The 230,686-nt window shown below is 37.9% G+C and carries 237 protein-coding genes, 8 tRNA genes, 5 rRNA genes, 8 pseudogenes and 1 riboswitch (2 of these 259 only partly in view); of the genes and pseudogenes, 207 read left to right on the plus strand and 51 right to left on the minus strand.

Going from position 1 to position 230,686, the window contains the following annotated elements; genetic code table 11:
• From MUA90_RS03555 to MUA90_RS03565, 3 genes are all read left to right on the plus strand, one after another.
• Window positions 1-161, plus strand: partial view of an NAD/NADP-dependent octopine/nopaline dehydrogenase family protein gene (locus tag MUA90_RS03555; protein ID WP_105993255.1) — the 3' end only. 910 nt of this gene lie to the left of the window's left edge; the window shows 161 of its 1,071 coding nt (coding positions 911-1,071); the start codon falls outside the window, past its left edge; the stop codon is at window positions 159-161.
• Between the two features lie 23 nt (window positions 162-184).
• Window positions 185-1,603: a Na+/H+ antiporter NhaC gene (gene nhaC, locus MUA90_RS03560; protein ID WP_262588391.1), complete on the plus strand. Its 1,419-nt coding sequence runs from the start codon at window positions 185-187 to the stop codon at window positions 1,601-1,603.
• 407 nt (window positions 1,604-2,010) lie between these two features.
• Window positions 2,011-2,349 carry a hypothetical protein gene (locus MUA90_RS03565; protein WP_234019049.1) on the plus strand — a complete coding sequence of 113 codons (339 nt, stop codon included), beginning with the start codon at window positions 2,011-2,013 and terminating at the stop codon, window positions 2,347-2,349.
• Window positions 2,350-2,519: 170 nt separating this feature from the next.
• Here the strand turns inward: MUA90_RS03565 and MUA90_RS03570 are convergent, their stop codons facing one another.
• Entirely contained in the window at window positions 2,520-3,254 is a 735-nt protein-coding gene (locus tag MUA90_RS03570) for a CHAP domain-containing protein (protein ID WP_262588393.1), read from the minus strand.
• A 592-nt stretch (window positions 3,255-3,846) separates the two neighbouring features.
• On the opposite strand from MUA90_RS03570, the pseudogene MUA90_RS03575 reads away from it, so the two are divergent.
• Both MUA90_RS03575 and MUA90_RS03580 read left to right on the plus strand, forming a co-directional pair.
• A pseudogene (locus MUA90_RS03575) lies at window positions 3,847-4,899 on the plus strand (LLM class flavin-dependent oxidoreductase).
• Window positions 4,900-4,912: 13 nt separating this feature from the next.
• The gene (locus tag MUA90_RS03580) at window positions 4,913-5,272 is read left to right on the plus strand and encodes a DoxX family protein (protein WP_262588394.1); all 360 of its coding nucleotides are present in this window, start codon (window positions 4,913-4,915) and stop codon (window positions 5,270-5,272) included.
• A 71-nt stretch (window positions 5,273-5,343) separates the two neighbouring features.
• Here MUA90_RS03580 and MUA90_RS03585 read toward each other — a convergent pair whose 3' ends face one another.
• On the minus strand, window positions 5,344-7,353 hold the full coding sequence (locus MUA90_RS03585; protein WP_262588798.1) for an ATP-binding cassette domain-containing protein: 2,010 nt from the start codon (window positions 7,351-7,353) through the stop codon (window positions 5,344-5,346).
• 576 nt (window positions 7,354-7,929) lie between these two features.
• Between MUA90_RS03585 and MUA90_RS03590 the strand changes: the two genes are divergently transcribed.
• Together MUA90_RS03590 and MUA90_RS03595 are read left to right on the plus strand one after the other, a co-directional pair.
• Window positions 7,930-8,286, plus strand: coding sequence for a transcriptional regulator, SarA/Rot family (locus MUA90_RS03590; RefSeq protein WP_262588395.1), 357 nt, complete (start codon window positions 7,930-7,932; stop codon window positions 8,284-8,286).
• A gap of 376 nt (window positions 8,287-8,662) precedes the next feature.
• Window positions 8,663-9,517, plus strand: coding sequence for a patatin-like phospholipase family protein (locus MUA90_RS03595; protein ID WP_262588396.1), 855 nt, complete (start codon window positions 8,663-8,665; stop codon window positions 9,515-9,517).
• A 189-nt stretch (window positions 9,518-9,706) separates the two neighbouring features.
• On the opposite strand, the pseudogene MUA90_RS03600 reads toward MUA90_RS03595, so the two are convergent.
• The 5 genes and pseudogenes from MUA90_RS03600 to MUA90_RS03620 all read right to left on the minus strand — a co-directional run.
• A pseudogene (locus MUA90_RS03600) lies at window positions 9,707-10,408 on the minus strand (IS3 family transposase); the annotation flags it as partial.
• A 169-nt stretch (window positions 10,409-10,577) separates the two neighbouring features.
• Window positions 10,578-11,102 carry a transposase gene (locus MUA90_RS03605; protein WP_262588397.1) on the minus strand — a complete coding sequence of 175 codons (525 nt, stop codon included), beginning with the start codon at window positions 11,100-11,102 and terminating at the stop codon, window positions 10,578-10,580.
• A gap of 128 nt (window positions 11,103-11,230) precedes the next feature.
• Window positions 11,231-12,073, minus strand: coding sequence for an urease accessory protein UreD (locus tag MUA90_RS03610; RefSeq protein ID WP_398577380.1), 843 nt, complete (start codon window positions 12,071-12,073; stop codon window positions 11,231-11,233).
• The gene (gene ureG / locus MUA90_RS03615) at window positions 12,070-12,684 is read right to left on the minus strand and encodes an urease accessory protein UreG (protein ID WP_114602819.1); all 615 of its coding nucleotides are present in this window, start codon (window positions 12,682-12,684) and stop codon (window positions 12,070-12,072) included. The genes MUA90_RS03610 and ureG overlap by 4 nt, the downstream gene beginning before the upstream one ends.
• A gap of 14 nt (window positions 12,685-12,698) precedes the next feature.
• Window positions 12,699-12,788 (minus strand): annotated as a pseudogene (locus MUA90_RS03620) (urease accessory protein UreF); the annotation flags it as partial.
• 39 nt (window positions 12,789-12,827) lie between these two features.
• Here MUA90_RS03620 and MUA90_RS03625 point away from each other — a divergent pair.
• Window positions 12,828-13,202: an urea transporter gene (locus tag MUA90_RS03625; protein ID WP_316959806.1), complete on the plus strand. Its 375-nt coding sequence runs from the start codon at window positions 12,828-12,830 to the stop codon at window positions 13,200-13,202.
• Between the two features lie 91 nt (window positions 13,203-13,293).
• On the opposite strand, the gene MUA90_RS03630 is transcribed toward MUA90_RS03625, so the two are convergent.
• Together MUA90_RS03630 and MUA90_RS03635 are read right to left on the minus strand one after the other, a co-directional pair.
• Complete coding sequence (locus tag MUA90_RS03630; protein WP_262588399.1) at window positions 13,294-14,208, minus strand: iron-hydroxamate ABC transporter substrate-binding protein; 915 nt, start codon at window positions 14,206-14,208, stop codon at window positions 13,294-13,296.
• A gap of 159 nt (window positions 14,209-14,367) precedes the next feature.
• Complete coding sequence (locus MUA90_RS03635) at window positions 14,368-15,513, minus strand: acyl-CoA dehydrogenase family protein (RefSeq protein ID WP_262588400.1); 1,146 nt, start codon at window positions 15,511-15,513, stop codon at window positions 14,368-14,370.
• Window positions 15,514-15,718: 205 nt separating this feature from the next.
• Here MUA90_RS03635 and MUA90_RS03640 point away from each other — a divergent pair, with 205 nt between their 5' ends.
• From MUA90_RS03640 to MUA90_RS03650, 3 genes are all read left to right on the plus strand, one after another.
• Window positions 15,719-16,663, plus strand: a complete 945-nt coding sequence (locus tag MUA90_RS03640; RefSeq protein ID WP_262588401.1) for a nucleoside hydrolase — start codon at window positions 15,719-15,721, stop codon at window positions 16,661-16,663.
• A gap of 100 nt (window positions 16,664-16,763) precedes the next feature.
• The gene (locus MUA90_RS03645) at window positions 16,764-17,315 is read left to right on the plus strand and encodes a biotin transporter BioY (protein WP_262588402.1); all 552 of its coding nucleotides are present in this window, start codon (window positions 16,764-16,766) and stop codon (window positions 17,313-17,315) included.
• A 20-nt stretch (window positions 17,316-17,335) separates the two neighbouring features.
• Window positions 17,336-18,091 carry a GNAT family N-acetyltransferase gene (locus MUA90_RS03650; RefSeq protein ID WP_262588403.1) on the plus strand — a complete coding sequence of 252 codons (756 nt, stop codon included), beginning with the start codon at window positions 17,336-17,338 and terminating at the stop codon, window positions 18,089-18,091.
• A 24-nt stretch (window positions 18,092-18,115) separates the two neighbouring features.
• Here the strand turns inward: MUA90_RS03650 and fdhD are convergent, their stop codons facing one another.
• Entirely contained in the window at window positions 18,116-18,928 is an 813-nt protein-coding gene (gene fdhD / locus MUA90_RS03655) for a formate dehydrogenase accessory sulfurtransferase FdhD (protein ID WP_232167809.1), read from the minus strand.
• A 146-nt stretch (window positions 18,929-19,074) separates the two neighbouring features.
• Between fdhD and MUA90_RS03660 the strand changes: the two genes are divergently transcribed.
• From MUA90_RS03660 to galT, 4 genes are all read left to right on the plus strand, one after another.
• Complete coding sequence (locus MUA90_RS03660; RefSeq protein WP_262588404.1) at window positions 19,075-20,064, plus strand: LacI family DNA-binding transcriptional regulator; 990 nt, start codon at window positions 19,075-19,077, stop codon at window positions 20,062-20,064.
• 97 nt (window positions 20,065-20,161) lie between these two features.
• The gene (locus MUA90_RS03665) at window positions 20,162-21,328 is read left to right on the plus strand and encodes a galactokinase (protein ID WP_114602832.1); all 1,167 of its coding nucleotides are present in this window, start codon (window positions 20,162-20,164) and stop codon (window positions 21,326-21,328) included.
• Between the two features lie 12 nt (window positions 21,329-21,340).
• Window positions 21,341-22,333: a UDP-glucose 4-epimerase GalE gene (gene galE / locus MUA90_RS03670; RefSeq protein WP_262588405.1), complete on the plus strand. Its 993-nt coding sequence runs from the start codon at window positions 21,341-21,343 to the stop codon at window positions 22,331-22,333.
• A gap of 17 nt (window positions 22,334-22,350) precedes the next feature.
• Window positions 22,351-23,847 carry a UDP-glucose--hexose-1-phosphate uridylyltransferase gene (gene galT, locus MUA90_RS03675; protein WP_262588406.1) on the plus strand — a complete coding sequence of 499 codons (1,497 nt, stop codon included), beginning with the start codon at window positions 22,351-22,353 and terminating at the stop codon, window positions 23,845-23,847.
• A gap of 166 nt (window positions 23,848-24,013) precedes the next feature.
• Here the strand turns inward: galT and MUA90_RS03680 are convergent.
• Both MUA90_RS03680 and MUA90_RS03685 read right to left on the minus strand, forming a co-directional pair.
• Window positions 24,014-25,033: pseudogene (locus tag MUA90_RS03680) on the minus strand (ISL3 family transposase); the annotation flags it as partial.
• On the minus strand, window positions 25,014-25,337 hold the full coding sequence (locus MUA90_RS03685) for a transposase family protein (RefSeq protein ID WP_262588408.1): 324 nt from the start codon (window positions 25,335-25,337) through the stop codon (window positions 25,014-25,016). The gene MUA90_RS03685 and the pseudogene MUA90_RS03680, both read right to left, overlap by 20 nt.
• Window positions 25,338-25,583: 246 nt before the next feature.
• Here MUA90_RS03685 and modA point away from each other — a divergent pair, with 246 nt between their 5' ends.
• The 5 genes from modA (at window position 25,584) to MUA90_RS03710 (ending at window position 29,320) form a co-directional block, all read left to right on the plus strand.
• Window positions 25,584-26,345, plus strand: coding sequence for a molybdate ABC transporter substrate-binding protein (modA, locus tag MUA90_RS03690; RefSeq protein ID WP_262588409.1), 762 nt, complete (start codon window positions 25,584-25,586; stop codon window positions 26,343-26,345).
• Between the two features lie 11 nt (window positions 26,346-26,356).
• Window positions 26,357-27,028, plus strand: a complete 672-nt coding sequence (gene modB / locus MUA90_RS03695; protein WP_105993283.1) for a molybdate ABC transporter permease subunit — start codon at window positions 26,357-26,359, stop codon at window positions 27,026-27,028.
• A 1-nt stretch (window position 27,029) separates the two neighbouring features.
• Window positions 27,030-27,650 carry an ATP-binding cassette domain-containing protein gene (locus MUA90_RS03700; RefSeq protein WP_262588410.1) on the plus strand — a complete coding sequence of 207 codons (621 nt, stop codon included), beginning with the start codon at window positions 27,030-27,032 and terminating at the stop codon, window positions 27,648-27,650.
• Between the two features lie 132 nt (window positions 27,651-27,782).
• Window positions 27,783-28,784, plus strand: a complete 1,002-nt coding sequence (locus MUA90_RS03705; RefSeq protein WP_262588412.1) for a ThiF family adenylyltransferase — start codon at window positions 27,783-27,785, stop codon at window positions 28,782-28,784.
• A 26-nt stretch (window positions 28,785-28,810) separates the two neighbouring features.
• A complete protein-coding gene (locus MUA90_RS03710) occupies window positions 28,811-29,320 on the plus strand; it encodes a MogA/MoaB family molybdenum cofactor biosynthesis protein (protein ID WP_105993286.1) in 510 nt (169 codons plus the stop codon).
• 238 nt (window positions 29,321-29,558) lie between these two features.
• Here MUA90_RS03710 and moaC read toward each other — a convergent pair whose 3' ends face one another.
• The gene (moaC, locus tag MUA90_RS03715) at window positions 29,559-30,044 is read right to left on the minus strand and encodes a cyclic pyranopterin monophosphate synthase MoaC (protein WP_262588413.1); all 486 of its coding nucleotides are present in this window, start codon (window positions 30,042-30,044) and stop codon (window positions 29,559-29,561) included.
• A 63-nt stretch (window positions 30,045-30,107) separates the two neighbouring features.
• Here moaC and glp point away from each other — a divergent pair, with 63 nt between their 5' ends.
• The 7 genes from glp (at window position 30,108) to MUA90_RS03750 (ending at window position 35,668) form a co-directional block, all read left to right on the plus strand.
• Window positions 30,108-31,367, plus strand: a complete 1,260-nt coding sequence (glp, locus tag MUA90_RS03720; RefSeq protein WP_262588414.1) for a molybdopterin molybdotransferase MoeA — start codon at window positions 30,108-30,110, stop codon at window positions 31,365-31,367.
• A complete protein-coding gene (gene mobB / locus MUA90_RS03725; RefSeq protein WP_262588415.1) occupies window positions 31,364-31,846 on the plus strand; it encodes a molybdopterin-guanine dinucleotide biosynthesis protein B in 483 nt (160 codons plus the stop codon). Before glp ends, mobB begins: the two co-directional genes overlap by 4 nt.
• Window positions 31,843-32,298, plus strand: a complete 456-nt coding sequence (locus MUA90_RS03730) for a molybdenum cofactor biosynthesis protein MoaE (protein WP_105993290.1) — start codon at window positions 31,843-31,845, stop codon at window positions 32,296-32,298. The genes mobB and MUA90_RS03730 overlap by 4 nt, the downstream gene beginning before the upstream one ends.
• Window positions 32,295-32,528 carry a molybdopterin converting factor subunit 1 gene (gene moaD, locus MUA90_RS03735; RefSeq protein ID WP_262588416.1) on the plus strand — a complete coding sequence of 78 codons (234 nt, stop codon included), beginning with the start codon at window positions 32,295-32,297 and terminating at the stop codon, window positions 32,526-32,528. Before MUA90_RS03730 ends, moaD begins: the two co-directional genes overlap by 4 nt.
• 6 nt (window positions 32,529-32,534) lie before the next feature.
• A complete protein-coding gene (mobA, locus tag MUA90_RS03740) occupies window positions 32,535-33,137 on the plus strand; it encodes a molybdenum cofactor guanylyltransferase MobA (RefSeq protein WP_262588417.1) in 603 nt (200 codons plus the stop codon).
• A 45-nt stretch (window positions 33,138-33,182) separates the two neighbouring features.
• Window positions 33,183-34,205, plus strand: a complete 1,023-nt coding sequence (gene moaA, locus MUA90_RS03745; protein ID WP_262588418.1) for a GTP 3',8-cyclase MoaA — start codon at window positions 33,183-33,185, stop codon at window positions 34,203-34,205.
• Window positions 34,206-34,348: 143 nt separating this feature from the next.
• On the plus strand, window positions 34,349-35,668 hold the full coding sequence (locus MUA90_RS03750) for an ISL3 family transposase (RefSeq protein WP_262588419.1): 1,320 nt from the start codon (window positions 34,349-34,351) through the stop codon (window positions 35,666-35,668).
• Window positions 35,669-35,784: 116 nt separating this feature from the next.
• Here MUA90_RS03750 and MUA90_RS03755 read toward each other — a convergent pair whose 3' ends face one another.
• Complete coding sequence (locus MUA90_RS03755; protein ID WP_105993294.1) at window positions 35,785-36,129, minus strand: transcriptional regulator, SarA/Rot family; 345 nt, start codon at window positions 36,127-36,129, stop codon at window positions 35,785-35,787.
• A gap of 306 nt (window positions 36,130-36,435) precedes the next feature.
• On the opposite strand from MUA90_RS03755, the gene MUA90_RS03760 reads away from it, so the two are divergent.
• From MUA90_RS03760 to MUA90_RS03775, 4 genes and pseudogenes are all read left to right on the plus strand, one after another.
• Complete coding sequence (locus MUA90_RS03760; protein WP_262588420.1) at window positions 36,436-37,293, plus strand: ABC transporter ATP-binding protein; 858 nt, start codon at window positions 36,436-36,438, stop codon at window positions 37,291-37,293.
• Window positions 37,290-37,622 (plus strand): hypothetical protein, encoded by a 333-nt coding sequence (locus MUA90_RS03765; protein ID WP_262588421.1) that lies wholly within the window; start codon window positions 37,290-37,292, stop codon window positions 37,620-37,622. Before MUA90_RS03760 ends, MUA90_RS03765 begins: the two co-directional genes overlap by 4 nt.
• Window positions 37,582-37,824: pseudogene (locus MUA90_RS03770) on the plus strand (response regulator transcription factor); the annotation flags it as partial. The gene MUA90_RS03765 and the pseudogene MUA90_RS03770, both read left to right, overlap by 41 nt.
• A 227-nt stretch (window positions 37,825-38,051) precedes the next feature.
• Window positions 38,052-38,816, plus strand: coding sequence for a GolD/DthD family dehydrogenase (locus MUA90_RS03775; RefSeq protein ID WP_262588422.1), 765 nt, complete (start codon window positions 38,052-38,054; stop codon window positions 38,814-38,816).
• Window positions 38,817-39,111: 295 nt separating this feature from the next.
• Here the strand turns inward: MUA90_RS03775 and MUA90_RS03780 are convergent, their stop codons facing one another.
• Window positions 39,112-40,311, minus strand: a complete 1,200-nt coding sequence (locus tag MUA90_RS03780) for an MFS transporter (protein WP_398577368.1) — start codon at window positions 40,309-40,311, stop codon at window positions 39,112-39,114.
• Window positions 40,312-40,323: 12 nt separating this feature from the next.
• On the minus strand, window positions 40,324-40,740 hold the full coding sequence (locus tag MUA90_RS03785; protein ID WP_262588423.1) for a MarR family winged helix-turn-helix transcriptional regulator: 417 nt from the start codon (window positions 40,738-40,740) through the stop codon (window positions 40,324-40,326).
• A gap of 264 nt (window positions 40,741-41,004) precedes the next feature.
• On the opposite strand from MUA90_RS03785, the gene MUA90_RS03790 reads away from it, so the two are divergent.
• On the plus strand, window positions 41,005-41,760 hold the full coding sequence (locus tag MUA90_RS03790; protein ID WP_262588424.1) for a VOC family protein: 756 nt from the start codon (window positions 41,005-41,007) through the stop codon (window positions 41,758-41,760).
• 3 nt (window positions 41,761-41,763) lie between these two features.
• Here the strand turns inward: MUA90_RS03790 and MUA90_RS03795 are convergent, their stop codons facing one another.
• Window positions 41,764-42,015 carry a hypothetical protein gene (locus tag MUA90_RS03795; RefSeq protein WP_262588425.1) on the minus strand — a complete coding sequence of 84 codons (252 nt, stop codon included), beginning with the start codon at window positions 42,013-42,015 and terminating at the stop codon, window positions 41,764-41,766.
• A gap of 123 nt (window positions 42,016-42,138) precedes the next feature.
• Between MUA90_RS03795 and MUA90_RS03800 the strand changes: the two genes are divergently transcribed.
• The 4 genes and pseudogenes from MUA90_RS03800 to MUA90_RS03815 all read left to right on the plus strand — a co-directional run bounded on the left by MUA90_RS03800 (window position 42,139) and on the right by MUA90_RS03815 (window position 49,286).
• Window positions 42,139-43,392, plus strand: coding sequence for a lipid II:glycine glycyltransferase FemX (locus tag MUA90_RS03800; protein WP_262588426.1), 1,254 nt, complete (start codon window positions 42,139-42,141; stop codon window positions 43,390-43,392).
• Between the two features lie 157 nt (window positions 43,393-43,549).
• Entirely contained in the window at window positions 43,550-46,705 is a 3,156-nt protein-coding gene (locus tag MUA90_RS03805; protein ID WP_262588427.1) for an efflux RND transporter permease subunit, read from the plus strand.
• Between the two features lie 211 nt (window positions 46,706-46,916).
• Window positions 46,917-48,098 (plus strand): hypothetical protein, encoded by a 1,182-nt coding sequence (locus MUA90_RS03810; RefSeq protein WP_262588428.1) that lies wholly within the window; start codon window positions 46,917-46,919, stop codon window positions 48,096-48,098.
• Between the two features lie 66 nt (window positions 48,099-48,164).
• Window positions 48,165-49,286, plus strand: a pseudogene (locus MUA90_RS03815) (amidohydrolase family protein).
• Window positions 49,287-49,345: 59 nt separating this feature from the next.
• Here the strand turns inward: MUA90_RS03815 and mspA are convergent.
• Together mspA and MUA90_RS03825 are read right to left on the minus strand one after the other, a co-directional pair.
• Window positions 49,346-49,663, minus strand: a complete 318-nt coding sequence (mspA, locus tag MUA90_RS03820) for a membrane stabilizing protein MspA (protein WP_262588800.1) — start codon at window positions 49,661-49,663, stop codon at window positions 49,346-49,348.
• Between the two features lie 63 nt (window positions 49,664-49,726).
• Window positions 49,727-49,894 carry an SE1832 family protein gene (locus MUA90_RS03825; protein WP_162912119.1) on the minus strand — a complete coding sequence of 56 codons (168 nt, stop codon included), beginning with the start codon at window positions 49,892-49,894 and terminating at the stop codon, window positions 49,727-49,729.
• A gap of 136 nt (window positions 49,895-50,030) precedes the next feature.
• Here MUA90_RS03825 and MUA90_RS03830 point away from each other — a divergent pair, with 136 nt between their 5' ends.
• Complete coding sequence (locus MUA90_RS03830; RefSeq protein ID WP_262588429.1) at window positions 50,031-50,942, plus strand: AEC family transporter; 912 nt, start codon at window positions 50,031-50,033, stop codon at window positions 50,940-50,942.
• 114 nt (window positions 50,943-51,056) lie between these two features.
• Here the strand turns inward: MUA90_RS03830 and MUA90_RS03835 are convergent, their stop codons facing one another.
• Together MUA90_RS03835 and MUA90_RS03840 are read right to left on the minus strand one after the other, a co-directional pair.
• A complete protein-coding gene (locus MUA90_RS03835) occupies window positions 51,057-51,911 on the minus strand; it encodes a GRP family sugar transporter (RefSeq protein WP_262588430.1) in 855 nt (284 codons plus the stop codon).
• Window positions 51,912-52,028: 117 nt separating this feature from the next.
• Window positions 52,029-52,895, minus strand: coding sequence for a GNAT family N-acetyltransferase (locus MUA90_RS03840; protein WP_262588431.1), 867 nt, complete (start codon window positions 52,893-52,895; stop codon window positions 52,029-52,031).
• 143 nt (window positions 52,896-53,038) lie between these two features.
• On the opposite strand from MUA90_RS03840, the gene MUA90_RS03845 reads away from it, so the two are divergent.
• On the plus strand, window positions 53,039-55,171 hold the full coding sequence (locus MUA90_RS03845) for a DNA topoisomerase III (RefSeq protein WP_262588432.1): 2,133 nt from the start codon (window positions 53,039-53,041) through the stop codon (window positions 55,169-55,171).
• Window positions 55,172-55,360: 189 nt separating this feature from the next.
• A complete protein-coding gene (locus MUA90_RS03850; protein ID WP_262588433.1) occupies window positions 55,361-56,695 on the plus strand; it encodes an NCS2 family permease in 1,335 nt (444 codons plus the stop codon).
• A gap of 98 nt (window positions 56,696-56,793) precedes the next feature.
• Here MUA90_RS03850 and MUA90_RS03855 read toward each other — a convergent pair whose 3' ends face one another.
• From MUA90_RS03855 to MUA90_RS03870, 4 genes are all read right to left on the minus strand, one after another.
• On the minus strand, window positions 56,794-57,585 hold the full coding sequence (locus MUA90_RS03855; RefSeq protein WP_262588434.1) for a glucose 1-dehydrogenase: 792 nt from the start codon (window positions 57,583-57,585) through the stop codon (window positions 56,794-56,796).
• 31 nt (window positions 57,586-57,616) lie between these two features.
• Window positions 57,617-58,480, minus strand: coding sequence for a GRP family sugar transporter (locus MUA90_RS03860; protein WP_262588435.1), 864 nt, complete (start codon window positions 58,478-58,480; stop codon window positions 57,617-57,619).
• Window positions 58,481-58,575: 95 nt separating this feature from the next.
• A complete protein-coding gene (locus MUA90_RS03865; RefSeq protein ID WP_262588436.1) occupies window positions 58,576-59,139 on the minus strand; it encodes an NADPH-dependent FMN reductase in 564 nt (187 codons plus the stop codon).
• A 128-nt stretch (window positions 59,140-59,267) separates the two neighbouring features.
• Window positions 59,268-59,654: a hypothetical protein gene (locus tag MUA90_RS03870; RefSeq protein ID WP_114602860.1), complete on the minus strand. Its 387-nt coding sequence runs from the start codon at window positions 59,652-59,654 to the stop codon at window positions 59,268-59,270.
• 337 nt (window positions 59,655-59,991) lie between these two features.
• Here MUA90_RS03870 and rpsJ point away from each other — a divergent pair, with 337 nt between their 5' ends.
• From rpsJ to MUA90_RS04070, 40 genes are all read left to right on the plus strand, one after another.
• Window positions 59,992-60,300 (plus strand): 30S ribosomal protein S10, encoded by a 309-nt coding sequence (rpsJ, locus tag MUA90_RS03875; RefSeq protein WP_002479572.1) that lies wholly within the window; start codon window positions 59,992-59,994, stop codon window positions 60,298-60,300.
• A gap of 27 nt (window positions 60,301-60,327) precedes the next feature.
• Window positions 60,328-60,990, plus strand: coding sequence for a 50S ribosomal protein L3 (gene rplC, locus MUA90_RS03880; protein WP_262588437.1), 663 nt, complete (start codon window positions 60,328-60,330; stop codon window positions 60,988-60,990).
• Window positions 60,991-61,018: 28 nt separating this feature from the next.
• The gene (gene rplD, locus MUA90_RS03885) at window positions 61,019-61,642 is read left to right on the plus strand and encodes a 50S ribosomal protein L4 (protein WP_105993315.1); all 624 of its coding nucleotides are present in this window, start codon (window positions 61,019-61,021) and stop codon (window positions 61,640-61,642) included.
• Window positions 61,642-61,917, plus strand: coding sequence for a 50S ribosomal protein L23 (gene rplW / locus MUA90_RS03890; protein WP_262588438.1), 276 nt, complete (start codon window positions 61,642-61,644; stop codon window positions 61,915-61,917). The genes rplD and rplW overlap by 1 nt, the downstream gene beginning before the upstream one ends.
• Before the next feature lie 36 nt (window positions 61,918-61,953).
• Entirely contained in the window at window positions 61,954-62,787 is an 834-nt protein-coding gene (gene rplB / locus MUA90_RS03895) for a 50S ribosomal protein L2 (protein WP_262588439.1), read from the plus strand.
• A gap of 63 nt (window positions 62,788-62,850) precedes the next feature.
• Window positions 62,851-63,129: a 30S ribosomal protein S19 gene (rpsS, locus tag MUA90_RS03900; protein WP_105993317.1), complete on the plus strand. Its 279-nt coding sequence runs from the start codon at window positions 62,851-62,853 to the stop codon at window positions 63,127-63,129.
• 31 nt (window positions 63,130-63,160) lie between these two features.
• The gene (gene rplV / locus MUA90_RS03905; RefSeq protein WP_002479566.1) at window positions 63,161-63,514 is read left to right on the plus strand and encodes a 50S ribosomal protein L22; all 354 of its coding nucleotides are present in this window, start codon (window positions 63,161-63,163) and stop codon (window positions 63,512-63,514) included.
• Window positions 63,515-63,539: 25 nt separating this feature from the next.
• Complete coding sequence (gene rpsC / locus MUA90_RS03910) at window positions 63,540-64,193, plus strand: 30S ribosomal protein S3 (RefSeq protein ID WP_262588440.1); 654 nt, start codon at window positions 63,540-63,542, stop codon at window positions 64,191-64,193.
• A 2-nt stretch (window positions 64,194-64,195) separates the two neighbouring features.
• Window positions 64,196-64,630, plus strand: coding sequence for a 50S ribosomal protein L16 (rplP, locus tag MUA90_RS03915; RefSeq protein ID WP_015900970.1), 435 nt, complete (start codon window positions 64,196-64,198; stop codon window positions 64,628-64,630).
• Window positions 64,620-64,832, plus strand: a complete 213-nt coding sequence (rpmC, locus tag MUA90_RS03920) for a 50S ribosomal protein L29 (protein ID WP_262588441.1) — start codon at window positions 64,620-64,622, stop codon at window positions 64,830-64,832. The genes rplP and rpmC overlap by 11 nt, the downstream gene beginning before the upstream one ends.
• Window positions 64,833-64,853: 21 nt before the next feature.
• The gene (gene rpsQ, locus MUA90_RS03925) at window positions 64,854-65,117 is read left to right on the plus strand and encodes a 30S ribosomal protein S17 (RefSeq protein ID WP_001829723.1); all 264 of its coding nucleotides are present in this window, start codon (window positions 64,854-64,856) and stop codon (window positions 65,115-65,117) included.
• A 28-nt stretch (window positions 65,118-65,145) separates the two neighbouring features.
• Complete coding sequence (gene rplN, locus MUA90_RS03930) at window positions 65,146-65,514, plus strand: 50S ribosomal protein L14 (protein WP_002479563.1); 369 nt, start codon at window positions 65,146-65,148, stop codon at window positions 65,512-65,514.
• A gap of 32 nt (window positions 65,515-65,546) precedes the next feature.
• Complete coding sequence (gene rplX / locus MUA90_RS03935) at window positions 65,547-65,864, plus strand: 50S ribosomal protein L24 (RefSeq protein WP_002479562.1); 318 nt, start codon at window positions 65,547-65,549, stop codon at window positions 65,862-65,864.
• Between the two features lie 25 nt (window positions 65,865-65,889).
• A complete protein-coding gene (gene rplE, locus MUA90_RS03940; RefSeq protein ID WP_114602863.1) occupies window positions 65,890-66,429 on the plus strand; it encodes a 50S ribosomal protein L5 in 540 nt (179 codons plus the stop codon).
• Between the two features lie 26 nt (window positions 66,430-66,455).
• Window positions 66,456-66,641, plus strand: a complete 186-nt coding sequence (locus MUA90_RS03945) for a type Z 30S ribosomal protein S14 (protein WP_105993320.1) — start codon at window positions 66,456-66,458, stop codon at window positions 66,639-66,641.
• Window positions 66,642-66,673: 32 nt separating this feature from the next.
• Complete coding sequence (gene rpsH, locus MUA90_RS03950) at window positions 66,674-67,072, plus strand: 30S ribosomal protein S8 (protein WP_262588442.1); 399 nt, start codon at window positions 66,674-66,676, stop codon at window positions 67,070-67,072.
• Window positions 67,073-67,097: 25 nt separating this feature from the next.
• Window positions 67,098-67,634 (plus strand): 50S ribosomal protein L6, encoded by a 537-nt coding sequence (gene rplF / locus MUA90_RS03955; RefSeq protein ID WP_262588443.1) that lies wholly within the window; start codon window positions 67,098-67,100, stop codon window positions 67,632-67,634.
• A 32-nt stretch (window positions 67,635-67,666) separates the two neighbouring features.
• Window positions 67,667-68,029: a 50S ribosomal protein L18 gene (gene rplR, locus MUA90_RS03960; RefSeq protein WP_105993323.1), complete on the plus strand. Its 363-nt coding sequence runs from the start codon at window positions 67,667-67,669 to the stop codon at window positions 68,027-68,029.
• A 21-nt stretch (window positions 68,030-68,050) separates the two neighbouring features.
• The gene (rpsE, locus tag MUA90_RS03965) at window positions 68,051-68,551 is read left to right on the plus strand and encodes a 30S ribosomal protein S5 (protein WP_105993324.1); all 501 of its coding nucleotides are present in this window, start codon (window positions 68,051-68,053) and stop codon (window positions 68,549-68,551) included.
• A 16-nt stretch (window positions 68,552-68,567) separates the two neighbouring features.
• A complete protein-coding gene (rpmD, locus tag MUA90_RS03970; RefSeq protein WP_105993325.1) occupies window positions 68,568-68,753 on the plus strand; it encodes a 50S ribosomal protein L30 in 186 nt (61 codons plus the stop codon).
• A 28-nt stretch (window positions 68,754-68,781) separates the two neighbouring features.
• Window positions 68,782-69,222, plus strand: a complete 441-nt coding sequence (gene rplO / locus MUA90_RS03975; RefSeq protein WP_105993326.1) for a 50S ribosomal protein L15 — start codon at window positions 68,782-68,784, stop codon at window positions 69,220-69,222.
• Window positions 69,222-70,514: a preprotein translocase subunit SecY gene (gene secY / locus MUA90_RS03980; RefSeq protein WP_262588444.1), complete on the plus strand. Its 1,293-nt coding sequence runs from the start codon at window positions 69,222-69,224 to the stop codon at window positions 70,512-70,514. Before rplO ends, secY begins: the two co-directional genes overlap by 1 nt.
• A gap of 16 nt (window positions 70,515-70,530) precedes the next feature.
• Window positions 70,531-71,181, plus strand: coding sequence for an adenylate kinase (locus MUA90_RS03985; RefSeq protein WP_114602864.1), 651 nt, complete (start codon window positions 70,531-70,533; stop codon window positions 71,179-71,181).
• A gap of 188 nt (window positions 71,182-71,369) precedes the next feature.
• Window positions 71,370-71,588, plus strand: coding sequence for a translation initiation factor IF-1 (gene infA / locus MUA90_RS03990; protein WP_001118443.1), 219 nt, complete (start codon window positions 71,370-71,372; stop codon window positions 71,586-71,588).
• A gap of 33 nt (window positions 71,589-71,621) precedes the next feature.
• The gene (rpmJ, locus tag MUA90_RS03995) at window positions 71,622-71,735 is read left to right on the plus strand and encodes a 50S ribosomal protein L36 (RefSeq protein WP_002479550.1); all 114 of its coding nucleotides are present in this window, start codon (window positions 71,622-71,624) and stop codon (window positions 71,733-71,735) included.
• Window positions 71,736-71,757: 22 nt separating this feature from the next.
• Window positions 71,758-72,123 (plus strand): 30S ribosomal protein S13, encoded by a 366-nt coding sequence (rpsM, locus tag MUA90_RS04000; protein WP_262588445.1) that lies wholly within the window; start codon window positions 71,758-71,760, stop codon window positions 72,121-72,123.
• A 22-nt stretch (window positions 72,124-72,145) separates the two neighbouring features.
• Window positions 72,146-72,535, plus strand: a complete 390-nt coding sequence (gene rpsK / locus MUA90_RS04005) for a 30S ribosomal protein S11 (protein WP_095104062.1) — start codon at window positions 72,146-72,148, stop codon at window positions 72,533-72,535.
• A gap of 88 nt (window positions 72,536-72,623) precedes the next feature.
• Window positions 72,624-73,568 (plus strand): DNA-directed RNA polymerase subunit alpha, encoded by a 945-nt coding sequence (locus MUA90_RS04010; RefSeq protein WP_105993330.1) that lies wholly within the window; start codon window positions 72,624-72,626, stop codon window positions 73,566-73,568.
• A 16-nt stretch (window positions 73,569-73,584) separates the two neighbouring features.
• A complete protein-coding gene (gene rplQ, locus MUA90_RS04015; protein WP_105993331.1) occupies window positions 73,585-73,953 on the plus strand; it encodes a 50S ribosomal protein L17 in 369 nt (122 codons plus the stop codon).
• A gap of 351 nt (window positions 73,954-74,304) precedes the next feature.
• A complete protein-coding gene (locus MUA90_RS04020) occupies window positions 74,305-75,114 on the plus strand; it encodes an energy-coupling factor transporter ATPase (protein WP_262588446.1) in 810 nt (269 codons plus the stop codon).
• Window positions 75,111-75,971, plus strand: a complete 861-nt coding sequence (locus MUA90_RS04025) for an energy-coupling factor transporter ATPase (RefSeq protein WP_262588447.1) — start codon at window positions 75,111-75,113, stop codon at window positions 75,969-75,971. The genes MUA90_RS04020 and MUA90_RS04025 overlap by 4 nt, the downstream gene beginning before the upstream one ends.
• On the plus strand, window positions 75,961-76,767 hold the full coding sequence (locus MUA90_RS04030) for an energy-coupling factor transporter transmembrane component T family protein (RefSeq protein ID WP_114602867.1): 807 nt from the start codon (window positions 75,961-75,963) through the stop codon (window positions 76,765-76,767). Before MUA90_RS04025 ends, MUA90_RS04030 begins: the two co-directional genes overlap by 11 nt.
• A 4-nt stretch (window positions 76,768-76,771) precedes the next feature.
• Window positions 76,772-77,575, plus strand: coding sequence for a tRNA pseudouridine(38-40) synthase TruA (gene truA, locus MUA90_RS04035; protein ID WP_262588448.1), 804 nt, complete (start codon window positions 76,772-76,774; stop codon window positions 77,573-77,575).
• Window positions 77,576-77,786: 211 nt separating this feature from the next.
• Window positions 77,787-78,224 (plus strand): 50S ribosomal protein L13, encoded by a 438-nt coding sequence (gene rplM, locus MUA90_RS04040; RefSeq protein WP_262588449.1) that lies wholly within the window; start codon window positions 77,787-77,789, stop codon window positions 78,222-78,224.
• A gap of 19 nt (window positions 78,225-78,243) precedes the next feature.
• A complete protein-coding gene (rpsI, locus tag MUA90_RS04045) occupies window positions 78,244-78,636 on the plus strand; it encodes a 30S ribosomal protein S9 (RefSeq protein ID WP_199790651.1) in 393 nt (130 codons plus the stop codon).
• Between the two features lie 193 nt (window positions 78,637-78,829).
• A complete protein-coding gene (gene tnpA, locus MUA90_RS04050; protein ID WP_262588450.1) occupies window positions 78,830-79,300 on the plus strand; it encodes an IS200/IS605 family transposase in 471 nt (156 codons plus the stop codon).
• Between the two features lie 279 nt (window positions 79,301-79,579).
• Window positions 79,580-80,311 (plus strand): glycosyltransferase family 8 protein, encoded by a 732-nt coding sequence (locus MUA90_RS04055; RefSeq protein WP_262588451.1) that lies wholly within the window; start codon window positions 79,580-79,582, stop codon window positions 80,309-80,311.
• 143 nt (window positions 80,312-80,454) lie between these two features.
• The gene (locus MUA90_RS04060; protein ID WP_262588452.1) at window positions 80,455-80,688 is read left to right on the plus strand and encodes a DUF7695 domain-containing protein; all 234 of its coding nucleotides are present in this window, start codon (window positions 80,455-80,457) and stop codon (window positions 80,686-80,688) included.
• The gene (locus MUA90_RS04065) at window positions 80,685-81,224 is read left to right on the plus strand and encodes a histidine phosphatase family protein (RefSeq protein ID WP_262588453.1); all 540 of its coding nucleotides are present in this window, start codon (window positions 80,685-80,687) and stop codon (window positions 81,222-81,224) included. Before MUA90_RS04060 ends, MUA90_RS04065 begins: the two co-directional genes overlap by 4 nt.
• 96 nt (window positions 81,225-81,320) lie before the next feature.
• Complete coding sequence (locus MUA90_RS04070) at window positions 81,321-82,538, plus strand: PAS domain-containing protein (protein WP_262588454.1); 1,218 nt, start codon at window positions 81,321-81,323, stop codon at window positions 82,536-82,538.
• Between the two features lie 51 nt (window positions 82,539-82,589).
• On the opposite strand, the gene MUA90_RS04075 is transcribed toward MUA90_RS04070, so the two are convergent.
• From MUA90_RS04075 to MUA90_RS04100, 6 genes are all read right to left on the minus strand, one after another.
• Window positions 82,590-83,423 (minus strand): CPBP family intramembrane glutamic endopeptidase, encoded by an 834-nt coding sequence (locus tag MUA90_RS04075; RefSeq protein ID WP_262588455.1) that lies wholly within the window; start codon window positions 83,421-83,423, stop codon window positions 82,590-82,592.
• Window positions 83,424-83,571: 148 nt separating this feature from the next.
• On the minus strand, window positions 83,572-84,045 hold the full coding sequence (locus MUA90_RS04080) for a PTS sugar transporter subunit IIA (RefSeq protein WP_114602874.1): 474 nt from the start codon (window positions 84,043-84,045) through the stop codon (window positions 83,572-83,574).
• A gap of 175 nt (window positions 84,046-84,220) precedes the next feature.
• Window positions 84,221-84,739 carry a YfiT family bacillithiol transferase gene (locus tag MUA90_RS04085; RefSeq protein WP_262588456.1) on the minus strand — a complete coding sequence of 173 codons (519 nt, stop codon included), beginning with the start codon at window positions 84,737-84,739 and terminating at the stop codon, window positions 84,221-84,223.
• 112 nt (window positions 84,740-84,851) lie between these two features.
• Window positions 84,852-85,067 (minus strand): heavy-metal-associated domain-containing protein, encoded by a 216-nt coding sequence (locus MUA90_RS04090; RefSeq protein ID WP_262588457.1) that lies wholly within the window; start codon window positions 85,065-85,067, stop codon window positions 84,852-84,854.
• Window positions 85,015-86,943, minus strand: coding sequence for a heavy metal translocating P-type ATPase (locus tag MUA90_RS04095; protein WP_262588458.1), 1,929 nt, complete (start codon window positions 86,941-86,943; stop codon window positions 85,015-85,017). Before MUA90_RS04095 ends, MUA90_RS04090 begins: the two co-directional genes overlap by 53 nt.
• Before the next feature lie 86 nt (window positions 86,944-87,029).
• Window positions 87,030-87,671, minus strand: a complete 642-nt coding sequence (locus MUA90_RS04100) for a Crp/Fnr family transcriptional regulator (protein WP_114602878.1) — start codon at window positions 87,669-87,671, stop codon at window positions 87,030-87,032.
• A 217-nt stretch (window positions 87,672-87,888) separates the two neighbouring features.
• Between MUA90_RS04100 and ppdK the strand changes: the two genes are divergently transcribed.
• The 10 genes from ppdK (at window position 87,889) to MUA90_RS04150 (ending at window position 98,992) form a co-directional block, all read left to right on the plus strand.
• Complete coding sequence (gene ppdK / locus MUA90_RS04105; RefSeq protein ID WP_262588459.1) at window positions 87,889-90,531, plus strand: pyruvate, phosphate dikinase; 2,643 nt, start codon at window positions 87,889-87,891, stop codon at window positions 90,529-90,531.
• Window positions 90,518-91,333 (plus strand): pyruvate, water dikinase regulatory protein, encoded by an 816-nt coding sequence (locus MUA90_RS04110; protein ID WP_114602880.1) that lies wholly within the window; start codon window positions 90,518-90,520, stop codon window positions 91,331-91,333. Before ppdK ends, MUA90_RS04110 begins: the two co-directional genes overlap by 14 nt.
• Window positions 91,334-91,501: 168 nt before the next feature.
• Window positions 91,502-92,515, plus strand: coding sequence for an NADP-dependent oxidoreductase (locus MUA90_RS04115; protein ID WP_262588460.1), 1,014 nt, complete (start codon window positions 91,502-91,504; stop codon window positions 92,513-92,515).
• 133 nt (window positions 92,516-92,648) lie between these two features.
• The gene (locus MUA90_RS04120) at window positions 92,649-93,524 is read left to right on the plus strand and encodes an alpha/beta hydrolase (RefSeq protein ID WP_262588461.1); all 876 of its coding nucleotides are present in this window, start codon (window positions 92,649-92,651) and stop codon (window positions 93,522-93,524) included.
• Window positions 93,525-93,596: 72 nt separating this feature from the next.
• Window positions 93,597-94,610: a zinc-binding alcohol dehydrogenase family protein gene (locus tag MUA90_RS04125; protein WP_262588462.1), complete on the plus strand. Its 1,014-nt coding sequence runs from the start codon at window positions 93,597-93,599 to the stop codon at window positions 94,608-94,610.
• A 135-nt stretch (window positions 94,611-94,745) separates the two neighbouring features.
• The gene (locus MUA90_RS04130) at window positions 94,746-95,759 is read left to right on the plus strand and encodes a zinc-binding alcohol dehydrogenase family protein (RefSeq protein ID WP_262588463.1); all 1,014 of its coding nucleotides are present in this window, start codon (window positions 94,746-94,748) and stop codon (window positions 95,757-95,759) included.
• Window positions 95,760-95,912: 153 nt separating this feature from the next.
• Window positions 95,913-97,475, plus strand: a complete 1,563-nt coding sequence (locus MUA90_RS04135) for a BCCT family transporter (protein WP_262588464.1) — start codon at window positions 95,913-95,915, stop codon at window positions 97,473-97,475.
• Between the two features lie 154 nt (window positions 97,476-97,629).
• Window positions 97,630-98,178 (plus strand): alkaline shock response membrane anchor protein AmaP, encoded by a 549-nt coding sequence (gene amaP, locus MUA90_RS04140; protein ID WP_262588465.1) that lies wholly within the window; start codon window positions 97,630-97,632, stop codon window positions 98,176-98,178.
• A 15-nt stretch (window positions 98,179-98,193) separates the two neighbouring features.
• Window positions 98,194-98,433, plus strand: coding sequence for a DUF2273 domain-containing protein (locus MUA90_RS04145; protein WP_262588466.1), 240 nt, complete (start codon window positions 98,194-98,196; stop codon window positions 98,431-98,433).
• A gap of 64 nt (window positions 98,434-98,497) precedes the next feature.
• Window positions 98,498-98,992 (plus strand): Asp23/Gls24 family envelope stress response protein, encoded by a 495-nt coding sequence (locus MUA90_RS04150; protein WP_262588467.1) that lies wholly within the window; start codon window positions 98,498-98,500, stop codon window positions 98,990-98,992.
• Between the two features lie 115 nt (window positions 98,993-99,107).
• Here the strand turns inward: MUA90_RS04150 and MUA90_RS04155 are convergent, their stop codons facing one another.
• Window positions 99,108-101,075 (minus strand): IucA/IucC family protein, encoded by a 1,968-nt coding sequence (locus MUA90_RS04155; RefSeq protein ID WP_262588468.1) that lies wholly within the window; start codon window positions 101,073-101,075, stop codon window positions 99,108-99,110.
• A 107-nt stretch (window positions 101,076-101,182) separates the two neighbouring features.
• On the opposite strand from MUA90_RS04155, the gene MUA90_RS04160 reads away from it, so the two are divergent.
• The 7 genes from MUA90_RS04160 to MUA90_RS04190 all read left to right on the plus strand — a co-directional run bounded on the left by MUA90_RS04160 (window position 101,183) and on the right by MUA90_RS04190 (window position 109,982).
• A complete protein-coding gene (locus MUA90_RS04160; protein WP_262588469.1) occupies window positions 101,183-102,361 on the plus strand; it encodes an MFS transporter in 1,179 nt (392 codons plus the stop codon).
• Window positions 102,362-104,116 carry an IucA/IucC family protein gene (locus tag MUA90_RS04165; protein WP_262588470.1) on the plus strand — a complete coding sequence of 585 codons (1,755 nt, stop codon included), beginning with the start codon at window positions 102,362-102,364 and terminating at the stop codon, window positions 104,114-104,116.
• Between the two features lie 5 nt (window positions 104,117-104,121).
• Window positions 104,122-105,192 (plus strand): alanine racemase, encoded by a 1,071-nt coding sequence (locus tag MUA90_RS04170; protein ID WP_262588471.1) that lies wholly within the window; start codon window positions 104,122-104,124, stop codon window positions 105,190-105,192.
• Between the two features lie 243 nt (window positions 105,193-105,435).
• Window positions 105,436-106,425 carry an ABC transporter substrate-binding protein gene (locus tag MUA90_RS04175; RefSeq protein ID WP_262588472.1) on the plus strand — a complete coding sequence of 330 codons (990 nt, stop codon included), beginning with the start codon at window positions 105,436-105,438 and terminating at the stop codon, window positions 106,423-106,425.
• A 31-nt stretch (window positions 106,426-106,456) separates the two neighbouring features.
• Window positions 106,457-107,482, plus strand: coding sequence for a FecCD family ABC transporter permease (locus tag MUA90_RS04180; RefSeq protein WP_262588473.1), 1,026 nt, complete (start codon window positions 106,457-106,459; stop codon window positions 107,480-107,482).
• A complete protein-coding gene (locus MUA90_RS04185) occupies window positions 107,479-108,441 on the plus strand; it encodes a FecCD family ABC transporter permease (RefSeq protein WP_114602900.1) in 963 nt (320 codons plus the stop codon). Before MUA90_RS04180 ends, MUA90_RS04185 begins: the two co-directional genes overlap by 4 nt.
• A gap of 170 nt (window positions 108,442-108,611) precedes the next feature.
• Entirely contained in the window at window positions 108,612-109,982 is a 1,371-nt protein-coding gene (locus MUA90_RS04190) for a YjiH family protein (RefSeq protein WP_262588474.1), read from the plus strand.
• Between the two features lie 97 nt (window positions 109,983-110,079).
• On the opposite strand, the gene MUA90_RS04195 is transcribed toward MUA90_RS04190, so the two are convergent.
• Entirely contained in the window at window positions 110,080-110,415 is a 336-nt protein-coding gene (locus MUA90_RS04195) for a heme oxygenase (protein ID WP_262588475.1), read from the minus strand.
• Window positions 110,416-110,564: 149 nt separating this feature from the next.
• Here MUA90_RS04195 and MUA90_RS04200 point away from each other — a divergent pair, with 149 nt between their 5' ends.
• Complete coding sequence (locus MUA90_RS04200; RefSeq protein ID WP_262588476.1) at window positions 110,565-111,662, plus strand: low temperature requirement protein A; 1,098 nt, start codon at window positions 110,565-110,567, stop codon at window positions 111,660-111,662.
• A 123-nt stretch (window positions 111,663-111,785) separates the two neighbouring features.
• Window positions 111,786-113,338, plus strand: a protein-coding gene (locus tag MUA90_RS14055; RefSeq protein ID WP_398577369.1) for an IS3 family transposase whose coding sequence is annotated in 2 segments (ribosomal slippage) — window positions 111,786-112,463 and window positions 112,466-113,338 — 1,551 coding nt in all. Because the reading frame shifts where the segments join, the coding sequence is not laid out codon by codon here.
• 261 nt (window positions 113,339-113,599) lie between these two features.
• On the opposite strand, the gene MUA90_RS04215 is transcribed toward MUA90_RS14055, so the two are convergent.
• The gene (locus MUA90_RS04215) at window positions 113,600-113,860 is read right to left on the minus strand and encodes a SunI/YnzG family protein (RefSeq protein ID WP_105993365.1); all 261 of its coding nucleotides are present in this window, start codon (window positions 113,858-113,860) and stop codon (window positions 113,600-113,602) included.
• Between the two features lie 188 nt (window positions 113,861-114,048).
• On the opposite strand from MUA90_RS04215, the gene MUA90_RS04220 reads away from it, so the two are divergent.
• From MUA90_RS04220 to glmM, 19 genes are all read left to right on the plus strand, one after another.
• Window positions 114,049-114,564: a metal-dependent hydrolase gene (locus tag MUA90_RS04220; protein ID WP_105993366.1), complete on the plus strand. Its 516-nt coding sequence runs from the start codon at window positions 114,049-114,051 to the stop codon at window positions 114,562-114,564.
• A gap of 198 nt (window positions 114,565-114,762) precedes the next feature.
• A complete protein-coding gene (locus tag MUA90_RS04225) occupies window positions 114,763-115,956 on the plus strand; it encodes a UDPGP type 1 family protein (RefSeq protein WP_262588477.1) in 1,194 nt (397 codons plus the stop codon).
• Between the two features lie 21 nt (window positions 115,957-115,977).
• Window positions 115,978-116,661: a PAQR family membrane homeostasis protein TrhA gene (locus tag MUA90_RS04230; RefSeq protein WP_262588478.1), complete on the plus strand. Its 684-nt coding sequence runs from the start codon at window positions 115,978-115,980 to the stop codon at window positions 116,659-116,661.
• A gap of 85 nt (window positions 116,662-116,746) precedes the next feature.
• Window positions 116,747-118,081: a multidrug efflux MFS transporter SdrM gene (sdrM, locus tag MUA90_RS04235; protein WP_262588479.1), complete on the plus strand. Its 1,335-nt coding sequence runs from the start codon at window positions 116,747-116,749 to the stop codon at window positions 118,079-118,081.
• A 98-nt stretch (window positions 118,082-118,179) separates the two neighbouring features.
• Window positions 118,180-118,647: a SepA family multidrug efflux transporter gene (locus MUA90_RS04240; RefSeq protein WP_105993370.1), complete on the plus strand. Its 468-nt coding sequence runs from the start codon at window positions 118,180-118,182 to the stop codon at window positions 118,645-118,647.
• 82 nt (window positions 118,648-118,729) lie between these two features.
• Window positions 118,730-120,187 (plus strand): MDR family MFS transporter, encoded by a 1,458-nt coding sequence (locus MUA90_RS04245; RefSeq protein ID WP_262588480.1) that lies wholly within the window; start codon window positions 118,730-118,732, stop codon window positions 120,185-120,187.
• Between the two features lie 173 nt (window positions 120,188-120,360).
• Window positions 120,361-121,431, plus strand: coding sequence for an Mrp/NBP35 family ATP-binding protein (locus tag MUA90_RS04250; RefSeq protein ID WP_105993372.1), 1,071 nt, complete (start codon window positions 120,361-120,363; stop codon window positions 121,429-121,431).
• 427 nt (window positions 121,432-121,858) lie between these two features.
• Window positions 121,859-123,410, plus strand: a 16S ribosomal RNA gene (locus MUA90_RS04255).
• 246 nt (window positions 123,411-123,656) lie between these two features.
• Window positions 123,657-126,581: ribosomal RNA gene (locus MUA90_RS04260) — 23S ribosomal RNA — on the plus strand.
• A 70-nt stretch (window positions 126,582-126,651) separates the two neighbouring features.
• Window positions 126,652-126,766: ribosomal RNA gene (rrf, locus tag MUA90_RS04265) — 5S ribosomal RNA — on the plus strand.
• The 16S, 23S and 5S rRNA genes sit together here with 6 tRNA genes alongside, the layout of an rRNA operon.
• An 11-nt stretch (window positions 126,767-126,777) precedes the next feature.
• Window positions 126,778-126,852: transfer RNA gene (locus tag MUA90_RS04270), tRNA-Asn, on the plus strand.
• A gap of 3 nt (window positions 126,853-126,855) precedes the next feature.
• Window positions 126,856-126,927: transfer RNA gene (locus MUA90_RS04275), tRNA-Glu, on the plus strand.
• Between the two features lie 9 nt (window positions 126,928-126,936).
• Window positions 126,937-127,012, plus strand: a tRNA-Val gene (locus MUA90_RS04280).
• Between the two features lie 20 nt (window positions 127,013-127,032).
• A tRNA-Tyr gene (locus MUA90_RS04285) sits at window positions 127,033-127,116 on the plus strand.
• Window positions 127,117-127,121: 5 nt separating this feature from the next.
• A tRNA-Gln gene (locus tag MUA90_RS04290) sits at window positions 127,122-127,196 on the plus strand.
• Window positions 127,197-127,199: 3 nt separating this feature from the next.
• A tRNA-Lys gene (locus MUA90_RS04295) sits at window positions 127,200-127,272 on the plus strand.
• A gap of 198 nt (window positions 127,273-127,470) precedes the next feature.
• A complete protein-coding gene (gene cdaA, locus MUA90_RS04300) occupies window positions 127,471-128,277 on the plus strand; it encodes a diadenylate cyclase CdaA (protein WP_114602907.1) in 807 nt (268 codons plus the stop codon).
• A gap of 1 nt (window position 128,278) precedes the next feature.
• The gene (locus MUA90_RS04305) at window positions 128,279-129,211 is read left to right on the plus strand and encodes a CdaR family protein (RefSeq protein ID WP_262588481.1); all 933 of its coding nucleotides are present in this window, start codon (window positions 128,279-128,281) and stop codon (window positions 129,209-129,211) included.
• 26 nt (window positions 129,212-129,237) lie between these two features.
• Complete coding sequence (glmM, locus tag MUA90_RS04310) at window positions 129,238-130,593, plus strand: phosphoglucosamine mutase (RefSeq protein ID WP_262588482.1); 1,356 nt, start codon at window positions 129,238-129,240, stop codon at window positions 130,591-130,593.
• Between the two features lie 58 nt (window positions 130,594-130,651).
• Here glmM and MUA90_RS04315 read toward each other — a convergent pair whose 3' ends face one another.
• Complete coding sequence (locus tag MUA90_RS04315) at window positions 130,652-131,323, minus strand: MgtC/SapB family protein (protein ID WP_262588483.1); 672 nt, start codon at window positions 131,321-131,323, stop codon at window positions 130,652-130,654.
• Window positions 131,324-132,060: 737 nt separating this feature from the next.
• On the opposite strand from MUA90_RS04315, the gene glmS reads away from it, so the two are divergent.
• Entirely contained in the window at window positions 132,061-133,866 is a 1,806-nt protein-coding gene (gene glmS, locus MUA90_RS04320) for a glutamine--fructose-6-phosphate transaminase (isomerizing) (RefSeq protein WP_262588484.1), read from the plus strand.
• Window positions 133,867-133,997: 131 nt separating this feature from the next.
• A complete protein-coding gene (locus MUA90_RS04325) occupies window positions 133,998-134,852 on the plus strand; it encodes an HAD family hydrolase (protein WP_262588485.1) in 855 nt (284 codons plus the stop codon).
• An 84-nt stretch (window positions 134,853-134,936) separates the two neighbouring features.
• Here the strand turns inward: MUA90_RS04325 and MUA90_RS04330 are convergent, their stop codons facing one another.
• A complete protein-coding gene (locus MUA90_RS04330) occupies window positions 134,937-136,028 on the minus strand; it encodes a hypothetical protein (RefSeq protein WP_262588486.1) in 1,092 nt (363 codons plus the stop codon).
• 130 nt (window positions 136,029-136,158) lie between these two features.
• On the opposite strand from MUA90_RS04330, the gene MUA90_RS04335 reads away from it, so the two are divergent.
• Window positions 136,159-136,893 carry a metallophosphoesterase family protein gene (locus tag MUA90_RS04335; protein ID WP_262588487.1) on the plus strand — a complete coding sequence of 245 codons (735 nt, stop codon included), beginning with the start codon at window positions 136,159-136,161 and terminating at the stop codon, window positions 136,891-136,893.
• 61 nt (window positions 136,894-136,954) lie between these two features.
• On the opposite strand, the gene MUA90_RS04340 is transcribed toward MUA90_RS04335, so the two are convergent.
• Together MUA90_RS04340 and MUA90_RS04345 are read right to left on the minus strand one after the other, a co-directional pair.
• Entirely contained in the window at window positions 136,955-137,902 is a 948-nt protein-coding gene (locus MUA90_RS04340) for a cation diffusion facilitator family transporter (RefSeq protein ID WP_262588488.1), read from the minus strand.
• Window positions 137,903-137,917: 15 nt separating this feature from the next.
• Entirely contained in the window at window positions 137,918-138,223 is a 306-nt protein-coding gene (locus tag MUA90_RS04345) for an ArsR/SmtB family transcription factor (RefSeq protein WP_105994370.1), read from the minus strand.
• Window positions 138,224-138,379: 156 nt separating this feature from the next.
• On the opposite strand from MUA90_RS04345, the gene MUA90_RS04350 reads away from it, so the two are divergent.
• From MUA90_RS04350 to MUA90_RS04405, 11 genes and pseudogenes are all read left to right on the plus strand, one after another.
• Window positions 138,380-139,036 carry an SDR family oxidoreductase gene (locus MUA90_RS04350; RefSeq protein WP_262588489.1) on the plus strand — a complete coding sequence of 219 codons (657 nt, stop codon included), beginning with the start codon at window positions 138,380-138,382 and terminating at the stop codon, window positions 139,034-139,036.
• 131 nt (window positions 139,037-139,167) lie between these two features.
• Entirely contained in the window at window positions 139,168-139,866 is a 699-nt protein-coding gene (locus MUA90_RS04355) for a FadR/GntR family transcriptional regulator (RefSeq protein WP_262588490.1), read from the plus strand.
• 283 nt (window positions 139,867-140,149) lie between these two features.
• Window positions 140,150-140,884 (plus strand): (Fe-S)-binding protein, encoded by a 735-nt coding sequence (locus MUA90_RS04360; RefSeq protein ID WP_105994367.1) that lies wholly within the window; start codon window positions 140,150-140,152, stop codon window positions 140,882-140,884.
• A 1-nt stretch (window position 140,885) separates the two neighbouring features.
• Window positions 140,886-142,325 carry a LutB/LldF family L-lactate oxidation iron-sulfur protein gene (locus MUA90_RS04365; RefSeq protein WP_262588491.1) on the plus strand — a complete coding sequence of 480 codons (1,440 nt, stop codon included), beginning with the start codon at window positions 140,886-140,888 and terminating at the stop codon, window positions 142,323-142,325.
• Window positions 142,322-143,014: a LutC/YkgG family protein gene (locus tag MUA90_RS04370; RefSeq protein ID WP_262588492.1), complete on the plus strand. Its 693-nt coding sequence runs from the start codon at window positions 142,322-142,324 to the stop codon at window positions 143,012-143,014. The genes MUA90_RS04365 and MUA90_RS04370 overlap by 4 nt, the downstream gene beginning before the upstream one ends.
• Before the next feature lie 498 nt (window positions 143,015-143,512).
• Complete coding sequence (locus tag MUA90_RS04375) at window positions 143,513-144,451, plus strand: type I phosphomannose isomerase catalytic subunit (protein ID WP_262588493.1); 939 nt, start codon at window positions 143,513-143,515, stop codon at window positions 144,449-144,451.
• 20 nt (window positions 144,452-144,471) lie between these two features.
• Entirely contained in the window at window positions 144,472-144,702 is a 231-nt protein-coding gene (locus tag MUA90_RS04380; RefSeq protein WP_262588494.1) for a hypothetical protein, read from the plus strand.
• 140 nt (window positions 144,703-144,842) lie between these two features.
• The gene (locus MUA90_RS04385) at window positions 144,843-146,219 is read left to right on the plus strand and encodes an EVE domain-containing protein (RefSeq protein WP_262588495.1); all 1,377 of its coding nucleotides are present in this window, start codon (window positions 144,843-144,845) and stop codon (window positions 146,217-146,219) included.
• 165 nt (window positions 146,220-146,384) lie between these two features.
• Window positions 146,385-146,798: a thiol-disulfide oxidoreductase DCC family protein gene (locus MUA90_RS04390; RefSeq protein WP_262588496.1), complete on the plus strand. Its 414-nt coding sequence runs from the start codon at window positions 146,385-146,387 to the stop codon at window positions 146,796-146,798.
• A gap of 294 nt (window positions 146,799-147,092) precedes the next feature.
• Window positions 147,093-147,539, plus strand: coding sequence for a Dps family protein (locus MUA90_RS04395; protein ID WP_105994360.1), 447 nt, complete (start codon window positions 147,093-147,095; stop codon window positions 147,537-147,539).
• Window positions 147,540-147,950: 411 nt separating this feature from the next.
• Window positions 147,951-148,386: pseudogene (locus tag MUA90_RS04405) on the plus strand (D-alanyl-D-alanine carboxypeptidase family protein).
• Window positions 148,387-148,443: 57 nt separating this feature from the next.
• Here MUA90_RS04405 and deoD read toward each other — a convergent pair.
• Complete coding sequence (gene deoD / locus MUA90_RS04410; RefSeq protein WP_262588499.1) at window positions 148,444-149,151, minus strand: purine-nucleoside phosphorylase; 708 nt, start codon at window positions 149,149-149,151, stop codon at window positions 148,444-148,446.
• A gap of 252 nt (window positions 149,152-149,403) precedes the next feature.
• On the opposite strand from deoD, the gene deoC reads away from it, so the two are divergent.
• From deoC to MUA90_RS04425, 4 genes are all read left to right on the plus strand, one after another.
• On the plus strand, window positions 149,404-150,066 hold the full coding sequence (gene deoC, locus MUA90_RS04415) for a deoxyribose-phosphate aldolase (RefSeq protein ID WP_262588500.1): 663 nt from the start codon (window positions 149,404-149,406) through the stop codon (window positions 150,064-150,066).
• A 135-nt stretch (window positions 150,067-150,201) separates the two neighbouring features.
• Entirely contained in the window at window positions 150,202-150,858 is a 657-nt protein-coding gene (locus MUA90_RS13950; protein ID WP_316959799.1) for a M23 family metallopeptidase, read from the plus strand.
• Window positions 150,824-151,429 carry an SH3 domain-containing protein gene (locus MUA90_RS04420; RefSeq protein WP_316959800.1) on the plus strand — a complete coding sequence of 202 codons (606 nt, stop codon included), beginning with the start codon at window positions 150,824-150,826 and terminating at the stop codon, window positions 151,427-151,429. Before MUA90_RS13950 ends, MUA90_RS04420 begins: the two co-directional genes overlap by 35 nt.
• A 74-nt stretch (window positions 151,430-151,503) precedes the next feature.
• On the plus strand, window positions 151,504-152,763 hold the full coding sequence (locus MUA90_RS04425; RefSeq protein ID WP_262588501.1) for an aminoacyltransferase: 1,260 nt from the start codon (window positions 151,504-151,506) through the stop codon (window positions 152,761-152,763).
• A gap of 112 nt (window positions 152,764-152,875) precedes the next feature.
• Here MUA90_RS04425 and MUA90_RS04430 read toward each other — a convergent pair whose 3' ends face one another.
• The gene (locus MUA90_RS04430; RefSeq protein WP_105994355.1) at window positions 152,876-153,340 is read right to left on the minus strand and encodes an S-ribosylhomocysteine lyase; all 465 of its coding nucleotides are present in this window, start codon (window positions 153,338-153,340) and stop codon (window positions 152,876-152,878) included.
• A gap of 290 nt (window positions 153,341-153,630) precedes the next feature.
• On the opposite strand from MUA90_RS04430, the pseudogene MUA90_RS04435 reads away from it, so the two are divergent.
• The 3 genes and pseudogenes from MUA90_RS04435 to MUA90_RS04445 all read left to right on the plus strand — a co-directional run.
• Window positions 153,631-154,788, plus strand: a pseudogene (locus MUA90_RS04435) (M20 family metallopeptidase); the annotation flags it as partial.
• Between the two features lie 90 nt (window positions 154,789-154,878).
• Window positions 154,879-156,018 carry an L-aspartate--L-methionine ligase LdmS gene (locus MUA90_RS04440; protein ID WP_262588801.1) on the plus strand — a complete coding sequence of 380 codons (1,140 nt, stop codon included), beginning with the start codon at window positions 154,879-154,881 and terminating at the stop codon, window positions 156,016-156,018.
• A gap of 131 nt (window positions 156,019-156,149) precedes the next feature.
• On the plus strand, window positions 156,150-156,815 hold the full coding sequence (locus MUA90_RS04445; RefSeq protein WP_262588502.1) for a DUF2750 domain-containing protein: 666 nt from the start codon (window positions 156,150-156,152) through the stop codon (window positions 156,813-156,815).
• Between the two features lie 58 nt (window positions 156,816-156,873).
• Here MUA90_RS04445 and coaW read toward each other — a convergent pair whose 3' ends face one another.
• A complete protein-coding gene (gene coaW / locus MUA90_RS04450; RefSeq protein ID WP_262588503.1) occupies window positions 156,874-157,683 on the minus strand; it encodes a type II pantothenate kinase in 810 nt (269 codons plus the stop codon).
• A 93-nt stretch (window positions 157,684-157,776) separates the two neighbouring features.
• Here coaW and MUA90_RS04455 point away from each other — a divergent pair, with 93 nt between their 5' ends.
• From MUA90_RS04455 to MUA90_RS04470, 4 genes are all read left to right on the plus strand, one after another.
• Complete coding sequence (locus tag MUA90_RS04455; RefSeq protein ID WP_262588504.1) at window positions 157,777-158,139, plus strand: VOC family protein; 363 nt, start codon at window positions 157,777-157,779, stop codon at window positions 158,137-158,139.
• 57 nt (window positions 158,140-158,196) lie between these two features.
• Window positions 158,197-159,057: a GNAT family N-acetyltransferase gene (locus tag MUA90_RS04460; protein ID WP_262588505.1), complete on the plus strand. Its 861-nt coding sequence runs from the start codon at window positions 158,197-158,199 to the stop codon at window positions 159,055-159,057.
• A gap of 137 nt (window positions 159,058-159,194) precedes the next feature.
• The gene (rpoE, locus tag MUA90_RS04465; RefSeq protein ID WP_262588506.1) at window positions 159,195-159,743 is read left to right on the plus strand and encodes a DNA-directed RNA polymerase subunit delta; all 549 of its coding nucleotides are present in this window, start codon (window positions 159,195-159,197) and stop codon (window positions 159,741-159,743) included.
• A gap of 229 nt (window positions 159,744-159,972) precedes the next feature.
• Window positions 159,973-161,583: a CTP synthase gene (locus MUA90_RS04470; RefSeq protein WP_262588507.1), complete on the plus strand. Its 1,611-nt coding sequence runs from the start codon at window positions 159,973-159,975 to the stop codon at window positions 161,581-161,583.
• 78 nt (window positions 161,584-161,661) lie between these two features.
• Here the strand turns inward: MUA90_RS04470 and MUA90_RS04475 are convergent, their stop codons facing one another.
• The gene (locus tag MUA90_RS04475) at window positions 161,662-162,192 is read right to left on the minus strand and encodes a DUF2529 family protein (protein WP_232168049.1); all 531 of its coding nucleotides are present in this window, start codon (window positions 162,190-162,192) and stop codon (window positions 161,662-161,664) included.
• Between the two features lie 301 nt (window positions 162,193-162,493).
• On the opposite strand from MUA90_RS04475, the gene fdaB reads away from it, so the two are divergent.
• From fdaB to fabZ, 28 genes are all read left to right on the plus strand, one after another.
• Window positions 162,494-163,351, plus strand: a complete 858-nt coding sequence (gene fdaB, locus MUA90_RS04480; RefSeq protein WP_105994347.1) for a class IIb fructose-bisphosphate aldolase FdaB — start codon at window positions 162,494-162,496, stop codon at window positions 163,349-163,351.
• A 486-nt stretch (window positions 163,352-163,837) separates the two neighbouring features.
• Window positions 163,838-165,097 (plus strand): UDP-N-acetylglucosamine 1-carboxyvinyltransferase, encoded by a 1,260-nt coding sequence (locus MUA90_RS04485; RefSeq protein ID WP_262588508.1) that lies wholly within the window; start codon window positions 163,838-163,840, stop codon window positions 165,095-165,097.
• 63 nt (window positions 165,098-165,160) lie between these two features.
• Window positions 165,161-165,502, plus strand: a complete 342-nt coding sequence (locus tag MUA90_RS04490; RefSeq protein ID WP_105994345.1) for a winged helix-turn-helix transcriptional regulator — start codon at window positions 165,161-165,163, stop codon at window positions 165,500-165,502.
• 132 nt (window positions 165,503-165,634) lie between these two features.
• On the plus strand, window positions 165,635-167,065 hold the full coding sequence (locus tag MUA90_RS04495; RefSeq protein WP_262588509.1) for an aldehyde dehydrogenase family protein: 1,431 nt from the start codon (window positions 165,635-165,637) through the stop codon (window positions 167,063-167,065).
• A gap of 190 nt (window positions 167,066-167,255) precedes the next feature.
• Window positions 167,256-168,572: a transcription termination factor Rho gene (rho, locus tag MUA90_RS04500; RefSeq protein ID WP_232168048.1), complete on the plus strand. Its 1,317-nt coding sequence runs from the start codon at window positions 167,256-167,258 to the stop codon at window positions 168,570-168,572.
• A gap of 132 nt (window positions 168,573-168,704) precedes the next feature.
• Window positions 168,705-168,968, plus strand: a complete 264-nt coding sequence (locus MUA90_RS04505; protein ID WP_105994342.1) for a type B 50S ribosomal protein L31 — start codon at window positions 168,705-168,707, stop codon at window positions 168,966-168,968.
• A 192-nt stretch (window positions 168,969-169,160) separates the two neighbouring features.
• The gene (locus MUA90_RS04510; RefSeq protein WP_262588510.1) at window positions 169,161-169,760 is read left to right on the plus strand and encodes a thymidine kinase; all 600 of its coding nucleotides are present in this window, start codon (window positions 169,161-169,163) and stop codon (window positions 169,758-169,760) included.
• Complete coding sequence (gene prfA / locus MUA90_RS04515; RefSeq protein WP_262588511.1) at window positions 169,760-170,836, plus strand: peptide chain release factor 1; 1,077 nt, start codon at window positions 169,760-169,762, stop codon at window positions 170,834-170,836. The genes MUA90_RS04510 and prfA overlap by 1 nt, the downstream gene beginning before the upstream one ends.
• Window positions 170,826-171,665: a peptide chain release factor N(5)-glutamine methyltransferase gene (prmC, locus tag MUA90_RS04520; RefSeq protein WP_262588512.1), complete on the plus strand. Its 840-nt coding sequence runs from the start codon at window positions 170,826-170,828 to the stop codon at window positions 171,663-171,665. Before prfA ends, prmC begins: the two co-directional genes overlap by 11 nt.
• A 111-nt stretch (window positions 171,666-171,776) precedes the next feature.
• The gene (locus MUA90_RS04525) at window positions 171,777-172,820 is read left to right on the plus strand and encodes an L-threonylcarbamoyladenylate synthase (protein ID WP_262588513.1); all 1,044 of its coding nucleotides are present in this window, start codon (window positions 171,777-171,779) and stop codon (window positions 172,818-172,820) included.
• The gene (locus MUA90_RS04530; RefSeq protein ID WP_262588514.1) at window positions 172,817-173,251 is read left to right on the plus strand and encodes a low molecular weight protein arginine phosphatase; all 435 of its coding nucleotides are present in this window, start codon (window positions 172,817-172,819) and stop codon (window positions 173,249-173,251) included. Before MUA90_RS04525 ends, MUA90_RS04530 begins: the two co-directional genes overlap by 4 nt.
• 127 nt (window positions 173,252-173,378) lie before the next feature.
• Entirely contained in the window at window positions 173,379-173,906 is a 528-nt protein-coding gene (locus tag MUA90_RS04535) for a TIGR01440 family protein (protein ID WP_114602942.1), read from the plus strand.
• A 25-nt stretch (window positions 173,907-173,931) separates the two neighbouring features.
• A complete protein-coding gene (gene glyA / locus MUA90_RS04540; protein WP_105994335.1) occupies window positions 173,932-175,170 on the plus strand; it encodes a serine hydroxymethyltransferase in 1,239 nt (412 codons plus the stop codon).
• 23 nt (window positions 175,171-175,193) lie between these two features.
• Window positions 175,194-175,823: a uracil phosphoribosyltransferase gene (gene upp / locus MUA90_RS04545; RefSeq protein WP_105994334.1), complete on the plus strand. Its 630-nt coding sequence runs from the start codon at window positions 175,194-175,196 to the stop codon at window positions 175,821-175,823.
• Window positions 175,824-175,989: 166 nt separating this feature from the next.
• A complete protein-coding gene (wecB, locus tag MUA90_RS04550) occupies window positions 175,990-177,141 on the plus strand; it encodes a non-hydrolyzing UDP-N-acetylglucosamine 2-epimerase (protein WP_262588515.1) in 1,152 nt (383 codons plus the stop codon).
• Between the two features lie 160 nt (window positions 177,142-177,301).
• Window positions 177,302-177,652 carry an ATP synthase subunit I gene (locus tag MUA90_RS04555; RefSeq protein ID WP_105994332.1) on the plus strand — a complete coding sequence of 117 codons (351 nt, stop codon included), beginning with the start codon at window positions 177,302-177,304 and terminating at the stop codon, window positions 177,650-177,652.
• Window positions 177,653-177,685: 33 nt separating this feature from the next.
• Window positions 177,686-178,411 (plus strand): F0F1 ATP synthase subunit A, encoded by a 726-nt coding sequence (atpB, locus tag MUA90_RS04560; RefSeq protein ID WP_262588516.1) that lies wholly within the window; start codon window positions 177,686-177,688, stop codon window positions 178,409-178,411.
• 47 nt (window positions 178,412-178,458) lie between these two features.
• A complete protein-coding gene (gene atpE / locus MUA90_RS04565) occupies window positions 178,459-178,671 on the plus strand; it encodes a F0F1 ATP synthase subunit C (protein ID WP_105994330.1) in 213 nt (70 codons plus the stop codon).
• Window positions 178,672-178,786: 115 nt separating this feature from the next.
• Window positions 178,787-179,311: a F0F1 ATP synthase subunit B gene (locus MUA90_RS04570; RefSeq protein WP_262588517.1), complete on the plus strand. Its 525-nt coding sequence runs from the start codon at window positions 178,787-178,789 to the stop codon at window positions 179,309-179,311.
• Window positions 179,311-179,850, plus strand: a complete 540-nt coding sequence (locus MUA90_RS04575) for a F0F1 ATP synthase subunit delta (protein WP_114602944.1) — start codon at window positions 179,311-179,313, stop codon at window positions 179,848-179,850. Before MUA90_RS04570 ends, MUA90_RS04575 begins: the two co-directional genes overlap by 1 nt.
• A gap of 23 nt (window positions 179,851-179,873) precedes the next feature.
• On the plus strand, window positions 179,874-181,385 hold the full coding sequence (gene atpA / locus MUA90_RS04580; RefSeq protein ID WP_262588518.1) for a F0F1 ATP synthase subunit alpha: 1,512 nt from the start codon (window positions 179,874-179,876) through the stop codon (window positions 181,383-181,385).
• A 33-nt stretch (window positions 181,386-181,418) separates the two neighbouring features.
• Window positions 181,419-182,282 carry an ATP synthase F1 subunit gamma gene (gene atpG, locus MUA90_RS04585; protein WP_262588519.1) on the plus strand — a complete coding sequence of 288 codons (864 nt, stop codon included), beginning with the start codon at window positions 181,419-181,421 and terminating at the stop codon, window positions 182,280-182,282.
• A gap of 22 nt (window positions 182,283-182,304) precedes the next feature.
• Entirely contained in the window at window positions 182,305-183,720 is a 1,416-nt protein-coding gene (gene atpD, locus MUA90_RS04590) for a F0F1 ATP synthase subunit beta (RefSeq protein ID WP_105994325.1), read from the plus strand.
• 19 nt (window positions 183,721-183,739) lie between these two features.
• On the plus strand, window positions 183,740-184,147 hold the full coding sequence (locus tag MUA90_RS04595; RefSeq protein ID WP_105994324.1) for a F0F1 ATP synthase subunit epsilon: 408 nt from the start codon (window positions 183,740-183,742) through the stop codon (window positions 184,145-184,147).
• A 184-nt stretch (window positions 184,148-184,331) separates the two neighbouring features.
• Complete coding sequence (locus MUA90_RS04600) at window positions 184,332-184,565, plus strand: DUF1146 family protein (protein WP_105994323.1); 234 nt, start codon at window positions 184,332-184,334, stop codon at window positions 184,563-184,565.
• Window positions 184,566-184,667: 102 nt separating this feature from the next.
• Entirely contained in the window at window positions 184,668-185,939 is a 1,272-nt protein-coding gene (gene murA, locus MUA90_RS04605; protein WP_262588520.1) for a UDP-N-acetylglucosamine 1-carboxyvinyltransferase, read from the plus strand.
• 19 nt (window positions 185,940-185,958) lie between these two features.
• A complete protein-coding gene (locus MUA90_RS04610) occupies window positions 185,959-186,147 on the plus strand; it encodes a DNA-directed RNA polymerase subunit beta (protein WP_262588521.1) in 189 nt (62 codons plus the stop codon).
• Between the two features lie 4 nt (window positions 186,148-186,151).
• Window positions 186,152-186,589, plus strand: a complete 438-nt coding sequence (gene fabZ, locus MUA90_RS04615) for a 3-hydroxyacyl-ACP dehydratase FabZ (protein ID WP_105994320.1) — start codon at window positions 186,152-186,154, stop codon at window positions 186,587-186,589.
• A gap of 80 nt (window positions 186,590-186,669) precedes the next feature.
• On the opposite strand, the gene MUA90_RS04620 is transcribed toward fabZ, so the two are convergent.
• Complete coding sequence (locus tag MUA90_RS04620; protein WP_105994319.1) at window positions 186,670-187,107, minus strand: YwpF family protein; 438 nt, start codon at window positions 187,105-187,107, stop codon at window positions 186,670-186,672.
• Between the two features lie 233 nt (window positions 187,108-187,340).
• On the opposite strand from MUA90_RS04620, the gene MUA90_RS04625 reads away from it, so the two are divergent.
• From MUA90_RS04625 to MUA90_RS04685, 12 genes are all read left to right on the plus strand, one after another.
• Complete coding sequence (locus tag MUA90_RS04625) at window positions 187,341-187,682, plus strand: single-stranded DNA-binding protein (RefSeq protein ID WP_262588802.1); 342 nt, start codon at window positions 187,341-187,343, stop codon at window positions 187,680-187,682.
• 709 nt (window positions 187,683-188,391) lie between these two features.
• Entirely contained in the window at window positions 188,392-189,069 is a 678-nt protein-coding gene (locus MUA90_RS04630) for a transglycosylase family protein (RefSeq protein WP_262588522.1), read from the plus strand.
• 587 nt (window positions 189,070-189,656) lie between these two features.
• Window positions 189,657-190,943: a group II intron reverse transcriptase/maturase gene (ltrA, locus tag MUA90_RS04635; RefSeq protein ID WP_172684412.1), complete on the plus strand. Its 1,287-nt coding sequence runs from the start codon at window positions 189,657-189,659 to the stop codon at window positions 190,941-190,943.
• A gap of 199 nt (window positions 190,944-191,142) precedes the next feature.
• Window positions 191,143-191,292: a hypothetical protein gene (locus MUA90_RS04640; protein WP_262588523.1), complete on the plus strand. Its 150-nt coding sequence runs from the start codon at window positions 191,143-191,145 to the stop codon at window positions 191,290-191,292.
• Entirely contained in the window at window positions 191,252-191,899 is a 648-nt protein-coding gene (locus tag MUA90_RS13955; RefSeq protein ID WP_316959801.1) for a LysM peptidoglycan-binding domain-containing protein, read from the plus strand. Before MUA90_RS04640 ends, MUA90_RS13955 begins: the two co-directional genes overlap by 41 nt.
• Window positions 191,900-192,035: 136 nt before the next feature.
• Window positions 192,036-192,134: riboswitch (TPP riboswitch) on the plus strand.
• 74 nt (window positions 192,135-192,208) lie between these two features.
• The gene (tenA, locus tag MUA90_RS04655; RefSeq protein WP_262588803.1) at window positions 192,209-192,895 is read left to right on the plus strand and encodes a thiaminase II; all 687 of its coding nucleotides are present in this window, start codon (window positions 192,209-192,211) and stop codon (window positions 192,893-192,895) included.
• A complete protein-coding gene (gene thiD / locus MUA90_RS04660; protein WP_114602952.1) occupies window positions 192,892-193,713 on the plus strand; it encodes a bifunctional hydroxymethylpyrimidine kinase/phosphomethylpyrimidine kinase in 822 nt (273 codons plus the stop codon). Before tenA ends, thiD begins: the two co-directional genes overlap by 4 nt.
• Window positions 193,706-194,500 (plus strand): hydroxyethylthiazole kinase, encoded by a 795-nt coding sequence (thiM, locus tag MUA90_RS04665; RefSeq protein WP_262588524.1) that lies wholly within the window; start codon window positions 193,706-193,708, stop codon window positions 194,498-194,500. The genes thiD and thiM overlap by 8 nt, the downstream gene beginning before the upstream one ends.
• 1 nt (window position 194,501) lies before the next feature.
• The gene (thiE, locus tag MUA90_RS04670) at window positions 194,502-195,140 is read left to right on the plus strand and encodes a thiamine phosphate synthase (RefSeq protein WP_262588525.1); all 639 of its coding nucleotides are present in this window, start codon (window positions 194,502-194,504) and stop codon (window positions 195,138-195,140) included.
• A gap of 88 nt (window positions 195,141-195,228) precedes the next feature.
• A complete protein-coding gene (yidC, locus tag MUA90_RS04675) occupies window positions 195,229-196,104 on the plus strand; it encodes a membrane protein insertase YidC (RefSeq protein ID WP_105994311.1) in 876 nt (291 codons plus the stop codon).
• Window positions 196,105-196,210: 106 nt separating this feature from the next.
• Complete coding sequence (locus MUA90_RS04680) at window positions 196,211-196,720, plus strand: GNAT family N-acetyltransferase (protein WP_262588526.1); 510 nt, start codon at window positions 196,211-196,213, stop codon at window positions 196,718-196,720.
• Window positions 196,721-196,843: 123 nt separating this feature from the next.
• On the plus strand, window positions 196,844-198,163 hold the full coding sequence (locus MUA90_RS04685) for an ISL3 family transposase (RefSeq protein ID WP_262586250.1): 1,320 nt from the start codon (window positions 196,844-196,846) through the stop codon (window positions 198,161-198,163).
• 145 nt (window positions 198,164-198,308) lie between these two features.
• On the opposite strand, the gene MUA90_RS04690 is transcribed toward MUA90_RS04685, so the two are convergent.
• Window positions 198,309-198,962: an HD domain-containing protein gene (locus MUA90_RS04690; protein WP_262588527.1), complete on the minus strand. Its 654-nt coding sequence runs from the start codon at window positions 198,960-198,962 to the stop codon at window positions 198,309-198,311.
• 22 nt (window positions 198,963-198,984) lie between these two features.
• Window positions 198,985-200,466, minus strand: a complete 1,482-nt coding sequence (gene cls, locus MUA90_RS04695; protein ID WP_114602957.1) for a cardiolipin synthase — start codon at window positions 200,464-200,466, stop codon at window positions 198,985-198,987.
• A 162-nt stretch (window positions 200,467-200,628) separates the two neighbouring features.
• Here cls and csoR point away from each other — a divergent pair, with 162 nt between their 5' ends.
• The 5 genes from csoR (at window position 200,629) to MUA90_RS04720 (ending at window position 203,876) form a co-directional block, all read left to right on the plus strand.
• The gene (gene csoR, locus MUA90_RS04700; RefSeq protein ID WP_262588528.1) at window positions 200,629-200,922 is read left to right on the plus strand and encodes a copper-sensing transcriptional repressor CsoR; all 294 of its coding nucleotides are present in this window, start codon (window positions 200,629-200,631) and stop codon (window positions 200,920-200,922) included.
• 14 nt (window positions 200,923-200,936) lie between these two features.
• Entirely contained in the window at window positions 200,937-201,143 is a 207-nt protein-coding gene (csoZ, locus tag MUA90_RS04705) for a putative copper chaperone CsoZ (protein ID WP_262588529.1), read from the plus strand.
• Window positions 201,144-201,162: 19 nt separating this feature from the next.
• Window positions 201,163-201,369, plus strand: a complete 207-nt coding sequence (locus MUA90_RS04710) for a copper ion binding protein (protein WP_114602959.1) — start codon at window positions 201,163-201,165, stop codon at window positions 201,367-201,369.
• 93 nt (window positions 201,370-201,462) lie between these two features.
• The gene (locus MUA90_RS04715) at window positions 201,463-203,661 is read left to right on the plus strand and encodes a heavy metal translocating P-type ATPase (RefSeq protein WP_262588530.1); all 2,199 of its coding nucleotides are present in this window, start codon (window positions 201,463-201,465) and stop codon (window positions 203,659-203,661) included.
• 74 nt (window positions 203,662-203,735) lie between these two features.
• Complete coding sequence (locus MUA90_RS04720; protein WP_023016106.1) at window positions 203,736-203,876, plus strand: Lmo0850 family protein; 141 nt, start codon at window positions 203,736-203,738, stop codon at window positions 203,874-203,876.
• Between the two features lie 72 nt (window positions 203,877-203,948).
• On the opposite strand, the gene MUA90_RS04725 is transcribed toward MUA90_RS04720, so the two are convergent.
• Window positions 203,949-205,157: an FtsW/RodA/SpoVE family cell cycle protein gene (locus MUA90_RS04725; protein ID WP_262588531.1), complete on the minus strand. Its 1,209-nt coding sequence runs from the start codon at window positions 205,155-205,157 to the stop codon at window positions 203,949-203,951.
• A 243-nt stretch (window positions 205,158-205,400) separates the two neighbouring features.
• On the opposite strand from MUA90_RS04725, the gene MUA90_RS04730 reads away from it, so the two are divergent.
• The 20 genes from MUA90_RS04730 (at window position 205,401) to MUA90_RS04825 (ending at window position 225,411) form a co-directional block, all read left to right on the plus strand.
• Window positions 205,401-206,471 (plus strand): D-alanine--D-alanine ligase, encoded by a 1,071-nt coding sequence (locus MUA90_RS04730; protein WP_105994304.1) that lies wholly within the window; start codon window positions 205,401-205,403, stop codon window positions 206,469-206,471.
• A 15-nt stretch (window positions 206,472-206,486) separates the two neighbouring features.
• Window positions 206,487-207,851 carry a UDP-N-acetylmuramoyl-tripeptide--D-alanyl-D-alanine ligase gene (gene murF, locus MUA90_RS04735; protein WP_262588532.1) on the plus strand — a complete coding sequence of 455 codons (1,365 nt, stop codon included), beginning with the start codon at window positions 206,487-206,489 and terminating at the stop codon, window positions 207,849-207,851.
• A gap of 325 nt (window positions 207,852-208,176) precedes the next feature.
• Window positions 208,177-209,685: a degradosome RNA helicase CshA gene (gene cshA / locus MUA90_RS04740; RefSeq protein WP_262588533.1), complete on the plus strand. Its 1,509-nt coding sequence runs from the start codon at window positions 208,177-208,179 to the stop codon at window positions 209,683-209,685.
• A gap of 145 nt (window positions 209,686-209,830) precedes the next feature.
• Complete coding sequence (locus MUA90_RS04745) at window positions 209,831-210,295, plus strand: PH domain-containing protein (RefSeq protein ID WP_162912126.1); 465 nt, start codon at window positions 209,831-209,833, stop codon at window positions 210,293-210,295.
• Window positions 210,288-211,787: a PH domain-containing protein gene (locus MUA90_RS04750; RefSeq protein WP_262588534.1), complete on the plus strand. Its 1,500-nt coding sequence runs from the start codon at window positions 210,288-210,290 to the stop codon at window positions 211,785-211,787. Before MUA90_RS04745 ends, MUA90_RS04750 begins: the two co-directional genes overlap by 8 nt.
• A complete protein-coding gene (locus MUA90_RS04755; RefSeq protein WP_262588535.1) occupies window positions 211,756-212,259 on the plus strand; it encodes a PH domain-containing protein in 504 nt (167 codons plus the stop codon). Before MUA90_RS04750 ends, MUA90_RS04755 begins: the two co-directional genes overlap by 32 nt.
• Window positions 212,260-212,613, plus strand: coding sequence for a holo-ACP synthase (acpS, locus tag MUA90_RS04760; protein ID WP_114602967.1), 354 nt, complete (start codon window positions 212,260-212,262; stop codon window positions 212,611-212,613).
• A gap of 81 nt (window positions 212,614-212,694) precedes the next feature.
• Entirely contained in the window at window positions 212,695-213,849 is a 1,155-nt protein-coding gene (gene alr, locus MUA90_RS04765; protein WP_262588536.1) for an alanine racemase, read from the plus strand.
• Between the two features lie 80 nt (window positions 213,850-213,929).
• Complete coding sequence (gene mazE, locus MUA90_RS04770; RefSeq protein WP_105994297.1) at window positions 213,930-214,097, plus strand: type II toxin-antitoxin system antitoxin MazE; 168 nt, start codon at window positions 213,930-213,932, stop codon at window positions 214,095-214,097.
• The gene (locus MUA90_RS04775) at window positions 214,094-214,444 is read left to right on the plus strand and encodes a type II toxin-antitoxin system PemK/MazF family toxin (protein ID WP_031262808.1); all 351 of its coding nucleotides are present in this window, start codon (window positions 214,094-214,096) and stop codon (window positions 214,442-214,444) included. The genes mazE and MUA90_RS04775 overlap by 4 nt, the downstream gene beginning before the upstream one ends.
• A 290-nt stretch (window positions 214,445-214,734) precedes the next feature.
• The gene (locus MUA90_RS04780; protein WP_262588537.1) at window positions 214,735-215,736 is read left to right on the plus strand and encodes a SpoIIE family protein phosphatase; all 1,002 of its coding nucleotides are present in this window, start codon (window positions 214,735-214,737) and stop codon (window positions 215,734-215,736) included.
• A 75-nt stretch (window positions 215,737-215,811) separates the two neighbouring features.
• Window positions 215,812-216,138: an anti-sigma factor antagonist gene (locus MUA90_RS04785; RefSeq protein ID WP_114602971.1), complete on the plus strand. Its 327-nt coding sequence runs from the start codon at window positions 215,812-215,814 to the stop codon at window positions 216,136-216,138.
• A gap of 1 nt (window position 216,139) precedes the next feature.
• Window positions 216,140-216,619: an anti-sigma B factor RsbW gene (gene rsbW, locus MUA90_RS04790; RefSeq protein ID WP_262588538.1), complete on the plus strand. Its 480-nt coding sequence runs from the start codon at window positions 216,140-216,142 to the stop codon at window positions 216,617-216,619.
• Entirely contained in the window at window positions 216,594-217,364 is a 771-nt protein-coding gene (gene sigB / locus MUA90_RS04795; RefSeq protein ID WP_105994293.1) for an RNA polymerase sigma factor SigB, read from the plus strand. The genes rsbW and sigB overlap by 26 nt, the downstream gene beginning before the upstream one ends.
• 118 nt (window positions 217,365-217,482) lie before the next feature.
• A complete protein-coding gene (locus MUA90_RS04800; protein WP_262588539.1) occupies window positions 217,483-219,633 on the plus strand; it encodes a Tex family protein in 2,151 nt (716 codons plus the stop codon).
• Window positions 219,634-219,640: 7 nt separating this feature from the next.
• Window positions 219,641-220,096 carry a SprT family protein gene (locus MUA90_RS04805; protein WP_262588804.1) on the plus strand — a complete coding sequence of 152 codons (456 nt, stop codon included), beginning with the start codon at window positions 219,641-219,643 and terminating at the stop codon, window positions 220,094-220,096.
• A gap of 280 nt (window positions 220,097-220,376) precedes the next feature.
• Window positions 220,377-220,459, plus strand: a tRNA-Leu gene (locus tag MUA90_RS04810).
• Between the two features lie 30 nt (window positions 220,460-220,489).
• Window positions 220,490-220,563: transfer RNA gene (locus tag MUA90_RS04815), tRNA-Gly, on the plus strand.
• 125 nt (window positions 220,564-220,688) lie between these two features.
• Window positions 220,689-222,240: ribosomal RNA gene (locus MUA90_RS04820) — 16S ribosomal RNA — on the plus strand.
• 246 nt (window positions 222,241-222,486) lie between these two features.
• Window positions 222,487-225,411 (plus strand): 23S ribosomal RNA (locus tag MUA90_RS04825).
• A 261-nt stretch (window positions 225,412-225,672) separates the two neighbouring features.
• On the opposite strand, the gene ilvA is transcribed toward MUA90_RS04825, so the two are convergent.
• The 5 genes in view from ilvA to MUA90_RS04850 are tightly spaced (at most 15 nt apart) and all read right to left on the minus strand, a layout consistent with a single transcriptional unit that may run on beyond the window.
• Window positions 225,673-226,941: a threonine ammonia-lyase IlvA gene (ilvA, locus tag MUA90_RS04830; protein ID WP_114602978.1), complete on the minus strand. Its 1,269-nt coding sequence runs from the start codon at window positions 226,939-226,941 to the stop codon at window positions 225,673-225,675.
• A 12-nt stretch (window positions 226,942-226,953) separates the two neighbouring features.
• Window positions 226,954-227,535 carry a 3-isopropylmalate dehydratase small subunit gene (gene leuD / locus MUA90_RS04835; RefSeq protein ID WP_262588540.1) on the minus strand — a complete coding sequence of 194 codons (582 nt, stop codon included), beginning with the start codon at window positions 227,533-227,535 and terminating at the stop codon, window positions 226,954-226,956.
• On the minus strand, window positions 227,528-228,910 hold the full coding sequence (gene leuC, locus MUA90_RS04840) for a 3-isopropylmalate dehydratase large subunit (protein WP_262588541.1): 1,383 nt from the start codon (window positions 228,908-228,910) through the stop codon (window positions 227,528-227,530). The genes leuD and leuC overlap by 8 nt, the downstream gene beginning before the upstream one ends.
• A gap of 15 nt (window positions 228,911-228,925) precedes the next feature.
• Window positions 228,926-229,966: a 3-isopropylmalate dehydrogenase gene (leuB, locus tag MUA90_RS04845; RefSeq protein ID WP_262588542.1), complete on the minus strand. Its 1,041-nt coding sequence runs from the start codon at window positions 229,964-229,966 to the stop codon at window positions 228,926-228,928.
• On the minus strand, window positions 229,963-230,686 hold the end of the coding sequence (locus MUA90_RS04850; protein WP_105994196.1) for a 2-isopropylmalate synthase. Its footprint extends 809 nt past the window's final position; the window shows 724 of its 1,533 coding nt (coding positions 810-1,533); its start codon lies off the right edge, out of view; it ends in the stop codon at window positions 229,963-229,965. Before MUA90_RS04850 ends, leuB begins: the two co-directional genes overlap by 4 nt.

Genomic DNA, 230,686 nt, shown 5'->3' on the forward strand with positions numbered 1-230,686 from the left:
TCGGATTGGTATTATGGTCAAGTTTAGGTCGTGAACTAGGGGTAGAAACACCTAATATTGACGCGATTATTGTGATTGCTTCAACAATCTTAGAACGTGATTTCTTTGATGAAGGTTTAACGATTGATGAGTTAGGCAGAGATAAAGTTGGATTAGATTAACAATTAAACAAGGGGGATAATGTATGAAAAGAATGCCGACATTACTTGAATCAATTTCTACAATTATCGTTATGATGATTTTGGTAATTGTAGGATTTGTAGTATTTGGAATTCCGGTACAGCCGTTATTAATTCTTTCAGCTGCTTATGCTGCGGTAATTGCGTGGCGTGTAGGATTGCGCTGGAAAGATTTAGAAGAGGGGATTACAGAACGGTTAAGTACTGCCATGCCGACAATTTACATTATTCTATGTGTCGGAATTGTGGTTGGGACTTGGATGTATTCAGGCACTGTACCTGCACTGATTTATTATGGTTTAAAGTTATTGAATCCTAGTTATTTCTTAGTATCTGCTTTCTTGATTTCAGCTATTACGTCTATGGCGACAGGGACTGCTTGGGGATCAGCTTCAACTGCCGGGATTGCATTAATTGCGATTGCCCATCAGTTACATATTGATCCAGGCATGGCAGCAGGTGCTATTATTGCAGGCGCAGTATTCGGAGATAAAATGTCTCCGTTATCTGATACAACAAACTTAGCCGCAATGGTCACAAACGTTAACATTTTCTCACACATCAAAGCGATGATGTGGACGACTATTCCTGCATCGATTATAGGGATGATTGTATGGTTCTTTGCGGGACTGAATCATAAATCAGGCGCAGATAAAAGCCAAATCAATGCTTTATTGCGTCAGTTAGAAAATGTTTATCATTTAAACTTTGCAGTATGGATTCCTGCGATTGTGATTATTGTTTGTCTTTTAATGCGTTTTTCAACAGTACCTGGCATGCTCGTGTCATGTGTTGCGGCGATTTTTGTCGGCGCATTGAATCATGGGTTTAAATTTGCGGATGGTTTCAAAGCTGCATTCGACGGCTTTAAACCAGATATGATTGTACAACAGGTACATTTGAATGATAAAGCCTCAACATTGCTTGAACAAGGCGGTATGATGAGCATGACACAAGTCATTGTGACAATCTTTTGCGGTTATGCATTTGCGGGCATTGTTGAAAAATCCGGTTGTTTAACAGTGATGTTAAATACAATTAAAGACAAAGTAACTTCTCCAGGTACATTGATTTTAGTGACAGTAGTATCTGGTTTGATCATGGTCTTAGCTGCCGGTGTTGCATCAGTAGTTATTATCGTAGTAGGTATGCTGCTGTATGATATGTATGATGAAATGAAATTATCCAGAACTAATTTATCACGTACATTAGAAGATGCAGGTACGATGATCATCCCATTAATACCTTGGGGGACTTCAGGTATTTACTATACACAACAACTCGGTGTTGATGTTTATTCTTACTTCATTTGGACGGTGCCTTGTTATTTATGTGTGGTATTCGCATTGTTTTATGGCTTTACTGGATGGAGTATCAAGAAAGAAAAATCACCGAATGCAACACATTATACACAGCACGATTAAGCTTTTTAAGCTGTCTCACATGGCGTGGGGCAGCTTTTTTACATTGATTTCTTACATTTTCTAGTATTTTTAACATTAGAAAGGAACATATCCGGGTATAACTAACTAATGAGAGTAGTACAATTATAGTTATGCAAGAAGGATTAATTGCATTTACAATCATTGCTTTTGAAAATTTAATATTAATAATGTTTAGTTGTGTACTAAAACGGTTATTAATACTATATGAATGAGGTGATTCCATGCTATATGTAGTAATACTTGTAGCGATATTACTATTGTGTCTAGGAATTCATCGATACTTCAATTTAGATAATTTAACTGTAAAATATCCTTCTATTATCTATGTAGTAATCAGCTTTATATTGTATTTTGTAGCAATTTTGCAATATAGAGTTGATTCTTCTATGTCGGAATTTTTAGCACATGAAATATTGATGACTTCAATATTCGGGTTGTTAATCTTTTGGACCTTATCTCAAAGTAATAAAACAAAAGATACAGTTGTTTATACGATTATGATTTTAATCCTATCGTTTGGTGCAGTCGCAACGACTGGACCGCAACTAGGAATTAATGCAACAGTCGAGATGTTTGTAGTACGTATTGTACTTACAGCAGGTATGGCCATAGGACTAGGCGGTTATGTCTTTTACAGACAACTTAAACGTCCAGTCTCAGAAAGCTTTCCATTACTTTATATTTTAGCTTTCGCATTTTGGATCATGGTTGCATATTGGTTATAACGAAAATTCAGAGATAAGATAAATGAATGCCGATAGCTTAGGTGTATAAACCTGAACTATCGGCATATTTTTTTGCCTTATTGGATTGTGATTTCGCGAATACATAAAGAAGAGCATAAAAAATACCAACTGATTGTAGCGTATCAGTTGGTATCATATGCATTCAAAAATTAGTGAATGTAGTTGTAGCTGCCAGCTTGTCCAGCTGAGATAGTACGTGAAGTTACAACGCCAGGACCTTGACCGTAGTTCATTTCTGAAACGTTGATTGAACCGTCACTGTTAACACTTTCAACGTAAGCAACGTGACCGAATGCACCTTGGCTAGTTTGTAAGATAGCGCCTGCTGCTGGGCTGTTGTTTACTGTGTAACCAGCACCTGCTGCTGCGTTTGCCCAGTTGTTAGCGTTGCCCCATGTTGAACCGATTTTACCGCCTACTTTGTCAAATACGTAGTAAGTACATTGACCTGAAGTGTAAAGGTTAGCACCTGATGAAGTGCGGTTTGACATAGTGCTTGTGCTTGATTTTGGTGCTGCTGTTGTAGTTACTTGAACGTTGTTGTCTGATGTTGAGTATGAAGCACCTAAGCCGCCAGTACGTGGAGCTGTTGCTTGTGTATTGTAGCTAGTGTAGTTGCTGTAGTTATTGTTAGCTGTGTTGTTATTGTTGTATTGTGCATATGTTGAGTAGTCATTGTTGAATTGGTTTGCTTGGCTCCAGTTACCTTGCCAAGTGTAGTGGTAGTTACCTTGTTGGTCGATTGTGTATGAGTAGCTGTAAGAATATGGATCGTTAGGGTTGTATCCATTATTTTGAGCTGCATCTGCATCGTTGTGAGATAAAGTTAAAGCTGCGATTCCTAATCCTGCTGTAGCGATTGTAGTTGTAGCGATTTTATTCATAATTAAATATCCTCCTAAAGATAATAAGCTAATTTTAATATTATTAATAAATCTCGTGACTAGATTTACATTTCTTCATAAATTTCGTTTATTTGTTTCGTGCTCTTAACGACAAGACTTACTTTACCAAAAAAAATCTGGTTTGTGTGGGTTGTTATCATTTTGTAATTTAGTTCTAATAATTATGTATTTGCATGTAATAAGCATTAAAATAGTGATTAATGCTCAAAATCTTGATGTCATCGCTTTTTTAACAATGTTAATCTAATGTAAATGACATGAATATTACAGGTTTGTAATATTACAGAAAACTTTAAAACATAATTTAGAGTGAAAATATGTTGATTTGTATTTACTTCTTGGACGAATTTAAGTAGCAATTAAGTGTAAATTGTCCTTCTTTTAATTGTACTTAATCTAACGCAGAACATCTGATTTATAAGGAGTTTTAAAGAAATAGATTGTGTTTCTTCTTATATAAGAGAGAAAAAATTTTCCTATATATGAGAGTGTAAGCACAAAGTATTGACTTCATTCTGAAAGGGGGTGTATTATTTAAGTATAAAAATTATACCTAGAGAGGTGAACTAAAGTGAAATTAGAAATTGGAATGACATCCTTTGCAGACAACACTGAAATTCATACAGAAAATGGCGTTCAAGAAAAAATATCAGCCGCACAACGTATCCGCGATATAGTAGAAGAAATTCAACTTGCGGATGAAGTCGGTCTTGATTTTTACGGATTAGGCGAACATCATCGTTCAGATTATGCCGTATCTGATCCGGTATCTGTACTTGCCGCAGCCGCACCTTTGACAAAACATATTAAATTAAGTACTGCCGTGACAGTTTTATCTTCAGATGATCCTGTACGTGTATATGAACGCTTCGCAACATTGGATGCGCTGTCTAATGGACGTGCTGAAATCATGGCTGGACGAGGCTCTTTCATAGAATCCTTCCCGCTATTCGGCTATAATTTAGATGATTATGATTAATTGTTCGTTGAAAAGCTTGAACTATTGAAACGTATCAATCAACATGAGATTGTTAAATGGGAAGGCGGTTTACGTCCAGCAATCGACAACTTAGGTGTATATCCTAGAGCAGTGCAAAAGGAAATTCCAATTTTGCTGGCAACAGGAGGCACACCAGAGTCTTCAATGAGAGCTGCAGAATTCGGTTTGCCGATTATGTACGCAATTATCGGAGGCAATCCAAGACGCTTCAAACGCAACATTGCAATCTATCGTGCAGTTGCTGAAAACAGAGGCTACAGCAGAGAACAAATGCCGGTAGCGACAAATTCATGGGGCTATATTGCAGATACTGATGAAGAAGCCCAAAAAGAATTTTATGTTTCTACAAAAGTAGCGCATGATATTATTGCGAAAGAACGCAACTGGCCGAAATACGACGAAGCACATTTCCAACGTGAAATCAGCGACGAAGGTGCGATGTTTGTCGGCAGCCCTGAAACAGTAGCTAAAAAGATGATTGCTGTAATAGAGGAACTGGATATTGATCGCTTTACGCTTCACATCCCTCTAGGTTCAATGCCTCACGACCGTGTAATGAACGCAATTAGATTATACGGAGAAAGGGTAAAACCAATTGTAGAGGAATATTTCAATAATAAATAAAGGAGATTGTATTATGTTATTACGTTATTTAAACAATATTAAAATTGCTAAGGAATTATTGCAGGCTTCAGAACCTAAATTAAAAGGCGACCCAGGTATGAAAGATACATTCGAAAATGTATTCGGTCTTGATTCTAAATGGGTAACTGTAGCAGGTGCACTTGAAGCAGCAAGTGGTTTAATCTACTTATTAAGCTTCGGAAACAAAAAAATGACAAACGTTGCTTCATTATTAGCAGTAGGTGTATTAGGTGTTGCTATCTATAAACACTACGAAGCTGGTCACGGTAAAGAAGGCGCTAAACACGCTACAGACTTAGTGAAATTAGCAGTATTATCTTCTGCTGACACAATTTCATTCTGCAAAAAATAATAGTATTTAAATAACTGAAATAAAAGGCTCAACCCTCTAAATCAAAGCGGGTTGAGCTTTTTTATGTCTATTTATTTAGAAATGCAGCGTTTCAAATGCTTCGCTGTTAAAGTATCGGTTTCAAGCAAATCTTCAGGACGGCCGCAAAACAGGACTTGACCGCCGTCTAATCCAGGTCCTGGACCGACATCAATCATCCAATCTGCTTCGCACATCATAGATAAGTTATGTTCGATTAAAATGACTGTATTGCCTTCTTCTATTAATTCATTAAAACGATTCAATAACAGCGGAATATCTTCTTCATGCAGACCTGTAGTAGGTTCATCGAAAATATAGACTTTGTCTGAAGTCGGTTCAATCAAATGCTGGCTTAACTTAACACGTTGTATTTCACCGCCGGATAATGTATCTAACGGCTGACCTAAAGCCATATAATTCAAACCGGTTTTGCTGAGGGAACGCAAGGCATCTTCAATAGCTTTATGTCCTTTAAAGAAATTAATGCCTTCATCTACAGTCAATTCTAATACGTCTGCGATATTATAACCATCAACAGTCGCATCTAATACTTCTGGTTTATAACGTTTGCCGTGACACACTTCGCATGTTTGAGAGAAGTCTGCCATAAAAGCAAGTTCAGTTTTGATATAGCCTTTACCGCCGCAATTCAGACAAGCGCCTTTGGAATTATAACTGAACATCGCTTTGCTTAATCCAGTATGCTTGCTGAAGAATTTGCGTACGTCATCAAAGACACCGAGGTACGTCAATAAGTTAGAACGACTTGAGCCTTGTACAGCTTTTTGATCGACGAATACGGTGTTGTCATCATCTTCAAACCCTGCTTTTACAAGTGTACTCTTTCCTGAACCAGCAACACCTGTCATGACAGTCAGCACGTGTTTTGGAATATCTGCTGTCACTTGTTTAAGGTTATTGCGCGTAATTGGCCCTAAATGGTAGTAATCCTTAATCGGTCTTGGACTGGATTTGAACTGATGTGATTTGCGCAAAGCATCACCTGTTGCAGTGTCCGATTGCAGTAATGCTTGATAATCACCTTCAAATGTAATCTCACCGCCGTTTTTACCAGAGCCAGGACCCATATCAATGACGTGGTCGGCTTCTTTTATGACATCCGGATCATGTTCTACTATTAATACTGTATTGCCTTTAGCTTTAAGCGACTGCAAGATTTGATTGATTTTTTGAATGTCTTCCGGATGCAAGCCGATGCTGGGTTCATCAATAATGTAGACTAAATCAGACAATGGGCTGTTTAAGTGGCGGATTAATTTCAAGCGCTGCGCTTCACCGCCGGATAATGTAGTAGTCACACGATCAAGCGTCAGATAGCTTAAGCCGATAAAATCTAAAGCTTCGAGTTGTTTTCGAAGCGGTGCGATAATAAATTCTGCGGTCGGTTGATTGAGCTGATCTAAAAATTCAAGGTTCTCTTTAATTGTCATTTTAGTAAAATCAGAAATGTTATAACCGTTGATTTTACAACTTAATATCTTTTGATTGAATCGCTGTCCGTGACAAGTCGGACATACTTTAGTTGTTACGACATTTTTTAAATGTTTCGCATAACGCTTTTTCGCAAACTCTTTATCTCCTAAAAAGATACGGCTGAATCTAGGAATCAATCCAACATATTTAGCGGACTTGCGCCAAGCTTTCGGCGGATTTTTTAATTTCATAGGCTCTTGATATAAGAACAAGTCCAATTCTTTTTGTGTATAATCTTTCAGTTTCTTATCATTATCAAAGAGTCCGCTGTCGCGATAAACCTTTCCGCGTTCTTTATCCGGACCGAAAGAAGGGAAGTCAATCGCACCTTCATTGAGTGATTTATCCCAATCCAGCAATTCATCTAAGTTGATATCTTCAATATAACCTAAACCTTCACAAGTTTTGCACATACCTGAAGGACTGCTAAATGAGAAGACATCAGAATAGCCGACAAAAGGTGTTCCGATCCGCGACCAAAGCAATCGTACAGAAGCGTAGATATCAGAAATCGTACCGACTGTAGAACGAGAATTACCGTTAAAGCGCTTTTGACTGATAGTCATTGCGACAGGCAAGTGGTCAATACTGCCGACTTTTGGTCGGGGCTGCTGATTCAAGTGAAACTGTATGTAACTGGAGTAAGTTTCATTTAATAAGTGTTCAGACTCTGCCGCAAGTGTATTAAACACAAGAGAAGATTTGCCAGAACCTGAACGTCCTGTAAACACAGTTATCAAGTGTTTAGGGATATCGATAGAGATAGATTTTAAATTATTTTGTGCTGCATCTTTTACACTGATATAATCTTGTTTCAATTCATTTGCCTCCTTGTGTCTGACAAACATGTCATCAATTATTTGTATTCCCGAAATTTCATTTCTTATTTCTATTCTCATTGGCGACTAATTGACATAATGGGACATCCAAGTTCCCAAAATAACCCGTTTTCCAACTTTACGCACTTTAAGAGTGAATTTACTAACAGTCCTTTCACTAAATTGATTTTTTTAGTCAACAAAAATAAATGGCGCATTATTGATAGATGTAATAAAATTAATGGTATAAAGTCATCTCATTTGGAAATATCAGAATAATTCACTAAACATCTTAGCTCTACATCATGAAGGAGTGAATTGAGTATGAACAACAAAAATGTTATTAATGATTTATCAAAATTTGTGACAGTAGCACAAAAGGTCAGAGAGGTTAGTGCCATTATCAAAAGCGAATATCAAATCTCTTTTGAAGAACTCTTCATTTTAAACTACATTCACAATAGCGAAAAAGAACGCACTGAATTTAATGTTAAAGAGATTATACAACTGTCCAACTTGAAACCATACTTTATTTCTAAAGCGATTCAAAAACTTAAAGAACGTAAACTTTTAAGTAAAAAACGAAATAAAAATGATGAAAGAACAGTCATTTTAGTGGTCGATGCAGAACAAAGAAGTGAAATCGAAGCACTATGCGACGCCGTCAGCAAAGTATTTTAATCAGATAAGAAGTTGGGGGAATTAAGCTATTTCCAATGAGATGAAATTATAGCGCATCCTAAAAGAAACAATCTTTTGCGAATGTATTAAGATAAGAAGCCGGATAAGTGTATCTGACTTCTTATTTTATTTGTAAAAAATCAAAGCTTACCCCATTTTTACAAGGAGATGTTCCAGGGTAGAGTAAAGTGTATCAATTGTAATAGAAATGAGGTTATATATGAAGCGACCCATCAAGGTTATTTGTAATCTTGTACATCTCGCAACCTCGATAGCAGGAGGTTTGTTAGTGGCGAAGTATATCCGATAGTTTGGACGGGTTTGTATATAGCGATGGGCAGCTGACTATTAAATCCTACAAAGGAGTGATGAGCATATGACAACCAATGCTGTTATTTTAGGTGCCGGCGGACAATTCGGCATGGCATGGGAAATCGCTTATTTAAGAGGCTTGTTTGATCAAGGTGTGGATTTACGTACGGCACATGAATTTGTCGGCACTTCAGCCGGTGCACAAGTCGGTACAGTTATAGCATCAGATGCAGACTGGGAAACAATTTGGGACGAACAGCTGCAGTATGAAAGAGAGGAAAGCAATCCATTAACGGATGAAGATTTAGAAATCATCTTCAGCAAGTTTGAATCATTAGCCAGTGATTCGCGTACAGTAGAAGAATGGGTTGCTGGTATGAGCGACATGGCGATGCATCCTAGAGTAGATTTGCCTGAAACAGAGCGTCTGAATATGATTCGCAATAGTCTCGGCAACGCTGTATCTGGTTGGACAAAAGGATTGAAAATTGTGGTGACAGAAGTTGAAACCAATCAGCGCCGTGTCTTAGATAAATCATCAGACGTTTCGTTAGTTAAAGCTATTGCGGCCAGCGGTGCCTTTCAAGGTGCGTATCCGACAATTCAAATCGACGGCAAACATTATTATGACGGCGGATCATATTCCATGGAAAATCCGGATGTGAGTGAAGCGGATAAAGTAATCGTATTAGCTGCTGATTTGCCTGTCAAAACACCTTTCGCACTTTCAGATGTGATAGATAAGATGAAAGAACGCGGACAAAAGGTACATTTAGTAAAACCAGATAAAACGGTCATGGACATTTTAGCACGTTATGACTACAACACGATGAATGGCGCCATGCGTAAAGAAGTTGCACAAGCAGCTCGCAAACAAGGCCAACAAGACGCAAGTGCTATCGCAGAATTTTGGAATTAAGCGTATGTATCTTCTCTATATACAAGTATTATAGTAATGAAGAGAAAGAAATAAAGAGAAAAACAAGAAAAATAAAGAGAGAAAAAAGAAATACAAAGAGAGAGTATAAAGAAAGAAACAGAGAGAAAGCATAAAGAAAAGAAGGGCGATTTTTGTAGTGAACCCAAAAAGTTGAACTTTTTGATTAAGCTATTTTCCTAAGGCGAGATTTCTGTATTCAACAGGAGTCTTGCCTTTTAAATTTACTTTTCTTCTTACGTTATTATAGTAATTGATATATTTGTGTATTTCTAATTCCAACTCTTCATAAGAATTAAATTCTTCTCCATAAAACATCTCTTGTTTTAATAGGCCAAAGAAATTCTCCATTGGAGAATTATCATAACAGTTCCCTTTACGCGACATACTTTGAAATATATGATTGTCTTTGAGCGCTTTTACCCAAGCTTTATGCTGGTAGTGCCAACCTTGATCAGAATGTACTGTAGTTCGATAATTTAATTCAGGTATATTTTTAATAGCCTGATTTAAAGATGACAAAGCACATTCTAAATTTGGGTGCCTACTAATAGAATAAGCGATGATTTCTTTTGAAAATACATCTAAAACAGGTGACAAATAAAGCTTTGTATTTGTATTCTTAATATTGAATTGAGTAATATCTGTTAATAATTTTTGATAAGGTCTATCTGATACAAATCTTCGATTTAGTATATTTTTAGCGACTTTTCCAGTGCTTCCTTTATAAGATTTATAGTTTCTGCTTCTATGGTTAAACTTTGTGCATAAAAGTTTATTTTCTCTTGTTATTCTTAAAACTTTCTTATGATTAACTATAATCCCCATTGCATGAAGCTCTAAAGTAATTCTACGATAACCAACACGTTCATGATTTTTTCGATAATTTCTTTAATCAACTTCAGCAGAGGTGCATCCTTATACTCTTTTAAACCTAAATTGTTTTTCCAATAATGATAGCTGCTTTTAGCTATATTGGCTACTTTTAGAATATGATTCAGCTGATAATCTTTCTCTTTCCTTAACTCAATAATAGCTGAAACTATTTCTTTGTTTGATTTTTTCGAGCTAAGGATTGTAACTTTTTTTCGAGTTCAATTTGGATTTCCAACAATTTATTTTCATAACGTAGTCTTTCAAGTTCTTCTCTTTCAGTTTCGTTTAATGGTTGGTTAGACGATTCACTCTTCTTATTTTTCATGGCTTTGGACACACGACCTTTCGGTTTTGGTTTTAAGCCAAGAATACCATACTCATTAAATTTCTTCTGCCATTGAGCAATTAAGGAAGGGTTAGGAATATTAAATATTTTCGCAGTTTCTTTATACGATAAATGATGTTCCAATCGGTATTCTATGATTTCACATTTTTCTTCTTTTGAATATTTTCTTTTTGTCATATCAAAAGTAAGACCTTGAATACCGAAGGTATCGTACTGATAGATCCATCTTTCAATATAAGAATGATGAATATTGTACTTTTTAGCTAATGAACCATAACCAATTTGTCCGCTTTTGTATTCTTGTAATATTTTAAGTTTGAAATCTAAACTATAACTTTTATTCATAATTAAACACCCCAAAAGTTGAATTTTGTAGGTTCAACTTTTGGGGTGCAGTACATTTCGTTTTTGAAAATCGTCCTTCTTCATTAATAACTGTTCCCTTAAAGTTGTTTAAGACTTTGAGGACAGTCTTAGTATTTTCTTAGGAAGTTGACTTCTCTGTTGTAGTGTTTTTGAACAACGTCTTTTTGAACATCGTTTAAAATGTCTTCGATTAAATCCGTTTCATGTGCCAAGATACGAATACTGATACCATGTGTTGCTAATTGTGTGATACCGATTCGGCAATCTGCTTCTTTAGTATAAGGCGCTATTACATCATAGAGTGCTTCAACAGTAGTACTGTCGACATCCGGATGGATGAAGTAGCAAGAACCTAAGTGTGAATAGCCTTCCATATAACCTAAAGCGTCTACACGGTTTTTCTTCGGATCTAATAATAAATTATCGAATACGACCAATTCGCCATCCACAAATATCTCGTTCAATAAGTGCAGATATGTGTAGGTGAAGTGGGATTCATCCGGAGAATAGCCCGGTGTTAAGATGTCAGTATAAAACATCGCACCTGTTTTAGCGATATGGTATTGGTTGTGTTGATAGAATTTCGCATCTTTAAAAGCGATAATCGGATCTCCGACATATTCCATATAAGCATTATCTTCAATAGTAAATGTTTGATATTGCTCAACGTGATCTTTTAAAGTTTTGTAGATTTTAGTTGCACCTTGTGATGTGAGTGTTGTGGCCGCATTTTCTTTGACTTTGACATTTAAGCGATAACGATCGCCGTCTAAATAACCGCCGCCTACATTAACGATATAGAATGTAGGGATATTTGAACCATTCAAATAAATAGGGCGTATAACTTTTAATGCTTTTTCAAAGAAAATGTCACGTGCTGCAGAACGCTCGCCATCATTGAAGACAGTGATATCAAGTTGTCCTGTCCATTCTGTGACATTGTGCATTATTCTAGTCCTTTAAGCAATACGTCGCGTTCAATCCAGTTAATCACATTGTCTAAACCTTCTTCTGTTTTAAGGTTTGTGAATGTGAACGGACGGTCTCCGCGGAATGTGCGTGTATCTTCAGCCATTTGGTCTAAAGATGCGCCGACATAAGGTGCTAAATCTGTTTTGTTGATAACGAAGAAATCAGATTTAATCATACCTTGTCCGCCTTTACGCGGGATTTTTTCACCTTGTGCAACGTCGATGATATAAATTGAGAAATCTACAAGTTCAGGACTGAATGTAGCTGCTAAATTATCGCCGCCTGATTCGACAAAGATTAATTCGATATCTTCATGACGTTCGATTAATTCATCAATCGCCGCGAAGTTCATAGATGCATCTTCACGAATTGCAGTATGCGGGCAGCCGCCGGTTTCTACACCGATAATACGGTCAGCAGGCAGGACACCTGAATTTACAAGAATTTTTTCGTCTTCTTTTGTATAAATATCATTCGTGATAACACCAATGCTTAATTCTTCTTTTAAATGTTTGACTACTTTTTCTACAAGCTCGGTTTTACCTGCGCCTACAGGTCCGCCGATTCCGATTTTAATAGGTTGAGTCATAAATCTATAGCCTCCTAGGAAATAAAGATTCGTACATTCACTTTTTCATGTTCCATTTGATTGATTTCAAGTCCTGGTGCAGTGATGCCGAATTCAGACGCTTCAGTGAAATCTTCTTAGTCAAAAGTGTACTCGGCGGCTTATTGATACTGATAGGTATTTTTATAGCTTCGAAAAAAGCAGGCATTTACTCAATTGCGGCCAATATTATCGGCGTGGTTGTGGTTATGATGTTCGGTGCCAACCATGATGAAATCAATGCCGGCCTTTATGGTTATAATGTCGTCCTTGTAATTTTAGCTTTAGGTGTGACATTTAAAGAGGCATCTGTCTTTAACAAATACTTAAGTATGTTGTTTGGAATCATTATTACCGTAGTCATGCATGCAGGCTTAGTCACATGGCTGAAACCTTTCGGTCTGCCGGTATTTACCTTGCCGTTTATTGTCGCAACATGGATTATGCTGCTGGCGGGCAAATCTGCGTATGCAAAGTCTAAAAATGAAACGCAAGTATAAAATAAAAAGATAAAAATCAATAACATAAGAGAAGCGGAATGCTGCCCTGATTGTGTAGGGAACATTCCGCTTTTTCACTTGAATTATTTTATTATTTCATGAATTTCTCTTTAAGATCTTTACGCATAAACTCTAGTGTATACGGGTCATTGTACCAATAAGTTTTAGCATCAACTTTAATCACGTGATTATTTTTAACTGCCGGCAAGTTTTTCCATAGATTTGTTTCTGTGTATGAAGGTACTGCTTTGCCTGCACGTGTTGATACGATGTAATCGCCTGCATATTCAGGGATTTTTTCTTGTTTGATTTCTGCCCAGCCTTCTTTTTCAACAAGTTCTTTTTGTTTTTCAGGCATTTTCAAACCGAATGCTTGATAAATTACTTCGCCGCCGCGACCCCAGTTAGGACCGTACGTATAAAGTTTTTTATCAAATTCGTCTAATAAAGAAACAGTCGCATCTTCACCGATTTTGTTTTTAATAGCTTTGCCGTCTTTAGAAGTTTGTTTTTTCCATTCTTCTGTCCATTTTTTCGCTTGGTCTTCTTTGCCTAATAATTTACCTAATTCAATTTGCTGATCAAGGTATTTATGTTTAGCATAGTCAAAGACTACAGTAGGTGCTGCTTTTTGATATTTCTTGATGTTTTTATCAGTTGAGTAAACGATAATTAAATCTGGTTTTTGTTTGATAACTTTTTCTACATCTTCACTGCCAGTTGCGCCGATTTTTTCAACGTCTTTGAATTTTTCTTTTAAAATAGGGCTGTCATCGACTTGGCTGTTGACTGCGACAATGTTGCCGCCTAATTTTTTAATACCGCCCGCATATGTAGGTGCTACTACTGCAATACGTTTAGGGTCTTTCGGTATTTTTACTTTCTTTCCATTATCCATTGTATATGAACGCATTTCTTGCTTTGAATCTTTTTGATCATTTGATTGTTTACCGCAAGCGGCAAGAACGAATACTAAAATAATCATAGGAATCAATAATTTCTTCATCTGTATTTTCCTCCTAATTGAAAACGATTATCATTACTCTAGAATTATAATCGTATTTTGCGAAAAGCACAATATAATTTTGTAAAAAATTTTAGAATTGAGTTATTTGAAGAAAGAAAAAGTACCATGCTCTTTGGAAAAGAACACAGTACTGTCGTTTTAAAATAGGTCGAGTTCAGATTTTGCAATGTTCGTATAAGCAGCATCTTGCATCGGCGGGTTATGAAGACCGGCACGCATATCACGATAATAACGTTGAAGCGGACGTTCCATTTCTAAACTTTTAGCACCGACGATACGCATTGTAATATCAATCACTTGCAGACCTTGGTTCATAACCAAGACTTTGCTCGCTGACGTTTCGTTCCATACAGGTGCATCCGGCGATTCATGATACATACGTGCAGTTGACCATAAGAATGCGCGTGATGACAGCAATAATGATTCCATCTCTCCGACAGATTGCTGAACGGTAGGGAGATGGGCAATAGATTGATCGATACTGTTCGGCTGATGTGTTTTCGCAAAGTCTTTCGCATAATCCGCTGCTGCTTGAGCAATTCCTAAATAAACACTTGGAATATGTAAAATCCATCCATTCGGACTTTTAGGACCGCCTGCGATTTCTACGAAATTTTCAGTCGGGATTTTAACATTTTCCAGCACTAAATCATGGCTTTCAGTAGCACGCATGCCTAGGACATTCCATGTTTGTGCAATCGATAAACCTGGTGTACCTTCTTCAACTAAGAAGAAACCGTACTGATCTGTTGCTTCATTGTAGCCGCTTACTAAGAAATGTGTCAGTGCAGGGCTCATTGAAGTGAAAGTTTTAACACCGTTTAAGATGTAGCTGTCACCTTCTTTAACCGCATGTGTCGAAGGTTTTCCTCCGCGTGTCGGACTGCCGGTATCTGCTTCGCTGACTGCACGATTAATCAATGCGCCTTCTTTAACCGCTTTTGCAAACTGATTTAGTAAGTCGTCATCCCATTTCTTTTCTTCATAGAGCTGTCCGACAACGCTTAAATGCCAGCCGATTGATAGTGCAGTTGCGCCGTCTATTGCGCCTAAATAGGTCTGCAAGATGACCATATCTTCTACTGTTGCACCTTCGCCGCCATAGGCTTTAGGCAATGTTAATAAGGTATAGCCTTCTTGTTTCAGCCATTCAATATTTTCATAAGGGAAGCGGCTGTTGAGGTCGTTATGTTCTGCATGTGCCTGAAAGTCTGCTTTGACAGCTTGTAATTTCTTTAACCATTTTCGTTGTATGTCTGAGTGTATTAATCCTGATTCTAACAAGACGTTTCCTCCTCACGTTGATAAGTGTATTAAGTTTAGTGTATCACTCGGAATAAAGAGTTGGAAGTTTTTCGTGGTAAGAATCAAAATTCATATCGGCAGAAAAACATTCAGTGCACCGCTTAATACAGACATACACAGATGCTTTACATTATTTAGTAAATACAATTAAATAGAGAGTGATAGAACAAGTTGGAGGTAGAAAATGAAAAAGATATATTTTAATCATGATGGCGGCGTGGATGACTTAGTGTCGTTGTTCTTATTGCTTCAAATGGAAGAGACAGAATTAATCGGGGTCAGTGCAATCGGCGCAGACAGTTATGTAGAACCTGCAGTGAGTGCTTCTGTTAAGATTATCAACCGCTTCTCAAACCGCGACTTAAACGTTGCTCCATCTTATGAAAGAGGAAAGAATCCATTCCCTAAAGATTGGCGCATGCATGCTTTCTTCGTAGATGCTTTGCCTGTCTTGAACGAAAGCAGAACGACAAAGCGTTCAGAAGTGTCACACTTAGAAGCTTATGAAGATATCATTGAAAAATTAACACAAAGCGATGTACCGGTAACACTCTTATTTACAGGTCCGTTAACTGACCTTGCAAAAGCATTAGAAATAAAACCGGAAATTACAGAGAAAATTGAACGTTTAGTCTGGATGGGCGGCACTTTCTTAACAAAAGGAAATGCGGAAGAACCTGAGCATGACGGTACAGCAGAATGGAATGCATTTTGGGATCCTGAAGCGGTCGCAAAAGTATTCGAGTCAGATATTGAAATAGATATGGTCGCACTCGAAAGTACTAATAAAGTACCGTTAACGTTAGATGTACGCCAAATGTGGGCAGACCAAAGAGATAACTTAGGTGTCGATTTCTTAGGTGTTTGTTATGCAGGTGTACCGCCGTTAACACACTTCGTTACGAACTCAACGTATTTCTTATGGGATGTCTTAACAACCGCTTCAGTCGGCAAACCTGATTTAGTACATGTCCAAGATGTTATGACTGAAGTTATTACACATGGTCCAAGTCAAGGCCGTACAAAACGCGTACATGAAGGCGGAAGACTGGTGCATGTGGTGGATGATGTGAATCGCGAAGCTTTCTTTGAATACATGACACAATTAGCTGCCAAAGTTCAGCAGTAAGCGAGTGTAAAAGTTACACAAATAAATGTAAACTATCCGTAAATTTAAATTAACATATGTGCTATAATTTTCCTTGGAATCATACCAAGGAGGTCAGACTATGACAACAAAACATATTACATTCACAGCGATTATGACCGCAATCATTGCTTTACTAGGGTTGGTACCGCCGATACCTTTACCGTTTATGCCTGTTCCTATCGTATTGCAAAACGTAGGAATCTTCCTCGCAGGTATTCTTTTAGGTAAGAAATATGGTACATTAAGCGTAATTGTATTTTTAATTTTAGCAGCGTGCGGTGTGCCTGTATTATCGGGCGGCCGCGGCGGAATAGGGGTATTTGCCGGTCCTTCAGCAGGTTTCTTATTCTTATATCCGGTAGTGGCGTTCTTAATCGGGCTCGCACGCGATAAATTTATCGAACGTATCAACTTTGTACGTCTCTTCATTCCTGTATTGATTGCTGGAGTATTGCTTTTAGATATCGCAGGTACTTTAGTGATGGGTGTTTTTACAAATATGCCGTTATCTAAAGCTTTCTTCCTATCTTTTGTCTTTATGCCTGGAGATGTGGTTAAAGCTGTTATTGCTTGTTTAATCGGTGCAGCTTTATTAAATCATACAAGATTCAAACAATTGATGCGTTTCTGATTAAAGAAAGAGGGAGAAATATGCGGCCACTATCCATGCGACTGATTGATCAGCCAGGCACTATAGCTTATCAAGATGATGAAAAGACAATCTATTTAACACCGTCAGAGCCTTTGACTTATTACACAAATAAATGGGTGTATCATCAAATGCCGGAGTTTGAGGATTGGTTAGAAGATGCACAAGCACAGTTGAAGCAGCATCATCAGCAAGGCAGTCATCATCTTGCATTTTCATTTCCTGAAGATACATCTTTGCCAGAAGTCTTCACAGATTACTTTGATAAAGAAGGTTTTGAACTCGGGTTATTAGAAATGTATGCGATTGAAGCAGAAGCGCTGCAAGCTGAACTGCCGGAGCATTTGGATATTCGCTGGGTTGATATTTATCATTTAGAGGATTATTTAAAGATATGCCGCTATTTCTCTTTAGACTATGGCCGAGACTATGCGGATGAAACGGTGAAAACACTGCGCGAGCAATTTGAAGGTTCAACGCATGTAAAACGAGTTATCGCTTATCATGAAGGCAAACCTATCGGTACGCTGGATATCATTGAGTCAGACGCAGCGATTGAAATCGATAGTTTCGGGGTCATTAAAGAAATGAGAAGACAAGGTGTCGGCCGTGCGATGCAGGCCTTTGTCGCAAACTATGCAAAAAAGAAACCGATTATTTTAATAGCAGACGGCGAGGATACTGCTAAAGATATGTATATCAAGCAAGGGTATACGTATATCAGTTACAGTTATAACGTTGTGAAAGAGAATATATAAAATAAAAAGCTGTGTTCACACAAGTCAGTCTTGTGAGGACACAGCTTTTATACGTTCTGGATGACTATAAATATTAAAGTTGCCGTCTCTGATAAATCCGATGGCTGTAATATTCAAGTCATTTGCGAGTGTGACCGCAAGGGTAGTCGGTGCGGATTTAGACAAGATGACACCAACCCCGATTTTAGCAGCTTTGATTAAGATTTCAGATGAAATACGTCCGCTGAAAATCAATACCTTATCTCGTACTGGAATATGACGCTCTATACAAAATCCATACAATTTATCTAAGGCATTATGACGCCCGATATCTTGACGATGTTCAAAGAAAGCTTCGCCGTCGCTGATGGCTGCATTATGCAGGCCGCCGGTACGTTTGAATAATGTGCTGGCTGTCTGCAGTCTTGTCATCATATTAATGACTTGTTTGGGCGTCAATGTAATATGCGACATAGATGTTTTCGCAATTGCAGCATCGTTTTGGAAATAGAACTCGCGGCTTTTACCGCAGCAAGATGCAATCATACGTTTTGTCGAATATTCAAAACGATCGCCTAAGTCTTTTGTCAGTTCTACATGAGCAAAGCCTTTACTGTCGTCGATTTGAATGGATTTTAATTCATCGCGTTTTAAAATCGCGCCTTCAGACGCTAAAAAGCCCAGTACCAATTCTTCCATATGGTCTGGACTGCAGATAACGGTCGCAAATTCCTCGCCATTGACCATAATTGTTAAGGGAAATTCGGTAACGTAACTATCTGTAGTTTCAAACAATTCTCCGCCTTCGTAACGGACGATTGTCTGATTGGTTAATACATCTATATCTTTATTATTCATAGGCATAACTCCTTAATTCAACAGTATACTATATCTGGTTTATTTTCAAAAAAAGATTGCCTGTTTCAAAACAATGATGAAAGTAAAGTTGTTTCATCAAAAAATTAATAGTAAACTTAAGGTAAACAAAAAGAGAGGTGTTAGGGATGGCAAGTATTAGAGATATAGCAAAAGCAGCAGGTGTCAGTCCGGGAACAGTTTCAAGAGTCTTGAATGAAGATCCTACATTATCTGTAGCTGAATCCACAAGAACACGGATTTTAGAAACAGCAAAGTCAATGGCATACCATAAAGCAGAACGTGTCAATCGGCAAGTTCAGATTATTACGTATGCTTCACGCAGACGCGAGATGGCAGACCCGTTTCACCGTGAACTGCGATTAGCCATCGAAGCAGAAATCAAACGATTGAATTTAACACTGAAGAAAACATTGAGAATTGAAACAGGCTTTAAAAAGCAAGATTGGCAAGATGTTAAAAAAGCAGGTGCAGTACTGGTCATCGGCAACTTTTCATATCATGTATTAGAGACATTGTATGAATATAATCAAAATATCGTAGTCATTAATAATAAACATGTACCTGAATATATGGACGCAGTGTATTCAGATTTAGGACAGTCTATGCATCGCTTGCTGGATAAAATCTCCAATGATAATAAGAAAGCTGATATTGCTTATTTCGGAGGGATGAGAGAAGAACGTGATTTGCGTGAAACTGAGAGTGCTGAAAAAGATGCACGCTACCAAGCTTATGCAGATTGGTGCCAGCAGCATCAAAAAACACCGAATGCACATTTAATCGGCTGGGATCGAGAAGCAGGACAACAAGCAATTAAAGATTTAGAAACGGTACCAGATGTACTGATTGCCGGCAATGATATGGTAGCAATCGGTTTGATTCAAGGTCTGCAGGAGATTGGGAAAGTAATTCCTAAAGATGCGGCAGTTATCGGCTTTAACGACTTGGATGTGAATCAATATGTTACACCTTCTTTAACGAGTGTGCGTATAGATATTGAACAATTCGGGAATAGTGCAGTATTGATGGCGAAAGAACGTATTCAGCGTACACGCGAAGCAGCATTGCATATTGTCGTGCAGACACGCTTGATTGAGCGCCAATCATTTTCTTAGAAAAAGCAGCAATAAATGCATTGACAAAACATTTAGTAAACAAATAAACTTTAATTGAGTTTACTAATAAATTTTACCTTGAGAGAGGAGTTATTCTATGTTGACAGCGATGAAAGAGCAATTTGAAAAGCAGTTTGATGCACAACCAGAGGTCGCAGCTTTTGCACCTGGACGCATCAATTTAATCGGAGAGCATACGGATTATAACGGCGGTTATGTATTCCCTGCCGCAATTGAATTAGGGACGTACGGTTTAGCGCGTAAAAGAGATGACCGTACAATCCGCTTTTATTCATTAAACTTTGAAGAAGCCGGCGTCATTACATTTTCATTAGATGACTTAGACTATGACAAAGCAGACAGCTGGGCCAACTATCCAAAAGGAATGGTGAAGTTTTTAATTGAAGCGGGTTATAACATTGAAAACGGATTTGATGTAATTGTAGAAGGCAATATTCCAAACGGCGCAAGTCTTTCATCTTCAGCATCTATAGAAATGCTGACGGGATGGTTGATGAAATCATTGTTCAATTTAGACGTAGAACGTTTAGAATTGATTCAATTAGGACGAAAAGTTGAAAATCACTTTATCGGTGTAAATTCCGGTATCATGGACCAATTTATTGTCGGCATGGGTCAAAAAGACCAAGCAATTTTGTTAGATACTTCAAGTTTAGAGTATCACTATGTACCGACAGAGTTCGGCGATTATACTATTTCAATTATGAATACCAATAAACGCCGCGAATTAGCAGAATCTAAATATAATGAACGTTTAGAAGAATGCCAAAAGGCTTTAGCACTTTTACAACAAGAATTAGATGTGGAAGCATTAGGCCATATTGATGAAGCAACATTCGAAGCACATGCACATCTGATTGATGATCCGGTGCTATTAAAACGTGCACGTCATGCAGTAACTGAAAATGCACGTGTCAAAGCAGCATATGATGCATTAGAACATTCTGATTTTGAACGCTTCGGTCAATTGCTGAATGAAAGTCATGCATCATTAAAAGATGATTATGAAGTAACAGGTGTTGAATTGGATACTTTAGCAGAATCTGCACAGCAAGTTGACGGTGTATTAGGTGCCCGTATGACAGGTGCAGGCTTTGCCGGATGTGCGATTGCATTGGTACATCAATCAAAAATCAAAGCATTAGAAGAAGAAGTCACACGCAACTACACAGAAAAGATTGGTTATGCCCCTTCGTTTTATCATGTCAATATCGGTGACGGTGTTAAATCAATCGAACTTTAAGGAGGACTTTTTATGTCAGTTTTAGTATTAGGCGGCGCAGGTTATATCGGCAGTCATGCTGTACATCAATTATTAGATGAAGGTTATGATGTCGCAGTGGTAGATAATTTAGGTACAGGACACAGAGGTGCAGTGCCAGAAGCAGTACGTTTTTATGAAGGCGATATTCGAGATAAAGCATTCTTGAATCAAGTCTTTGAAAAAGAATCGGTAGAAGGTGTGTTTCATTTCTGCGCTTACTCTTTAGTCGGAGAATCCGTTCAAAAACCACTCGAATATTTCAACAATAATGTTTACGGTATGCAAGTGCTGTTAGAAGTAATGAAAGCACATGATGTGAATGAAATTGTCTTTTCATCAACAGCAGCGGTATACGGCGAACCAGAAGTTGTACCGATTCAAGAAGATGTGCAAAAAGCACCGACAAACCCTTACGGCGAAAGCAAGTTAATGATGGAAAAAATGATGCATTGGTGTCATAACGCTTATGGTGTGAACTATACTGCATTGCGCTACTTCAACGTAGCGGGTGCACGAGAGGACGGCACAATCGGGGAAGATCATAACCCTGAGACACATTTGATTCCTATCGTGCTTGAAGCGGCTTTAGGCCAAAGAGATGCGATTACAATCTTTGGTGTCGATTATGATACAGAAGATGGTTCTTGTGTCAGAGATTATCTGCATGTCACAGACTTGATTGATGCGCATATCTTAGCTTATCAATATCTTAAAAACGGCGGTGAAAGCGGTGCATTCAACTTAGGCAGCAGCCAAGGCTACTCAGTAATTGAAATTGTAGAAGCAGCACGCAAAGCAACAGGCGAAACGATTAAATCTGAAATAGGAGAACGCCGTGCAGGCGATCCTAGCAAATTGATTGCATCCAGCGATAAAGCACGCAAAGTTTTAGGCTGGGAACCTAAACATGACGACATAGAAGAAATCATAGCAACAGCTTGGAATTGGCACCGCGCACATCCAAACGGCTACGACGATAAATAAACGAGGAGGCTATTGAGATGAAGTTGAATCAACAACTGGTACAACGCTTCATTCAGTATGCGATAGAATATGGAGATTTTGAAACAGAGGACAATTTTTACGTTCAGAATCTTATTTTAGAAATTACTAAAGCAGAAGATTTAGAGACACAGACAGAAGCTGATTTATCAGAGCTTGATACACCGAACCAAATTGCGCAATATTGGATCAATCAAATGATTGAACATGGTTTGATCGAAGATGCGGTGTATCAAAAAGAAATCATAGAAACAAAATTGCTTGATTTAATTACACCGAAACCTTCTACGATTAATCGAAACTTTAAAGCACTGTATCAAGAAGACTCGCAAAAAGCGACGCAATATTTTTATGATATCTGTGCACGCAATCACTATATAAAAGCAGATGCCATTGCACAAAATATTCATTACTATACACCGACACATTATGGTGATTTAGAAATTACGATTAATATGTCGAAACCTGAAAAAGACGCAAAAGAGATTGCGGCTGCTAAACAAGCGAAACAAACAAGTTATCCGTTATGTGCTTTGTGTATGGAAAATGAAGGTTATGAAGGTTCAGTGACACAAGCTGCTCGTCGTAATCACCGTATTATCCGTATTACATTAGACGGTGCGAACTGGGGCTTCCAATTTTCACCTTATGCTTATTTCCCTGAGCATAGTATTGTCTTATCAGAGCATCATGTACCGATGAAGATTGAACGCCAAACATTTATCAATTTACTCTCATTCGTGCAGCAGTTCCCGCATTACTTTGCTGGATCTAATGCGGACTTGCCGATAGTCGGAGGTTCTATTTTATCGCATAATCATTATCAAACAGGACGTCATAGGTTTCCGATGGATAATGCGGAAGAAATCGATACGTTTACATTAGATAATTATCCGAATGTAAACGCAGCGCTGTTAGACTGGCCGATGAGTGTGATTCGTTTGAAAGGTACAGACCAAGCACAGTTAGTCGATGCGGCAGAACATATCTTTAATGAATGGAATGCATACAGCGATGAATCAGTCAGTGTGAAAGCATACAGTGAAGACGGTGAACGTCATCATACTGTGACACCGATTGCGAGATTCCGACAAGCAACAGGGCAGTATGAGCTAGATTTAGTATTGAGAGACAATCAAACATCTGAACAATATCCGGATGGTATCTTCCACCCGCATCAAGATGTTCAGCATATTAAGAAAGAAAATATCGGCTTAATCGAAGTGATGGGAACAGCGATTTTACCGGCACGTCTCAAACAAGAATTGCAAGATGTTGCACGCTATGTATTAGGAGACACATCCATAGATTTAGGTGTGCATCAGCAATGGGCTGAGGACTTAAAAGCAGAACATACATTTACAAAAGAAAAAGCAGAAAGTATTATTCATGATGCGATGGGTCAGAAGTTCAAACGTGTGTTAGAAGATGCCGGCGTCTTTAAACGTACAGAAGAAGGCTTCAAAGCCTTTCAACGTTTTGTCTCAACATTATAAAGTGCTTAAGACCAACCTTTGCGTTGGTCTTTTTTGGCTCTATGTCAAATTCGGTTGATGTATAAAATTTGAAATCAAATATTATAGTTACCATAAACTATGTCGCTCAGCTAGTATTGCTTTAATTCCTATGGAATTTAGTATTACTAACTGAGCATTTTTTATTTTAAGCTGCTTTAGGCAATGGGGTATGGAAGCGATGTTTTTTCTTAGCTAATAGCTTGAATTTGATTAGAATTCTATTTCTGAAGTTATAGAAATTTCTGTATCCATAAGCGATTCTTTTTAGTACTTTAATGTTGTTATTTATAGCTTCTATAGGGCCGTTTGAGCGACCAGGATGATTTAATGCATTCATAATTTCTGGTAAAAAATTTCTAAAGCTTTTAAGTACTCTTTTAAGTCCGCCATCAGTATTTCTATCCTTAAGGTATTTAAGAATTTGATGAGTTAATTTATGATTTTCATTGGTCTTTATTGATGTACGAAGCGCATTTACTTTGTCATAGACATCCTTTAACTCTGGGCTTTCACCCAAAATAAAATTTATCATTGATTTTTCTGATTCTAATCCAGGGAAAAGCTTGTTATCTTTATAAAGCGTACTATTCAAGGATTCGGAAGGTTTAAGAATAAGCTTCCAATAATGTTTAAGTTTTCTATAGTATTTGCCATCCTTATGTCTTTTTTCATTCATTATCCTGATACGAACTCTATTGAGTTCTCTATTTAATGCTTGAACAAGGTGAAATCGATCTAAAATGATTTTCGCATTTGGAAATAACTGCTTAAATAAAGAAATATATGGGCTGTACATATCGGTTGTAACTGTTTCAACTCTTTTTCTTACTTCTCTATCAAACCGGATAAAATAAGCAAATAATGCACGCTTTCTACGATCAGGTAAAATATCTACGATTTGATGCGTATCACCATCACAAAATATAAAACTCATTTTACCTACTACATTTTTAACACTTTTGAATTCATCCACCATGATATGTTTGGGCAGTTCATTAAATGGACCTAACTTAACACTATTTGCAGTTTTATTAATATAACGTATTACAGAAGCAGAACTAACATTGTTATCGTAAGCAATGCCTTTGCAAGATCTATTCTCATGGCTTTGATACAGAATATGCAGTGCTAATTTATTACAGAAATTATGATGCTTTTTCACAAAATTCGTCTTTGCTACAAATGATGAATGGCATGAACGACAAAAGAACCTTTGTTTTTTTAAGCTCTAAATAACTGGGACTACCTTGAATCTTCATAAGCTTTATCATCGTTTTTCTTTTACCATTCTTTACTATTCTATGGTTTTCATTTACTGCTCCGCAGTTTTCACAACAATCTGGTGTGTATGTCAAAGTGCCTTTAAATAGTAGAGTTCTTACCAAGTTAAAGTAAACTTCCTGAACATCATCAGAAAAAGTAATATTTTTCCCTTTATAATCAAGTGTTTTTGCTATACAATGTGTCATAAGCGCAATTCCTCTCTTTATTTGTGTTGGTAACTTAAATATTAGGGGGTTGCGCCCTTTTTATGCAAAAAATTCGATTGAGAAATAACCGCTAGGTTATCTCATCAACCGAATTTATTATAGAGCCTGCTTTTTTTATAGGCAAATGTTGAAATAATAAAATGTATTGAGAACAAATTCAAACTGGAATTTATGAAATTTAAGCGTATAATCGAAAGTGTATCTATCTTTTAGGAGGACCTGGTAATGAAATTGAAATCTATCGCAGCCATGCTGTTCATTATCGGCTTGGTGCTGGCAGGATGCTCGAATCAAAAGCAATCCGACAGCAAATCAAAAGAACAGACACTGCATGTGGCTGCGGCTGCAAGTTTAACAGATGTAACGAAAGATTTGGAGCAAGCCTTTAAGAAGCAGCATCCAGATGCAAAGGTTACATTTAATTACGGCGGTTCAGGTGCTTTAAGACAGCAAATTGAAAAAGGGGCACCTGTAGATGTCTTGATGTCCGCAAATAAAAAAGATGTGCAAGCATTAAAGGATAAAAAACAAGCTGATCATGTTTATGATTATGCCAAAAATAATTTGGTATTGATTGGTGAAAAAGGCACCAAAGCAAAATCAGTCAAAGACTTGAAGCCTGGTGATAAATTAGCCATCGGCGAAGTGAAATCAGTACCTGCTGGCAAGTACGCAGAAAGTTATTTAAAAGCAAACGGCCTATATAACGGGGTACAAGATCAACTGGTCTTTGCGAAAGATGTGCGTCAAGTCTTGAATTATGTAGCAAAAGGCAATGCACAGCTCGGCTTTGTGTATCAAACGGATTTATATCAAAATAAAACCAAAAGTGATAAAGTGAAAGCAATTCAGCAAGTACAATTAAAAGAACCGATTGTATACGAAGCAGGGACAACATCTGATAACCAACTCGGCAAAGCATGGATTGAGTTTCTGAAATCAGATGAAGCTAAAAAGATTTTGAGAGCATATCATTTTGAAGCGTAGGAGGAGTACATATGCCTGATTTAACGCCATTTTGGATATCGATTGAAGTGGCGGTGATCAGCACGATCATTGTGACACTGCTTGGCATTTTAGCAGCCAGACTGTTATATCATCGTCGCGGCCGCATCGTAACGCTTCTAGAAAGTATTATTATTCTGCCGATTGTTTTACCGCCGACGGTGATGGGGTTCTTACTACTGATTATCTTCTCTCCGAGAAGTCCGGTTGGAGCATTTATGACGAACGTCTTGCATCTGCCGGTCGTCTTTTCAATCACAGGTGCAATCATAGCGTCAGTTGTCGTCAGTTTTCCGCTCATGTATCAGCACACCATCCAAGGTTTCAGAGGCATCAATCATAAAATGCTCAACACAGCGAGAACGATGGGCGCAAGTGAAAATAAAATCTTCTATAGATTGATATTGCCGCTGTCAAAACGTGCCATACTTTCTGGTGTAATGATGGCGTTTGCCCGTGCAATCGGTGAATTCGGTGCAACATTGATGGTCGCTGGTTATATTCCGAATAAAACCAACACCTTGCCGCTTGAAATTTATTTCTTAGTCGAACAAGGCAAAGAGAACCAAGCATGGTTATGGGTACTCGTCTTGGTAGCCTTTGCGGTAACAGTCATAGGTACTATCAATATGATTAATCGAGATCGCTATTTGGAGGTGGATTAAGATGCTTGCCATCCAAATTGAACATGAGTTGAAAGGCGAAAAGCTGAAATTAGCTATTGAAGATGAAGTGCCTAAAATTTATGCAATACGCGGGCCTTCCGGCATCGGCAAAACGACCATCTTAAATATGATTGCAGGTTTGCGCGAAGCTGACACAGCCTTTATTAAAGTCAATGACCATGTTTTAACCGATACGAAACAAGGGATTCAAGTTAAAATCCAAGAGCGTCAATTAGGATATTTATTTCAAGATTATCAGCTCTTTCCGAATATGACGGTGTATCAAAATATTACGTTTATGGCACAACCGTCTGAACATATAAAGACACTGATGCATCAACTGAATATCAGTCATCTGACCAAACAATATCCAGCAAGATTATCAGGCGGGGAAGCACAACGGGTTGCTTTAGCGAGAGCATTAAGTACACGTCCGGATTTATTGATGCTGGATGAACCGTTCTCTAGTTTAGATGATGCGACGAAAGATGAAAGCATGCGTCTGGTGCATCAATTATTTGAACAATGGCAGATTCCGATTATTTTTGTGACACATTCTCATTATGAAGCGCAGCAATTGGCTGATGAAATCATTACGATCGGCCACTTGAAAACAACATAGTTGCATGACAACCCGGTTTGGCAAGAAGTATGCGAAATCGGGTTGTATTTTTGATAAATAATTGGAACAATTGTATCGTACAGCATTTCATCTTATAATAAAGACAATGCACTTTTAGGAAGGGATAGAAAGATGGCAGAACGTTATTCCAGACAAATATTATTTAAGAATATCGGAGCAGAGGGACAACAGAAAATCGCGCAAAAGCATGTCCTGATTATCGGTATGGGTGCATTAGGAACACATATCGCTGACGGATTAGTCAGAGCAGGCATTCGTCAGTTGACGATAGTGGATAGAGATTACATCGAATTCAGTAATCTGCAAAGACAAATGCTGTATACAGAAAAGGATGCGATCGATGCGATGCCGAAAGTGATTGCGGCTAAAGAAAAGCTGCAAGCTATTCGCAGCGATGTAGTGATTGATGCGCATATTGCACAAGTAAATCCTCAGTTTCTCGAGGATTACGGACAGTCTGCAGATTTAATATTAGATGCGACAGACAATTTTGATACGCGTTTATTAGTCAATGACTTTGCGTACAAATACGAGATACCTTGGATATATGGCGGTGTGGTACAAAGTACATACATTGAAGCTGCTTTTATTCCGGGACAGACACCGTGTTTCAACTGTTTGATGCCGCAGCTGCCGGTAATTAATATGACTTGTGATACAGTAGGGGTAATTCAGCCGGCGGTGACGATGACGACAAGTCTTCAAATCCGAGATGCGTTGAAAATTCTAACAGAAACACCTTTTACGCCTAAGTTGACTTACGGCGATATTTGGGAAGGTACGCATTATACGTTCGGTTTCAGCCGAATGTTCAATCCAGAATGCCATACGTGCGGCAAAGCACCGACTTATCCGCATTTAAATCATACAGATTTGCAGTTTGCGACATTATGCGGCAGAGATACAGTGCAGTACAACAATGAAGATATTACCCAGGAAATGCTCAGAGCATATTTAGATACGCATCATATTCAATATCATGCGAATCCTTATATGATCCGTTTTGAATTCAACAATCATCGTATTGTGAGCTTCTCAGGCGGACGGATGCTGATTCACGGCATGACACGACCTGAAGAAGCTATCAAGCTTATGAATCAATTATTAGGATAAATCTTTGAAATTGGAGGCCGATTTGAATGAAGAATGAACATGTTAATGTCAAATTAGATAGAACGATTAATGCGGCGGTATTAACCGTGTCTGATACAAGAACAAAAGAAACAGATAAAGGCGGCAAGCTGGCTAAAGAATTATTATCTGAACTTAATGTGGAAATTACAGATGAGCATTACACAATTGTCAAAGATGACAAACAAGCGATTACTGAACAAGTTCAGCTGTGGTTGAATGACGGTGTAGATGTCATAATTACAACAGGCGGTACAGGTATTGCACAACGTGATGTGACAATCGAAGCAGTTACACCATTACTGACAAAAGAAATTGAAGGTTTCGGAGAATTGTTCAGATATTTAAGCTACGCAGAAGATGTCGGAACACGTGCGTTATTATCACGCGCTGTCGGCGGTACAGTGGGCGAACAATTGATCTTCTCATTACCAGGTTCTTCAGGTGCCGTGAAACTTGCATTGGAAAAACTGATTAAACCAGAATTGAACCATTTAATTCATGAATTAACAAAATAAAGGCAAGATTAAGCGGTTAGTTTTTACTTTGGTAGAAGTCTAACCGCTTCTTAGCATCATTTTTCATCCATCCAGCCTATTTCATATAGGCTTTAGGCATTATATAATAGGCATAACATGAAAAAAGCGAAATGACTTCAAAGCAATCGTAGCTATACAATCGCTATGCATCATTTCGCGTTATTGTGCTGTTTTATTGTTTTACTCAAAAAACGGGTATTGCATTAAAATAAGCAGATTACTCAGAGGCTCTCTGGTAATCGCCGGATTTGCCTCCGGATTTTGAGATAAGGTAAGTTTCACCGATGACCATGCCTTTATCGAGTGCTTTGGTCATATCGTAAACGGTCAAAGCTGTTGCTGAAGCAGCTGTGAGAGCTTCCATTTCTACGCCGGTCTTGCCTGAAGTAGAGACGGTTGCTTCAATATTAAGTGTATAAGACGATGTTGTATCCCACTCGAATGCAATATCGATACCTGTCAGTGAGAGCGGATGACACATAGGAATAATCGTAGAGGTATTTTTAGCTGCCATGATTCCCGCGATTTGGGCAGTATTCAGCACATTACCTTTCTTATTTGTATGTTCGATAATTTGTTTGTAAATTGCTTCGTTAACTGTAATGCTGGAATGTGCAACTGCAGTACGTTTCGTAATCGATTTATCTGAAACGTCGACCATTTTCGCATTCCCTTGTGCATTAATATGAGTAAATTCAGACATGTTATTCCTCCTCGCTAAGACATTATAGCATGAAATAAATTGAATGATAGGAGTAGATAGTATATGCCAGTTGAAAAGAGAAATCCGATTGCGGTGAAAGAAGCCATTAAACGTGTGGTAGAACAAGATATTCGCATGCGAGGTCAAAACGTACCTTTAAATGACAGTTTAGGTTATATTCTTTCAGAAGATATTGTAGCAACATATGAAATTCCGCGCTTTGATAAATCGCCTTTCGATGGTTTTGCGCTGCGCAGTGAAGATACACAAGGGGCAAGCGGCGACAATCGTATCGAATTCGAAGTGATTGATCACATCGGCGCAGGCAGTGTTTCCGATAAAACAGTAGGTCCGAATCAAGCAGTGCGCATCATGACAGGTGCAGAAATGCCTGCAGGTGCAGACGCTGTAGTTATGCTGGAACAAACGCGAGAAGGCGAGCATTCATTTACTATCCGCAAGCCATTCGAACCGAATGAAAACGTATCGTTAAAAGGTGAAGAAACAGAAGTCGGAGATGTCGTATTGAAACAAGGTCAGCGTATCAATGCCGGTGCAATTGCGGTACTTGCGACATTCGGCTATACAGAAGTACCGGTCAAAAGATTGCCTTCTGCTGCGATTATCGCAACAGGCAGCGAACTCTTAGATGTCGATGATGAATTAGAACCAGGCAAAATCCGTAATTCCAACGGACCGATGATTCAAGGATTATTGAAACAGTTCGGTTTAACAGGGGAAGTTTATAAAATTCAAGAAGATGACTTTGAAAGCAGCTTGGCTGTTGTAAAAGAAGCTTTATCAACACATGATATGGTCATTACTACAGGCGGCGTATCTGTCGGGGACTTTGATTATCTGCCATCTATCTATAAAGAATTAGGTGCTGAAGTATTATTCAATAAAGTGCAAATGCGTCCAGGCAGTGTAACGACTGTTGCGGTCGCAGACGGCCATTATTTATTCGGCCTATCAGGCAATCCATCTGCTTGCTACACAGGTTTCGAGTTGTTTGTGAAACCGGCAGTATTGAATATGATGGGCGCAAATGAGAGATTCCCGCAAGTCGTTAAAGCAACTTTAATGGAAGACTTCAAGAAAGCTAATCCATTTACACGTTTCATTCGTGCTAAAGCAACATTAAACGGTATGCAAGCAACGGTAGTACCTTCAGGCTTTAACAAATCAGGTGCCGTTGTAGCAATTGCCCACAGCAATGCGATGATTATGCTGCCGAGCGGAACTCGCGGCTTTGAAAAAGGTCATACTGTAGATGTTATCTTAACTGAAACAGATACATTCGAAGAGGAACTGTCATTATGATTTTACAGATTGTGGGATATAAAGATTCCGGCAAAACCACAGTGATGCAAGCACTGGTTGGATTTTTAAAAGCACAGGGCTATCGTGTGGTCACGGTTAAGCATCATGGGCATGGTGCTGAAGATATTGCACTGCCTGATGCTGAAGTCGATCATATGAAACATTTTAATGCAGGTGCTGACCAAAGTATTGTGCAAGGACATCAATTGCGCGAAACGTTAACACGTACTGCCGAATCTGATTTATCCCGCATCATTGCCAAAGCTGTAACGATTGACTATGACATTGTGCTGGTTGAAGGGTTCAAACAAGCAGACTACGATAAAATCATTATTTATAAAAACTCTGAGGAATACTCTTCTTTATCAGCGCTGAGTCATGTACAATATAAGTTACCGTTTCAAAATACTTCAGATTTAAGCCATTTAAAAGAATGGCTGATATCTTTTATCGATAGAAAAAAGGATGAGTCAAAATGAAACAATTCGAAGTTGTCACTGATCCGATTCAAACAGAACAATACCGCGACTTCACCTTGACACCGCACCAAGGGGCAGTTGTAGTATTTACAGGACATGTGCGCGAATGGACAAAAGGGATTCGTACAGAACACCTTGAATATGAAGCTTACATCCCGATGGCAGAGAAGAAATTAGCTCAAATCGGCGATGAAATCAACGAACAATGGCCGGGTACGATTGTCAGTATCGTACACCGTATCGGACCGCTTCATATTTCTGATATTGCAGTCTTGATTGCAGTATCTTCACCGCATCGAAAAGATGCTTATGCGGCCAATGAATATGCGATTGACCGCATCAAAGAGGTCGTACCAATTTGGAAAAAAGAAATTTGGGAAGATGGCGCAGAATGGATCGGCCATCAACGCGGTTATCATGATGATGCAATTGAAAGGGGGCAAACAGAATGAAAGTCCTTTATTTTGCGGAAATCAAAGAAATTTTGCAAAAAGACAATGATCAATTTCAAATCAACGATGAAATGACAGTGGAAGCATTCAAAGACTATTTATTTGATAAGTATCCTGAAATCAACGGGAAACAATTTCAAGTTGCACTGAATGAAGAATTTGTGCCGAATCACGAAACGATTCAGCCTTCAGATGTGGTTGCTTTGATTCCACCGGTAAGCGGAGGTTAACAGAAAGTGAAAGCAATTATATTAGCAGGCGGGCGTTCAGAACGTTTCGGCGCCCCAAAGGCATTTGCACAAATTAATAACAAAATGTTCTATCAGCACATCATAGATGCGATAGAAGCAACAAATATGTTCAGTGAAATTATTGTCAGTTCCAATGCGGAGCTGGCAGATCATTTTGAAAATGTGAAAGTGATTGTAGATGATCCTCAGCATAAAGATAAAGGGCCGCTTTCAGGGATTTATTCAGTGATGAAACAAGATTATGAAGCGGAACTCTTCTTTGTGATTTCAGTCGACACACCGCTTGTCACTGAAAAAGCCATCAGTGCATTATACCGGTTCTTAGTCGAACATCTGATTGAGGATCAATTGGATATTGCGGGGTATAAGGAAGAAGGATTCCCGATACCGACAATCGCATTTTACAGTCCGACATGTCTGCCGGTAATTGCACGTGCATTAGAATCTGATGATTACAGTATGAAGCATGTATATAACCAAGTAGCTTCAGACTGGTTAGATGTGCATGAGGCAGAAACACAACCGAATTGGTATAAAAATATCAACTATCCCCAAGATTTAGCAAGTGTTGAAAATCATTCGCTTTGATGTAAAGCATCAAGCGTAATCAGAGAAAGAGAAGGGGGTCAAAAGATGGTAAAACAAATAACAGATAAACTCGGTCGTCCGATTCGCGACTTAAGATTATCCGTGACAGATCGCTGTAATTTCAGGTGCGATTACTGTATGCCTAAAGAAATATTCGGCGATGACTTTGTCTTTTTACCCAAAGATGAATTATTGACTTTCAGTGAAATGGAAAGAATTGCTCGCGTATATACACGTCTAGGTGTGAAGAAAATCCGTATCACAGGCGGAGAACCTTTAATGCGCAGAGATTTATATAAATTAATTGCGGCCTTAAATAAAATAGAAGGCGTAGAAGATATTGGTTTAACAACGAACGGCTTATTGCTGAAAAAGCATGGTCAGAATTTATATGATGCCGGCTTGCGCCGTATTAACGTCAGTTTGGATGCGATAGATGATAAACTCTTCCAATCCATTAATAACCGTAACATCAAAGCAGAAACCATCCTTGAACAAATTGATTATGCTGTATCTATCGGCTTTAAAGTGAAAATCAATGTGGTGGTGCAAAAAGGTGTTAATGATGACCAGATTATTCCAATGATTCAATACTTCAAAGATAAAGATATTGAAGTACGTTTTATTGAATTTATGGATGTCGGCAATGATAACGGCTGGGATTTCAGTAAAGTCGTAACTAAAGATGAGATGTTGACGATGATTGAAGATGAGTTCGATATTGAAGCAGTCGAACCGAAATATTATGGGGAAGTCGCAAAATATTATCGTCATAAAGATAACGGTGCACAGTTCGGATTGATTACCAGTGTTTCTCAATCATTCTGTTCTACATGTACCAGAGCGCGTTTGTCATCAGACGGCAAGTTCTACGGCTGTTTATTCAGTACAGTCGACGGCTTTAATGTCAAAGAGTTTATGCGTTCAGGCAAAACAGACGAACAGCTTCAAGCAAAATTTGAAGAACTTTGGAATATTCGAGACGATCGTTATTCTGATGAGCGTACAGAACAAACTGTCGCAAACCGCAGACGCAAGAAAATCAACATGAATTATATCGGCGGTTAAATTAAAAAAGCGTGTATTTTCAATGGTTCTTCATCTTTTATGGTGGGAAGGTAAAACTTCCCGCCTTTTTCGATACACAAAAAGCGCAATTGCCTCTATAATTTAAAGTGACCAAACCCAAATTAAAGGAGACAAGTGCGCCTATGTGTAATGATACATTAGAAATACTAAGAATAAAAGATAAAAATATCAAATTTGTTAGCCAAGATATTGATGTAATAGTAAAAGGAAAGAAGTCTACGGTTGTTAATGCTGTACTTACGTATAAGCCTTCGGCTTGTCCTTGCTGCGGAATTAAAAATGAAGGACAAATTCATAAGCATGGTAAACGAGTTTCTCGTATTACCTTGCTTAAAACTCAAGGCTATAATACATATCTAAACTTAGCAAAACAGCGCTTTAAGTGTTTAGAGTGTAATACAACTTTTACTGCTGAAACTGATGTCGTAGATAAGACACGATTTATTTCTAATTATGTGAATCAAAAAATAATTGAAGAAGCCACGAAAGTCAAAACAGAAATAGATACTGCAGAAGACAACTGTGTTTCTCCATCTACAGTACGTCGTATTCGAAATAAAGCAGTCAATACTTTACTTATCAAGCCTTTCGATAATCTACCTGAACATTTGGCAATGGATGAATTTAGAAGTGTAAAGAGTGTGACTGGCTTAATGAGTTTTATATTTATTAACAATGACACACATGAATTTCTAGATGTCTTAGAAAACAGAACTTCGGGTTATTTAAAAGCTTATTTTGAACGCTTTGATCGAAAAAATAGACTTAAAGTTAAAACAATTACCATTGATATGTTTGAACCCTATTTATTCTTATTTAAAAAGCTCTTTTTTAATGCATCTATAATCTTTGATAGATTTCATATCGTTCAGCACATGAATAGAGAGTTAAACTTCTATCGCAGAGAAGTAATGAATCGTTATAAAGACAAAGAAGGAAGGGAATACCCTGTTTTAAAGAACAAATGGAGACTTCTTTTAACAGACAAACGTAAACTCTTCATGATGGATGGTATTTGGGATGGTTCCTTTAGATGTTATAAAAAAGGTTATGATCTAGTGAATTTTATGCTTCAAACAGATGAAAAGTTAAAAAATTCATACGAACTAGTACATGATTTACGCGAAAGTTTAAAATTATGTAATTGGAAAGATTTTATCAATCGTTTGAACGATGTTGATAAAAACTCAATCAGTAAAAACATATGGAAAGTAGTAACATTTTTTAGAAAGCACCAAGAAATACTTCGAAATACGATTTACAATCCCTTATTAAATAACGGTGCAATAGAGGGTATTAACAATAAAAGAAAGTTAATTAAGCGAATTTCATATGGATACAGAAGCTTTAATAACTTAAGAAACCGTATAATGCTGGTATTTAGTTTATTTAAAAACAAAAAGAAAAAGACAACCAGACCCGTACATCGGATGGTTGTCTAAATGATAGAATTCGAAGAATTCCAATCAAAATTAAGTTCTTTAAATTATTCACCCACCACAAATGGTGGAGAACCTTTTCAATTTCATTTTGAAAATACACGCTTTTTCATGTTTTATTACTTCGCATTTACTTTGAATTCTTTAATCACTTGTGCCACAAACAGACGTTGTGCATCATTAAGTAAATAAAAAACTTGACGCTCATCAGTTTCAGAGCGTTCTTTAGCAATGAGCTCTCTTTTGTAAAGCTTGCGAATTAATACATCAATCTTACTCGTATTCCATTTCATGTCATAATGTAATGAATCTCTTAACACTTTACCGGTAATTTTGTCTGTACCAAAGAAACGATATAAAATAATGAATTCTTCCATGGACAGATGATACTCGGACTTCAGCCAGTATTTAATTTGGCTGAGCTTGCATTCGGTATCGATAAATTGGTCAATTGTTTGAGTCATAGATATTCCTCCTTCTGTTCTTCGTTGTTGTACTCCCCTGGGAATATTAATAGAATAACTTATTATATTATATAACGTTTTTCAAGTTAAATCTATTATGTTTCGTTTACTATAATAGTAAAATTAGTGAGATATCATGGACATTATGACGAAAGATTGAATAATTTGAGTGATAGGTTCACAAATCATGCAATCTTCAGATATGAAATAAATATGACAAATGTCATAAACAAGAAGTGACAGACGTTACTAGAGCCGAATTATTTCAAGATATACAATTAATATAAATTGAAATGAGGTGGGCTTATGATAAAGATAAATCAGTTAACAAAGAGTTTTAAACGCACAAAAGCAGTAGATCATGTGACTTTAGACATCGCACAAAGCAATTGTACGGCACTCATCGGTGTAAATGGTGCTGGGAAATCTACATTGATTGATTTGATTTTAGGCAATCTGCACCCTGACAGCGGAACCATCGATATGGATGGTTTCAAATCCAGCCAAATCGGTGTACTTTTCCAAAAGACTGTATTTAATGATTTTGTAAAAGTTAAAGAGCTTTATCGGTTATATGCTTCATTTTATAAAGACCCGTTAACGTTTGATGCATTCCAAAAGATGACACAATTCAGTAAGCAGCAGATGAATCAATATGCGAATAAATTATCCGGCGGTCAGCAGCGTTTATTAGATTTTGCGCTCGTAATGGTCGGCAAACCGCAGCTGATTATCTTAGATGAGCCGACTTCTGCGATGGATGCGAAGACAAGACGTTATTTCTGGTCTTTGATCGAAACGTTGAAAACAGAAGGCAAAACAATTCTTTATACGACACACTACTTAGAAGAAGTAGAACGTGTGGCTGATAGAGTGGTTGTGTTGAGAAAAGGACAGGTCATTAATGATACGACGCCTTCGAAACTCAGACATGAAAACAGAGCTTCAACAATCTGCATGCCTGAAATTTATGAACCGCAAATCAAGCAGCATATAACGTTAGCTTATCAGAAACATCAAGGAGAACTGAGAATCGTTGCGGATAATGTGCAAGCTGTACTTGTAATCTTGATGGGGTTAAAGCTTGATTTGAACGAAATCGAAATCAAGAAAGGTTCGATTGAAGACTATGTATTTGAAGGAGAAGGGGAGGTTTCAGCATGATATTAAGCTACTTAAAATTAGATTGGTCTGTTACTTTGCGTCAAAAGGTCTATTTATTACTATCAATCGGCTTGCCGCTCGCATTTTTCTTACTCTTTACTGCCATTAATGATGTCCCAAAAGCGCAGCAAAACCAAGTCTATAAAGAAATATTATTTAATATGACAACCTTCAGTCTGACGAGTTTCTCGCTCATGACTTTCCCGACTGAATTATTATTGGATAAACAAAACGGGTGGCAAAAGAAATTGTTTGCGACACCGATGACACCTGCACATTATTATTTGGCAAAAGGAATACAGCGAATCTTTAATGACTACTTTCTTTAAAGAGAAAAATCCGTTAACGCCTTCAGAACAGCTGATCCTAAAAGAAATCGGCAATGGCTACTCAAGCAAAGAAATCGCACAAAAGCTTTTTCTTTCAAATGGCACTGTACGCAACTATATCTCCAATGTGATTGATAAAATGGAAACGGAAAACCGCTTTGATGCATGGAAGAAAGCCATGGAAAAAGGATGGATTATTTAAATGCATTAATTTATATCTGTGCTATATCGTATAATCTGTTTAAATCAAAACTCAATCAGATTATAACTAAAAAGATAGATGTATAATTAATAACAATTGTGATATAACTTTTAAATTTAATTAGTATATATGGAACCTGCAAACATAAAATTTTACAAAATTGCGACAACTTGAAATAATGACTTATTAAGGGGAGAAAGTCATTATAAAGAAAGGGGTTACATTTAATGAATGAATTTAAAGGTTTTGATAAAAGTTTTAATCTAACTAATAAAGTCGCTATAGTCACTGGTGGAGCAAGTGGAATTGGGGAAGCTATCACTGACCTATTTGCTGAAAAAGAGGCTAAAGTTGCTGTAATTGATATTAAACAAGACGTCGAAAACACAGAACAACAAAAGGATAATGTTTTTGGTTTTAAATGTGATATCACAGACGCTGAACAAGTCAAAAATACTGTCAATAGTATTAAGGAACGTTTCGGAAGAATAGATATTCTTGTAAATAGTGCGGGTGTAGCCTTATTAGATGATGCGGAAAATATATCAGATGATTTGTGGCAAAAAACGCTCGATTTAAATCTTACTGCTTTATTTAAAATGGCTCAAACAGTTGGAAACATTCTAATTGAACAAAATGAAGGTGGCAAAATCATCAATATGTCTAGTCAAAACGCATTAATTGCTTTAGACAACCATACAGCATATGGTGCTACAAAAGCAGCCGTTGTTAATGTCACAAAAAGTTTAGCTTATGAATGGGCTCAGTATGGTATTAATGTTAATTCAATATCTCCAACTATTGTTGCAACCGAATTAAGCGATAAAGCTTGGGTAGGTGAAAAAAGAAAAGAGCAACTTGATAGTATTCCTTTAGGTCGCTTTGGTCACCCATCTGAAGTTGCAGCCGTAGCTTTATTTTTAGCAAGTGATGCTGCAAACTTTATTACAGGAGAAAATATTGTGATTGATGGTGGAAACACAATAAAATAAATGTTCACTTTTAAATATGTTTCACGTACTTACTATATTCTGAAAATAGAGTCTGGTTATCAATACAGAGTTGATGACTTTAAAACAAGGTGAGATCATTCTAAGATTAGAAAAATGATTCAAGATGAATGAGTGAAAACATATAAGGCAGTTAATAATAGTAAAGCGGTTCTGAACGATGATTATATCTATTTAAAAATAAAACAGGAAGATTTTCATTTTTTTATTATGAAAATCTTCCTGTTTTCTAGGTTTTGAAAAGTCTATTTGTTCAAGTTTCTCAGAGTGGTTGATATTAATTTGTTTCTAGGTATTTTACTTTACGGCCATGCAAGAAGTAGTAGACGATTGCGGTAATGATTGTAAGGACAGCCATGTAACCATAAAGCTGTGCATACGTAATCATTGAAGTAAAGGCGCCTAATACAGAAGGGCCGAATCCGATACCGAAATCAATACCGATAAAGAATGTGGATGTTGCGAGTCCGTATTTTTCAGGTGTAGTAACTTTGATGGCAATGGCTTGCATGAGTGATGACAAGTTGCCGTAGCCGACACCTAATGCTGCACCGGCAAGCAATAACATCCAGCCTGAATGTGAGAAGTATAACAGCACGAAGCTGAGTAATAAGAATAAGTAAGATGGATAAACGACAACGTTTTCGTTTTTGTTATCCATTAAGCGTCCAGTTACAGGACGTGTAACTAATGAAGTCAAAGCATAGAAAATAAAGAAGTAACTAGATACAGCAACTAAGTTGCGTTCTTCCGCAAAGAACTTCAAGAATGTCAGTACAGATGAGTAAGTCACACCTGTAATTAAAATAACTATCGCAATCGGTACGGCATCTTTAGCGATAAATTGACTCAAGCTGAAGCCTTTAGATTTTGTTTGTGCAGGCTCTGATGTTGTTTCGAAATTGATTTGAATCAAGAATGAAAGCAAGAGTCCGATAATACCCAATGCGAGACATAAACCGAATAATACATCGATTGAGAAGTGGTTTGAAAGTAATAAACCAAAGAAAGGTCCCACAGCTGTACCTAAAACAAGACTGAGCGAGAACATGCTGATGCCTTCGCTTTTACGTTCTGGCGGTGTGATATAAGCCGCAATCGTACCTGTTGCTGTGGTTGCTACAGCTGTCGCAATACCGTTGATAAGTCGTGTGAACATTAAAAAACCAAGCGAACCTTCGATAAAGTAAAGTGCTTGTGTAATAATTAAAAAGACAAGTCCGATGAGCAATGTACGCTTCGGACCGATAGCGTTCACATATTTCCCCGTAATAAAACGTCCGATTAAAGATCCGACGATGAATAAACCGGTTACCAGACCGGATAAACTATCTGAAACACCGTATTCGCTTTTACTGTATCCTGCAATTACGACGATTAAGAGATACATACAAAGATATACGAAAAAGTTGACCATGAAGTTCATATTGAAACTTTTAGTCCAAATCGGTGCGTGTTGTGCGTGGCTTTGGTTCAAGCTGATACCTCCCTATAAAATGTTTTTTAAAGATTGAAGTGTTTTGATTGTACATTCTATGTCTTCTTGTGAAATACCCGCTGCTTTAATGCTGTTTTTCTGAAAGGCTATTACTTGTTCCATCACTTCGTGATAGATAGTATTGCCTTTGTCTGTAAGTCCTAATAGTTTCTGTCTCTTATCTTCCCCTGGAGTGACAGTTAATAGATCAAATTCGTGCAAGACTTTTAATAATTTGCGTGTTGAAGGTTTCTCAATAGAACGGCGTTTTGAGATTTCAACTAACGTTGTAGGTGCGTGTAAATAAATGTCTTTCAACACTAAAAATTGTGCAGTATGCAAATGATACTTATCGAGCAAAGGTTGTACTTGTTTAATATAAGGTCTGTAAAGTTCTGTAAAACTATTGAATAATTGATTGGTTTCCATAAGATGCGGCTCCTTAAATTAAGATAGAGGTTGCAAACCTTTCGATAAAGGCACAACCTCCTAACGCACGAAGTAACATTTTTTGCAGGGTAGTTTGAAAAGACTTCGTACAATCTATAAAAGGTTAGCTTAGCTAACTAATTTACTTTTCCATTGTAGAGAATCTGAAAGTAAAAATCAAGTTCTTTTTTGAATTTGTTCCTAAAAAAAGCATTCGTGTACATTATTTGATAAGATGGAGAAAAATGAGGGAGGATGGTTGTAATGCCGCACTTAAAATTTGATCATATCATCCATTACATTAAACATATTGATGAGTTCCAATATCCTGGAGAAGTGATGAAGCTTTCACCAGGCGGATTGCATAATCGTTACGGTACACATAACAAACTTGCTTATACAGACCTTGCTTATATTGAATTAATCGGTGTGAATGATGAAGAGAAATTAAAACGTGTCATTAAAACAAATGAAGGCCGTGTTTCATTCGTCGCAAAAATTGTACAGGATAATTTCATTCAAGGCTTTAAAGCCATTGCTTTACGTACAGATGATATCGACCAATTAAAAAATGATTTCGAAGCAAAAGGACTAGATGTTGTCGGACCGATTGAAATGGGTCGTGAGAATAAAAAGGGAGAACAAACTTCTTGGCGTTTATTATATTTGAATCAGCCTGATGCGGAATTAAAACCGCCTTTCTTTATTGAATGGAAAAAGTCCGAATCGCAAAGAGAAGAGTTGCTGGCAAACAAATTTCAGCCGCAGTTCAAAATAAAAGCCATTGAAATTCAAACAACGAAACAAACACTCGTTGTGAATCAATGGCGAGATTGGTTTGATATGGAAGTGGTCTCAGAAGAAGAAGGGATGACTGTTTTGGCATTGCCTGGCGAAGAGATTGAATACTGTATTAAAGAAGGCCGCAAAAATAAGTATTCAATCGTGATTCAAGACAGCGATACAGACACACCTTATAATATTGTGACACGCGGCGGAGAATACCACTTTATCCCATAAGTATTAATAAATATAATGATACACAGCATTCGCAATCATAACCGCATGTGTTAAAGCAACGACCAATAATATTATGGCTAATGTTAAGTCGAGCTTTGATCGATGCAAGAGGACAAGATAAACTGCGATGACTGCAGAGAATGCAGTAAAGAATACGCGCAAGCTTAAATTATCTATTTGAACATGGTTAGCTAATGTTATACTAATAACAATGAAGTTGAATACAATCATGATACCTAAAAAGATATTTCTCACATTTCTCACCTCGATGTCTTTAATGTTTAAAAGGATCCTGTGTGAGGATACAACATGAAAGTCGTTTGGTTTCATTGTATAATAACTAGATAGCGTAAGGAAAATAAAGGAGATTTTTATTTTATGGAAAAGATGAATATCACGAACCAAGAACATGATGCATTTGTTAAATCTCATCCGAATGGTGATTTGCTTCAACTCACACAATGGGCAGAAACGAAGAAATTGACAGGGTGGTACTCAAGACGTGTAGCTGTCGGAGAAAACGGTGAAATCAAAGGGGTAGCACAACTCCTTTTCAAAAAAGTACCGAAATTGCCGTTCACATTTTGTTATGTATCTCGAGGGTTCGTCGCAGATTATGATGATAAAGCAGTCATCGAAGCCCTCCTTGAACATACAAAAGCTGTAGCACAAAGCGAAAAAGCATATACGATAAAAATCGATCCGGATGTTGAAGTAGATAAAGCAGGACAAGCTTTAACACACTTGAAACAATTAGGATTCAAACATAAAGGCTTTAAAGAAGGTTTATCTAAAGATTACATCCAACCGCGTATGACAATGATTACGCCGATTGATAAATCAGATGAGGAACTGATTCAAAGTTTTGAACGCAGAAACCGTTCAAAAGTCCGTCTAGCTTTGAAACGCGGCACAAAAGTAGAACGCAAAGGCCGCGAAGATTTGAAAATCTTTGCTGATTTAATGCGCATTACAGGTGAACGCGACGGTTTCTTAACACGTGATATCAGCTACTTCGAAAATATCTATGATGCGCTGCATCCAGACGGCGACGCTGAATTATTCTTAGTGAAATTAGAACCTGCACCTGTATTAAAAGAATTAAACGGCGAAAATGCGGAAGTTGAACAAGATATCGAACGTTTGAAACAGAAAAAACAAGACAAGAAAACATTAAATAAAATCAAAGATGCAGAAGCGAAAATTGCACGCAACCAAAAATTGATCGACCAAATGAAAGAACTAGAAAGTACACATCCTGAAGGTGTCTATTTATCAGGCGCATTGTTAATGTTCTGCGGTCAGAAATCATACTATTTATATGGTGCATCTTCAAATGATTATCGTGACTTCTTGCCGAACCATCACATGCAATTTGAAATGATGCGTTGTGCACGTGAAAAAGGCGCCACAACTTATGATTTCGGCGGCACAGACAATGATCCGGATAAAGATTCAGAACACTATGGCTTATGGGCCTTCAAGAAAACATGGGGTACGTATTTAAGCGAGAAAATCGGTGAGTTCGATTATCCGCTCAACCAACCATTATTCTATGTTATCGAACATTTAAAACCAGCGTTGACAAAGGCTAAAATCAAAGCATCACGCAAACTTAAAGGCAAAAAATAATAAAAGAAGACAACATGAAACAATATACAAAAGGTTGAGATCTTTTCAGATCTCAATCTTTTTTAGTGTAAAAAACTTGGAGATTTAGTGAAAAAAGGGACGCTTTTTAACTGGTTGTGTTACATTTAAAGTAAGTAGAAAATAGGGGGATATACGCATGATTAATCGTTTGCTGAAGTTCTCTTTAGGCAATAAATTCGCAGTCTTATTAATGGTAGTTTTAGTCATCCTCGGCGGTGTCTATTCCAGTGTGAAAATGAGACTTGAATTACTGCCTGATGTAGAAGAACCGATGATATCTGTCAATACTGTATTACCAGGTGCAACACCTGAAACAGTACAAGAAGATATCAGTGATAAAATAGATAACCAAGTCAGAGGGATGGCGCATGTCAAAACCGTTAAGACACAATCTTTAGAGAATGTGTCGATGGTACAAGTCAGTTATGATGACGGGACAGACATGGATAAAGCAGAAGAAGCATTAAAGAAAGAAATAGATAAGCTTAAACTAACTGAGAATGCACAAGAACCAGAATTAACACGCAATAGTATGAATGCATTCCCAGTTGTTGTCTTTTCATTCTCTGAGAAACATGATGATTTAGAAAAAGCGACCAAAGCAATTGAATCTCAGCTGATACCGAAATTAGAAACGGTAGAAGGTGTGCAAAATGTTCAGTTGAATGGTCAAACAGCACGACAAGCAACGATTAAATTCAAACAGCGAGAACTTCAAGAACGCGGTATGAGTGCAAGCGGAGTAGAAGACTACATTAAAAATGCATCCGGCAAAACGCCGCTGGGTCTATTCCAATTCGGTAAAACGGAAAAATCGATTGTGGTTAACGGAGAGTTTAAATCAGCGGATGCCTTGAAGAACTTTGTGATTCCGGTCAGTGCTGCACAAGGCAGCCAAGGACAAGCAGGCGATGAAGGTTCAGACAGCAGTGCGAAGTCAGGCAGCATGCCAAGCAGCAGCCAAGGTCCGCAAAGCAATGAGATGGTGAAACTATCAGATATTGCGGATGTAAAGATCGGACAAGAACGTGAATCGATTTCAAGAACCAATGGTGAAGATGCAGTAGATGTTCAAATTGTAAAAGCACAAGATGCGAACACCGTACAAGTTAAAAAAGATACTATTGATAAAATCAAAGCGTTCGCAAAAGATAACAAAGACATTTCGTATACGAAAGTCATGGATACAGCAAAACCGATTGAAGATTCTATCTATACAATGTTAGAAAAAGCAATTCTCGGTACAATTGTGGCTATCATTATCATTTTATTATTCTTGCGCAATATCAGAACTACAGCTATTTCTATCGTTTCAATTCCAATGTCATTATTAATCGCGATGGTTGCGTTGAAACTTTCTGATGTTTCGTTAAACATTTTGACACTTGGCGCATTAACTGTCGCTATCGGACGTGTGATTGATGACTCTATTGTAGTTATTGAAAATATATACAGACGGATGTCAGATCCGAATGAACGCGAAAAAGGCAATAGTTTAGTTATCAGTGCAACGGCAGAAGTCTTCAAACCGATTATGTCGTCCACTTTAGTAACCATTGTTGTTTTCTTGCCGCTGGTATTTGTATCAGGTTCAGTAGGCGAGATGTTCAGACCGTTCGCGCTTGCGATTACCTTTAGTTTATTAGCATCCTTGCTGGTTTCGATTACTATTGTGCCGGCATTAGCATCATCATTCTTCAAAAAAGGTATTAAATCAAAACAAAAACGTTCGTTAGGTGCAGTAGGCAGAGGTTACAAGCATGTCTTGAAATGGTCGTTAAATCATAAATGGATTGTCTTATTATTAACGACATTAATACTAGTCGGCAGTATCTTTTTAGGTGCCGCAAAAATAGGCACAAGCTTCATTTCGACTGGGGAAGACAAGTTCATGGCTTTAACTTATACACCGCAACCGGGCGAAACGAAAGCTCAAGTCCTTAAAAATGCGGAACAAGTACAAAAATATCTCAACAGTAAAGATAAAGTAAAAATCGTACAATACTCGCTCGGCGGACCTTCACCGATTGACCCGACAGGCAGTACGAATAACATGGCAGTGATGATTGAATACGATAAAGATACGCAAAACTTCGATCAAGAACCAGATAAAGTATTAAAACATATCGAAGGCTTTAAACAAGAAGGCGAATGGAAATACTTAGATATGGGTACTGGCGGCGGAAACAACGCAATGGAAGTCAAAGTCTCCGGTCCTTCATCAAAAGCTATGGAAAAAACAGTCAAAGCGATAGAAAAAGAAATGAAAGCGACATCTGGTTTAGTCAACGTTAAATCAGATTTAACAGAAGTTTATCAGCAATACACTGTAGATGTAGATAAAAACAAAGCAACAAAAAAAGGCTTATCTGCAGGACAGCTTGCGATGGGTCTAAAGCAAAACATTCCAGAGAAAACAATCACGACGATTAATGAAAAGGGTCATAAAGTCGACGTGAAAGTAGAACAAGAAAAACAAACCAACTGGACAAAAGAAAAACTGAACAACTTAGAAATTCCGACACCAACAGGCGAAAAAGTTAAATTAAATGAAATCGCAACTTTAAAAGCAACACAAACACCAAGCAAGTTAATTAAAGAAGACGGCGATTATACAACAACAGTAACAGGAACAATCAGCGGTAAAGACGTCGGCGGCATTTCGCAAAAAGTGATGGATAAAGTGGATAAAATCGATAAACCTGCGAATGTGAAAATCAATTCCGGCGGTGCATCTGATGATATTGATAGAGCCATTACGCAATTAAGTTTAGCGATGCTTGCGGCGGTCATCATTGTGTACTTAGTCCTAGTATTGACATTCAAAGGCGGTTTAGCACCGTTTACGATTCTCTTCTCATTACCATACATTGTAATCGGCGTAGTCGTCGCACTGGTATTAACCGGCGAGACATTATCTGTACCTAGTATGATCGGGGTGCTGATGCTGATAGGTATTGTTGTGACGAATGCGATTGTATTGATTGACCGTGTTATCAATAATGAGCACAGCGGTATGTCGATGAAAGAGGCATTGCTTGAAGCGGGCGGAACAAGAATTCGTCCAATCTTGATGACAGCACTTGCGACAATCGGAGCCTTAGCACCAATGCTGTTTGGTCAAGATAGTTCTATCTTGATTTCAAAAGGCTTAGCCGCAACGGTAATCGGCGGATTGGTTTCATCAACATTACTTACTCTGATTGTAGTACCTGTGATTTATGAAATTTTATTTACAATGAAAGCTAAATTAGCAGGCATGTTTCAATCAAAAGATAAAAATAAACACTAAATAAACTGCTGACGAAAGTCGCAGAATAATAGCAGCGCACATTCTGTTAGAATCAAACAGGGTGTGCGTTTTCTTATGAATTCGAGTAGATGTACATGAAAAGGATTAATTAACTCAAAAAAATCTGAAAAATTTGAATGTTATCTTCACATATCTCTATAAAGGTTCTATAATTGTTTAAATATAAATAGAAAGGAAACGGAGGTAACATATGGAGTTATTGATCGCGTTTTTAGTAGTAATGGTATTTATTTTTATCGGGGAGTGGGGGTCTAATTTTTCAAAGGCATACATACCTTCTGTATTTATCACTGCCGCTTTATTTACCATCGGTTTTTGGACATTTTTGCCTAAGGATATGGTGAGTCATGCCTCGTTTGGGACAGAGTTTGTGACGATTGCAATTCCTTTATTATTGGTGCATTTAGGAACAATGATGGATTTAAAACAATTATTTGCACAGTGGAAAGCTGTCGTCATTGCACTGTCAGGTACTCTTGGAACAATGGTGTTGACATTAACTCTCGGGACATTGTTGTTTGATTGGCATACAGTTGTAGCTGCAGTTCCGCCATTAACCGGCGGTGTGATTTCAGTCGCATTGATGTCAGATGGTTTGAAAGCAGAAGGGCTGACGGCTTTAGTAGCCATTCCGGTTGCTATGTATATTACACACAGTATTATCGGATACCCTTTAACATCAGTAGTGTTAAAGCGAGAAGGGAAACGGTTATTAAAAGAAGCAGATATGCATTCAGTGTCAGCTGTACAAGAGGAGACACAATCTGACACATTTGAGCCTGAAGATAAGCAGCCGTCATTATTTAAGAGCGAGAAATTGCAGACACCTGCATTCTTGCTCGCAAAAGTGGCTGTGGTAGCAGTCTTAGCTGTGTTACTTGAAAAACTTACTAATAAAGCAGTGAATGGTAATGTGATTGCATTAGTACTCGGCGTGATCTTTCATCAGCTCGGCTTCTTAGAAAAACAAATTCTCAACAAGGCAAAAGTATTTAATTGGCTGATGTATGGCTTGCTGGCATTTGTATTTTCACAGTTAAGCATGACCACACCTAAAGTGTTAAGCGGTATTATGATTCAAATTTTAGTATTGATTGTGTTAGGTATTATCGGTATGTATTTAGCTTCATTCTTATTAGCCAAAGCGTTAAAGCTCAGCAAAGATATGGCGTTTGCGACTTCGCTTACTGCATTATTCGGTTTCCCTGCTGACTACATCTTAACGAAAGAAGTGGTCAATAACTTAACTCATGATCAAAAGCAGCGTGCTTATTTATTAGATTATATGATGCCTAAGATGCTTGTAGGCGGCTTTGCGACAGTATCAGTCGCATCGATTATTATTGCATCGATATTCTTAAAATTATTATAGAGAAAGGATAGATTTAAAGTGACTAAAGTACTTTTTACACAAGCACATGTATTCAATGGAGAAACGATGGAACAAGATGCACAATTTGCGCTGGATACCAACAGCGGCAGATTTATCAGCCCATCAGAAGCAGTGGATGAAACAATAGACTTAAAAGGCAAATACGTTGTACCTGGACTTATCAATGCGCATACACATATCGTTGCTGATCCTGAAGGAAAAGTCTCTCAATTAGGTTCTCCAGAAAATGATGCAGTCACAGCAACGTATTCAGCATTAAAGAATTTAAAAGCACTCTTAAACGACGGGGTAACGTATATCAGAGATGTGGGTTCTATTTATGATGTAGATTTGAAATTATCTGAACTTGAAAAGCAAGGCGCGTTCACTGCACCAGGCATTGTTGCTTCAGGGAGTCCATTAACAATGACAGGCGGCCACTTCAGCGAAGGCAGTTATGAAGTAGATGGTGTAGATGAAGTCCGTAAATAGGCTAGAAAATTATTGAAAAAGGGCGCAGATAATCTGAAGTTGATGGCGACTGGAGGAGTTTCTTTCAGCGGCGAAACACCGCATGATGTTCAAATGTCAAAAGAAGAAATGGAAGCTGCGGTAATTGAAGCACATCATAAAGGCAGAACTGCTTGTGCACATGCGCATGGCACAGAAGGCATTAAAAATGCTGTATTAGCAGGTGTAGATTCGATTGAACACGCAGTATATTTAGATGATGAAGCGATTCAATTATGCTTGGATCATCATACATTTATTGTTCCGACATTGATTGCACCGTATGCGATTAATCAGCATCAAGAGATTCTGCCGGATTTCATGGTTAAGAAATCATTAGAAATTGAAGCGGCACATTTTGAAAGTATCGGAAAAGCAGCTAAAGCAGGTGTGAAACTTGCCTTAGGTACAGATTCGGGTACTGCAATGAATAACTTTGATACGCACTCTACATTCGAAATGGAGTTGATGACACGTACCGGCGCTACGAACTTACAGACATTGCAAGCCGCAACGATCAATGCAGCAGAGTTATTGAATATCAGTGAGGATACAGGTTCGATAGAGGAAGGCAAATTAGCAGACTTCATTGTACTAGACCATAATCCATTAGAAGATATCAAAGTGCTGCAAGGCGAGAAGACTGTGTATAAAAAAGGATATAAAGTTGCACGTTAATCATATACAAAGAAAATCCCCTCAACGCTGTAAAAAGAGCGTCAAGGGGATTTTCTTTATTAATAAACGATAAATGTTAGAATAACACTGATTACAAAAATGAAAAGGGTCATCATATTTAAGAGGAATACACCTTTTTTATCGCCTTTTGCATACTTGAAGGCTGTAATTTCCACGTTGCCGACAAGCATTACAATGACCGCAAATTCCCACCATGCTGCAGGAGGGACGGTTAAACTTGTCATCGCTGCGACAAGTATCAGCAAAACACCCATTACCATACGCAAGATACTGCTGAAAACAGAGCGCATCTTATAGATACTGATGAAACTTACGAACAGGTATAAAACGGGTAATAATAACATATACAGTTGCATCATGTGAACTTCCTTTCTGGGCACACATTGATGGATGCCTCAGCATATCAAAGGTGCAAAGCACTATTGTTGATTTATTTGCGAACGTACGTGTGCGATTTCTTGTTCAATTTGTTCAAGCTGTTTAATCAGCGGGTCGACTTCTTGACCAGTAGATTCGCGCTTTTCCAAATCATCTTGCAAACGTACGTAATCTTGTTTTAATTCTGCTAATTGACTTTCCAAATTCAATAGAAACACCACCTTATTGATTTTTATTATCAATAGTAATAGTATAGCATGGAAACTTTATAGATGTAATTGAAGAAAAATGACATTTGTCAGTCGACGTTTGAAATTTATATATAAAGAGAAAGAAGGATGACTTATGACAGGCAAATTCGTAATCATAGTCTTGTTGATAATACTCGGCTATGTATTAAAAAGAATTAATATATTAAAAGAAGAAGACAGTCAAGTCTTAGCCAAGCTAGTCCTAAATGTTACATTACCTGCGTTAGTCATCGTCAATCTGAATAAAGCTGATTTAGATATCTCATTATCAGTACTGCCGTTAATGATGATTATTTATGGTATAATCGCAAAAATTATCGCAATCAGCTTCTTCTTAAAATATGATAATGAAATGCGCGGTACTATCGGTATGATGATGGCATCGTTAAACATAGGATTATTTGCTTATCCTTTAGTACAAGCCATCTGGCCAAAAGTCGGTATGATTTATTTTGGTATGGCAGATATCGGCGGTGCCATCATTATGTTTGGTGTGACTTACTTTGTAGGCAACTATTTCAGTAATGCAGAAGGTAATACTTTCAATGTGAAGTTCCTATTACTGAATTTGGTACGTTCTATTCCGCTTATGACGTATTTGATTATGTTCGGCTTAAATATGAGCAAGATTCATTTGCCGGATGCTATGATTCGATTCTTTGATGTGGTATCACAAGCCAACATGCCGTTATCCATGATTTTACTTGGTTTAATGCTCAACTTTAGAGTAGAACGCAAATTCTTGCCTGTCGCATTGAAGTATTTAACTGTACACTATGGTTTTGGTTTGGTTGCAGGTCTGTTAGTCTATTTCTTCCTGCCTGTATCAGATCAAATGATTAAAACAACATTAATGGTAATTTGGCTCTTGCCGATTGGTGTAGCTGTCATTCCATATTCGATTCAATTGAGATATCGAACGTTGCCGTTGATAGGTATGACGACCAATATGACCATTATTATCAGTATTTTTATTCTTTATTTTTATCAAATGTTCTTTGTATAAGAGAAAGGGATGGTATAACAACTGGTGCAGCTGTTATACCATCCCTTCTTTAATACATATATTAAAGCTTGATGCTGACGTGTATTCATTTGAATGCTTGCTCACCGAAACTTATTAAGCTTTCAATCCTCCAAGTACAAAGGCAGCCGCAACGATTAAGACGATGCCTAATCCGATTCCGACTAATTGGCGTTTGTCTTTACGTTCTTTCAATAAGAAGATACCGCCGAGTGTAGAGACGATGACTAATAATTGCGAGAATGAGAAACTTGTCGCAACACCGACTTTCGGTTGTGAAAAGAATAAGAACAAGTTACCGATAGCCCATACTACACCGGGTATAATATTTCGGATGGTATAGCGTTTTGAAGTTTGGTGATTGACAGATAATAAAAATCCGCCGATAGCCATACCGATTGATTGGAAGAACAATGCGTCTAAACCATTAACGCCAAAGATTTGTGCGATGACTACATAAACGACATAGCCTACCGTAGAAATCAGCAAGATTGGAATGGCTCTGCCTAGAGATTTAGAACCTTCTGAAGTTTCATGTTTCGCTTTCAGTGATGTTAAAGCAATACCAGCTACTAAGAGAATCATAGCGAAAATACCTAGTATGACTTGAGTACCGGTACTCCATTCACCTAAGAAGACAGCACTGAAGAGTGTAGTTCCGACTAACTGCATGCCTGTTGAAATCGGCATTGTTTTAGAAACACCGATCAATTGAACAGAACGTAATTGATAGCCTTGACCAAGTGCCCAAAACGCACCGGAAATCAAGCCGACAATGACGACTTTCGGTTCAAAGCTTGCATGCCCTGTGAGCAGCAATAAAATACCTACAATCAAAGCGCCGAGTGTCGTGCCTCGGATTTGATTATAAGGACCGCCTCCAACAAGTACGTTAATCAGGACAACGCTGCCCCAAAAGAGTGCAGGAAGCAATGCAATAAGTAAATCCATTTAGTTTTCTTTCCTTTCTATACTAAACTTCCCCTTTGTTAGAAATAGAATAAAGCATCAGCAAATAAAATGAAAATAAAAAGTTTGCTGAAAGGGTGACCTCTCAGCAAACTTGCTTTACTCTTTAATGTATTTGAATTTTTTGCGTTCAGAACGGATATCAAAACCGAGTTCGCTGAAACGATCCACTAAGCGATCGTTTTTACTGCGGATTTTGAAATAAACTTTTTGGATAGTCTCTCGTTTAAAAGCATAGTTGATTGCGTAACTTAACAAGTTGAAAGCAATACCTTCGTTGCGGTAATCCGTATGCGACGAGAAGTATTTGATTTCTGCTGATTGTTTATCAGGTTTGATTTGCAAATAAAGGTAACCTTTTAAGATGCCTTCAGAAACGAAGAAGAACAATTGATTATTCTCATCAATAGTATTGACGATTTCAGAAGCTGTCATCGCTTCACGTCTGAAGATTTTATGATGCAACGGTTCGAAATGTGTGAAAAAGGCTTTGTGATAAGGAATAATATGCCGTTGTGCTTCATTACTTGTTTCAATCGTATGATTAGTTGAAAGGTAGTAATCCGTAAACGTGTAATGTGCATCAATTGCTTTCATTAATGAACTTTTATAGTCGCTTGTTACATCGAATGAAAAGTTGAAATGTGCACCTTTTGGTTGTGCGTCGGCCAATGTTTCGAATAACTGCTTGAATGCTTGTGCATCGAGTTGATAATTTGGAGCGAGAAAAGGTCCGACCATTTTAAAGTGTTGTGTATCATAAGAAAAACCGCCCATCAGCATTTGTATCTCATCAGCATCATTAACTAAGGCATATACACCTGTATCATGTTTTAATGCGTCAATACTTTGCGATAAAGCAACATTCTTTTGATGCAGCTTGTAAATATACGAACACATGGACGTATCGGCTTGGTGGATAAAGCTTTGGATGTCTTGAGCAGAATCTATCTGAATTGCTTTCATAAGAACCTCCTTGGTTGTCTGATAAACAGCAGCTTTGTTTTTATTATACTGTGTTTTGAGGTGAGATAAAAGGAAAGGCGGGGAAACAAGTACAATAAATCGTGTTACAATAGATATACGATTTTTTGGAAAGGACAGTAAATATGAAATCATTAATTCTAGCAGAGAAACCTTCTGTTGCACGTGATATTGCCAGTGCGTTGAATGTAAATCAAAAGCGCAATGGTTATTTCGAGAGCCAAGACTATATCGTGACTTGGGCACTCGGTCATTTGGTGACGAATGCGACACCGGAACAATACGATGCGAAATATAAAACGTGGAATTTGCAGGAATTGCCGATTATTCCTAAACACATGAAGACTATCGTGATTCCTAAAACGAAAAAGCAGTTTAATACTGTAAAAGCGTTAATGTTAAAAGAGAATGTCAAAGATATTATTATTGCGACAGATGCCGGACGAGAAGGGGAATTAGTCGCACGTTTGATTTTAGATAAAGTGCATAATAAGAAACCGATAAAAAGACTTTGGATCAGTTCGATTACAGCTAAAGCAATCCGCAACGGCTTTAAACAATTAAAAGACGGCAGAACATACTTGCCGCTGTATCGTGCAGCTTTAGCACGCAGTGAAGCGGATTGGATTGTAGGGATTAATGCGACACGCGCATTAACGACAAAATACGATGCGCAGCTTTCTTTAGGGCGTGTACAAACACCGACGATTCAGCTTGTTCAAATGAGACAAGATGAAATCAAGCATTTCAGACCTTCTGAATATTACACATTAGAAGCAACTATTGATGGCCAAGTATTCAAATTGGAAAGCCAGCGCCGTATTCATGACAAGCAGCAATTGGAACAGCTTGTCGAAAAGCTGAAAGGACAAACTGCTGAGATTGTATCGGTCTCTTCTAAGCATAAGAAACAGTATCCGGCAAAATTGTTCAGTTTGACTGACTTGCAGCAAGAAGCGTATCAGCGTTACCGCATGGGTGCGAAAGAAACATTAAATACGCTGCAGAATTTGTATGAACGTCATAAATTAGTGACGTATCCAAGAACAGATTCGAATTATTTAACAGATGATATGGTAGAGACTTTTAAAGAGCGCCTTCAAGCGTTGCTTGCGACAGAGTATAAAGATGCAGTACGTCCGTTGGTCAATAAGACGTTCAGTCCGAAAATGGGTATCGTCAATAATCAGAAAGTATCTGACCACCATGCGATTATACCGACAGAAATCAGACCGAATATGAACGATTTGAGTCAGCGTGAACAAAAGCTGTATTTAATGGTTGCAGAACGATTTGTTGAGAATCTGCTGCCGCCATATGAATTTGAAGCGGTAAAAGTGGTTGCCAAAGTCAGCAATGAATCATTCGAACTGCAAGAGAAAGTCGCAAAACAACTCGGTTTCAAGCAGCTGCGCAATGAACAAAGTGTACAGTCTGAACGTATTGCATTTGAAAAGGGCCAACGCGCTTCAGTTTCACGCTTTCATATTCAAACACATGAAACACAACCGCCCGCATACTTTAATGAAGGTACATTGTTAAAAGCGATGGAGAACCCTCAAAAATTCTTTGATCTAAAAGATAAGAAACATTCCAATACGTTAAAACAAACAGGCGGTATCGGAACGGTAGCAACACGTGCAGATATTATTGATAAACTCTTTAATATGAATGCGATTGAAGCAAGAGACGGCCACATCAGAGTGACTTCAAAAGGACGCCAGATTTTAGAGTTGGCACCAAAGGCACTGACATCACCGTTATTAACTGCAGAATGGGAAGAGAAACTGACGCAAATTGAAAAGGGTAAATACGACTCAAGACAATTTATCAAAGAGATGAAACAGTTCACGCAATCTATCGTAGATGAAATCAAACAAAGCGAACAAAAATACAAACATGATAATTTAACAACTACAGAATGTCCGACATGCGGTAAATTCATGATTAAAGTGAAAACGAAAAACGGACAAATGCTCGTATGTCAGGATCCAGCATGCAAAACGAAGAAAAATGTACAGCGCAAAACCAATGCCCGCTGTCCAAACTGTCATAAGAAAATGACATTGTTCGGCAAAGGCAAGAAAGCAACGTACCGCTGTGTATGCGGTCATTCGGAAACACAAGAACAAATGGATCAAAGACATAAAAACAAAGGCAAAGGAAAAGTTTCAAAACGTGAAATGAAGAAATATATGGGTAAAGAAGAAATAGATAATAATCCATTCCAAGATGCATTGAAGAATTTGAAACTGTAATTGAATCACACACACTTATGAAACTATGAATTTTAACGAGCCATATTTAAAAATAGTGCGTTAGAAGGCAAACATAAGTGTGTGTTTTAATTTTCTCTATAAAATTTATGCATTTTAGTTAAAACCGCATTGTCTTTTTTTAATATAGGGATTAGAATATTAAGGTATTTCATTTAAGGAGAATGCAAAGTGAAAAAATATTTCCAATTTGATAAGTATCAAACGAATTATCGCAGAGAGATTTTAGGTGGATTAACAACTTTCTTATCTATGGCTTACATATTAGCTGTTAACCCGCAGATTTTAAGTTTAGCAGGTGTTAAGGGTATTCCTGACGATATGAAAATGGACCAAGGTGCTGTCTTTGTGGCTACAGCGTTAGCTGCTTTTGTTGGTTCTCTGTTCATGGGATTGATTGCCAGATATCCGATTGCATTAGCACCGGGGATGGGGCTTAATGCCTTCTTCGCCTTCACAGTAGTATTAACGATGGGAATTCCTTGGCAAATCGGTTTATCCGGCGTACTTTGTTCGGGTATCTTCTTCGCAATACTGACAGTAACCGGACTCCGGGAAACCATTATCAATGCGATTCCTTATGAGATGAAGATGGCAGTGACAGCCGGTATCGGTTTATTTATTACCTTTGTCGGTCTGCAAGGTGCAGGTATTATTATCAATAATGATTCTACACTAGTGACACTTGGACATATTACAGACGGCAAAGTACTGTTAGCTGTCTTTGGTATTATAGTTACGGTAGTATTGTATGCTAAGAAAATACCGGGTGCGATCTTTATCGGTATGATTTTAACGTCTGTCGGCGGTTTGATTACAGGATTGATTCAAATGCCGCATGCGGTCGTGGGTAAAGTACCAAGCATTGCGCCGACATTCGGTGCAGCCTTTGAAGCATTTAAAGATCCGAGTCAGTTATTTACAGTTCAATTTTTAATTGTAATTTTGACATTCTTATTCATCGACTTCTTTGATACAGCAGGTACATTGGTTGCTGTAGCATCACAAGCAGGAATTATGAAAGATAATAAATTACCGCGTGCAGGACGTGCATTATTCTCAGATTCGATTGCGACAATTGTAGGTTCTATCTTCGGTACAACAACAACGACTTCTTATATCGAATCGACTTCAGGTGTAGCAGTAGGGGCAAGAACTGGATTTGCTAGTATTGTGACAGGGCTTGGTTTCTTGCTTGCATTGTTCTTCAGTCCATTGATGGCAGTTGTGACAAGTGCTGTGACAGCACCGGCATTGATTGTGGTAGGTGTACTGATGGCCGGCAACCTATCTGAAATCGATTGGAAGAAATTCGAACTTGCAGTACCGGCATTTATCACAATTATCATGATGCCTTTATCTTATTCTATTGCGACAGGGATAGCATGCGGCTTCATTTTCTATCCTATTACCATGTTAATGACGAAACGTCATAAAGAAGTACATCCTATTATGTACATTTTAATGGTCTTATTCATTTTATACTTTGTCTTTGTACATGGATAAAACCTTTTGCAGCAAGCTCATTTGATGGGCTTGCTTTTTTTATGCATGCAAAAAGAACTTGCCTGAATCAGACAAGTGCCAAAAATGTTGATGCGCTATTAACCTTTACCGCCCATGAAAGCAGGGTAGTTTGTCATACCGCCGTCAACATATATTGTTGTACCATGAACATAGCTTGAAACATCTGAAGCTAAGAAGAGGGCAACGTTTGCGACTTGATCAGTATTGCCGATTTCTTTTGCTGGAATCATTGCTAATGTTTCTTCGCGTGTTTCAGGGTCTGAGAATTTCTCTTTCGTGTGTTCAGTTACGATGGCACCTGGTGAAATATTATTAATACGGATACCGTATTGTGCATATTCCATAGACATTGTTTCCATCATTTTCTTAAGGCCGCCTTTACTTGCTGCATAGTTCACGTAATATGGCCAAGGAATGGTATCATGAACACTTGAAGTATTTAAAATAACACCTTTTTTATCTTCTTTAAGGAAGTATTTCACGGCTTCTCTTGAACCGATGAAAGCACCTGTTAAGTTAATGTCGATGACTTTTTTGAACTCATCTACTGACATTTCGTGTGATGGAATCGGTTTTTCAAAACCAGCGTTATTAATCATAATATCTAAAGTGCCGAATTGTTCGACTGCTTGATTGACTAGGTTAATTACATCTTCTTCTACTGCTACATCACCTTGTACAGCTATTGCTTTTCCGCCGTTGTTTTCGATTTCTTTTTTCAACTCTTCAAGCTCTTGTTCGTGTTTTGATGAACGATAGTTTAAGACAACTTTAGCTTTGGCTTTACCGAATGCTTCAGCGTAAGTTTTTCCGATACCACTGCCGCTGCCTGTGATAATTACTACTTTACCTTCTAAATCTTGATACATATTAAAGCGCTCCTTTATTTCTATATTATGATTAGGCTTTAAGCTGACCTAGAATAATAGATGCGATAATGATCAAAGCTATACCAGACCATATACCGATCATTTGACGTTTGTCTTTCTTCTCTTTCAATAAGAATATTCCGCCGAGTGTAGAAACAATAACAAGTAATTGTGAGAAAGAGAAGCTGGTCGCAACTCCGACTTTTGGTTGTGAATAGAATAGGAATAAATTACCTATCGCCCAAACTACACCCGGAATGATATTCCATAATGTATACTTCACAGAAGTTTCGTGTTTCATTGATAGCAAGAAACCTCCGATTGCCATTCCGATAGATTGGAAGAATAGAGCTTGCAGCCCGTTAACATTAAAAATTTGGGCAATCACAACATAAACGACATACCCTAATGTAGAAATTAAGAGAATAGGGAATGCTTTAGCGATTGAACCAGAATTATCCGCTGCTTCGTGCTTAGCTTTCAATGATGTTAATGCAATACCGCCTACTAACAGCACCATAGCAATAAGCCCTAGAACAACTTGTGTACCTGTGCTCCACTCACCAAGGAAGATGGCACTGAACAAAGTAGTTCCGACTAATTGCATTCCGGTTGAAATAGGCATAGTTCTTGAAACGCCGATAATCTGTACGGATCTTAATTGATTACCCTGACCTAATGCCCAAAAGGCACCAGATACAATACCTACGAAAATAACAATAGGGTTAAAGGAAGTATTACCTGTGAACAATACGATAATACCTACGATTAACGCACCCAGTGTCGTACCTCGGATTTGGTTATAGGGACCGCCACCGATAGAGACGTTAATCAGTACAACGCTGCCCCAAAATAATGCAGGCAACAGTGCAATGAGTATATCCAACAATTCCACCACCTATACTTTTTATACGTGCTAATGGAAATATACCCAGCAGTAGATTGTTGAAAACAAACGAAAAAATTAATATAAAGTAGTTTTACCGCTTATTAATTTTTGAAATGATCTACCCAAGTATCAAAAGCCTTTAAGAAGGAAGGAACACGTTTTAATGTACGTTCATCTTCTAAGCGCATTGTATCTGTGTTCACTTTTTCATGTACTTTTCCGACTATAAACTTAGGACCCGTCATAGCATGTGCATTCATAGCAAGCAATGATTGTCTGATTTGCATTTGTCCCAGTGCAGTACCGATAGAACCTGGTGAACCTCCAGCTACTGCGAAAGGTTTCCATATTAATGGCGGCTTTTCATCCGGTGTTCTAGAACGTGATGCCCAATCAATCGCATTTTTCAAACCGCCGGGAATACCAGAGTTGTATTCAGGGCTTACGATAATGACGCCGTCGCTTTCTCTAATTTTCTCTCTGAATGCTGTGACTGCTTCAGGTTCATTTTCGCCTTCAATATCAAAGTTATAAACAGGCAAGTCTTTATAATCAATAATGTAAGTATTCCAATCCTCTGGTGCAGCTTCTAACATGGAATTAATAATTGCCTTGTTATATGAAGCTTCTCGCAAACTTCCAGAAATAAATCCAATGTTTTTCATAACTATCCCTCCATTTAGTGGTCATATACTATTTATATCTCTTTAGAAAAATAATAAACGATAGCAAGGATAAAGTATAGAATAAAGCAAGGTATGAAAAAACCGGCGATAAGCCGGTGATTTTTCATCTATTTGATTCTTCTGCCATGTTCATCATAAACAGCTCTGGCACTTCGGTTTGCGACATAGATTGGAGTACTCATTACTACTAATAGGAAGAAAAGCATTAAAAAGAATAAAATCCAGTGTGCAATCATACCGACAAACGGGATAATCGCAATAAATGACCCGGCGATACCGAGTAATGGAATAATGACCATTGGACGAATAGAATTTTGACTATCGACAAGCAGAGTAACGACGATTAATAAATAGAAGAAAGCATTAATAATCAAAGGCTGCCAGCCGAATGATAATATAATGGATCCGCCTAAGAACGGAATACCGTATACTAATTCAGAAAGCAAGAGTATGATACTTAAAATGATTAATGAAAGTCTGATACTGTGTTTCATTTTTCTTCACCACCTATCGTTTACTATTATATAGGATAAGAGGCATTAGAAAAAATTTGAGGGCTTAGTGAAAAATTTCTATATACGGGTTGAAGTAAGAAGGCATTTGAAGTAAAATATACTGGTATGTGTTAGAGAAAAAAGTCTTTCATAAAAAAGTTACAGTAAATGGTTGCAACTGAGCGGCGATTCGTGTAACATATCTAATGTTGGACTTTGAATACGCGATGAAGCGAAAGGTTACTGACACACCCGGCCGCTTTGCCATGGCGTTGTGTGAGATAGTTTTCGTGGAGAAGTCTATCACTAAATGTAGACGAAATAAGGAGGGAAAATTATGGCAAAACAAAAAATCAGAATCAGATTAAAAGCTTATGATCACAGAGTAATTGATCAATCAGCTGAGAAAATTGTTGAAACAGCAAAACGTTCTGGTGCAGAAGTTTCTGGACCAATTCCATTACCAACTGAAAAATCAATTTACACTATCATCCGTGCGGTGCATAAGTACAAAGATTCTCGTGAACAATTCGAACAACGTACTCACAAGCGTTTAATCGACATTGTAAACCCTACACCAAAAACTGTTGACGCTCTTATGGGCTTAAACTTACCATCAGGTGTAGACATCGAAATTAAATTATAATAGAAAATCATAGGAGGTGGACTTTCGATGACCAAAGGAATCTTAGGAAGAAAAATCGGGATGACACAAGTATTCGGTGAAAACGGAGACTTAATCCCAGTAACTGTAGTAGAAGCAGGACAAAACGTAGTATTACAAAAGAAAACTGAAGAGGTAGACGGTTACAACGCTATCCAAGTAGGTTTTGAAGACAAACAAGCATACAAAAAAGACAGCAAGTCTAATAAATATGCGAGCAAACCAGCTGAAGGTCACGCTAAAAAAGCTGACACAGCACCTAAGCGCTTCATTCGTGAATTCAGAAACATCAATGTTGATGAATACGAAGTAGGTCAAGAAGTCTCAGTAGATACATTTGAAGCTGGCGACATCATTGACGTAACTGGAGTATCTAAAGGTAAAGGTTTCCAAGGTAACATTAAACGTCATGGACATGGTCGCGGACCAATGGCTCACGGTTCTCATTTCCACAGAGCACCTGGTTCAGTAGGTATGGCGTCTGACGCATCTAAAGTATTTAAAGGTCACAAAATGCCTGGTCGTATGGGCGGCAACACAGTGACTGTACAAAACTTAGAAGTTGTACAAATCGACGCTGAAAACAACGTTATCTTAGTTAAAGGTAATGTGCCTGGTCCTAAAAAAGGATTAGTAGAAATCAAAACTTCAATTAAAAAAGGTAATAAATAATTAATTAACGAAAGGAGGAAAATGCATAATGGCAAATTATGATGTATTAAAAGTAGACGGATCAAAAGCAGGTTCAGTTGAATTAAGCGATGCTGTATTCGCTATTGAACCAAACAAAGATGTTCTTTTCGAAGCAATTAACTTACAACGTGCTTCATTACGCCAAGGTACTCATTCTGTTAAGAATCGTTCAGCAGTACGCGGCGGTGGACGCAAACCATGGAGACAAAAAGGTACAGGACGTGCGCGTCAAGGTACTATCCGTGCTCCGCAATGGCGTGGCGGCGGTATCGTATTCGGACCGACTCCAAGAAGCTATGCATACAAAATGCCTAAGAAAATGCGTCGTTTAGCATTACGTTCTGCATTATCTTTCAAAGTACAAGAAAATGAATTCAAAATTGTTGACGCTTTCGGTTTAGAAGCTCCAAAAACAAAAGAATTCACTAAAGTTTTATCAAACTTAGAATTACCTAAGAAAGTTTTAGTTGTAACTGAATCAGAAGATGTAAATGTTGAATTATCAGCACGCAACATCCCTGGTGTTCAAATCACAACTGTAACTGGATTAAACGTATTAGACATCACTAGCGCTGACAGTGTATTAATTACAGAAGCAGCTGCTAAAAAAGTTGAGGAGGTGCTCGGATAATGGAAGCAAGAGACGTTCTTAAGCGCCCCGTAATCACAGAAAAATCTTCAGAAGCAATGGCTGAAGACAAATACACTTTTGATGTAGATACTCGTGCGAACAAAACACAAGTCAAAATTGCAGTTGAAGAAATCTTCGATGTTAAAGTAACTAACGTTAACATCATCAACTATGAACCTAAGAAAAAACGTATGGGCCGTTACCAAGGCTATACAAACAAACGACGCAAAGCGATCGTAACTTTAAAAGAAGGATCAATCGATCTATTCAACTAATAAAAAATAAAATTACCAATAAGGAGGTAAACGACAATGGCTCTTAAACATTATAAGCCAATTACAAATGGTCGTCGTAATATGACTTCATTGGATTTCGCTGAAATCACTAAAACGACTCCAGAAAAGTCATTATTACAACCGCTACCGAAAAGAGCGGGACGCAACAACCAAGGTAAATTGACAGTACGCCATCATGGCGGCGGACACAAACGTCAATACCGTGTTATTGATTTCAAACGTAACAAAGATGGAATCCCAGCAAAAGTTGATTCTATCCAATATGATCCAAACCGTTCAGCTAACATCGCATTGTTAGTATATGCAGATGGTGAAAAACGCTACATCATCGCTCCTAAAGGTTTGGTTGTAGGACAAACAATCGAAAATGGTGAAGAAGCTGACATTAAAGTAGGTAACGCTTTACCATTAGCAAATATCCCAGTGGGTACTATCATCCACAATATCGAATTAAAACCTGGCCGCGGTGGACAAATCGCTCGTTCAGCAGGTGCAAGTGCACAAGTACTTGGTAAAGAAGGTAAATACGTATTAGTAAGACTTCGCTCAGGTGAAGTTCGTATGATTCTTTCAACTTGCCGTGCTACAGTAGGTCAAGTTGGTAACATTCAACATGAACTTGTTAACGTTGGTAAAGCCGGACGTTCACGTTGGAAAGGTATTCGTCCAACAGTTCGTGGTTCTGTAATGAACCCTAACGATCACCCTCACGGCGGTGGTGAAGGTCGTGCTCCAATCGGTATGCCATCACCAATGTCACCATGGGGTAAACCTACGCTTGGAAAGAAAACGCGTCGCGGTAAAAAATCATCAGATAAACTTATCGTACGTAAACGTAAAAGAAAATAATAACAACTTATTTGGGTGTGCGGCCTAGTGCTGCACGCACATAATAAGAAGGGAGGCGCCAAAATGGCTCGTAGTATTAAAAAAGGACCTTTCGTCGACGATCACTTGATGAAAAAAGTGGAAGCTCAGGAAGGTAATCAGAAAAAAACAGTGATTAAAACTTGGTCACGTCGTTCAACTATTTTCCCTAACTTCATCGGTATTACATTTGCAGTATACGATGGACGTAAACATGTACCTGTTTATGTAACTGAAGATATGGTTGGCCACAAATTAGGTGAATTTGCTCCAACACGTACTTTCAAAGGACATGCTGTAGACGACAAGAAAACAAGAAGATAATAACTTTCTATAAGTAGAGGAGGAAGACCAAATGGAAGCAAAAGCGGTTGCTAGAACTATCAGAATCGCACCTCGTAAAGTCAGATTAGTATTAGACTTAATCAGAGGCAAAAACGTTGGTGAAGCTGTTGCCATTTTAAAATTAACTAACAAAGCATCATCACCAGTTGTTGAAAAATTATTAATGTCCGCTTTAGCTAATGCAGAGCACAACTATGACATGAATACAGATGAATTAGTTGTTAAAGAAGCATATGCTAACGAAGGACCAACTTTAAAACGTTTCCGTCCACGTGCTCAAGGACGTGCAAGTGCAATTAACAAACGTACAAGCCACATTACAATTGTCGTAAGTGACGGCAAAGAAGAAGCTAAAGAAGCTTAATAAACTTTCTTAAGGAGGGAATACTGTGGGTCAAAAAATTAATCCAATCGGACTTCGTGTTGGTGTCATCCGTGATTGGGATGCAAAATGGTATGCTGAGAAAGATTTCTCAACTTTACTACACGAAGATTTAAGAATCCGTAAGTTCATCGATAACGAATTAAAAGAAGCGTCAGTTTCTCACGTAGAAATCGAACGTGCTGCTAACCGCATCAACATCGTAATCCACACTGGTAAACCAGGTATGGTAATTGGTAAAGGCGGTTCAGAAATTGAAAAACTTCGTAACAAATTAAACAATTTAACAAACAAACATGTACACATTAACGTGATTGAAATCAAAAAAGTTGATTTAGATGCTCGCTTAGTTGCTGAGAACATCGCACGTCAATTAGAAAACCGTGCTTCATTCCGTCGTGTACAAAAACAAGCTATTTCAAGAGCTATGAAACTAGGAGCTTTAGGTGTTAAAACTCAAGTTTCAGGTCGTTTAGGCGGAGCTGATATCGCTCGTGCTGAACAATATTCAGAAGGAACTGTTCCACTTCACACATTACGTGCTGACATTGATTACGCACATGCTGAAGCTGATACAACATACGGTAAACTTGGTGTTAAAGTATGGATCTATCGTGGAGAAGTTCTTCCTACTAAGAACAATAGTGAAGGAGGAAAATAATAATGTTGCTACCAAAACGCGTTAAATATCGTCGTCAACATCGTCCAAAAACTACAGGACGTTCTAAAGGCGGTAACTTTGTAACATTTGGTGAGTATGGTTTACAAGCAATCACAACGTCTTGGATCACATCTCGTCAAATCGAATCTGCTCGTATTGCGATGACTCGTTATATGAAACGTGGCGGGAAAGTTTGGATTAAAATCTTCCCTCATACACCTTATACTAAAAAACCTTTAGAAGTACGTATGGGTGCTGGTAAAGGTGCAGTAGAAGGCTGGATCGCAGTAGTTAAACCAGGTAGAATCTTATTTGAAGTTGCAGGCGTGTCAGAAGAAGTTGCACGTGAAGCATTACGTTTAGCAAGTCACAAACTTCCAGTTAAAACTAAGTTTGTAAAACGTGAAGAATTGGGTGGTGAATCAAATGAAAGCTAAGGAAATTAGAGACTTAACCACTTCAGAAATCGAAGAACAAATCAAATCTTCAAAAGAAGAACTTTTTAACCTACGCTTTCAGTTAGCTACAGGACAATTAGAGGAAACTGCACGAATTCGTACAGTGAGAAAAACAATCGCACGTCTAAAAACTGTTGCTCGTGAAAGAGAAATTGAACAAAGTAAGGCTAATCAATATTAATTGAAAGAGGAGGTTACAAAAGTGAGCGAAAGAAATGATCGTAAAGTTTATGTAGGTAGAGTCGTATCAGACAAAATGGACAAAACTGTAACTGTACTTGTAGAGACTTACAAAACTCATAAATTATATGGTAAACGAGTAAAATATTCTAAAAAATATAAAACTCATGATGAAAACAATTCAGCTAAATTAGGAGACATCGTTAAGATTCAAGAAACTCGTCCTTTATCAGCAACAAAACGTTTTCGTTTAGTAGAAATTGTTGAAGAATCAGTAATTATTTAATCATTAATAGATAAGGGAGGTTTAATTCATGATCCAACAAGAGACACGCTTGAAAGTAGCTGACAACTCAGGTGCTCGTGAAGTTCTTACAATTAAAGTATTAGGCGGATCTGGTCGCAAAACAGCGAACATCGGCGACGTAATTGTGTGTACTGTTAAAAATGCTACACCAGGAGGCGTTGTTAAAAAAGGTGAAGTTGTTAAAGCTGTTGTTGTACGTACTAAATCAGGAGTACGTCGTAAAGACGGTTCTTACATCAAATTTGATGAAAATGCATGTGTAGTTATTCGTGACGACAAGAGTCCACGCGGAACTCGTATCTTCGGACCAGTTGCACGTGAATTACGTGATAGCAACTACATGAAAATTATTTCATTAGCACCAGAAGTACTATAATTTTAAATAATAAAATCTAAGGAGGTGCCCACATGCATATCAAGAAAGGTGACAACGTAATCGTTATCTCAGGTAAAGATAAAGGTAAAACAGGTGTTGTACAAGCAACAGAACCTAAAAAAGACCGTGTCGTTGTGGAAGGTGTCAACATCATTAAAAAGCACCAAAAACCGACTCAATTTAACCCAGAAGGTGGAATCTTAGAAACTGAAGCAGCAATTCATGTTTCTAACGTACAATTATTGGACCCTAAAACAAATGAACCAACTCGTGTAGGTTACAAATTTGTTGATGGTAAAAAAGTTCGTATCGCTAAAAAATCAGGCGAAGAAATCAAATCTAATAATTAATAACTAGTTGAAAGGAGGATCCACTTTGAGCCGTTTAAAAGAAAAATTCAATACTGAAGTTACTGAGAACTTAATGAAAGAATTCAATTACAGTTCAGTAATGGAAGTACCTAAAATCGATAAAATCGTTGTGAACATGGGTGTAGGTGACGCAGTTCAAAACTCTAAAGTATTAGACAATGCTGTTGAAGAGTTAACTTTAATCACTGGTCAAAAACCATTAATCACAAAAGCTAAAAAATCAGTAGCAACATTCCGTTTACGTGAAGGTATGCCAATCGGAGCAAAAGTTACACTTCGCGGTGAAAGAATGTATGAATTCCTAGATAAATTGATCTCAGTATCATTACCACGTGTACGTGACTTCCACGGTGTTTCTAAGAAAGCATTTGATGGACGCGGCAACTACACATTAGGTATTAAAGAACAATTAATTTTCCCAGAAATCGATTATGATAAAGTAAGTAAAGTAAGAGGAATGGATATCGTTATTGTTACAACTGCTAACACAGACGAAGAAGCTCGTGAATTGTTAACTCAATTCGGTATGCCATTTCAAAAGTAAGCTCTAATATAAAGGAGGCTAATTAAGTGGCTAAAAAATCAATGGTTGCAAAACAAGCTAAAAAGCAAAAATTCCCAGTTCGCGAATATACTCGCTGTGAACGCTGTGGCCGTCCACATTCTGTATACCGCAAATTTAAATTATGCCGTATCTGTTTCCGTGAATTAGCTTACAAAGGCCAAATCCCTGGCGTTCGTAAAGCTAGCTGGTAATTAAAGAGAGTCTTGAAAGGAGGCAACAATCTATGACAATGTCAGATCCAATCGCAGATATGCTAACTCGTGTAAGAAACGCAAACATGGTGCGTCATGAAAAAATCGAGTTGCCTGCGTCAAATATCAAAAAACAAATCGCTGAAATCCTTAAAAGTGAAGGTTTCATCAAAAACGTTGAGTTCGTAGAAGACGATAAACAAGGTGTTTTACGTTTGTTCCTTAAATATGGTCAAAACAACGAACGCGTTATCACAGGCTTAAAACGTATTTCTAAACCAGGTTTACGTGTTTACGCTAAAGCTGAAGAAGTACCTAAAGTATTAAACGGTTTAGGTATTGCATTAGTTTCAACTTCTGAAGGTATTTTAACTGATAAAGAAGCAAGAAAACGTAACGTAGGCGGAGAAGTACTAGCATACGTTTGGTAATAAATAATTAAGGAGGTGCCCGTAAATGAGCCGTGTAGGTAAGAAAATCATTGAAATTCCTAGTGATGTAACAGTAGACATCAAAAGTAATGTTATTACAGTTAAAGGTCCTAAAGGCGAATTAACTAGAACTTTTGACGATAACATGACTTATAAACAAGAAGACAACACATTAGAAGTTGTTCGTCCATCTGATTCTCAAAAAGACAGAACAGTTCACGGAACAACTCGTGCGTTAATTAACAATATGGTACAAGGTGTTTCTAAAGGCTACGAAAAAACTTTAGAAATGATCGGTGTAGGTTACCGTGCACAATTGCAAGGTAAAAACTTAGTTCTTAACGTTGGTTACTCTCACCCAGTTGAATTCATTCCAGAAGAAGGAATCACATTCACAGTTGAGAAAAACACAACAGTTAAAGTAGAAGGTATTTCTAAAGAACAAGTTGGTGCTACAGCTTCTAAAATTCGTGCCGTAAGACCACCAGAACCTTATAAAGGTAAAGGTATCCGTTACCAAGGCGAATATGTTCGTCGTAAAGAAGGTAAAACTGGTAAATAATAAATAACTCTCTAAAGAAAGGAGAATAAAGCATGATCAGCAAAATTGATAAAAATAAAGTACGCTTAAAAAGACATGCACGTGTACGTACGAACTTATCAGGTACATCTGAAAAACCTCGTTTAAACGTATATCGTTCAAACAAACACATCTATGCACAAATCATTGATGATTCAAAAGGCGTCACTTTAGCTCAAGCATCAACTCAAGATAAAGATTTCGAAAACGAAACTGGTTCAAAAGTTGAATTATCTGCCAAAGTGGGCGAAGCAATCGCTAAAAAAGCAGTTGATAAAGGTATCACTGCAATCGTCTTCGACCGTGGAGGTTACTTATACCATGGACGTGTTAAAGCATTAGCAGATGCAGCACGTGAAAATGGCTTAGAATTTTAATCATAAAAGGAGGGACAATTAATGGCTCGCAGAGATGAAGAAAACAAAGAATTTGAAGAACGCGTTGTTACGATTAACCGTGTTGCGAAAGTTGTAAAAGGTGGACGTCGTTTCCGTTTCACAGCATTAGTAGTTGTTGGAGACAAAAATGGTCGTGTTGGATTCGGTACAGGTAAAGCACAAGAGGTGCCTGAAGCGATCAAAAAAGCAGTAGAAGCTGCTAAAAAAGAATTAGTATCTGTTAACCGTGTAGAAGGTACTACTCCACACACTATTACTGGTCAGTTCGGATCAGGAAGTGTATTATTGAAACCAGCAGCACCTGGTACTGGTGTTATCGCCGGTGGACCAGTTCGTGCCGTATTAGAATTAGCAGGTATCACTGATATCTTAAGTAAGTCATTAGGTTCAAACACACCAATTAACATGGTTCGTGCGACAATCAATGGTTTAGAAAATCTAAAAAGTGCTGAAGAAGTTGCGAAATTACGCGGCAAATCAGTAGAAGAATTATACAATTAAGGAGGGAAAATAAATAATGGCTAAATTACAAATTACCCTCACTCGCAGTGTTATCGGTCGTCCTGAAACACAACGTAAAACTGTTCAAGCGTTAGGTTTGAAAAAAACTAACTCTTCAGTAGTTGTTGAAGACAACGATGCAATCCGTGGCCAAATCAACAAAGTAAGCCACTTAGTTAAAGTAGAAGAAGTAAACGCATAATCAGATAAAATTATAAGGAGGTGCCGTAATGAAATTACATGATTTACATCCAGCAGAAGGATCACGTAAAGTCCGCAACCGTGTAGGCCGTGGTGCTGCTACAGGTAATGGTAAAACAAGTGGACGTGGTCAAAAAGGTCAAAAAGCACGTTCAGGTGGTAAAGTAAGACCAGGTTTCGAAGGTGGTCAATTACCATTATTCCGTCGTTTACCTAAACGCGGTTTCACTAACATCAACCGCAAGGAATATGCTGTAGTGAACTTAGACCAATTAAACCGTTTTGATGAAGGTACAGAAGTAACTCCTGAACTATTAATCGAAACTGGCGTAGTAAAAAATGCTAAAGCGGGTATCAAAGTATTAGGTAATGGTTCTTTAGAGAAAAAGTTAACAGTTAAAGCACAAAAATTCTCTGCATCTGCAGCTGAAGCAATTGATGCTAAAGGTGGAGCACACGAGGTGATCTAATGTTTGACACATTCGTAGACTTCTTCAAAACTAAAGAAGTTCGAAACAAGATCTTTTTTACGCTCGCAATGCTAGTAATATTTAAAATAGGTACTTATATACCGGCGCCTGGAGTCAATCCAGCAGCGTTTGAAAGTCAACAAGGTTCTCAAGGTGTCACTGATCTGTTGAATACATTCGGTGGGGGAGCCTTGAAGAACTTTTCCATTTTTGCAATGGGGATTATGCCCTACATCACTGCTTCCATCGTAATGCAGTTATTGCAAATGGATATAGTTCCTAAGTTTACAGAATGGGCCAAACAAGGTGACGTTGGTCGTAAGAAATTGAATAACGTCACACGTTACTTTGCAATCATCTTGGCATTCATCCAATCAATTGGGATGGCATTCCAATTCAATAACTATCTAAAAGGTGCATTGATCGTAGATCCGTCACCTATGAGTTATTTGTTAATTGCAATTGTATTAACAGCAGGAACAGCTTTCTTACTTTGGTTAGGTGAACAGATAACCCAATACGGTGTAGGTAATGGTATTTCAATTATTATCTTCGCTGGTATTCTGTCAACGTTGCCTTCATCACTGATTCAGTTCTACCAACAAGCCTTTGTAGGACAAAGTGATACGACTATGGCATGGTTGCAAGTTGCAGCATTAATCATTGGTTTGATTTTACTGACAATGGGTGCTGTGTACGTACTTCAAGCTGTTCGTAAAATACCTATTCAATATGCGAAGAAGCAAACAGCTCAGCGTTTAGGTCGAAATGCAACTTACTTGCCGTTGAAAGTTAACTCAGCAGGGGTTATCCCGGTTATCTTTGCTATGGCATTCTTCTTGTTACCAAGAACATTAACAATGTTCTTCCCTAAAGCAGACTGGGCTCAGCAAATTGCCAATACAGCCAATCCATCAAACAATATCGGAATGGTAATTTATATTATCTTGATCATTGCATTCACTTATTTCTATGCATTCGTTCAAGTTAACCCTGAGAAAATGGCTGACAATCTTAAGAAGCAAGGCAGTTACGTACCAGGTATCAGACCTGGCGAACAAACTAAAAAGTATATTACCAAAGTTTTATATCGTTTAACTTTTGTAGGTTCTATCTTCTTAGCAGCAATCGCAATCTTGCCGATTCTTGCTACTAAATTTATGAACTTGCCGCAATCGATTCAAGTCGGCGGTACAGGCTTGCTGATTGTTATCGGTGTTGCTATCGAGACAATGAAAAGCTTGGAAGCACAAGTTAATCAAAAAGAATATAAAGGCTTTGGTGGTAGATAATTTGTAGGAGGGCAATATGAATATCATCTTAATGGGTTTACCTGGCGCAGGTAAAGGAACTCAAGCGAGTGAAATTGTTAAGAAATTCCCTATTCCGCATATATCTACAGGTGATATGTTTAGAAAAGCTATCAAAGATCAAACTGAATTAGGTAAAGAAGCTAAGTCTTATATGGACCGCGGCGAGCTTGTACCTGATGAAGTAACTGTGGGTATCGTTAAAGAAAGACTTTCTGAAGACGATGCGAAAAAAGGATTTTTATTAGATGGTTTCCCACGTACACTTGAACAAGCAGAAGCATTAAGTAAAATCATGACAGAACTTGGCAGAAAGATTGATGCAGTTATTAACATTGAAGTTCCGGAAGAAGAACTTATGAATCGTCTTACAGGACGTCGCGTATGTGAAATTTGCGGAACAACTTATCATCTTGTGTTCAATCCTCCAAAAGTGGATGGTGTTTGTGATCTTGACGGCGGTAAATTATACCAACGTGAAGACGACAACCCAGAAACAGTTGCAAAACGTTTAGAAGTTAACGTTAAACAATCAAAACCTATCTTAGAATACTATGATAATAAAGGTGTTGTTAAAAACGTTGACGGATCTAAAGATATTCAAGAAGTTACTGGTTCAGTAATTGATATCTTGAACAATCTTAAGTAATTCAACATTGCTGCTTGTATGTTGAATGAAGGCAGTCTAACATTGTTTGTCTCTCAGCCTAACGAATTTTGAGTGACATAATAACGATAATGATTCCCGAAATTTGTTCAACGATTTGATACAAGTACAGTATGTCTAACATTTTCCAATAGACATTAACTAATAATGCAAAAGGGGGAATTGTTCTAATGGCAAAACAAGATGTAATTGAATTAGAAGGTACAGTATTAGATACTTTACCAAATGCAATGTTTAAAGTAGAATTAGAAAATGGTCATGAAATTTTAGCACACGTTAGTGGTAAAATCAGAATGAATTATATTCGTATTCTACCTGGCGACAAAGTAACAGTAGAAATGTCTCCGTATGATTTAACACGCGGAAGAATCACTTATCGTTATAAATAATTCGTCACTCCATTATTACAGGGAGGTATAAAAATGAAAGTAAGACCATCAGTTAAACCTATTTGCGAAAAATGTAAAGTCATTAAACGTAAAGGTAAAGTAATGATCATTTGTGAAAATCCAAAACACAAACAAAGACAAGGTTAATAAAAGAGAGGTGTAAAATAATATGGCACGTATTGCAGGAGTCGATATTCCACGCGAAAAACGCGTTGTAATTTCATTAACTTATATTTACGGTATTGGTAAATCAACTGCTGAAAAAATCATTGAAGAAGCAGGAGTTTCACCACAAACTCGTACTAACGAATTATCAGACGATGAATTAGTACGTATCCGTGAAGTTGTAGATGGCTACAAAGTAGAAGGTGACTTACGTCGTGAGCAAAACTTAAACATCAAACGTTTAATGGAAATCTCTTCTTACCGTGGTATCCGTCACCGTCGTGGCTTACCAGTTCGCGGTCAAAAGACTAAAAACAATGCTCGTACTCGTAAAGGCCCAGTTAAAACTGTAGCTAACAAGAAAAAATAATAGGTAAAGGAGGAAAATTTTAATGGCACGTAAACAAGTATCTCGTAAACGCAGAGTGAAAAAGAATGTTGAAAACGGTGTAGCTCACATTCGTTCAACTTTCAACAATACAATCGTAACAATTACTGATGAATTCGGTAATGCATTATCATGGTCATCAGCAGGTGCACTTGGTTTCAAAGGTTCTAAAAAATCTACACCATTCGCAGCTCAAATGGCTTCTGAAACAGCATCAAAAACAGCTATGGAACATGGCTTAAAAACTGTAGAAGTAACAGTTAAAGGACCTGGCCCAGGCCGTGAATCAGCTATCCGTGCATTGCAATCAGCAGGTTTAGAAGTAACAGCTATCAGAGACGTTACTCCAGTACCTCATAACGGTTGCCGTCCGCCAAAACGTCGTCGCGTATAATATTATTGTTAAGAAATGTTATTTTCCGAAGATCACTAAGATAAGAAGTATCTTATAAGTCGACGTAACCAAGGAGGATATGTAAATAATGATAGAAATTGAAAAACCTAGAATTGAGACAATTGAAATTAGTGAAGATGCTAAATTCGGTAAGTTTGTTGTTGAACCACTAGAACGTGGCTATGGCACTACGCTAGGAAACTCCTTACGTCGTATCCTACTATCTTCATTGCCAGGTGCAGCCGTTAAATACATCGAGATTGAAGGAGTTTTACACGAATTCTCTGCAATTGATAACGTAGTAGAAGATGTATCTACAATCATTATGAATATTAAGAAACTTGCTCTTAAAATTTATTCTGAAGAAGATAAAACTTTAGAAATCGATGTTAAAGATGAAGGCGAAGTAACAGCAGCTGACATTACTCACGACAGTGATGTTGAAATTTTAAACCCAGAGCTTAAAATTGCTACAGTTGCTAAAGGTGGACACTTAAAAATCCGTCTTGTTGCGAATAAGGGTAGAGGTTACGCATTAGCTGAACAAAATAATACTAGTGATTTACCAATTGGTGTTATCCCGGTTGACTCTTTATACTCACCAGTTGAAAGAGTAAACTATACAGTTGAAAACACTCGTGTAGGTCAAAGCAGTGACTTTGATAAATTAACTTTAGATGTATGGACTGATGGATCAATCACTCCGCAAGAGTCAGTTTCATTAGCAGCAAAAATTATGACTGAACACTTGAACATCTTTGTTGGACTCACTGATGAAGCGAAAAACGCTGAAATCATGATTGAAAAAGAAGAAGATCAAAAAGAAAAAGTACTTGAAATGTCTATCGAAGAATTAGACTTATCAGTACGTTCTTATAACTGTCTAAAACGTGCAGGCATCAACAGTGTTCAAGAATTGGCTGACAAATCTGAAGCAGATATGATGAAAGTACGTAATTTAGGTCGTAAATCTTTAGAAGAAGTAAAATATAAACTCGAAGACTTAGGTTTAGGTCTTAGAAAAGAAGATTGATAAAGGAGGTTAACTCATGGGTTACAGAAAATTAGGTCGTACATCTGATCAACGTAAAGCAATGTTACGCGACTTAGCGACATCATTAATCGTTAACGAGCGCATTGAAACTACTGAAGCTCGCGGTAAAGAATTACGCGGTGTAGTTGATAAATTAATCACTTTAGGTAAAAAAGGCGATTTAGCTTCTCGTCGTCAAGCAGCTAAAATCGTTCGTGATGTTCAAATCCAAAACGAAGATGGTACTACACAAACAGCTTTACAAAAATTATTCGGTGAAATTGCTCCACGTTACACAGAACGTCAAGGCGGTTACACTCGTGTACTTAAAGCAGGTCCACGTCGCGGTGACGGTGCTGAATCAGCAATTGTCGAATTAGTTTAATCAAAGCATAACTTGAAACCAAGTAACGATGGTAAGTAGAAGCACACGATGAGAACATTGTGCGCTTATCATTGTACAAATAAACACACTGACTATATGAATATATAAAGCAAATGAGTGCAACGATAATGTTTGCCACATACAAATATTGTCTAGCTCAGAGTGCCCCATTCAAAGAACTTAATAGATTTTAAAGCGTGAACTCAATTAATGAATGGGGTGCGCGCTTTTTTATTTTGAAACCCCTGTTGCGGTAATAACGTGAAGGGGTTTTTCTCATACACTTGCATATACACACTAGTTATATTCATGTACAATGATAGAGTGAAATCAATCAGAAGGGACAGAGGCATGTTGAATACTGAACAAATACTTGAATTTGATGATGTATCATTTCAATATCAGGGTGACGAGTGGTTTACATTAAAACATCTCTCTTTTTCAATCCCGAAAGGTAAATGGACATCAATTGTCGGACATAATGGATCAGGCAAGTCGACCATCGCTAAATTAATGATGGGTATGATGGAATATCAAGAAGGTGAAATACGTTATAATGGTCAGCTTATGACATCTGAGAATCTGTATGACATCCGAAAAAATATTGGTATCGTATTTCAGAATCCTGAAAACCAATTTGTAGGTTCGACTGTTCAGTATGATGTGGCATTTGGTCTTGAAAATTTAGCAGTGCCATATGAGCAAATGCACAAGGATGTAGCACAAGTCTTAAAAGAGGTACAAATGTATGCACAACGCAATCATGAGCCGCAAGCGCTCTCTGGAGGCCAGAAACAGCGTGTTGCGATTGCAGGTGTACTTGTTTTAAGTCCTGAACTGATTATCTTAGATGAGGCAACATCTATGCTTGATCCTGAAGGTAAACAATCGTTGATGCAGCTGGTAAGACATTTGAACGAAGCACGCAATGTAACAATTGTATCAATTACGCATGATTTAACAGAAACTTTGGATTCAGATTATATGATTGTTATGAATCGCGGCGAAGTGCACGAAAAAGGCACACCAGAAGCAATCTTTAAGAAAGGAGCATCATTAGCAGAAATAGGGTTGGACTTGCCGTTTTCAATGCGGATTAATTCACTATTAGGCAATCCATCTGAGTTTCTGACCTATGATGAGTTGGTAGCACGTTTATGAGTATACAATTTAATGACGTTACTTACATTTACCAGCAAGGTACACCTTTTGAATATGAAGCATTGCATCATATTAATACTGAATTTGAAGCAGGTCAGTATTATGCGATCATAGGCCAAACAGGATCTGGTAAATCAACGTTAATACAACATTTCAACGGCTTATTAAAACCTACTTACGGTCATGTTGCACTTGGTGATTTAATCATCAAGAGAAAAACAAAAGATAAAGCAATTCGTCCTTTGAGACAACGTGTCGGACTGGTATTTCAGTTTCCGGAAGCCCAGCTGTTCGAAGACAGTGTAGAACGAGAAGTCTTATTCGGACCTAAAAACTTTAATATGGATTTAGAAAAGGTAAAAGACTATGCGTACCGTTTGCTTAAGCGTTTAGGCTTTGATCGCAACATCATGGCGAAATCACCATTTCAAATGTCTGGCGGTCAAATGCGTAAAATAGCGATAGTATCTATTTTAGCGATGAATCCGGATATTATCGTATTGGATGAACCAACCGCAGGACTGGATCCGCATAGCCGAGAACAAGTTATGGACCTGTTAAAACAATTACAGCAAGAGGGCAAAACAATTGTACTTGTTACGCATGATATGAATGATGTGGCACGTTATGCAGACCAAGTCAAAGTACTGCAGCAAGGCACAATCGTATATGAAGGGACTCCTAGAGCACTCTTCGGCAATCAAGATAATGTCAGTCAATTTCATTTAGATTTGCCTGATATCGTGCAGCTGCAGCGTGATTTTGAACAAAAGTACAATATACGTTTACCAGAAACAGCTTTAACAGACCAAGAATTTATCGAGCTCTATGAGGAGTGGCAGCACTATGAAGAATAAATTTATCATTGGTCGCTACTTACCTTTAGATTCCATCATTCATAAAATGGATCCTAGAGCTAAATTAGCTTTTGTATTCTTTTATATTATATTAGTGTTCTTTTGTCACAGCTTTACGATGTATGGCTGGATGTTATTGGTTCTGTTGGTATTTATGTATAGTGCTAAAATCAAACTGCTGTATTTATTAAAAGGTCTGACACCGATTTTGTTCTTTTTAATTTTTACCTTTTTAATGCATCTCTTTTTAACTAAGGGAGGCACTACATTATTTACTTGGAAATTCATTTCCATTGATTCAGGCGGTATTATAGAAGGGATATTCATCTCAATGCGTTTAATGTTTATTATGATGGCTTCAACGATAATGACATTGACAACGAATCCTATCGCATTGACCGATGCTTTTGATAAAATACTTTCTCCATTGAAAGTAATCAAAGTCCCTGTGCAACAATTAAGCATGATGATGTCGATTGCTTTACGATTTATACCGACACTTATGGAAGAGCTGGATAAAATTATTCTAGCTCAAAAATCCAGAGGTTCTGAAATCAGTTCCGGATCAATCGGACAGCGTATTAAAGCGTTTATCCCTCTGTTGATTCCATTGTTTATTTCTGCCTTTCAGAGAGCTGAAGATTTAGCAGTCGCAATGGAAGTCAGAGGGTATGATATGAATGCAAAACGTACAAGTTTTCGTAAACTTGAATGGCAATTAAAGGATACAATGCTCGTAGGTGCATTAATCCCGATTGCAGCAGTACTATTTGTATTGAAATATTTAGGAGTGTAGCCGTGTGCGTATATTAGTAAATATTACTTATCAAGGAAGCAACTTTTATGGCTTTCAAATACAGCAGCACGAAAGAACCGTGCAGCAGCAATTCGAAAAGATTTTAAAACGCATGCATAAACGTCATATACGTATTCATCCTTCAAGCAGAACGGATCGAGGTGTGCATGCGCTAGAACAATATTTCCATTTTGATACAGAACTTGAAATTGCGCCGAAGCAATGGCAATATGCGATGAACAGCGCTTTGCCTGACGATATCTATGTCAAAGAGGTATCTATCGTCGATGATGACTTTCATTGCCGCTACGATTGCGTAGGGAAACGTTATCGCTATAAAGTGTATCAAGCAGCACACCGTGATGTATTTATGAGCGGTTTAAAGACTTTCAATAATTATGATTTAGATTTAGAGAAAATGAACGAAGCTGCACAACAGTTTATAGGCACGCATGATTTTACCGGCTTTTGTTCTCAAAAGACAGAAGTAGAAAGTAAAGAACGTACCCTTTATCAAAGTGAAATTATTCAAACAGAAAACGGCTTCGACTATATTGTGACCGGCTCAGGTTTCTTATATAATATGGTACGTGTGTTAGTCGCATTTTTAATCGAAGTCGGTAAAGGCAAACGTGCACCAGAGGATGTATTGCCTCTGTTAGAAGCGAAAGATCGCAACCAAGTTCCGTTTACTGCACCGGCAGAAGGGCTTTATTTGGAGAAGATCTATTTATCGCCGGAAGCACTGACACAAGACTTCGGAACAGATATCAAAATTCATCGCAAAAAATCACTTGAAAATGATTGATTCGTATTGACAAATACATCAATAAATTATACGATTATAAACGGTATTGTTTTATATCACCCCACGATAAGCCCCGGAAACTTATTGTGTTACTAGATATAGAAGCAAAGTCGAACGAACTCAACAAATGAACTTATCTGAGCTTTGAATCGTAACATTGTTTTTTAAAAAAACAACTCAACACGCAGTTATTATTAGGAGGACAATTATTATGCGTCAAACATTTATGGCTAATGAATCAAACATTGAGCGCAAATGGTATGTTATTGATGCGGCTGGCCAAACTTTAGGTCGTTTATCATCAGAAGTAGCATCTATTTTACGCGGAAAACATAAAGTAACTTTCACACCACACGTTGATAACGGTGACTATGTAATCATCATCAACGCTGGACAAATCGAAATGACAGGTAACAAAGAATCTGACAAAGTTTATTACCATCACTCAAACTACCCAGGTGGTATCAAATCAATCACAGCTGGCGAATTAAAAGAGAAAAACCCAGCACGTTTACTTGAAATTTCAATTAAAGGTATGTTACCAAGCAACCGTTTAGGCGAAAAACAAGGTAAAAAATTATTTGTATATGGTGGCGCTGAACATCCACACGCTGCACAACAACCAGAAAACTACGAGTTACGTGGTTAATTAGAAGGAGGAAATTACATTGGCACAAGTTGAATATAGAGGCACAGGCCGTCGTAAACACTCAGTAGCACGTGTACGTTTAGTACCAGGCGAAGGTAACATCACTGTAAATGGTGAAGACGTACGTGAATATTTACCATTTGAATCATTAATCTTAGACTTAAACCAACCATTCGACGTTACAGAAACTCAAGGTAACTATGATGTTTTAGTTAACGTACACGGTGGCGGTTTCACAGGTCAAGCACAAGCTATCCGTCACGGTATCGCTCGTGCTTTATTAGAAGCTGATCCTGAATACAGAAGTTCTTTAAAACGCGCTGGATTACTTACTCGTGACCCACGTATGAAAGAACGTAAAAAACCAGGTCTTAAAAAAGCACGTCGTTCACCACAATTCTCAAAACGTTAATTGTCGGAACATATGATGTTTCTATACAACACTTCCCAGATTTATCGGGAAGTGTTTTTTTCTTTCTTTTGAAAACCATACGCTGTGCGTATGGTTCAGGAAAGCTTTAGCGATGTAATAAAAAAACTCCTAAACATGGTATAATGTGAAATGGTCTGGCAACCAACATTACATCATGAATAGGAGTTTTTGTATGTCTAATGATATAAATAGTTTAGCACACACAAAATGGAATTGTAAGTATCATATTGTTTTCGCCCCTAAATACAGAAGACAAATAATTTATGGTAAATTGAAAAAGGATATTGGGAAAATACTTCGACTTTTATGCGAACGAAAAGGTGTAGAAATAATAGGGGCAGAGGCCTGTAAAGATCACATTCATATGCTTGTGAGTATACCTCCTAAAATTTCAGTTTCAAGTTTTGTTGGATATTTAAAAGGAAAAAGTAGTCTAATGATTTTTGATAGACATGCAAACCTTAAATATAAATATGGGAACAGAAAATTTTGGTGTAAAGGTTTTTATGTTGATACAGTAGGAAGAAATAAAAAAGTGATAGAGAACTATATTCGAAATCAAATACAAGAGGATATCGTTGCAGATCAGATGTCGATGAAAGAATTTATCGACCCATTTACTGGTGAGAAAGTAGGAAAATAAAGAGTGATGACCGTAGCCCTTTAGGGCTTGCTGAAAAAGTAGTACGGTTGTCAGATTCTTCAGTGCCCTTTTAAGGGCTGGTCAGTAATAGAGGCTTTCAGCCGAAGAACAAACCACCCGTTCACACGGGTGGTTTTGATTATGCGAAAAATTATTAAAACGGCAATCTTTTGATGTCTCTTTATTTCATTTTTAACATGACTAATTCACATGTGTTTTGAATACTAAGTAATAAGCTGAATATGATAAGATAGAATTAAAAACAGGGAGGCAGTACCATTGTCCGAAAAAGTAGATATTTTAGTGACGTTAAATGAAAACTATTTAAAGCCATTAAAGGTTATGTTGTTATCATTGCATGACACGAATCCGCATTTATCATTTAAAGTTTGGTTGGTTCATGAGAAAATACCGCAAAATAAACTCATACACTTAGAAGAATTATTGTCATCATTTAATATGGAATTAGAAGAAGTAAAAGTGCCGCCTAATTATTTTGGAATTGCGAAAACAGTTGAACGTTATCCTCAAGAAATGTACTTTAGATTAGCGTGTGGTGAGTTACTCCCTGCATCAGTGACACAAATACTGTATTTGGATCCAGATATTTTAGTGATTAATAAAATAGATGATTTATGGCAACTGAATTTAGAAGGTAATATTTTCGCGGCAGCTACACATGAAGGTTTAACGAAGTTTTCACAAGGCATGAATAATCTGCGTTTAGGTACAAAACAAGGTCAAGTATATTTTAATTCAGGAGTTATGCTGATTGATGTAGAAAAAGCAAGACAAGAAATAAGAATGGATGACATTTTTAATTTTATAGAGAAAAATAATCAATATTTATTATTACCGGATCAAGACGTTATGAATAGCCTGTATGGTGATAAAATCAAAGAAATACCGGAAGAAATATGGAATTATGATACAAGACAAGCAAATACGTATTATACTAAAAGTGTTGGGAAGTGTGATACACATTGGGTTGCTTATCATACTGTATTCTAGCATTTTTGTGGTCGTCCAAAACCTTGGGATATCAAAAGTAATAGCAGATTCACAATGCTATATCTTCAGTATCAGAAAAGATTAGAGCAGCTTGATAATTCAATAAAGTAAATAAAATTCAATATTCGGAAGAAGGGAACATCATGAAGAAAATCATTAGAAATATTGCGAGATGCAAAATGTGCGGAGATATTATTGAATCAAAACATAGACATGATTTTGTCGGTTGTAAATGCGGTTGTATCTATTTAGATGGCGGAACAGATTATCAAAGATTTTTGTGGAATACCCAAGAAGGAAAAGGGAAAGAAAGCTCGAACTACATTGATTTGAGCCTATCTGTTTATGAAGAAGAGGATGAAAATAAAACAGAATGAGAATATACTTTGTCAGACATTCATTAAGAGATAATAGTGTGAAAGAAGATGCCATTGCACCTTTAACCAGAGAAGGGTTGAAAAAAGCAGAAGAATTGGTATTTTATTTTGGAGATAAAAATATAGAACAGATATATGCCAGTCCTTATGGACGTGTGATGGACACTGTATTACCCACAGCACAAAGACTGAAGCTATCAATTAACAAAGACGAAGGTTTGCGTGAAAGAAAAATAGGACGCTGGATAGAAAATTTTAATGAATTTGCGAAAAGACAGTGGCAAGATTTTGACTATAAGTTGGAGAATGGTGAGTCATTAAATGAAGTTCAAAATCGTATTGTGCAAACCTATCATCAAATTATAGAGAACAATGAAGCAGAAACATTATTAATTTGTGGTCACGGTACCGCATTTTCACTTTTATTTAATCACTTAACAAATGGTCGTTTTGGTTATAAAGACTTTCTACAAATGAAAATGCCATCTATCTATTTATTTGAAACAAAGTCACAAGCATTAACACGCATTCAGTGATATCTCGTATTAAAATCAGTGAATACGCTAATATCATCCTATAACGAATGCGTTTATACTTGAAGAGAGGAAATATAAGAATTGCAGGTGTTTGTGATGTTTAATATTAGTTCAGTTTCAAATGAGGTTAAAGATGAAGTTAAAGCACTCATTGATCAACATATACATCAAGAAGATATTGATGACATGCTAATAGATCTCTCTCAACCTGTCTCAAGCAGTAAAATTACAGAAGCACTTAGACAGCTTTATTTTATAGAAAAATTTACGTCTATGTATGAAATAGAACGCTTTGTTTTAACTTATGAAAAGGTGACACATCAATCACTGACAGAAATCACACTTTCACACGATAGCACGCATCCATTGAATATCTTTAAACAAGAAATTCACACACTTCAATCATTGATTCAAGAAATAGGCAAGTTAATGTACAAAGCAGAAAGCAATGATACAGAAGCGGTGAAATCATTTAAAGAGAAGGTACAAGTACTTTCAGGTGTGATTCCGCATTTTAACCGTAAAGAAAAGATTATCTTTCCTGTTATTGAGCGAAGAGGCGAGTATATTCTACCTCGGAAAATGTGGGCAGATGATGACGTCATTCGTTTTGCGTTAAACAAACTGCAAAAACGCGCAGCTAAACTTGAAGAAGTAGAATGGCGACATATAGAAAGTGCCTATATTGAATTAGAAAGCAGTTTAATGGACATGTTACGCCAAGAAGAGCTGCTGCTGATTCCATTAATGCAAGTAGACATTAGTGCAGTTGAGTGGCAGCAAATTGCGCAAGAAAGCAGCGCTTTTGGGTATGAGATAGAGGTTACTGAGACATGGCAAGATTCTGATATAGAATTAATACCTATCGATGCACAATATGATGCAAAACAAGGACAACAGAATTTACGCTTTGGCGGAGGGTTCTTAACTACAAAAGAAGCAGATCTTATTTTAAATAACTTGCCAGTTGAGATTACATTCGTTGATAAAAATGGTACTTTTAAATACTTTAATGATTTAGTCGAAGCATCAGAAATGATGTTTATTCGTACACCAATCTCGATTGGAAGAAATGTGGCAAACTGTCATCCGCCTAAAAGTTTAAGTAAAGTCATGCAGATTATCCGTGACTTAAAAACGAAACAGAAAGTTTCAGAATCTATGTGGTTTAAAAAAGGTGACAAGTTTATTCATGTCACATATAAAGCCTTATTTGATGAGAACGATGAATATATGGGAATACTAGAGTATGTACAAGATATACAGCCATTCTTTGAATTGCCGCAGAAATTTAAAAGAAATGCGGAAAAATAAGTCATGTGAAAAAGAAAATCCTCGAGTCAATCTGATTCGAGGATTTTCTTATTATTTAAACCAGTAAGTGATGAGATACAAAGGGAAGTTCATACAAATATGAATGAGTATCAATAAATAGACATTTCGATACTTTGCCCAGAAGAAACCAAGGAATATTCCTGCAAGTGCATGCGTAACTAGTGCTTGGGCTGATAATTCTAGCAGGTTGCCTTGTCCTTGTATGCCAGCATGCCATAATGACCAAAGAATTGTACTGATACAAACAGAAGCAAGGACACCTAAATGTTCTAAACGTGTTTGAAGCCATACTCGATAAAAGACTTCTTCTAACACAGCATTCATTAATATCGAGATCACGGTAAAGATAAGTACAAATAGATACGGCTCATCATAAGAGATATGAGATAAGTTGTTCAAAGGACTAAAATACAATACTAACCAAATGACATAAACAATAGGTGCCATTGACCAATTAATGAAGGGTTGAGCTATAGAAAGTATAGAGCGTTTTTCACGCTTGATTACCCATAAAGGAATCATTAACAACAACACCAGTTTATAAATGTAAAACAGCTCAAAATAAGGTTGAGGTGTAAGGAAAACTAAAACAATATAGACTATGCTTGATATAAGTAAAATACGTGTTGATTTTAAAGGTTTCTGAATGAGCGGTTGAAATTTAAAGTGCCAGGGCAATACAAATAAAGCAGCAAGCGGAATTAAATAGATCAGCCAAATATTGATAAAGTGGGTTTTATCTTGAACATCTGCACTTGTTTGAATCAGACCGTCTTGTGCAGTCTGTACGTATAAAGCTGAAATCAAAACTAATAATAATGTAATAGCAGGGATGATAAGCAAACGTAATCTGTTTTTCTGCATGGCGTATCTCCTTAGTATTGAATTATAAAAGTATTTAACTAATAATACCCTACTTTATTCAAGTTTGTCCTTTTAAATGAAAAATCCTCAAACCAATTTGATTTGAGGATTAAAGCCGTTTATTCATGCTTTAAGCAGAACATAGATATTAAAAGTTTGCTTGAAGATATTCATAAATCGCATCTGCATCTGTAAGTTTAAAGAATTTTTCCATCTCTTTTTTATCTTCTTTTTGGAAGAAAAGAATAAGATCAGATAATAAGTGTACTTGACTTGTTTTATTTGCGTTTAAAATCAAGAATACGAAATCAACTGGTAAATCTTTATGAGGTGAACTCATATTTTGGAAAACTACAGGATTTGTTAATTTAACAGGTACAATTTTAGTTGTGTTCACAAATTCTGGTTCTGTATGCGGTACAGCGATATTAGGGAATGTTTCACTGATATCAGATAGAATGAGACCTGTTGGATAATTTTTCTCACGCTCTAAAACATGTTCTAAATAATTTTCTTTAACATAACCTGCTTTTAATAAAGCCTCTGTTACTTCTTTAAGTACCGCTTCTTTACTATCCGCATTTGACACGAATACACTATCTTTTGAAAATAAATAACTCATAAGCTGCTCCTTCTCTGCTGCATAGATTTTTCGTTTTCTCTTTTCAATTAAAGTATAGAAAAGTAATTAGATGTCTGTCAATCTATTATGTGTGAAATATAAAAGATGAGCAGTAAGCCGTTTAACATAAAAGACAAAAATAAAACTCTGCTGCTGAGCAACAGAGTTTTATTGATTATCTATGCGCTTTCAACGCTAATTTGATATGTTCTAAATGATGATTACCGTGCCATGCCATTTTTGCGACAATATCTGCTAATCGGCCTTCTCCTTCTTCAGGGTGCGAGAAGGTACGTTCAAATGCTTCTTCAGGTAATTCGCGAAGCAGGATTGCCCAGCGTTTGTGCATGCCGTCAATTAATTCAAGCGAATATTCTAAAGGTGCTTTGTTATCTAAAGTATTGACCCAATCATCTTGAGAGAATGTTGAGACGTGGGGATGATCTTCAGTTAATACTAATTTAGTTCGGATGAAACCATGCATATGGCTGTCCGCTATATGATGGATTAATGTTTCTACATCCCAACCGCCTTCACGGTATGTCGCATGGCGTTCAGATTCAGAAGCGTTAGATGTCAGTGTCGTAAGTTTATCTGGAAGTGTTTCAATCGCTTCAATCCAAGTATTTAAATCTTCTTTACTATAACTGTCAGGTTTTTGAAACTTTCCAATCGGAAATTGATTTTTTAACATGGATACTCTGCCTTTCATCATATATTTAATTAAGTGTCAGTATATAATAGACAAAATTAAATAGATAATTTATGAGGTTACGACCATGTCATTTTACAAAATTTTAAAAAAGTTAAGCCGTTTTCAATACTTGATAGCCAAGTTGTTCAATTGTATGACTGATTTCCTTTGTGTTAAGTTTGGATTCATCAAAGCCGACTTTAACTTTACTGCTGTTAAAGAGCACTTTAGCATTTTCAACGCCGTCAGTCTGGTTTAAGGCACCTTCGATTTTCTTAATGCACGTAGGGCATGTCAGTGTTTCTAATTGTAGTTTGATTTGTTTCATTAATATCTTCTCCTTTAGTTTTAAATCGAATTAAACGCATCGCATTTAAGATAACGATGAGTACACTTGCTTCATGAATAAACATTCCAATGGCTAAATTCACACCGCCGAGCAGTACACCGATGAGTAAACTGAATACTGTAATCATGGCGATGGCTATATTTTGTTTGATATTTCTGCTGGTTGCTTGTGCTAATAAGAAGGCGTGTGCATACTGTTTTAAACGATCGGCCATTAAGACTATATCCGCTGTTTCCATTGAGACATCTGTACCGCCGTCTCCCATCGCAATACCGATATCCGCTGTCGCAATGGCAGGGGCATCATTAATACCATCTCCAGCCATCGCTGTGTGATAGCCTTCTTGTTTTAGTTTCTCAATGTAAGCTGTCTTGTCTTCAGGCAGCAATTCAGCTTTGATGACATCAATATTTAAATCTTTGCCGATTGCCATGGCAGTCTGCGGATTATCTCCAGTCAACATAACAGTCTGTTTAACACCGTGTGCCTTCATTAATTCCATCGCAGCTTTTGCGTCTTCTCGTATTTCATCTTTGATTGATAGGATATAAGCTAATTGCTGGTTGACTGCGACATAAACTAAAGTATGTGCAGATTGTTCTTCGGCTTTAGCGTGCTGCATTGCTTGCGGACTTATCTGTACATGCTCAGCTTTCATTAATGCACGGTTGCCTGCACTGATGTGATAGCCGTCAATGGTACCTTCCAAGCCTTTGCCTTTATGGTGATCTGTCGTTTGTACATTATAATCATTCAGGTTGTAATGCTTGCTTGCATAGTCGACAATCGCTTTGCCGAGGTGGTGTTCTGATGTTTGTTCTAAACTGCCGAGCATCCCTAAAAGTTCAGGAGGTGCTGTGTTAAAGCTTTCAATGTGAACGACTTCAGGTGTACCTTTGGTTAATGTGCCGGTTTTATCAAAGACCATGACATCGATTTTAGAGAGTGTTTCCATAATATCGCTGCCTTTAATCAGAGCACCGTGTTTTGCGCCATTTCCAATTCCCGCAACACTTGACACAGGGGCACCGATAATTAATGCACCTGGACAAGCAATCACTAAGAAGGTAATCGCAAGATGCAGATTCCATGTGATGAGTCCGACAAGCGCAGCTAAGATGATAACACCAGGTGTATACCATTTAGCGAAGCGGTCTAAGAAACGTTCAGTATCAGATTTGGTTTCTTGAGCTTCTTCAATTAAATCTATAATATTCGCAAAAGCTGTATCTTCTCCGACTTTATCCGCAATCATTTCAACATAGCCTGAATCTAAAATCGTACTGCTGAAAAGTGTGTCATTCTGTGTTTTAGTTTTAGGTACAGATTCTCCTGTAATCGAGGCTTCATTCAATGTGCCTTCTCCTTTGACAATATGTCCATCGACAGGGACACGGCTGCCGGGTGTTAAGACAAGACGGTCGCTTTTAACGACTTCATCGACACTGATTACCGAACGTGTTTTGTCTTCATTGAGCAATACTGCTTCTGTCGGTGCGAGTTCTGTCAATGATTGGATAGAGCGGCGTGTACGTTCTAATGTTTTCTTTTCAAGGTAGGTTCCAAATAAGAATAAGAACGTCACAACAGCAGATTCAATATACTCTCCGATAAACAGCGCCCCAATCACCGCAATACTGATTAACAACTCAATACTAAACATTTTGAATCTTAAAGCTTGTACGGCTTTTAAACCGATGACCAGCATTGCGAGAACAGTGGCTGTGATTAATAAAGCGTTGCTGAAGAGGTGCAGGTCTTTAGGCACAAAGTGTAAAACAATACCGATGACCAATCCTATGAATGACAGCAATGTCAGTTTCTGTTCATTGCGGAAAACCCATTTAGTAAACATAAAAATCCTCCTCTCGTTTTTATCTGATGTGTGCTGCTTTCATCTTTAATGATACGAGAGAAGGGGAGAAATAAAATTGACCTAGATCAATTTTTCAGTACTTTATAGGTATTGTGGTTGATTTTGTCTAAAATACCTTCTTGTTCCAACTGTTTGAAGGTACGATTCAGAGTTTCCGGCTGCATGCTTAAATAAGTCGCTAAGTGTTTTTTAGTCATCGGCAATTTCAGTAAATTGTCTTTAGTTTCAAGTTCAATATAAGCCATGAGACGTTCTTTACTGCTCATCAGTGCGATTTGCGTTGTCATAGTTTCTGTCTGATTCAAACGTTTGGCTAATCCTTCTATCATCTTAATACCGATATCTGGGTAATCTTGTATCAGCGCATGGATTGCGGATTGGTCGATGGTACACACTTGACTGTCTTCTATTGCTTCTGCGTAGGTTTGTGCACTGGACACCGCATCGAATAATGTCAGTTCGCCAGTAAAATCGCTATGATCCAATATGCGTATTAATTGTTCTTCACCCTCGTCAGTAAGTCTGAAAATCCTCACTTTGCCTGAATGTATAACAAATAACGTATGTACGTCATCGCCGGCCATAAAGAGATATTCACCTTTTTTTACGGTATTAGAATGTACTTTTGAAAAGACATGTTCTAGTGCTGTACGATCCAAGTTTTGAAAAATCGGTACTTTACTCACACATAATTGATAGCCTTTCATAATTTTTCGCTCCTTTTTCATCCTTATATTAAGCATATGCTAATTTTTAAAAAGGGTAAATAACCTTGCTTTTAAGGTAAATGTAACGAATTAGTGAAAAGATTAACAAATTAATTTGAGAAATAGTATGTTTTTTATTGTCAAAACGCTTTCAGTGTGACATACTTTAAAATAATTAGTATGACACATTAAGAAAAATATATGAGGTGATCTACAAATGACAAAATTAATCTATGCATTTGAAGAAGGCAGTCAATCAATGAAGGACTTGCTTGGCGGTAAAGGTGCCAACTTAGCTGAAATGATGCGCTTAGGCTTACCTGTACCTGATGGATTTACTATCACTACAGAAGCTTGTATAGCATATTTAAAACAAGGTGCTACATTATCAGATGAATTAAAAGAGGAATTACATACACAATTAGCAGCTTTCTCAGAACGTACTGGGAAATCTTTTTCATCTGACGACAATTTATTATTAGTTTCTGTACGAAGCGGCGCAAAAATTTCAATGCCAGGTATGATGGATACAATTTTAAACTTAGGTTTAAATGATGAAAACGTTGAAAAGCTTGCAAAGAAAACAGACGATGCACGATTTGCATATGACTGTTACCGCCGTTTACTGCAAATGTTCGGTCAAGTGGTTTATGGTATTTCAATGACAGCGTTCGACCGCTATTTCGATCAATACAAAGCAGAACATGGTTATGAAACAGATGCAGAGATTCCTGCAGAAGGTTTGAAAACTATCAGTGAACGCTTCAAAGAAATTTATGTAGAAGAAGTCTACAAACCATTCCCGCAAGAACCTTTAGAACAATTAACAGAAGCGGTGGAAGCGGTATTCAAATCTTGGGATAACGACCGTGCGCGTGTATACCGTGATTTAAACGATATTCCGCATGATATCGGTACAGGTGTCAACGTTCAAGAAATGGTCTTCGGCAACAGCGGTGAAAAAAGCGGTACAGGTGTTGCATTTACAAGAAACCCTGTAACAGGTGAAAACCACGTCTTCGGCGAGTATTTATTAAATTCACAAGGTGAAGATGTTGTGGCAGGTATTCGTACACCTAAAGAAATCGATACATTAGCACAACAAATGCCAGATGTTTATCAAGAATTTGTAGATGTCACTGAAAAATTAGAATTGCATTATAAAGATATGCAAGATATCGAGTTTACGATTGAAAACGGCAAACTTTATATTTTACAAACACGTAACGGCAAACGTACAGCGAGAGCAGCAATGCAAATTGCGGTGGATCTTGTAGACGAAGGGGTTATTACAAAAGACGAGGCGCTGACAAAGGTAGATGTGAAATCAATCGATACATTATTGCACCCTGCATTCAAAGCAGAAGCTATTGAAGCAGCAGAAGCAATTTCAGATGCAGGCTTGCCAGCAAGTCCAGGTGCATCTACAGGTAAAGTTGTATTCTCAGCTGAAGATGCGAAAGTACAAGCAGAACAAGGCGAAAAAGTAATTTTAATGCGTCCTGAAACATCACCAGAAGATATCGAAGGTATGGTCGCTAGTGAAGCAATCGTCACAACACACGGCGGCATGACATCGCACGCAGCTGTAGTTGCACGCGGTATGGGTAAATGCTGTGTGACAGGCTGCTCTAACTTGAATATCGATACTGAAGGCAAAACAGTCACATACCATGGTCAAACATTGCATGAAGGCGATGTGATTTCTGTAGATGGTTCTACAGGGAATATTTATCTTGGCGAAATTGAAAAGACAGATGCTGAGCATAGTGAAGCGTTCGACCGTTTCATGCAATGGGCACAAGATGCAGCACGCATGAATGTACGTATGAATGCAGAAATACCTCAAGATATTGCATCTGGTTATAAATTCGATGCTTCAGGTATCGGTCTTGTAAGAACTGAGCATATGTTCTTCGGTGCAGAGCGTTTAGTACAAATGCGCCGCTTTATCTTAGCCGCATCTCAAGAAGAACGCATTGAAGCACTGAATGAAATCCGTAAATATCAAATTGAAGATTTCGAACAAATCTTCAGATTATCAAACGGCAGACCAACGATTGTACGTTTGCTGGATCCGCCATTGCATGAATTCCTTCCTAAATCAGAAGATGAAATTCAAATGGTGTCACAACAATTAAACGTTGAAAAAGATGTTTTAAGAAAACGTATTACAGACTTGCATGAAACAAACCCGATGCTCGGCCACCGCGGCTGTCGCTTAGCTGTCACTTATCCGGAACTTGCGGAAATGCAGACGGAAGCTATAATCGGAAGTGTACTGAAATTAAAAGAAGAAGGTATCGAAAGTGAACCGGAAATCATGGTACCGCTTGTTTCAACAGCAGAAGAATTTAAAACATTGAAAACAACAATCCAAATGACTGCAGAAAGTATGCTGGAAGCAGCAGGTGTCTCTGTCGATTACTTAATCGGTACAATGATTGAAACACCGCGTGCATGTCTGATTGCAGGAGAACTTGCAAAAGAATCAGAGTTCTTCAGTTTCGGTACAAATGATTTAACACAATTAACGTTTGGATTCTCTCGTGATGATGCGGGTAAATTCATCGGTGAATATATTAACAGAGGCTTGCTTGCAGTTGATCCGTTCCAAACATTAGATGTTGACGGTGTAGGACAACTCATTAAAACAGCAGTAGAACAAGCAAAAGCAACAAATCCAGACATTAAAATCGGGGTTTGCGGCGAATTAGGTGGTGATCCTAAATCGATTCATTACTTCAATGACTTAGCGATTGATTATGTCTCATGCTCTCCATTCAGGGTTCCAGGTGCTATGTTAGCTGCTGCACAAAGCCATGTAGAAAGTGAGAGAGTGGTCGGTGCAAAACAATAAAGAACATTTAGCTTTATATGTCGTATCAGATTCTATCGGAGAAACTGCACAGCGCATGATTCATGCGACTTTGACGCAGTTTCCCGGTTTAGAAGAAAGTGCGGAAATAAAAAAGTTTCCATTCATTAAAAATGAAGAAGAATTTTTAACCATTTTAAAATTGGCGAAACAACGCGACGCTGTCGTTGTCACAACACTTGTGAGTCCGAAGTTTAATAAAATCGGGCGCACATATGCTGAAGAGGAAAACATTCCTTATATTGATTACATGTCAGATTTATTGCGTTTGATTGAAGAAAAGACACAAACACATGCATTGAGAGAAAGCGGTGCATTACGCAAAATGGACCAGCATTATTTCCAACGCATCGAAGCGATGGAATTCTCAGTTAAATATGATGACGGCAAAGTGTTTGACGGTATCGAAGATGCAGATGCGGTGATTTTAGGAGTATCCCGAACATCTAAAACACCACTTAGTATGTATCTAGCCAATAAAGGTTATAAAATTGCTAACATTCCATTAGTACCTGAAGCACCTATCCCAGAAGAGGTGTTCAGCAAGAAAATGCTGGTATTTGGTTTAACCGCAAGTCCCGATTATATTATGAATATCCGTACACAACGCATCCGTGTACTGGGTATGAAAGGTTCAGCCAATTACAACAGCTTGCAAAGAATCAAACAAGAATTAAGTTATGCAGAAGAAGTATTCGATAAGTTTAATGCTACAGTCATTAATACAGAATACAAGTCCATTGAAGAATCTGCATTTTACATTGAAAAATATTTAAACAAATAGTCATTCATTCATCCATAACTATAATAGAAAATTCCATAATAACTTCTCACAAATATAAACTTGAAGCCGCAGCTGTCTCCATTCAGTTGCGGCTTTTAAAATGGTTTTCTTTGAATTATATGTAATTAGCATTTAATTTAGAGAGAGAAGCAAAAGGAGTTGTTAGCTATGGAAAATGAACAAATTGTATTTGCGCAATTTCCAGACGGATTGCCAGATGAACAGACATTTAGATATGAAGCGGCAGAGATAAAAGAACCGAAACAAGGTGAAGTTTTATTAGAAACAGCTTATCTATCCATTGATCCATATTTCCGCAATGGTATGATTAAAGGCGCTTCATATGTGACTGAATTTAAACTTGATCAGCCGATTTGGGGCCGCGGAATCGCAAAAGTGATTAAATCTAATGATGACGCTGTCAAAGAAGGTGACGTTGTCAGAGGTGTGATGGAATGGAGACGTTACAACACTATGGCTGTCAAAGACTTAGAAGTTTTAAATGTCAATGATGAGATTCCAGTTCATTGGTATTTAGGCGCTTTAGGTGTAACTGGTCAAACAGCTTATCATGGTTTGCTTAAAATAGGTCAGCCAAAAGCAGATGAAACGGTTGTTGTTTCAGCAGCATCAGGTGCTGTCGGTTCTGTTGTGGGTCAAATTGCTAAAATTAAAGGAAGCTATGTTGTAGGTATTGCCGGCGGTAAAGCCAAAACACAATATTTGATTGATGAACTCGGTTTCGATGACGCAGTAGATTATCAAAAAAGTAATTATGCCGATGCATTGGCTAAAGCAGTACCGAATGGTGTCGATGTATATTTTGAAAATGTCGGCGGAACCGTTGCAAATGAAGTGTTTAAAAACTTAAACGCATTTGCGCGTATACCAGTCTGCGGTTCTATTTCGAACTATAATGACAAAGAAACAGCTTACGAACCAGCTGTACAACCGATGTTGATAAAAAATCAAGCACTAATGCAAGGTTTCTTATCGACTCAATTTAAAGATGATTTTGAAGATGCTGAGAATGAGTTAGCACAATGGATTAAAGACGGGAAAATCAAAACTAAAACAGCATTAGTTAAAGGCTTCGGTAAAATCCCTAGTGCATTCCAATCACTATTTACTGGCAAAGAAATCGGAAAACAAATCGTTCAAGTTTCTTCAGTACTAGATTAATCATTAAAGGCATTCTAAAAGTAAAACTTTACTTTTGGAATGCCTATTTTTTATTGCAGTCCTCTTAATAAACCACTATACTTAAGTGAAAATATACAACCACCAAGAAGACACAAAGTTAGGGGATAGAGAGATGGAGAAACAAAATCAACCTGATGCCAAGACAATAAGGTTAATTGCGATTATCGCAGTGGCTTTGGGCGTACTTGGAATTATTAAATATATCTGGGCTGAACATAGTCAGAATAATCCGATAGATCAAGGCAATAAAATCGCAACACCGACTTTATTTATGCATGGTTATGGCGGCAGTGTTAATTCCGAACGCTACTTTGCACACCAAGCCAAAGAAGAGGGGTACGCAAAAGAGACTGTGGTTGCGACAGTCGGTTCGAATGGTCACGTTACTTTAAAAGGGAAGATTGAAGCTGATGACAAACATCCCATTGTTTTAGTGAATCTAAAGGACAATAAGAACAGTGATATGAAGCTGAATGCTTTATGGATTAAAAACGTTTTAGAAGCTTTGAAACAAGACTATCAATTCAAGCAATACAATATTGTTACACATTCAATGAGTAACTTGTCGTTTGCGAATTACATGCTCAAATACGGCAACAATGCTGATTTGCCTGAGTTAAACAAACAAGTCAATATCGCAGGTACATTTAATGGTATTATCGGTATCAATGATGAACCAGGTAAAGTGACAGTAGACGACAACGGAAAACCTGATCAAATGACAGACGGTTTTCTAGATTTATTGAATTTGAAAAAGGTTGCGGCTTATGAAAAAGTATCGATTTTAAATATTTATGGTGATATCGGTGATGGTTCAAATAGCGATGGCCGTGTGACGAATGCTTCTTCAAAATCATTAAAATATATTATGAATCATCATGCGAAAAGCTATCAGGAACACTTGATTAAAGGCAAACAAGGTCAACATAGTCAATTGCATGAAAGCAAAGAAGCGGCAGATCGTATTTTCAAATTCTTATGGAAATAAGCGCAAAGATTAGAAAAAGTACAAATAGGCAATATAATAAATAGATGTATTAGAATAAATGAGGTGTAAAACATGAAAGCAATAGGTGCAGATAAAGCCTTTGAATTATCAGAAGGCAACTTATTTTATGAATTCGATAAAGAAAAACCTGTTCCTAAAGACAGAGAGTTATTAGTTAATATCAAGGCTATCAGTGTCAACCCGATAGATACGAAACAACGCAAGCGACCTATCGAAAATCCGCCGAGAATATTAGGCTATGACGCAGTAGGTGTTGTAGAAGCAACAGGTCAAAATTGCGAATTGTTTAAGACGGGCGATGAAGTGTTTTATTCTGGCTCGTTATTATTTGATGGGTCTAATGCAGAGTATCAAGTGATGGATGAACGCTATGCGGCAGCTAAACCAAGCAATGTGTCATATAGTGAAGCAGCAAGCTTCCCATTAACTTCTATTACAGCATATGAAGTCCTCTTTGATATTTTCAACATTTCTTCAAACCCTGATAATAACAAAGGTAAAACATTATTGATAATTAATGGTGCAGGCGGTGTCGGCAGTATTGCGACACAAATCGCAAAAGCTTACGGCCTTAAAGTGGTTACTACAGCAGGCAGAGAAGAAACAACAGAATGGTCGAAACAAATGGGTGCAGACTTAGTTATTAATTACAAAGAAGATTTAAAAGCACAGTTGGATGCTAATGGTGTGAAAGACATTGACTTTATCTTCTGTACTTTTAATACGGACATGTATTATGAAACAATGATTGATTTAGTCAAACCAAGAGGCATTTTAGCAACCATCGTCGCATTTAATGAAAATCAAGACTTGAACTTGCTTAAAGGCAAAAGTTTAACGTTTGCGCATGAAAATATGTTTGCACGTTCTATCAATGATACAGATATTATTCAATATCACCGCTATTTGACAGATGTGTCTAAAAAGGTAGAAGCGGGTGCTTACCAGCCGACGGTCACAAAAGTTGTTGATCAGCTGACACCAGAGACACTTTATGAAGCACATCAAGCATTAGAACAACATGCGATTAATGGTAAATTAGTATTCAATTTAGAAAATAAATAATGAACAGAGACATCAGAAACAGTTGAAAATACTGTTTTCTGGTGTCTTTTTAAATTGTATCAAAGCTAAACAATTGCTTAATCTTCAACTAAGTTCTATGATGAGGCAACAATCACAAATAAAGGAAGTGTTCATATGAAAGCGATTGGTGCAGATCGCAGTTTTGAATTATCAGAAGGTAATTTGTTTTATGAATTCGATAAAGAAGTACCAACACCTAAAGGCAATGAAATTTTAGTGAAAGTCAAAGCTATCAGTGTGAATCCTGTCGATACAAAAATCAGACAATCACCAGTAGACAAAGCACCAAGAATTTTAGGTTATGATGCTGCAGGTGTGGTAGAGGCAGTCGGACCTAAAAGCGAATTATTTAATGTCGGTGATGAAGTATTTTATTCCGGTTCAAGTTTCTATGACGGTTCAAATGAACAATATCAAGTGATGGACGAGCGTTTGGTTGGAAAGAAACCAGATAATGTTTCATACAGCGAAGCAGCGAGTCTGCCTTTAACAGCGTTAACGGCTTATGAAGTGTTGTTTGATGTCTTCGGCATTTCTTCTAACCCTGATAATAATAAGGGTAAATCTATTTTGATTATAAATGGTGCAGGCGGTGTCGGCAGTATTGCGACACAAATCGCAAAAGTCTACGGCCTTCATGTCGTAACAACAGCAGGAAGACAAGAAACAAAAGAATGGTCTGAATCAATGGGCGCTGATATTGTCTTGAATTATAAAGAAGGTTTAAAAGATCAATTAGCTGACCATCAAATTCAATACTTTGACTACATCTTCTGTACGCATGATACAGATGAGTACTATGAACTCATGATTGACTTAATCAAACCAAGAGGACATATTACAACGATTGTAGCTTTCAAAGAGAAACAAGATTTGAATTTATTAAAAGGCAAGAGCCTGACATTCACACACGATTATATGTTCGGAAGATTAGATTACGGTGTTGATGAAATTCAGTACCACCGCTATTTAACTGACTTATCTCAAAAAGTAGAAGCAGACAGTTATCAGCCAACGATGACTAAAGAAGTAAAAGGTTTAACACCAGAGATATTATTTGAAGCACATCAATTATTAGAAAGCCAATCTATGATAGGCAAATTAGTTATTAATATGGAAAATGAATAAGATTAAGTTATGCACTGAGGTAAACACTTCAGTGCTTTTTTCTTTAATAAAAGTATTGTGCAACCTAGTATATTATCGCAAAAAATAATAAAGATTAAAAAGTGTTATATCGGGTAATGACATCATATCAACTTTTAGAAGGGATTTAGGTTTATGAAAGTCAATAAGATGACCAAAGTGTTTTGGTTTGCGCTTACGATATGCACGCTTTTTGTGATTTTCGGCGCAATTTTCCCAAAACATCTTGAGACAGGGACACAACAAATTACAACTTTCATAGCAAAATATTTCACTTGGTATTATCTGATTTTATTATTAGTGATTTTGATTGTTTGTATTTATTTGTTGTTCTCACGTTATTCTAGTATCACTTTAGGTGAGGAAGGAGAAGATCCTGAGTTTTCACTGCAATCTTGGTTTGCGATGCTGTTTAGTGCAGGTATGGGAATAGGTTTAGTATTCTGGACAACAGCAGAACCTATCAGTCATGCTTATACACAAACACCGTTACATAAAGCAGGGACGCAAGCAGCCATTGATGATGCGATGCAGTTTGCATTCTTCCACTGGGGTGTGCATGCTTGGGCAGTATACGGTATTGTCGCATTAGTCTTTGCCTATTTCAGTTTCCATAGAGGCTATAAAGGGTTAGTCAGTGCAACATTAGTGCCGTTATTCGGTGAAAAGCGCATGCGCGGTCCTATCGGCGGAATGATTGACGTACTTGCGATTATTGCGACAGTGACGGGTGTTGCCGCAACGTTAGGATTCGGTGCACTGCAGATTAATGAAGGGCTGCATTATTTATTCAAACTGCCGTCTAACTTTGGAATGCAAGTTGTCATTGTAGTGATTGCGACATTCTTATTCACATGGAGTGCTTGGTCAGGGATTGATAAAGGGATTAAAACACTCAGCAACATCAATATGGTATTAGCATTTATCGTATTGATTGTCTTGTTCGCAGTCGGACCTACATTATTCACATTGAATAACTTTACCAACTCATTAGGGAATTATATTTTCAATTTCTTCGGTATGAGTTTGCGTATTCCGCAAAATGGCGGCGACAAATTCCAATGGATGCAGAACTGGACAGTATTCTATTGGGCATGGTGGATTTCATGGGCACCATTCGTCGGTATCTTTATTGCCCGTGTTTCACGCGGCCGTACAATTAAAGAATTTATTTTAGGTGTATTATTTGTGCCGGCATTAGTATGTTTCTTCTTCTTTGCGGTATTCGGCTCAGCTGCGATTTATTTACAAAAGAATGGTATTGCGGATATTGCAAAAGAAGCGACTGAAACAGCTACGTTTGCGACACTGCAGCATTATCCGTTAGGTTTCATTTTAAGTTTAGTGTCGTTAGCAGTCATTATGATTTTCTTCGTCACATCAGCTGACTCAGCGACTTATGTATTAGGTATGCTGAGCTCAAAAGGCAGCATTACCCCTTCATCTTCAGTCAAAGTTTCATGGGGTGTGATTTTAGCCTTGTTCGCATTAATCATGATTTATACAGGAGGAACACAAGCGATTCAGAACTTGTTGATTATCGCAGCGTTGCCTTTCTCCATTGTCATTATCTTTATGATGTGGTCGCTGTTTATAGCGTTAGGCGAAGAAAAACCGAGGTATCACACTTCAAATCATAAGCAGCGCAAAGTGCTGTCTAAAAAGCGTAACCGTAATATTTCAGAGTCGGATTCTTAAATATAAAGCATAAGTTGCTACATACAATACGTCTTGTATGTAGAGCTTATGCTTTTTAATTTTTAAAGATATATATTCAATGTGTTTTCCAATTGTTTAGCAAGGGTATTTAAACATAAACGTAATTAACATTAGATTGAGGAGGTGCAGCACCGTGAGAAGATTGAAAAATTTCATATTAGGTATTTTGATTGTGGCAGTTGTAGGTATGCTTGTCTTTATGCTTGTGAAAGTACCTCAAGTACCGCAAGTCGATACTTATCAACAACAGCTTCTGACTTTCGCATGGTTCTTGCCAGTACTGTTTACCTTAGCTGGTTTACTGATTTTACTCGGCATCATATTGATTTTCAGTCTGTTTGCGCCCACACATCGAAAACCGGGATTGTATAAAATCTATTCGGATGGTTATATTTATATATCAAGAAAATCAATTGACAAAGTTGCACTTGATACTATGGCACAATATGATCAGCTCATGCAGCCGAATGTGGTAACAAAATGCTACAGCAAGAAGAAAAAGTCTTACATAGACTTAAAGGCTGATTTCTTTTTACCAGATCAATCACATGCACAAACAATAACTGAAAATGTCAGAACAGATATTAAGAAAAACGTAGAGTATTTTGCGGAAGTACCTATTAGAAAATTAGAAGTAAATGTTAAGGATCAAAAAAGTCCATCAAGTCCAAGAGTGTTATAAAGGAGGGGGAACAGGATGTCTAACGAAAACAAACAAAAACCGAATGATTCTACACAACACGTTGTTGATTTTATAAAGAGTTATATTGGAAGAATTGTTGGCTTTTTAGTCTTTTTAATCATTGCGATTTTATTTTTAACCATCGGCTTTTGGAAAACCGTCCTGATTATCGTGATGTGTTTAATTGGAATAGGAATCGGGTACATTAAAGACCGTAGACAACAATTTCTAAACTTTTTAAACCGGTGGAGCTAACTTATAATTTTTGTAAACATTTGAGACGCATATGGAAATTTCTAAATAAAAAGGAGAATGCAATATGGCAGTTGATAATACTAAAGCAAAACAAGCTTATGACCAAGAAACAGGAGTAAACCAAGTGGAGCAGCAAGAAAACCAAGCGAACCAACAACCTAAATTCCAAAATAAATTAACATTCACAGATGAAGTTATTGAAAAAATTGCTGGTATTGCGGCACGCGAAGTAGACGGAATTCTTTCATTGAAAGGCAATTTCGTAGACAGCATCAGCAACCAGTTCTCTAGTACTGAAAATGTAACACAAGGTGTATCAGTTGAAGTAGGAGAAAAACAAACAGCAGTAGACTTAAGAGTCATTTTAGAATACGGTGAAGCAGCACCTAAAATCTTCCGCAAAGTGACAGACTTGATTAAAGAACAAGTGAAACACATGACTGGCTTGCAAGTTGTTGAAGTGAATATGCGTGTTGAAGATGTGATGACACGTAAAGAATTCGAACAAAAACAAAAAGATAATAAAGAGCAGCAAAAACAAGAAAAAGGATTACAATAATCTGAAGCATAAAGCTATGGCAGAGGACGGAAATAGATTTCCGCCCTCTTTTTTTGGATGAAATAAAAAAAGACAGGAAGTCTATGCTTCCTGCCAGAAAATAAAAGTAGTTGATTTAGTTAGGGGATAGAGGATTGTCGACTTTCACGTAAGTATATTCATGTGCCTCATCTTCTAAACGCATAGTTGTCACGCATTTATAGTCGATAGTCTGATCAAAAAAGACTTGTTCGATACGTGATAAGCGTTCATTATCAATCTCTTTATCCTCATGCATTTGTTGGAACTTGGCTTGTGTTATACGTTTAACTTCGTTCCACAGGCTGTTTTCAAATGCGGCACTATCTTCTGTGTGTTGTGCGACAGTAAGAATCATTTCGCCTAAATGGTTTTGAATCGTTGAATAGAAAGCTTTGTTGAAAACAGAAACAGATTTATCAGTTAATATACGTGATTTCTCATGGAAGTGTGCAGTTGAATAACCAAGTTGATTCAACTGTGCTTCATCAATTCTCAAGCCTTCAAAATCTCTGATAAAGATATGATTGAAGCTGCCGTCAAGGTTAAATGAAGCAACCGCATTTTGTAAGTGTGCTTCTAATGCAATGCCGTATTTAACCATCAGCGGAACAACTAAATCTACTAAGGCTTGTGCATAATCTGAAAGCCATGATAATGCGGTAGATTCGAATGTATCAAAATTTTGTGCTGCTTTGAAACGAGTAATCAATGTATTGACCACTGCAGTACCTTCATTAGGATTTACTGACACAAAGCTCGATGGAATGATATTAATCGTATTGTCTTCTGTAAGATGATAAACGTTTTCGCGTAATAATGAACCTAATTGTTCGCTGCGTTCAGTTTGATATTCGCCTTGATCATTCGCATTATAAAAATGAATACCTGCTGTTTCAGGAATCGTTGAAGCTTTGATGTCTTTAAATAATGCATCATGCGTTAATATACGATTGACGATGTGTGTCACTAACGGTCCATTAAAAGTAGTTTGTTCAGATAGGGTACGGATTTCACCTGTAATATGCACATTGGTAGATAACTTCACATGCGGCGTTGTTTGCGGCAGTTTCGGTACCAAGGTTCTAAACGATAGACCGGCATAATACGTTGTATCATAATCAATGTCTAAGATAAGTCCTTGATTGATTTCATCTTGGTAATCGCGATGCAAAATTTCATCATATTGCCACGGATGCAAAATAATTATGCTGAAAGCATCTTTGGCATCATTAGGTACAGCTTGATCAAAGGCTGTTTTCAAACCTTCAAAAGCATTAAAGAGCGTGTCATTATATGTATGCTCAAGTGTTTGTGTTCGAACTAAGTCATTATGCACAGCAATCCATTTTAATGCTTGTTTGTGCTGAAACTCTGAAGAATAGCGGATATTCATTTCAGGCGTTAAGCCTTTGCGCAGTTTGGCACCTGGGTGAAGCGGATGACCTTCGATGACTGCTTGCTCAGAGCGTAAATAACTATCTGAAGCCTGTTCGATAATTTCAAGCATTGATTGTGTATCGTCTTTTAAAGCAGTAGCCTGATAGCTTAATGCAAGTGCCATATTGGCTGCACTGTTCATCATATCATCACTGAATTGCTGGCTTGCAGGACCTTTATATTGCGGTGCCTCTTTCAAAATGACATCTAATACTTCTTCTGGATGCATAATACGCTGTACATGATTAGAATCAGATAGGGACACAAAATAAAAAGGACCTTGCATATCAATACGGTCAAAAGCATGGAACCCTGAAATAGGGGCATACAGTGATTGATCAGAAGCCGGCCAATCCATTTTCATAACTTTTTGTGTTGGGGACACAAGCGCAAACGGAACTTCTTCAGCATTAAGAATTTGCGAAGTATGGGCTTGGTTCACCATATTTTCTCTATAAATTGAAACCACGAGACGTTTGGTAATTAAATCCCTGGCTGTAAGTAAAACTTTAGTAAATTGTTCAGCCCACAATGGGTGGTTGGCACTAAGGAAATCATATGCTGATTGTTCCTCTTGTGTCAGATTGATTGGTTGCTGATGAGTATCTTGTAAATTATTTTTCATAATACACCTCTTAATTAATCATTTTACAAAACTACTAAAGATTTGTATAATCCATCATATCGGTAATGATAATCATTATCAATTAAAAAGGCAGGTGGAATTTTGAAATGGCCAAATATTTTTTTCCAAGTTCATTCCTACTGTTTTTGGGGAATTGGATCGGACAAATTGCATTAAATTGGTATGTTTATGACTCTTACCATAATGCGTTTTATCTTGGTCTTGTCAATTTCGTACGGCTCATTCCTATTTTATTTTTAAGTATTTGGGCCGGTGCGATTGCAGATAAGTATGATAGAGGCGTATTAATTCGTATTACGATTACATCTTCTGCCGTTTTAACTGCAATCTTATGTTTTTTAAGTTTTGAAATCGGGGAATTGCCAATATACATTATTTTGATTTATGCCTGCGGGAGAGGCATACTTAATGCTGTAGAGACGCCGATCAGACAAGCAATTTTACCAGATTTGTCTGAAAAGCTCAGTACAGTCAAGGCAGTTTCTTATCATTCATTTATTATCAATATCTGCCGATCAATCGGACCTGCAGTTGCAGGCGGGATTATAGCAGTGCTGAATGTAAAATTTGCCTTTTTAGCACAAGCTGTTGTTTATGTGGGTGCTGCACTTTTATGTGTACCGCTGCACTTTAAAACAGCTTCAGCTTCTACCGAAGAAGCAGATGCCCGCTTTTCAGTGTCGGTCGTCAAAGATTATTTTAAAACACATGTACAAGGACTTAATATTTTTATTACATCATTGCTTATCATGGCAACTGGCTTTTCATATACCACGCTTTTACCGGTATTAACCAGTTTGAACTTTCCAGGTCAAGCCTCTGTCTTTGGTATTGCGATGACATTTAGTGCACTCGGCGGTATTACTGCAACATTGCTTTTACCGCAATTATTGAAATTATTTTATTCAATCAATGTGTATTATCTGAGTTCGATTTTATTCGGTATCACATTATTGATGGTGATTATGCCGAACTCGATTTTACTTTTTGGATGTATCTTCTTAATAGGATTATTCAGTCAATGCGCACGTACGACCAATCGTGTTTATTTCCAAACACATATCGAACCAGAAAAGCGCGGTCGTATATTAAGTATTGTCATGATGGACCGCGGTATGATTCCGTTAGGTGCTGTCATTATGAGTGCTTTAGCAGAGATGATTGGTATCGTGCCTACATTTATTACGATGGGAATCAGTACGATTGTCATCGCGACCTTGTTTTATGGGGTTAAAGAACTGAAGAATAGAGGAAGTGTAATATAAATGGAAACAACAATTCAACAAGCAGATATGAATATGCAGCACCGTGTATTCAATGCATGGGTCAAAGAGCATATCTATCCAGAAGGTACGCATATCCGTCATTTAAAAGACAGATTAGAAGTACAATATAAAGGACAGCTGCTGTCTGTAAAGATTACTGACCGCGGTGCTTTTGAACGTTATAAAATGGCGGGTCAAATTCAATATCAAGTCGGTAATCAAACAACACCGATTGCTTCCTTAGAAGCTTTAGTAGAAATATTAGAAACACATTTCGATACACCTTTTCCTGAACGCTTGAAACAAGAATTGATTCACAGCAGAAGAGGTTTTGATTTAACCTATGCGCAAATGGAGCAGCGCAGAAACTTGATTCAAGACAGCATGAAATTCTCAAGAATGCCTGTAAGTTTAAATTACTTTGCGTGGATGTCGCATATGACTGCGTTGGGTGAAATGGATGATTTGCTTTACTCTGAAAGTTTAGTCGCTGAAGGGCATCCGACACATCCATTATCGAAAACCAAATTGCCTTTGACGAATGAAGAGGTGCAGAGATATGCGCCTGAATTCGAACAAATCATTCCATTAAAAGTTATGCTCCTGAAGAAGGCAGATGCAGTGACAACCAGTGCATCGCATGATCAAGACTTTATGCTGAATGAAGTTTTAAAACATCATAAACAGCAATTAAAAGATTATGCGAAAGCACTCGGCTATAATATTGATGATTTCGAAGTGGTGATTGTACATCCTTGGCAATATGAACATGTCATTGTGGAGCAATTTAAGTCATGGATGATTGAACAGCGATTAATTCCGACACCCGTAACGTTGAAGTCTAAAGCGACGTTATCATTCAGAACGCTGGCGCTGTTAGATGATCCGTTTCAAATTAAATTGCCGGTACAAGTACAAGCAACAAGTGCTGTGCGTACTGTGTCTTCTGTAACAACAGTAGATGGACCTAAGCTCAGCTATGAACTGCAAGATATGTTAGATGTTTACCCGCAGCTGAAAGTCGCAAAAGAACCATTTGGACTGCATGCTGAAACAGAACCGGATGAAGCACGTCAATTAGCATATATTGTGAGGGAAAAGCCTGAACTAGATGGAGAGGGCGTCACTGTCGTCACAGCTAGTTTAGTCAATTCTAATCCTGTAGATAATAAGAAAATTGCAGAAAGTTATTTAGAATGGGTGGATAATGAAGTGACACCTGATTCTATCAAACAATTTATTACTATCTATGCACATACATTAATACCGCCGCTGATTGCTTATATTCAAGAATACGGTATAGCATTAGAAGCACATATGCAAAATACCATTGTGAAATTAGGCAAGGATTATAAAATGACTTTCATGGTCAGAGATTTAGGCGGTTCGCGTATTGATTTAGATACTTTGAGAAAGAAAGTACCGAATGTACGCGTTGAAAACGAAAGTTTAATTGCAAAAGATATGGAAGCGGTGATTGCGAAGTTCCAACATGCAGTAATTCAAAATCAATTAGGAGAATTGATTTATCATTTGAGCCAATATGAAGGTGTGACGGAAGCGGAATTGTTTGAAATTGTACAGCATATTACGAAACAAGCGATAGATCCTAACCAACCGCATGCAGAAGTGCTGCATCGTGTGCTGTTCGGACCGACAATCAAAGTGAAGTCGCTGCTTCGAATGCGTATGGAAGGCAAAGTGAAACGCTATGTCAATACAGTTCTAGAGAATCCGTTGCGAGAAGGAGAGTGAGTCATGTGGCTTATGTAGAAATAGATTTAGCCAAAATCAAATTTAATGCGCTGATGCTGAAACAAAAGCTGGACCAAAGCAATTTGGAAATGATGCCGGTTATAAAATGTGTTGCCGGAGATAAGCTGATTGTAGAAGCTTTAAAAAGTTTAGGTTTTGATCAAATGGGTGATGCACGTATGGTCAATATCGATCAACTCAATGATGAAGCACTCTCCTATATGCTGATACGGACACCAAACCGCAGTGAATTAGAAGATTGTGTCAATAAGACAGCCATCAGTATTCAAACAGATATTGAAACCATCCGTTTATTAAACGAAACAGCTAAAGCACAAGGGTGCAAACATAAAATACTCTTAATGGTAGATTGGAAAGACAGCCGCGAGGGGGTATTAACATATGATGTGGTGCGTTATATCAATGAAATCATGTATATGCCTAATATCTGTTTAGCAGGATTGGCTTTCAACTTTATGTGCTTTATGGACTTTCCGCCGACGGAAGAAGATATCTTGCGCATTAATCAATTCATACAAAATGTAGAAAAAGACACAGGCTATCCGTTGAATATGATTTCCGGCGGTAATTCTAGTGCCTTGCCGCTGCTGGATTATTGTACTTTCGGCAGAATCAATCATCTGCGCATCGGAGAATCGTTATTCAGAGGTGTCAGCACAGTAGATCAGCAGCCGATTCATTATTTATATCAAAATGCGATGACGCTGAAAGCTGAAATTATAGAGATTAAACCTAGAATTGATGTGAAGCGGGATACATCCTACCTGCAAGCCATTTTAGATATAGGACATATCGATACAGTTGTAGAAGATATCACGCCGCTCAATAATCAAATCAAAGTGATGGGCGCAACCAGCGATCACTTAATGATTGATTTGCAGAATGCTGATTATTATCAAACCGGCGATGTGATTGAATTTACATTAGGCTATAATGCATTGGCACAAAGTATGTATCAAAAAACATTGAAGCATGTCTACATTAAAGATGCAGGTGTGCAAGTGCTGGTAGACCACTTTAAAACACATCCTGACCATGTACAAATCAGGCCTTAATGCTTAAAAATAAGAAAGTATTGTGAAAACCGGACTAATTTGTTCGGTTTTTTTCTAAAAAAATTTATATCTATATTGACATTGAGAATCGTTATCAATAAAATAAAAGTAAGATGATTGAATGAGCGCTAAATGGGATATATCATAATGGATGAAAGCGATTGTATGATAGCTTCAAAGCTAAGAAAAGCGTCATTTCATTTGTGTCTCATAAAGCATCTAACCATATTGAGGAGTGAAAGCATGAACAGATTAAAGTTTCTTGGTATTCTTATGTTAGTACTCGCTTTGACAGTAGTTGCTGCATGCGGAAATAACAGCAAAGACAGTTCAAAGGAATCTGACAGCAAATCTTCAGAAGATACAATTGCAGTAAAAAATGAAGCAGGCACTACAAAAGTTAAGAAAGATGCTAAACGTGTTGTTGCTTTAGAATATTCATTCGTTGATGCCTTAGCGGCATTAGATGTGAAACCTGTCGGTGTGGCAGATGACAACAAGAAAGATCGTATTATCAAACCGATTCGCGAAAAAATCGGTGATTATGAGTCAGTAGGTACACGTAAACAACCTAACTTAGAAGTCATCAGTAAAGAAAAACCTGATTTGATTATTGCGGATGCGCAACGTCATAAAGGTATTTATAAAGAGTTGAACAAAATTGCTCCAACAATCTTATTACCAAGTTTCGATGGAGACTACAAAGAAAATATTGAATCATTCAAAACTATCGCAAAAGCCTTGAATAAAGAAAAAGAAGGCCAAAAACGTTTAGATGAACATAAAAAGAAAATGGATGAGTACTCAAAAGATATTACTTTAAATAAAGATTTAGCTGCTTTACCAGCTGTTTTAACTAAAACAGATATTATGGCACACTCAGATAAATCTTACGTAGGTCAAGTATTCAATGAGTTAGGATTTAAAGAAGCATTAAACAAAGATGTTTCAAAAGACTTGCCTAAATATTTAGAAGGTCCGTACTTGAAAATGACAACTGAACAAGTTGCAAAAGTAAATCCTAAACAAATGTTCATTATGATTGATGAAAAAGACAAACCGTTATTGAAAAAACAAGAGAACGACAAAGTATGGCAAACAATCGATGCAGTTAAAAACAAACGTGTTTACACTGTAGACCGCAGTACTTGGTCAAGATCTCGCGGTTTGATTTCATCAGAGGAAATTGCGAAAGAATTAGTAAAACTATCTAAAGAACAAGACAACAAATAAGCGATTAAGAATAATAGAAGGGTGAACGGCTATGACGAACCAATCTAGCCACAGCCTGGTTGAAAAGAAACAAAGAAGACGCACAACGCTCCTGTTTATCGGGAGTGTGTGCTTTCTTTTACTTATTATCTATTTCAATTTGACTGTAGGCTCAACACATATGAAGTTTAAAGACGTTGCAGATTATTTACTTTGGCATCATGACACGAAAAATACATTTATTATACATAATATCCGTATGCCTAGAATGGTAGGCGGTTTATTGATTGGTGCGGCTTTAGCAGTGGCGGGTCTGTTTATGCAGGCCATGACACGCAACCCGCTTGCGTCACCGCAGATTTTCGGTGTGAACGCAGGTGCCTCATTTGTAATCGTTGTGATTACAGTAATCTTTCCGGCATTAACTGCGATTTCAACATTACTAGCATTTATCGGCGCTTTGATCGGCGGCAGTATTGTTTATATGTTGTCGGATTCTACGCGAGGTATGACACCGGTTAAGTTAGCATTAGCCGGTATGACAGTGCATCTCTTCTTCACAAGTTTGACGCAAGGGATTATTTTATTGAATGAAGATTCTACAACAACCGTTTACTTTTGGCTTGTAGGTACATTATCAACATTGAAATGGCCGGATGTCCTTTCCATTATGCCTTGGATTATCGGCGCATTTATCGGCGCGATGTTTATGGCACGCCAAATCTCTGTATTGGAACTTGGAGACGAATTAGCACGCGGTCTAGGACAAAATATTAAATTAACACGTATGCTGCTTGGGGTACTGGTAGTAATTCTAGCCGGTGCTTCAGTATCAATTGCAGGGCCGATCGGCTTTATCGGATTGATTGTGCCGCATATCGTTAAATATTATAACTCTCATAACTATTTCGTGATTATTCCGTTGACGATGATCTTCGGTGCAGCATTGCTGCTGCTATCAGATGTACTCAGCCGTCTGATTTCATTTCCGTTTGAGACACCTGTCGGTATTGTGACATCATTCGTAGGAGCTATTTACTTCTTAGCATTAACATTGAGAGGGGTGAAACGGACATGACAAAGCATTTAGGACGCAAATATTCTATTGTCATCGCCATTTTGATTATTGTTTCTATCTTCTCATTATGTGTAGGTGCAGTGTTTGTCAATCCGCTGCAAGCAGTCAGAGGTTTGATTCTGCAAGATGACTTCATTGTGAATCAATATCGTGAACCAAGATTATTTGTCGGCTTGCTGGTCGGCAGCAGTTTAGCGATTTCCGGTGCAGTTATTCAAGGTGTGGTCCGCAACCCATTAGCTTCACCTGACGTCATCGGTATTACAAAAGGTGCAAGTTTAGCGGCAGTTACAGTCTTGATTCTGTTTCCGAAAGCACCTATTTATGTCTTGCCTGTCGCATCGTTTGCCGGTGCATTAGTCATCAGTTTATTATTGTCTTACTTAATCGCACGTAAAGAAGTACAAGGTTCAAATTTAGCATTAATCGGTTTAGCAATCGGTGCGATATGTATGGCGGTTGTACAATACTTATTAATCCGTTTCCCAATCGAAGCGAACTTAGCATTAGTCTGGTTGACGGGTAGTTTATTCGGCCGTTCTATGGAACACGTGATTTCCATTTTACCGTGGTTCATTGTGACCGTACCGCTTATTCTCTTTTTAGCACAGCGCTTGGACATTTTGCATTTAGGTGATCAAGTGGCGACCGCACTAGGTACGAGAGTGCGTCCTGTCAAAATGGTATTATTGATATTGGCAGTAATGCTTGCAGGTTCATCTATCGCAGTTGTAGGGGGATTAAGCTTCTTAGGCTTGATTGCACCGCATATTGCACGTTCTATCGTCGGACACAAACATCTCCATATTATTATGATGTCCGGATTGATTGGTGCTATTTTAATTGTGGTCAGTGATACGCTGGCAAGAGGAATTCATCCGCCGCTCGATATACCGGTCGGTGTGATTATTGCGATTGTCGGTGCACCTTACTTTATTTATGTTTTACGCAAAATGTAATAGGGAATGTTTAAACTGTCTCATTAAAACGTGGGACAGTTTTTTAATGGACTAAATTATTAGAATATTATAACAATTAATTTTATACATATTTATGTATTAATATTAAAATTCTTATTGCTTAGTCTTCTCAATATGATTATAATGTATTGTAATGAGAGGGAGATTCTATGAAAAAATATACTAAATCAGAAATCTTAAAGGGACGTATTAAATTTATTGTCATGTCAGTAATCGGTATCTTACTCTTCTTAGTACCGATTCCAGTTACACAAGATGGGAAGAAACAAACAACGTTAACGGTGGCCTTTTTAGCCAATTGGTTAAAAGAAACACTGGGGCCGTCAATGCCGTATCTATTATTGATTGTCATTACTTTATCAGGTGTTTTAAGTTTATTCTGTTCTACTTTTTTAAAGAAGCACTTAAAGCCTGACGGTTTAATGAATACAGTCTTTAATGTAACTCCAATATGGTTGATCGTGAGATTGCTTGCAGTCGTGTTTGCGTGGATGACATTTTTACATATTGGAACAAAGATGGTTTATTCAGATGATACCGGAAATTTAGTCTTTTCAAGCCTATTACCTACATTATTTACAGTGTTCTTTTTTGCGGCACTTTTCTTGCCGCTATTAATGGAGTTTGGTCTGTTAGAAATGTTAGGACCAATTTTCAGACCGATTATGCGACCGTTGTTCACATTACCTGGACGTTCTACAGTCGATAACTTAGCTTCATTTATCGGAGACGGCACTGTCGGTGTTATTATTACAAGTCGTCAATATGAAGAAGGCTTTTATTCAAGACGTGAGGCCACTGTTATTTCAACAACGTTCAGTGTTGTATCGCTGACCTTTGCGATTGTTGTCGCAGAAACAGTAGGCATGCAGAATCATTTCTTCTATTTCTACCTTACGGTCATTGTATCTTGTTTAGTGGCAGCTATGATTATGCCGAGAATCTGGCCGTTGCGCAGTGTTCCTGAAGAATATGCGGTTGATAACAGCGACTATGTTAAAGATGAATCTAAACCTGAAGGTGTTTCTGCAGTCAGACATGGTTTTAACTTAGCAACTGAAAAAGGTGTCAAATCGCCTGGTTTCTTACAATTCTTCAAATCAGGTTTGGGTACTGTAATTGACATGTGGTTTGCGATTTTACCGGTGGTTATGGCAATCGGTACATTGGCTACAATTATCGCAACTTATACGCCGGTCTTTGAAATTATCGGTAAACCATTTGTGCCGATTTTAGAGTTGCTTCAAATTCCTGAAGCAGGACGTGCTTCTGAAACTATGCTGATCGGCTTTGCGGACATGTTCTTGCCGTCAATTTTAATTGATGGTGTGAAGAGTCAGATTACATTATTTGTTGTAGGGGCATTGAGTATTTCTCAATTAATTTACTTATCTGAAGTAGGGGGCGTTATCTTAGGTTCTAAGATTCCAGTCAGCATCGGTAAATTATTTGTGATTTTCTTACTAAGAACAATTATTGTGCTGCCGATTATCGCTATAATGGCACACTTATACTTCTAAATTAATGAAAGACTTTGGATTAGAATATAAATACGCAGCACGTTGTGCATAGATTGCATGAACGTGTTGCGTATTTTTTGTTTCTTTTAAAGAAAAATTATGAAATATCTCCTAATGAAGATAATACAGTAGATTTAATGCGTCTGCTTCCAATAACCGGAGAGGTGCTTTGTTCATTATCTGAATCGGATTTTGGACGTTGATGTGCTTTTTTGAAAGCATCACTGTTCACCCAGTTTTCATAGTCTTTTTGGCTTTCCCACCAAGTTGTGACATTTATTGTTTCTGTATCCTCTGTGTCATCTTCAAGCAAGCTGACTTCAACGCGATTAAAACCGGGTACCTTTTTTAAATCTTCGTTAGAAGTAAAACGAGGTGCCATTTTTTCGGCATAACCTTTTTTAATTTCTATTTGATTCGTTACAATATACATAACCATCAGTCCTTTCAAAATATATCTCAATGTTCTTTACCCGATTTTTACATTTTGAATAAGAAGTAATTTTAGTTATTTTAAAAGCAAGTTGTGTGGTACAATATTTAAACAGAAAAAGAAGAGTCTATCAGTAGAGGGGAAAAGTGATGAAGAAAAAAGAAGTAAGTTTTGCGGAATTGTTTTTCGACTTAGTCTTTGTTTATGTACTTTCAACTATTAATGTGACAGTAGAACATATCTCAAGTTCGCTGGTTGATATAGAAAGCTTAGGCAAAAATTTTATGTTATTTTTAGTGTTTTTCTCAATCTGGATTTATCACACATTATTTACCAATCGATTCTTTGATCAGAAATGGTATCAATATGTGTTCCTTTTTGTGGACATGTTCTTGATTTTATATTTATCAAAAGCGATTAATGGTGAGTTCCAAGAAACATTTGTGCCATTTGTGGCTACAACAACAGTGATTTTCATTAGTATTATCTTGCAGTATGTCATCAGCTATAAATTTGTAGATCATTCTATTGATATTCGTTTCCTTAAAATCTATACATCTGGTTTGATTTTCACAGTAATACTATCAGTGATCAGTATTGTATTGCCGACAGGGATTAATTTTTGGGTTTACTTTGTTGGGATTTTGATCTCAGCAGTTTATCCAGCATTGTTTGCACGTACTTCTAAACAAAATCCTGTAGAGTTCAAACATTTATCTGAGCGTTTAAGTTTATTTATGATTTTGTTATTCGGCGAAGGAATTGTACAGATTGTCAACAACATGGAGTTAACACACTTTAAAATTTTGGATATCGTGTACTTCTTAATGATTATCAGCTTATTTGTTATCTATGCCTTCCATTACAGAGGCAGTTTAGATCAGGAGAAAGACGAAGCAACAGGATTCTTAACAATTTACCTGCATTTGTTTTTAATTTATTCAGCCAACTTTATTTTCTTAATAATGAACAAAGGACTTTCTAATCATCCGCTAAGTTTTGCCGAAGGTATCGGTTACACGATTGCCTTTTGTGTCTTCTTATTCGGTGTGTTCTTTGATACAATTCTGCATCGCAAGTTTACTGAGAAAAAAGGGATTTATATTTCGATTATATGTGCAACAACACTCATCGGTTTTGCTATACCGAATATTCATTTGATTATCGTCGTACAAATCATCGGTATCATTGTACTTGTCAGCTTGTATTATCTTGAGAATAAAGAAGTTTTGAATCAAGCAGAATAAGCAAAAAGGAATTTATAAGTTTAATAATAAAAAGAAAAGCAGAAAAAAACTTCCGTTTCACTCAATGATATGCTCCCCCTATAGTAGACACTAAAAAAACAAAACTATAGGGGGAGCATTCTTATGTCTAAATATCTCGAAAGTGACATTAAATTATTTCTCTTAACATTTAGTTTAATAGATGAAGGTTATAGTTGTAATGAAGCTATAGAAAAGAGTGGTATAGAATTAAATCGTAAACAGGTGATGTTTAAATATCACCAATATAAAGTACATGGCGTTGAGGTACTATTACCAAAGAAAAGCAATAATACTTATAGTAAAGCATTTAAAGAAACAATTGTTCAGGAATACTTAACTGAAGGTGTTTCTGCTGTTGATTTAGCAATAAAATATAATATTCCAGCATATTCTACTGTTAGGGATTGGATAAAACGATATACTTTAGGAAAAGAGAATGTTTCATATTCTCCATTACTAGGGGTGTATTCAATGAAAGCGAGAAAAACAACGTTCGAAGAACGTGTAGAAATAGTAGAAGCATGTATTGAGTCAGAAAAAGATTATAAGAAAACAGCTTTAAAATATAATGTTAATTATGGCCAAGTATATAGTTGGGTTAAAAAATATGAACAATTTGGAAGTGCCGGTCTTGTAGACGGAAGAGGTAAAGGTAAGCCAACTCAGACAATGACTGATGAAGAACAAGCATTAGCTAAAACAAAAGCTCTTGAAGAAAGAATCAAATACTTAGAAATGGAAAACAAGATTTTAAAAAAGTTGAAGGAGAAAGAAAGAGAGCTGATCAATCGCCGTTTAGACAAATAGTTGAGTACCTTGTAATAGAAGACTTAAAAAATGAATATCCAATAACTCTGTTATGTAAGGTGGTTGGAATTTCTAGAGCCAGTTATTATAAGTGGAGAAAGAGAAGAGAATTTAAAACACAGCGTGAAATTGAAGATGAAATATTAATGAAAGAAATCTTGTGGATTTTCAATAAATACAACGGTTTATATGGTTATCGTCGTATTCGTATATATATCTGTTTAAGACTGGATAAAAAAGTAAGTCGTAAACGAGTATATCGTTTAATGAAAAAATTAGGTCTAAAATCTTGCATACGTGCTGCAAGAAAAAGATATAGACCCTCAACACCTACTATTACTGCAGAGAATTTATTAGATAGAGAATTTAGTGAAACGGAAGCTAACAAAAAATGGGTAACAGATGTGACAGAACTTATTTTAGAAAATGGAAGGAAATTTTATTTAAGCGCTATCAGAGATCTCGGAACAGGTAAAATTGTAAGCTATGATATAAGTTATTCAAATAACAATCAGCTGGTTTTTAATACTTTCAATAAAGCGTTAAAGAAAGTGAAAAATATAAGCGGCTTAATACTACATAGCGACAGAGGTTTTCAATATACAAGCAAACATTTTAAATTCTTGCTCGATGAGCAAGGTGTTATTCAAAGCATGTCACGAGTCGGACGATGCATAGATAATAGTCCAATGGAATCATTTTGGGGAATAATGAAATCAGAAATTTATCGCGGTAATAGACATTATAAATTCAAGGATATAAAAACTGCACGCTCGCAGTTTAAAGAATACATTGATTTTTACAACAATGAGAGAATTACTTTGGAAATGGAAAGATTAATTGCTTAACTTCTAACTAATGTCTACCCTAAATAATCTGGTAAAAGAAGTAGTGTGCGTAGCGCACCACTTTTTTTACCAGATCAAGCAAACGATAGTGCGCTAGGAGAATAAAAAAACTGTACAAACGAGATTTATCAACTCATTTGTACAGTAACTTAAAATTTGTTTATCAGATTCCCAATAAATTATTTTTTGTTTTTTCCTGTCTACTTGACAGGGAGCAGTTCACAATACGAAACGGAAGCTTTTTGCGCTTATATTATTGATTTATTTTGTGAGTTCATTATAGACTTTCTTATCATTGAAAGTGAAGATGATGTATTCGTGATCTTCAGTATCAATAATAACACGGTTAGTTTTACCGAATGTTGAACCGATACGAGAAACTTCTTTGTCTCCTGCATCTACAAGTGCGTGGATATCTTGATCTTCTGTTACGCTTTTAATACTTTCTGTAGGGATTTTGATATCTGCTACTCTCCATTGGATACGAACTTCGTTATTATCTTTCTTTACTGTCATTGCCATTATGGAACACATCCTTTATTTATTTTGTAAAGCTATCATACACTATTTAGAAACCGTTTTCAACAAATGTGAGATACTTTTTTAATTAATATGACATACTAATTGAAAAGCGAACATACAGTCCGAAAATATGTTCGTGTTTATTTTAAAAATGTGCTAAAATAATAAAATCAGAAAGGAGTATAGAGATGACAGGGAAAACACACTTATCATGCGGGTTTCTAATAGGAACACTTGCGATAAATTATTACCACCCGGATTTATTCACTTCCGTGACTGCTGTAGTATTGGCAGGGGCTGGAAGCTTATTGCCAGACATTTGCCATGCACAAAGCAAAATCGGACGGCGTTTTAAATTTTTAAGCATTATCGTTCGGCTTTTGTTCGGTCATCGCACATTCACACATTCTATTTTATTTACGCTTATTATTGCGCTGCTGTTATCTACTATACATACACCGCCTGTATATATGGCAGCCATTATAGGCGGCATGGCTTCGCATATCATTCTTGATATGCTGACCCCAAGAGGTGTTAAGTTATTATATCCATTTCCATTGTCAGTTAAACTGCCTGTGCAATTTAAAACAGGGGGAATGGTGGATCTCTCATTGGCTACTGCATTTACTTTCGGCGGGACATATGTTATATTTCGCGAAGTTATCAACCAATGGTTAACCCATTGGCTGCATTTAAACTTTTAATGATTTCAAGTTTGTGTTATGTATAGATGAATAGAATCGTTTTAAAAAGAACCTCTGCTTATGAATTAAGCGGAGGTTTGCGCTTGATGTATCTATTTATGATATAATTTGAGAATATTGAAAGGTTCGAACATACCAATGTATATTGCATGAGGGAAAGAACGCTTTTTAATCGCGGAAAACTTAAGGAGAGGTATCATGTTTGATAAGAGTAAATTAGAGAAATTTAATCAACAGCATTTTTTAGAATTGGAAAAGTTGATGAGTGCCAATGAAAAAGAAAATATTGCTAATAAATTAGAATCATTAGATTTATCTTCTATTATGGATATGTATCAATCGTTATATGTTGAGCAATCACAAAATAAATCAGAAGCGGCATCGGAAGCGTCAGAAGTAAAATACAGAGTACGCGAAGGTTTCTCTGCTGAAGAGTTGAACGCATATTATGATAAAGGTATTGCTGCGATTAAGAATGGCGAATTTGCAGTTGTATTAATGGCTGGCGGTCAAGGTACACGTCTCGGCTATGACGGTCCGAAAGGTTCTTTTGAAATTGAAGGTGTCAGCTTATTTGAATTACAAGCAAGACAGCTTTTAAAACTTAAAGAACAGACGGGTCATACTGTCGACTGGTATATCATGACGAGCGACATTAATGATGAAGCAACACAAAAATTCTTTAAAGATCAAAATTACTTTGGTTACGATCCTGAAGCCATTCACTTCTTCAAACAAGAAAATATTGTCGCATTGAATGAAGACGGCGGTATTATTTTAACTGAAAAAGCTGAAGTGATGGAAACGCCGAACGGAAACGGCGGCGTATTTAAAGCCTTAGATAAATATGGTTATTTGGATAAGATGGAAGAAGACGGTGTTAAATTTATCTTTATAAACAATATTGATAACGTATTAGCACGTGTGCTGGATCCGGTATTTGCAGGCTTTACTGCAGAAGCTAACCGTGACATCAGTACGAAATCCATCCGACCTAAAGAAAATGAAAGTGTCGGACGTCTTGTAAATATCGACAGCAAAGATGCAGTGCTTGAGTATTCTGAGCTGGGCGATTCTGATGTGCATCAATTCCAAAATGCGAACATCGGCATTCACGCATTTAAACTTGCGTTTATTCAATCAGCTGTCAATCGCGAAATGCCATATCATTTAGCAGTGAAACAATTGAAACAATTAGATGAAGATTATAATGTAGTGAAAGATACGGCATTGAAATTCGAATTGTTCTATTTTGATATCTTTAAATACGCAACAAGTTTTATTACTTTGCAAGTTCCAAGAGAAGAAGAGTTTTCACCGCTTAAAAACCGTGAAGGCAAAGATAGTGTAGAAACTGCAACAGAAGATTTAAAACGACTAAATCTTATTTAATGAAAAAAGGTGGAGTCATTATTGAAACAGACTTCAAATTCACACACAGGCCATGGGCTCAATCGCTTTAAAGATATTATTCCGCTGTCATTCGGAGAAGAGATAGGCAATGCTGTATCTCATGGTGCAGCTGCCTTTATCGCATTGCTTGTTTTGCCGTATGCCTCTGTACATAGTTACATACATGGCGGCTTATTAGCGTCGGTCAGTGTCTCTATTTATATTATCAGTATCTTTTTGATGCTGCTGTCATCAACGATTTATCATGTGATGGAGAATAACTCTCCCCATAAGTATATATTGCGTATTATTGATCATAGTATGATTTATATCGCAATATCCGGTACATATACACCTGTTTCGCTGGTTGTTGTCGGCGGATGGTTCGGTTGGATTATTATGCTGCTGTTGTGGGGGATTACCATTTGGGGTATCCTCTATAAAGCAATCGGAGAAAATGTAAATCCGAAACTGAGTTTGTTTATGTATTTGATTATGGGATGGGTCGGTATTTTATATCTTCCGATTATTTGGAGAGAAGCATCTTGGCAATTTATGCTGTTTATTTTATTAGGCGGCATTGCTTATACCATCGGAGCATGGTTTTATGCACAAAAAAATCGTCCTTATTTTCATATGATATGGCATATCTTTATTGTGATCGCATCCATATGTCGTTTTATCGGTATTTTATACTTTATGTAGTGCTAAGAGGATGAGGCTTTTGATAATCAGAAGTCTCAACCTCTTTCTTCATTAAGAGAGAGATTAATCAGAAAGAGGTGTACGTATGAAGATAAAATCAATTGGAGTCGTAACTGCATTGATTTTGATTATGTTTATGGCTGCTATCGAAACGTCGATTATTTCTTTAGCACTTCCGACGATTAAAACAGATTTGAATGTGACGAGTGCAATCTCGTTAGTATTTTCAATTTACTTTATTGCATTAGTCATCGTGAATCCGTTAGTCGGAGAACTTTTATCGCGCTTTAAATTAATTCATGTAACGATTGCAGGTTTATTATTATTCAGCATCGGAAGTTTAATGTCTGGGTTAAGCAGCACATTTGCTTTGCTGATTGTTTCGCGTTTTATTCAAGGAATGGGTTCAGGTATTATGATGGTTCTGAGCCAGATTGTCCCTAAACTGGCATTTGAGATTCCGCTGCGTTATAAAATAATGGGAATTGTTGGCAGTGTTTGGGGCATTTCCAGCATTATCGGACCTTTGCTCGGCGGTGCAATTTTAGAATTTGCGACTTGGCATTGGTTATTCTTTATTAATATTCCGATAGCTGTGATTGCAGCGGTACTTGCATTTGCAACTTTCCATTTTGATGAAGATAAAGTTTTAAACGAAGAACCATTTGATACAAAGGGACTGCTGTTTTTCTATTTAGCATTGATCTTTATTATGGGTGCGATTACGACGCCGTTTTCAATGGCATTTAAAATTGTTTTAATTGCAATCGGTTTAGTATTTGCGTACTACCTTACAACAATTGAAAAGAAAGTACGTGCACCATTCTTGCCTATTCAGGAATTCAACCGACGCATTACGATTATCTTTATTACAGATTTCGTCTATGCCATGATATTGATGGGTTATAACTTGTATATGCCGATTTATCTGCAGGAGGAAATCGGATTATCGCCGCTGCAAAGCGGATTTGTTGTCTTTCCGATTTCAGCAGCATGGTTATTAATTAACTTCAATTTACATAGAATAGAAGCAAGATTAACCAGAAAAGCATTATATCTTGTTGCATTTACATCATTATTGCTATGTAGTTTGATTGTGTTTGTGACACATGCGGCGCCATTGTTGTTAGCGGCCACATTGCTGTTGGCAGGCGCAAGTTTCGGTATTGTTTATACAAAGGACAGTGTGATTGTGCAAGAAGAAACTTCGCCGCATGAGATGAAGCGGATGATGTCGTTTTATTCATTATCTAAAAATCTAGGAAATTCTATCGGTTCAACAATCATGGGCGGCATGTATGCTTTACCGTTTGTTGTCGGCGGAGCACGAATTTTAAATAATGTATCGCTGATACTCGTATTCATTGCTGCTTTATATGTACTGTGGATTATTGCTTATAAAAATGAATCTAAGACTTGATAAGATGTCCCGCCGATGAGCGGGATATTTTATTTATAGGGGAAATGAGTTTGTGTTATTATACGGGTGTATAAAAAATGAAATGAGGTGAGGAAAGCGTGAAATTTTTCAAGTTTAATATTTTTAATTTGATATCCACATTGATTGTTCTATTAGTGTTTGTGATTTCGGGTGCGATTTTCCTCACACTCTTAGGATTTGTTTTATATGGTTTAAGTCGTCTGCTTATCTTTTGGCATCTAGGGTATTTTGGATATAACAAAGGTTTTTATCAAAACTTATTTTATTACGGCAGCTATATTGTGCTCGGTTACTTCACGATGTTTTTAGTGGAATACTTGATGGATTACTTCAAAAAGAAATTACCGCAAAGTCCATATTTTCATGGCGAAATATTCCATTTGATCTCTTATTCGGTAACTACACTGATGTTCTATTTCGTAATCCATATTCATTACACTTCAATCAATATTGATTTTTGGGTGATTATGCTGATTATGGCATTCTTTTATGTATGTAAGGAAGTCTTTTATCCGGAAAGTGAGAACCTCAATAGAAATAAATAATCCGAATGAGCAATTAGTTTGCTTTGCTAACCATTTATGTTGCATTATATTATGGTAAGTTTACAAAGGAGTGTTTATATCTATGCCAGAGCAGGCTACTATTTCACATCAAAAAAGAAACATTATCGTTACGGTAATGATTACAAGTGCATTCATTGCAATATTAAACCAAACGCTTCTTAATACAGCTTTGCCTGCTATCATGCGCAGTTTCAACATTGGTGAAAATACATCACAATGGTTGGTAACTGGCTTTATGCTTGTGAACGGGGTCATGATTCCATTAACAGCATTCTTAATGGATAAAGTTAAAACCAGACCTTTATACTTAGCTTCCATGGGTATCTTTTTAGCAGGATCCATTTTAGCAGCCATAGCACCTAACTTCGGTGTATTGATGACTGCTCGTGTGATACAAGCAATGGGCGCAGGTATTATTATGCCGCTGATGCAATTTACATTATTCACGCTCTTCCCTAAAGAAGAAAGAGGATTTGCGATGGGGCTTGCAGGATTAGTAATATCCTTCGCACCCGCAATCGGACCGACAGTTTCTGGTTTGATTATTGATGTCAGCAGTTGGCGTACACCGTTTATTGCGGTTGCGGTCATTGCATTAGCTGGATTTATCTTCGGTGCAATCAGTATTGCAAACTTTAATGAACCAAAAGACATTACACTGGATAAACGCTCTGTTGTCTATTCAACATTAGGATTCGGTGTTATGTTATATGCATTCAGCAGTGCAGGTTCATTAGGCTTCAATAATTGGATGTTCTATGTACCATTTGTGGCAAGTTTATTTGTAATTTATGCATTTGTAAAACGCCAATTAACGATAGAAAATCCAATTTTGAATTTACGTGTCTTTAAGAACAAGACATTTACTCTAACTTCTATTTGTTCCATGATTGTCATGACTTCTATGATTGGTCCCGCATTATTAATTCCGATTTATGTTCAAAACGCAATGGGGCTTTCAGCATTCTTATCAGGACTTGTTATTTTGCCAGGTGCAATCGTCAACGGTGTAATGTCTATTTACACTGGTAAGTTCTATGATAAATATGGTGTGAGACCTTTAGTTATTACAGGTTTCATTATGCTGACAGTACTCACAGCAGTATTAGCATTCTTAAAAGTAGATACACCTTATTGGTACCTCGTAGTGATTTATGCACTAAGAATGTTCTCGGTTTCTTTACTCGCAATGCCGCTGAACACAGCAGGTGTCAACGCACTGCCGAATAAAGATATCTCTCATGGTACAGCAATCATGAACTTCGCGAGAATGATGGCTTCATCTATCGGAACAGCATTAATGGTGGCATTAATGACTTTAGGTTCAAGAACATTTGCGCCGGATCCTCATGAAGCAGCGACAAAAGAACTATTGCACAGAGAAGCAATTGCACGCGGAGTGGATTTATCATTCGGCGTTGTAACGGTAATTGTGTTTATCGGCTTTATTATCGGTTTATTTATCAGAGACCATGTGAAAGGCCAAACAAAACAGCAAGCGAATGTACGTAAAATATAAAATTAAGACTATGAAATATAAACCAGTAAAAACATGAATCGCGTGTTTTTACTGGTTTTTTGTAATATATTGAGCGAAATTATTCATTTGTCCGGATTATTCGTTACCACTCCTACATTAAGTTTGTTAAAATAAAAAGAGTAATCAATTATAAATATTTGGGGTGACTTACTTTGTTAACAGTTGAACAGGTCGACAAATTAGTGGGAGAATTAAAAGATCCTATTTTAGATGTCCCGCTTAAAGATACAGGTGGTATTGTCAATATCACAATTAAAGAAGAAATTGAACACGTCAGTGTTAAAATTGCAATGGCTAAGTTAGGTGGCAAACCTCAATTAGACTTGCAAATGGCGATTGTCGAAACACTAAAAGAAAATGGTGCGAATACAGTCGGTATCCGATTTGAAGAATTAGACCCTGAGAAAGTTGCTGAGTTTACAGGAGATGATCCGACTGATGAACCGCAAACAATCGAAGGTTTATTATCAAAAGATAACCCAGTCGAGTTTATTGCAATTGCATCAGGTAAAGGCGGCGTAGGCAAATCTACAGTAGCAGTCAACTTGGCAGTAGCACTTGCTCGCGAAGGCAAAAGAGTAGGCCTGATTGATGCTGATATTTACGGATTCAGTGTACCGGATATGATGGGTATCGATGGACGCCCTGGTATCGAAGGAAAATCAGTTAAACCTGTAGAACGTCATGGCGTTAAAGTTATGTCTATGGCATTCTTCGTAGAGGAAAACGCACCTGTAATCTGGCGCGGACCTATGCTTGGGAAAATGCTGACAAACTTCTTTACAGATGTTAAGTGGGGAGAACTCGATTACTTACTATTAGACTTGCCTCCAGGAACAGGCGATGTGGCATTAGACGTACACACAATGCTGCCATCAAGTAAAGAAATTATTGTTACAACACCGCATCCTACTGCAGCATTTGTAGCAGCACGTGCAGGTGCAATGGCTAAACATACAGAACACTCAATTTTAGGTGTTATTGAAAATATGTCTTATTTCGAAAGTAAAGAAACAGGCAATAAAGAATATATCTTCGGTAAAGATGGCGGTAAGAAACTTGCAGATGAATTAAATTCTGACTTGCTAGGACAACTTCCTTTAGCGCAACCGACTTGGGATCCTAAAGACTTTGCACCGTCAATTTACCAACCTGAAGATCAATTAGGTGAAATTTATCAACAAATTGCACAAAAAATCATTACTAAAACTATGAAAAAATAAGATTTTCCCAAGAAGCGCAAGTTTTTTAAAAAACTTGCGTTTTTCTCTTGCAATTTCTCAGAATCCTGTTAGAATATATTTTTGTGAGCAAGAGAACGAAACAACAGTTCAAACCACTTCAAAAAACTTTGAAAAAAGTTGTTGACTTAACGATTTCAAAGTGATATTATAATTAAGTCGATGAAAAAACACGACAAATTATTTCGAGAGTGTAAAACTTACTCTTGCAAAGATGAAACAAACATTTTAAAATTGTAAAAGTAATGTTAATTAAATGTTGACTTCGAAAAAGCGAAGTGATATAATAAATAACGTTACTGAAAAAATGAACATTGAAAACTGAATGACAATATGTCAACGTTAATTCCAAAATTAACAAACGTTTTATAACAAATAGTTTTTATGAGCTAGTCAAACATCATAAAATTTTATGGAGAGTTTGATCCTGGCTCAGGATGAACGCTGGCGGCGTGCCTAATACATGCAAGTCGAGCGAACAGACGAGGAGCTTGCTCCTCTGACGTTAGCGGCGGACGGGTGAGTAACACGTGGGTAACCTACCTATAAGACTGGAATAACTCCGGGAAACCGGGGCTAATGCCGGATAATACATGAAACCGCATGGTTTCATGATGAAAGACGGTCTTGCTGTCACTTATAGATGGACCCGCGGCGTATTAGCTAGTTGGTAAGGTAACGGCTTACCAAGGCAACGATACGTAGCCGACCTGAGAGGGTGATCGGCCACACTGGAACTGAGACACGGTCCAGACTCCTACGGGAGGCAGCAGTAGGGAATCTTCCGCAATGGGCGAAAGCCTGACGGAGCAACGCCGCGTGAGTGATGAAGGTCTTCGGATCGTAAAACTCTGTTATTAGGGAAGAACAAGGATGTAAGTAACTGTGCATCCCTTGACGGTACCTAATCAGAAAGCCACGGCTAACTACGTGCCAGCAGCCGCGGTAATACGTAGGTGGCAAGCGTTATCCGGAATTATTGGGCGTAAAGCGCGCGTAGGCGGTTTCTTAAGTCTGATGTGAAAGCCCACGGCTCAACCGTGGAGGGTCATTGGAAACTGGGAAACTTGAGTGCAGAAGAGGAAAGTGGAATTCCATGTGTAGCGGTGAAATGCGCAGAGATATGGAGGAACACCAGTGGCGAAGGCGACTTTCTGGTCTGCAACTGACGCTGATGTGCGAAAGCGTGGGGATCAAACAGGATTAGATACCCTGGTAGTCCACGCCGTAAACGATGAGTGCTAAGTGTTAGGGGGTTTCCGCCCCTTAGTGCTGCAGCTAACGCATTAAGCACTCCGCCTGGGGAGTACGGCCGCAAGGCTGAAACTCAAAGGAATTGACGGGGACCCGCACAAGCGGTGGAGCATGTGGTTTAATTCGAAGCAACGCGAAGAACCTTACCAAATCTTGACATCCTTTGACAACTCTGGAGACAGAGCCTTCCCCTTCGGGGGACAAAGTGACAGGTGGTGCATGGTTGTCGTCAGCTCGTGTCGTGAGATGTTGGGTTAAGTCCCGCAACGAGCGCAACCCTTAAGCTTAGTTGCCAGCATTAAGTTGGGCACTCTAAGTTGACTGCCGGTGACAAACCGGAGGAAGGTGGGGATGACGTCAAATCATCATGCCCCTTATGATTTGGGCTACACACGTGCTACAATGGACGGTACAAAGGGCAGCGAACCCGCGAGGTCAAGCAAATCCCATAAAGCCGTTCTCAGTTCGGATTGTAGTCTGCAACTCGACTACATGAAGCTGGAATCGCTAGTAATCGTAGATCAGCATGCTACGGTGAATACGTTCCCGGGTCTTGTACACACCGCCCGTCACACCACGAGAGTTTGTAACACCCGAAGCCGGTGGAGTAACCTTTTAGGAACTAGCCGTCGAAGGTGGGACAAATGATTGGGGTGAAGTCGTAACAAGGTAGCCGTATCGGAAGGTGCGGCTGGATCACCTCCTTTCTAAGGATATATTCGGAACAGTTTCGTTAGAAACTGAAATAGGAATAACGTGACATATTGTATTCAGTTTTGAATGTTTATTGAAAACATTCATTGATTGTACATTGAAAACTAGATAAGTAAGTAAAAAATAGATTTTACCAAGCAAAACCGAGTGAATTAGAGTTTTAAAAGCTTTATTCATTTAAATGAATCGCTAGTAATCAATTGCCGATGGCAAACGATTACTCACAATATTAATAACGTGATTAAGTTATTAAGGGCGCACGGTGGATGCCTTGGCACTAGAAGCCGAAGAAGGACGTTACTAACGACGATATGCTTTGGGTAGCTGTAAGTAAGCGTTGAACCAGAGATTTCCGAATGGGGAAACCCAGCACAAGTTATGTTGTGTTATCGACATGTGAATACATAGCATGTCAGAAGGCAGACGTGGAGAACTGAAACATCTTAGTACCCGCAGGAAGAGAAAGAAAAATCGATTCCCTGAGTAGCGGCGAGCGAAACGGGAAGAGCCCAAACCTATGAGCTTGCTCATTGGGGTTGTAGGACACTCTATACGGAGTTACAAAGGAATAAATTAGACGAATCGTACTGGAAAGTTGAACCAGAGAAGGTAAGAGTCCTGTAGTCGAAAGTTTATTCTCTCTTGAGTGGATCCTGAGTACGACGGAGCACGTGAAATTCCGTCGGAATCCGGGAGGACCATCTCCCAAGGCTAAATACTCTCTAGTGACCGATAGTGAACCAGTACCGTGAGGGAAAGGTGAAAAGTACCCCGGAAGGGGAGTGAAAAAGAACTTGAAACCGTGTGCTTACAAGTAGTCAGAGCCCGTTAATGGGTGATGGCGTGCCTTTTGTAGAATGAACCGGCGAGTTACGATCTGATGCAAGGTTAAGCAGCAAATGCGGAGCCGCAGCGAAAGCGAGTCTGAATAGGGCGTTGAGTATTTGGTCGTAGACCCGAAACCAGGTGATCTACCCTTGGTCAGGTTGAAGTTCAGGTAACACTGAATGGAGGACCGAACCGACTTACGTTGAAAAGTGAGCGGATGAACTGAGGGTAGCGGAGAAATTCCAATCGAACCTGGAGATAGCTGGTTCTCTCCGAAATAGCTTTAGGGCTAGCCTCAAGTGATGATTGTTGGAGGTAGAGCACTGTTTGGACGAGGGGCCCCTCTCGGGTTACCGAATTCAGACAAACTCCGAATGCCAATCAATTTAACTTGGGAGTCAGAACGTGGGTGATAAGGTCCATGTTCGAAAGGGAAACAGCCCAGACCACCAGCTAAGGTCCCAAAATATATGTTAAGTGGCAAAGGATGTGGTATTGCCCAGACAACTAGGATGTTGGCTTAGAAGCAGCCATCATTTAAAGAGTGCGTAATAGCTCACTAGTCGAGTGACACTGCGCCGAAAATGTACCGGGGCTAAACATATTACCGAAGCTGTGGATTGTCCGTAGGACAATGGTAGGAGAGCGTTCTAAGGGCGTCGAAGCATGATCGCAAGGACATGTGGAGCGCTTAGAAGTGAGAATGCCGGTGTGAGTAGCGAAAGATGGGTGAGAATCCCATCCACCGATTGACTAAGGTTTCCAGAGGAAGGCTCGTCCGCTCTGGGTTAGTCGGGTCCTAAGCCGAGGCCGACAGGCGTAGGCGATGGATAACAGGTTGATATTCCTGTACCACCATTTATCGTTTTAAGCGATGGGGGGACACAGTAGGATAGGCGAAGCGTGCTGTTGGAGTGCACGTCCAAGCAGTGAGACTGAATGGTAGGCAAATCCGCCATTCTCAAGGTTGAGCTGTGATGGGGAGAGGAAACATGTTTTCCTCGAGTCGTTGATTTCACACTGTCGAGAAAAGCCTCTAGCTAGATAACTGGTGCCCGTACCGCAAACCGACACAGGTAGTCAAGATGAGAATTCTAAGGTGAGCGAGAGAACTCTCGTTAAGGAACTCGGCAAAATGACCCCGTAACTTCGGGAGAAGGGGTGCTCTTTAGGGTTCACGCTCTGAAGAGCCGCAGTGAACAGGCCCAAGCGACTGTTTATCAAAAACACAGGTCTCTGCTAAACCGTAAGGTGATGTATAGGGGCTGACGCCTGCCCGGTGCTGGAAGGTTAAGAGGAGTGGTTAGCTTCTGCGAAGCTACGAATCGAAGCCCCAGTAAACGGCGGCCGTAACTATAACGGTCCTAAGGTAGCGAAATTCCTTGTCGGGTAAGTTCCGACCCGCACGAAAGGCGTAACGATTTGGGCACTGTCTCAACGAGAGACTCGGTGAAATCATAGTACCTGTGAAGATGCAGGTTACCCGCGACAGGACGGAAAGACCCCGTGGAGCTTTACTGTAGCCTGATATTGAAATTCGGCACAGCTTGTACAGGATAGGTAGGAGCCTTAGAAGCGTGAGCGCCAGCTTACGCCGAGGCGCTGGTGGGATACTACCCTAGCTGTGTTGGATTTCTAACCCGCGCCATTGATCATGGCGGGAGACAGTGTCAGGCGGGCAGTTTGACTGGGGCGGTCGCCTCCTAAAGTGTAACGGAGGCGCTCAAAGGTTCCCTCAGAATGGTTGGAAATCATTCATAGAGTGTAAAGGCATAAGGGAGCTTGACTGCGAGACCTACAAGTCGAGCAGGGTCGAAAGACGGACTTAGTGATCCGGTGGTTCCGCATGGAAGGGCCATCGCTCAACGGATAAAAGCTACCCCGGGGATAACAGGCTTATCTCCCCCAAGAGTTCACATCGACGGGGAGGTTTGGCACCTCGATGTCGGCTCATCGCATCCTGGGGCTGTAGTCGGTCCCAAGGGTTGGGCTGTTCGCCCATTAAAGCGGTACGCGAGCTGGGTTCAGAACGTCGTGAGACAGTTCGGTCCCTATCCGTCGTGGGCGTAGGAAATTTGAGAGGAGCTGTCCTTAGTACGAGAGGACCGGGATGGACATACCTCTGGTGTACCAGTTGTCGTGCCAACGGCATAGCTGGGTAGCTATGTATGGACGGGATAAGTGCTGAAAGCATCTAAGCATGAAGCCCCCCTCAAGATGAGATTTCCCAACTTCGGTTATAAGATCCCTCAAAGATGATGAGGTTAATAGGTTCGGGGTGGAAGCATAGCGATATGTGGAGCTGACGAATACTAATCGATCGAAGACTTAATCAAATTTAAAGTTTTGATTGGTCGAATTGAAAATTACTTACTATCTAGTTTTGAATGTATAAACATTCCATTGTCTGGCGACAATGGCAAAGAGGTCACACCTGTTCCCATGCCGAACACAGAAGTTAAGCTCTTTAGCGCCGATGGTAGTCGGACTTACGTTCCGCAAGAGTAGGACGTTGCCAGGCAATGACATTATTCCACAGTAGCTCAGTGGTAGAGCTATCGGCTGTTAACCGATCGGTCGTAGGTTCGAGTCCTACCTGTGGAGCCATATGGCCCCGTGGTCAAGCGGTTAAGACACCGCCCTTTCACGGCGGTAACACGGGTTCGAGTCCCGTCGGGGTCATTACATATTGGAGAATTAGCTCAGCTGGGAGAGCATCTGCCTTACAAGCAGAGGGTCGGCGGTTCGAACCCGTCATTCTCCACCATTTTGAATTAAATATTTGTCGGAGGGGTAGCGAAGTGGCTAAACGCGGCGGACTGTAAATCCGCTCCTTCGGGTTCGGCAGTTCGAATCTGCCCCCCTCCACCATCTAATGGGCTATAGCCAAGCGGTAAGGCAACGGACTTTGACTCCGTCACTCACTGGTTCGAATCCAGTTAGCCCAGCCATTAGAGCCATTAGCTCAGTTGGTAGAGCATCTGACTTTTAATCAGAGGGTCAGAGGTTCGAATCCTCTATGGCTCACTGTTGCACCCTAGTGATAGGGTGCTTTTTTATTACACTTTTTTAAGTTTCTCTGAAATCACTAGAAGAGGTTGTACATATTTATGTATTTTCATTCAAAGGAGCAGGGGGATTTATGCTATAATTTAAATGTATGAGAGCTGTTTATCATAGCGATAAATCGGCTATCATTGTAATTAGGTTACCGGAGGAGATGCTATGGATTTTGGCGGCATTTTTGAAAATTTCAATACGGTAAAGTTAATAACAAGTATTTTAGATTTACTCATTGTCTGGTATGTGATTTATTTATTAATCACAGTATTTAAAGGGACTAAAGCCATCCAGCTTCTCAAAGGAATTATAGTCATTGTATTAGGGCGTTGGGTGAGTGCTGCTTTAGACTTAACTACAACTGCAAGATTGTTTGATATGGTCATCCAATGGGGGTTCTTAGCAATCATTGTGATCTTCCAACCTGAAATCAGACGTGCACTCGAGCAGTTAGGTAGAGGTAACCTGTTTAAACGTTATGTTGGAAGTTCATCACAAGATCAAGAAAAACTGATTAAAGCTGTTAGCGGCGCAATACAGTATATGGCAAAGCGACGTATCGGTGCTTTAATTGTGTTTGAGAAAAAGACTGGGCTTCAAGATTATATTGAAACAGGCATTCCGATGGATTCAGACATTTCACAAGAGTTATTAACGAATGTCTTTATTCCGAATACACCATTGCATGATGGTGCAATGATTGTTCAAGGAACAAAGATAGCGAGTGCTGCTTGTTATTTACCGCTTTCTGATAGTTCTAAGATTTCAAAGAGTTTAGGAACAAGACACAGAGCAGCAGTTGGTATTTCAGAAGTATCAGATGCGTTTACAGCAATTGTGTCTGAGGAAACGGGATCGATTTCAGTTACCTTTGATGGAAAATTGCGTAAAGATATTTCATCAGAAGTCTTTGAAGAATTATTAGCTGAACATTGGTTCGATACAAGACTTCCAAAGAAAGGTGTGAAGTAAAATGTTTGAGAGCAAATGGGGATTAAGATTTGTAGCATTTGTCTTGGCATTAGCTTTCTTTTTAACCGTGAATAACGTCTTTGGAAATATCTTTGGTACATCATCGTTATCTCAAAATACAACGAGAACTATTCAGAATGTACCTGTAGAAGCTACATATAACAGCAAGAACTTATATGCTTCAGGTATTCCTGAAAGTGTGGATGTTCAGTTGAAAGGTTCGCAATCAAAGGTTTTAAAAGCAGAACAATCAGATGACATCAAGGTTGAATTGGACTTAACAAACACTACATACGGACGTCATAAAATTGATTATGAAATCAAAGGTTTAGACAAGGATGTAGAGGGTACAGTTAATCCGAAACAAGCGACTGTCAACCTTGAGAGAAAAGTCTCTAAAGAAATGACAGTAACCGCTGATGTGAGTGATAAGGATATTGATCCGAACTATCAAGTGAAAAATCAATCAGTGACACCTAAAAAGGTGAAAGTTATCGGCGGACAGCATCAAGTTGAAAAAATTGCTTATTTAAAAGCTACATTTAAAAATGCATCTAATATCAAAGACGATACAACAGATGTAGGAGAAATCGTAGCATTTGATAAGAATTTAAAGAGAATTGATGTTATTACTAAACCAAGCAATGTTAATATTACTGTAGAGTTAAAACCTTACAGCAAGAAAGTAGATATTAAAAAGAAAGTTATCGGTAAAGCAAATTCTAAGTTGAATGCTGATAATGTTAATTTGTCTAAACAACAAGTTGAAATTTTGGGAAATAGAGAAGAGTTAAGTGATATTCAAAGTATTACAGGTGTTATTAATCTGGCAGATTTCGAAAGCTCAGATGAAGCAGGTGTAAGCTTAGAATTACCTGACGTAGTAAAAAAAGCTGACAGCAGCGATATTACAGCTACAGTTTCAGCTAAATAAATAAAGCATTAAAGGAGAATTTTTAAATGGGCAAATATTTTGGGACAGACGGAGTCAGAGGTGTAGCCAACAAAGAACTTACTCCAGAACTGGCTTTTAAATTAGGTAGATACGGCGGTTATGTCTTAGCACATAACGAAGACAAGAAACATCCGCAAGTACTTGTGGGACGTGATACACGTGTTTCAGGTGAAATGCTAGAATTTGCTTTGATTGCAGGCTTGATTTCTATTGGGGCTGAAGTAATGCGTTTAGGCGTTATCTCAACACCAGGTGTTGCGTACTTAACAAAAGAAATGGATGCTGAACTAGGTGTTATGATTTCAGCATCACATAACCCAGTTGCTGACAACGGCATTAAATTCTTCGGTTCAGATGGATTCAAATTATCTGATGATCAAGAAAATGAAATAGAAGCATTATTAGATTCTGAAAACCCAGACTTGCCGCGTCCAATCGGAAATGAAATCGTGCAATACTCAGACTACTTCGAAGGCACTCAAAAATACTTGAGCTACTTGAAATCAACAGTAGATGTTAATTTCGAAGGATTAAAAATCGTCTTAGACGGTGCTAACGGTTCAACATCACAACTTGCGCCATTCTTATTCGGGGACTTAGAAGCAGATACAGAAATCATCGGCTGCAGCCCAGACGGCTACAACATCAACGATGAAGTCGGTTCTACACACCCTGAAGTATTGGCTAAAACAGTTGTTGAAACAGAAAGCGACTTTGGTTTAGCATTTGATGGCGACGGCGACCGTTTAATCGCAGTAGACGAAAAAGGCAATATTGTCGATGGTGACCAAATCATGTTCATCATTGGGCAAGAAATGGCTAAAAACCAAGAATTAAACGATAATATGATTGTTTCGACTGTAATGAGCAACTTAGGTTTCTACAAAGCGCTTGAAGAAGAAGGCATCAAATCTAACAAGACTAAAGTAGGCGACCGTTATGTTGTTGAAGAAATGCGCAGAGGTAATTACAACCTTGGCGGCGAACAATCAGGCCACATTGTGTTAATGGACTATAACACAACAGGCGACGGTTTATTAACAGGTGTTCAACTCGCTGCAGTGGTTAAGCTTACAGGCAAACCGCTTAGCGAACTTGCAGAACAAATGAAAAAATATCCGCAATCATTAATCAACGTACGTGTTACAGACAAATATGCTGTGACAGATAATGCAGATGTAAAAGCAGAAATGGATCGTGTTGAAGCTGACATGAACGGCGAAGGCCGTATTTTAGTCAGACCTTCAGGTACAGAACCATTAGTACGTGTCATGGTTGAAGCAGCTACAGATGAGAAAGCTGAAAGCTATGCACAGCAAATCGCAGATGTAGTTAAAGACAAAATGGGATTAAATGAATAATAACGCAATATAAGAGGGAACTCAGATCGCAAAAGAAGCGACTCTGAGTTCTCTTATTTTATCGGACAGACAGTATTGCTTTTTGATGAATTAAATCTTCCAGCAAATCATTATGGTTATAATGTTTGCGTACCATAATCTTGCCAGTAACATTTAAGGTAATGGTTTCATTATCTATTTTCAAAATTTGTATTTGAACTTGTTTTACATGGTGGGAGATAAAGGTTTGCGTGATTTCTTGTTGAATTGTATTAGTATATTCAGCTTGAATCAATACCTTTATGGCTTCACTCATATGAAGTGATGAAAACAGTCTATCATTTCTTAAAAAATATTGTATTGTGACTATCAGAATCGTTGAAACAATGCCTATAAAATAAAGACCTGAACCTAAAGCCATACCGATACCGGAAGTAATCCAAATACCTGCGGCTGTGGTTAGGCCATTAATACTTTGGTGACGAATTAATATAGTGCCGGCTCCGATAAAGCTAATACCGCTGACCACTTGTGCACCGATACGAGAAGGATCGAAACTGATATTGTTTTGAGCCAAAATATCATTAAATCCATATTTAGAAACGATTAAAAACAACGCAGAAGCTGCGGCCACTAAAATATGTGTCCGTATCCCTGCTGCCTTTAGACGCTGCGTTCTCTCATAACCAATGGTGGCGCCGCAAAAAGCAGCAATTACAATACGCAGCAATAAATCTAATTGAAACAGCATAACAGACACTCCTCTCTCTATGTATATTATTAATATACCACTAATTATTAAAATAAGACTGAAATGCTTCAAACTTCGAAGCCATTTAAGTCTTCATTGAATTCTACCTATTCTAAATCGTACTTTGTCATATAGATAGTGACAATTAACAAATAGCCTCATATATATAGTAGAAAACATGTAACAAATTCCAAAATTTTGAAAAATAGTTCATGAAATCGTACTGTAAGCGAATTCATAAGAAGTTTATAGTTGCAATTACAAAATCAGTCATTGTAAAATACTTATATTACATGTAAAAGGGGGACAGAAAGTATTACAAACAATTATAGCGCCCGTACAATTAAAGCTGAACAATTGCACTGATTTATACCTTAAAGCAGAAGGTGTAATAGCATTAAGCTTGAAATTGTCGACGAGGAAGGCAGTGATCGATTATCGGCGGATGCTGTCTCGGACTAGGTCAGTCGTAAGTTTACAGAGTAAAACATCGAGGCAACTCGATGCACAAAGTTTGTAAACAGACCGAAGTTTATATTTTTAAACGATACTCATAGCAAGGGGAGAAGTACGCCTTTTTGTATGTGTTCAAGTGAGAAGGGGCCATACAAGGTAAAACAAGGCGTTGGATTTATGGTGCAGTTTTATTCGATTCGTTAATAAATTTAATATAAAACTGAATAGATTCCCCCATATAGGGTAACCGTTAATGAAACGAAAAACGGAGGAATTGAATTATGTGTGGAATCGTAGGATATATCGGATATGATAATGCGAAAGAGGTATTATTAAAAGGATTAGAAAAATTAGAGTACAGAGGTTATGACTCTGCAGGTATTGCACTTGTAAATGATAACGGTACAAAAGTATTTAAAGAAAAAGGCCGTATTGCGGACTTGAGAAAAGTTGCGGACAGCAGTGATGTAGACGGTACAGTAGGTATCGGACATACACGTTGGGCGACACATGGTGTACCTAACCATGAAAATTCACACCCGCATCAATCAGCGTCTAAACGTTTTACTTTAGTACACAACGGTGTCATTGAAAACTATGAAGAATTACGTGATGAATATGTTTCAGACGTTAATTTCTTATCAGAAACTGATACAGAAGTCATTGTACAATTAGTAGAACACTTCTCAAATGAAGGCTTAACAACTGAAGAAGCTTTCACAAAAGTAGTGAAACTATTACATGGTTCTTATGCCTTAGCATTATTAGACGAAGAAGACCACGATACAATTTATGTCGCTAAAAACAAATCACCTTTATTAATCGGTGTCGGTGATGAATTCAATGTTGTTGCTTCAGATGCATTAGCAATGCTGCAAGTCACAAATGAATACAAAGAAATTTATGACCATGAAATTGTGATTGTAAAACGCGACAGTGTTGAAATTAAAGATTTAGAAGGCAATGTACAAGAACGCGATACGTACACTGCTGAGATTGATGCAGCTGATGCTGAAAAAGGTGTTTATGATCACTACATGTTAAAAGAAATTCATGAACAACCTGCAGTAATGCGCCGTATCATTCAAGAATACCAAGATGAAGCGGGCAGCTTGAAAATGGACGATGCGATTGTAGATGAAGTCGCACAAGCAGACCGTATCTATATTATCGCAGCAGGTACAAGCTACCATGCAGGTTTAGTAGGTAAAGAGTTCATTGAAAAATGGGCAGGTGTACCGACTGAAGTACATGTTGCATCTGAATTTGTATACAACACACCTTTATTATCTGAAAAACCATTATTCATCTACATTTCACAATCAGGTGAAACTGCAGACAGCCGTGCAGTACTTGTAGAAATGAAAAAACGCGGTCACAAAGCATTAACAGTGACAAACGTGCCTGGATCAACATTATCTCGTGAAGCAGATCATACGCTATTATTACATGCGGGTCCTGAGATTGCGGTTGCTTCTACAAAAGCATATACTGCACAAATTGCAGTACTAGCTATCTTGTCTCAAATTGTGGCAAAACGTCACGGTAAAGATGCGACAGTCGACTTGCTTCAAGAATTAGCAAAAGTTGCTAATGCGATGGAAGCTATCGTAGACGATGCAGAATTCATGGAACAAATTGCTAAAGATTACTTAGCAACGACACGCAATGCTTTCTTCATCGGCCGTACAATCGACTACAATGTCAGCTTAGAAGGCGCATTGAAATTAAAAGAAATTTCATATATCCAAGCTGAAGGCTTTGCAGGCGGCGAGTTGAAACACGGTACAATCGCATTGATTGAAGACAATACACCGGTTATCGCACTTGCTACACAAGAGAACGTCAACCTTTCAATCCGCGGTAACGTGAAAGAGGTTGCTGCACGCGGTGCGCATACTTGCATCATTTCAATGGACGGCTTAAACAAACAAGATGACACATATGTTATCCCGCAAGTGAATGAATTATTAACACCGCTTGTATCAGTTGTACCATTACAATTAATTTCTTATTATGCGGCATTGCATCGTGACTTAGACGTAGACAAACCACGTAACTTAGCAAAATCAGTTACAGTTGAATAATAGATGATTTATAAGCTGTCATTCTCTAATGAGGATGGCAGTTTTTTCATGGCACAAAAGTTGATGAAGGTTGCGAAAAAAGCCTGAAAATGCCATAATCAAGGCGATAACATGAACTTGGAGGAAAAGTAATGGATAATGTGAAAGCGATATTCTTAGATATGGACGGAACGATTTTACAAGAAAACAACAGAGTATCTGAAAAAACTACAGAAACAATCAAACAATTACGTCAAAAAGGCTATAAAGTCTTTATCGCGACTGGACGTTCGTTTGATGAAATTGAACATTTAACACCAGAAAATTTTGAAATAGACGGAGTCATCTCTTCGAATGGTACAAGAGGCGATGCAGAAGGCAGTACTATTTTTGAGCATAGTTTAACGTTTGAAGCGGTAACACAAATTGTCAGCGAAGCAAAAGCGCAAAACATTTACTATGAAGTGTTTCCATTCAGCGGAAATCGCATGATTTTAAAAGAAGATGAAGATTGGATTCGTGCTACATGCGAAGGAGATACACCGCCGAATAATGTAGGTATCAGCGAGTGGAATTCACGCAAACATGCACTTGCAGGCAATGTGAACTGGGTGGATGCATTACCTGAGACTAAATTCTCTAAAATCTATATGTTCACACCGGATTTAGAAAAAATCACAGCTTTCAGAGCGCATTTAATCGAAGAGCAGCAACAACTTGGAATTACTGTTTCGAATTCATCACGTTTTAACGCTGAAACAATGGCAGAAGGCATTGATAAAGGAACAGGAATTAAAGAAATGATTGAACACTATCACATCGATCAAACTGAAACGTTAGTCATCGGTGACAGTGATAACGATCGTTCTATGTTTGCATTCGGACATTACACAGTCGCAATGAAAAATGCACGTCCTGAAATTCAAGCATTGACGAAAGATGTTACATCTTATACAAACGATGAAGATGGGGCAGCACGCTATTTAGAAGACAATTTGCTGAAATAAAACGGATTTTACGAAAATCATATTTGATACAAAAAGAGCGTCTGAAGGAGCTGGCAGCTGCCTTCAGACGCTTATTTTCATTGCTTATTTTTTGAATTCATCTGAACGTTGATCAATGTCTTTTTTCTTTGACTCTAAATGATCAAATGTTGTATCAGAATAAGTTTCTTTTTCTGTGTCTGCTTTGTCTTTAGTTTGTTCAACTTTATCTTCAACTTGTTCTTTTTTGTCTTTTGCTGCTTGTTTAGCCTTACGTTCTTTGTGAGATGGTTTTGTTCTTGGTGCAAGGTGACCGGCAGCAGAATTGAAGAATGCGATAATTGCGTGTGTATTTAAGTAATAAACTGCCACACGAACTAAAATCGCAATCACCATTACAATAATGATAAGAACATTAGCGATATTTTGAGACATCGATTTCGTTCCAAGGTTAACGAGTTGAACAATCGGTGTGCTCAAAAGAATAACGATAAAGTCTAATAATACAAGACCTAGTAATAATTTGAACCATGAATGCTGTCCATTCTTCATTGATTTAAATGCTTGTTTTACATCTTTGAATGCACCAGCTTGACGATCTTTAAAGTAAGCGGCAGTGTATGCGACAATGATGTAAGTAATTGCCCAAATGAAGAATGATAAAATCAAGCCTAATATTGTTAAAGCAATTAATTGAACTGCGATGTATGCACCGATATGTTCCATGAAGTAGTTTTGGCCGCCTCTTACTGCGCTGCCGAAAACTGCACTGAATAATTGCGTTAACACGTAGCGGATCAGACTTAAAATAATGATAAACAGCAGTGTGAATAAAGCTAATTTAACTGCTTTTAAGTAACTGCCTTTCTTAAATGCAGAAAGGGCATCTGTAAAACTTACTTTCTCTTTATTGATACCTTTATATATAATATTGATAGCACCAGCAGCTAAATGGTAGCCGGCGAATATAAAGAAAGCAAGCGGCAAGATAACAGCAAAGAGTATCGCAATAATAATTTGCGGTGAAAACTGTTGTGTCATCATAGCCATCATTACGAGTTGCGCTGCCTGAGATAATGGTTGTAAACTGAGTCCAACCAGTAAAATAAAGACAATGAATGTTAGAATACTAAAAACAGCTATTTTAACATTTTGCGGTTTTGCGTTTTGTATTGCTTGTTTATGAAATTTAAACAATGGCTTAGCACTCCTTTGATATGATATAAACACAATATCAAAAAATAGCGGAGTTTCAAATTAAAAAATAAAGATTACAGACAAAATGTAACATTTTGTTTAATAATAAACTTATATGAGGGTGATGACTTTGAAATTTGCAGTAATAACAGATGTGCACGGCAACATGGATGCACTTCAAACAGTACTACGAGATATTGATAGAAGAGGGGATATCGACCATATTTATAATCTAGGAGATATTATAGGTATCGGCCATAATACCAATGAAGTTTTAGGTATGGTGACTTCTAGGGATGATATTACGTCTATTGCAGGCAATCATGATGAAGCAATTATGTCTGTGATTAACAAGACACCATATCCAGAAGATTTAAAAGATAAATTCTTAGAACACCATCATTGGATCGCAGAACACTTAAACCCGCAGTACTATGATTATTTAAATGAATTGCCGAGAGAGTTTAAGTTAGATGTCTTCGGACAGTCTGTATTAGGTATTCATTATGAAATAGAAAACGCGAAATTAGACCAGCCGATTGATCAAATTCCATTCAGTCCGATTGTCGAGCCGACAGCATCGCATATGGCGGAATTGTTTAAAGATAAAGAAGCGGATTTGATTTTATTCGGCCATAACCATACGCTGCATCATTTTGTTCAAGAAGATACAGCTTACTTTAATCCAGGTTCGGCAGGCCTTAACAGAGCACCTTATACAGTCTACGGAATTGTGACGATTACACCTGAACAGTTTAATGTAGAACAAGTCCGTGTGGTATATGATAACGAACGTTTCATTGATGGCTTTGAAACAAAACAAGTACCAGGCAGACAGTTGATTTTTGATAAGTTCATTCAATAAAGCAAATTAAACCGGCGACTCAAGATTAGTGTGAGTCGCCGGTTTGTTTCGTATATTTATTTTAAGAGGTTGCGGTGATGTGTTCGCATAATGTTGTTCGGCTATGCGGATTTTCATGTGATTCTAATTGGATGGTCATATGATGAATATTCAATGCATTCAGTTCTTTTTCTATTCGCTGCAGCAAAGCTTCGCATTCTTTAATTGATAAAGTATCGCTGACGACTGCATGGCAGCTGAAAGCATTTAAACCATGGGAAATCGTCCAGACATGACAATCATGTACATTTTGAATAGCTTCCTCTGATTTAACAGTTTCTACGACTTGATCAATATCGATATCCTTAGGTGTGCCTTCCATCAAGATATTAAGCGAATCTTTGATTAAGCCGTAACTGCTTTTAAGCAATAATAATGAAACGAGCAAACTTGCGATAGGGTCAGCAATAGTAAAGTTGAAAGCCCAAATCAATAATGCTGCTGCGATTGCGCCGACAGAACCTAATAAGTCGCCGAGGACGTGCAAGAAAGCACCGCGCATATTAATGTTATGTTTTGTATCTCCGCCGCTTAACATCAGCCAAGCGACAATGATGTTGACAATTAAGCCTGTTACACTGATGAAGAACATTTCAGCAGATAAGACTTCTTGAGGAGAAGCAAAACGTCTGAAAGCTTCAATCATAATACCGATACTGATGACAAATAAGAGTACACCGTTGAATAAAGCGACTAATATTTCAAACCGCTTGTAGCCGAAAGTCATATTCATCGTAGCGTGGCGTTCTGCGTATTTAAATGCAAATAAGGCAAAGCCTAATGAGAACGCATCACTCAGCATATGCACACCATCTGAAAGCAAAGCTAAACTATTTGCTATGAAACCTCCGACTAATTCAACGACCATAAATGCGGCTATGATGATAAATGATAGTGTTAAGACACGTTTGTTGTTAGTATGCACATGGTTGTGATGATGGTGATGTGCATGTTCATGAGAATGGCTCATAAGCAATCTTCCTTTCTAATCAACAGGATGTTCTGCATGGTGTATAGCTTGTGCTAAAAGCGTTACGACATGTTGATCATCGAGCATATAAATTTTGGATTGGCCTTGGCGCTGGTCTTTTACAAGTTCAGCATGACGCAGGATTTTCAATTGATGCGATACATTCGATTGAGAAAGTCCCAGGGTATGGCTGATATGTCCGACACTGCAAGGCCCTTGTTTTAATAGATGCATAATTCGGATGCGGTTAGGTTCGCTTAACGCTTTGAAAATATCAGTGACTTGCGCTAGTGTCCGACTGCTTAATTCATGATTTGACAAGCTTACCACTCCTTAAATTAATATATGAACATTTATTCATATATTAATTTACAACGTTGTGCATACGAAGTCAATAGCGCAATTTGTACAGCTGTTTCAATAAAGCGATAGAGGGAAAAGTTCAACTATGATAATAAATTAACAGGAGTGATGGACTTGAGTATTTTAGTATTAGGCTCAAACGGCGGTGTCGGCAAGTTTATCGTTTCAAAATTAAAAGATGCTGACCAAAATTTCACTGCAGCTTATCGTAAAGATGAACAAGTTGAAAAAGCGGAAAAAGAAGGCTTAGATGCAAAAAACGTAGATGTTGAAACAGACAGCATTGAAACATTAGCTGACAAATTCAAAGGCTATGAACAGCTTGTCTTTTCAGTGGGTTCAGGCGGCAGTACTGGTGCGGATAAAACGATTATTGTCGACTTAGATGGTGCTGTCAAAGCGATTGAGGCCAGCAAGAAAGCAGGCGTAAAACACTTCGTGATGGTTTCTACTTTTGATTCAAGAAGAGAAGCTTTCGATGATTATGAAGCACTTAAGCCCTATACTATCGCAAAACACTATGCGGATAATCATCTGCGCGATTCTGGTTTAAACTATACGATTGTACATCCGGGTGCACTACTTGATGATGCTGGAACAGGGAAAGTTGAAATTGAAAAATTATTTGATGAAGGCGGTTCTGTTCCTAGAGAAGACATTGCGGCAACCATCGTTGAAGTATTAACTAACGAGCAATTCCAAGGCGGAGAATTCCAAGTTATTGCTGGAGATGAACCGATTCAAACAGCTTTAGAAAACTTCTATAAGTAAACTATAAATAGTATGTAAGTATGTTAAAGGAAGGTCAGTAGTATCTGGCCTTCTTTTTTAATAAAAGCGAGTCAGAAAGCGCTTGTATTTGTTATAATTGAGTGGATAATAAAGTGGAGGTCAAAGTTCGGATGAAAATTTCAAAGACAAAGATATATGAAAAAATTGCCGACATCTTGTTAGAAAAAATTAAAACAGGCGAGTATGCGGTCGGAGACAAATTGCCTTCCATTCAAGCGCTTGCTAAGGATTATGGTGTAAGTGTCGCTTCAGTACGTGAAGCTTTCAATGCGTTAAGAACAATAGGAGTTATTGAAATCAAACAAGGTTACGGCACATTTGTGACCAAGCAAGAACCTGTCTTTTTTGATTTAGACGATACTTCGCTGACAAGAAAACAAATTGAAGATTTGCTAGAACTGCGGGAAATTGTGGAGCTTGCTACGGTGAAAAAAGCAGCTGAATTAAGATCAGAGGAAGATTTAAAAGCATTAGACGCTGCATTAGGATTAATGCAAAAAGCAGTGGCTGACGGAACATCAGGGGAAGCGGCTGATCTGCAGTTTCATCTTGCAGTAGCGAAAGCGGCACAAAATGACATGTTGTTTGATTTACTGAATAATATTTCAGACGTTATTCAAGAAACAATGAAAGAAACACGTAAAGTGTATCTGTTTGATAAAGAAAAAGCGCTGCTTCGTTTATATGAAGAACATAGAAAAATCTATATTGCGGTTCAAGAAAAAGATGCTGTACAAGCGCAGCAGCAAATGCATGAACATCTCGAAGAGGTACGTGATACGATTTTGCAGAACATCAAAAACAAATAATATGAAATTATATGGAACAAGTCTCTATAATGAGGCTTGTTTTATTTTATTTTGTTTAAAGCAGAATAAAAGTGAAAAAAGTTTGAACAAAATGTTAAACATCTGATGACTAGATGAGTAAAGAGCGCTATAATGTACGAGTAATCTTTTCTATTCTTAAATTAAGCAGCAGACGTTGTGGGGATGCCTGTTGGGGTTTTAATGGTTTAAGCAATAGGAATCATTAAATTTAATCGGGCTCACGCGTTCACAAGTTTTTGCGAACGGGGAAAGGGTGTAAAAAATGAAAGTCAGTTTATTCTCAACTTGTTTAGTTGAAGCTTTCCATACACGTATCGGTGTGGCTACTGTGGAATTGCTGGAAAGATTAGGCTGCGAAGTAGATTATCCTGCTTCACAAATCTGCTGCGGACAACCTGCATTTAACTCTGGTTATTTCGAAGATGCAAGACAATCAGCTAAACAAATGATTAAAGCATTTAAAGATTCAGAATATGTCGTTGCGCCATCAGGTTCTTGTATTACAATGTTCAAACATTATCCAAGTTTATTCGAAAATGATCCTGTGATGCATAAAGAAGCGGTTGCGCTTGCAGATAAATCATACGAACTTACACAATTTATTGTTAATGTCTTAGGTATTACAGATGTCGGAGCGTCGCTTAAAGGCAAAGCAACACTTCATCCGTCATGTCATATTACTAGAATTTTAGGAGTAGTTGATGAACCTAAACAATTATTAAGCAATGTCAAAGGTCTAGAATTGGTCGAATTGCCGAAGTATTATAATTGCTGCGGTTTCGGCGGTACATTTGCGGTTAAAATGTCAGATGTATCCAGTGAAATGGTAGATGAAAAAGCACATTGTGTAGATGAAACAGGTGCAGATTATTTAGTCGGTGCGGATGCAAGCTGCTTAATGAATATCGAAGGCCGTTTGAAACGTATTAAAAGCAAAGTGAAAGTACTTCATATTGCTGAAGTATTAAATCATCAGCTTGAAGGGGCGGTGCATTAAGATGGGTATGCGTATCGGAGATAAATCCTTTAAAGATGCTTTTAAAGTTGAAAAGCAGAATAAATTTATGCGCGGTGCTGTAAGTTCAGCACAAGATGGTTTGCGTGTGAAAAAACTAAAAGCACAAGAAGAACTCGGAAATTGGGAAGAATGGCGCCAATTATCAGCTGAAATCCGCCAACATACATTAGAAAACTTAGATTATTATTTAAATCAGCTTTCTGAAAATGTAGCGAAATTAGGCGGCCATGTCTACTTTGCAGAAACAAAAGAAGAAGCTTCTGCTTATATTGCAGATGTAGTGAAAAAGAAAAATGCGACAAGAGTCATCAAATCTAAATCAATGGTAACTGAAGAAATTGAAATGAACCATGCATTGCAAGATATCGGTGCTGAAGTTGTAGAAAGCGACTTAGGCGAATTCTTGCTTCAAATCGACCACGAAGATCCGCCTTCACATATCGTAGCACCAGCGCTGCATAAAAACCGCGGTCAAATCCAACGTGTATTAAATGCTAAAGAAGGCTACCAAGGCAGCGATGATCCGACAGAAATGGCGAGATTTGTACGTAAAATCATGCGTGAAAAATTCTTGGCAGCTGAAGTAGGGGTAACAGGATGCAACTTTGCTGTAGCAGACAGCGGCAGCTTCTGCCTTGTTACTAACGAAGGAAACGCACGTATGACAACTACTGTACCTAAAACACAAATTACTGTAATGGGTATGGAACGTATTGTACCTTCATTCAAAGAAATGGAAGTATTAGTCGGTATGCTTTCACGCAGTGCAGTAGGACAAAAATTACCAAGTTATGTGACGACACTTACAGGCCCAAGAGGAGAAGGGGAAATTGATGGTCCGGAAGAATTCCATTTAGTTATTGTTGATAACGGTCGTTCTTCTATTTTAGGTACACAATTCCAAGAAATCTTGCAATGTATTCGTTGCGGTGCTTGTATGAACGTTTGTCCGGTTTACAGACATTCAGGCGGCCACAGTTACGGTTCTATTTATCCAGGACCAGTCGGTGCAGTCTTATCGCCATTGCTTGGCGGCTATGAAGAATATGGACAATTACCATATGCATCATCACTATGTGCAGCATGTTCAGAAGCATGTCCGGTTAAAATTCCGCTTCACGAACTCTTACTTAAACACCGCCAAGTCGAAGCAGAAGAACTTAAAAAATCTGCTTTAGGCGAACGCTTAGTCATGAAAGGATTCGGTATCGGTACAACTAAACCGCATCTCTTCCAATACAGTATTAAAATGGCAGGACCTGCACTTAAACCGTATGCCAATAAAGACGGCTGGGTAGAAAAAGGTCCGAAACCATTACATGCTTGGACACAATCCAGAGATTTCCCAACACCTGAAAAAGAACGTTTCAGCCACTGGATGAAAGCACACTTGAAAGAGAAAGAAGGGGAAAACAAATGACTGGATTAATTTCTAACAAAGAAAAGTTCTTAGCAAACATTCAAAATGCTTTAGAACGCAAAACACCGGCAAACGTAGTTAAACCTGAATGGTCAGTACAACCGCAATATAAAACTTTGGCTGACTTAACACCTGATGAACTTGTGGATCATTTAGAACATGAATGCGAACGCATCCATACTGTGTTCAAAAAAACTACAAAAGCTAACTTAAATGAGATTTTAAGAGCTACTATCAAACAATTCGGCGGCAACCCTGTTGTCAGATTTGATGATCCGCGCTTTACTGAATATCAAGTGGACTTAAGCGAATTCGATACAACTGTTTGGGATGAAGCACAACCTGAACAAAGCAAACGTGCAGCACAATCTGCGCAAGTCGGTATCACCTTCAGTGATTACTGCCTAAGCGAGAGCGGTACAATTGTTTTATTCTCAGGCAAAGGACGCGGACGTGCAGTCAGCTTAATGCCTGAAACATATATTGCTATCATTCCAAAATCAACAATCGTGCCAAGATTTACACAAGCAGCAGACGGTTTATATGATAAAAACCAAGAAGATGCACGCTTCCCATCTTGTGTCAACTTCATTACAGGTCCATCCAACTCTGCAGATATCGAAATGAACTTAGTAGTAGGGGTACATGGTCCGGTAAAAGCAGCTTATATCATTGTAGATGATATTTAATTTTGATTCAAAACACAAAGAACCGAACGAAAACACATAATGTTTTTCGTCCGGTTCTTTTTTCGTATTTAAAAGACCTAGGCTTTTCCAGGGCCTAGGTCTTATGCAAATTTTTATGAAATGGAGCCGCATCAGCAACTCTTTCGACATTAATCATATTAATTACCTTATGTAGCAAATGTTAAGCTATTATTAACATACTTCTATTATAAGGGGTGAAGCCTGACCAATACAAGTAATATTTGAAATAATTTGTAAAATAATTTGAGTGATATTTGTATTAAAGATAAGTATGAGAACAATAGAAGTAATACATGGAAAATGACATTCTTTGGTTTTTAACTTTTGTAAATATTTTAAGTATACTACCACCTTGAAGAAAATATTGTTATAATATCTTAGATAACGCTATCATGATGAATTCCATAAGAATGGTCGAATAAACAACCGATACATAATCAAGCATAGAATGAAATAATAATGGAGGTGCACGGATTTATGCCATTGTTTTTAGACCCGATTTTTAAAGAAAGAATCTGGGGCAGTGATCACTTAACGCAATACGGTTATCAATTGCCTCATGCAAATGTGGGTGAAATATGGGCTGTTTCTGCACATCAAAATGGTGACAGTGTCATTACTGACGGGCCATTTGAAGGTCGAACATTAAGTGAGGTTTGGCGTGAACATAAAGAATTATTTGGAGATTTCCCGAGTTCTGAATTCCCATTAATGGTTAAAATGATTGATGCACAAGAAGCATTATCTGTACAGGTTCATCCTGATACAGCTTATGCTTATGAACATGAAGATGGAGATTTCGGCAAGAAAGAATGCTGGTATATTATCGAAGCAGAAGAAGGTGCGGAGATTATTTACGGCTTGAACACAGATTCTAAAGAAGATTTTATCCGTGCTTTAGATAACGAAGAACATCATAATCTATTCAAACATATTCCTGTCAGTGCTGGCGACTTCTTCTTTGTGCCGAATGGTATTGTACATGCGATAGGCAAAGGGATTGTGGTATATGAAGTCACACAATCTTCTGATGTTACGTATCGTATCTATGATTATAATCGCAGAGATGAAGCGGGCCATGCACGTGAAATGCATATCGAAAAAGCTAAAGATGTTGTAGAAGTGCGTGCTGGCAGTCCGAATGTGATTCCGGAAACTGAAATTATCGATAACCATAAACGTACATCATATATTAATAATGATGCCTTTACGGTTGTGAAATGGGAAATTACTGGTACGCTGAGTTATATGAAGCCGAGAGAATTCTGTTTAGTGACTGTGCTTTACGGTGAAGGCGAATTGATTACAGATGGCGATGTATTTTCAATTCGTCCCGGAAGCAGCTTTATTTTAACGTCAGAAGACTTGGATAATATCTTTAAAGGCGACTTAACTGTGATGATTACGTATGTATAAAGAAACAGAGGTGTAATGGCATGCGAAAATTTTTATATATTACATTGATATGCGGTATTTTATCAGGTGCAGGCGTATTTATGAATTTCCCACAGTATCCTAATTTATTGATCCCCGCCGGTTTTTCGATTTTAGGTATCTTATGTGTATGTGTCACGATACCGGACAAGCAAACCAGCAATATGTTGAAATTCGGGGGCTTTTTAATTAATTTTATGCCGCTGATGGCAATCATATTTATGCCGGAATAATAAGTCTGACTTGTATCAAAGCGATGCATTTGATATAAATGTTTAGAACAAGATTTGCAATATAGGGTTGAAGCGGACAGCTGCGATAAGGGTATATTGCACTTAAATCAATTTATAAATGAAGAAGGAGCAGTATCATAATGACTGAAGAAACAAACTATTTCTGGTTGAACTGCGGTTTTAATCGATGGAATCATAATGAACCCTTAGTCGGACAAACGACTTTGTTTGAATCAGGGGCACAATTCAATCCTACGCAAGGTTTTCGTGCGTTTAAAAAAGCGAAAGCCGGTGACAAGGTCATCTTTTATCAAGTACAAACAGATGCAGGATTGCTCGGCAGCGGTGAAATCATTAGTGTACAAACAGGTGCACAACATAAGATCCGTGTACAATTCAGATTAACAGAAGCATTGAAGCCGCTAACTGCAGATTATTTAAAACGCAGCGAACAATTAGAGTTTCGCATTAACAATATGAAAGAAACGTTGTTCAATCAAATTACAAAAGAAGAATTTGATTTAATCGAACAATTAGGCAAAGGCACAACGAAAGTGCCAAGATATTTCTTCTTGGCAGAAACGCTGGACTTTGAACCAGGAGAAACCTATACCATCTTTACACATACTTATAACGGCATTAAGCGTAACGGTTATCACTATTATACGCAGCTTGAAATCGGAGATAAAATTGTCTTTTACAACCGTAATGCGGATCATTCAGTCATCGGTTTAGGCGAAGTGACGCAGCATATTCGCGAATTGCCTCCGATTCCCGGCCGTACAAACAGTACTGCCATCGAAGTCCGTTATGATGAAGATATCAACCCGGTGAATTTAACAACATTAAATAAACATCCGAGACTTAAAAACTTATATTACTTGCAAGAAAATGCGAAACAAGCTATTGCGAGTATGTCGCAGGCACAATTTGATGCGATTATTGAAATGAGTAAGAATGACGGCATGAAGCCGCAATTTGAAGCCATCCGCAAAGATAATGTGGTAAATCATCTAGATGAAGAAATCAAACCATTTATTCTGCTTGTGATTCAAGATAAGGATCGTGCAGAAGGCTTGAAAGCGGCTGAAAACCTGCTTCAAAAGACCAATGCGAAACCAGTGATTACAACAGGGCATCCTGATTTCACTGAAGATATGCTTTACGGCAAGTATTTACCGAATGAAGCAGGCGCATTGTATTACAGAGAAGGCTTTATTACGGAATTAATGCCGAGAACTGATCGCAGTTATTTAGTCATTGATAACTTTAACCGTATCGACCCGGATATTTTCCAAACATTCATTAATGTATTAGAAGGCTATGAAGTGACATTACCGCGCTATAATAGAGACGGCTCAATGGTTAAATGGTCTAAAAATAAAGATTCCTTCTATCATTTCAATCCTAACTGGCATATTATCGGTGTCACATATGATAACTTAGAAACCATTAAACAAAAGTACTCAGAACAGTTCTTAAAGTATGCGCGTATCGTAAAAGTTAATCATGATTAATCATTTCAGACCTTAGGTGAATTAAGTGTACCTAAGGTCTTTGTTATGGAATTAAACAGATCAAACGTATCAATTAAGTACGTCTCCTTTAAATCTTCAGCACAACGGGTAAACTATAATTACAAGCAATTAGAGAAAAAATAATAAGAAAGGAGCGTTGATGACATGCCGATAATTTATTATGACGGCAATTGTGTTTATTGCTACAACTATGCGATATGGCTGATTAGACACGGCTTATCGAAAAGTTATGAATTTGCGACATTAAAAGGACCTTCTGGAGAAGCATTGCAGCGTCAGCATCCAGGGGTCTTAGAATTAAATACTGTCGTGCTGCAAGAAGGCGATCGGCTTTACTTTAAATCAACCGCAATTGCGAAATTATTAATGTCGCTCACAGAAGAAAAATGGCTCGGTCTGGCACTGACATTGGTTCCAAAACCATTGCGTAGTCTAGGTTATAACTTATTTGCAAATAACAGAGATAAAATGTGGCATGCAACGTGGCAGAAGCCAAGCGACTATGAGCGTTCATTCTTTATAGATTTGCCTGACAAGATTAAAAAAGAATACGGCTGAAATTAAAATTTGGCTCTGTATTAAAACGATAAAAAGTTTAATTGAGAATGGAAATGCATATTCAGATATTTTCATTCTCTTTTTTAGTGACAGCACAAGCAATTCTGTACTCATTCCTTATAGGCATAACAGGTACAGAAACGGGTAAAACTAAATATGGCAGTAAAATGACAGCTCAGAGTTCTTAATTAGAATTATTTTAAATTAAGGCACAAACAGCTTTACAGATTAGAATGATTATAATATAATAGTTATTACAAAGAGAGAACGATAACTAAAGGAGCGATTATTTTTATGGCAAACAAACAAGATGTAGTAGATGTACTCAATGAACAAGTAGCAAACTGGACAGTGTTATACACTAAAATCCACAACTTCCATTGGTTTGTGAAAGGACCTCATTTCTTCTCTTTACACGTTAAATTTGAAGAATTATATAATGAAGCAAGCGAACACATTGATGAATTAGCTGAACGTATTCTAGCAATCGGCGGCAGCCCAGTTGCGACAATGAAAAAAAGCTTAGATGCAGCGATTGTTGATGAAGCAGAAACTGAAAAAACTGCAGAAGATATGGTGGCTTCAATTTCTAAAGACTTCACTAATATCTCTGAACAACTTGAAAAATCAATCAGTGTTGCAGGAGATGCAGAAGATGATGTATCACAAGATATGTTAATCGCATTACAAACTTCAGTTGATAAACACAACTGGATGTTCCAATCATTCTTAGGCAAATAATAGAATTTATTAATAATTGAAGATGAAACGTTGAAATAATACCCGCTTTTGTTAAACAAAAGCGGGTATTTAAAATTGTTGTTTGAATTATTGTTAATTTTAGACTCTTACAGCAGATATATTATGGGATATAATAGTAGATGCAATCAGAAGTGGGAGATGATAAATTGTGAAAAATTAATACTTATTATGATAGCAGTTGGCACACTACTTACTGCGTGTGGTAATGATACGAAAGAAAAAGTGCAATCTAAATCAAAACCAACAACAATGAAACAAAGTCAGCATCAAATTAAAAAAGAAAATGGTATTACGACAGTAGATGGTTTTGTTCTCGCAAATAAAAAAGTACCTCTGCCTAAAAATTTTAATCCTGGTGAAAATGCTAATGCTAGAAATCATTTGAATCAAATGATACAAAATGCTAAAGCAAAAGGCCTAGATATTGTGTATCGAAGTGGATTTAGATCTTATCAGCAACAAGTCAGTTTATTTAACAGCTACGTCCAACGAGATGGTAGAAAAGCAGCTGAAAAATACAGTTCTCCATCGGGGCTATTCTGAACATCAAACGGGTTTAGCTTTTGACGTAGGTTCTAATCGCTACAATAAAGATTTCTTGAAAGAATATGGTGAAACACCAGAAGGAAAATGGTTAGCAAAACATGCGCATGAATACGGCTTTATCTTGCGTTATCCAAAAGGAAAAGAACAGATTACAGGTTATCAATATGAACCGTGGCATTTCAGATATGTAGGTAAGAAAACTGCTAAAGCTATCTATGATAAACAGTTGACTTTAGAAGAATATTTAGACTATGGATATGATAAAAAAAGTATCAAGTAGTTAAAAGCAAAGTAAAAAGGCGAAGCTGAACGGCTCCGCCTTTTATTGTGTAATTGATTATGCGATTTCTAATGCGACTTCCATCATTTGTGTGAATGAATTTTGACGTTCTTCTGGTGTTGTTGCTTCGTCGCGTAAAATATGGTCGCTGACAGTGAAGATACCTAATGATTTTTTACCTGCGTAAGTTGCATTTAAGTAAATTCCCGCAGATTCCATTTCAATTCCTAAGATACCCATTCTTTGCCATTGTTGGTTGAAAGTAGTATCTGCATTATAGAAAGTATCTGAAGATAAGATGTTGCCTACATGTGTTGTAGCACCAAGTTTATCTGCCGCATTTTTAGCTTGTACCATTAAATCGAAGTCAGCTAATGGTGCAAAATGGCCTGGGATATTGTATTGGTCTACATAGTTAGAGTTTGTTGAAGCACCTTGTGCGATAATGATGTCGTATAAATTAACATCTTCTTGCAACGCACCGCAAGAACCGATACGGATAATTGTGTCTACATCAAATGTGTTGTAAAGTTCGTATGAATAAATACCGATACTTGGAATACCCATACCTGAACCCATTACTGAAACTTCTTTGCCTTTATATGTTCCAGTGTAACCGAACATATTGCGGACTTCGTTGAATTGTACGACATCTTCTAAGTAATTGTCAGCAATGTATTTAGCGCGAAGCGGATCTCCTGGCATTAATACTGTCTTTGCGATTTTAGCACCGTTAGGTTGAATATGAGGTGTACCTTGAGTCATAAATTATCTGCTCCTTTAATATTTAGATATTTAAGTTAAATGTAACACGAAAAAGCCTGAATATGCGAGAATAACCTTGTTTTGTACATCTTATTTAGTGTTAAAAGATGCATGATTTTCCAAAAAGAGTGAAATTGAAATAGTGAGCAAGCCACAAATATTTTAGTCAGTTAAAATATTTTGGTAAAATGGCATATGAATCAATAATATTATATTCGAGCTTAAACAACATAATTGGAGGATGAATAAATAATGGATTACGCAAAATACATTGACCACACTTTATTAAAACCTGATACGACGGTTGATCAAATCGACAAGTTGATTGATGAGGCTAAAGAATACAAATTCAAATCAGTATGTATTAACCCGACATACGTTAAACATGCGGCAGAAGCATTGAAGGATTCAGATGTTTTAGTATGTACAGTTATCGGTTTCCCATTAGGCGCAAACACTTCAGAGGTTAAAGCATTTGAAGTTGAAGACGCAGTGAAAAACGGCGCAGACGAATTAGATATGGTGATTAATATCGGCGCATTAAAAGACGGCCGCTATGATGAAGTACAAAAAGATATTGAAGCTGTTGTCAAAGCAGCGAACGAGCATACTGTCAAAGTCATTATTGAAACAGTACTGTTAACTGATGAAGAAAAACGTAAAGCATCAGAATTAAGCAAAGCAGCAGGTGCTGATTTTGTGAAAACTTCAACTGGTTTTGCGGGCGGCGGCGCAACTGTCGAAGACGTGAAATTAATGAAAGAAGTTGTCGGAGATGATTTAGAAGTTAAAGCATCCGGCGGTGTAAGAAATCTAGAAGACTTTAAAGCTATGTTAGATGCAGGCGCTACACGTGTAGGGGCGAGTGCAGGTGTTCAAATTATTCAAGGATTAGAGTCAGATTCTGATTATTAAGTTTAATCTTCTATTATATAAAAGTTTATGCAACTAGGTTTAAGCATTATTTGATGGATAAAGCCTTGATATAACATTGTGTGTTGCCCAATATAGTGGTATGCTATATATATAGTTATAATAGGAGGCATTAGAATGAACAACAATGAAAAGTTAGTCAACAACAAAGCTTATCTTCTAACATCATCCGTAGTTTTAGGTGGATTTTTATTCTTAACTTTGCCAAACAATGATGCACATGCTGCTGTAAATAATGAAGAAGGCAAACAAGGTACTTTTTCAAACCCAGAGAATACTATGGTTACTCAAGCAAATAATAATTCAAATTTCCAATACAACTATAGTTTTAACAGCGGAAAAATTGAAAACCAAAACAAAATAAATTTTCAAAAAAATAACGATGGAAAAGAAGTAAATAGTATTTACAACTCGTATTCTAATGGGGAAAAGAATTTTATAAACAATGTAAATCCAGATAAAAAATACTTTGATTCATATTTAGATGAACCAAATAATTCAAAGTTAAAATATAACTTTGAAGAGAATCTTAACACTGATCTTCCAATTGGAGGAAGTTCTGACTATTACACTGATAGAAGTATAGAGCCGTATGCATCTGCTCAATGGTTAACTAATCATACTTTAACTGCAGGTTTTGGACATTATAACCTTAATATTAATAATGGTATGCATTATGGTGCAGATTTTGCAATGCCAATTGGAACTCCGGTTCAAGCAATTACAGGAGGGAAAATTATTGAAGCAGGTTGGAGTCCCATATGGTGGAGGTAATCAAATAGGTGTAAAAGAACCTGATGGCTATCATTATCAATGGTATATGCATTTAAGTCAAATTAATGTTAGAGTAGGAGAATATATTTCAACAGGTCAAATAATTGGTAAATCTGGAAGCACAGGTTATGCAACTGGTCCTCATCTTCATTTCCAAAGAATGGTTGGTGGTTTAGGCAACCAATATGCCCAAGACCCTTTACCATTCTTAAAAGATAATGGGTACGGAAGCTATGATAATAATTATACACCTCCAGTTGATTATGTTTCTGCACCTACCATTAATAATACATTTAAAAAAGATAGCAATGGAACATATTATAAATCAGAATATGCATCATTTACTGCAAATTATGATATCAAAACAAGATTAAATGGTCCTTTTAAAAGCAATCCACAATCTGGAGTTTTACATCCTGGTCAAACTATTAATTATGATACGGTAATGAAACAAGATGGATATGTTTGGGTGGTTTATACTGGATATTCTGGTAATAGAGTTTATTTATCTGTTAGAACATGGGATAAATCTACTGATACATTAGGACCTTTATGGGGTACAATTAATTAACATATAGTTTATAGGGCTGGATACAACGTTGTTCAGTTCTATAAACTTTTTCATAACAACAAAGGAGATACACCATGTACTTTACAAATTTAACTGAAGAAGAGTTTGGTAATTTTACACAAAATCATTTTTCACACTATACACAATCAGCACGGCATTACCACAACCGTAATAAGTTTCGTAATGATGTGCATTTAGTAGGTGTAAAAGATGCTAATAATCAAGTGCTCGCAGCTTGCTTGTTAACTGAAGCGCGCAGTATGAAATTCTTTAAATACTTCTATACACACCGCGGACCAGTGATGGATTTCAATAATTTGAAATTAGTAGAATACTTCTTTGCGTCTTTGACATTGTATTTGAAAAAGCAGAATGCATTATATGTATTAGTTGACCCTTATGTATTAGCTAGTGTCAGAGAAGCAGAGGGAGAAATCATTGAAAGTTATAATAATCATGCATTGATGGATACATTGAAAAAGCTCGGTTATATTCATCAAGGTTATTCAATCGGCTACTCGTCAATGAGCCAAATCAGATGGTTGTCAGTTTTGGATTTGAAAGGAAAATCAGAAACACAGCTGCTGAATGAAATGGATTATCAAACAAGACGCAATATTAAAAAGACCTATGAAATGGGTGTACAGGTCAGAACTTTATCGATTGATGAAACACCTTTATTCTTTGAATTGTTTAAAATGGCTGAAGAAAAACATGGTTTTACTTTCAGAGGATTAGATTACTTTAAACAAATGCAGAAAACATACGGCAATCGCGGTTTCTTAAAATTAGCATATATTGATTTGCATAATTATTTGAAAGAACTGCAAGACAAACGGATGGAACTGCAGGGACAACTAGATGAAATCAATGAGAAATTAAAAGAAAATCCGAATTCTAAGAAATCTAAAGGCAAAGCCAATCAGCTGCAGCAGCAATATGACAGTAATGAGCGAAAAATCAATGAAACGCAAGCTATGGCAGAAAAAGACGGTAATATTTTAAATCTCGCAGCGGCGCTGTACCTTTACAACGAACATGAAGTGTATTATTTATCCAGCGGTTCAAACCCTGAATACAATGCCTTTATGGGTGCGTACCGCTTACAATGGGATATGATTAAATTTGCGAAGAAAAAAAGTATCGATCGTTATAATTTCTATGGTGTAACAGGGGACTTCTCTAAAGAAGCTGAAGATTATGGTGTACAAAAATTCAAAGAAGGCTTCAATGCACATGTAGAAGAATATGTCGGCGACTTTATTAAACCAATCAGACCATTGGTTTATAAATTATCGCTGCTGATTGATAAATTGAAACAAAAAGCAAAATAATTACAGTTCATAATGACTCAACATAAGAAAACAGCACTGATAATGCGCGGTACTGCGCTATCAGTGCTGTTTTCTTATTGTTTAGCTTCTATTGAGAAATACCATCTGCAGATTATTCGCTGAAGATTTTATCCCATTGATCACGTTTTTCTAACATTTCTTTTGCGATTTTTTGTGCATCTTCTAAAGAGTGGCTTGCAGCCCAGCCGCATTGTACTTCGTTATCAGCTGGAACTTCAGTTGCTGCAACAGCATCTTTTAATGTTGCTTCGATGATGTTTAATACATCTTCGTAATCATCATGGTTGATGAATGAAACATAGAAACCAGTTTGGCAGCCCATTGGACTTAAGTCTACGACTTTGTCTGTGTGGTTTCTGATATTTTCAGCCATTAAATGCTCTAATGAGTGCATTCCAGGCATCTTCATGTGTTCTTTGTTCGGTTGTTTGAAACGAATATCGTACTTCTTAATAACATCTCCGCTTTGACCTTCTTTAGTACCTGCTAAGCGTACGAATGGTGCAACAACTTTTGTATGATCTAAATTGAAACTTTCAACGTTCATTTTAGGCATAACTTGTAACCTCCTTGAATTATTCATTCCCTATTGTAACAAGGGGAAAGGGCTTTTACAATTTGTAGGTTTCCACTTTTTGCGAAAATATTATCGGTTTACTCGGAATGAATTTGTTGAAAATTGAGAAAAAGGATGGCAAAGCACTTAAAAACCTTTAAAATGTTTAGTAATCGAATTTACTGATAAAGATATAAAAGAGGTTTGGAACGTAGTGAAAAAGCGTTCCAAATTGTGTTATTTCAACCTCTGTGTAACTTATAGCTTTGAAAATAAAGGGAGCCATGGAAATGTCATTTGAAACACAAATTGAACAATTTATTAAAGATAAACAGTCAGAATTTATTGATATTAGTCACAAAATTCACGAAAGACCAGAACTTGGAAACCAAGAAGTATTTGCTTCTGGGGTTTTGATGCAAGAATTAACAGAATATGGATTTGAGATTGAACAAGATATTGCTGGTCATCCAACAGGATTTATTGCAGAATACAACAGTCATAAACCTGGCCCAACCATCGGTTTCCTTGCTGAATATGATGCGCTTCCGGGCTTAGGACACGCATGCGGACATAATATCATCGGTACAACGAGCGTGCTTGCAGGTATCGCATTGAAACAAGTAATCGATGAAGTCGGCGGCAAAGTTGTGGTATTAGGCTGCCCTGCTGAAGAAGGCGGAGAAAACGGCAGTGCCAAAGCCAGCTATGTAAAAGCGGGTGTGATTGATCAGTTGGATGTAGCTTTAATGCTGCACCCGGGCAATGAAACATATAAAACAATCCATACACTTGCTGTGGATGTATTAGATATAAAATTCTACGGTAAGAGTGCGCATGCTTCTGAAAATGCGAATGAAGCCATCAATGCGTTAGATGCAATGATCAGCTACTTTAATGGTGTGGCGCAATTACGTCAGCAAATCAAGAAATCAGAACGTGTTCACGGTGTGATTTTAGATGGCGGTCAAGCAGCCAATATTATTCCTGATTTCACACATGCACGTTTCTATACACGTGCAACAACACGTAAAGACTTAGATGTATTAACACATCGTGTCGGACAGATTGCACAAGGCGCAGCTATTCAAACAGGCTGTGATTATGAATTCAAACCGATTCAAAACGGCGTAAACGAATTCATTTTGACACCTAAATTAGATGAGTTGTTTGCTTATTATGCCAGAAAAGAAGGCGAAGAAGTCAGCGAAGATGATTTCGGATACGGTTCAACAGATACAGGCAACGTCAGCCATGTTGTTCCTACATTGCATGCTCATATTAAAATCGGACCGAGCAATTTAGTCGGCCATACGTATAAATTCAAAGAAGCAGCCGCAAGCGATCATGGGGACAGTGCTTTAATCAAAGGTGCTCAAATTATCGCATTGATGGGACTGGACTTGATTCGAAACAACGAATTGCTGAGAGAAATCAAAGAGCAGCATGTCAGAAAAGTAAAACAAGCTTCTTTAAAAGAGTTCAGAAAGCACTCTGAACAGCCGAAAGTCACATTAAGCGATTTATATGATGATTCGATTGTGTATACTTCAAGACCTTCATATGTCTCTAACCCTTGGTTAGAACCAGATGAACATCAATCGAACTTCTTAACTGGACGAGAATTGCTGATTGCGAATAAAATGCCGGTCATTGTACATGAAGCAAGTGTTACAGATAAATTGCAGCAGCTATTCAATGAAGTCGGCAAAGAAGTACCAAGCAATGTTTATAAATTCCATAATCAAGCAAGTTATGAACACTTGCTGAAATCTTTACCTAAAGAAGAAGGCAAGAAAATCTATTTCCAATATGTGCATAGTGAAGAACTTGTACCAAAAGAAGATTATGCATTAGATAAAGATACTTTTGTTGCATTGAATAATAAAGCGCGTATTCCAGAGTGGACCAACGGCAAGTATTTGCCGAAACGTGAAGTTGTAGCGATAGAAGATTTTGAAGAAGCGGTTAAACAATGGCCGTTGCCGATTGTGTTGAAACCAGGCGATGACTTGCCTACAGCAGGCGGTTACGGCGTTATGATTTGTTATAATCAAGAGGATTTAAATAAAGCTATCGATCGTATTCATAAAGCAACAGAGGAAACCGATACAATAATTATCGAGCAGAAAATCGAAGATATTGCTAACTACTGCGTGCAATTTGCTTACTCAGATCAGCTTGGATTGAAATATCTTAGTACAACAGAACAATTGACGAATGAGTATGGCTTCTATGACGGCAACCAAAGCGTGCCTGTAGAAGAAGTACCGCAAGCTGTAATTGAAGCAGGCCGTGAAATTATGGAAATCGGTATCAGTCACGGTTTCTACGGTGTCGCAGGTTTTGATTTGCTTTATGATAAATACGGTGATGTTTATGCGATTGATTTGAACTTCCGTCAGAATGGCTCTACAAGCATGCTGCTGTTAGATGATGAATTGACAGGAGATTATCATAAATTCTACAGCTACTTCTCAAAAGGTGATAATACGAAATTCTACCGTACTATTATGAAATATGTCCGCCAAGGTAAAATTTATCCATTATCTTATTATGATGGTGATTGGTACGGCAAAGATAAAGTCAATTCACGCTTTGCTTGTATTTGGCACGGCAGCTCAAGAGAAGAAATCGAATTAAACGAAAAAGCATTCTTAAAAGAAATTGAATCTTAATCAATAAACAGCGAGTCTTCTAAAAGATAGGCTCGCTGTTTTTGATTTGTCTTAAGCACATTAGATTGACTGATAAAGTTAATTATTTTATATTTGCATTGATGCACAACTAAAGAGAAAGTAGGTTGATTATGGATTATAGACACGAAAGATTTTTTAAAGACCTTCTTGTTAATGAAACATATTATATTGCGATTAAAGATAGAAAAATGGTTCGCAGAAATGTAGAGGACGATGCGGGCGCTTTATTTTGGACAAGAAAAGAATTAGCAGAAGCTTACTTTGAAAATCGTACAGACGCATACGATAAAATAATTACAAGAGACTTAGATCGTTTTGTGACAAGCGAATTAGATGATTTGTTTGATAAAGGCGATAAAGTATTAGTCAATGTTACAGATGATGTGGATGGTCATTTTATTGATATTTATGAAACTACAGATAAATTGATGACAGAACTTGACCGCATCCGTGTTGTAGAATTTTCACGTATTACTGCAAAATCAGATGATGTGTTCGGCTTAACACATAAAGGCAACAAACAATTCATTATCATCAGTGATAATGGTGAAGACAAGCCGAATTTGATGCCGGTATGGAGTGATTACCGCTCAGCATTGAAAGTCCGTGATGAAGACTTTGAAGAATGCGACGTTGAACAAGTTGAAGGCGAAGTGTTCAGCGAATGGTTAGAACAATTAAGAGATGAAGACCGTGCAGTCGGCGTCAACTTAAAACCTGGTGTAGTAGGTTCAATCGTTTCAGCACAAACACTTAAAAACGAATTATCATATTAAAAAAATAAGGGGATAGGGTGATAGCAGATAACTATCAACCGTATCTCCTTATTTTTAATTAATCCTGATTGCCTAAATAGACACTGCCTAACGCGCCTGAGAAAGCACCATGTTCGATATAGTAAGGTTTGAATCCGCGCAACACAGTATAATCTTCAACAACTTTTCTTAACAGCGGATTGTTGTTGAAGGAGGAACCGATATAAACTACATTTTCAGTATGAGACTCGCGTGCAAGAGTAATGGCCATCGTTGTTACGACTTCTCCGACCACACCCATCACAGAGGCAAGTTTGTCTGCAGGGGTTAAGTCTTTATCCAAATTATGCAAGACATGACCGAAATTGGCAGCTGTTAAATCTCCTGGAATCGGCGGTTCGCTGTTTTTATAAATGTGTTTTACTTTTAAATCGATGTATTCGCGATTGCCTTGCTGGGCTGTATTTGTTAATTCAGTGTAGTCTGTAATCCCTGATAAGAGATAGCCGAGACCTTGAATCATACCGCCGCCAGCACCGATACCGCCGACACGTTTTTGCGACTTTCCGTCTGAATAGTGCATGGAAGTGCCTGTTCCGACGTTTGCGAAGATATAATCAGATAAATAATGGCCTTGTTCTTCAAGCAATACTTCTAATCCTTTAGAGGACGCATCGAATTCTACGAATTCTTTTGAAGGGAAATTCAATTGCTTTTGAATGAGTTTTGCTTTCCCGCCTGTTAATGTGACGTTTGTACAAGATTGATGATTCAACCAGTCGATTACTTTTGATAAATCATCAGAAGGTTCAGTGCGGAAATTACGCTGCCCGTTTTCAATTTCAACAATTTTAATTAATGTCCCACCTGCATCAATACCGATTTTCATGTTTTCACCTCAAATATATGTATAAGACGTAATCATTAATAGTATAATCAAAATGTAAAGAAAAAAGCAAAAATGAGGAGTGTACGATATAAAATGAAATTAAGTCCATACCTTATCGTTGAAAATGCAGGGCAAGCAGCAGAATTTTATCAACATGTGTTCGGTGGAGAAACTAAAATATTAAATCAGCAAAAAGATACAGTACTTCACGCAGAAGTGCATGTGAATGCACAAATGGTTCTGCATATTTCAAGCAATTACGGCAAACCTTTCAGCAATGAAAATATGAACCTGATTTTGACATTCGAAGATGCAGCAGAACAACAACGTGTTTATGATGCATTAAGTGAAAGCGGAGATCCGCATATGCCGATTGCAAAAACTTTTTTCAATGCGATGCACGGGCAAGTGAGAGATCAATACGGTGTCAATTGGTTATCTAATTGTTTCTTATAATAGAGAGTAGGGAAACACTAATTGAACTTGTAGTAAATTAGAAATGTAGGGGATATTATGAAACATAGCAAGCAATATGAAGATATTATTGTAACACTATACCAACCAAAATATTACCAAGAAGTTGTGAACTTTGAATTATCAGAACGTCAGCAGATTTATTCATCGCTGCCGATTCAAGTCTTAGATGATGCACTTAAAGATAAAGACCGCATTGCAAATATTGCGATAAATAAAGAAGGGGCAGTGGTCGGCTTCTTTGTGCTGCATCAATATTATCAGCACGAAGGTTACGATACACCTGAACATGTCGTTTATGTGCGTTCTTTGTCTATTAATGAAAAATACCAAGGCAACGGTTATGGTACTAAAATCATGATGAATCTGCCGAATTATGTTCAATCGCTGTATAGTGATTTCAACCATCTTTATTTAGTGGTGGATGCTGAGAATAAAGCAGCATGGAACGTATATGAACGTGCAGGCTTTATGCATACCGCTACCAAACAAGAAGGACCGATCGGAGAAGAACGCTTGTATTATTTGGATTTAGATTCTAAATATGTATCTTCTTTAAAATTAAAAGCACCAGAAGAACAGCCGGACAAAGAAATTGATACGGTCCATTTAATGCTGGACGGCAAGAAAGCAGGCTTCATTGCACTGCAAGCGACAGAAAACCGTATGCATATCAGAGGAATTGAAGTCGATAAAGCACAACGTCATAAAGGTATCGCAGAAAGTGCATTGCGCCAATTAGCAACATATATCAGAAAAAATTATCCAGACATAGATGTGCTTGATATCGTTTTATTCGGAGAACATAATGAATTAAAACAACTCTGTTTGAACAGCAACTTTGTCGAGACTTTACAGACAGAGGATTATGTGAAGTTTGAAAAGTATATTGTTTATTAATGGCGAATGGTAAAAAAGAATCATCATTAGCATTGCGAAATAAGACATTGTCATTTATAATTTACATTTGTTAACATGAGATGTAACTAAACTTGTGATTGAATTGATAAAGCCTTTGAAAGGGAGTAATAGAACATATGAAAATTCAAGATTACACAAAAGAAATGGTAGACGAAAAATCATTTATCGATATGGCCCATACTTTATTAGAAGAAAAAGGGACAACAATGAATTTATACGATATTATCGATGAATTTAAAGCTTTAGGACATTATGAAGATGATGAACATTTAGAGAAACGTATTGTTCAGTTCTATACAGATTTAAATACTGACGGTCGTTTCCTTAATGTCGGCGAAAATAATTGGGGATTGCGCGACTGGTATTCAGTAGATGATATCGAAGAAAAAATCGCACCTACAATTCAAAAATTCGACATCTTGGATGAAGAAGATGAAGAGGATAAAAACCTTAAACTTCTTGGCGAAGAGGAAGAAGAAGCCGAAGATGAAGAAAGATCTGAAGCGGACGCTGAAGACGACGAAGAAGATTTAGATGATCCTCAAGAAGAAGATGAAGTCGGCGAAGAGGATATCGTAATCGATGAAGATGACGATGAATTAGAAGAAACAGAAGAAATGTTTGAAGATGCGGCAGACTTCAATGACGAGCCGGATGAAGAGTAAATTATAATTGACTTTTTCTAGAAAAATGATAGAATTTTATTCGGGCTCCTTTAATTAGGACAACGTGTATAAATGATACGCTCCCCCTTTACATGAGATGTGAGAGGGAGCGTTTTTTATTTTTAAAAGCTTATTTTATCAGTGGATTAAGGCATTTTTGCCTTATCATGTATACAAGCAATATGGGAATGTACAAATTATATGTAATTGAATAGTAGGAGGAAAAAGAATGACTAAGTTCATATTTGTTACTGGCGGAGTAGTTTCTTCACTAGGTAAAGGGATTACTGCTGCATCATTAGGCAGATTATTAAAAGATAGAGGCTTATCTGTTACAATTCAAAAATTCGATCCGTACTTGAACGTGGACCCAGGTACAATGAGTCCGTATCAGCACGGTGAAGTATTCGTGACTGATGATGGAGCTGAAACAGACTTAGACTTAGGCCACTATGAACGTTTTATTGATATCAACTTAAATAAATACTCTAATGTGACAGCAGGTAAAGTGTATTCACACGTATTAAAGAAAGAACGCCGCGGTGATTATTTAGGCGGAACAGTTCAAGTAATTCCTCATATCACTAACGAAATCAAAGAACGTCTGTTATTAGCAGGCGAAAGTACAAAAGCTGATGTAGTAATTACAGAAATCGGCGGTACAACAGGCGACATCGAATCATTGCCGTTTATCGAAGCAATTCGTCAAATCCGCAGTGATTTAGGCCGTGAAAATGTTATGTATATCCATTGTACATTGCTGCCGTATATTAAAGCAGCAGGCGAAATGAAAACAAAACCGACACAACATAGTGTAAAAGAATTACGCGGTTTAGGGATTCAACCTGATTTAATCGTTGTAAGAACAGAATATGAAATGACACAAGATTTAAAAGATAAAATTGCGTTATTCTGTGATATTCCAGAAGAAAATGTTATTGAATGCCGCGATGCGGAATCTTTATATGAGATTCCTTTACAATTAAGCAAACAACATATGGATGATTTAGTCATTAACCGTTTAGCATTAGATGCGAAATATGAAACACAATTAGATGAGTGGAAACACTTATTAGAAATTGTGAATAATTTAGACGGTGAAATTACTATTGCTTTAGTCGGTAAATATGTCAGCTTGCAAGATGCTTATCTTTCAGTAGTAGAAGCATTGAAACATGCAGGTTACCCGCTTCACAAAGACATCAAAGTTAAATGGATCGACTCAAGCGAAGTCACAGACGAAAACGCAGCAGATTTTCTTAAAGATGCAGACGGCATCTTAGTACCAGGCGGCTTTGGTTTCCGTGCCAGCGAAGGTAAAATCTCAGCTATTCGTTATGCTCGTGAAAACAACGTACCTTACTTCGGTATCTGCCTTGGTATGCAGTTGGCTACTGTTGAATTTGCGCGCAACGTACTTGGCTTAGAAGGCGCACACTCTACTGAGTTAGACCCTGAAACAGCACATCCGATTATCGACTTATTGCCTGAGCAAAAAGATATTGAAGATTTAGGCGGTACTTTACGTTTAGGTTTATATCCAAGCGAAATCAAAGAAGGTACGTTAGCTTATGATATCTACGGCAAAAAAGAAATCGAAGAACGTCACCGTCACCGCTATGAATTCAACAATGATTACCGTGAGCAAATGGAAGAAAAAGGCATGGTCTTTTCTGGTGTAAGTCCAGACGGCAGAAGAATCGAAATGGTAGAAATTCCTGAAAACGACTTCTTCTTTGCGAGCCAATTCCACCCAGAATTCTTATCAAGACCAAACCGTCCGCAACCGATTTTCAAAGCGTTTATCGAAGCGGCAAACAAATTCAGAGAAAACAAATAATAAACTGATAAAAAGAGAACAAAAATAATAAGCGGCAGAGCTGATCACCAATATAAGTGAAAAGCTTTGCCGCTTATTTTATTCAACATCTATATCTAAATCTCGAATCATTTCAATCATTTGCGTGTAGATTTCATAATACACATAGCCAAACGCCATCGGATGAGGCTGTACAATCTTATCATAGTCTTCTGTATAAACAATCGGTCTTGGTGTACATAAGTCGATGAAATGCAAAAGGTGATCCGGAATCTCAGTTTCTTTGCTCTTGTTGCAAATTAATACAAAATCTACATCCAAATCAATCAATGCTTGTGTATCTGCTTGAACCGCTTCATCATAAAAAGGTGAGAACAGTAAAACACGGTCTGTTGTGTCTAATGCACTGAAATCCTCTAAGTCAGAAAGCAGTCTGCTGTCTTCTAACTTCTCATTGCTTTCTAATAAATAGCTTTCAAAAAACTTCAAGTCGCCATAGCCTTTAACATAAATATGTCCTTCTCCGCCAATTGCTTGAATCAGACATTGCGCTGCCATTTGAATATCGATTTCTTGTTGATTCAATCGATTAAATATACCTGTAAGTTGTGTTTGTAATATATTTGCCATGGTATCCTCCAACTTCATAATAGATATATTAATTCTATATGATGTGGTACGTGAATTCAATCTGAGGAAAAATGTATAACAAAGGGTAGAAAAAGGGTAGTGTAAAAAGATACACCGCTGATAATGATTTAATCATGATATTATGATGTATATTTCAAATGAATACGTTTACATTTGAAAATTCACACAATTTTATCATTTATAACCGCTTACATTTAGTTTTGCAATGCATTACAGTGGTGACTTTGGTATACTAAACTTATAAAAATCACGTGCAATATGCACGCAAGGAGGAACTTTCATGCCTTTAGTTTCAATGAAAGAAATGTTAATCGACGCAAAAGAAAAAGGTTATGCAGTTGGACAATATAACCTTAATAACCTAGAATTCACTCAAGCTATTCTAGAAGCTTCACAAGAACAAAATGCTCCAGTTATCTTAGGTGTATCTGAAGGTGCTGCGCGTTACATGAGCGGGTTCTACACAGTAGTTAAAATGGTTGAAGGTTTATTACATGACCTTAAAATCACTGTACCTGTAGCAATCCACTTAGACCATGGTTCAAGTTTCGAAAAATGTAAAGAAGCAATCGACGCTGGTTTCACATCAGTTATGATCGACGCTTCACACAGCCCATTCGAAGAAAACATTGAAACAACTAAAAAAGTTGTTGAATATGCACATGCTCGCGGAGTATCTGTAGAAGCTGAATTAGGTACAGTCGGCGGACAAGAAGATGACGTTGTTGCTGACGGTGTTATCTATGCTGACCCTAAAGAGTGTCAAGAATTAGTTGAAAAAACTGGTATTGATACTTTAGCACCAGCATTAGGTTCAGTTCACGGTCCTTACAAAGGCGAACCAAACTTAGGCTTCAAAGAAATGGAAGAAATCGGTAAATCTACTGGCTTACCATTAGTATTGCACGGCGGTACTGGTATCCCAACTAAAGATATCCAAAAATCTATTTCTTTAGGTACAGCTAAAATCAACGTGAACACTGAAAACCAAATTTCTTCAGCGAAAGCAGTTCGCGAAGTATTAAACAACGACAAAGATGTTTACGATCCACGTAAATATTTAGGACCAGCTCGCGAAGCTATCAAAGCTACTGTAACTGGTAAAATCAAAGAGTTCGGTACTTCTAACCGCGCTTAATTTATAATTTAGTTTTGTTAAAGAGCATCTGTATTCTCAGGTGTTCTTTTTTGCGTTATAAATATATTTGAAAAGATTGTACTCTTATCAACCATGTGTTAGGATACATAAGATTGATTGAAAATTAATCGTACTTAAGGTAATCACTTTGAAGAAAATCTTTTTCAGTATCAACGTGCTTTATGCTATAATATCTTAAGTGATTTTTTGAATGATCAAAAAGTTTATTGAAACTAACATCTTAGATAACAAGATTAAATGGGTGCAACATATCAACTGTTATATTTACAGTATTAAATGGCAATGCATCCATAATATGAATATACAAACGCTTGTGAATTCAACTATAATAAATATGAAGAACAACGATAACCAATATTTTCATAGATGAATCAAATGTGAGTGGGGTGTAGTCATATCAGAAACATGGGTATGCTATACATAGAACTATGGAATGAAGATTGAATAACAAAGGAGAACAATCGAATGGCTCAAGAAGTAATAAAAATCAGAGGCGGACAGCCATTAAAAGGGAAGCTTAAAATTAATGGTGCGAAAAACAGTGCAGTTGCCATTATCCCAGCAGCATTACTGGCAGAAGATGTTGTAAAACTTGAAGGGCTACCGCAAATTTCAGATGTTGCTACTTTAGTTAGCTTGTTAGAAGATTTAAATATAAAAACAGATCTTGAAGGTACAGAGTTAAAAATAGATCCGACAGAAATTCAAAACGCATCTTTACCGAATCATAAAGTCGAATCTTTAAGAGCATCATATTATATGATGGGTGCTTTATTAGGCAGATTCAAAAAATGTGTCATCGGTTTGCCTGGCGGCTGTCCTTTAGGACCGCGTCCGATTGATCAGCATATTAAAGGGTTCAAAGCTTTAGGTGCGACAATTGATGAATCAAGCCCGACATCAATGAAGATTGAAGCAGAAGAATTAAAAGGTGCAAATATCTTCTTGGATATGGTCAGTGTCGGTGCGACAATCAATATTATGTTAGCGGCAGTGCGTGCAGAAGGACAAACAGTTATTGAAAACGCCGCAAAAGAACCTGAAGTTGTCGATGTTGCGACATTCTTAACAGGTATGGGTGCTAATATTAAAGGCGCTGGTACAAGTACGATTAAAATTACAGGTGTTGACCACCTTCATGGTGTAACACATCAGATTATTCCAGATAGAATTGAAGCGGGATCATATATGTGTATGGCAGCTGCTTGTGGCGGAGAAGTGGAATTAGACAATATCATTCCAAAACATATTGAACCGTTAACAGTTAAGCTTCAAGAATTAGGTGTGGATGTTAATATCAATGATGATAGTGTCACGCTTAAAGGCCAATTGCCATTTAACAATGTGAATATCAAAACATTGGTATATCCTGGATTTGCGACGGACTTGCAGCAGCCGATTACGCCATTGCTTTTCTTAGCTGACGGCCCTTCATTTGTGACGGATACGATTTATCCGGAACGCTTCAGACATATTGAAGAGTTGAAGAAAATGGGCGGCGCAATTTCTGTTGATCAAAATACAGCAACTGTTAAACCTTCAACATTGCAAGGTGCTTCTGTCTATGCCAGCGACTTGCGTGCAGGGGCTTGTTTAATTGTTGCAGGCTTGATTGCAGAAGGTGTAACAACAATTTATAATGTAAATCACATTTATCGCGGTTACACAAACATTGTTGAAAATTTAAAATCTCTCGGCGCAAACATTTGGACTGAAAAAATCTAAAATTTGTGGTATACTTTGTATATTAGGTTGACATGATCTAGTAATCATGGAGAGGTGATTTAAATGGAAGTATGTCCTTATTTAGAAGAAACATTTAAAATCATCGGTCGCAGCTGGAATGGATTGATATTGAATTATCTATCTAGATGCCCAGAAAAGTCAGCTCACTTCAGTGAAATGAAGAAAGACTTGAAGACCATCACACCGCGTTCTTTAAGTTTAAAACTTACAGAATTGATGGAATGGGACTTAGTAGAAAAGAATATTGTATCCAAAGCACCTGTCTCAATTGTCTATCAATTAACAGATAAAGGTGCAGCACTGGCTGAAGCATTAGTACCGATGGAAGAATGGGCACAAAAATACGTCGAACTGGAACAAGAGCATAAAGCTGCAAATTCTTAGAATAGATTTGATAAAAGCAAGAGTTATTCCTTCATGGAGTAGCTCTTCTTTTTGGTTATAAGCACATTCGTTTAAAAATAGCGCTGTTAGGTTAAAATAGATAATAAGACATTTACTAAGGAGTGACTGTAATTGAGAACTCAAACTAAACAATATATCAATGGCGAATGGGTAGACAGTGCAAGCGGTGAAACAATTGATGTCATCAACCCTGCAACTGAAGAAGTCTTAGGCCAAATTGCAAAAGGGAATAAAGAAGACGTTGATAAAGCAGTAGAAGCTGCGAACAATGTTTATCTTGAATTCCGTCACAGCAGTGTAGAATACAGAAGAGATTTACTTGATAAAATCGTTAAAGAGTACGAAAACAGAAAAGAAGATATTATAGAAGCAATTACAGATGAGTTAGGTGCACCATTAGAAAAATCTGAAAAAGTGCACTATCAAATGGGATTAAATCATTTCACAGAAGCAAGAGATGCGTTGGATAACTTCCAATTCGAAGAACAGCGCGGCAATGATTTAGTTGTAAAAGAAGCTATCGGTGTAGCAGGATTAATTACGCCTTGGAACTTCCCAACCAACCAAACTTCACTTAAATTAGCGGCAGCTTTCGCAGCAGGCAGCCCAGTAGTGTTGAAACCTTCTGAATTAACACCATTTGCGGCTGTTATCTTAGCAGAAATCTTTGATAAAGTCGGCGTACCGAAAGGTGTCTTCAACTTAGTGAACGGTGACGGCGAAGGTGTCGGCAATCCATTAAGCGAGCACCCTGATGTGCGTATGATGTCATTTACAGGTTCTGGCCCGACAGGTGCAAAAATCATGGAAAAAGCTGCACAAGACTTCAAAAAAGTTTCACTTGAACTTGGCGGTAAATCACCATATATCATTTTAGACGATGCAGATATAGACGGTGCAGCAGAAGCAGCTGCAGGCAAAGTCTACAATAATACTGGACAAGTTTGTACTGCAGGTACAAGGACCATCGTCCCAGAATCATTGAAAGATGACTTCATTAAAGCAGTAAAAGAAAAAATGAGTGCAGTTAAAGTCGGAGACCCAAGAGAAGACGGTGTAGACATGGGTCCGATTATCAGTAAAAAACAATATGATCAAGTTCAAGATTATATTCAAAAAGGTATCGACGAAGGTGCTGAATTAATCCTTGGCGGTACAGGCAAACCTGAAGGCTTAGAAAAAGGCTATTTCGCAAAACCTACTATCTTTACTAATGTTAAAAACGATATGACGATTGCACAAGAAGAAATCTTCGGTCCGGTGATGTCAGTCATCACATACAAAGACTTGGACGAAGCAATTGAAATCGCAAACGATACAGTATATGGTTTAGCAGGTTATGTTTATGGTAAAGATTTAGATACTTTACGCAAAGTTGCACGTCAAGTAGAAGCTGGTACAATTGAAATCAATGAAGCCGGACGCAAACCAGATCTTCCGTTCGGCGGCTACAAACAATCAGGCTTAGGCAGAGAATGGGGCGACTACGGTATTGAAGAATTCTTAGAAATCAAATCAATTGCCGGATATTACAACAAATAGAATTTTGAACTAAAATGCTGGGCAGTAATGTGCTCAGCATTTTTATTTTTTTAAGGAGAGGATAACGTACAATTTTAAGCAGAGTATCAATCATTGTTTTGCGATAAGGTTTAAAATTTGCTATGGTTATCTTATGAAAAATACTTTATAATAAGTAAATACGTAAACTAAAATGAAATGAGTGTAAAACATGCCTGAAAGAGAACGTACATCTCCCCAATACGAGTCTTTCCACGAACTCTATAAGAACAATACTACTAAAGCGCTAACTCAAAAAGCAAAATCTCTTAAACTAACTAACTATAGTAAATTGAATAAAAAAGAATTAGTATTAGCCATTATGGAAGCACAAATGGAAAAAGACGGCAATTACTATATGGAAGGTATCTTAGATGATATCCAACCAGATGGTTACGGCTTTTTAAGAACTGTCAACTACTCTAAAGGCGAAAAAGATATTTATATTTCTGCAAGTCAAATCCGCCGTTTTGAAATCAAACGAGGGGATAAGGTGACAGGGAAAGTCAGAAAGCCTAAAGATAATGAAAAATATTACGGCTTGCTGCAAGTCGATTTTGTCAATGATCATAATGCAGAAGAGGTTAAAAAACGCCCGCATTTCCAAGCACTTACACCGTTATATCCGGATGAGCGTATTAAATTGGAAACAAAATCTAACAATTATTCGACAAGAATCATGGACTTAGTTGCACCTATTGGTTTAGGTCAGCGTGGTTTGATTGTCGCACCGCCTAAAGCAGGTAAAACGTCATTGCTGAAAGAAATCGCTAATGCGGTTACAGTCAATAAACCTGAAGCGAAACTCTTTATTCTGCTTGTCGGAGAACGACCTGAAGAGGTAACAGATATTGAACGATCAAGCGAAGCGGCTGAAGTCGTGCATTCAACATTTGATGAACCGCCGGAACATCATGTTAAAGTAGCTGAATTGTTGTTAGAACGTGCGAAAAGATTAGTTGAAATCGGTGAAGATGTCATCATTTTAATGGATTCGATTACACGTTTGGCACGTGCTTACAACTTAGTAATTCCGCCGAGCGGACGTACTTTATCAGGTGGTTTAGACCCTGCATCATTACACAAACCTAAGCACTTCTTCGGTGCTGCGCGAAACATTGAAGCAGGCGGCAGTTTAACGATTTTAGCAACAGCTTTAATTGATACAGGTTCCAGAATGGACGATATGATTTATGAAGAGTTTAAAGGAACAGGAAACATGGAATTGCATTTAGATCGTAAATTAGCTGAAAGACGTGTCTTCCCAGCAATTGATATCGGCAGAAGTTCAACACGTAAAGAAGAACTGCTGGTTGATAAGAAAGATTTAGACAGTTTATGGCAATTGCGTAATATGTTTACTGATTCAACAGACTTCACTGAACGCTTTATCCGCAAGTTGAAACGTTCTAAAAATAATGAAGAATTCTTCCATCAATTACAAGAAGCTGCAATAGAAAGCAAACGTACAGGCAAACCTATCATTTAATAATAAATTATATTTGTCTTCCAGAATGGGTTGCATTTTATTCTGGTAACAATTATAATTACTAAGTATTGGGTAAAAACTCACAAATAACTCTGTTCCAGATGGTTCAGGGCAAAGGAGCTGAAAATAATTATGAGACAAGGAATCCATCCTGAATACCACAAAGTAATTTTCTTAGATACAACAACTAACTACAAATTCTTAAGTGGTTCAACTAAATCATCATCAGAAACAATGGAATGGGAAGATGGCAACGAATATCCAGTTATCCGTTTAGATATTTCATCTGACTCACATCCATTCTACACTGGTCGTCAAAAATTCGCAGCTGCGGATGGCCGTGTTGAAAGATTCAACAAGAAATTCGGTCTTAAATCATCAAACAATAACGAATAATTTCGATTTAAATGAGACTCTCGCAATTTGGCGAGAGTTTTTTTATTTGGTTTTCAAAGCAAAGTATAATGATGTATGGAGATACAAAAAGAGATTGCATTCCATTAAAATTTTCTCATGTTTTGCCCGTTGTCCTAATAAAAAATATGATATAATGAGATGATTTTGTTTTGAAAAGGAAGGAAAAGCATAATGTATGAAACTTATCATTCCGGCTGGATTGAATGTATTACCGGCAGCATGTTCAGCGGTAAATCTGAAGAATTAATCCGCAGATTAAAACGCGGCATGTATGCAAAACAGAAAGTCATAGTATTTAAACCTGCAATAGATGATCGTTACCACAAAGAAAAAGTGGTATCGCATAACGGCAATGCAATAGAAGCAATCACTATTAAAAAGGCTGAAGAAATTTTAGAACAAGATTTGACTGAAGTCGATGTGATTGGTATAGATGAAGTGCAATTTTTTGAGGATTCGGTTGTAGAAATTGCACAAGATTTGGCAGAACAAGGCCACCGTGTCATTGTGGCAGGACTGGACATGGACTTCAGAGGGAAACCTTTTAAACCGATGCCGCAGTTGATGGCTGTCAGTGAGTTGGTTACTAAGCTGCAAGCAGTATGTGCAGTTTGCGGTGCACCTGCAAGCAGAACACAGCGTTTAATCAATGGCAGACCTGCTAAAGAAGATGACCCGATTATTATGGTAGGGGCAGATGAAAGTTATGAACCTAGATGCCGCGCACATCATATCGTTGCACCTAGTGAATCTGAGAAGGAGGAATTATAATGTTTGATCAATTGGATATCGTAGAAGAACGTTATGAGCAATTAAATGAATTACTGAGCGACCCGGATGTTGTCAGTGATTCAGATAAACTGCGTGAATATTCTAAAGAACAGTCAGATTTGCAAAAGACTGTAGATGTTTATCGCGAATATAAACAAAACAAAGAAGATATCGGTGAAATGCAAGAGATGTTGCATGAAACATCTGATAAAGAAGAAGTGGAAATGCTGAAATCGGATATCAGCGAATTAAAGGCGACATTGCCTGACCTTGAAGAAGAATTGAAATTCTTATTAATTCCTAAAGATCCTAACGACGACAAAAACGTTGTGGTTGAAATCCGTGCGGCTGCAGGCGGAGATGAAGCAGCAATCTTTGCTGGGGATTTATACCGTATGTATTCACGTTACAGTGAATCTTTAGGTTATAAAACAGAAGTATTAGAAATGAATGACAGTGATCATGGCGGATTTAAAGAAATCAGCTTTATGATTAATGGTCAAGGTGCTTATTCTAAATTAAAATATGAAAATGGTGCGCACCGTGTACAACGTGTCCCTGAAACTGAATCAGGCGGCCGTATTCATACTTCTACTGCTACAGTGGCAGTTCTTCCAGAAGCAGAAGATGTTGAAGTAGAAATCAGAAATGAAGATTTGAAGATAGAAACATACCGTTCAAGCGGTTCAGGCGGTCAGCACGTCAACACAACTGACTCAGCGGTACGTATTACGCACTTGCCGACAGGTATCGTTGCGACATCATCTGAAAAATCACAAATTCAAAACCGTGAAAAAGCCTTAAAAGTCTTAAAAGCACGTGTTTATGATATGAAATTGCAAGAAGAACAAGAAAAATATGCATCAGAAAGAAAATCAGCTGTAGGTACGGGTGACCGTTCAGAGCGTATTCGTACGTACAACTATCCGCAAAACCGTGTAACCGACCACCGTATCGGTTTAACAATCCAAAAATTGGATCAAATCATCGAAGGCAAATTAGATGAAATTGTGGATGCTTTAACAATGTCAGAGCAAACTGAGAAATTGAAAGAATTGAATAACGTTGAGTTATAAGGAAGCTGTACAAGCAGCTGCGAAACAAGCAGTTGCACGCGGCTTTGAATCTAAAAGAGCAGAGTGGCTGCTGTTAGATTTGCTTGACTGGTCGCTTGCGGATTATGTCTTGAAGATGAATGACACTATGACAAAAGCACATCGTGCAGCCTATCAAGCAGCGGCAGAACGTATGTTAACTGGGGAGCCGATTCAATATATTACCGGGTTCCAAAGCTTTTACGGCGAACGCTTCAAAGTAGATGCGCGCTGCTTGATTCCTAGACCTGAAACCGAAGAAGTCCTACTGCATTTTATGAATCAATTATCCAATAGTGATAGTGTCGCTGATATTGGTACAGGCAGTGGTATTATTGCGGTGATGCTGAAACTTTTGAAACCTGATTTGACAGTCTATGCGACGGATTTGTTTGAAGGACCGTTAGAGATTGCGCGTGCCAATGCAGCAATGCATCAGACAGATATTACATTCTTGCAAGGGAGCGACTTGTCTCCTTTAATAGAACAAAATATACGTTTAGACGGTTTAATTTCAAACCCGCCGTATATTGATCAAGCAGAATCTATAGATATGGCTGAAACTGTAGTGGATTATGAACCGCACCAAGCTTTGTTTGCAAAAGAGCATGGCTTAGCCATTTATCGAGCAATTATTGAAAAGCTGCCGCAAGTTTTGAATGACAATGCTGTAGTCGTTTTTGAAATCGGTTATAATCAAGGGGAAGTACTGAAGGCACTGATTCAATCTATCTATCCGTCAATTGAGGTAGATGTGATTCAAGATATTAATCAAAACGACAGAATTATTTCATTTATATGGAAACGCTGAACAGCGTATTGATGAGAAGTTATGGGAGAAGAGGGGAGATTGTATAACACCCTGTTCTCGCATAACTTCTTATTTTGTTTTACAATTATTTTTGAAAGGACGTGCAGAGAGATGAAGACAAAAACTTGGGATTTGCGTCATCAATTAGGAACTAAACAAGGTCAGGAAGCGTTAGAAGAAATCAGCGCCATCTATCATGCAGGCGGCTTAGTTGCTTTGCCGACAGAAACGGTATACGGGTTAGGTGCGAATGCGCTGGATAATGAAGCAGTGCGTAAAATATACGAAGCAAAAGGACGTCCTTCTGATAATCCTCTGATTGTGCATATTCACGACCAAAGTCAATTAGATGCGTTTACAGCGCCGCGTTCAAAAGAAGTAAAACAGTTAATGGACACATTTTGGCCGGGACCGATTTCATTTATTTTACCGCTGGAACCAGGCTATTTATGCGAACGTGTTTCTGGCGGATTGCAGTCTATCGCAGTCAGAATGCCGAGTCATCCTATCGGCCGAGCTATTTTAGAATATACAAATTTACCGATTGCTGCGCCGAGTGCGAATATCAGCGGCCGTCCATCGCCTACAACCTTTGCTCATGTCTTTAGAGATTTGAATGAACGGGTAGAAGGAATAGTAAACGGTGATCAAAGTGAAGAAGGTTTAGAAAGCACCGTGTTGGATTGCACGCAATATCCGTTCAGAATTGCACGTCCGGGTGCGATTACAGCAGATATGATTGAAAATGTCTTGCCGGGTTCAGTTGATACAACAGCGCATTTAGATACAGATAAACCGATTGCACCTGGAATGAAATACAAACACTATTCACCAGAAACACCTGTAGCGATGCTGACGAAATTAAATCATGAGATTTCAAGCGACCAGGATTGGCAGCACACTTTATTTGCGGTACCTGCGACATTGAAGCAGTATATTCCAAAGAACGCGATTTATCGTGAATTATCTTCTGATATCTATGATTTAAAGGCCGCAAATCATAATTTATATCAAATATTGCATGAACTTGATACGGTTGATTCGATTCATCAAGGTTATATTTATCGTTATGAAACAACCGATGACAGTATTGCTTTCTTGAACAGACTCGAAAAAGCAACAGGCAATCAACAAATAGGAGCGGATCAATTGTGAAAATAATATTTGTTTGTACAGGCAATACATGCAGGAGCCCGATGGCAGAAAGCATTGCCAAATCATTAATGTCGGACTATGAATTTTATTCAAGAGGCTTATTTGCAATGGATGGACAGCCCGCAGCTGTACATACTGCTGAGATATTGCATGAAAAAAGTTTAGATGCGCCGACTGTATCTTGCCAGTTCAGCGAACAAGATACCGATGCTGATTTAATCTTAACGATGACAGAAGGTCATAAGCAGCAATTGGCCATGATGTTTGAGAAAGATTTGCCGGTGTATACACTTTATGAGTATGCAGGACAAAACGGTGAAGTTTCAGATCCTTACGGCGGTACGCATGCACAGTATGAGCAGATTTACAATGAATTGAATTACTTGCTGAATGAGGTCAAAACGCGATTGGAAAAAGATATGGATAATTAGTATAAGTTAAGCTTTAAATGCGTTATAATAGCTATTATATAGCATGGTTTGCTTACATAAGCGAAGCAGACAAGCGGTGTTCTTGTTTGTCTTGGCTTGTCATCATTTTAAAAAGGGGTGGAATTAAATGGAAAACTTGAAGTTGTTGCTGAATGAATTGAAAGAACAAAATTTCTTTAAACCAGGAGAAATTTGCGTGATCGGCTGCTCGACATCTGAGGTTATCGGCGAACGTATCGGCTCGGTCGGTTCTATGGATGTTGCACAAGAATTGTTTGATGCGTTGATGGAGGTCCGTAAAGAAACGGGTGTCATCTTTGCATTCCAAGGTTGCGAACACATCAACAGAGCAATTACTATCGAACGTGAACATTTCAATCCACTTACAATGGAAGAAGTAACTGTAGTACCTGCAACGCATGCTGGAGGCAGTATGTCAACGTACGCTTATCGCCACCTCGACAATCCTATGGTTGTTGAGCATATCACAGCAAACTGCGGTATTGATATTGGTCAAACTATGATCGGCATGCATATCAAACATGTTGCAGTGCCTGTGCGCACTTCTGTGAAAACAGTCGGCGATGCGGTAGTGACAATTGCGACTTCCAGACCTAAGTTAATTGGCGGCGAACGTGCTCACTATACTTTATAACTAAATGAATTGGGGGAATGATGTCATGTCATTTATCGAAAAGGAAGACAAAGCAGTATTTGAAGCTATTCAAAACGAATACAATCGTCAGAATAACAACATTGAATTAATCGCATCAGAAAACTTTGTGTCTGAAGCAGTAATGGAAGCACAAGGTTCAGTATTGACTAACAAGTATGCTGAAGGTTATCCAGGACGCCGTTACTATGGCGGCTGCCAATTTGTGGATGTTACTGAAACTTTAGCAATCGAACGTGCCAAAGAATTATTCGGTGCAGAACACGTAAACGTACAACCGCATTCAGGCTCACAAGCTAACATGGCTGTTTATTTAGTTGCGCTTGATTACGGCGACACTGTATTAGGTATGAACTTAAGCCATGGCGGCCACTTGACACACGGTGCTAAAGTCAACTTCAGCGGCCAATTTTATAACTTTGTTGAGTATGGAGTAGATAAAGAAACTGAACGTATTGATTATGAAGAAGTACGTCGACTTGCAAAAGAAAACAAACCTAAATTAATCGTTGCAGGCGCATCAGCATACCCAAGAGAAATCGACTTCAAGAAATTCAAAGAAATTGCTGACGAAGTCGGTGCTAAATTAATGGTAGACATGGCACACATCGCTGGTTTAGTTGCTGCAGGTTTACACCAAAACCCGGTAGACTATGCTGATTTTGTAACGACAACTACGCATAAAACTTTAAGAGGCCCTCGCGGCGGTATGATTCTTACTAAAAAAGAATATGCGAAACAAATTGATAAAACAATCTTCCCAGGTATCCAAGGCGGACCTTTAGAGCATGTTATTGCTGCTAAAGCAGTAGCATTCGGCGAAGCTTTGCAGCCTGAGTTCAAAGTTTATCAGCAACAAGTTGTTAAAAATGCAAAAGTACTTGCTGAAACACTTGTTAAAGAAGGCTTCAGAGTTGTTTCCGGCGGAACAGAAAACCACTTGGTTGCTGTAGATGTCAAAGGTTCATTTGGTATTACTGGTAAAGAAGCAGAAGAAGCTTTAGATGAAGTAGGAATTACTTGCAACAAAAACACAATTCCTTTCGACCAAGAAAAACCTTTCGTTACAAGCGGTTTACGTTTAGGTACACCAGCGGCGACTACACGCGGATTCGATGAAAAAGATTTTGAAGAGGTAGCAAAAATTATCAGCCTAGTTGTTCAAAACATTAAAGATGAAGCAAAATTAAAAGAAGCTGCAGAACGTGTGCAAGCGTTGACTTCAAAACACCCATTATATAAATAAGAGAACTAGGAGGCTATTCCTTTATGGGAAAAGTACATGTATTTGATCATCCGTTAATTCAACACAAATTAAGCTATATCCGCGACGTTCATACAGGAACGAAAGAGTTCAGAGAACTTGTAGACGAAGTCGGTATGTTAATGGCTTATGAAGTTACAAGAGATTTAGAACTTCAAGATGTTGAAATTGAAACACCTGTCACTAAAACAACAGCAAAAAGATTATCTGGTAAAAAATTAGCATTTATTCCGATTCTTAGAGCTGGTTTAGGAATGACGCAAGGTGTCTTAAGCTTAATTCCAGCAGCACGTGTAGGCCACGTCGGCTTATACCGTGACCCGAAAACTTTGGAAGCAGTAGAATATTTTGTGAAATTACCGCAAGATATTGAAGAAAGACAAATCATTGTCGTAGATCCGATGTTAGCGACAGGTGCTTCAGCAATTGAAGCTATCAACTCATTGAAAAAGCGCGGTGCCAAACACATTCGTTTCATGTGTTTGATTGCGGCAAATGAAGGTGTTGAAAAATTACAAGAAGCACACCCTGATGTAGATATCTACATTGCTGCACTAGATGAAAAGCTAAATGATAAAGCATATATCATCCCAGGTTTAGGTGATGCTGGAGACCGCTTATTCGGAACAAAATAAGTTGTCTGAATGTAAAATGCTATCTATAAGATACGCATAATGTTTTGATATGATATATAGATGAATAAACAAAAGAGTATGCAAATTATTTAGCATGAATACACAACGTGTTTAAATCTGTTAAATATTGATTTGCATACTCTTTCTCTGTATAGGAGGAAATGATTTGAAAAAAATTATGACAATCTTCGGCACACGACCTGAAGCTATAAAAATGGCACCATTGGTCAATCAATTAAAAAAAGAAGAAGAGTTAGTGCCTATTGTTGTTGTCACAGCACAACATAGAGAAATGCTGGATTCTGTACTGGATACGTTTAACATTCAGCCTGATTATGATTTGAACATTATGAAGTCGGGTCAAACGCTGTCAGATATCACAACAAAAGTGCTGAAAGGGTTAGAAGCAGTCATTCAACAAGAGCAGCCGGATATGATTTTGGTACATGGTGACACGATGACAGCGTTTGCGAGCAGTTTAGCTGCATTTTACAATCAAGTTGCTATCGGTCATGTTGAAGCAGGGCTGAGAACTTGGAATAAGTATTCACCTTATCCTGAAGAAATGAATCGCCAAATGATCAGCAAATTAGCTGATTTGCATTTTGCGCCGACAGCACAAGCTAAAATGAATTTGTTAAATGAAAACACTGATGCATCTAAAATTGCGGTGACAGGCAATACTGCGATTGATGCAATGGCGACGACAATTCAAGATAACTATCATTCAGAAGTCATGGAGCGACATAAAGGCAAGCGTGTATTGCTGTTGACTGCACATCGCAGAGAGAATCTAGGCAAACCGATGGAACATATCTTTTCTGCAGTACGCAAGCTGGTAGAGGCACATGAGGATGTTGTAGCAGTTTATCCTATGCACAAGAACCCTAAAGTCAGAGCAATTGCACAACGCTACTTGAGTCATCATGATCGTATTGAATTGATTGAACCGTTAGATGTAGTAGATTTCCATAACTTCGCACATCAATCTTATTTGATATTGACGGATTCAGGCGGTATTCAAGAAGAAGCACCATCGTTAGGCAAGCCGGTGCTTGTTTTGAGAGATACGACAGAGCGTCCTGAAGGTGTCGCAGCAGGGACATTGAAGCTGGCAGGTACAAATGAAGCGGATGTGTATCGTGAAGCGGAACAATTGTTAACAGATCAAGCAATTTATAAGCAAATGAGTGAAACAGCCAACCCTTATGGTGATGGAAAAGCCTCTCAGCGTATTTGTGACAATATTAAGTATTATTTTAGTCTAACTAGTGAAAAACCGTTAGATGTTAATGAAAATAAAGATAATTATGAATAAAATGTTAAAAATGTGTCGGAAATGTGACAATTGTAGTTCATAAGAATTGCATATTTTGAATGTAATTGACACGTGTTCCGTTGCTATATTATGATTAAAACTGTATGGATGAAATGGTTTACAAATGATTCGTATCTCCATGTGAAATGAGGCACAATAAATGAAACAGTTCAACTTTATCTTTAAGAAATTTCTTCAATATTACATTTATTGGTTGTCAGCCTTGGTTATTATTGCATTTTTAATACCCAAGCCTTTCATTATTGGTCTTATCATTGGTTCATTTGGTTCCTTAATCAATACATACATCTTTGAATTATATTTATCTAAGGCGCAGAAAGAAGAAACGTCTCAGATATCAACAGGGGGCATATGGCGCTTTTTAGTCGCTTTAGCAGCTTGTTGCATCTGGCTTTTCTTTAAAAACCAAGTGAATATATTTGGTGTAATGATTGGTTTAATGATTTCATATTTTTTAATCATTTTCCGACCATTTCTTCACAAAATGTAATACAAATCAATGAGTGAAAGAGGTGAGTATTATATGCAACACGAAAGCCCAAAGTCTACTTTGGATTTGTTTGGCTTAGACCTCACATTTAACTGGGCAACTGTCTTAATGGTTATTATTACCGCAATCCTTGTCTTTGTCCTTGCTGTTTGGTGTACACGCAATTTGCATAAACGTCCAACCGGCAAACAAAACTTCATTGAATGGGTTTTTGACTTTGTCAGAGGTATTATTGAAAGCAACCTCGCTTGGTCGAAGGGCGGACAGTTCCATTTCCTTGCTGTTACTTTGATATTGTTTATCTTTATCGGTAATATGCTAGGCCTTCCGTTTGCTATCGTGATAGACCATAAATTATGGTGGAAATCGCCGACAGCAGATGCGACCGTTACGTTGACATTATCTACTTTGATGATTCTGTTGACACATTATTACGGTGTTAAGATGCGTGGAGCAAAAGCATACTTTAAAGGTTATACAAAACCATTCTTGGCTTTGACACCTGTTAATGTATTTGAAGAATTCACTTCTACATTAACGCTCGGCTTGCGTCTTTATGGTAACATTTACGCAGGTGAAATCTTAATCGGCTTATTATCATCATTGATAGTAGGTAATTTAGCATGGGGTTGGATCATCGGTGTGCCAGGTTTGATTGCTTGGCAAGGTTTCTCAGTTTTCATCGGTACAATCCAAGCGTATATCTTTATCATGTTAACCATGGTATACATGTCCCACAAAGTTGCGGACGATCACTAGTATTTCTAAATTAAAATTTTATAAACACATTAGGAGGATTTTTTAATATGAATTTAATCGCAGCGGCAATCGCAATTGGTTTATCAGCACTTGGTGCAGGTATTGGTAACGGTCTTATTGTATCTAGAACAGTTGAAGGTGTAGCACGTCAACCAGAAGCACGCGGACAATTAATGTCAATCATGTTCATCGGTATCGGTTTAGTTGAGGCATTACCGATCCTTGGTCTTGTAATTTCATTCATCGTTTTATTCATGTAATAGAAACATTGAGGCAAGCGGCGAAGTCAGATTATCGACATTCGCCATTTCTTTCGTAATGAATTAACACTAAATGCCAATAGAGGACTTTGAATGAAAGGAGTGTCCAAGTACTGTGACTGCGACTACAAACACATTAGTTTTAGGTGCTGCAGGCGGCGGTGTTGAATGGGGTTCAGCATTAGTAACATTTATTACTTTCGTAATCCTTTTAGCATTGCTAAAAAAATTCGCGTGGGGTCCATTGAAAGCTGTAATGGATAAACGTGAACAAGATATCAACAAAGATATCGATGATGCAGAACAAGCTAAAATTAATGCTCAAAAACTAGAAGAACGAAATAGACAAACACTAAGAGAAACTCAAGATGAGGTTCAAAAAATCTTAGAAGAAGCAAAAGTTCAAGCACGCGACCAACATGAACAAATCATTCATGAAGCAAACGTTCGTGCTAACGGCATGATTGAAACTGCTCAAAGTGAAATCAACAGCCAAAAAGAACGTGCAATCTCTGAAATCAACGATGAAGTATCTAAGTTGTCAGTTCTGATTGCGTCTAAAATTTTACAAAAAGATATTTCAGAAAAAGATCAAAAAGACTTGATCGACAAGTACATTAAAGAGGTAGGGGATAAATAATGGCAAATGTTGCTAAAAAATATGCCCAAGCACTGTATGAAACGTCACTCGATAAAGATGTTTTAGATTTAATGTACGATGAATTTGCTGTTATTAATGAAGCAGTAATTCCTTATAAAGAGAAATTAAAATCTTTCGATGAAGATCCAAAGAATATTGCAAAGAATCGTAAAGACTTTGTCGATGCAACTTTCCAAGGTGTAAATGAATACTTGAAAAATGCTTTATATGTATTAGCTGAAAATCGCAACTTAGCGATTGTAGACGAAGTATTTGTTGAATTCCAAGGATTGTATAACAAACATTACAATCAAGATTTTGCAACTGTAGAATCTGTACATGAGCTTACTCAAGAAGAGCTTGATCAAGTAGGGGAGTCTTTAATTCAACGTACAGGTCTCAGCAAAGTCATTCTTACAAATGTGCTTAACCCATCATTAATCGGCGGAGTAAGAACAAAAGTAGGAACAAAAGTTTATGACGGCAGTATTCAAAATGATCTCGTTAACTTAGAAAGAAGATTTACTAGAACGAAATAATTAATTATAGAGGAGTGACATAGATGGCCATAAAAGCTGAAGAGATTAGTGCATTACTTCGCTCACAAATTGAAAATTATGAGTCAGAGATGTCTGTTACTGATGTTGGTACAGTAATTCAGATTGGTGACGGTATTGCATTAGTTCACGGATTAAACGACGTTATGGCTGGTGAGTTAGTAGAATTCCATAATGGTGTGCTTGGACTAGCTCAAAACCTAGAAGAATCAAACGTTGGTATCGTAATTTTAGGACCATACACTGACATTAAAGAGGGAGACGAAGTTAAACGTACAGGACGTATCATGGAAGTACCTGTAGGCGACGAATTAATCGGTCGTGTTGTTAACCCATTAGGTCAACCGTTAGATGGACAAGGTCCGATTGAAACATCTAAAACACGTCCAGTTGAAGAAAAAGCAACGGGCGTTATGGCAAGACAATCAGTTGACGAACCATTACAAACTGGTATCAAAGCGATTGACGCATTAGTACCGATCGGTCGTGGTCAACGTGAGTTAATCATTGGTGACCGTCAAACTGGTAAAACTACAATTGCAATCGATACAATCTTGAACCAAAAAGATCAAGATATGATTTGTATCTATGTAGCAATTGGTCAAAAAGAATCAACAGTACGTGCGACTGTTGAGAAATTAAGACAGCACGGTGCGTTAGATTACACAATCATCGTAACTGCAGGTGCTGCTGACCCAGCTCCATTGTTATACATTGCACCATATGCAGGTGTATCAATGGGTGAAGAATTCATGTTCAACGGCAAACAAGTTTTAATCGTATATGATGATTTAACTAAACAAGCAGCAGCTTACCGTGAACTTTCATTATTATTACGCAGACCGCCAGGTCGTGAAGCATACCCAGGTGACGTGTTCTATCTACATAGTAGATTATTAGAACGTGCTGCTAAATTGAATGATGAATTAGGCGGCGGTTCTATCACAGCATTGCCTATTATCGAAACTCAAGCAGGGGACATTTCTGCTTATGTTCCAACAAACGTAATCTCAATCACTGACGGACAAATCTTCTTAGAATCAGACTTGTTCTTCTCAGGGGTACGTCCAGCGATCAACGCCGGATTCTCAGTATCTCGTGTAGGTGGTTCAGCACAAATCAAAGCAATGAAAAAAGTTGCAGGTACATTACGTTTAGACTTAGCTTCATACCGTGAATTAGAATCATTCGCGCAATTCGGTTCAGACTTAGACGAATTCACAGCGAGAAAATTAGAGCGTGGTAAACGTACAGTTGAAGTACTTAAACAAGGTCAAGGCGAACCATTGCCTGTAGAAAACGAAGTATTAATCATCTATGCATTAGTTAACGGTTTCTTAGATGATGTTCCTGTTCAAGACGTACAACGTTTCGAATCAGAAATTATCGGATGGACTAAAAACAATGCACCTGAATTATTATATGAAATCAAAAATAAAGGTACTTTACCTGACAAAGAAAAAATGAACCAAGCAATTGAAAACTTCAAACGCAGTTTCAGTATTTCTGAAGACTAAGATGAAGCGAAGTAATAATAAGGTGGTGAAATAATGGGATCTCTAAAGGACATTGATTCAAGAATCAAGTCGACGAAAAAGATGAATCAAATTACCAAAGCGATGAACATGGTTGCAAGTTCGAAGCTGAATAAAGCGCAACGTAATGCAAACGGGTTCAAACCTTATATGGACAAATTGCAAAATGCGATTACAGCAGTTGCAGGTCAAACGACTTCCAATCATCCGATGTTGAAGAAACGCCCAGTTAAGAAACGCGGCTACTTAGTGATTTCAAGTGACCGTGGTTTAGCAGGCGCGTACAATGCGAATATTTTGAGAAAAGTAGTTCAAGATATTCAAGAACGCGGTGAAGGGCCTGAAGACTATAAATTGATTGTCTTAGGTAAAGTAGGTATCGACTTCTTCAAGAACAGAAGTTATGATGTTGATTTTGCGTTGCCGGATGTACCGGATCAACCGTCATTCAAAGAAATTTCTTCTGTAACGAAAAAGGCCATTGATTTATACAGCGATGGCGATATTGATGAATTGAACATTTACTATAATAAATTCGTCAACGTTCTTGAAAACAAGCCAACTGCAAAAAGAGTATTACCATTAACTAAAGAAGATACAAGTTCAGGTCATGGACAAATGTCTTCATACGAATTCGAACCAGATAAAGAGTCAATTTTAAATATTATTTTGCCGCAATATGTAGAAAGCTTAATTTACGGCTCAATTCTAAATGCGAAAGCCAGCGAGCACGCATCTAGAATGACAGCAATGAAAAATGCTTCTGATAACGCGAGCGATCTTATTGATGACTTATCATTAGAATATAACCGAGCACGTCAAGCAGCAATCACACAACAAATTACTGAGATTGTCGGTGGCGCAACAGCTCTTGAATAGTATATTAAAGGAGGAAAATAGAATGGGTGTAGGCCGCGTAACACAAATCATGGGTCCAGTTATTGATGTAAGATTTAATCATGATGAACTGCCTAAGATTAATAACGCTTTAGTGCTAGATGTACCTAAAAAAGACGGCACGACTGAATCTCTTACATTAGAAGTAGCACTTGAATTAGGCGATGACGTAGTAAGAACAATCGCTATGGACTCTACAGACGGAATTAAACGTGGTGACGACGTTAAAGACACTGGCCGTCCAATCAGTGTCCCTGTCGGTGAAGATACATTAGGAAGAGTATTTAACGTTTTAGGTGACGCAATCGATAACGATGGTCCAATACCTGAATCAGTTCCACGCGAACCGATTCATAGACAACCACCACCATTTGATGAATTATCAACTAAAGTAGAAATTCTTGAAACAGGTATTAAAGTAGTAGACTTATTAGCACCATATATCAAAGGTGGTAAAGTAGGTTTATTCGGTGGTGCCGGAGTTGGTAAAACAGTATTAATCCAAGAATTAATCAACAACATCGCTCAAGAACACGGCGGTATTTCAGTATTCGCAGGTGTTGGTGAACGTACACGTGAAGGTAACGACTTGTACTTTGAAATGAGCGACAGTGGTGTAATCAAAAGAACAGCAATGGTATTCGGACAAATGAACGAGCCGCCTGGTGCACGTATGCGTGTAGCATTATCAGGTTTAACAATGGCTGAATACTTCCGTGATGTTAAAGGACAAGACGTTCTTTTATTTATTGATAACATCTTCCGCTTTACACAAGCAGGTTCTGAGGTATCAGCATTGCTTGGCCGTATGCCGTCAGCCGTTGGTTACCAACCGACATTGGCAACAGAAATGGGTCAATTACAAGAACGTATCACATCTACATTGAAAGGTTCTATCACGTCAATCCAAGCAGTATTCGTACCTGCCGATGACTATACTGACCCTGCGCCAGCAACAGCATTCGCTCACTTAGACTCAACAACTAACTTAGAGCGTAAATTAACAGAAATGGGTATCTACCCAGCCGTGGATCCATTAGCATCTACTTCTCGTGCGCTTGAACCGACTATCGTTGGACAAGAACACTATGATGTTGCACGTCGCGTACAAGCAACATTACAAAAATACAGAGAATTACAAGATATCATCGCAATCCTAGGTATGGATGAATTATCTGATGAAGATAAGAGCACAGTTGAACGCGCAAGACGTATTCAATTCTTCTTATCACAAAACTTCCACGTAGCTGAACAATTCACTGGTCAAAAAGGTTCTTATGTTCCAGTTAAACGTACTGTTGAAGACTTCAAAGATATTCTTGAAGGCAGATATGACCACATCCCTGAAGATGCATTCCGTTTAGTAGGAAGCATGGATGATGTATTAGAAAAAGCAAAAGACATGGGTGTTGAAGTTTAATATTAGGAGGTAAAGTTTAATGAACACAATGAACGTTAATATTGTTACTCCTAATGGTTCTGTTTATAACCAAGATAATGTTGAAATTGCTATTCTGCAGACAGTTGGAGGCGACATCGGTGTAATGTATGGACACATTCCGACTGTAACAGCTATCAAAACTGGTTATGTTAAGGTACATTATACAGATGGGATTGAATTCATTGCGGTCAGTGATGGTTTCGTTGAAATCAGACAAGAAAGCACATCAATAATTGTACAAACAGCAGAAAAAGCTGCGGATATTGATGTCAAACGTGCAAGATCGGCTAAAGAACGAGCAGAATCACATTTGAATAACAATGACGAAGATACTGACATTAACAGAGCAGAACGAGCTTTAGAGCGTGCGGAAAACCGCATTAAAGTTTCTGAAATGGAAGAATGACAACTATTTATCATAGGATATATCTCAAAACGAGATATATCCTATTTTTTAATGTTCAAAATTTGGGTAAACATATAAATGAACGACGTACCAAATTATTGAATATTTGATGTTGATTGTATGATTTTTAATAGATTTAATGTACAATATGAGACAGTAAACAATTGAGGAGACGACTAGACTAATGGAATATTTAGGACATTTTGCGATAGCGCATTTAATCATGCATGTGTTATGTATTTGTGCAGCTTATTGGGCACTGAATGCGATCAGGTTAGAGCAATTCTTTAAGAAGGGCTATCCTGTTCAAGTTCAGGTACTGATGATATTTATCGCAATCTTAATCGGTACAGGAGTCAGTAATTTTATAATTGATTTACTGCAATTCTCAACACAAATCAAATATATTGGAAGCTAATCGTTTGAGTGTAATTCGAATGTTATTCCATATATAATAATAGAAGAGATAAGAACTAATTTGAATTGAAGATGTTTAGGAGTAAAAAGTGGAGGAGTAGTAATGAATAGAGATAGAATGATTATTAAAGGTGGCAACCGCCTTGTAGGAGAAGTACAAGTTGAAGGAGCTAAAAACGCGGTACTGCCGATACTGACGGCATCACTCTTAGCTTCAAAAGGAACAAGCACATTACATAATGTTCCGGAGTTAAGCGATGTAGAAACAATTAATAATGTATTATCAACATTAAATGCAGAGATTGCTTACCATAAGGACAGCAACAGTGTCACAGTAGATGCGACAAAACAACTTAACTATGAAGCACCATATGAGTATGTAAGTAAAATGCGTGCCAGCATTTTAGTGATGGGGCCTTTATTAGCACGTCTCGGTCATGCAAAAGTTGCTTTGCCTGGCGGATGTTCCATCGGAAGCAGACCTATCGAGCAGCATATTAAAGGATTCGAAGCTTTAGGCGCAAAAATCCATTTAGAAAACGGATTTGTATTTGCGGAAACTTCAAATGGCTTAACAGGTGCAGATATTCATTTAGATTTCCCAAGTGTCGGCGCAACTCAAAACATTATCATGGCTGCTTCATTGGCAAAAGGCAAGTCAGTAATTGAAAACGTAGCCCGCGAACCTGAAATTGTTGATTTAGCTAACTACATTAATGAAATGGGCGGCAATGTCACAGGTGCAGGCACAGACACAATTACAATCCATGGTGTAGAAGCCTTGCATGGTGTTGAACATTCTATCATTCCTGACCGTATTGAAGCTGGTACGTTATTAGTAGCAGGCGCAATTACAAGAGGGGATGTCCTTGTTAAAGGTGCGATCAGAGAGCACATGACAAGTTTATTATATAAATTAGAAGAAATGGGCGTTCATTTAGAGTATCACGAAAATGCGATTCGTGTTACAGCTGAAGGCGAATTGAAACCGGTAGATGTTAAAACATTACCGCACCCAGGCTTCCCGACAGATATGCAGTCGCAAATCATGGCATTGCTTCTTACTGCAGAAGGCCATAAAGTGATTACTGAAACAGTATTTGAAAACCGCTTTATGCACGTAGCAGAATTCAAACGTATGAATGCACAAATTACAGTAGAAGGCCGCAATGCTAAAATTACAGGCAAAAGTCATTTACAAGGCGCGCAAGTTAAAGCAACAGATTTACGTGCTGGCGCAGCATTAATTTTAGCCGGACTTGTGGCAGAAGGTATTACTGAAGTTTCAGAATTAAAACACTTAGATAGAGGCTACGTTAATTTTAACGGCAAACTTAAAGCATTAGGTGCTGATATCGAACGTGTAAGCAAATAATTAAGCAAGGGGAAGAATGATGATCAAGCAATGGACCAGTAAATTGATGCGTTTGCCTATGGGATATCATATTTTGATTGTGCTCATACTGTTAGTATGTATGTTCATCATCGGCATGTGTATCGGTTTTCTGCTCAATCATCAAAACCCGCTTAAATTATTCGATTACCAAACCTGGTATCATTTCAAGCAAATTTTTGGAGGTTAACATAATGGAAACAATTTTTGACTATAATCAAATCAAGGAAATCATCCCGCATCGCCAACCTTTTTTATTAATCGATAAAGTGGTGGAATATGAAGAAGGACAACGTTGCGTGGCTATCAAACAAGTTTCTGGGAACGAACCATTCTTCCAAGGCCACTTCCCTGAATATGCGGTAATGCCAGGTGTGTTGATTACTGAAGCATTAGCACAAACAGGTGCAGTTGCCATCTTGAACAGCGAACAAAACAAAGGCAAAATTGCTTTATTCGCAGGTATTGATAAATGCCGCTTTAAAAAACAAGTTGTGCCGGGTGATACATTGCAGCTTGAAGTTGAAATTACAAAAATGCGTGGACCTATCGGTAAAGGTACGGCAAAAGCTACAGTAGATGGTCAACTAGCATGCAGTTGTGAATTAACTTTCGCAATTCAAGACGTATAAAAATCAAAATAAACGCTCCCTTTATTACAAACTTTCAGAGTTTTTGCAGTAAAGGGAGCATTTTTAGTTTTGAATCACTTTTATCTTTTCTCATCTTTTAGACGCGGCTTAGATTGCATCATTCGATTGAAGGTAGTTTTCAGTTCTTCTCCTGAAAATCCCTCGTCGACAAGTTGTGCTAATAAGTTTTCAGCATAGACTTGTCTTAATGTATAGACGTGGCAATCAAAAATTATAGACATACGTTCATTATCATATAATGATATGTTTTTGATAGTCGCATCAAATAATGCAGGATCATTCGATGGACGTGTAATAACTACACGGATATCTAATAATGTTTCATCATCCATATATTCTTTCATAATGTCATAATGATTGCTGGAGATTACAATTTCCAACAACCAGCCAGTGCCGCTTTGTTCTTTATTGATTATAACGCCATCATATAATTCATATTCTATTACGCCACCATTTTCAGTGACAATTTGGAATCTGACTGCTTTAAATGTTTTCAATTGAAGTCACTCCAATCTTTTTAAAATTCTGCGAATTCGTTTATTCTTCCTCTAGTATAGCGTAAATTGTGAAAATATTTGAGAGATACCTTAAAAAATGAGGATAAACAGTATATATTTTTTCATTATTTTCGTTTTGACGGTAAGCCCGAATCTGAATAAGATATTAACAAGGAGGTGAAGAAATGATCAATAAGATAGTAATTGTAGGAAGATTAACCAAGCAGCCTTAGATTATCGCAAAGGAGGAATCAGACATTGTATACTTCAACGTTGCTACTGAAAGAAATTATAACTATCAAGGTAAAAATCAACAATCTGTAGACTACATTAATTGTAAAGCATTTGGCAAAACTGCCCGAAATATTGCCAGCTATACAACTAAAGGTACGCTTGTAGGAATTACCGGCTACATGCATTCCTACAAATATGAGAAAGACCAGCAAACGCATTTCGGTATGGAGCTGGTTGTGGAAACAATCAAATTTATCTCTACGCCGAATGATGCCGCTCACAATCATTCAATCATGGAAGAGAATGAAGCAAGCCCGTGCTTTAATTCAATCCATGCTTAAATGAACAGCCATTCTTATTAAATCCAAAAAGTTAACTGCCAAATTCCCTAATCTTAAATTGCAACAAAATTTTTTAGCATGATATTGCCAAATCATATCCTGTTCAAACTATCATGCTGTCCTCTCATTAAAAACATTCATTATGATGTTAGAACTATCCTTCTTTCTATTATAGGAAGTTTCCTATAACTCATCCCAAAACTCTATTTAATAAATTCTATTAAGTCCAACAGCATAGCTTTGCATAAAAGATGCTTGGATTTGCTCCACTTCAAATTTTGTACTTTCAACTTAATCCATATCAACTCTTTAAAATTAATACTCACAATGGCCCTGTATAATTCACTTTATGCAGGGCTCTTTTACATAATTCAAGGTATTATCTTAAAATATACACCAAAAACCCAGTATTTTTACGTAATATTTATGTCATTTAAGAGTAATATAGGCGTTCAATTGTCTGAAAGATTACATGTATATTACATAGTAAATTGATGAAAAACGAAAGAGAATGCGATATGACAGGTCATTTGAGAGATAGTGAGATATCTAACTAATTTATTTTAATGTAATTTACACGTAAAAATAATCCTGTTTTTTTTATTTGTCTGTAACCTACACCCTGATTTCAGATGTTATAGTTGTAATTGCAAATTGATGATATTAATCACACGAAAAAAACACTTACCTTATAGGAGGATTTTTAGAAATGAAAAAATTATTAGTAGCTTCATCAGCAACAGCAGCATTTTTCGCAGTAGGAGTAGGAGCAAACGCTCAAGCATCTGAACAAGGAAATGCAGATCAAGCACAATTAGCAGAAACAGCTTTAAACAATCCTGAACAATTAAATGAAAGCCCTGTACAAGAAGGCGCTTATAATATTAGCTTTGAATATAACGGTTTAGACTTCAACTTCAACTCAGACGGTACTTACTGGACTTGGAGTTACGGTCAAGCAGGCGGTAACGCACCAGCAGCTCAAACTACAACTCAAGCAGCTCCAGCAGCACAAGAAGCTCCTGCAGCTGAACAAGCAGCACCACAAGCTCAAACAGCAACTGAACAAGCACCAGCTCAACAAGCTGCTCCACAACAACAAGCACCAGCACAACAATCACAAGAAGCAAGCTCTGGTTCTTCAGTAGGTATTCCTTCACACTTACAACAAATTGCACAACGTGAATCAGGTGGCGACATCCACGCTATCAACCCTTCATCAGGTGCAGCAGGTAAATACCAATTCTTACAATCAACTTGGGATTCAGTAGCTCCAGCTGGATATGTTGGCGTTTCACCAGCAAGCGCACCTGAACACATCCAAGACCAAGCAGCTGTTAAATTATATGACGGCGGCGCAGGTGCATCTCACTGGGTTACTGCATAATTCAAACGAATTAACAATAATAATATAGAACGATAAATCAAGGCAGGTTATCTCCGATAGGCGAGGTAATCTGCCTTTTTGTAAGTGCGCTCGGCATGATTAGCAACTTGATGGTGAAAGTCCATTACAGGCTTGGCAGTAGGAACTGTTAGCGAAAGACAAGGGTGTCCATCGCGAGGTGGAATCTGAAGGAAGTCGGACGCAAACACTCGCATTGACGAATAGAAACATCATATCAAGGCTTATGCGAACGGATGAGTTTGCTTAACAAAACAAAGTCCGATACTGCCCGAATTCGTATGAGTAAATGATGCAATGACATGAGTGGAAAGTGGTTAATCTTACCCGAGGAGGTCTCATAAGCGATTCTTCGAATCGTAGTAACAACGAATTATGAGAAGTCAGCAGAAGTCATAGTAGGGAAAATGTACCGAAGGACTGAACAATATTAAATACAAAGTAAAGAATGGAGGTTATAGATTTACGAAGTACCGAAAACAATGCAAATTGGCAGTCTGTGGAAGATAAGTAGTGGAACGAAAAAGATAAGCAGATGTGTACAGTAAATCTTAGTTGATATGGAAGAAATGTATCGTGAGACTCCATCACTGATGGAACTTGTTGTAAGAAAGAACAACATAGAGAAAGCAATCAAGAAAGTTGTTAAAAATAATGGCTCTCCTGGAATCGATGGGATGAAGGTTAAAGAGTTACATGCTCACTTCAGAGAATTCTATCCACAGATAAAAGGAAAACTGCTTAACGGTACGTATAAACCGCAAGCAGTTAAGAAAGTAGCCATTCCAAAACCGAATGGCAAAAAGAGAATTCTTGGAATTCCCGTCGCAAGGGATAGAGTTATCCAACAAGCAATCAAACAAGTTATCGAACCGATGATAAATCGCCAGTTTTCGAAACATAGTCATGGGTTTAGACCAAATCATAGTACAGGTACTGCATTAAAACAATGTATCCAATACTATGAGGAGGGTTATCACACAGTCGTAGACTGTGACTTAAAACAATGTTTTGACACGTTGAACCATGACAAATTGATGTACTTGTTTGAACGCTTTATACAAGATAAAGCTATCTCTAAATTTATCCGCAAAAGTTTACAAAGCGGGTCTGCAGACCTGTCTGGCGAATACGCAGAAAGAAAGACAGGCGCCCCTCAAGGTGGGGTTATATCTCCCTTGTTGTGTAATATCTATTTGCATGAGCTGGATAAAGAATTAGAGAAGCGCGGACATCGTTTTGTGAGATACGCAGATGACTTCGTCATCTTTGTTAAATCAAAACGTGCCGGACAACGTGTTATGGAGAGTATCACAAACTTTATCGAAAAGGACCTGAAATTAACAGTGAATAAAGATAAAAGTAAGGTAGGCTCTCCCACACGTTTAAAGTTCTTGAGTTGTCTGATAACGAAAATAAATGGCACTTGTCGTTTCAGACCCACTATGGAAGCAAAAAGAAATTTAAAAGCCAAATTAAAGTGGGTCACAAGAAGAAATAGACCTGGCACATTTACTGAAATTATAACAGGAATCAACGCGATTACTAGAGGTTGGATAAACTATTTTGGCAGAGGTTTTGTTAAAGGATTTATCCGCGAAATGCAAGAGTGGTTGAACCATCGAATCAGACAACTTATTTTAAAGCGATGGAAGAAGGTCAAAACAAAATACAAAATGCTTCGAAAATACGGATTAGACCACAATGGTGCCATGCGTATTGCGAACTCAAGAAAGAAGTATTGGAGGCTTTCCAAAACGCATGAGGTTCATCATGCGCTTACAACAAATAGACTCTACAAGTGGGGTCTAGTACCACTAGCCCGACTCGCAGAGTCTGCTTACGCAAGATATTGAACCGCCGTGTACGGAACCGTACGCACGGTGGTGTGAGAGGACGAGTATTCAATTAATGATTACTCTCCTACTCGATTATAGATGTAATATATGAAACAAAATATATATGGTTGTAACCCACCTGAATTGAAAGAATGCTAGTATAAAGATAAGAAATTAATCTTATTAAACAAACACCTTATGGGAGGACATATATTACATGAAGAAATTACTAGTAGCATCAACAGCGGTGACAGCTGCTGCAGCAGTATTAGCAACAGGATTCCAAGCAAATGACGTACAAGCAAAATCATCTACACCGGCTGAACATGCGAAAAAAAGTAAAAGAAGCAGAAAAGTTTTTAAATGAAAAAGGTGAATACACTGTAGTTAAAGGTGACACTTTAAATAAAATCGCTAAAAAATTCGATGTTGAAGTTAAAGACTTAAAAAAATGGAACAAGAAAAAATCTGATCTTATCTTAGTTGACGAAAGCTTAAAAGTAAAAGAACCTAAGAAAACAGCTACAACTCAAACAGCTGTTCAATCTGAAGGCAACTACAACTATAATACACAAACAGTATCATATAATAACTACACTGAAGCGCAATCTAACAATGCGCCTGAACAATCATACAATGCACCGCAACAATCTTATAGTGCGCCTCAAGTTTCTTACAGCCAACCAACATACCATGGCGGCGGTTCTGTAAGATTAGCAAACGGCAACACTGCAGGTGCTCAAGGTTCTTACGCAGCAAGCCAAATGGCAGCACGTACTGGCGTATCAGCATCAGTTTGGGAACAAATCATTGCACGTGAATCAAATGGTCAAGTCAATGCATACAACCCATCAGGTGCTTCAGGTTTATTCCAAACAATGCCAGGTTGGGGTTCAACTTCAAGTGTTGACGATCAAATCAACTCAGCAGTCAGAGCATACAATGCACAAGGTTTAGGTGCTTGGGGCTTCTAATACTTCAATCACAATATTGAAATTAATTTCATAGAATATATAAAGCCGGGACAATCGTCTCGGCTTTTTTCGTCAATCATAAATATTGCAACGATGGAGCTGCTTTGATATGTTTAGTTTGTAAAGACAAATTTAATAAAACTGCTGGGGGCGCCGTAAAGGCTGAGATAGTAATACTAGACCCTTAAAACCTGATTTGGTTAATACCAACGTAGGAAAGTAGTAGCCATATAAAAGAACGCTATAATTCTAAAAGTATGAACTGCTTTTCTGTCTCAGGAAAGCAGTTTTTTTATGGAGGAATTAAAAGTGACATTTGCTGAAACATTAGAAAGAGATGCACAACCTATTATTGATGAAATTTATCACGATGGTTTCATTCAAGATTTACTGAAAGCACAAATAGATAAAGAAGCAATCAGACAATATCTAAGAGCAGATGCATCTTATTTAAGAGAGTTTGCTAATATCTATGCTTTATTAATTCCAAAAATGCCTGATTTAGAAAATGTGCGTTTCTTAGTTGATCAAATTCAATTTATCGTCAATGGTGAAGTGGAAGCACATGAGTTTATGGCAGAATATGTCGGCGAACCATACAACGAAATCGTTCAAGAGAAGGTTTGGCCGCCAAGCGGAGACCACTATATTAAACACATGTATTACAACGTTTATGCACATGAAAATGCGGCATATGCGATTGCGGCGATGGCACCTTGTCCATATGTCTACGCAGAAGTTGCCAAACGTGCAATGCAAGATGCTTCGCTGAACAAAGATTCTATCTTAGAAAAATGGTTTGAATTTTATCAAACTGAGATGGATCCGTTAATCGATGTTTTGAATCAGCTGATGAATACATTGACACAAAACATGACAGAACACGAAAAACAAGAAGTCAGAGATAATTATCTGCAAAGTACGGTCCATGAACGCAACTTCTTTAACATGGCCTATACAAGCGAAAAATGGGAATTTGGAGGAACAAGAGTATGAATAAACCGAAAATAGCATTAACAATTGCGGGTACAGATCCGACAGGCGGCGCAGGTGTCATGGCAGACTTGAAGTCATTTCATGCATGCGGCGTATACGGAATGGCAGCTATTACAAGTATCGTGGCACAAAATACTAAAGGCGTTCAGCATATTCATAACCTAGACATTACTTGGCTTAAAGAACAACTCGACAGTGTCTTTGATGATGAGTTGCCGCAAGCGATTAAAACAGGAATGATTGCGACTAAAGAAATGATGGAATTAATCCGCAGCTTTTTAGAGCAGCATCCTGACATTCCGTATGTCATTGATCCAGTAATGCTGGCAAAAAGCGGAGATGCTTTAATGGATGATCAAGGCAAACATGCACTCCAAAGCATATTATTGCCGCTGGCAGATGTTGCGACACCGAACTTGCCTGAAGCAGAAGAAATTGTCGGCTTCAAACTAGACAGTGAAGATGCAATTAAAAAAGCCGGAAAAGTCTTTATTGAAGATATCGGATGCAAAGGTGTTGTGATTAAAGGCGGACATATTGAAAATGATGCAATCGCAAAAGATTATCTATTCACTAAAGAAGGATTAGAGGTCTTTGAAAGTGAACGTTATGATACGAAGCATACACATGGTACAGGCTGCACATTCTCTGCAGTTATCGCAGCAGAATTAGCAAAAGGCAAATCTATTTACGATGCTGTGAAAAAAGCGAAAGACTTTATTGCTTTAAGTATTAAATATACACCTGAAATCGGCCAAGGCAGAGGTCCTGTGAACCATTTTGCTTATATGAAGAAAGTAGGTTTAGATGATGAGTAACGTTTTAGATAGAATCAGATCAGAACATCCATTAGTGATTTGTTTTACGAATGATGTCGTTAAGAACTTTACCGCAAATGGTCTGCTAAGCTTAGGAGCGAGTCCTGCTATGAGTGAAGCGCCGCAAGAAGCGAAAGATTTTTATCCGCATGCAGGTGCGGTATTGATTAATATTGGAACACTGACGAAAGATACAGAACATGCTATGTTAGCAGTAGGCAAAATTGCGAATGAAACAAACACACCTTTAGTCTTTGATCCAGTCGCAGTCGGCGCATCACAATATAGAAAAAATTTCTGCAAATATTTCTTGAAAAAGATTCGCCCTACAGTCATTAAAGGCAATGCTTCAGAAATTTTAACTTTAATTGATGATTCGACTACAATGAAAGGGACTGACAGTGACGAAAGTTTAGATGTAGTCAGCATTGCTGAGAAAGCACATGAACAGTACCAAACAGCGATTGTGTTAACAGGCGAAACAGATGTTATTGCACATAACAACAAAGTAATAAAACTCAATAACGGTTCACGCTTTTTAACACAAATTACGGGTGCAGGCTGCTTGTTAGGTGCTGTTGTGGGCGCATTCTTATTCAGAAATGAAAATCCTGACATTTATGATTTGGCAGAAGCGGTTTCTGTATATAATGTTGCGGCAGAACGTGCAGAACAATTGAGCGAAACAAAAGGGCCAGGTACTTTCTTAGTTCAATTTATTGATGCGTTATATCGTATTGATCATGATGCTGTGGTTCAAAACAGCAAAGTACAAGAGGTGCAATAAGATGTTTCAACCTGAAGATTTAAAAGTTTACTTTATTTGCGGGACACAAGATGTGCCTGAAGGCAAAACGATTGAAGAAGTACTTAAAGCAGCTTTAGAAGGCGGTATTACTTTATTCCAATTCAGAGAAAAAGGACCAAATGCGAAAACAGGAAAAGAAAAAACAGCGTTAGCACGCAAGCTTCAAGCATTATGTCATGACTATGATGTGCCGTTTATTGTCAATGATGATGTAGCATTAGCTGAAGCTATTGATGCAGATGGCATTCACGTTGGGCAAGATGATGCTTCTGTTGCTTCGTTTAAAAATCAATTCAATGGCAAAATTATCGGTTTAAGTGTAGGGAACGAAGCAGAATTGGCACAATCTGATTTGACAGATATTGATTATATCGGCGTTGGACCTATCTTTAAAACAGGTTCAAAAGCAGATGCCAGCGACCCTGTCGGTACAGAAATGATCGAGATTCTGCATAATGCTACACAAGGTGTGCCGATTGTTGCGATAGGCGGAATTTCGATGGAAAATGCTGCTCAAGTTGCCAAAACACATGCTCAAGGTGTTTCTGTGATTTCTGCCATTGCACAAAGTTCAGATATTCAAGCAACCGTCCAAAATTTCTTACAATATTTTAAATAATGCTGTTAATTTTATGTTTTTGTTTTCTACACCTCATAGAATGTGATAAAATTATTTTTATGTGAATAATACCAATAGAGGTGGAAAAATGAATAAAAAAGCATTATTGCCTTTGCTACTTGGGGTTATGGTGTTTCTTGCAGGGTGTGATTATTCTAAACCTGAGAACAGAACAGGTTTCTTCTATAATACATTTGTAAAAAACATGGATAACGTTATCCACTGGCTAGGCTCTAGTTTCAATAACGATTATGGATTAGCGATTATCGTCTTAGTTTTAGCAATCCGTATTATCGTTCTGCCATTCATGCTTTCTAACTATAAGAATAGTCATTTAATGCGTGAAAAAATGATTATCGCAAAACCAGATATGGATGCAGTAAAAGAAAAAGTTAAACGTGCACGTACACAAGAAGATAAAATGGCTGCTAACCAAGAAATGATGGAAGTTTATAAAAAATACGATATGAATCCAATGCAAAGTATGCTTGGATGTTTACCGATGCTGATCCAAATGCCGGTCATCATGGGATTATTCTTCGTATTGAAATATCCTTCACCAGGCGGAATTACAGAACATCCGGATTTCTTATGGTTCAACTTAGCTAAACCAGATATTTGGATTACAATTATTGCCGGTGTGCTTTATTTCTTACAAGCTTATGTTTCAACATTCAGTATGCCGCCTGAACAAAAACAAATGAGTTACATGATGATGATTATTTCACCGATTATGATCGTTTGGGTTTCATTAAGTTCAGCTTCGGCATTAGGTTTATACTGGTCAGTCAGTGCCGCTTTCTTGATTGTTCAAACATATGTCGCAAATGCGTACTATTCTAAGAAAGCAAAAGAAGAAGTTGCACCTATGATCAGAGCGTATGAAGAGAAATACGGCAAAGATGGAAAAGGCAAAAACAAAGGCGCACAAGTAATAGGCAAGAAAAACAAAAAGAAAAAATAATATGAATTGAGAAAATCAGTTGCGATTCGCAGCTGATTTTTTCTTTAAGATAACACAATTAGGGAATAGACAAGTAAAGCGCTATCTATTTGGAGGTATAAAACCAATGGAAATTAAATCAGTAACAACCGAAGATATAAAGGAACTGCAAATCATCAGTTATCGAACTTTTGACGATACTTTCAGAGAAATGAACCAGCCTGAGAATTTAAAAGCATATTTAGATTCAGCTTTTACTGAGGAACAATTGCGCAGCGAACTTGAAGACCCGCATTCTTATTTTTACTTTTTATACGACAATGATAAAATAGTCGGCTATTTGAAAATGAATGGACCTGATGCACAAACTGAAGAAGTTGCATCGGATTCTATCGAAATTGAACGTCTATATATTTTAAAGAACTATCAACGTTACGGTTATGGCAAGAAATTGTTGAACTTTGCGATTAAGTTTGCGGTCGAAGAAGACAAGAAAAGTATTTGGCTGGGCGTTTGGGAGAAAAATACCCAAGCCATCGGATTTTATGAGCATCTCGGTTTCAAAAAGATTATAGAACATGATTTCATGATGGGAGAAGAACGACAAACTGATTATATATTAGCGCATTCTTTATAATAAAGGTTCTTCATCTTTTATGGTGGGAAGGTAAAACTTCCCGCCTTTTTCGATACACAAAAAGCGCAATTGCCTCTATAATTTAAAGTGACCAAACCCAAATTAAAGGAGACAAGTGCGCCTATGTGTAATGATACATTAGAAATACTAAGAATAAAAGATAAAAATATCAAATTTGTTAGCCAAGATATTGATGTAATAGTAAAAGGAAAGAAGTCTACGGTTGTTAATGCTGTACTTACGTATAAGCCTTCGGCTTGTCCTTGCTGCGGAATTAAAAATGAAGGACAAATTCATAAGCATGGTAAACGAGTTTCTCGTATTACCTTGCTTAAAACTCAAGGCTATAATACATATCTAAACTTAGCCAAACAGCGCTTTAAGTGTTTAGAGTGTAATACAACTTTTACTGCTGAAACTGATGTCGTAGATAAGACACGATTTATTTCTAATTATGTGAATCAAAAAATAATTGAAGAAGCCACGAAAGTCAAAACAGAAATAGATACTGCAGAAGACAACTGTGTTTCTCCATCTACAGTACGTCGTATTCGAAATAAAGCAGTCAATACTTTACTTATCAAGCCTTTCGATAATCTACCTGAACATTTGGCAATGGATGAATTTAGAAGTGTAAAGAGTGTGACTGGCTTAATGAGTTTTATATTTATTAACAATGACACACATGAATTTCTAGATGTCTTAGAAAACAGAACTTCGGGTTATTTAAAAGCTTATTTTGAACGCTTTGATCGAAAAAATAGACTTAAAGTTAAAACAATTACCATTGATATGTTTGAACCCTATTTATTCTTATTTAAAAAGCTCTTTTTTAATGCATCTATAATCTTTGATAGATTTCATATCGTTCAGCACATGAATAGAGAGTTAAACTTCTATCGCAGAGAAGTAATGAATCGTTATAAAGACAAAGAAGGAAGGGAATACCCTGTTTTAAAGAACAAATGGAGACTTCTTTTAACAGACAAACGTAAACTCTTCATGATGGATGGTATTTGGGATGGTTCCTTTAGATGTTATAAAAAAGGTTATGATCTAGTGAATTTTATGCTTCAAACAGATGAAAAGTTAAAAAATTCATACGAACTAGTACATGATTTACGCGAAAGTTTAAAATTATGTAATTGGAAAGATTTTATCAATCGTTTGAACGATGTTGATAAAAACTCAATCAGTAAAAACATATGGAAAGTAGTAACATTTTTTAGAAAGCACCAAGAAATACTTCGAAATACGATTTACAATCCCTTATTAAATAACGGTGCAATAGAGGGTATTAACAATAAAATAAAGTTAATTAAGCGAATTTCATATGGATACAGAAGCTTTAATAACTTAAGAAACCGTATAATGCTGGTATTTAGTTTATTTAAAAACAAAAAGAAAAAGACAACCAGACCCGTACATCGGATGGTTGTCTAAATGATAGAATTCGAAGAATTCCAATCAAAATTAAGTTCTTTAAATTATTCACCCACCACAAATGGTGGAGAACCATAATAAAACAGTACAAAAAGATGCCCGCTATTATGCTTCGTTGCGTAATAGCGGGCATTATTATTTATAATTAGTAATCATTGCCGAAGTCCCATTCTTCAAAGAAAGCTTTGACAAATTGTTCCATTAATTGATGTCTGCGCTGAGCTAAGTAGCTGGCAGTTTCAGTATGCATCAAATCTTTTAATTTAAAGAGTTTGTCATAAAAGTGTTTGATGGCTGAAGGGTTGTAGCCTTCTAGCGTTTGGTCTGGACTGATATCATCAAGTACTGTGCCTTCCCACATCGGTTCATTGAAGTGGCCGGCAAATTGGAAAGTACGTGCAATACCGATTGCACCGATGGCATCTAAGCGATCTGCATCTTTGACAATATAGCCTTCAGGAGAAAGCTGTTTATGTTCATTGGTGCCGTTTCGATAACTGATATTTAAAATGATGTCTAAGATTTTCTGCTGAAGACCTTCTTTTACTTCAATACGGTTTAAAAAGGCTTGAAGGTCTGATAACGCTGTTGTTTCATCTGTGAGTTTAGTATCAACTGTGTCATGCAATAAAGCTGCCATTTGTATGATAAAAGGATTGCCGTAACCTTCTTGTTCAGAGATGAATAGTGCCATACGTACAACACGCATTACATGTGCAATATCATGACCTGAACTGTCTGATTCGTGGAAGTCTTGCATATAAGTTTCAGCTGCTTTTAATTGTTGATATTGATTCATTCTAGGTCATACTCCTTTTAAGTTATAAAATAGGTGAAATTAAATTCGCGATAGCTTCTTTGAATTTCACCCAAAGACTGCGCTGGTTATAACGTTCTTGTGTTAGTTCAGAAGAGAACTCTAAATCTTTGTCGAATTGATTACGTAATTGCATTGCAATTTGTTTATCATAAATAAATGCATTGATTTCAAAATTCAGTGTAAAGCTTCTATGGTCCATATTCGCGGTACCGACACTTGCGACTTCATCATCAATGATCATCATTTTCGAATGCAAGAAGCCGTTGTCGTAATGGTACACTTTAACACCAGAAGCAAGCAGTGATGCTACATTTTTTAATGTCGCAAAGAAGACGAAAGGATGATCCGGTTTGTTCGGAATCATAATGGTAACATCAACACCGCCGAGCGCTGCAATAGACACAGCATCCATAAAGGCCTGGTCTGGAATAAAGTAAGGGGACTGAATTTGAATAGATTTCTTCGCTGAAGTAATCATTTTCAAGTAACCATATTTAATTTGTTCCCATTCTTCGTCTGGACCGCTGGATGCAATCTGCACCCCGATGGAACTGCCTGTATCAATATCAGGGAAGTAGCGATCTGAATACGTGATATTGTCACGTTTTGCTTGCGAGTTCCAGTCTAAAATAAAACGCAGCTGCAAAGCGTTGACCGCATCTCCTACAATTCTCAAATGCGTATCTCTCCAGTAACCGAAACGTTTAGATAAACCTAAATATTCTTTACCGACATTAAAGCCGCCGACATAGCCGATTGTGCCGTCGATTACTACTATTTTACGGTGATTTCTGTTATTGAGACGGAAGTTTATCAAAGGCAGTTTAGAAGGGAAGAAAGATTCTACTTGTCCGCCTTTACGTCGGAACTCATCAAAGTCTTTTAATGTTAAACCTCTGGAACCCATATCGTCATACAGCATCTTCACTTCTAAGCCCTCATTCAGTTTATTTTCTAAAGCTTGTAAAATACGTTTTCCGAGCTTATCGTTTCTGAATATGTAATATTCGATATGGATATAATCTTTGGCATTCTCGATATCTTTGATTAATGCATCAAACTTTTCATGGCCATCTGTAAAAATGGTCATTGCGTTGTCTGTAGTCAAGAATGCGGAGTTATTGTACAACAACATTTGTACCATTGATTTGTGTTTAACGATTTCATGGTTCCCTTTAGAGAATTCAGCTGTCTTTAATGCCTCTAATTGTTCATTGACAATCGCCTCTAAACCAATTCGATCTTCTTCGTCTAATGAGAAGATATGATCTTTTTGGATTTGACGGCCGAGCAATAAATAGAGAATGAATCCAATTACAGGCAGAAATACAAGTACTAGAATCCATGCCCAAATCGAACCTGCTGATCTTCTTTCCATAAAAATAATAGTAAATGCGAAGATAAGGTTTAATACAAAGCACGCTATCAAGATAATATTAATGGCTAAGTTCGCTTGATAGGGTACGAAATCAAAATTATACATAATGTAACCTCCACATCATTTACCAGCAGTATTTGTAAGTTAGTATCAACTGATAATGAACTTATTGTAACACAGCGGTGATAGATACGACATAGTTTGACATATACCTATATAGGGTATATGATGAATGTGAAAGCAAAACTAGGACGGGGAGGTTATGATATGGCTAAAGTTGATAAAGTACATCATTCTGAACAAATTAAATCCAACCTTAAAGCACGTCTTAATCGTATTGAAGGCCAAGTCAGAGCCATTAATCGTATGATAGATGAAGACGTCTACTGCGATGATGTATTGACACAAATCAGAGCAACACGTTCTGCATTGAACAGTGTAGCGGTCAGATTGCTTGATCATCACATGAAAGGTTGTATTATGCACAAAGTGGATGATGGCAACCCTGAAGAAGCAATGGAAGAATTGCTTGTGACCGTCCAAAAATTAATTAAAGATTAATAAAGGAGTTTATCATGCAAACTAGTGTGATTCGCATCGGCGGAATGGAAACGATAGAACAGCAAGAAACACTGAAAGAACATCTTGAAGCGATGATTGGTGTTTATGAAGTACAAGTTGATCTTGATACGAATGAAGTAAAAGCAAGTTTTAAAACACCTATCAGTCTGAATAACTTAGAGAAAGAAATTTACGATCAAGGTTATCAAATATTAAATTAATGGTAAGGAGTGTTCTATTATGGAAAAACAATTAAAAGTAGAAGGCATGAGTTGCGGACATTGTAAAGCAGCAGTAGAGGATGCAGTAGGTAAAGTAGAAGGCGTAGATAAAGTCGACGCAAATCCTGATGCAAATACTGTAGATGTTGCATATAATGGTGACGATGCAGTGTTATCTCAAGTAGAATCAGCAATTTATGATGCAGGTTACGATGTTGTAAAATAATAAAGGTGAATAGAGGCTTAAGTTATGGATGTAACTGAGCCTCATTTTTTCAAAGAATAATATACCTCTACAGGGTATAGGAGTGAATCAATAATGGAAAAAGCAGAGTTTAAAATTTCGGGCATGACCTGTGCTGCTTGTTCTGCACGTATCGAGCGGGTGCTCAGCCGTACAGAAGGGATTGACCAAGCTAACGTCAACCTTGTGACTGAAAAAGCATCTGTTGCTTTTGATAAAGATAACGTCGATATTCAGCAAATTTTTGAGAAAGTGAAACAATTAGGTTATGAACCGATTGCGATAGAAACGGCAGACCAAGCACAACAGCGTAAACAAAAAGAATTGAATCGTCAAAAAATGAAATTTGTCATTGCGATGATACTATCACTGCCATTGTTATATACGATGGTAGGGCATTTCAGCTTCTTAAGCTTTATCCCTCTGCCTCATGTGATGACTGAACCTTGGTTCCAATTCATCTTAGCAACACCTGTCCAATTTATTTTAGGTTGGCAATTCTATAAAGGTGCTTATGGTGCCTTGCGCAATAAAAGTGCCAATATGGACGTACTCGTTGCTTTAGGTACCTCGGCTGCGTACTTTTACAGTATCTATATGTGGATTATCCATGCTGGCGAACAGCATATTCCGTTATATTTTGAGACCAGTGCGGTATTAATTACATTGATATTGCTAGGCAAATATTTCGAAGCGAAAGCTAAAGGACATGCGAGCGATGCGATTAATAAACTGCTTTCGCTGCAAGTGAAAGAAGCACGTGTAGAAAGAGACGGAGAAGCCGTAGAAGTGCCTGTCGACCAAGTAAAACAAGGTGATATCTTACTGATTAAAAGCGGTGAATATGTGCCTTTAGATGGTGAAATTTTCGAAGGGGATACCAGTATCGATGAATCGATGCTGACAGGCGAAAGTATTCCTGTAGATAAAGCAGCAGGTGATGAAGTCATCGGTGCAACTTTAAACCACGGCAACTTCATTAAAGTTAAAGTAACGCACACTGGCGATGATTTAGTCTTGAATCAAATCATTAAAATCGTTGAAGAAGCACAAGGTGAAAAACCAAACATTCAACGATTAGCAGATAAAATTTCAGGTATCTTCGTACCAACAGTACTAGGCATTGCTTTAGTCGTATTTATTATCTGGTTCAGTTTTGTTACACCGCTTGATTTCCAATCTAGTTTAGAAGTGTTTATCGCTGTGATTGTGATTGCTTGTCCTTGTGCATTAGGGCTTGCGACACCTACTTCAATCATGGCAGGTTCCGGACGTTCAGCTGAACTAGGTGTGCTTTTCAAATCATCAGAGGCACTAGAACAAACACAAAATGTGGACACGATTGTCTTTGATAAAACAGGAACATTAACAGAAGGACAGCCTTCTGTGTATAAAGTTATTGATAACACAGATAATCAGCAATTCGGTACGTTAGTGAAGAGTTTAGAAGTTCAATCTGAACATCCTTTATCTCAAGCAATCACTGAGTACTATCAAGATGTGCCTAATTTAATTGTAGAAAATTATCAAACACATCCAGGCAATGGTATCAGCGGCACAATTAATCAACAAGCCGTCAAAGTCGGTTCGCAAAGCTTTATTCAACCTGATTTAAAAGAATGGGATCAAGCATTAGAAGCACAAATCGAAACATTGCAGCAACAAGGCGCAACAGTCGTCCTTGCATCAATTGATGACCAATTTGCAGGTATGATTGCCTTAAGAGATGAGCCGAAATCAAGTGCGAAAGCATTAATCGAACACTTGAATTCTGATTATGAAATTGTAATGCTGAGCGGTGATAGTCAAGGCACTGCAGAAGCAATCACAGAAGAACTGGGTATTCAACGTGTTATTGCAGGTGTCAAACCTGATCATAAAGCAGATGAAATTACGAAACTTCAAGAAGAAGGCAAGTATGTCATGATGGTCGGTGACGGTATTAACGATGCACCGGCACTTGCTAAAAGCAATATCGGTTTAGCAATGGGTACTGGATCAGATATTGCTATCGAAGCAGGCGATATTATGATTGTCGGCGGAGATATCGAAAAAGTTGAAGTGGCTCTAGGTATGAGCAGCAAAACTATGAAAAATATCAAACAAAACCTATTCTTTGCATTTTGTTACAACGCAATCGGTATTCCAATTGCAGCATTCGGATTATTAGCCCCATGGGTCGCTGGTGCAGCAATGGCATTCAGCTCTGGCTCTGTCGTACTCAATGCATTACGACTTCAAAAGGTTAAATATCAAAAGAATTTACAAAATTAATGTAGTAATAGGAAAATTTTTAGGGTAGAATGTAAGTAACAATCATTTGTAATACGAAGATGGGGTGAACACGAATGAATAATAATACAGATAAACTACGTAATGTCGTTCAATTGTTATCTTCGCTAGGTGTTAATATTAAGAAAACGAAATCAAGATTAGAAATTATGCATACTTTGCCTAATACATCAGTTGCGACACCTAAATTAAAGTAAGAATAAAAACCGGTTATCGATTCGGACATTGTAAAATGTTCGACCGATAACCGGTTTTTTGTTTGTTGTGTATTAATGATTATATGATTTAGAACGTAAGAAGTCAGGTTGGTAAGGTACAGGCTGGTGATAATAAATAGATAAAATGACACCGACACCTGTCATTAAGCTCCATAAAGAACTTCCTCCGTAACTGATGAATGGAAGCGGAATCCCTGTAATCGGCAAGAGTTGTATTGTCATACCCATATTCTGTACTGCATGGAACAATACAAGTGTCATAAAGCCGATGATATAAATCTTATTATAAATCACAGTATTTTTCGTAGCTAAACGTACAAGGTGGAACATTAATATAATAAATAGAATAATCAGTACCACTGCTCCGATAAAGCCGAATTCTTCACCGACAACTGAAAAGATAAAGTCGGTATGGTTTTCAGGGATGTAAACTTCACCATGATTCAATCCCTTGCCGAATAATTGGCCTGAACCGATAGCTTTGAGTGATTCAGTTAAGTGGTAACCATCGCCTGAACTATAAGAATAAGGATCTAACCATGAAGCAATACGTCCTAATTGATATGTTTTAATTCCAAATCCATTTTCTATTAATGATGGTTTAAAGATAATGGATAGAATAAAGAAAGCACCGATAGATAAAATCGTTAAAAAGATAGGTGCCAAGATTTTCCAAGAAATGCCGCTGACAATCAGTACTCCAACGACAATAGCAAGACAAACCAATGTAGTACCTAAGTCATTTTGAAGGAAAATCAATACCATCGGAATACCAGAAACCACAAGTAATTTGAAGAACAGCTTGAAGTCTGTTTCTAATGATTTATTGAATGTGTATTTGTTATGTCGCGATACGATTTTTGCCAGCATTAAAATCAAGACGATTTTCATAAATTCAGACGGCTGAATACTGATTGGTCCGAAACTGTACCAGCTTTTTGCGCCGTTGATTGTCGGCGTAACAGCCGTTTCTGGCATAATCAGCAAGACAATAAGAAAAAAGCATAAAATGCCGTATAAAGTATACGTATATTTCATAATCCTTTTAGGCGAAACAACCATAATCCCCAGTGCGATAATGAACCCGAATATGTAATAGATAATTTGTTTGATACTGAAGTTCGCACTATATTGACCGCCGCCCATAGCGGATTGAATAAATAAAATACTGATTGCTGCAAATATCAGCAAGATGGTAATTAAAACCCAGTCAATGCGCCGTAACCATGATTTACTAGGTTGTTGACGTGAAGCTTTCATATATTAGATCTCCTTTAATCCACAATTTCACATCGGCAGAAATGATGACAAGCCGCTTGTAACCGCTCTGCCTTTATTATTTCTCTCTATGAAAAACTATAGCATATTTAATGTTTTACCTGTAGCTATTTCCTATTATATACCGTTTCATGAAATTGTGAATTTTCTTTCTCAGCTTTGACATGCAATAAGTGAGGCAATCGTGATAAAATAAAGTTTAATAATGCGTTTGGAGGAAAGAACATGGCTAAAGAAAATATATGTATCATTTATGGTGGAAAGAGTGCAGAGCATGATGTATCGATTTTGACTGCGCAAAATGTATTAAATGCTATCAATAAAGATGATTACCAAGTAGACATCATTTACATTACAAATGACGGTTCTTGGAAGAAGAAAGATAATATCACAGAAAGCATTGAAGATACTGAAACTTTACGCCTAGAAGATGTAGAAGAAGGTGAAATTTCAAGCTTGCTTACAAACAGCAGCTCTGGACAGCCATATTCAGCAGTGTTCCCGTTATTGCATGGACCAAATGGTGAAGATGGAACTATCCAAGGTCTGTTTGAAGTATTGGATTTACCGTATGTCGGCAACGGCGTACTTGCTGCATCAAGCACAATGGACAAACTGGTAATGAAGCAGCTTTTTGCACATAGAGGGCTGCCGCAGCTTCCATATGTCAGCTTTTTACGTAGCGAGTATGAAAAATATCAAAGCAATATCTTAAAACTTGTCCATGATAAATTAGAGTACCCAGTCTTTGTAAAACCAGCAAACTTAGGTTCAAGTGTAGGTATCAGCAAGTGTAATAATGAAGAAGAATTAAAAGCAGGTATCGAAGAAGCTTTCCAATTCGACAGAAAACTTGTAATTGAGCAAGGTGTTGTAGCACGTGAAATCGAAGTTGCTGTATTAGGCAATGATTATCCTGAGACTACAGAACCTGGCGAGGTTATTAAAGATGTTGCATTCTACGATTATAAATCTAAGTACTTAGACGGCAATATCCAACTTTCTATTCCGGCAAAACTTGATCCGGAAGTCAGCACAACATTAAGAAACATGGCAGTTGAAGCCTTTAAAGCGACTGACTGTGCTGGTTTATTGCGTGCAGACTTCTTCGTGACAGAAGACAATCAGATTTATATTAATGAAACGAATGCTATGCCTGGATTTACAAAATACAGTATGTATCCAAGTCTGTGGGAAGGTATGGGCTTATCCTATGCTGACTTGATTACGAAATTGATTGAACTTGCGAAAGAGAAACATGTGGAAAAACAAAAGAACAAATATAAAATTGATTAAGGTAGTGTACTTGTAATGATAGAAGTAACATTAAAACAAATTAAAGAATGGATTCCCTGTGAAATTGATGAACAGTATTTAGAACATACGATTAAAGGCGCAACAATTGATTCAAGAAAAATTGAAGCAGGCAATTTATTTATTCCGTTTAAAGGGGAAAATACAGACGGGCACCGTTTTGTTGAACAAGCATTGGCAGATGGTGCCGGTGCTGCCTTTTACCAAAACGACGCAAAACCAGAGACACCTGTAGAAGGACCAATTATCTGGGTAGATGATACATTATTAGCATTGCAAGAGCTTGCAAAAGCATACTTGCAGTCTGTACAGCCTAAGGTGATTGCGGTCACAGGTTCTAATGGTAAAACAACAACAAAAGATATGATTGAAAGTGTCTTGAAACCTAACTTCAAAGTGAAAAAGACGCAAGGCAATTATAATAATGAAATCGGCATGCCGTTAACAATTCTTGAATTAGATCAAGATACTGAAATTTCTATTTTAGAAATGGGTATGTCAGGCTTCCATCAAATTGAACTATTATCTGAAATTGCACAGCCGGATATTGCGGTAATTACGAATATCGGCGAATCGCATATGCAAGACCTGGGTTCAAGAGAAGGTATTGCAAGAGCGAAGTTTGAGATAGTAGCCGGTTTAAAACCAGACGGTGTATTACTTTATGATGGAGACGAGCCTTTATTAGTGCCGCATATCAATACGTTAGCAGACAAGCAAACGATCAGTATCGGATTAGGTTCTGAAAATGAAGTGGTCTGCAGTGTAGATCAGCATGATGCATTCGGTATTGCGTTCAGTTTAAACGTCAGCGAACATTATCAAATACCGATTTTAGGTACGCATAATATGCGCAATGCAGCGATTGCAATTACAGTAGGCAAATTGTTAGGTTTATCATATGAAGTCATCAAAGAAAACATTGCGAAAGTACAATTAACACAAATGCGTATGGAATTGCATCGTACAGACTCAGGAATTGCTGTGATTAATGATGCTTATAATGCGAGCCCGACAAGTATGAAAGCGGCTATTGATACACTCGCAGCAATGGACGGACGCAAACTATTGATTTTAGCAGATGTATTAGAACTCGGCGAAAACAGTGCAGAGATGCATGCGTCAGTCGGAGCTTATTTAGAAAATAAAGGCATCGATATATTGCTGACTTTCGGCGAAGAAGCGAAACATATTCATGAAGCCGGTCAAGCATTTGTAGAATCGGCACAACATTTCGATGATAAAGCAGCATTGATTGATACAGTTCTTCAAGCTGCTCAGCCTAAAGATAATATTTTAATCAAAGGTTCAAGAGGCATGGCTTTAGAAGAAGTCGCACAAGCACTATTAGAACAGAAATAATATAAAGTTAGTAAGATGGTGAAAAATTCTCAATACGAGAACTCCTATCATCTTACTAACTTTTTTGTTTTTAAGAGGAATTTGCGTTATTGCTATAATGGTCTCAAGGTGGTACTATATAGAAGTTGATGAAAAATTAAAGACAGGTGGGGGCGGGTGCTCATCAAGTTCTGTAATTCATACAGAATGAATGTTAAATTATTAACCGCTCATTTTTTATCATTTTTAGGATGAAAATGAAACTTATAGATGATGTATATCTACTGGATTGAAGAGAGCACAATATCATCAAAGTCGTCTCGACCATATATAAAGGAGAATTATTTTGCAAAAATTTATAGATTTAGGTGTTTCAGAAAAAACTGCTGAAACGCTTGCTAATATGGGCTTCGAAGAACCGACTCCTATACAAAATGACAGTATTCCGTTTGCATTGCACGGATTAGATATTCTAGGTCAAGCTCAAACAGGTACAGGTAAAACAGGAGCGTTTGGTATTCCATTAATCGAGAAAGTTGTAGGAAAAGACGGTATTCAAGCGCTGATCTTAGCACCTACACGCGAATTAGCAATGCAAGTAGCTGAACAGTTAAGAGCGTTCAGCCGCGGACAACGCGTACAAGTTGTGACAGTATTCGGCGGTATGCCGATCGGCCGTCAAATCAAAGCATTGAAAAAAGGCCCTCAAATCGTAGTGGGTACACCAGGACGTGTGATTGACCATTTAAATCGCCGTACATTAAAAACTGATAATATTCACACATTGATTATTGATGAAGCGGATGAAATGATGAACATGGGCTTCATCGATGATATGAGATTCATTATGGATAATATTCCATCAGAAAATCGTCAAACAATGTTATTCTCTGCAACAATGCCGAAAGCTATTCAAGCATTAGTGCAGCAATTTATGAAAGACCCTAAAATTGTTAAAACAATGAATAACGAAATGTCAGATCCGCAAATTGACGAATACTATACGATTGTTAAAGAATTAGAGAAATTCGAAACATTTACAAACTTCTTAGATGTACATCAACCAGAACTTGCGATTGTATTCGGTCGTACAAAACGCCGTGTTGATGAATTAACAAGTGCGTTGATTTCTAAAGGTTATAAAGCAGAAGGCTTGCATGGTGATATCACACAAGCAAAACGTTTAGAAGTCTTGAAGAAATTCAAAAATGACCAAATCGACATCTTAGTTGCTACAGACGTTGCAGCACGTGGTTTAGACATTTCAGGTGTCAGCCATGTATACAACTTCGATATTCCTCAAGATACTGAAAGTTATACACACCGTATCGGACGTACAGGCCGTGCTGGTAAAAAAGGTATCGCAGTTACATTTGTGAACCCGATTGAAATGGATTATATCCGTCAAATCGAACAAACAAACAACCGCCGAATGAGAGCTTTAAGACCGCCGCATCGTAAAGAAGTATTGCGTGCACGCGAAAACGACATTAAAGAAAAAGTAGAAAAATGGATGTCTCATGAACATTCAGAACGTCTGCAAAACATTTCATCTCAATTATTGAATGAATACAATGATGTTGAATTAGTCGCAGCATTATTACAAGAGTTAGTGGAAGCGAATGATGAAGTAGAAGTACAATTAACATTCGAAAAACCATTGGCAAGAAAAGGACGTCAAAATTCTAAAGGACCTCGTCGTGGAGGCAAACCTTCAAATAAACGTTCTAACAATAAACACGATAACAAAAACCATCGCGGCAAAGGCAAATTCAACAACAAGAAACAACGCAACGATAAAAAAGACCATAAGAAACCGATTAAAGGCCGTACATTTGCGGACTTGCAAAAATAATAGACGTGATTAAAATGTTACCGTTCCGATTAATTTCGGAGCGGTTTTTTTACATAATGTTCCATAAAATTGTTACAAAATGAGGTTGAACATTGTTAAACTATGATTAATAGTAAAATTAAAATGAATAGGAGAGGCATAAAAAATGAAACAGCAAAGTCCTCGTCGTGTTATACAATATTATTACACGCGTTTTTTGATAGCGTTTCTTTTTTATCTGCTTATCTTTTTAGGTATCAGATGGATCAGTAATTATTTTCATTGGAACAGCTGGATTATCAACCTCTTACTGGTACTCTTGGTAATTGAGCTGCTCTATTTATGTATTCGGCCTTGGCTGCTTTGGAAATATCGCCATTATCAAATAGAAAGTACAAATATTTCAGCGATTAAAGATTTCTTCTTTAAGAAACAAGAGATTGTAAAGTTTGATCGTATTCAATATGTCGAACGAAAAAGCGGACCATTGCTTAGACTATTTAAACTTTACCGTATTGTTGTGGTCACAGCAGGACATGAAATCGAACTGCCGTTACTGATGCGAACAACGGCAGAAGAAGTAGAAAAGATTTGTATACAAAAGCTTGAGGAGGTGGATGCTGATGTATAGTCCTCAAAAACTGCATCCATTGTCTTATCTCACAGGTTTGATTAAAACAATTAAACAAAATATCATCGTTATCATTTTGTTCTTTATCAATATTAAGGATTTTAACTTTACGAATGTCAGAGAATATATTTGGCCTGCAATGATGATAGGAATCTTTCTTATTTCTTTTATCATCAATGCATTAGCAGTATATTCTACGCGCTATTGGATAGAAGGTCATCACTTTGTCGTTATAAAAGGGGTTTTTAATAAGAAACGTAAAGAATTAGATATTCAACGTATTCAATCCTTTGACTCTTCACAAGATATTATCAGTCGAATCTTCGGCGGCATGATTATGGAAATCAAAACACCAAGCGATAGTATCCAATTAGAAATTGTCTCTAAAAAGCAATTTGAAGACATTGAACAAAATATTAAAGCCGTACAGTATGCCAATGATCAGCCGGCAGAACAAAATGAAACAGTTGAAGGTGCGAAAGATGAATCAAATTCGCAGCAATTGCTCTTTAAATTGTCGCTGAAAGAATTAATTTTAATGGCACTTTCCAGCGGGTCAATCGGTATTGCGTTAGTTACACTGACACCAATACTCGGGACATTCCAAGAAATCATTCCATGGGAAAGTTTGTTTGATCGTTTCGAATGGATTGCACATTCGGCTTATGTGGCTGTGGCAGGTCTTATCATTACAGCACTGTTTGCGGCTTACATCATCGGTGTCATTATAGAATTTGTACGCAGTTATGGTTATACGTTGACTGAAGAAAATGAACAGCTCCATATCAAACATGGATTATTAAGTGTTAAAACTGTGAACGTACCGATTCGCAGAATACAAGCAGTAGTTGAAAAGCAATCCTTTATACGCAGATTTATGGGGTATACCTCTATTTCATTTATTATTACAAGCGATGGACACAGCTCTGAAGAATCAGAATCTGCATCAGGAGATGTTGTGATTTTACCATTTATCAAAAGGAAAAAAGCCTATGAAATGGTACAGCAGCTGGTACCGTCTATGGCATTTCAAGGTGTACCGACAGGATTGCCTAAAGGCGGGATACGCAGACATGCACAAATCGGTGTGGCTTTGTTATTGATTGCTGGCGGAATTTGTACGTATTTCTGGTCAGTGTGGTATCTCGTTTTAGCAGCGTTCATAAGTGTGTTGTTTATTGTGAACAGTATCATGACTGTGCTTTATTCTGGCTATATGACAGATGCATCGCTATTAACAGTGAAGAAAACACAGCTTTTGCGGACACGATATTTTTACGTGAAGAAGGATAAAATCATCGGTTTTGAAAAGGCACAAAATCTTTTCATGCAGCATGCCGAGTTGGCTGATTTCAACTTTAAGGCTGCACGCGGTTTATCCAGTATAGATATCGGGCTGCGGTTTATTCCTGACCGAGAAGCGGAGCGTTTGAAACAATGGTATATCAAGGAGGGTTATGATGAAACTGAATCGAATGGCACAAGAGGGTAAGAAAGTACTTGTTATTGCAGGGTTAATACGCACAGCATTGATTGCATTGGTATTGCTTAGTCTTGCCTTTTCAGACTTATACTGGTGGCACATCACGTCAGAGCGAGCTGTTAAATGGAACTTTATCATAACTGCTTGTGTCATTGTGATTGCTATTATCATCGACTGTCTTATCAATCCATGGCTGAAAAAGAAGCAGCATGGCTATGTGCTTGAAAACAAAAAGATAATCGTACAAGAAGGCATGCTGTTTGTCAGCTTGAAACATATTCCGCTTTTCAGGATTCAAAACATAGATATTACTGAAGGATGGATCATGCGCAAATGGCAGCTGGCAACACTTACTTTATCCACAGCCGGCGGGAATAGTGATATTATTTTAATTAATAGAACTACAGCGCAAGCTATAATGGATGAAATCAAACAGAGTTCTCAAACTTTAAATGAGTATGATATAGAAACAGGTGAGTAAATGATATACGGAATCGGAATTGATTTAATTGAAATCGAGCGTATTCAAACGATGCTGGAACGCCAAAAAAGATTGCCGGAGAAGATTTTAAGTGCAGATGAGCTTGAGAAATTCAATTCATTTTCGCATGAAAAGAGAAAAGCAGAATTTCTAGCAGGACGTTTTGCATGCAAAGAAGCTTTCAGCAAAGCCTTGGGGACAGGGATCGGCAAACGCATCGGCTTTAAAGCAATCAACTGCAAAAATGATGAATTAGGCAGACCTTATATAGAATATGAAGGATTTAAAGTACATGTCAGCATCTCGCATACTGAAAATTATGCGACAAGCCAAGTGATTCTAGAGAAGATTTAGTACAATAAGAGTATTGCTAAAGTGTGATAAGTAGTATTATAGTAGTAATACATTTTAACGGTTTTTAAAGGAGATGACACTATGGCGGATAAATTTTATCGGCCTACGTATCTTAAGGTAGATTTAGAAGCAATTTTAAAAAACTATCAAGTACTAGGTAAACTACAACCCAATAAACAAGTGATGCCTGTCATTAAAGCGAATGCCTATGGTATGGGCAGTGTCAAAGTTGCGCGCTGTTTAGAAGACAACGGCGCAGAATTCTTTGCGGTAGCAACATTAGATGAAGCAATCGAACTGCGTATGAACGGCATTGATGCCAAAATTTTAATTCTAGGTGTGGTAATGCCGCATGATATTAATAAAGCGATTCAACATCGTGTCGCATTAACAGTACCATCATATTTATGGCTGAAAGCAGCGATTGAACAAATTGATACATCTGTTGAAAAGGATTTATGGCTGCATGTCAAAATCGATACAGGTATGGGACGCTTAGGTATTAAGTCAGCAGAAGATTATCAAAAGATTGTTAAAGAGATTGAGCAGCATGAACATCTGATCTTTGAAGGTGTGTTTACACACTTTGCTCAAGCTGATGAAGATAGTCCGCATACTGCAGAGCAATATCAAATGTTTGAAGAATGGGTAAATACTTTACCGCATCCGCCTTATGTACATGCGCAAAATTCTGCAGGTACTATTTTGCATGAAGCACCGATTTGCAACATGGTGCGTACCGGTATTGCATTATATGGTTACTATCCATCTGAATATGTAAGAGAAAAGACACATGCGGTACTTTATCCATGTGCACAATGGCAGACTGAAATTATGGAAGTCAAACAACTGAATGTCGGTGACACAGTCAGCTACGGTTCTACTTATACAGCGGTTCATAAAGTGAAATCAGCTGTATTAGGTGTAGGCTATGCAGATGGCTTTCCGCGTATGATGCAAGGTGCGGCAGTTGAAATCAAAGGGCATCATTGCACGATTATCGGCAGAGTCTGCATGGATCAGATGATGGTTGAATTACCTGAAGATGAAACATTTCATGTCGGTGATACAGTAACCTTGCTCAACCGTGAACACGAGGGTCTGGAATCATTAACAGAGATGGCGAATAAACAGCAAACGATCAATTATGAAGTGTTATGCCGTATCAGCCGTCGTGTACCAAGAATTTATGAACCTGAAAAATTATTTGATATTGTCAACGAATTACAAAAATAGTATGGTCATGAATTTTGAAATTTGTTATCATTAGTTTGAATATTAATTTAGCAGTTCTTTATTTCTTGGAGGTCTTACTTATGTCAACTTTTAATCAGAATAGAACTTATAGTTTGGAACAGTCATTAAAAGAAGGCTATTCACAAATGGCTGATTTAAATCTCTCCCTAGCAACGGAGGCATTTTCAGTTGAATGTGAAGCCTGTGATTGCAACGAATCTTATCTTGCATTCGACAAGGATGAATGATGAGGAGAGGCGATGTATATTTAGCTGATTTATCACCAGTGCAAGGTTCTGAACAAGGGGGAGTTAGACCTGTTGTAATTATACAAAATGACACTGGCAATAAGTACAGTCCGACGGTGATTGTAGCCGCAATTACCGGCCGTATTAACAAGGCAAAAATTCCAACACATGTGGAAATTGAAAAGAGTAAATATAAATTAGACAAAGATTCTGTTATCTTACTCGAACAGATTAGAACAGTTGATAAAAAACGTTTGAAAGAGAAACTGACTTATCTTTCAGATGAAAAGATGAAAGAAATTGACAATGCGATTGGAATCAGTTTGGGTTTAACTCACAAAAATTAAGAACCGATTGCAAACTTGATATTTAACAACTAAATGACAAACGGATATGTCAGTCTTGCTGAACAATCCAGTTCATCCATGAAATTAAGTTAAGAGGTTAAAAAACGATTTCAGCTTACTTAGCAATTTTGCTTATTGCTCGACTATGATCATAGCGTAATACAGCATTCTTACTATGATGCTGAAATTTGTTTTTTTCCTCTTTTTCTATGATGAACTTCATGTGTATTTAGTATGTAGATTAAACAGAATATTGGGCAAAAACTGACATTTATAGAGAGGGCGATACAATGAAGGATTTTAAAAAAAGGTATTTGCAAATGATGCAATCATATGTAGAGTCCTATGATAAAGAAAAGATAACGAACCAATTCGAAGCGTTCGGCAAAGAAATCATTGAAAAGGACATTCAAGCAGAAGATGTATTAGATATTCATCGTGAATGTGCCAACGAAATGGATTTAAATAGAGATGAAATTCTGGCAACGTTCGAGTTATTGAAAATAATTGCAAATGCATATGGCTTCAGCTACCAAGATTACCAAGAAATGGTAGATAAACTTTACTACCATGACAAGGAAATGGATTTAGCTTCTCGTTTACAGCAAACGATGCTGCAAACAGAGATACCTCAATTTGACAGTATTCAAATCGGGGTTATTTCCGTAGCTGCACAAAAGGTAAGCGGAGATTATTTTAATTTAATCGATCATAAAGACGGAACGATGAGTTTCGCAGTTGCTGACGTTATCGGCAAAGGGATTCCTGCAGCACTTGCAATGAGTATGATTAAGTTCGGTATGGATTCCTACGGGCATTCGCAATTACCAAGCGACGGATTAAAACGATTGAATCGTGTTGTTGAAAAGAACGTCAACCAAGATATGTTCGTGACAATGTTTTACGGCTTGTATGAAGAAATGAATCATTTATTGTATTGCAGCTCAGCCGGACATGAGCCTGGTTATATCTTCAGAGCTGAACAAGATGAATTTGAAGAAATTTCTGTCAGAGGCAGAGTATTAGGCGTCAAACAATTAGAGCGTTATAAGCAGCAAGAAATTCCGATTTATTTAGACGATTTGATTATTATCTTTACAGACGGTGTGACTGAGATCAGGGATGAAAACGGCAAATTTATTGAAACAGATTATTTGTTAGATTTCATACATAAATACAAAAATCTGCATCCTCAAGACATTGTACAGTTATTATATGAAGAACTGTTAGGCATTCAGCCTTCAGGCAAACGAGATGACTTAACAATTTTAATTATTAAGCGCGTAAATTAAATAAAAGTGATTAACTTTTTAATAAAACGGGTAGATAAGTGTTTGAAATATGAACAGACTGGAGTGTATCATTGAATGAACTTGAATATAGAGACACAAAAACATGATGAGTATTATGAAATTAAGGTCGGAGGAGAATTGGATGTCTATACTGTACCTGATTTAGAAAAGGTCTTGTCACCTATTAAACAAGAAGGTACACATGATGTTCATGTTAACTTAACGAATGTCAGCTACATGGATTCAACAGGTCTTGGTTTATTTGTTGGAACATTGAAAGCTTTAAATCAAAATGATAAAGAATTATATATTATCGGTGCTTCTGAGCGCATCAGCCGTTTATTTGAAATTACAGGCTTAAGCGACTTAATGCATGTAAACGAAGGATCGGAGGTAGAATGACATGGAAGCGAAGCGGAATGTAATTGAAATGAAGTTACCTGCACAAGCTGAATATGTCAGTTTAATTCGATTAACACTGTCAGGTGTATTCTCACGTGCCGGTGCTTCATACGATGATATTGAAGATGCAAAAATTGCAGTGAGTGAAGCAGTAACAAATGCAGTCAAGCATGCCTATAAAGGCGAAGATACAGATACTTCTATTTATTTATTCTTTGAAATTTACGAAGATAAAATCAGAGTCGTGATTTCTGACCAAGGTCAAAGTTTCGACTATGAAGAGAAGAAAAAAGAACTAGGGCCATATAAACAAAATGAAAACATCGACTTTTTAAGAGAAGGCGGCCTTGGTTTGTTCTTAATTGAATCACTTATGGATGAAGTTAAAGTAAACAAGGACAATGGTGTTACGATAAGCATGATTAAGTATATAAAAAAAGAGCAGGTGCACAATAATGGCGAAAGAGTCGAAATCAACTAACGATATTTCACCAGAACAAATCAACGAGTGGATCAGACAGCATCAAAATAATGAAAATACCAGTGCCCAAGACAAGCTTGTCAAACATTATCAGAAATTGATTGAATCTTTAGCTTTTAAGTATTCAAAGGGACAATCCCACCACGAAGATTTGGTTCAAGTAGGAATGGTAGGCTTGATAGGTGCAATCAATCGATTCGACATTAACTTCGGAAGAAAGTTTGAAGCTTTCTTGGTGCCTACTGTAATCGGTGAAATCAAAAGATATTTAAGAGATAAGACTTGGAGCGTTCATGTTCCAAGAAGAATTAAAGAAATTGGTCCGAGGATCAAAAAAACTACAGATGAATTGACTAATGAACTTGAGCGTTCGCCATCAATTGCTGAAATTGCAGACAGACTAGAAGTCACTGAAGAAGAAGTGCTCGAAGCAATGGAGATGGGACAAAGCTATAATGCTTTAAGTGTGGATCATTCCATTGAAGCGGACAAAGACGGTTCAACAGTGACGTTGCTTGATATTATGGGTGAACAAGAAGACGGTTATGATTTAACAGAAAAACGCATGATTCTTGAAAGAATTTTACCGATATTATCTGACAGAGAACGTGAAATCATTCAATGTACGTTTATCGAAGGATTAAGTCAAAAAGAAACAGGTGAACGCATTGGTTTAAGCCAAATGCATGTTTCTCGCTTGCAGCGCAATGCGATTAAAAAACTTCAGCAAGCAGCAAAGAAATAAAGCAGCTTGTTGTAAATATGAATCTTATAACAGGACTGAAGTACGTATTCATGTATTTCAGTCCTGTTTGTATTTTGTGCTATTATGGAATCAAGAAAATGAAATTGAGGTGCCGATATTGAATAAAGAATTGATTAACTCAATCGAAAAACAACATAACTTTTCTACCAAACAAATTACAGAAGTGCTTGCACTTTTAGAAGAAAATAATACCGTTCCATTTATTGCGAGATATCGTAAAGAACGTACGGGCGGATTAGATGAAGTTGAAATCAAGAAAATAGCGGATGAATACCACTATATGGAGCAGCTTCAAAAAAGAAAAGAAGAAGTCTTACATAATATTGAACAACAAGGGCTTTTAGATGCACAATTGAAAGCTGATATTTTAAAACAAACTAAATTGCAGCGTGTGGAAGATTTATATAGACCGTTTAAACAAAAGAAAAAGACACGTGCCACAGAAGCAAAAAGAAAAGGATTAGAACCTTTAGCTAAATGGCTGATGCAAAAAAGTATCAATCAATCACCTGCTGAGTATGCTGAAGCTTTTATCAATGATGAAGTAGAAAGTGCACAAGCAGCATTAGCAGGAGCACAAGACATTATCGCTGAATGGGTATCAGATAATCCTAAATACAGAAATAAAATTTTAACGCAAACACAAAAGCGCGGTTTGATTACGAGTCAGAAAAAGAAAAAAGCTGAAGATGAACAAAAGACATACGAAATGTATTATGACTTCTCAGAACCCATCAATAAAGTCGCAAATCATCGTATCTTAGCAATGAACCGCGGAGAAAAGGAAAAAGTATTAACCGTTAAAATAGAAATGGATACGAGCAGCATCGAACGTGATATCGAACGACAAGAAGTCAAAGGCAATCATGAAGGCATCCAATATATCAAAGATGCTATACAAGATAGTATGAAACGTTTGATTATGCCTTCAATCGAACGAGAAATCCGTTCTGATTTAACAACGAAAGCTGAAGACCATGCTATTGAGGTCTTCAGCGTGAACCTCAAACATTTATTATTGCAGCCGCCGTTGAAAGGCAAACAAATTTTGGGTGTCGACCCGGCTTTCAGAACAGGGTGCAAGCTTGCAGTAATCAATCCATACGGAACATTTATTGCTAAAGGTGTGATGTATCCGCATCCGCCTGTGAATAAAAAGCAGCAAGCAGAAAAAACATTCTTGCAGTTTGTAAATGATTACGATGTGAAGCTGGTTGCCATCGGAAATGGTACAGCAAGCAGAGAAACAGAACAATTTGTGGCGGACTTGATTCAAAAGCATCACTTAGATGTCCAATTTATTATTGTAAATGAAGCAGGGGCTTCTGTTTATTCAGCATCTGAAATTGCACGTTCTGAATTCCCTGAGTTCCAAGTTGAGGAACGCAGTGCTGTGTCGATCGGTCGTCGTGTACAAGATCCATTAAGCGAATTAGTAAAAATCGACCCGAAATCTATCGGTGTAGGACAATATCAGCATGATGTGAATCAGAAGGCATTAGAAAATGCATTGGACTTTGTTGTTGAAACAGCAGTTAACCAAGTCGGTGTAGATGTTAATACAGCATCACGTTCATTACTGCAGCACGTATCAGGTTTATCTCCGCAAATTGCACAGAATATTATTGATTTCCGTGAAGAAAACGGTGCGATTGATCATCATAAGCAAATTGCGAAAGTTAAACGCTTAGGGCCGAAAACTTTTGAACAAAGTATTGGTTTCTTGCGTATCGTTAATGGCAAAGAGCCGCTTGATAATACAGCGATTCATCCAGAAAGTTATAACATAGCTTATCAATTGCTGGAACAAGAAGGTCTGAGTGCAGAGGATTTAGGCACAAAACAATTAAAAGATGCACTGAGCAAAATAGATATGAAAGCAGCTGCTGAAAAGTTAGATGTGGGATTACCGACACTTGAAGATATCGTTTCAGCTTTAATTGCGCCGAACCGAGATCCGCGTGATGAATACGAAACACCGATTTTAAAATCGAACGTATTGTCTTTAGAAGATTTAACCAAAGGAATGAAACTAAGCGGAACAGTACGCAACGTTGTAGACTTTGGAGCGTTTGTAGATGTCGGTGTAAAACAAGATGGTTTAGTACACATTTCGCAACTCTCTAAACGTTTCGTAAAAAACCCTATGGATGTAGTCAATGTCGGTGATATTGTAGATGTATGGGTGCTAGATACAGATACAGTTAAAAATAAAGTTTCATTGACGATGATTAATCCAAATGACTGAGCAATGGATGAATAATGAAAAACTGCAGCAGCTGACAGAAAAGATTTCCAAAGAAGTGTTCAATTGGGAGTTTAAGCATCAGGCGTATTTTAATAATCGGCTAAGAACGACAGGCGGCAGATATTTACTGCAATCTCATAATATCGAGATTAATCCGAAGCAATATGAAAAGTTTGGCGAAGCGGCTATCATAGACATTATCAAACATGAGTTGTGCCACTACCATCTGCATCTGCAAAAAAGGGGCTACCAGCACAAAGATGCTGACTTTAAACAATTAAGTCAGCAAGTCGGTGCACCGAGGTTTTGCAGTGCGGTCAAAAGCTATGAAGAAAGAGCAAATTATATTTATCAGTGCAGAAAATGCAAAAAATCATTTCCGAGAATTAAAAAAGTGAACACACAGAGAATGGTATGCGGCCATTGCCATGGAAAACTGCAGCTGGTTAAGAAACTGAAATAATAAAAATAAACGCTGTGCATTAAGGCTTGAAATTGTCTTAATGCACAGCGTTTCTTTGTTTTCAGAAGAAATTTGAAAAAAGATGAAAAAATTCGAAGTTTCATGTTGACTTAGGATAATGAATGTTATATGATAGTTCATGTCCTAAAAAAACACATTAAAAATTTGAAACGAACTTTAACGGCTTGTTAAAAACTTTTAAAAAGTTATTGACAAGAGATTACGAAAGTATTACAATAGAGTACGTTGTTAAATTAAGTAATTGATGAATTTAACCCAAGCGGTCGTGGCGGAATGGCAGACGCGCTAGGTTGAGGGCCTAGTGGGAGAGATCCCGTGGAGGTTCAAGTCCTCTCGGCCGCATCAAATTTCATTGATTACACGAGTTATTATGCGGGTGTAGTTTAATGGCAAAACCTCAGCCTTCCAAGCTGATGTTGTGGGTTCGATTCCCATCACCCGCTCCAAAAATGATTTTAAATGAACATTGAAAACTGAATGACAATATGTCAACGTTAATTCCAAAATTAACAAACGTTTTAAACGTTTTATAACAAATAGTTTTTTATGAGCTAGTCAAACATCATAAATTTTTATGGAGAGTTTGATCCTGGCTCAGGATGAACGCTGGCGGCGTGCCTAATACATGCAAGTCGAGCGAACAGACGAGGAGCTTGCTCCTCTGACGTTAGCGGCGGACGGGTGAGTAACACGTGGGTAACCTACCTATAAGACTGGAATAACTCCGGGAAACCGGGGCTAATGCCGGATAATACATGAAACCGCATGGTTTCATGATGAAAGACGGTCTTGCTGTCACTTATAGATGGACCCGCGGCGTATTAGCTAGTTGGTAAGGTAACGGCTTACCAAGGCAACGATACGTAGCCGACCTGAGAGGGTGATCGGCCACACTGGAACTGAGACACGGTCCAGACTCCTACGGGAGGCAGCAGTAGGGAATCTTCCGCAATGGGCGAAAGCCTGACGGAGCAACGCCGCGTGAGTGATGAAGGTCTTCGGATCGTAAAACTCTGTTATTAGGGAAGAACAAGGATGTAAGTAACTGTGCATCCCTTGACGGTACCTAATCAGAAAGCCACGGCTAACTACGTGCCAGCAGCCGCGGTAATACGTAGGTGGCAAGCGTTATCCGGAATTATTGGGCGTAAAGCGCGCGTAGGCGGTTTCTTAAGTCTGATGTGAAAGCCCACGGCTCAACCGTGGAGGGTCATTGGAAACTGGGAAACTTGAGTGCAGAAGAGGAAAGTGGAATTCCATGTGTAGCGGTGAAATGCGCAGAGATATGGAGGAACACCAGTGGCGAAGGCGACTTTCTGGTCTGCAACTGACGCTGATGTGCGAAAGCGTGGGTATCAAACAGGATTAGATACCCTGGTAGTCCACGCCGTAAACGATGAGTGCTAAGTGTTAGGGGGTTTCCGCCCCTTAGTGCTGCAGCTAACGCATTAAGCACTCCGCCTGGGGAGTACGGCCGCAAGGCTGAAACTCAAAGGAATTGACGGGGACCCGCACAAGCGGTGGAGCATGTGGTTTAATTCGAAGCAACGCGAAGAACCTTACCAAATCTTGACATCCTTTGACAACTCTGGAGACAGAGCCTTCCCCTTCGGGGGACAAAGTGACAGGTGGTGCATGGTTGTCGTCAGCTCGTGTCGTGAGATGTTGGGTTAAGTCCCGCAACGAGCGCAACCCTTAAGCTTAGTTGCCAGCATTAAGTTGGGCACTCTAAGTTGACTGCCGGTGACAAACCGGAGGAAGGTGGGGATGACGTCAAATCATCATGCCCCTTATGATTTGGGCTACACACGTGCTACAATGGACGGTACAAAGGGCAGCGAACCCGCGAGGTCAAGCAAATCCCATAAAGCCGTTCTCAGTTCGGATTGTAGTCTGCAACTCGACTACATGAAGCTGGAATCGCTAGTAATCGTAGATCAGCATGCTACGGTGAATACGTTCCCGGGTCTTGTACACACCGCCCGTCACACCACGAGAGTTTGTAACACCCGAAGCCGGTGGAGTAACCTTTTAGGAACTAGCCGTCGAAGGTGGGACAAATGATTGGGGTGAAGTCGTAACAAGGTAGCCGTATCGGAAGGTGCGGCTGGATCACCTCCTTTCTAAGGATATATTCGGAACAGTTTCGTTAGAAACTGAAATAGGAATAACGTGACATATTGTATTCAGTTTTGAATGTTTATTGAAAACATTCATTGATTGTACATTGAAAACTAGATAAGTAAGTAAAAAATAGATTTTACCAAGCAAAACCGAGTGAATTAGAGTTTTAAAAGCTTTATTCATTTAAATGAATCGCTAGTAATCAATTGCCGATGGCAAACGATTACTCACAATATTAATAACGTGATTAAGTTATTAAGGGCGCACGGTGGATGCCTTGGCACTAGAAGCCGAAGAAGGACGTTACTAACGACGATATGCTTTGGGTAGCTGTAAGTAAGCGTTGATCCAGAGATTTCCGAATGGGGAAACCCAGCACAAGTTATGTTGTGTTATCGACATGTGAATACATAGCATGTCAGAAGGCAGACGCGGAGAACTGAAACATCTTAGTACCCGCAGGAAGAGAAAGAAAAATCGATTCCCTGAGTAGCGGCGAGCGAAACGGGAAGAGCCCAAACCTATGAGCTTGCTCATTGGGGTTGTAGGACACTCTATACGGAGTTACAAAGGAATAAATTAGACGAATCGTACTGGAAAGTTGAACCAGAGAAGGTAAGAGTCCTGTAGTCGAAAGTTTATTCTCTCTTGAGTGGATCCTGAGTACGACGGAGCACGTGAAATTCCGTCGGAATCCGGGAGGACCATCTCCCAAGGCTAAATACTCTCTAGTGACCGATAGTGAACCAGTACCGTGAGGGAAAGGTGAAAAGTACCCCGGAAGGGGAGTGAAAAAGAACTTGAAACCGTGTGCTTACAAGTAGTCAGAGCCCGTTAATGGGTGATGGCGTGCCTTTTGTAGAATGAACCGGCGAGTTACGATCTGATGCAAGGTTAAGCAGCAAATGTGGAGCCGCAGCGAAAGCGAGTCTGAATAGGGCGTTGAGTATTTGGTCGTAGACCCGAAACCAGGTGATCTACCCTTGGTCAGGTTGAAGTTCAGGTAACACTGAATGGAGGACCGAACCGACTTACGTTGAAAAGTGAGCGGATGAACTGAGGGTAGCGGAGAAATTCCAATCGAACCTGGAGATAGCTGGTTCTCTCCGAAATAGCTTTAGGGCTAGCCTCAAGTGATGATTGTTGGAGGTAGAGCACTGTTTGGACGAGGGGCCCCTCTCGGGTTACCGAATTCAGACAAACTCCGAATGCCAATCAATTTAACTTGGGAGTCAGAACGTGGGTGATAAGGTCCATGTTCGAAAGGGAAACAGCCCAGACCACCAGCTAAGGTCCCAAAATATATGTTAAGTGGCAAAGGATGTGGTATTGCCCAGACAACTAGGATGTTGGCTTAGAAGCAGCCATCATTTAAAGAGTGCGTAATAGCTCACTAGTCGAGTGACACTGCGCCGAAAATGTACCGGGGCTAAACATATTACCGAAGCTGTGGATTGTCCGTAGGACAATGGTAGGAGAGCGTTCTAAGGGCGTCGAAGCATGATCGCAAGGACATGTGGAGCGCTTAGAAGTGAGAATGCCGGTGTGAGTAGCGAAAGATGGGTGAGAATCCCATCCACCGATTGACTAAGGTTTCCAGAGGAAGGCTCGTCCGCTCTGGGTTAGTCGGGTCCTAAGCCGAGGCCGACAGGCGTAGGCGATGGATAACAGGTTGATATTCCTGTACCACCATTTATCGTTTTAAGCGATGGGGGGACACAGTAGGATAGGCGAAGCGTGCTGTTGGAGTGCACGTCCAAGCAGTGAGACTGAATGGTAGGCAAATCCGCCATTCTCAAGGTTGAGCTGTGATGGGGAGAGGAAACATGTTTTCCTCGAGTCGTTGATTTCACACTGTCGAGAAAAGCCTCTAGCTAGATAACTGGTGCCCGTACCGCAAACCGACACAGGTAGTCAAGATGAGAATTCTAAGGTGAGCGAGAGAACTCTCGTTAAGGAACTCGGCAAAATGACCCCGTAACTTCGGGAGAAGGGGTGCTCTTTAGGGTTCACGCTCTGAAGAGCCGCAGTGAATAGGCCCAAGCGACTGTTTATCAAAAACACAGGTCTCTGCTAAACCGTAAGGTGATGTATAGGGGCTGACGCCTGCCCGGTGCTGGAAGGTTAAGAGGAGTGGTTAGCTTCTGCGAAGCTACGAATCGAAGCCCCAGTAAACGGCGGCCGTAACTATAACGGTCCTAAGGTAGCGAAATTCCTTGTCGGGTAAGTTCCGACCCGCACGAAAGGCGTAACGATTTGGGCACTGTCTCAACGAGAGACTCGGTGAAATCATAGTACCTGTGAAGATGCAGGTTACCCGCGACAGGACGGAAAGACCCCGTGGAGCTTTACTGTAGCCTGATATTGAAATTCGGCACAGCTTGTACAGGATAGGTAGGAGCCTTAGAAGCGTGAGCGCCAGCTTACGCCGAGGCGCTGGTGGGATACTACCCTAGCTGTGTTGGATTTCTAACCCGCGCCATTGATCATGGCGGGAGACAGTGTCAGGCGGGCAGTTTGACTGGGGCGGTCGCCTCCTAAAGTGTAACGGAGGCGCTCAAAGGTTCCCTCAGAATGGTTGGAAATCATTCATAGAGTGTAAAGGCATAAGGGAGCTTGACTGCGAGACCTACAAGTCGAGCAGGGTCGAAAGACGGACTTAGTGATCCGGTGGTTCCGCATGAAAGGGCCATCGCTCAACGGATAAAAGCTACCCCGGGGATAACAGGCTTATCTCCCCCAAGAGTTCACATCGACGGGGAGGTTTGGCACCTCGATGTCGGCTCATCGCATCCTGGGGCTGTAGTCGGTCCCAAGGGTTGGGCTGTTCGCCCATTAAAGCGGTACGCGAGCTGGGTTCAGAACGTCGTGAGACAGTTCGGTCCCTATCCGTCGTGGGCGTAGGAAATTTGAGAGGAGCTGTCCTTAGTACGAGAGGACCGGGATGGACATACCTCTGGTGTACCAGTTGTCGTGCCAACGGCATAGCTGGGTAGCTATGTATGGACGGGATAAGTGCTGAAAGCATCTAAGCATGAAGCCCCCCTCAAGATGAGATTTCCCAACTTCGGTTATAAGATCCCTCAAAGATGATGAGGTTAATAGGTTCGGGGTGGAAGCATAGCGATATGTGGAGCTGACGAATACTAATCGATCGAAGACTTAATCAAATTTAAAGTTTTGATTGGTCGAATTGAAAATTACTTACTATCTAGTTTTGAATGTATAATCGTAAGTTATATATTTATGGATGCGATGAGCCGCATTGAGATCTCAGGTTTGAGGTCTTTTTTTTATGCCTAAATTCCTGTTAGCATATCATTTAGTCTAGTAGTATTCTATTTCTTGAAGGATAGGCGATGGTAATTAGAACTTTATACATAAAAAGAGAAGCCGTGCATCCTGAGGGAAACACGGCTTGTCTCTGTGGTTTAAATCAATAATGAATACAACATTTTGTTTTCATTAATATAGATATTAGATGGATCGAACTCATGAACCTTTTCTTTAAGGCGAGTCAGATCATCATGATTGTTGAGCTGGATACCGATAATAACTGTACCTGTGTTTTGAGAAGACTTTTTCAAGTACTCAAATTTAGTAATATCATCATTCGGTCCTAATACATCATTTACGAACTCTTTTAACGCACCTGGACGTTGAGGGAAGTTGAAAATGAAGTAATGTTTCATTTCTTCAAAGAGTAATGAGCGTTCTTCGATTTCTTTCATGCGGTTGATATCATTGTTGCCGCCGCTGATAATACAAACTACTGTTTTACCTTTAATTTGATCACGATATTGTTCTAGAGCGGATACGCTTAAAGCACCTGCAGGTTCTGCGACAATGGCTTGTTTAGAATACATATCTAAAATTGTCGAACAAACCGCACCTTCATCGATTTGAAGATAATCATCTACGACTTTTTTCGCAATTTCAAAAGTAATTTTGCCGACTTGTGCTACAGAAGCACCATCTACAAATTTATCGATTTCAGGCAGTTTCACACGTTTGTTTTCTAATACAACAGAAGTATACATACTTGCGGCACCTTTAGGTTCTACACCTACAATTTTGGTTTGCGGTGATTTTTCTTTGAAGTAGCTGCCTACACCAGAAATCAATCCGCCGCCGCCGATAGCTGAAAATAGATAGTCAACGTGGATATCCTCTTGTTTCGCTTCTTGTAAAATTTCAGTCGCAATTGTACCTTGACCTGCAATTGTATTGACGTTATCAAATGGATCGATAAAGTTCATTGCGTGTTTCTCAGTGTACTCTAAAGCTTCTTTTAAGCAATCATCAAAAGTATCGCCGACTAATACGACTTCTACATTTTCTCCGCCGAAGAATTTAACTTGGTTAATCTTTTGAAGGGGAGTTGTGACTGGCATAAAGATGACTGCTTTCAAGTCTAAACGACGTGCAGTAAATGCGACACCTTGTGCATGGTTGCCTGCACTGGCACATGTAATACCTTTTGCTTTTTCGCTGTCAGATAAGACTTGAATTGCGTTGTAAGCACCTCTCAATTTAAAAGAACGTACCCATTGTAAATCTTCTCGTTTCAAATATACATTACAATCGTATTTTAAAGATAAATAGTGATCCTTTTCTAGAGGTGTTTCTTTTACAATCGGCTGTAATGATAAAAAAGCATCCTCTATATCTTTCGCTGATACAGCAGTTTGTACTGTCATTTCGCTCACTCCTTAATTTTGTTGGAATTTATGTTCATATTGTTCAATTTGGTCTTCATACTCTAATGTAATCGCAATATCGTCTAGTCCTTGAACGAGCTTGTTTTTCCAAGTTGAATCAATATCAAAATGTAATTCTCGATCAGGTATTTTAATAACCTGATTCGGAAGATCGATTTCAAGTTCTTTATAGTTAGATAAGAACTCGCGATCTTCTTGGTTTAATACTATTGGTAATAAAGCATTTTTAGTTGCGTTCATGTAGAAGATGTCACTGAAACTGCCGGCAATAATAATATTAATACCGTAGTCTTTAAGCGCCCATGCCGCATGTTCACGGCTTGACCCGCATCCGAAGTTATCTCCTGTAATTAAAATGGAAGCCCCTTTATATTGAGGTTGGTTCAATTCAAATTCAGGATTATCCGAACCGTCTTCTAAATAACGCCATTCATCAAATGCATAAGGACCGAGTCCTGTTTTTGATACGCCTTTTAAATGTACTTTCGGGATGATTTGATCCGTATCAATATTGTCGTGGAAGAGTAGTGCAGTTTTGCCTTTATATTGAGTAATCGGTTCAATTTTAAGCATGTTCAATCGCCTCCCATTTTCTTACATCTACAAAGCGTCCTTCAATCGCAGCTGCTGCGGCCATTGCAGGTGATACTAAGTGTGTACGTGCACCTTTGCCTTGTCGTCCTTCAAAGTTGCGGTTGCTGGTAGAAGCACAATGTACACCAGCTGGCACTTGGTCAGGGTTCATACCCAAACACATTGAACAGCCAGGTTCACGCCATTCAAAACCAGCATCTTTAAAGATTTTATCAAGACCTAATGCTTCAGCTTGATGTTTAACACTTCTAGAACCCGGTACCACAATCGCTGTGATATTTGGATGTACTTTATGGCCTTTGACAAACTTGCTTGCTTCTTTCAAGTCTGAGAGGCGGGCATTTGTACAAGAACCTAAGAAGACATAGCCTAATTCAATATCCTCTGCTTTCTCTCCAGGTTTAAGGTCCATATAGTGATAAGCACGTTCGTCGTTGATAGTTTCAATTTCTGGGAATGGGGTATTAAAGCTGACACCCATTTCAGGACTTGTTCCCCAAGTGACTTGAGGTTCAAGGTTTGAAACATCTAATTCAATAACACGATCAAATTGTGCATCTTGATCACTGTAAAGTGTTTTCCAATAATCTGCAGTTGCTTCATCGATATGTGCATAAGGACGGCCTTTCACATATTCAAGTGTAGTTTCATCAGGATCGACTAAACCGTATTTTGCGCCGGCTTCGATAGCCATGTTGCAAATCGTCATACGTTCATCCATTGAAAGACTGCGAATCGTTGATCCTGCAAATTCAAGGGCATAACCTGTACCGAAATCAACACCGTATTGGTTGATCAGATAAAGAATAATATCTTTGGCATAAACACCTTTTGGCAATTCGCCGTTAATATCAATCAAAAGATTTTTAGGTTTTGTTTGCCATAGTGTTTGTGTCGCAAATACATGTTCAACTTCACTTGTGCCGATACCAAAAGCAATCGCACCGAAAGCACCATGTGTTGCTGTGTGAGAGTCTCCGCAAACAATGGTTTTACCAGGTTGAGTTAATCCCATCTCTGGTCCGACCATATGTACGATACCTTGTTCTTCAGTACCATTATCAAAGAGCTTAACACCAAATTCAGCACAGTTCTTTTGAAGCGTTTTGATTTGTGTTGCGGCAATTTCATCTTTGATGTTGAAAATATCTTGTGTCGGTACATTATGATCAATTGTCGCAAAAGTTAAATCAGGGCGACGCAGTTTTCTGTGTTGAATTCTTAATCCTTCAAAGGCTTGAGGTGATGTGACTTCATGGATAAGATGCAAGTCAATGTATAATAATTGCGGTTCACCTGCATTTCCTGTGAGTACGTGTCTATTCCATATTTTATCGAACAAAGTTTGACCCATTTCAATCACCATCCTTTAAAGTTGTTGTAAAATTTTATCGAAAATTTCCGAAGTATGTGCATTACCGCCTAAATCAGGTGTTGTAAAACCTGTTTTAAGCAAATTATAAACAATAGCTTCTAATTCTTCTGCAGCTTGTACTTCATTGAATGTTTCTTTGCAGCACATAGCAAGAGAAAGAATCATACCTGTAGGGTTTGCTATATCTTTACCAGCAATATCAGGTGCAGAACCATGAATCGGTTCATAAAGTTTTGTACCTTTTTGTCCATAGCTGACAGAAGGGGATACGCCTAAAGATCCTGGAATGACTGAAGCTTCGTCACTTAAAATATCACCAAACAAGTTTTCAGTAACAATGACATCAAACTGTGTTGGGTTAGTAATAAGGTGCATACTGCACGCATCTACAAGTAAGTGCTGAACTTCTACATCAGGGTAAGATGCTGCGACTTCATTAATTGTTTTGCGCCATAATTTACTTGAGGCTAATACATTTTCTTTATCAACAGAAGTCAGCTTTTTGCGTCTTGATTGTGCAAGCTTGAATGCTACATGTGCAAGACGTTCAATTTCTTCTTTAGAATAAGTTAATGAATCAATCGCATGATCATCAGCTAGTGTTTTAGGTTCTCCAAAGTACAATCCGCCTGTTAACTCGCGTACAATCACAAAGTCAGTACCTTTGACTCTTTCTTCTTTTAAAGGAGAGAATTTGCTTGCGCCTTCGACTACAGCAGTAGGGCGGAGGTTCGCAAATAATTCAAGGTTCTTTCTTAAAGCGAGTAGACCAGCTTCAGGACGTTTTGGACTATCATTCCATTTCGGTCCGCCGATTGCGCCTAATAAGATAGCATCAGATGCTTTACAGGCTTCTAGTGTAGATGATGGAAGCGGGTCGCTATAGTTATCTATAGCGGCCCCTCCAAAATCATAGGTTTCTAATTCATAATCAATGTTATATTTTCTGCTTAATTTCTCTAATATTTTTAAAGTACCTTCTAGTATTTCGGGTCCGATTCCATCGCCTGGAAGGGCAGTGATTTTATAACTCATGCATTCACCCCATCATTCGCTGTTTGTTCAGCAATATGATTAGAATATGCTTCAACATAAGCTTTGCATGAAGCAAGCAATACGTCATGATCAATACCGATACCATAATAAGAACGGCCATGAATACTGATTTCAACATTAACTTGAGCTTGTGCATCAGATCCTTCAGTAATAGAAGTGATTTGATAGTTTAAAAGTTCTGACTTAGCATCAAAGATTAAATCAACTGCATTGTAAACAGCTAGGATAGAACCAGTGCCTGTTGCGGCAGATTGATATTCTTTACCGTTTTGGTCACGAAGTTGAACGACTGCGCTTTGAACACCTTCAGCAACAAATTGAAGCTGTAAGTTTTCAACGTGATAAGCAGCATTTGTTTCGTGAGAATGACCTTGAACAAGGGCATGCACATCATAATCAGAAACATTTTTCTTTTTATCAGCAATCGATTTAAATTGTTTGAACAATTCAACTTGTTTTTCTGGACTGATTTCGTATCCAAGTTGTTTTAATTTTTCCGCAAAAGCATGTTTGCCTGACAATTTGCCAAGCGGCAATTCAGAAGTTTTGATACCGACTAATTGCGGAGTCATGATTTCATATGTTTCACGATGTTTTAAGAAACCATCTTGGTGAATACCAGATTCATGGCTGAACGCGTTTTGACCGATAACCGCTTTATTTCGAGGTACAGGAATACCTGCAAAGCGAGCAATCAAA

Source organism: Staphylococcus sp. IVB6181, from assembly GCF_025561445.1.
GTDB lineage: Bacteria > Bacillota > Bacilli > Staphylococcales > Staphylococcaceae > Staphylococcus > Staphylococcus simulans_B.

Coding starts and splice junctions, on each gene's coding strand:
- nhaC (WP_262588391.1), top strand. CDS start 185: ATGAAAAGAATGCCGACATTACTTGAATCAATTTCTACAATTATCGTT.
- MUA90_RS03565 (WP_234019049.1), top strand. CDS start 2,011: ATGTCGGAATTTTTAGCACATGAAATATTGATGACTTCAATATTCGGG.
- MUA90_RS03570 (WP_262588393.1), bottom strand. CDS start 3,254: ATGAATAAAATCGCTACAACTACAATCGCTACAGCAGGATTAGGAATC.
- MUA90_RS03580 (WP_262588394.1), top strand. CDS start 4,913: ATGTTATTACGTTATTTAAACAATATTAAAATTGCTAAGGAATTATTG.
- MUA90_RS03585 (WP_262588798.1), bottom strand. CDS start 7,353: ATGACTATCAGTCAAAAGCGCTTTAACGGTAATTCTCGTTCTACAGTC.
- MUA90_RS03590 (WP_262588395.1), top strand. CDS start 7,930: ATGAACAACAAAAATGTTATTAATGATTTATCAAAATTTGTGACAGTA.
- MUA90_RS03595 (WP_262588396.1), top strand. CDS start 8,663: ATGACAACCAATGCTGTTATTTTAGGTGCCGGCGGACAATTCGGCATG.
- MUA90_RS03605 (WP_262588397.1), bottom strand. CDS start 11,102: ATGAATAAAAGTTATAGTTTAGATTTCAAACTTAAAATATTACAAGAA.
- ureG (WP_114602819.1), bottom strand. CDS start 12,684: ATGACTCAACCTATTAAAATCGGAATCGGCGGACCTGTAGGCGCAGGT.
- MUA90_RS03630 (WP_262588399.1), bottom strand. CDS start 14,208: ATGAAGAAATTATTGATTCCTATGATTATTTTAGTATTCGTTCTTGCC.
- MUA90_RS03640 (WP_262588401.1), top strand. CDS start 15,719: ATGAAAAAGATATATTTTAATCATGATGGCGGCGTGGATGACTTAGTG.
- MUA90_RS03645 (WP_262588402.1), top strand. CDS start 16,764: ATGACAACAAAACATATTACATTCACAGCGATTATGACCGCAATCATT.
- MUA90_RS03650 (WP_262588403.1), top strand. CDS start 17,336: ATGCGGCCACTATCCATGCGACTGATTGATCAGCCAGGCACTATAGCT.
- fdhD (WP_232167809.1), bottom strand. CDS start 18,928: ATGAATAATAAAGATATAGATGTATTAACCAATCAGACAATCGTCCGT.
- MUA90_RS03660 (WP_262588404.1), top strand. CDS start 19,075: ATGGCAAGTATTAGAGATATAGCAAAAGCAGCAGGTGTCAGTCCGGGA.
- MUA90_RS03665 (WP_114602832.1), top strand. CDS start 20,162: ATGTTGACAGCGATGAAAGAGCAATTTGAAAAGCAGTTTGATGCACAA.
- galE (WP_262588405.1), top strand. CDS start 21,341: ATGTCAGTTTTAGTATTAGGCGGCGCAGGTTATATCGGCAGTCATGCT.
- galT (WP_262588406.1), top strand. CDS start 22,351: ATGAAGTTGAATCAACAACTGGTACAACGCTTCATTCAGTATGCGATA.
- MUA90_RS03685 (WP_262588408.1), bottom strand. CDS start 25,337: ATGACACATTGTATAGCAAAAACACTTGATTATAAAGGGAAAAATATT.
- modA (WP_262588409.1), top strand. CDS start 25,584: ATGAAATTGAAATCTATCGCAGCCATGCTGTTCATTATCGGCTTGGTG.
- modB (WP_105993283.1), top strand. CDS start 26,357: ATGCCTGATTTAACGCCATTTTGGATATCGATTGAAGTGGCGGTGATC.
- MUA90_RS03700 (WP_262588410.1), top strand. CDS start 27,030: ATGCTTGCCATCCAAATTGAACATGAGTTGAAAGGCGAAAAGCTGAAA.
- MUA90_RS03705 (WP_262588412.1), top strand. CDS start 27,783: ATGGCAGAACGTTATTCCAGACAAATATTATTTAAGAATATCGGAGCA.
- MUA90_RS03710 (WP_105993286.1), top strand. CDS start 28,811: ATGAAGAATGAACATGTTAATGTCAAATTAGATAGAACGATTAATGCG.
- moaC (WP_262588413.1), bottom strand. CDS start 30,044: ATGTCTGAATTTACTCATATTAATGCACAAGGGAATGCGAAAATGGTC.
- glp (WP_262588414.1), top strand. CDS start 30,108: ATGCCAGTTGAAAAGAGAAATCCGATTGCGGTGAAAGAAGCCATTAAA.
- mobB (WP_262588415.1), top strand. CDS start 31,364: ATGATTTTACAGATTGTGGGATATAAAGATTCCGGCAAAACCACAGTG.
- MUA90_RS03730 (WP_105993290.1), top strand. CDS start 31,843: ATGAAACAATTCGAAGTTGTCACTGATCCGATTCAAACAGAACAATAC.
- moaD (WP_262588416.1), top strand. CDS start 32,295: ATGAAAGTCCTTTATTTTGCGGAAATCAAAGAAATTTTGCAAAAAGAC.
- moaA (WP_262588418.1), top strand. CDS start 33,183: ATGGTAAAACAAATAACAGATAAACTCGGTCGTCCGATTCGCGACTTA.
- MUA90_RS03750 (WP_262588419.1), top strand. CDS start 34,349: ATGTGTAATGATACATTAGAAATACTAAGAATAAAAGATAAAAATATC.
- MUA90_RS03755 (WP_105993294.1), bottom strand. CDS start 36,129: ATGACTCAAACAATTGACCAATTTATCGATACCGAATGCAAGCTCAGC.
- MUA90_RS03760 (WP_262588420.1), top strand. CDS start 36,436: ATGATAAAGATAAATCAGTTAACAAAGAGTTTTAAACGCACAAAAGCA.
- MUA90_RS03765 (WP_262588421.1), top strand. CDS start 37,290: ATGATATTAAGCTACTTAAAATTAGATTGGTCTGTTACTTTGCGTCAA.
- MUA90_RS03775 (WP_262588422.1), top strand. CDS start 38,052: ATGAATGAATTTAAAGGTTTTGATAAAAGTTTTAATCTAACTAATAAA.
- MUA90_RS03785 (WP_262588423.1), bottom strand. CDS start 40,740: ATGGAAACCAATCAATTATTCAATAGTTTTACAGAACTTTACAGACCT.
- MUA90_RS03790 (WP_262588424.1), top strand. CDS start 41,005: ATGCCGCACTTAAAATTTGATCATATCATCCATTACATTAAACATATT.
- MUA90_RS03800 (WP_262588426.1), top strand. CDS start 42,139: ATGGAAAAGATGAATATCACGAACCAAGAACATGATGCATTTGTTAAA.
- MUA90_RS03805 (WP_262588427.1), top strand. CDS start 43,550: ATGATTAATCGTTTGCTGAAGTTCTCTTTAGGCAATAAATTCGCAGTC.
- MUA90_RS03810 (WP_262588428.1), top strand. CDS start 46,917: ATGGAGTTATTGATCGCGTTTTTAGTAGTAATGGTATTTATTTTTATC.
- mspA (WP_262588800.1), bottom strand. CDS start 49,663: ATGCAACTGTATATGTTATTATTACCCGTTTTATACCTGTTCGTAAGT.
- MUA90_RS03830 (WP_262588429.1), top strand. CDS start 50,031: ATGACAGGCAAATTCGTAATCATAGTCTTGTTGATAATACTCGGCTAT.
- MUA90_RS03835 (WP_262588430.1), bottom strand. CDS start 51,911: ATGGATTTACTTATTGCATTGCTTCCTGCACTCTTTTGGGGCAGCGTT.
- MUA90_RS03840 (WP_262588431.1), bottom strand. CDS start 52,895: ATGAAAGCAATTCAGATAGATTCTGCTCAAGACATCCAAAGCTTTATC.
- MUA90_RS03845 (WP_262588432.1), top strand. CDS start 53,039: ATGAAATCATTAATTCTAGCAGAGAAACCTTCTGTTGCACGTGATATT.
- MUA90_RS03855 (WP_262588434.1), bottom strand. CDS start 57,585: ATGTATCAAGATTTAGAAGGTAAAGTAGTAATTATCACAGGCAGCGGC.
- MUA90_RS03865 (WP_262588436.1), bottom strand. CDS start 59,139: ATGAAAAACATTGGATTTATTTCTGGAAGTTTGCGAGAAGCTTCATAT.
- MUA90_RS03870 (WP_114602860.1), bottom strand. CDS start 59,654: ATGAAACACAGTATCAGACTTTCATTAATCATTTTAAGTATCATACTC.
- rpsJ (WP_002479572.1), top strand. CDS start 59,992: ATGGCAAAACAAAAAATCAGAATCAGATTAAAAGCTTATGATCACAGA.
- rplC (WP_262588437.1), top strand. CDS start 60,328: ATGACCAAAGGAATCTTAGGAAGAAAAATCGGGATGACACAAGTATTC.
- rplD (WP_105993315.1), top strand. CDS start 61,019: ATGGCAAATTATGATGTATTAAAAGTAGACGGATCAAAAGCAGGTTCA.
- rplW (WP_262588438.1), top strand. CDS start 61,642: ATGGAAGCAAGAGACGTTCTTAAGCGCCCCGTAATCACAGAAAAATCT.
- rplB (WP_262588439.1), top strand. CDS start 61,954: ATGGCTCTTAAACATTATAAGCCAATTACAAATGGTCGTCGTAATATG.
- rpsS (WP_105993317.1), top strand. CDS start 62,851: ATGGCTCGTAGTATTAAAAAAGGACCTTTCGTCGACGATCACTTGATG.
- rplV (WP_002479566.1), top strand. CDS start 63,161: ATGGAAGCAAAAGCGGTTGCTAGAACTATCAGAATCGCACCTCGTAAA.
- rplP (WP_015900970.1), top strand. CDS start 64,196: ATGTTGCTACCAAAACGCGTTAAATATCGTCGTCAACATCGTCCAAAA.
- rpmC (WP_262588441.1), top strand. CDS start 64,620: ATGAAAGCTAAGGAAATTAGAGACTTAACCACTTCAGAAATCGAAGAA.
- rplN (WP_002479563.1), top strand. CDS start 65,146: ATGATCCAACAAGAGACACGCTTGAAAGTAGCTGACAACTCAGGTGCT.
- rplX (WP_002479562.1), top strand. CDS start 65,547: ATGCATATCAAGAAAGGTGACAACGTAATCGTTATCTCAGGTAAAGAT.
- rpsH (WP_262588442.1), top strand. CDS start 66,674: ATGACAATGTCAGATCCAATCGCAGATATGCTAACTCGTGTAAGAAAC.
- rplF (WP_262588443.1), top strand. CDS start 67,098: ATGAGCCGTGTAGGTAAGAAAATCATTGAAATTCCTAGTGATGTAACA.
- rplR (WP_105993323.1), top strand. CDS start 67,667: ATGATCAGCAAAATTGATAAAAATAAAGTACGCTTAAAAAGACATGCA.
- rpsE (WP_105993324.1), top strand. CDS start 68,051: ATGGCTCGCAGAGATGAAGAAAACAAAGAATTTGAAGAACGCGTTGTT.
- rpmD (WP_105993325.1), top strand. CDS start 68,568: ATGGCTAAATTACAAATTACCCTCACTCGCAGTGTTATCGGTCGTCCT.
- rplO (WP_105993326.1), top strand. CDS start 68,782: ATGAAATTACATGATTTACATCCAGCAGAAGGATCACGTAAAGTCCGC.
- secY (WP_262588444.1), top strand. CDS start 69,222: ATGTTTGACACATTCGTAGACTTCTTCAAAACTAAAGAAGTTCGAAAC.
- MUA90_RS03985 (WP_114602864.1), top strand. CDS start 70,531: ATGAATATCATCTTAATGGGTTTACCTGGCGCAGGTAAAGGAACTCAA.
- infA (WP_001118443.1), top strand. CDS start 71,370: ATGGCAAAACAAGATGTAATTGAATTAGAAGGTACAGTATTAGATACT.
- rpmJ (WP_002479550.1), top strand. CDS start 71,622: ATGAAAGTAAGACCATCAGTTAAACCTATTTGCGAAAAATGTAAAGTC.
- rpsM (WP_262588445.1), top strand. CDS start 71,758: ATGGCACGTATTGCAGGAGTCGATATTCCACGCGAAAAACGCGTTGTA.
- rpsK (WP_095104062.1), top strand. CDS start 72,146: ATGGCACGTAAACAAGTATCTCGTAAACGCAGAGTGAAAAAGAATGTT.
- MUA90_RS04010 (WP_105993330.1), top strand. CDS start 72,624: ATGATAGAAATTGAAAAACCTAGAATTGAGACAATTGAAATTAGTGAA.
- rplQ (WP_105993331.1), top strand. CDS start 73,585: ATGGGTTACAGAAAATTAGGTCGTACATCTGATCAACGTAAAGCAATG.
- MUA90_RS04020 (WP_262588446.1), top strand. CDS start 74,305: ATGTTGAATACTGAACAAATACTTGAATTTGATGATGTATCATTTCAA.
- MUA90_RS04025 (WP_262588447.1), top strand. CDS start 75,111: ATGAGTATACAATTTAATGACGTTACTTACATTTACCAGCAAGGTACA.
- MUA90_RS04030 (WP_114602867.1), top strand. CDS start 75,961: ATGAAGAATAAATTTATCATTGGTCGCTACTTACCTTTAGATTCCATC.
- rplM (WP_262588449.1), top strand. CDS start 77,787: ATGCGTCAAACATTTATGGCTAATGAATCAAACATTGAGCGCAAATGG.
- tnpA (WP_262588450.1), top strand. CDS start 78,830: ATGTCTAATGATATAAATAGTTTAGCACACACAAAATGGAATTGTAAG.
- MUA90_RS04060 (WP_262588452.1), top strand. CDS start 80,455: ATGAAGAAAATCATTAGAAATATTGCGAGATGCAAAATGTGCGGAGAT.
- MUA90_RS04065 (WP_262588453.1), top strand. CDS start 80,685: ATGAGAATATACTTTGTCAGACATTCATTAAGAGATAATAGTGTGAAA.
- MUA90_RS04070 (WP_262588454.1), top strand. CDS start 81,321: ATGTTTAATATTAGTTCAGTTTCAAATGAGGTTAAAGATGAAGTTAAA.
- MUA90_RS04075 (WP_262588455.1), bottom strand. CDS start 83,423: ATGCAGAAAAACAGATTACGTTTGCTTATCATCCCTGCTATTACATTA.
- MUA90_RS04080 (WP_114602874.1), bottom strand. CDS start 84,045: ATGAGTTATTTATTTTCAAAAGATAGTGTATTCGTGTCAAATGCGGAT.
- MUA90_RS04085 (WP_262588456.1), bottom strand. CDS start 84,739: ATGTTAAAAAATCAATTTCCGATTGGAAAGTTTCAAAAACCTGACAGT.
- MUA90_RS04090 (WP_262588457.1), bottom strand. CDS start 85,067: ATGAAACAAATCAAACTACAATTAGAAACACTGACATGCCCTACGTGC.
- MUA90_RS04095 (WP_262588458.1), bottom strand. CDS start 86,943: ATGTTTACTAAATGGGTTTTCCGCAATGAACAGAAACTGACATTGCTG.
- MUA90_RS04100 (WP_114602878.1), bottom strand. CDS start 87,671: ATGAAAGGCTATCAATTATGTGTGAGTAAAGTACCGATTTTTCAAAAC.
- ppdK (WP_262588459.1), top strand. CDS start 87,889: ATGACAAAATTAATCTATGCATTTGAAGAAGGCAGTCAATCAATGAAG.
- MUA90_RS04115 (WP_262588460.1), top strand. CDS start 91,502: ATGGAAAATGAACAAATTGTATTTGCGCAATTTCCAGACGGATTGCCA.
- MUA90_RS04120 (WP_262588461.1), top strand. CDS start 92,649: ATGGAGAAACAAAATCAACCTGATGCCAAGACAATAAGGTTAATTGCG.
- MUA90_RS04125 (WP_262588462.1), top strand. CDS start 93,597: ATGAAAGCAATAGGTGCAGATAAAGCCTTTGAATTATCAGAAGGCAAC.
- MUA90_RS04130 (WP_262588463.1), top strand. CDS start 94,746: ATGAAAGCGATTGGTGCAGATCGCAGTTTTGAATTATCAGAAGGTAAT.
- MUA90_RS04135 (WP_262588464.1), top strand. CDS start 95,913: ATGAAAGTCAATAAGATGACCAAAGTGTTTTGGTTTGCGCTTACGATA.
- MUA90_RS04145 (WP_262588466.1), top strand. CDS start 98,194: ATGTCTAACGAAAACAAACAAAAACCGAATGATTCTACACAACACGTT.
- MUA90_RS04150 (WP_262588467.1), top strand. CDS start 98,498: ATGGCAGTTGATAATACTAAAGCAAAACAAGCTTATGACCAAGAAACA.
- MUA90_RS04155 (WP_262588468.1), bottom strand. CDS start 101,075: ATGAAAAATAATTTACAAGATACTCATCAGCAACCAATCAATCTGACA.
- MUA90_RS04160 (WP_262588469.1), top strand. CDS start 101,183: ATGGCCAAATATTTTTTTCCAAGTTCATTCCTACTGTTTTTGGGGAAT.
- MUA90_RS04165 (WP_262588470.1), top strand. CDS start 102,362: ATGGAAACAACAATTCAACAAGCAGATATGAATATGCAGCACCGTGTA.
- MUA90_RS04175 (WP_262588472.1), top strand. CDS start 105,436: ATGAACAGATTAAAGTTTCTTGGTATTCTTATGTTAGTACTCGCTTTG.
- MUA90_RS04180 (WP_262588473.1), top strand. CDS start 106,457: ATGACGAACCAATCTAGCCACAGCCTGGTTGAAAAGAAACAAAGAAGA.
- MUA90_RS04185 (WP_114602900.1), top strand. CDS start 107,479: ATGACAAAGCATTTAGGACGCAAATATTCTATTGTCATCGCCATTTTG.
- MUA90_RS04190 (WP_262588474.1), top strand. CDS start 108,612: ATGAAAAAATATACTAAATCAGAAATCTTAAAGGGACGTATTAAATTT.
- MUA90_RS04195 (WP_262588475.1), bottom strand. CDS start 110,415: ATGTATATTGTAACGAATCAAATAGAAATTAAAAAAGGTTATGCCGAA.
- MUA90_RS04200 (WP_262588476.1), top strand. CDS start 110,565: ATGAAGAAAAAAGAAGTAAGTTTTGCGGAATTGTTTTTCGACTTAGTC.
- MUA90_RS04215 (WP_105993365.1), bottom strand. CDS start 113,860: ATGGCAATGACAGTAAAGAAAGATAATAACGAAGTTCGTATCCAATGG.
- MUA90_RS04220 (WP_105993366.1), top strand. CDS start 114,049: ATGACAGGGAAAACACACTTATCATGCGGGTTTCTAATAGGAACACTT.
- MUA90_RS04225 (WP_262588477.1), top strand. CDS start 114,763: ATGTTTGATAAGAGTAAATTAGAGAAATTTAATCAACAGCATTTTTTA.
- sdrM (WP_262588479.1), top strand. CDS start 116,747: ATGAAGATAAAATCAATTGGAGTCGTAACTGCATTGATTTTGATTATG.
- MUA90_RS04245 (WP_262588480.1), top strand. CDS start 118,730: ATGCCAGAGCAGGCTACTATTTCACATCAAAAAAGAAACATTATCGTT.
- cdaA (WP_114602907.1), top strand. CDS start 127,471: ATGGATTTTGGCGGCATTTTTGAAAATTTCAATACGGTAAAGTTAATA.
- MUA90_RS04305 (WP_262588481.1), top strand. CDS start 128,279: ATGTTTGAGAGCAAATGGGGATTAAGATTTGTAGCATTTGTCTTGGCA.
- glmM (WP_262588482.1), top strand. CDS start 129,238: ATGGGCAAATATTTTGGGACAGACGGAGTCAGAGGTGTAGCCAACAAA.
- MUA90_RS04315 (WP_262588483.1), bottom strand. CDS start 131,323: ATGCTGTTTCAATTAGATTTATTGCTGCGTATTGTAATTGCTGCTTTT.
- glmS (WP_262588484.1), top strand. CDS start 132,061: ATGTGTGGAATCGTAGGATATATCGGATATGATAATGCGAAAGAGGTA.
- MUA90_RS04325 (WP_262588485.1), top strand. CDS start 133,998: ATGGATAATGTGAAAGCGATATTCTTAGATATGGACGGAACGATTTTA.
- MUA90_RS04340 (WP_262588488.1), bottom strand. CDS start 137,902: ATGAGCCATTCTCATGAACATGCACATCACCATCATCACAACCATGTG.
- MUA90_RS04355 (WP_262588490.1), top strand. CDS start 139,168: ATGAAAATTTCAAAGACAAAGATATATGAAAAAATTGCCGACATCTTG.
- MUA90_RS04360 (WP_105994367.1), top strand. CDS start 140,150: ATGAAAGTCAGTTTATTCTCAACTTGTTTAGTTGAAGCTTTCCATACA.
- MUA90_RS04365 (WP_262588491.1), top strand. CDS start 140,886: ATGGGTATGCGTATCGGAGATAAATCCTTTAAAGATGCTTTTAAAGTT.
- MUA90_RS04370 (WP_262588492.1), top strand. CDS start 142,322: ATGACTGGATTAATTTCTAACAAAGAAAAGTTCTTAGCAAACATTCAA.
- MUA90_RS04375 (WP_262588493.1), top strand. CDS start 143,513: ATGCCATTGTTTTTAGACCCGATTTTTAAAGAAAGAATCTGGGGCAGT.
- MUA90_RS04380 (WP_262588494.1), top strand. CDS start 144,472: ATGCGAAAATTTTTATATATTACATTGATATGCGGTATTTTATCAGGT.
- MUA90_RS04385 (WP_262588495.1), top strand. CDS start 144,843: ATGACTGAAGAAACAAACTATTTCTGGTTGAACTGCGGTTTTAATCGA.
- MUA90_RS04390 (WP_262588496.1), top strand. CDS start 146,385: ATGCCGATAATTTATTATGACGGCAATTGTGTTTATTGCTACAACTAT.
- MUA90_RS04395 (WP_105994360.1), top strand. CDS start 147,093: ATGGCAAACAAACAAGATGTAGTAGATGTACTCAATGAACAAGTAGCA.
- deoD (WP_262588499.1), bottom strand. CDS start 149,151: ATGACTCAAGGTACACCTCATATTCAACCTAACGGTGCTAAAATCGCA.
- deoC (WP_262588500.1), top strand. CDS start 149,404: ATGGATTACGCAAAATACATTGACCACACTTTATTAAAACCTGATACG.
- MUA90_RS13950 (WP_316959799.1), top strand. CDS start 150,202: ATGAACAACAATGAAAAGTTAGTCAACAACAAAGCTTATCTTCTAACA.
- MUA90_RS04425 (WP_262588501.1), top strand. CDS start 151,504: ATGTACTTTACAAATTTAACTGAAGAAGAGTTTGGTAATTTTACACAA.
- MUA90_RS04430 (WP_105994355.1), bottom strand. CDS start 153,340: ATGCCTAAAATGAACGTTGAAAGTTTCAATTTAGATCATACAAAAGTT.
- MUA90_RS04445 (WP_262588502.1), top strand. CDS start 156,150: ATGGATTATAGACACGAAAGATTTTTTAAAGACCTTCTTGTTAATGAA.
- coaW (WP_262588503.1), bottom strand. CDS start 157,683: ATGAAAATCGGTATTGATGCAGGTGGGACATTAATTAAAATTGTTGAA.
- MUA90_RS04455 (WP_262588504.1), top strand. CDS start 157,777: ATGAAATTAAGTCCATACCTTATCGTTGAAAATGCAGGGCAAGCAGCA.
- MUA90_RS04460 (WP_262588505.1), top strand. CDS start 158,197: ATGAAACATAGCAAGCAATATGAAGATATTATTGTAACACTATACCAA.
- rpoE (WP_262588506.1), top strand. CDS start 159,195: ATGAAAATTCAAGATTACACAAAAGAAATGGTAGACGAAAAATCATTT.
- MUA90_RS04470 (WP_262588507.1), top strand. CDS start 159,973: ATGACTAAGTTCATATTTGTTACTGGCGGAGTAGTTTCTTCACTAGGT.
- MUA90_RS04475 (WP_232168049.1), bottom strand. CDS start 162,192: ATGGCAAATATATTACAAACACAACTTACAGGTATATTTAATCGATTG.
- fdaB (WP_105994347.1), top strand. CDS start 162,494: ATGCCTTTAGTTTCAATGAAAGAAATGTTAATCGACGCAAAAGAAAAA.
- MUA90_RS04485 (WP_262588508.1), top strand. CDS start 163,838: ATGGCTCAAGAAGTAATAAAAATCAGAGGCGGACAGCCATTAAAAGGG.
- MUA90_RS04490 (WP_105994345.1), top strand. CDS start 165,161: ATGGAAGTATGTCCTTATTTAGAAGAAACATTTAAAATCATCGGTCGC.
- rho (WP_232168048.1), top strand. CDS start 167,256: ATGCCTGAAAGAGAACGTACATCTCCCCAATACGAGTCTTTCCACGAA.
- MUA90_RS04505 (WP_105994342.1), top strand. CDS start 168,705: ATGAGACAAGGAATCCATCCTGAATACCACAAAGTAATTTTCTTAGAT.
- MUA90_RS04510 (WP_262588510.1), top strand. CDS start 169,161: ATGTATGAAACTTATCATTCCGGCTGGATTGAATGTATTACCGGCAGC.
- prfA (WP_262588511.1), top strand. CDS start 169,760: ATGTTTGATCAATTGGATATCGTAGAAGAACGTTATGAGCAATTAAAT.
- MUA90_RS04525 (WP_262588513.1), top strand. CDS start 171,777: ATGAAGACAAAAACTTGGGATTTGCGTCATCAATTAGGAACTAAACAA.
- MUA90_RS04535 (WP_114602942.1), top strand. CDS start 173,379: ATGGAAAACTTGAAGTTGTTGCTGAATGAATTGAAAGAACAAAATTTC.
- glyA (WP_105994335.1), top strand. CDS start 173,932: ATGTCATTTATCGAAAAGGAAGACAAAGCAGTATTTGAAGCTATTCAA.
- upp (WP_105994334.1), top strand. CDS start 175,194: ATGGGAAAAGTACATGTATTTGATCATCCGTTAATTCAACACAAATTA.
- MUA90_RS04555 (WP_105994332.1), top strand. CDS start 177,302: ATGAAACAGTTCAACTTTATCTTTAAGAAATTTCTTCAATATTACATT.
- atpB (WP_262588516.1), top strand. CDS start 177,686: ATGCAACACGAAAGCCCAAAGTCTACTTTGGATTTGTTTGGCTTAGAC.
- atpE (WP_105994330.1), top strand. CDS start 178,459: ATGAATTTAATCGCAGCGGCAATCGCAATTGGTTTATCAGCACTTGGT.
- MUA90_RS04575 (WP_114602944.1), top strand. CDS start 179,311: ATGGCAAATGTTGCTAAAAAATATGCCCAAGCACTGTATGAAACGTCA.
- atpA (WP_262588518.1), top strand. CDS start 179,874: ATGGCCATAAAAGCTGAAGAGATTAGTGCATTACTTCGCTCACAAATT.
- atpG (WP_262588519.1), top strand. CDS start 181,419: ATGGGATCTCTAAAGGACATTGATTCAAGAATCAAGTCGACGAAAAAG.
- atpD (WP_105994325.1), top strand. CDS start 182,305: ATGGGTGTAGGCCGCGTAACACAAATCATGGGTCCAGTTATTGATGTA.
- MUA90_RS04595 (WP_105994324.1), top strand. CDS start 183,740: ATGAACACAATGAACGTTAATATTGTTACTCCTAATGGTTCTGTTTAT.
- MUA90_RS04600 (WP_105994323.1), top strand. CDS start 184,332: ATGGAATATTTAGGACATTTTGCGATAGCGCATTTAATCATGCATGTG.
- murA (WP_262588520.1), top strand. CDS start 184,668: ATGAATAGAGATAGAATGATTATTAAAGGTGGCAACCGCCTTGTAGGA.
- MUA90_RS04610 (WP_262588521.1), top strand. CDS start 185,959: ATGATCAAGCAATGGACCAGTAAATTGATGCGTTTGCCTATGGGATAT.
- fabZ (WP_105994320.1), top strand. CDS start 186,152: ATGGAAACAATTTTTGACTATAATCAAATCAAGGAAATCATCCCGCAT.
- MUA90_RS04630 (WP_262588522.1), top strand. CDS start 188,392: ATGAAAAAATTATTAGTAGCTTCATCAGCAACAGCAGCATTTTTCGCA.
- ltrA (WP_172684412.1), top strand. CDS start 189,657: ATGTATCGTGAGACTCCATCACTGATGGAACTTGTTGTAAGAAAGAAC.
- MUA90_RS04640 (WP_262588523.1), top strand. CDS start 191,143: ATGAAGAAATTACTAGTAGCATCAACAGCGGTGACAGCTGCTGCAGCA.
- MUA90_RS13955 (WP_316959801.1), top strand. CDS start 191,252: ATGCGAAAAAAAGTAAAAGAAGCAGAAAAGTTTTTAAATGAAAAAGGT.
- thiD (WP_114602952.1), top strand. CDS start 192,892: ATGAATAAACCGAAAATAGCATTAACAATTGCGGGTACAGATCCGACA.
- thiM (WP_262588524.1), top strand. CDS start 193,706: ATGAGTAACGTTTTAGATAGAATCAGATCAGAACATCCATTAGTGATT.
- thiE (WP_262588525.1), top strand. CDS start 194,502: ATGTTTCAACCTGAAGATTTAAAAGTTTACTTTATTTGCGGGACACAA.
- yidC (WP_105994311.1), top strand. CDS start 195,229: ATGAATAAAAAAGCATTATTGCCTTTGCTACTTGGGGTTATGGTGTTT.
- MUA90_RS04680 (WP_262588526.1), top strand. CDS start 196,211: ATGGAAATTAAATCAGTAACAACCGAAGATATAAAGGAACTGCAAATC.
- MUA90_RS04685 (WP_262586250.1), top strand. CDS start 196,844: ATGTGTAATGATACATTAGAAATACTAAGAATAAAAGATAAAAATATC.
- MUA90_RS04690 (WP_262588527.1), bottom strand. CDS start 198,962: ATGAATCAATATCAACAATTAAAAGCAGCTGAAACTTATATGCAAGAC.
- cls (WP_114602957.1), bottom strand. CDS start 200,466: ATGTATAATTTTGATTTCGTACCCTATCAAGCGAACTTAGCCATTAAT.
- csoR (WP_262588528.1), top strand. CDS start 200,629: ATGGCTAAAGTTGATAAAGTACATCATTCTGAACAAATTAAATCCAAC.
- csoZ (WP_262588529.1), top strand. CDS start 200,937: ATGCAAACTAGTGTGATTCGCATCGGCGGAATGGAAACGATAGAACAG.
- MUA90_RS04710 (WP_114602959.1), top strand. CDS start 201,163: ATGGAAAAACAATTAAAAGTAGAAGGCATGAGTTGCGGACATTGTAAA.
- MUA90_RS04715 (WP_262588530.1), top strand. CDS start 201,463: ATGGAAAAAGCAGAGTTTAAAATTTCGGGCATGACCTGTGCTGCTTGT.
- MUA90_RS04720 (WP_023016106.1), top strand. CDS start 203,736: ATGAATAATAATACAGATAAACTACGTAATGTCGTTCAATTGTTATCT.
- MUA90_RS04725 (WP_262588531.1), bottom strand. CDS start 205,157: ATGAAAGCTTCACGTCAACAACCTAGTAAATCATGGTTACGGCGCATT.
- MUA90_RS04730 (WP_105994304.1), top strand. CDS start 205,401: ATGGCTAAAGAAAATATATGTATCATTTATGGTGGAAAGAGTGCAGAG.
- murF (WP_262588532.1), top strand. CDS start 206,487: ATGATAGAAGTAACATTAAAACAAATTAAAGAATGGATTCCCTGTGAA.
- MUA90_RS04745 (WP_162912126.1), top strand. CDS start 209,831: ATGAAACAGCAAAGTCCTCGTCGTGTTATACAATATTATTACACGCGT.
- MUA90_RS04750 (WP_262588534.1), top strand. CDS start 210,288: ATGTATAGTCCTCAAAAACTGCATCCATTGTCTTATCTCACAGGTTTG.
- MUA90_RS04755 (WP_262588535.1), top strand. CDS start 211,756: ATGAAACTGAATCGAATGGCACAAGAGGGTAAGAAAGTACTTGTTATT.
- acpS (WP_114602967.1), top strand. CDS start 212,260: ATGATATACGGAATCGGAATTGATTTAATTGAAATCGAGCGTATTCAA.
- alr (WP_262588536.1), top strand. CDS start 212,695: ATGGCGGATAAATTTTATCGGCCTACGTATCTTAAGGTAGATTTAGAA.
- mazE (WP_105994297.1), top strand. CDS start 213,930: ATGTCAACTTTTAATCAGAATAGAACTTATAGTTTGGAACAGTCATTA.
- MUA90_RS04775 (WP_031262808.1), top strand. CDS start 214,094: ATGATGAGGAGAGGCGATGTATATTTAGCTGATTTATCACCAGTGCAA.
- MUA90_RS04780 (WP_262588537.1), top strand. CDS start 214,735: ATGAAGGATTTTAAAAAAAGGTATTTGCAAATGATGCAATCATATGTA.
- MUA90_RS04785 (WP_114602971.1), top strand. CDS start 215,812: ATGAACTTGAATATAGAGACACAAAAACATGATGAGTATTATGAAATT.
- rsbW (WP_262588538.1), top strand. CDS start 216,140: ATGGAAGCGAAGCGGAATGTAATTGAAATGAAGTTACCTGCACAAGCT.
- sigB (WP_105994293.1), top strand. CDS start 216,594: ATGGCGAAAGAGTCGAAATCAACTAACGATATTTCACCAGAACAAATC.
- MUA90_RS04805 (WP_262588804.1), top strand. CDS start 219,641: ATGAATAATGAAAAACTGCAGCAGCTGACAGAAAAGATTTCCAAAGAA.
- ilvA (WP_114602978.1), bottom strand. CDS start 226,941: ATGACAGTACAAACTGCTGTATCAGCGAAAGATATAGAGGATGCTTTT.
- leuD (WP_262588540.1), bottom strand. CDS start 227,535: ATGCTTAAAATTGAACCGATTACTCAATATAAAGGCAAAACTGCACTA.
- leuC (WP_262588541.1), bottom strand. CDS start 228,910: ATGGGTCAAACTTTGTTCGATAAAATATGGAATAGACACGTACTCACA.
- leuB (WP_262588542.1), bottom strand. CDS start 229,966: ATGAGTTATAAAATCACTGCCCTTCCAGGCGATGGAATCGGACCCGAA.